The organism is Providencia sp. 2023EL-00965, assembly GCF_033550225.1.
Lineage (GTDB): Bacteria > Pseudomonadota > Gammaproteobacteria > Enterobacterales > Enterobacteriaceae > Providencia > Providencia manganoxydans.
Map to the genome: position 1 here is coordinate 57,672 of NZ_JAWUEH010000004.1, position 230,686 is coordinate 288,357.

The 230,686-nt window shown below is 40.0% G+C and carries 194 protein-coding genes, 1 tRNA gene and 1 other annotated feature (2 of these 196 only partly in view); of the genes, 90 read left to right on the forward strand and 105 right to left on the reverse strand.

Annotation, left to right across the window (positions count from 1 at the left end; genetic code table 11):
• The 3 genes from fdnG to SC428_RS06995 form a co-directional block, all read right to left on the reverse strand.
• Positions 1 to 2,067: the 5' portion of a formate dehydrogenase-N subunit alpha gene (gene fdnG / locus SC428_RS06985; RefSeq protein WP_318706569.1), read on the reverse strand. It extends 981 nt beyond the left edge of the window; 2,067 of the gene's 3,048 nt are visible here — the first part of the coding sequence; its start codon is at positions 2,065 to 2,067; its stop codon lies off the left edge, out of view.
• Between the two features lie 554 nt (positions 2,068 to 2,621).
• Entirely contained in the window at positions 2,622 to 2,945 is a 324-nt protein-coding gene (locus SC428_RS06990) for a YnfA family protein (RefSeq protein ID WP_272580877.1), read from the reverse strand.
• Between the two features lie 29 nt (positions 2,946 to 2,974).
• Entirely contained in the window at positions 2,975 to 3,865 is an 891-nt protein-coding gene (locus SC428_RS06995; RefSeq protein WP_140182607.1) for a LysR family transcriptional regulator, read from the reverse strand.
• A gap of 97 nt (positions 3,866 to 3,962) precedes the next feature.
• On the opposite strand from SC428_RS06995, the gene SC428_RS07000 reads away from it, so the two are divergent.
• Positions 3,963 to 4,403, forward strand: coding sequence for a PACE efflux transporter (locus tag SC428_RS07000; protein WP_318706573.1), 441 nt, complete (start codon positions 3,963 to 3,965; stop codon positions 4,401 to 4,403).
• Between the two features lie 46 nt (positions 4,404 to 4,449).
• Here SC428_RS07000 and SC428_RS07005 read toward each other — a convergent pair whose 3' ends face one another.
• From SC428_RS07005 to SC428_RS07015, 3 genes are all read right to left on the reverse strand, one after another.
• Positions 4,450 to 4,986, reverse strand: a complete 537-nt coding sequence (locus SC428_RS07005) for a GNAT family N-acetyltransferase (protein ID WP_318706575.1) — start codon at positions 4,984 to 4,986, stop codon at positions 4,450 to 4,452.
• A 427-nt stretch (positions 4,987 to 5,413) separates the two neighbouring features.
• Positions 5,414 to 6,442, reverse strand: a complete 1,029-nt coding sequence (locus SC428_RS07010) for a LacI family DNA-binding transcriptional regulator (protein WP_318706577.1) — start codon at positions 6,440 to 6,442, stop codon at positions 5,414 to 5,416.
• Positions 6,443 to 6,522: 80 nt separating this feature from the next.
• Positions 6,523 to 7,071 (reverse strand): D-lyxose/D-mannose family sugar isomerase, encoded by a 549-nt coding sequence (locus SC428_RS07015; RefSeq protein ID WP_318706579.1) that lies wholly within the window; start codon positions 7,069 to 7,071, stop codon positions 6,523 to 6,525.
• 212 nt (positions 7,072 to 7,283) lie between these two features.
• Here SC428_RS07015 and SC428_RS07020 point away from each other — a divergent pair, with 212 nt between their 5' ends.
• The 5 genes from SC428_RS07020 to SC428_RS07040 all read left to right on the forward strand — a co-directional run bounded on the left by SC428_RS07020 (position 7,284) and on the right by SC428_RS07040 (position 13,462).
• Positions 7,284 to 8,321 carry an NAD(P)-dependent alcohol dehydrogenase gene (locus SC428_RS07020; RefSeq protein ID WP_070924839.1) on the forward strand — a complete coding sequence of 346 codons (1,038 nt, stop codon included), beginning with the start codon at positions 7,284 to 7,286 and terminating at the stop codon, positions 8,319 to 8,321.
• Between the two features lie 3 nt (positions 8,322 to 8,324).
• Complete coding sequence (xylB, locus tag SC428_RS07025) at positions 8,325 to 9,836, forward strand: xylulokinase (protein WP_070924840.1); 1,512 nt, start codon at positions 8,325 to 8,327, stop codon at positions 9,834 to 9,836.
• Positions 9,833 to 11,335, forward strand: a complete 1,503-nt coding sequence (locus SC428_RS07030; RefSeq protein ID WP_070924841.1) for a sugar ABC transporter ATP-binding protein — start codon at positions 9,833 to 9,835, stop codon at positions 11,333 to 11,335. Before xylB ends, SC428_RS07030 begins: the two co-directional genes overlap by 4 nt.
• Before the next feature lie 75 nt (positions 11,336 to 11,410).
• Complete coding sequence (locus tag SC428_RS07035; RefSeq protein ID WP_349481051.1) at positions 11,411 to 12,418, forward strand: ABC transporter permease; 1,008 nt, start codon at positions 11,411 to 11,413, stop codon at positions 12,416 to 12,418.
• Between the two features lie 84 nt (positions 12,419 to 12,502).
• Positions 12,503 to 13,462, forward strand: coding sequence for a substrate-binding domain-containing protein (locus SC428_RS07040; protein ID WP_404826941.1), 960 nt, complete (start codon positions 12,503 to 12,505; stop codon positions 13,460 to 13,462).
• A 73-nt stretch (positions 13,463 to 13,535) separates the two neighbouring features.
• On the opposite strand, the gene SC428_RS07045 is transcribed toward SC428_RS07040, so the two are convergent.
• Complete coding sequence (locus SC428_RS07045; protein ID WP_140182622.1) at positions 13,536 to 14,006, reverse strand: MarR family winged helix-turn-helix transcriptional regulator; 471 nt, start codon at positions 14,004 to 14,006, stop codon at positions 13,536 to 13,538.
• Positions 14,007 to 14,115: 109 nt separating this feature from the next.
• Between SC428_RS07045 and SC428_RS07050 the strand changes: the two genes are divergently transcribed.
• Positions 14,116 to 15,936, forward strand: coding sequence for an FUSC family protein (locus tag SC428_RS07050; protein WP_318706586.1), 1,821 nt, complete (start codon positions 14,116 to 14,118; stop codon positions 15,934 to 15,936).
• A 40-nt stretch (positions 15,937 to 15,976) separates the two neighbouring features.
• On the opposite strand, the gene SC428_RS07055 is transcribed toward SC428_RS07050, so the two are convergent.
• On the reverse strand, positions 15,977 to 17,491 hold the full coding sequence (locus tag SC428_RS07055) for an MFS transporter (RefSeq protein ID WP_318706588.1): 1,515 nt from the start codon (positions 17,489 to 17,491) through the stop codon (positions 15,977 to 15,979).
• A gap of 1 nt (position 17,492) precedes the next feature.
• Positions 17,493 to 18,575, reverse strand: a complete 1,083-nt coding sequence (locus SC428_RS07060) for an HlyD family secretion protein (RefSeq protein ID WP_318706590.1) — start codon at positions 18,573 to 18,575, stop codon at positions 17,493 to 17,495.
• Positions 18,576 to 18,716: 141 nt separating this feature from the next.
• Here SC428_RS07060 and SC428_RS07065 point away from each other — a divergent pair, with 141 nt between their 5' ends.
• Positions 18,717 to 19,346 (forward strand): TetR/AcrR family transcriptional regulator C-terminal domain-containing protein, encoded by a 630-nt coding sequence (locus SC428_RS07065; protein WP_140182629.1) that lies wholly within the window; start codon positions 18,717 to 18,719, stop codon positions 19,344 to 19,346.
• A 147-nt stretch (positions 19,347 to 19,493) separates the two neighbouring features.
• On the opposite strand, the gene SC428_RS07070 is transcribed toward SC428_RS07065, so the two are convergent.
• From SC428_RS07070 to SC428_RS07085, 4 genes are all read right to left on the reverse strand, one after another.
• Positions 19,494 to 19,859 carry a hypothetical protein gene (locus tag SC428_RS07070; RefSeq protein WP_070924848.1) on the reverse strand — a complete coding sequence of 122 codons (366 nt, stop codon included), beginning with the start codon at positions 19,857 to 19,859 and terminating at the stop codon, positions 19,494 to 19,496.
• A 177-nt stretch (positions 19,860 to 20,036) separates the two neighbouring features.
• Positions 20,037 to 21,413: an alanine/glycine:cation symporter family protein gene (locus tag SC428_RS07075; protein ID WP_070924849.1), complete on the reverse strand. Its 1,377-nt coding sequence runs from the start codon at positions 21,411 to 21,413 to the stop codon at positions 20,037 to 20,039.
• Positions 21,414 to 21,786: 373 nt separating this feature from the next.
• Positions 21,787 to 22,716, reverse strand: a complete 930-nt coding sequence (locus SC428_RS07080; RefSeq protein WP_318706957.1) for a Dyp-type peroxidase — start codon at positions 22,714 to 22,716, stop codon at positions 21,787 to 21,789.
• 175 nt (positions 22,717 to 22,891) lie between these two features.
• Positions 22,892 to 23,146 (reverse strand): SDR family NAD(P)-dependent oxidoreductase, encoded by a 255-nt coding sequence (locus SC428_RS07085; RefSeq protein ID WP_318706593.1) that lies wholly within the window; start codon positions 23,144 to 23,146, stop codon positions 22,892 to 22,894.
• Between the two features lie 148 nt (positions 23,147 to 23,294).
• Between SC428_RS07085 and SC428_RS07090 the strand changes: the two genes are divergently transcribed.
• Together SC428_RS07090 and SC428_RS07095 are read left to right on the forward strand one after the other, a co-directional pair.
• Positions 23,295 to 23,501 (forward strand): MerR family transcriptional regulator, encoded by a 207-nt coding sequence (locus SC428_RS07090; RefSeq protein ID WP_233445737.1) that lies wholly within the window; start codon positions 23,295 to 23,297, stop codon positions 23,499 to 23,501.
• Positions 23,502 to 23,823: 322 nt separating this feature from the next.
• Positions 23,824 to 24,711: a PhzF family phenazine biosynthesis protein gene (locus SC428_RS07095; protein ID WP_318706595.1), complete on the forward strand. Its 888-nt coding sequence runs from the start codon at positions 23,824 to 23,826 to the stop codon at positions 24,709 to 24,711.
• A 71-nt stretch (positions 24,712 to 24,782) separates the two neighbouring features.
• On the opposite strand, the gene SC428_RS07100 is transcribed toward SC428_RS07095, so the two are convergent.
• Positions 24,783 to 25,322: a hypothetical protein gene (locus SC428_RS07100; protein ID WP_318706597.1), complete on the reverse strand. Its 540-nt coding sequence runs from the start codon at positions 25,320 to 25,322 to the stop codon at positions 24,783 to 24,785.
• Positions 25,323 to 25,886: 564 nt separating this feature from the next.
• Here SC428_RS07100 and SC428_RS07105 point away from each other — a divergent pair.
• Entirely contained in the window at positions 25,887 to 26,780 is an 894-nt protein-coding gene (locus SC428_RS07105) for a hypothetical protein (RefSeq protein WP_318706599.1), read from the forward strand.
• Positions 26,781 to 26,985: 205 nt separating this feature from the next.
• On the opposite strand, the gene SC428_RS07110 is transcribed toward SC428_RS07105, so the two are convergent.
• From SC428_RS07110 to SC428_RS07135, 6 genes are all read right to left on the reverse strand, one after another.
• Complete coding sequence (locus SC428_RS07110) at positions 26,986 to 28,662, reverse strand: alpha-keto acid decarboxylase family protein (RefSeq protein ID WP_318706601.1); 1,677 nt, start codon at positions 28,660 to 28,662, stop codon at positions 26,986 to 26,988.
• 138 nt (positions 28,663 to 28,800) lie between these two features.
• Positions 28,801 to 29,532, reverse strand: coding sequence for an SDR family oxidoreductase (locus SC428_RS07115; protein ID WP_070924854.1), 732 nt, complete (start codon positions 29,530 to 29,532; stop codon positions 28,801 to 28,803).
• Positions 29,533 to 29,660: 128 nt separating this feature from the next.
• Entirely contained in the window at positions 29,661 to 30,692 is a 1,032-nt protein-coding gene (locus tag SC428_RS07120) for a methyltransferase (protein ID WP_070924855.1), read from the reverse strand.
• 1,504 nt (positions 30,693 to 32,196) lie between these two features.
• Positions 32,197 to 32,781 (reverse strand): YcxB family protein, encoded by a 585-nt coding sequence (locus SC428_RS07125; RefSeq protein WP_140180681.1) that lies wholly within the window; start codon positions 32,779 to 32,781, stop codon positions 32,197 to 32,199.
• Between the two features lie 112 nt (positions 32,782 to 32,893).
• Entirely contained in the window at positions 32,894 to 33,067 is a 174-nt protein-coding gene (locus tag SC428_RS07130) for a hypothetical protein (protein WP_318706961.1), read from the reverse strand.
• A gap of 302 nt (positions 33,068 to 33,369) precedes the next feature.
• A tRNA-Ser gene (locus SC428_RS07135) sits at positions 33,370 to 33,457 on the reverse strand.
• A 182-nt stretch (positions 33,458 to 33,639) separates the two neighbouring features.
• Between SC428_RS07135 and tusE the strand changes: the two genes are divergently transcribed.
• Positions 33,640 to 33,969, forward strand: coding sequence for a sulfurtransferase TusE (gene tusE / locus SC428_RS07140; RefSeq protein WP_070924858.1), 330 nt, complete (start codon positions 33,640 to 33,642; stop codon positions 33,967 to 33,969).
• 11 nt (positions 33,970 to 33,980) lie between these two features.
• Here tusE and SC428_RS07145 read toward each other — a convergent pair whose 3' ends face one another.
• Positions 33,981 to 34,262 carry an acylphosphatase gene (locus SC428_RS07145; protein ID WP_070924859.1) on the reverse strand — a complete coding sequence of 94 codons (282 nt, stop codon included), beginning with the start codon at positions 34,260 to 34,262 and terminating at the stop codon, positions 33,981 to 33,983.
• A 219-nt stretch (positions 34,263 to 34,481) separates the two neighbouring features.
• On the opposite strand from SC428_RS07145, the gene hspQ reads away from it, so the two are divergent.
• Positions 34,482 to 34,805: a heat shock protein HspQ gene (gene hspQ, locus SC428_RS07150; RefSeq protein WP_175442433.1), complete on the forward strand. Its 324-nt coding sequence runs from the start codon at positions 34,482 to 34,484 to the stop codon at positions 34,803 to 34,805.
• Between the two features lie 54 nt (positions 34,806 to 34,859).
• On the opposite strand, the gene SC428_RS07155 is transcribed toward hspQ, so the two are convergent.
• On the reverse strand, positions 34,860 to 35,273 hold the full coding sequence (locus SC428_RS07155) for a CoA-binding protein (RefSeq protein WP_140180685.1): 414 nt from the start codon (positions 35,271 to 35,273) through the stop codon (positions 34,860 to 34,862).
• A 100-nt stretch (positions 35,274 to 35,373) separates the two neighbouring features.
• On the opposite strand from SC428_RS07155, the gene SC428_RS07160 reads away from it, so the two are divergent.
• Positions 35,374 to 35,832 (forward strand): methylglyoxal synthase, encoded by a 459-nt coding sequence (locus SC428_RS07160; RefSeq protein WP_070924861.1) that lies wholly within the window; start codon positions 35,374 to 35,376, stop codon positions 35,830 to 35,832.
• 38 nt (positions 35,833 to 35,870) lie between these two features.
• Here the strand turns inward: SC428_RS07160 and helD are convergent, their stop codons facing one another.
• Positions 35,871 to 37,925: a DNA helicase IV gene (gene helD, locus SC428_RS07165; RefSeq protein ID WP_140180687.1), complete on the reverse strand. Its 2,055-nt coding sequence runs from the start codon at positions 37,923 to 37,925 to the stop codon at positions 35,871 to 35,873.
• Between the two features lie 122 nt (positions 37,926 to 38,047).
• Here helD and yccS point away from each other — a divergent pair, with 122 nt between their 5' ends.
• Positions 38,048 to 40,225 carry a YccS family putative transporter gene (gene yccS, locus SC428_RS07170; protein WP_318706609.1) on the forward strand — a complete coding sequence of 726 codons (2,178 nt, stop codon included), beginning with the start codon at positions 38,048 to 38,050 and terminating at the stop codon, positions 40,223 to 40,225.
• Positions 40,226 to 40,310: 85 nt separating this feature from the next.
• Here the strand turns inward: yccS and SC428_RS07175 are convergent, their stop codons facing one another.
• On the reverse strand, positions 40,311 to 40,913 hold the full coding sequence (locus tag SC428_RS07175; protein WP_318706611.1) for a TfoX/Sxy family DNA transformation protein: 603 nt from the start codon (positions 40,911 to 40,913) through the stop codon (positions 40,311 to 40,313).
• Positions 40,914 to 41,143: 230 nt separating this feature from the next.
• Between SC428_RS07175 and sulA the strand changes: the two genes are divergently transcribed.
• Positions 41,144 to 41,665: an SOS-induced cell division inhibitor SulA gene (gene sulA, locus SC428_RS07180; RefSeq protein WP_070924865.1), complete on the forward strand. Its 522-nt coding sequence runs from the start codon at positions 41,144 to 41,146 to the stop codon at positions 41,663 to 41,665.
• Positions 41,666 to 42,020: 355 nt separating this feature from the next.
• Entirely contained in the window at positions 42,021 to 43,094 is a 1,074-nt protein-coding gene (gene ompA / locus SC428_RS07185; RefSeq protein WP_140180691.1) for a porin OmpA, read from the forward strand.
• Between the two features lie 302 nt (positions 43,095 to 43,396).
• Here the strand turns inward: ompA and matP are convergent, their stop codons facing one another.
• Positions 43,397 to 43,855 (reverse strand): macrodomain Ter protein MatP, encoded by a 459-nt coding sequence (gene matP / locus SC428_RS07190; RefSeq protein WP_070924867.1) that lies wholly within the window; start codon positions 43,853 to 43,855, stop codon positions 43,397 to 43,399.
• A gap of 164 nt (positions 43,856 to 44,019) precedes the next feature.
• On the opposite strand from matP, the gene SC428_RS07195 reads away from it, so the two are divergent.
• The 3 genes from SC428_RS07195 (at position 44,020) to fabA (ending at position 46,719) form a co-directional block, all read left to right on the forward strand.
• Positions 44,020 to 44,196 carry a GhoT/OrtT family toxin gene (locus tag SC428_RS07195; protein WP_081335818.1) on the forward strand — a complete coding sequence of 59 codons (177 nt, stop codon included), beginning with the start codon at positions 44,020 to 44,022 and terminating at the stop codon, positions 44,194 to 44,196.
• 181 nt (positions 44,197 to 44,377) lie between these two features.
• On the forward strand, positions 44,378 to 46,114 hold the full coding sequence (locus tag SC428_RS07200; RefSeq protein ID WP_070924868.1) for an AAA family ATPase: 1,737 nt from the start codon (positions 44,378 to 44,380) through the stop codon (positions 46,112 to 46,114).
• An 86-nt stretch (positions 46,115 to 46,200) separates the two neighbouring features.
• Positions 46,201 to 46,719 (forward strand): bifunctional 3-hydroxydecanoyl-ACP dehydratase/trans-2-decenoyl-ACP isomerase, encoded by a 519-nt coding sequence (fabA, locus tag SC428_RS07205; protein ID WP_070924869.1) that lies wholly within the window; start codon positions 46,201 to 46,203, stop codon positions 46,717 to 46,719.
• A gap of 141 nt (positions 46,720 to 46,860) precedes the next feature.
• On the opposite strand, the gene rmf is transcribed toward fabA, so the two are convergent.
• The 6 genes from rmf to rlmKL form a co-directional block, all read right to left on the reverse strand.
• Positions 46,861 to 47,031, reverse strand: a complete 171-nt coding sequence (gene rmf / locus SC428_RS07210; RefSeq protein WP_070924870.1) for a ribosome modulation factor — start codon at positions 47,029 to 47,031, stop codon at positions 46,861 to 46,863.
• A gap of 545 nt (positions 47,032 to 47,576) precedes the next feature.
• Positions 47,577 to 48,134, reverse strand: coding sequence for a membrane integrity-associated transporter subunit PqiC (gene pqiC / locus SC428_RS07215; RefSeq protein ID WP_070924871.1), 558 nt, complete (start codon positions 48,132 to 48,134; stop codon positions 47,577 to 47,579).
• Positions 48,134 to 49,783, reverse strand: coding sequence for an intermembrane transport protein PqiB (gene pqiB / locus SC428_RS07220; RefSeq protein WP_140180695.1), 1,650 nt, complete (start codon positions 49,781 to 49,783; stop codon positions 48,134 to 48,136). Before pqiB ends, pqiC begins: the two co-directional genes overlap by 1 nt.
• Positions 49,780 to 51,054, reverse strand: a complete 1,275-nt coding sequence (gene pqiA, locus SC428_RS07225; protein ID WP_140180697.1) for a membrane integrity-associated transporter subunit PqiA — start codon at positions 51,052 to 51,054, stop codon at positions 49,780 to 49,782. Before pqiA ends, pqiB begins: the two co-directional genes overlap by 4 nt.
• Before the next feature lie 34 nt (positions 51,055 to 51,088).
• Positions 51,089 to 52,996, reverse strand: a complete 1,908-nt coding sequence (locus tag SC428_RS07230; protein ID WP_070924873.1) for an ABC transporter ATP-binding protein — start codon at positions 52,994 to 52,996, stop codon at positions 51,089 to 51,091.
• Between the two features lie 12 nt (positions 52,997 to 53,008).
• Entirely contained in the window at positions 53,009 to 55,117 is a 2,109-nt protein-coding gene (gene rlmKL / locus SC428_RS07235; RefSeq protein WP_318706621.1) for a bifunctional 23S rRNA (guanine(2069)-N(7))-methyltransferase RlmK/23S rRNA (guanine(2445)-N(2))-methyltransferase RlmL, read from the reverse strand.
• A 99-nt stretch (positions 55,118 to 55,216) separates the two neighbouring features.
• On the opposite strand from rlmKL, the gene SC428_RS07240 reads away from it, so the two are divergent.
• The gene (locus tag SC428_RS07240) at positions 55,217 to 56,329 is read left to right on the forward strand and encodes a YcbX family protein (RefSeq protein WP_070924874.1); all 1,113 of its coding nucleotides are present in this window, start codon (positions 55,217 to 55,219) and stop codon (positions 56,327 to 56,329) included.
• A gap of 94 nt (positions 56,330 to 56,423) precedes the next feature.
• Here SC428_RS07240 and SC428_RS07245 read toward each other — a convergent pair whose 3' ends face one another.
• The 3 genes from SC428_RS07245 to pepN all read right to left on the reverse strand — a co-directional run bounded on the left by SC428_RS07245 (position 56,424) and on the right by pepN (position 61,169).
• The gene (locus SC428_RS07245; RefSeq protein WP_070924875.1) at positions 56,424 to 56,969 is read right to left on the reverse strand and encodes a cell division protein ZapC; all 546 of its coding nucleotides are present in this window, start codon (positions 56,967 to 56,969) and stop codon (positions 56,424 to 56,426) included.
• 276 nt (positions 56,970 to 57,245) lie between these two features.
• Complete coding sequence (gene pyrD, locus SC428_RS07250) at positions 57,246 to 58,256, reverse strand: quinone-dependent dihydroorotate dehydrogenase (RefSeq protein ID WP_140186255.1); 1,011 nt, start codon at positions 58,254 to 58,256, stop codon at positions 57,246 to 57,248.
• Positions 58,257 to 58,550: 294 nt separating this feature from the next.
• Positions 58,551 to 61,169, reverse strand: coding sequence for an aminopeptidase N (gene pepN / locus SC428_RS07255; RefSeq protein ID WP_318706624.1), 2,619 nt, complete (start codon positions 61,167 to 61,169; stop codon positions 58,551 to 58,553).
• Positions 61,170 to 61,729: 560 nt separating this feature from the next.
• Between pepN and pncB the strand changes: the two genes are divergently transcribed.
• From pncB to SC428_RS07270, 3 genes are all read left to right on the forward strand, one after another.
• The gene (pncB, locus tag SC428_RS07260) at positions 61,730 to 62,944 is read left to right on the forward strand and encodes a nicotinate phosphoribosyltransferase (RefSeq protein ID WP_283125457.1); all 1,215 of its coding nucleotides are present in this window, start codon (positions 61,730 to 61,732) and stop codon (positions 62,942 to 62,944) included.
• Positions 62,945 to 63,261: 317 nt separating this feature from the next.
• Positions 63,262 to 64,662 (forward strand): asparagine--tRNA ligase, encoded by a 1,401-nt coding sequence (asnS, locus tag SC428_RS07265; protein ID WP_140186219.1) that lies wholly within the window; start codon positions 63,262 to 63,264, stop codon positions 64,660 to 64,662.
• Positions 64,663 to 65,192: 530 nt separating this feature from the next.
• A complete protein-coding gene (locus SC428_RS07270) occupies positions 65,193 to 66,296 on the forward strand; it encodes a porin (protein WP_412544578.1) in 1,104 nt (367 codons plus the stop codon).
• A 167-nt stretch (positions 66,297 to 66,463) separates the two neighbouring features.
• Here the strand turns inward: SC428_RS07270 and SC428_RS07275 are convergent, their stop codons facing one another.
• Positions 66,464 to 67,507 carry a hypothetical protein gene (locus SC428_RS07275; protein ID WP_318706628.1) on the reverse strand — a complete coding sequence of 348 codons (1,044 nt, stop codon included), beginning with the start codon at positions 67,505 to 67,507 and terminating at the stop codon, positions 66,464 to 66,466.
• Positions 67,508 to 68,014: 507 nt separating this feature from the next.
• Here SC428_RS07275 and SC428_RS07280 point away from each other — a divergent pair.
• Positions 68,015 to 69,205 carry an amino acid aminotransferase gene (locus tag SC428_RS07280; RefSeq protein WP_070924879.1) on the forward strand — a complete coding sequence of 397 codons (1,191 nt, stop codon included), beginning with the start codon at positions 68,015 to 68,017 and terminating at the stop codon, positions 69,203 to 69,205.
• Between the two features lie 202 nt (positions 69,206 to 69,407).
• Here SC428_RS07280 and SC428_RS07285 read toward each other — a convergent pair whose 3' ends face one another.
• The 9 genes from SC428_RS07285 to cmoM form a co-directional block, all read right to left on the reverse strand.
• Positions 69,408 to 70,055 carry an MBL fold metallo-hydrolase gene (locus tag SC428_RS07285; protein ID WP_140180708.1) on the reverse strand — a complete coding sequence of 216 codons (648 nt, stop codon included), beginning with the start codon at positions 70,053 to 70,055 and terminating at the stop codon, positions 69,408 to 69,410.
• Positions 70,056 to 70,399: 344 nt separating this feature from the next.
• Positions 70,400 to 70,948 (reverse strand): YcbK family protein, encoded by a 549-nt coding sequence (locus SC428_RS07290; protein ID WP_140180710.1) that lies wholly within the window; start codon positions 70,946 to 70,948, stop codon positions 70,400 to 70,402.
• 567 nt (positions 70,949 to 71,515) lie between these two features.
• Positions 71,516 to 73,246 carry a L,D-transpeptidase gene (gene ldtD / locus SC428_RS07295; RefSeq protein WP_318706633.1) on the reverse strand — a complete coding sequence of 577 codons (1,731 nt, stop codon included), beginning with the start codon at positions 73,244 to 73,246 and terminating at the stop codon, positions 71,516 to 71,518.
• Between the two features lie 437 nt (positions 73,247 to 73,683).
• Positions 73,684 to 74,511 carry a YadA C-terminal domain-containing protein gene (locus SC428_RS07300; protein ID WP_070924881.1) on the reverse strand — a complete coding sequence of 276 codons (828 nt, stop codon included), beginning with the start codon at positions 74,509 to 74,511 and terminating at the stop codon, positions 73,684 to 73,686.
• A gap of 665 nt (positions 74,512 to 75,176) precedes the next feature.
• The gene (gene aphA / locus SC428_RS07305; protein ID WP_070924882.1) at positions 75,177 to 75,890 is read right to left on the reverse strand and encodes an acid phosphatase AphA; all 714 of its coding nucleotides are present in this window, start codon (positions 75,888 to 75,890) and stop codon (positions 75,177 to 75,179) included.
• Positions 75,891 to 76,143: 253 nt separating this feature from the next.
• Positions 76,144 to 80,589, reverse strand: a complete 4,446-nt coding sequence (gene mukB, locus SC428_RS07310; RefSeq protein WP_318706637.1) for a chromosome partition protein MukB — start codon at positions 80,587 to 80,589, stop codon at positions 76,144 to 76,146.
• Positions 80,586 to 81,314, reverse strand: coding sequence for a chromosome partition protein MukE (mukE, locus tag SC428_RS07315; RefSeq protein WP_070924884.1), 729 nt, complete (start codon positions 81,312 to 81,314; stop codon positions 80,586 to 80,588). The genes mukB and mukE overlap by 4 nt, the downstream gene beginning before the upstream one ends.
• The gene (gene mukF, locus SC428_RS07320; protein WP_070924885.1) at positions 81,295 to 82,620 is read right to left on the reverse strand and encodes a chromosome partition protein MukF; all 1,326 of its coding nucleotides are present in this window, start codon (positions 82,618 to 82,620) and stop codon (positions 81,295 to 81,297) included. The genes mukE and mukF overlap by 20 nt, the downstream gene beginning before the upstream one ends.
• Positions 82,617 to 83,405 carry a tRNA uridine 5-oxyacetic acid(34) methyltransferase CmoM gene (gene cmoM / locus SC428_RS07325; protein WP_070924886.1) on the reverse strand — a complete coding sequence of 263 codons (789 nt, stop codon included), beginning with the start codon at positions 83,403 to 83,405 and terminating at the stop codon, positions 82,617 to 82,619. Before cmoM ends, mukF begins: the two co-directional genes overlap by 4 nt.
• 366 nt (positions 83,406 to 83,771) lie before the next feature.
• Between cmoM and elyC the strand changes: the two genes are divergently transcribed.
• Positions 83,772 to 84,599, forward strand: a complete 828-nt coding sequence (gene elyC / locus SC428_RS07330; RefSeq protein ID WP_070924887.1) for an envelope biogenesis factor ElyC — start codon at positions 83,772 to 83,774, stop codon at positions 84,597 to 84,599.
• An 88-nt stretch (positions 84,600 to 84,687) separates the two neighbouring features.
• On the opposite strand, the gene kdsB is transcribed toward elyC, so the two are convergent.
• From kdsB to seqA, 15 genes are all read right to left on the reverse strand, one after another.
• A complete protein-coding gene (gene kdsB / locus SC428_RS07335; protein WP_140180719.1) occupies positions 84,688 to 85,431 on the reverse strand; it encodes a 3-deoxy-manno-octulosonate cytidylyltransferase in 744 nt (247 codons plus the stop codon).
• 5 nt (positions 85,432 to 85,436) lie between these two features.
• A complete protein-coding gene (locus SC428_RS07340; protein WP_070924889.1) occupies positions 85,437 to 85,616 on the reverse strand; it encodes a Trm112 family protein in 180 nt (59 codons plus the stop codon).
• A gap of 143 nt (positions 85,617 to 85,759) precedes the next feature.
• Positions 85,760 to 85,975, reverse strand: a complete 216-nt coding sequence (locus SC428_RS07345; protein ID WP_070924890.1) for a cold-shock protein — start codon at positions 85,973 to 85,975, stop codon at positions 85,760 to 85,762.
• Between the two features lie 379 nt (positions 85,976 to 86,354).
• On the reverse strand, positions 86,355 to 87,353 hold the full coding sequence (gene lpxK, locus SC428_RS07350; RefSeq protein WP_140186225.1) for a tetraacyldisaccharide 4'-kinase: 999 nt from the start codon (positions 87,351 to 87,353) through the stop codon (positions 86,355 to 86,357).
• The gene (gene msbA, locus SC428_RS07355) at positions 87,350 to 89,095 is read right to left on the reverse strand and encodes a lipid A ABC transporter ATP-binding protein/permease MsbA (protein WP_070924892.1); all 1,746 of its coding nucleotides are present in this window, start codon (positions 89,093 to 89,095) and stop codon (positions 87,350 to 87,352) included. The genes lpxK and msbA overlap by 4 nt, the downstream gene beginning before the upstream one ends.
• Positions 89,096 to 89,130: 35 nt before the next feature.
• On the reverse strand, positions 89,131 to 89,700 hold the full coding sequence (locus SC428_RS07360; RefSeq protein WP_318706647.1) for an MBL fold metallo-hydrolase: 570 nt from the start codon (positions 89,698 to 89,700) through the stop codon (positions 89,131 to 89,133).
• Positions 89,697 to 91,451: a DNA internalization-related competence protein ComEC/Rec2 gene (locus SC428_RS07365; RefSeq protein ID WP_318706649.1), complete on the reverse strand. Its 1,755-nt coding sequence runs from the start codon at positions 91,449 to 91,451 to the stop codon at positions 89,697 to 89,699. The genes SC428_RS07360 and SC428_RS07365 overlap by 4 nt, the downstream gene beginning before the upstream one ends.
• A gap of 293 nt (positions 91,452 to 91,744) precedes the next feature.
• Positions 91,745 to 91,975 carry a hypothetical protein gene (locus SC428_RS07370; RefSeq protein ID WP_318706651.1) on the reverse strand — a complete coding sequence of 77 codons (231 nt, stop codon included), beginning with the start codon at positions 91,973 to 91,975 and terminating at the stop codon, positions 91,745 to 91,747.
• A 33-nt stretch (positions 91,976 to 92,008) separates the two neighbouring features.
• Positions 92,009 to 92,296 carry an integration host factor subunit beta gene (gene ihfB / locus SC428_RS07375; protein ID WP_042846474.1) on the reverse strand — a complete coding sequence of 96 codons (288 nt, stop codon included), beginning with the start codon at positions 92,294 to 92,296 and terminating at the stop codon, positions 92,009 to 92,011.
• Between the two features lie 55 nt (positions 92,297 to 92,351).
• Positions 92,352 to 94,025, reverse strand: a complete 1,674-nt coding sequence (rpsA, locus tag SC428_RS07380) for a 30S ribosomal protein S1 (protein WP_070924893.1) — start codon at positions 94,023 to 94,025, stop codon at positions 92,352 to 92,354.
• A 177-nt stretch (positions 94,026 to 94,202) separates the two neighbouring features.
• Entirely contained in the window at positions 94,203 to 94,886 is a 684-nt protein-coding gene (gene cmk, locus SC428_RS07385; RefSeq protein WP_070924894.1) for a (d)CMP kinase, read from the reverse strand.
• Between the two features lie 194 nt (positions 94,887 to 95,080).
• Positions 95,081 to 96,361 carry a 3-phosphoshikimate 1-carboxyvinyltransferase gene (gene aroA / locus SC428_RS07390; RefSeq protein WP_318706660.1) on the reverse strand — a complete coding sequence of 427 codons (1,281 nt, stop codon included), beginning with the start codon at positions 96,359 to 96,361 and terminating at the stop codon, positions 95,081 to 95,083.
• 108 nt (positions 96,362 to 96,469) lie between these two features.
• Positions 96,470 to 97,558 (reverse strand): 3-phosphoserine/phosphohydroxythreonine transaminase, encoded by a 1,089-nt coding sequence (gene serC / locus SC428_RS07395; protein ID WP_318706662.1) that lies wholly within the window; start codon positions 97,556 to 97,558, stop codon positions 96,470 to 96,472.
• 286 nt (positions 97,559 to 97,844) lie between these two features.
• Positions 97,845 to 99,479 (reverse strand): phosphoglucomutase (alpha-D-glucose-1,6-bisphosphate-dependent), encoded by a 1,635-nt coding sequence (gene pgm / locus SC428_RS07400; protein ID WP_140186229.1) that lies wholly within the window; start codon positions 99,477 to 99,479, stop codon positions 97,845 to 97,847.
• A 175-nt stretch (positions 99,480 to 99,654) separates the two neighbouring features.
• Positions 99,655 to 100,203, reverse strand: a complete 549-nt coding sequence (gene seqA / locus SC428_RS07405) for a replication initiation negative regulator SeqA (RefSeq protein WP_070924897.1) — start codon at positions 100,201 to 100,203, stop codon at positions 99,655 to 99,657.
• A gap of 287 nt (positions 100,204 to 100,490) precedes the next feature.
• On the opposite strand from seqA, the gene SC428_RS07410 reads away from it, so the two are divergent.
• From SC428_RS07410 to fur, 7 genes are all read left to right on the forward strand, one after another.
• Positions 100,491 to 101,273: an alpha/beta fold hydrolase gene (locus SC428_RS07410; RefSeq protein ID WP_318706665.1), complete on the forward strand. Its 783-nt coding sequence runs from the start codon at positions 100,491 to 100,493 to the stop codon at positions 101,271 to 101,273.
• 329 nt (positions 101,274 to 101,602) lie between these two features.
• Positions 101,603 to 103,690 carry a peptidase domain-containing ABC transporter gene (locus SC428_RS07415; protein ID WP_140180731.1) on the forward strand — a complete coding sequence of 696 codons (2,088 nt, stop codon included), beginning with the start codon at positions 101,603 to 101,605 and terminating at the stop codon, positions 103,688 to 103,690.
• 17 nt (positions 103,691 to 103,707) lie between these two features.
• Entirely contained in the window at positions 103,708 to 105,036 is a 1,329-nt protein-coding gene (locus SC428_RS07420; RefSeq protein WP_070924900.1) for an HlyD family type I secretion periplasmic adaptor subunit, read from the forward strand.
• Positions 105,037 to 105,039: 3 nt separating this feature from the next.
• Complete coding sequence (locus SC428_RS07425) at positions 105,040 to 107,145, forward strand: type I secretion system permease/ATPase (RefSeq protein ID WP_318706669.1); 2,106 nt, start codon at positions 105,040 to 105,042, stop codon at positions 107,143 to 107,145.
• Between the two features lie 170 nt (positions 107,146 to 107,315).
• Positions 107,316 to 107,609: a LexA regulated protein gene (ybfE, locus tag SC428_RS07430; RefSeq protein WP_140180859.1), complete on the forward strand. Its 294-nt coding sequence runs from the start codon at positions 107,316 to 107,318 to the stop codon at positions 107,607 to 107,609.
• A gap of 141 nt (positions 107,610 to 107,750) precedes the next feature.
• On the forward strand, positions 107,751 to 108,278 hold the full coding sequence (gene fldA / locus SC428_RS07435) for a flavodoxin FldA (protein ID WP_070924901.1): 528 nt from the start codon (positions 107,751 to 107,753) through the stop codon (positions 108,276 to 108,278).
• Between the two features lie 172 nt (positions 108,279 to 108,450).
• A complete protein-coding gene (fur, locus tag SC428_RS07440) occupies positions 108,451 to 108,900 on the forward strand; it encodes a ferric iron uptake transcriptional regulator (protein ID WP_070924902.1) in 450 nt (149 codons plus the stop codon).
• Positions 108,901 to 109,358: 458 nt separating this feature from the next.
• Here fur and SC428_RS07445 read toward each other — a convergent pair whose 3' ends face one another.
• On the reverse strand, positions 109,359 to 112,037 hold the full coding sequence (locus SC428_RS07445; protein WP_318706672.1) for a beta-N-acetylhexosaminidase: 2,679 nt from the start codon (positions 112,035 to 112,037) through the stop codon (positions 109,359 to 109,361).
• A 68-nt stretch (positions 112,038 to 112,105) separates the two neighbouring features.
• Positions 112,106 to 113,503 (reverse strand): chitoporin ChiP, encoded by a 1,398-nt coding sequence (gene chiP / locus SC428_RS07450; protein WP_140180863.1) that lies wholly within the window; start codon positions 113,501 to 113,503, stop codon positions 112,106 to 112,108.
• A 579-nt stretch (positions 113,504 to 114,082) separates the two neighbouring features.
• Here chiP and SC428_RS07455 point away from each other — a divergent pair.
• Positions 114,083 to 115,504 (forward strand): MFS transporter, encoded by a 1,422-nt coding sequence (locus SC428_RS07455; protein WP_140186237.1) that lies wholly within the window; start codon positions 114,083 to 114,085, stop codon positions 115,502 to 115,504.
• 56 nt (positions 115,505 to 115,560) lie between these two features.
• Here the strand turns inward: SC428_RS07455 and ansB are convergent, their stop codons facing one another.
• Positions 115,561 to 116,610 carry an L-asparaginase 2 gene (gene ansB / locus SC428_RS07460; protein ID WP_140186261.1) on the reverse strand — a complete coding sequence of 350 codons (1,050 nt, stop codon included), beginning with the start codon at positions 116,608 to 116,610 and terminating at the stop codon, positions 115,561 to 115,563.
• Positions 116,611 to 116,790: 180 nt separating this feature from the next.
• On the opposite strand from ansB, the gene ycaO reads away from it, so the two are divergent.
• From ycaO to SC428_RS07485, 5 genes are all read left to right on the forward strand, one after another.
• Complete coding sequence (gene ycaO, locus SC428_RS07465; protein ID WP_070924905.1) at positions 116,791 to 118,545, forward strand: 30S ribosomal protein S12 methylthiotransferase accessory factor YcaO; 1,755 nt, start codon at positions 116,791 to 116,793, stop codon at positions 118,543 to 118,545.
• Between the two features lie 344 nt (positions 118,546 to 118,889).
• Positions 118,890 to 119,747 carry a formate transporter FocA gene (focA, locus tag SC428_RS07470; RefSeq protein WP_070924906.1) on the forward strand — a complete coding sequence of 286 codons (858 nt, stop codon included), beginning with the start codon at positions 118,890 to 118,892 and terminating at the stop codon, positions 119,745 to 119,747.
• A gap of 70 nt (positions 119,748 to 119,817) precedes the next feature.
• Positions 119,818 to 122,100, forward strand: a complete 2,283-nt coding sequence (gene pflB / locus SC428_RS07475; protein ID WP_070924907.1) for a formate C-acetyltransferase — start codon at positions 119,818 to 119,820, stop codon at positions 122,098 to 122,100.
• 208 nt (positions 122,101 to 122,308) lie between these two features.
• Positions 122,309 to 123,103, forward strand: a complete 795-nt coding sequence (gene pflA / locus SC428_RS07480) for a pyruvate formate lyase 1-activating protein (RefSeq protein WP_318706677.1) — start codon at positions 122,309 to 122,311, stop codon at positions 123,101 to 123,103.
• Positions 123,104 to 123,463: 360 nt separating this feature from the next.
• Positions 123,464 to 124,309 carry a BPSS1780 family membrane protein gene (locus SC428_RS07485; protein ID WP_070924909.1) on the forward strand — a complete coding sequence of 282 codons (846 nt, stop codon included), beginning with the start codon at positions 123,464 to 123,466 and terminating at the stop codon, positions 124,307 to 124,309.
• Positions 124,310 to 124,383: 74 nt separating this feature from the next.
• Here SC428_RS07485 and serS read toward each other — a convergent pair whose 3' ends face one another.
• From serS to lrp, 5 genes are all read right to left on the reverse strand, one after another.
• Positions 124,384 to 125,673, reverse strand: a complete 1,290-nt coding sequence (serS, locus tag SC428_RS07490; RefSeq protein WP_140180869.1) for a serine--tRNA ligase — start codon at positions 125,671 to 125,673, stop codon at positions 124,384 to 124,386.
• Between the two features lie 268 nt (positions 125,674 to 125,941).
• Complete coding sequence (locus tag SC428_RS07495) at positions 125,942 to 127,285, reverse strand: replication-associated recombination protein A (protein ID WP_070924910.1); 1,344 nt, start codon at positions 127,283 to 127,285, stop codon at positions 125,942 to 125,944.
• Positions 127,286 to 127,294: 9 nt separating this feature from the next.
• Positions 127,295 to 127,915, reverse strand: coding sequence for an outer membrane lipoprotein chaperone LolA (gene lolA, locus SC428_RS07500; RefSeq protein WP_140180871.1), 621 nt, complete (start codon positions 127,913 to 127,915; stop codon positions 127,295 to 127,297).
• Between the two features lie 46 nt (positions 127,916 to 127,961).
• Positions 127,962 to 131,654: a DNA translocase FtsK 4TM domain-containing protein gene (locus SC428_RS07505; protein WP_318706680.1), complete on the reverse strand. Its 3,693-nt coding sequence runs from the start codon at positions 131,652 to 131,654 to the stop codon at positions 127,962 to 127,964.
• Positions 131,655 to 132,119: 465 nt separating this feature from the next.
• On the reverse strand, positions 132,120 to 132,614 hold the full coding sequence (gene lrp, locus SC428_RS07510) for a leucine-responsive transcriptional regulator Lrp (protein ID WP_004918089.1): 495 nt from the start codon (positions 132,612 to 132,614) through the stop codon (positions 132,120 to 132,122).
• Between the two features lie 544 nt (positions 132,615 to 133,158).
• Here lrp and trxB point away from each other — a divergent pair.
• From trxB to infA, 6 genes are all read left to right on the forward strand, one after another.
• Positions 133,159 to 134,121, forward strand: a complete 963-nt coding sequence (trxB, locus tag SC428_RS07515; protein ID WP_070924912.1) for a thioredoxin-disulfide reductase — start codon at positions 133,159 to 133,161, stop codon at positions 134,119 to 134,121.
• Between the two features lie 187 nt (positions 134,122 to 134,308).
• Entirely contained in the window at positions 134,309 to 135,973 is a 1,665-nt protein-coding gene (locus SC428_RS07520; protein WP_283125443.1) for a DUF4153 domain-containing protein, read from the forward strand.
• A gap of 365 nt (positions 135,974 to 136,338) precedes the next feature.
• Complete coding sequence (gene cydD, locus SC428_RS07525; RefSeq protein ID WP_140180520.1) at positions 136,339 to 138,105, forward strand: heme ABC transporter permease/ATP-binding protein CydD; 1,767 nt, start codon at positions 136,339 to 136,341, stop codon at positions 138,103 to 138,105.
• A 2-nt stretch (positions 138,106 to 138,107) separates the two neighbouring features.
• On the forward strand, positions 138,108 to 139,850 hold the full coding sequence (cydC, locus tag SC428_RS07530) for a heme ABC transporter ATP-binding protein/permease CydC (protein ID WP_140180522.1): 1,743 nt from the start codon (positions 138,108 to 138,110) through the stop codon (positions 139,848 to 139,850).
• Between the two features lie 8 nt (positions 139,851 to 139,858).
• Positions 139,859 to 140,560 carry a leucyl/phenylalanyl-tRNA--protein transferase gene (gene aat / locus SC428_RS07535; RefSeq protein WP_070924915.1) on the forward strand — a complete coding sequence of 234 codons (702 nt, stop codon included), beginning with the start codon at positions 139,859 to 139,861 and terminating at the stop codon, positions 140,558 to 140,560.
• Positions 140,561 to 140,700: 140 nt separating this feature from the next.
• Positions 140,701 to 140,919 (forward strand): translation initiation factor IF-1, encoded by a 219-nt coding sequence (gene infA / locus SC428_RS07540; RefSeq protein WP_004244560.1) that lies wholly within the window; start codon positions 140,701 to 140,703, stop codon positions 140,917 to 140,919.
• Between the two features lie 202 nt (positions 140,920 to 141,121).
• On the opposite strand, the gene clpA is transcribed toward infA, so the two are convergent.
• Both clpA and clpS read right to left on the reverse strand, forming a co-directional pair.
• Positions 141,122 to 143,407 carry an ATP-dependent Clp protease ATP-binding subunit ClpA gene (gene clpA / locus SC428_RS07545; RefSeq protein WP_318706817.1) on the reverse strand — a complete coding sequence of 762 codons (2,286 nt, stop codon included), beginning with the start codon at positions 143,405 to 143,407 and terminating at the stop codon, positions 141,122 to 141,124.
• Between the two features lie 30 nt (positions 143,408 to 143,437).
• Entirely contained in the window at positions 143,438 to 143,758 is a 321-nt protein-coding gene (clpS, locus tag SC428_RS07550) for an ATP-dependent Clp protease adapter ClpS (RefSeq protein WP_070924917.1), read from the reverse strand.
• Between the two features lie 384 nt (positions 143,759 to 144,142).
• Here clpS and cspD point away from each other — a divergent pair, with 384 nt between their 5' ends.
• Positions 144,143 to 144,394: a cold shock-like protein CspD gene (gene cspD / locus SC428_RS07555; protein ID WP_140180524.1), complete on the forward strand. Its 252-nt coding sequence runs from the start codon at positions 144,143 to 144,145 to the stop codon at positions 144,392 to 144,394.
• A gap of 205 nt (positions 144,395 to 144,599) precedes the next feature.
• Here the strand turns inward: cspD and SC428_RS07560 are convergent, their stop codons facing one another.
• From SC428_RS07560 to SC428_RS07590, 7 genes are all read right to left on the reverse strand, one after another.
• Positions 144,600 to 145,532: a DUF1177 domain-containing protein gene (locus SC428_RS07560; protein WP_318706820.1), complete on the reverse strand. Its 933-nt coding sequence runs from the start codon at positions 145,530 to 145,532 to the stop codon at positions 144,600 to 144,602.
• Between the two features lie 295 nt (positions 145,533 to 145,827).
• Positions 145,828 to 146,577 (reverse strand): IclR family transcriptional regulator, encoded by a 750-nt coding sequence (locus tag SC428_RS07565; protein WP_070924919.1) that lies wholly within the window; start codon positions 146,575 to 146,577, stop codon positions 145,828 to 145,830.
• Positions 146,574 to 147,419, reverse strand: coding sequence for a nitrilase-related carbon-nitrogen hydrolase (locus SC428_RS07570; protein ID WP_318706822.1), 846 nt, complete (start codon positions 147,417 to 147,419; stop codon positions 146,574 to 146,576). Before SC428_RS07570 ends, SC428_RS07565 begins: the two co-directional genes overlap by 4 nt.
• 11 nt (positions 147,420 to 147,430) lie before the next feature.
• Complete coding sequence (locus SC428_RS07575; RefSeq protein WP_070924921.1) at positions 147,431 to 148,777, reverse strand: purine-cytosine permease family protein; 1,347 nt, start codon at positions 148,775 to 148,777, stop codon at positions 147,431 to 147,433.
• A gap of 601 nt (positions 148,778 to 149,378) precedes the next feature.
• On the reverse strand, positions 149,379 to 151,322 hold the full coding sequence (gene macB, locus SC428_RS07580) for a macrolide ABC transporter ATP-binding protein/permease MacB (protein WP_318706825.1): 1,944 nt from the start codon (positions 151,320 to 151,322) through the stop codon (positions 149,379 to 149,381).
• A 1-nt stretch (position 151,323) separates the two neighbouring features.
• Positions 151,324 to 152,427 carry a macrolide transporter subunit MacA gene (gene macA, locus SC428_RS07585; RefSeq protein ID WP_070924922.1) on the reverse strand — a complete coding sequence of 368 codons (1,104 nt, stop codon included), beginning with the start codon at positions 152,425 to 152,427 and terminating at the stop codon, positions 151,324 to 151,326.
• A gap of 76 nt (positions 152,428 to 152,503) precedes the next feature.
• The gene (locus tag SC428_RS07590; protein ID WP_070924923.1) at positions 152,504 to 154,168 is read right to left on the reverse strand and encodes a DUF2813 domain-containing protein; all 1,665 of its coding nucleotides are present in this window, start codon (positions 154,166 to 154,168) and stop codon (positions 152,504 to 152,506) included.
• Between the two features lie 397 nt (positions 154,169 to 154,565).
• Here SC428_RS07590 and SC428_RS07595 point away from each other — a divergent pair, with 397 nt between their 5' ends.
• The 8 genes from SC428_RS07595 (at position 154,566) to SC428_RS07630 (ending at position 161,555) form a co-directional block, all read left to right on the forward strand.
• The gene (locus tag SC428_RS07595) at positions 154,566 to 155,465 is read left to right on the forward strand and encodes a lysine exporter LysO family protein (protein ID WP_070924924.1); all 900 of its coding nucleotides are present in this window, start codon (positions 154,566 to 154,568) and stop codon (positions 155,463 to 155,465) included.
• A 119-nt stretch (positions 155,466 to 155,584) separates the two neighbouring features.
• Positions 155,585 to 157,060, forward strand: a complete 1,476-nt coding sequence (locus SC428_RS07600) for a DUF2867 domain-containing protein (protein ID WP_140180530.1) — start codon at positions 155,585 to 155,587, stop codon at positions 157,058 to 157,060.
• A 128-nt stretch (positions 157,061 to 157,188) separates the two neighbouring features.
• On the forward strand, positions 157,189 to 157,917 hold the full coding sequence (gene artP, locus SC428_RS07605; RefSeq protein ID WP_070924925.1) for an arginine ABC transporter ATP-binding protein ArtP: 729 nt from the start codon (positions 157,189 to 157,191) through the stop codon (positions 157,915 to 157,917).
• A gap of 18 nt (positions 157,918 to 157,935) precedes the next feature.
• Positions 157,936 to 158,679, forward strand: a complete 744-nt coding sequence (gene artJ, locus SC428_RS07610) for an arginine ABC transporter substrate-binding protein (RefSeq protein ID WP_070924926.1) — start codon at positions 157,936 to 157,938, stop codon at positions 158,677 to 158,679.
• A gap of 12 nt (positions 158,680 to 158,691) precedes the next feature.
• Positions 158,692 to 159,432, forward strand: a complete 741-nt coding sequence (artQ, locus tag SC428_RS07615; RefSeq protein WP_070924927.1) for an arginine ABC transporter permease ArtQ — start codon at positions 158,692 to 158,694, stop codon at positions 159,430 to 159,432.
• A complete protein-coding gene (gene artM / locus SC428_RS07620; protein ID WP_070924928.1) occupies positions 159,429 to 160,097 on the forward strand; it encodes an arginine ABC transporter permease ArtM in 669 nt (222 codons plus the stop codon). The genes artQ and artM overlap by 4 nt, the downstream gene beginning before the upstream one ends.
• 329 nt (positions 160,098 to 160,426) lie before the next feature.
• A complete protein-coding gene (locus SC428_RS07625; protein ID WP_318706832.1) occupies positions 160,427 to 161,047 on the forward strand; it encodes a hypothetical protein in 621 nt (206 codons plus the stop codon).
• Between the two features lie 211 nt (positions 161,048 to 161,258).
• Complete coding sequence (locus SC428_RS07630; protein WP_318706834.1) at positions 161,259 to 161,555, forward strand: hypothetical protein; 297 nt, start codon at positions 161,259 to 161,261, stop codon at positions 161,553 to 161,555.
• A 53-nt stretch (positions 161,556 to 161,608) separates the two neighbouring features.
• On the opposite strand, the gene rlmC is transcribed toward SC428_RS07630, so the two are convergent.
• From rlmC to SC428_RS07645, 3 genes are all read right to left on the reverse strand, one after another.
• Positions 161,609 to 162,739 (reverse strand): 23S rRNA (uracil(747)-C(5))-methyltransferase RlmC, encoded by a 1,131-nt coding sequence (rlmC, locus tag SC428_RS07635; RefSeq protein ID WP_318706836.1) that lies wholly within the window; start codon positions 162,737 to 162,739, stop codon positions 161,609 to 161,611.
• Positions 162,740 to 162,749: 10 nt separating this feature from the next.
• Positions 162,750 to 163,247, reverse strand: coding sequence for a YbjN domain-containing protein (locus SC428_RS07640; protein WP_070924930.1), 498 nt, complete (start codon positions 163,245 to 163,247; stop codon positions 162,750 to 162,752).
• A 131-nt stretch (positions 163,248 to 163,378) separates the two neighbouring features.
• Positions 163,379 to 163,708: a YbjC family protein gene (locus SC428_RS07645; RefSeq protein ID WP_140186370.1), complete on the reverse strand. Its 330-nt coding sequence runs from the start codon at positions 163,706 to 163,708 to the stop codon at positions 163,379 to 163,381.
• A gap of 293 nt (positions 163,709 to 164,001) precedes the next feature.
• On the opposite strand from SC428_RS07645, the gene SC428_RS07650 reads away from it, so the two are divergent.
• Positions 164,002 to 164,265: a GrxA family glutaredoxin gene (locus tag SC428_RS07650; RefSeq protein ID WP_070924932.1), complete on the forward strand. Its 264-nt coding sequence runs from the start codon at positions 164,002 to 164,004 to the stop codon at positions 164,263 to 164,265.
• Between the two features lie 242 nt (positions 164,266 to 164,507).
• Here SC428_RS07650 and SC428_RS07655 read toward each other — a convergent pair whose 3' ends face one another.
• Positions 164,508 to 164,927, reverse strand: coding sequence for a secondary thiamine-phosphate synthase enzyme YjbQ (locus tag SC428_RS07655; protein ID WP_140180539.1), 420 nt, complete (start codon positions 164,925 to 164,927; stop codon positions 164,508 to 164,510).
• A 309-nt stretch (positions 164,928 to 165,236) separates the two neighbouring features.
• On the opposite strand from SC428_RS07655, the gene ybjG reads away from it, so the two are divergent.
• The 3 genes from ybjG to SC428_RS07670 all read left to right on the forward strand — a co-directional run bounded on the left by ybjG (position 165,237) and on the right by SC428_RS07670 (position 169,504).
• Complete coding sequence (gene ybjG / locus SC428_RS07660) at positions 165,237 to 165,845, forward strand: undecaprenyl-diphosphate phosphatase (RefSeq protein ID WP_070924934.1); 609 nt, start codon at positions 165,237 to 165,239, stop codon at positions 165,843 to 165,845.
• Between the two features lie 848 nt (positions 165,846 to 166,693).
• Complete coding sequence (locus tag SC428_RS07665) at positions 166,694 to 168,010, forward strand: serine/threonine transporter (protein ID WP_070924935.1); 1,317 nt, start codon at positions 166,694 to 166,696, stop codon at positions 168,008 to 168,010.
• Between the two features lie 126 nt (positions 168,011 to 168,136).
• Complete coding sequence (locus SC428_RS07670) at positions 168,137 to 169,504, forward strand: L-serine ammonia-lyase (RefSeq protein WP_318706842.1); 1,368 nt, start codon at positions 168,137 to 168,139, stop codon at positions 169,502 to 169,504.
• A 55-nt stretch (positions 169,505 to 169,559) separates the two neighbouring features.
• Here the strand turns inward: SC428_RS07670 and SC428_RS07675 are convergent, their stop codons facing one another.
• Both SC428_RS07675 and SC428_RS07680 read right to left on the reverse strand, forming a co-directional pair.
• Positions 169,560 to 170,960 (reverse strand): hypothetical protein, encoded by a 1,401-nt coding sequence (locus SC428_RS07675; RefSeq protein WP_140180543.1) that lies wholly within the window; start codon positions 170,958 to 170,960, stop codon positions 169,560 to 169,562.
• Positions 170,961 to 171,195: 235 nt separating this feature from the next.
• Entirely contained in the window at positions 171,196 to 172,401 is a 1,206-nt protein-coding gene (locus tag SC428_RS07680; RefSeq protein ID WP_070924938.1) for a serine hydrolase, read from the reverse strand.
• Between the two features lie 159 nt (positions 172,402 to 172,560).
• On the opposite strand from SC428_RS07680, the gene SC428_RS07685 reads away from it, so the two are divergent.
• Positions 172,561 to 173,184: a glutathione S-transferase family protein gene (locus SC428_RS07685; RefSeq protein WP_070924939.1), complete on the forward strand. Its 624-nt coding sequence runs from the start codon at positions 172,561 to 172,563 to the stop codon at positions 173,182 to 173,184.
• Positions 173,185 to 173,458: 274 nt separating this feature from the next.
• Here SC428_RS07685 and SC428_RS07690 read toward each other — a convergent pair whose 3' ends face one another.
• Positions 173,459 to 174,286, reverse strand: coding sequence for an SDR family oxidoreductase (locus tag SC428_RS07690; protein ID WP_070924940.1), 828 nt, complete (start codon positions 174,284 to 174,286; stop codon positions 173,459 to 173,461).
• 253 nt (positions 174,287 to 174,539) lie between these two features.
• Positions 174,540 to 174,668: a sequence feature (His leader region), on the forward strand.
• Positions 174,669 to 174,709: 41 nt separating this feature from the next.
• Here SC428_RS07690 and hisG point away from each other — a divergent pair.
• From hisG to SC428_RS07740, 10 genes are all read left to right on the forward strand, one after another.
• Positions 174,710 to 175,609, forward strand: a complete 900-nt coding sequence (gene hisG, locus SC428_RS07695; RefSeq protein ID WP_140180548.1) for an ATP phosphoribosyltransferase — start codon at positions 174,710 to 174,712, stop codon at positions 175,607 to 175,609.
• Positions 175,610 to 175,614: 5 nt separating this feature from the next.
• Positions 175,615 to 176,931 carry a histidinol dehydrogenase gene (gene hisD, locus SC428_RS07700; RefSeq protein WP_318706849.1) on the forward strand — a complete coding sequence of 439 codons (1,317 nt, stop codon included), beginning with the start codon at positions 175,615 to 175,617 and terminating at the stop codon, positions 176,929 to 176,931.
• A gap of 3 nt (positions 176,932 to 176,934) precedes the next feature.
• Entirely contained in the window at positions 176,935 to 178,005 is a 1,071-nt protein-coding gene (gene hisC / locus SC428_RS07705; RefSeq protein ID WP_283125427.1) for a histidinol-phosphate transaminase, read from the forward strand.
• Between the two features lie 21 nt (positions 178,006 to 178,026).
• Positions 178,027 to 179,094 carry a bifunctional histidinol-phosphatase/imidazoleglycerol-phosphate dehydratase HisB gene (gene hisB, locus SC428_RS07710; protein ID WP_318706851.1) on the forward strand — a complete coding sequence of 356 codons (1,068 nt, stop codon included), beginning with the start codon at positions 178,027 to 178,029 and terminating at the stop codon, positions 179,092 to 179,094.
• A complete protein-coding gene (gene hisH, locus SC428_RS07715) occupies positions 179,094 to 179,687 on the forward strand; it encodes an imidazole glycerol phosphate synthase subunit HisH (RefSeq protein WP_070924945.1) in 594 nt (197 codons plus the stop codon). Before hisB ends, hisH begins: the two co-directional genes overlap by 1 nt.
• 5 nt (positions 179,688 to 179,692) lie before the next feature.
• Positions 179,693 to 180,430: a 1-(5-phosphoribosyl)-5-[(5-phosphoribosylamino)methylideneamino]imidazole-4-carboxamide isomerase gene (gene hisA / locus SC428_RS07720; RefSeq protein ID WP_318706855.1), complete on the forward strand. Its 738-nt coding sequence runs from the start codon at positions 179,693 to 179,695 to the stop codon at positions 180,428 to 180,430.
• Positions 180,412 to 181,188, forward strand: a complete 777-nt coding sequence (hisF, locus tag SC428_RS07725; RefSeq protein WP_070924946.1) for an imidazole glycerol phosphate synthase subunit HisF — start codon at positions 180,412 to 180,414, stop codon at positions 181,186 to 181,188. The genes hisA and hisF overlap by 19 nt, the downstream gene beginning before the upstream one ends.
• Positions 181,182 to 181,793 carry a bifunctional phosphoribosyl-AMP cyclohydrolase/phosphoribosyl-ATP diphosphatase HisIE gene (hisIE, locus tag SC428_RS07730; RefSeq protein WP_070924947.1) on the forward strand — a complete coding sequence of 204 codons (612 nt, stop codon included), beginning with the start codon at positions 181,182 to 181,184 and terminating at the stop codon, positions 181,791 to 181,793. The genes hisF and hisIE overlap by 7 nt, the downstream gene beginning before the upstream one ends.
• Positions 181,794 to 181,897: 104 nt before the next feature.
• Complete coding sequence (locus SC428_RS07735) at positions 181,898 to 182,392, forward strand: YbaK/prolyl-tRNA synthetase associated domain-containing protein (RefSeq protein ID WP_070924948.1); 495 nt, start codon at positions 181,898 to 181,900, stop codon at positions 182,390 to 182,392.
• A gap of 95 nt (positions 182,393 to 182,487) precedes the next feature.
• Positions 182,488 to 182,730, forward strand: a complete 243-nt coding sequence (locus tag SC428_RS07740; RefSeq protein ID WP_318706859.1) for a glycine zipper domain-containing protein — start codon at positions 182,488 to 182,490, stop codon at positions 182,728 to 182,730.
• A gap of 53 nt (positions 182,731 to 182,783) precedes the next feature.
• On the opposite strand, the gene SC428_RS07745 is transcribed toward SC428_RS07740, so the two are convergent.
• Positions 182,784 to 183,416 carry a CatB-related O-acetyltransferase gene (locus tag SC428_RS07745; protein WP_070924950.1) on the reverse strand — a complete coding sequence of 211 codons (633 nt, stop codon included), beginning with the start codon at positions 183,414 to 183,416 and terminating at the stop codon, positions 182,784 to 182,786.
• Positions 183,417 to 183,626: 210 nt separating this feature from the next.
• Positions 183,627 to 184,814 (reverse strand): multidrug effflux MFS transporter, encoded by a 1,188-nt coding sequence (locus SC428_RS07750; protein WP_318706861.1) that lies wholly within the window; start codon positions 184,812 to 184,814, stop codon positions 183,627 to 183,629.
• A gap of 336 nt (positions 184,815 to 185,150) precedes the next feature.
• On the opposite strand from SC428_RS07750, the gene SC428_RS07755 reads away from it, so the two are divergent.
• Positions 185,151 to 185,780: a lytic polysaccharide monooxygenase gene (locus tag SC428_RS07755; protein WP_283125422.1), complete on the forward strand. Its 630-nt coding sequence runs from the start codon at positions 185,151 to 185,153 to the stop codon at positions 185,778 to 185,780.
• A 99-nt stretch (positions 185,781 to 185,879) separates the two neighbouring features.
• Here SC428_RS07755 and gndA read toward each other — a convergent pair whose 3' ends face one another.
• Positions 185,880 to 187,286 (reverse strand): NADP-dependent phosphogluconate dehydrogenase, encoded by a 1,407-nt coding sequence (gndA, locus tag SC428_RS07760; RefSeq protein ID WP_070924953.1) that lies wholly within the window; start codon positions 187,284 to 187,286, stop codon positions 185,880 to 185,882.
• 244 nt (positions 187,287 to 187,530) lie between these two features.
• Between gndA and SC428_RS07765 the strand changes: the two genes are divergently transcribed.
• Both SC428_RS07765 and SC428_RS07770 read left to right on the forward strand, forming a co-directional pair.
• Positions 187,531 to 189,102 carry a TerC family protein gene (locus SC428_RS07765; protein WP_070924954.1) on the forward strand — a complete coding sequence of 524 codons (1,572 nt, stop codon included), beginning with the start codon at positions 187,531 to 187,533 and terminating at the stop codon, positions 189,100 to 189,102.
• 196 nt (positions 189,103 to 189,298) lie between these two features.
• Positions 189,299 to 189,847, forward strand: a complete 549-nt coding sequence (locus SC428_RS07770; protein ID WP_140180583.1) for a hypothetical protein — start codon at positions 189,299 to 189,301, stop codon at positions 189,845 to 189,847.
• A 56-nt stretch (positions 189,848 to 189,903) separates the two neighbouring features.
• Here the strand turns inward: SC428_RS07770 and asmA are convergent, their stop codons facing one another.
• From asmA to apbC, 6 genes are all read right to left on the reverse strand, one after another.
• Positions 189,904 to 191,757: an outer membrane assembly protein AsmA gene (gene asmA / locus SC428_RS07775; RefSeq protein WP_318706864.1), complete on the reverse strand. Its 1,854-nt coding sequence runs from the start codon at positions 191,755 to 191,757 to the stop codon at positions 189,904 to 189,906.
• Positions 191,758 to 191,990: 233 nt separating this feature from the next.
• On the reverse strand, positions 191,991 to 192,572 hold the full coding sequence (dcd, locus tag SC428_RS07780) for a dCTP deaminase (protein ID WP_070924956.1): 582 nt from the start codon (positions 192,570 to 192,572) through the stop codon (positions 191,991 to 191,993).
• A 45-nt stretch (positions 192,573 to 192,617) separates the two neighbouring features.
• Positions 192,618 to 193,262 carry a uridine kinase gene (gene udk / locus SC428_RS07785; RefSeq protein ID WP_070924957.1) on the reverse strand — a complete coding sequence of 215 codons (645 nt, stop codon included), beginning with the start codon at positions 193,260 to 193,262 and terminating at the stop codon, positions 192,618 to 192,620.
• 323 nt (positions 193,263 to 193,585) lie between these two features.
• Positions 193,586 to 194,542 (reverse strand): zinc metalloprotease HtpX, encoded by a 957-nt coding sequence (htpX, locus tag SC428_RS07790; RefSeq protein ID WP_283125420.1) that lies wholly within the window; start codon positions 194,540 to 194,542, stop codon positions 193,586 to 193,588.
• A gap of 69 nt (positions 194,543 to 194,611) precedes the next feature.
• The gene (locus SC428_RS07795) at positions 194,612 to 195,172 is read right to left on the reverse strand and encodes a LemA family protein (protein ID WP_070924959.1); all 561 of its coding nucleotides are present in this window, start codon (positions 195,170 to 195,172) and stop codon (positions 194,612 to 194,614) included.
• 336 nt (positions 195,173 to 195,508) lie between these two features.
• A complete protein-coding gene (apbC, locus tag SC428_RS07800; RefSeq protein WP_070924960.1) occupies positions 195,509 to 196,621 on the reverse strand; it encodes an iron-sulfur cluster carrier protein ApbC in 1,113 nt (370 codons plus the stop codon).
• 225 nt (positions 196,622 to 196,846) lie between these two features.
• Here apbC and metG point away from each other — a divergent pair, with 225 nt between their 5' ends.
• The 4 genes from metG to cdd all read left to right on the forward strand — a co-directional run bounded on the left by metG (position 196,847) and on the right by cdd (position 201,496).
• On the forward strand, positions 196,847 to 198,874 hold the full coding sequence (gene metG / locus SC428_RS07805; RefSeq protein WP_070924961.1) for a methionine--tRNA ligase: 2,028 nt from the start codon (positions 196,847 to 196,849) through the stop codon (positions 198,872 to 198,874).
• A 154-nt stretch (positions 198,875 to 199,028) separates the two neighbouring features.
• Positions 199,029 to 199,502, forward strand: a complete 474-nt coding sequence (locus tag SC428_RS07810; protein WP_070924962.1) for a CidA/LrgA family protein — start codon at positions 199,029 to 199,031, stop codon at positions 199,500 to 199,502.
• Positions 199,496 to 200,191, forward strand: a complete 696-nt coding sequence (locus SC428_RS07815; protein ID WP_070924963.1) for a CidB/LrgB family autolysis modulator — start codon at positions 199,496 to 199,498, stop codon at positions 200,189 to 200,191. Before SC428_RS07810 ends, SC428_RS07815 begins: the two co-directional genes overlap by 7 nt.
• Before the next feature lie 417 nt (positions 200,192 to 200,608).
• Positions 200,609 to 201,496, forward strand: a complete 888-nt coding sequence (cdd, locus tag SC428_RS07820) for a cytidine deaminase (protein ID WP_070924964.1) — start codon at positions 200,609 to 200,611, stop codon at positions 201,494 to 201,496.
• Between the two features lie 71 nt (positions 201,497 to 201,567).
• Here the strand turns inward: cdd and SC428_RS07825 are convergent, their stop codons facing one another.
• The 3 genes from SC428_RS07825 to SC428_RS07835 form a co-directional block, all read right to left on the reverse strand.
• Positions 201,568 to 202,317, reverse strand: coding sequence for a hypothetical protein (locus tag SC428_RS07825; RefSeq protein ID WP_318706873.1), 750 nt, complete (start codon positions 202,315 to 202,317; stop codon positions 201,568 to 201,570).
• Positions 202,318 to 202,326: 9 nt separating this feature from the next.
• Entirely contained in the window at positions 202,327 to 203,085 is a 759-nt protein-coding gene (locus tag SC428_RS07830; protein WP_318706875.1) for a hypothetical protein, read from the reverse strand.
• 405 nt (positions 203,086 to 203,490) lie between these two features.
• A complete protein-coding gene (locus tag SC428_RS07835; RefSeq protein WP_318706877.1) occupies positions 203,491 to 204,159 on the reverse strand; it encodes a hypothetical protein in 669 nt (222 codons plus the stop codon).
• A gap of 509 nt (positions 204,160 to 204,668) precedes the next feature.
• On the opposite strand from SC428_RS07835, the gene SC428_RS07840 reads away from it, so the two are divergent.
• On the forward strand, positions 204,669 to 206,366 hold the full coding sequence (locus tag SC428_RS07840; RefSeq protein WP_318706879.1) for an NAD-dependent malic enzyme: 1,698 nt from the start codon (positions 204,669 to 204,671) through the stop codon (positions 206,364 to 206,366).
• 349 nt (positions 206,367 to 206,715) lie between these two features.
• On the forward strand, positions 206,716 to 207,576 hold the full coding sequence (locus SC428_RS07845; RefSeq protein ID WP_318706881.1) for a rhomboid family intramembrane serine protease: 861 nt from the start codon (positions 206,716 to 206,718) through the stop codon (positions 207,574 to 207,576).
• Positions 207,577 to 207,660: 84 nt separating this feature from the next.
• On the opposite strand, the gene SC428_RS07850 is transcribed toward SC428_RS07845, so the two are convergent.
• The 4 genes from SC428_RS07850 to murQ are packed head-to-tail and all read right to left on the reverse strand — an operon-like array spanning position 207,661 to position 211,614.
• Complete coding sequence (locus tag SC428_RS07850; RefSeq protein WP_318706883.1) at positions 207,661 to 208,443, reverse strand: sulfite exporter TauE/SafE family protein; 783 nt, start codon at positions 208,441 to 208,443, stop codon at positions 207,661 to 207,663.
• Positions 208,444 to 208,449: 6 nt separating this feature from the next.
• A complete protein-coding gene (locus tag SC428_RS07855) occupies positions 208,450 to 209,292 on the reverse strand; it encodes a MurR/RpiR family transcriptional regulator (protein ID WP_318706887.1) in 843 nt (280 codons plus the stop codon).
• A 15-nt stretch (positions 209,293 to 209,307) separates the two neighbouring features.
• The gene (locus SC428_RS07860; protein ID WP_070924971.1) at positions 209,308 to 210,672 is read right to left on the reverse strand and encodes a PTS transporter subunit EIIC; all 1,365 of its coding nucleotides are present in this window, start codon (positions 210,670 to 210,672) and stop codon (positions 209,308 to 209,310) included.
• A 21-nt stretch (positions 210,673 to 210,693) separates the two neighbouring features.
• Entirely contained in the window at positions 210,694 to 211,614 is a 921-nt protein-coding gene (gene murQ, locus SC428_RS07865; protein ID WP_318706890.1) for an N-acetylmuramic acid 6-phosphate etherase, read from the reverse strand.
• Between the two features lie 434 nt (positions 211,615 to 212,048).
• Here murQ and SC428_RS07870 point away from each other — a divergent pair, with 434 nt between their 5' ends.
• The 5 genes from SC428_RS07870 (at position 212,049) to sanA (ending at position 217,801) form a co-directional block, all read left to right on the forward strand.
• Positions 212,049 to 213,443 carry a GntP family permease gene (locus SC428_RS07870; RefSeq protein ID WP_140180608.1) on the forward strand — a complete coding sequence of 465 codons (1,395 nt, stop codon included), beginning with the start codon at positions 212,049 to 212,051 and terminating at the stop codon, positions 213,441 to 213,443.
• Between the two features lie 12 nt (positions 213,444 to 213,455).
• Entirely contained in the window at positions 213,456 to 214,613 is a 1,158-nt protein-coding gene (locus tag SC428_RS07875) for an iron-containing alcohol dehydrogenase (protein ID WP_180355045.1), read from the forward strand.
• 14 nt (positions 214,614 to 214,627) lie between these two features.
• Positions 214,628 to 216,124: a CoA-acylating methylmalonate-semialdehyde dehydrogenase gene (locus SC428_RS07880; RefSeq protein WP_272581053.1), complete on the forward strand. Its 1,497-nt coding sequence runs from the start codon at positions 214,628 to 214,630 to the stop codon at positions 216,122 to 216,124.
• Between the two features lie 117 nt (positions 216,125 to 216,241).
• Positions 216,242 to 217,003 carry an IclR family transcriptional regulator gene (locus SC428_RS07885; protein WP_081335822.1) on the forward strand — a complete coding sequence of 254 codons (762 nt, stop codon included), beginning with the start codon at positions 216,242 to 216,244 and terminating at the stop codon, positions 217,001 to 217,003.
• Between the two features lie 93 nt (positions 217,004 to 217,096).
• Complete coding sequence (sanA, locus tag SC428_RS07890) at positions 217,097 to 217,801, forward strand: outer membrane permeability protein SanA (protein ID WP_070924975.1); 705 nt, start codon at positions 217,097 to 217,099, stop codon at positions 217,799 to 217,801.
• A gap of 43 nt (positions 217,802 to 217,844) precedes the next feature.
• On the opposite strand, the gene yeiB is transcribed toward sanA, so the two are convergent.
• A complete protein-coding gene (gene yeiB, locus SC428_RS07895) occupies positions 217,845 to 219,005 on the reverse strand; it encodes a DUF418 domain-containing protein YeiB (RefSeq protein WP_318706972.1) in 1,161 nt (386 codons plus the stop codon).
• 6 nt (positions 219,006 to 219,011) lie between these two features.
• Positions 219,012 to 219,671, reverse strand: coding sequence for a GTP cyclohydrolase I FolE (folE, locus tag SC428_RS07900; RefSeq protein WP_070924976.1), 660 nt, complete (start codon positions 219,669 to 219,671; stop codon positions 219,012 to 219,014).
• Between the two features lie 497 nt (positions 219,672 to 220,168).
• Here folE and moeA point away from each other — a divergent pair, with 497 nt between their 5' ends.
• The 3 genes from moeA (at position 220,169) to SC428_RS07915 (ending at position 222,623) form a co-directional block, all read left to right on the forward strand.
• Positions 220,169 to 221,410, forward strand: a complete 1,242-nt coding sequence (moeA, locus tag SC428_RS07905) for a molybdopterin molybdotransferase MoeA (RefSeq protein ID WP_140180614.1) — start codon at positions 220,169 to 220,171, stop codon at positions 221,408 to 221,410.
• Positions 221,411 to 221,415: 5 nt separating this feature from the next.
• Entirely contained in the window at positions 221,416 to 222,165 is a 750-nt protein-coding gene (gene moeB / locus SC428_RS07910) for a molybdopterin-synthase adenylyltransferase MoeB (RefSeq protein ID WP_412544585.1), read from the forward strand.
• 122 nt (positions 222,166 to 222,287) lie between these two features.
• Positions 222,288 to 222,623 (forward strand): zinc ribbon domain-containing protein YjdM, encoded by a 336-nt coding sequence (locus SC428_RS07915; RefSeq protein WP_070924978.1) that lies wholly within the window; start codon positions 222,288 to 222,290, stop codon positions 222,621 to 222,623.
• Positions 222,624 to 222,687: 64 nt separating this feature from the next.
• Here SC428_RS07915 and SC428_RS07920 read toward each other — a convergent pair whose 3' ends face one another.
• The 3 genes from SC428_RS07920 to SC428_RS07930 form a co-directional block, all read right to left on the reverse strand.
• Complete coding sequence (locus SC428_RS07920; RefSeq protein ID WP_070925103.1) at positions 222,688 to 224,286, reverse strand: ABC-F family ATPase; 1,599 nt, start codon at positions 224,284 to 224,286, stop codon at positions 222,688 to 222,690.
• A gap of 329 nt (positions 224,287 to 224,615) precedes the next feature.
• Positions 224,616 to 225,077 carry a GNAT family N-acetyltransferase gene (locus SC428_RS07925; RefSeq protein ID WP_272581056.1) on the reverse strand — a complete coding sequence of 154 codons (462 nt, stop codon included), beginning with the start codon at positions 225,075 to 225,077 and terminating at the stop codon, positions 224,616 to 224,618.
• Between the two features lie 7 nt (positions 225,078 to 225,084).
• The gene (locus SC428_RS07930) at positions 225,085 to 225,663 is read right to left on the reverse strand and encodes a TIGR00730 family Rossman fold protein (RefSeq protein ID WP_070924980.1); all 579 of its coding nucleotides are present in this window, start codon (positions 225,661 to 225,663) and stop codon (positions 225,085 to 225,087) included.
• A gap of 379 nt (positions 225,664 to 226,042) precedes the next feature.
• Here SC428_RS07930 and rhtA point away from each other — a divergent pair, with 379 nt between their 5' ends.
• A complete protein-coding gene (rhtA, locus tag SC428_RS07935; protein WP_070924981.1) occupies positions 226,043 to 226,930 on the forward strand; it encodes a threonine/homoserine exporter RhtA in 888 nt (295 codons plus the stop codon).
• Between the two features lie 261 nt (positions 226,931 to 227,191).
• Complete coding sequence (dps, locus tag SC428_RS07940; RefSeq protein WP_070924982.1) at positions 227,192 to 227,695, forward strand: DNA starvation/stationary phase protection protein Dps; 504 nt, start codon at positions 227,192 to 227,194, stop codon at positions 227,693 to 227,695.
• Between the two features lie 220 nt (positions 227,696 to 227,915).
• Here dps and dinG read toward each other — a convergent pair whose 3' ends face one another.
• The gene (dinG, locus tag SC428_RS07945; protein ID WP_318706900.1) at positions 227,916 to 230,033 is read right to left on the reverse strand and encodes an ATP-dependent DNA helicase DinG; all 2,118 of its coding nucleotides are present in this window, start codon (positions 230,031 to 230,033) and stop codon (positions 227,916 to 227,918) included.
• Between the two features lie 363 nt (positions 230,034 to 230,396).
• Here dinG and SC428_RS07950 point away from each other — a divergent pair, with 363 nt between their 5' ends.
• Entirely contained in the window at positions 230,397 to 230,558 is a 162-nt protein-coding gene (locus SC428_RS07950) for a hypothetical protein (protein WP_175442435.1), read from the forward strand.
• 25 nt (positions 230,559 to 230,583) lie between these two features.
• Positions 230,584 to 230,686 carry the start of a 3-mercaptopyruvate sulfurtransferase gene (gene sseA / locus SC428_RS07955; protein ID WP_318706902.1) on the forward strand. 737 nt of this gene lie beyond the right edge of the window, so only the first 103 of its 840 coding nucleotides appear in the window; the start codon lies at positions 230,584 to 230,586; the stop codon falls past the right edge of the window.

Genomic DNA, 230,686 nt, shown 5'->3' on the forward strand with positions numbered 1-230,686 from the left:
TTCAGGGTGGAATTGGCGTTTGTAGTTCCAACGCATTTGCATTAATGGATCACGGCCTTTGCCCCCCTCTTGCTCATACAGCTCACGAATTTTGTATAAAATACCTGTGAGTATTTGCCCATCATTACGTGCTTCACCGGGTGCATCCGCGGCTTGCCAGTGCCACTGTAACCAACGGCCTGAGTTAGCGATCGAACCATCTTCTTCAGCAAAACACGTCGATGGCAAACGGAAAACTTCAGTTTGAATAGCAGCTGGATCTACATCATTCATTTCACCGTGGTTTTGCCAGAAGTTTGCGGTCTCGGTTACCAACGGATCAACAACCACTAGGTATTTCAGTTTACTTAAACAACTGACAACTTTGTTTTTATCAGGGAATGAAGCAACTGGGTTAAATCCTTGACAAATATAGCCATTGACTTGATCTTTACTCATCATGTCAAAGTACTTCATCACGTCATAAGCCTGATCCCACTTAGGTAACCAGTCATAACCCCATTGGTTATCTTTTTGAGCCGCATCACCGTAGAAAGACTTCATCAAGCTGACAAAGAATTTTGGATAATTGCTCCAATAGTTAACTTGATTAGGTAACGTCGCTTTCGGTGTGTTTGCTGCCAAATAGCTGTCGACAGAAGTCAATTTTTCAGAAGGCAAGGTTAAATAACCCGGCAAGCTGGTGGATAACAGACCTAAATCGGTTAAACCTTGAATATTTGAGTGACCACGTAATGCGTTAACGCCTCCGCCCGCCATGCCCATATTACCTAACAATAATTGGATCATTGCCATAGTACGGATGTTTTGAGCACCAACAGTATGTTGCGTCCAGCCTAATGCATACAAGAAAGTGGTCGTTCTATCTGCTGTACTGGTTGATGCCAAAATCTCACAGACATTTAAAAAGTCATCTTTTGGCGTACCACAGATTTGCTCTACAATTTCAGGTGTATAACGCGAAACGTGTTGTTTGAGTAAGTTCCAAACACAGCGAGGATGTTGCAAGCTATCATCACGTAATGCATAACCGTTTTCATCAAATTGATAGTTCCAAGTCGTTTTATCATAAGCGCGTTTTTCTGCGTTATAACCACTAAATAAACCATCATCAAAGCTGAAATCATCCCTAACCAACAATGCTGCGTTAGTATAGTGTTGAACATACTCGGCATTGATTTTGTTGTTTTCAATCAGGTACAGCAAAACGCCTGACAAGAAGGTGATGTCAGTACCAGAACGAATAGGGACATAATGATCTGCAACTGATGCCGTGCGCGTAAAGCGTGGATCGATCACAATTAAGGTTGCATCATTATTGTTTTTCGCTTCTATCGCCCAGCGGAACCCAACAGGGTGTGCTTCCGCAGCGTTTCCGCCCATGACAATAATCACATCGGCATTTTTAATATCAACCCAGTGGTTGGTCATCGCACCGCGACCAAATGTTGGAGCAAGACTTGCTACCGTTGGTCCGTGTCAGACACGCGCTTGGTTATCAACTGCCAGCATCCCCAGTGATCTGGCAAATTTCTGGGTTAGCATACCGGTTTCATTGCTCGCCGCTGATGCACACAGCATCCCTGTGGAGAGCCAACGATTGACCGTGGTTCCTTGATCGTTTGTTTCAATAAAGTTGGCATCGCGGTCATCTTTCATCAATCTAGCGATGCGAGTAAATGCGTCATCCCAACTGATACGCTGCCATTTATCAGAGCCCGGTGCGCGATATTCAGGATAGCGTAAGCGGTTTTCACTATGGATATAGTCAAGTAAACCAGCGCCTTTCGGACACAGTGCACCTCGGTTGACTGGGTGATCAGGATCACCTTCAACATGGAAGATAGCCGATTTAGCATTCATGGCACCATCGCCCATGCTATAAATTAATAATCCACATCCTACAGAACAGTAAGTACAAGTATTACGAGTCTCTTTAGACCGAAGTAATTTATATTCACGTACATTGGCCATTGCCGTTGCAGGCATAAAACCTAACGCAGCTACAGTAGTACCTGCCATCCCGCCGGCACAGATTTTAAAAAACTTTCTGCGACTGACGTTCATTGCTTCCCTCTTTATATTTGTTTTATATACTCTAAATAATTCGAGGTGCAGATAAGCGACAAGCAAAGATAGATGGGAAATAAAATAAATAATGAAACCCACCTAGCGGAGCGTTGTCAACAACCCTGCAATTAGAAGTATAACGAGTATAAATCGGTCGCAGAATATCAGCGCATGATAATAATATATTGCCTAAAATCAATGAATGTGAAAATAAATAGTAAATTAATATTATTTGAGTAGTTAATTTTCTTTTTAAAATACCACCAACTAGGTAATATTTCTCATTATTGATGCAGATCAATCCACCATAAATTTATAAAAAACAAAATAGGAATTAAAATCAAAAAATAGAATTTAGCTTAATTTATAAATAATCATTCCTAAGCTTAACTAAAAAGAAATAATAATATTATAATTATATTTTATACGTATGCTAAATAATTTGAGATAAGGCTGAGCGATAAACATTTATAGTACTGTGCATATATAAGTATGTCGTCAGCCGCAAACAATCCCTACCACCATAAAAAATTATAAATTCATAGTGTTAGCTACTTCCAACCACTAATAATAATACCTGCGCCAATAAATACCACGATGGCACCGAGCCAATCGGTTGTGGTTAATGATACGCCATCAACAACACGTAGCCATATCAATGCCGTTGCGATATAAATTCCACCATAAGTTGCATAAATACGGCCGCTTGCCTCTGGGTGCAATGTTAGCAACCAAACAAATATGATTAAACATAATGCAGCGGGTAATAATAACCATATTCCTCCCTGCTTTTTCATCCATAAGTAAGGGAAATAACATCCCGCTATTTCAGCCAATGCAGTTAAGAAAAATAAACCAATAATCTTTAATGACATAAATTTATCCTCTATCAAATTACTGTGTTTTATCTTGCCGAATTATTGGTTTTTAATAACTCAATCAATTCCTGTGCGCCCCGTTTTAATACCTGACCTTTTAAACAGGTAATATGAATGGGAAGTTCCAAACCATTTGGGGTATTTTTAAACTCCAGCTGTTTTAGCGCACCAGACTGAAGTTGATCTTTGATTAAAGAAATGGGTAAATTTCCCCACCCCATACCTGCTTTCACTAAACCTAGAGCCATAGTAAAGCTTCCCACCCGCCAAAAATTTGTTGCTACCACCGACCGAATGTCACTTAATTGACGCTGAAAACTGCTGATCACAATTTGCCGTGTTTGCACTAAATCTTCGATAAACAAGCCTGTTTTGTGAGCAATTGATGGGTGATCGGCACTAATAGTTGCAACTAAAGACTCATAACCAATACAATAAAACTGCTCCTGTGAATTCACCGATAACCCACCAAACGCCATCGCTAATTGAATTTTGTGCTCATGCAGCAGGGGGAAAATATCATCTTGTGCCGCAGTGATTAACTCCACATGCATTAAAGGGTAGCGCTGGCTAATTATTTTTAGCGCTTCAAACAGCATATTTGGGTTTATCCCTTCGGCAACACCAATGGTTAATGTGCTTTCAACACCTTCAGTTAATTCACGAGAAAAAATATTTAACTGCCACAAATTATCCACAATATTGCGAGCGTAAGGCACTAAAGCGAGCGCTTTCTCCGTGGGTTTTGGCTCACGTGTATGCCTTTCAAATAGTAAAAAACCTAACTCCGCTTCTAAATTAGCAATAGCCATACTTACCGCTGAAGGCACTTTATGCAGCGATCGTGCTGCTGCTGAAAATGAACCTTTTTCTATGACCGTTAAAAATATACTTAAATTTTCACTATTAAATGGCATCGCTAACCTTTCAATAATTCTGACAGTAGTTAACTTTTATTATCACCAATATTGACTTAACTTACCAGCTCTCACAGCACAGAATAATGGATATAAAATGCAAGGTATCAAACGTAAAGTGGTTTTTATTACCGCCTATGAAGTCATTGGCTGGGTTATTTCATCATTAGCACTGGCATTTCTTTCGGGGAATTCAGCGGGTACTACAGGCCCCTTGGCTTTGGTGATTACTACCATTGCCGTTAGTTGGAATTTTATTTTCAATGTTGCTTTTGAATATTGGGAATCTAAACAAAAATCAAGAATTCGAACATTTCGCCGTCGATTTATTCATGCGATTTTATTTCAATTAACTTTAGTGATCTTTTTGATCCCTTTAATTGCATGGTGGCTATCAATTAGCTTGCTACAAGCACTCATACTCGATTTTGCGCTAATTATTTTTATTCCTATTTATACTTTCTTTTTTAACTGGGCATTCGACAAAATATTTGGGCTCCCTACATCAGCTTTGCCACAACAAGAGCATAGCCATTAATAGGCCAATTCAATAGCCATCCGAATAAGGATGGCTATGACCTAATTTACCACTGGTCTCCGCCGCGGAAATCGCAATACAATGAAGCGGTGAAATCAATACTCTCATTCGCTGACCACCCCATCACACCGCCCTCTTCTTCAATGGAGCGCATATATTGTCTCTGTTTTAGCTCAAATAAGCTGCCTTTCCACACCTTCCAACCCACAGAAGAATAAAGTTGCTGCCCTTCTTCTGAAGCTGATAACAACCCTAGCTGGTAACATGAACTAATGATCTCGTTGGTGTGTTGCATCAAATGAGTACCAATTCCTTGGCGACGATAAGTTTGCTCAACCACCATCGCTTCAACGTAACCCACTGAAATGGGTTCATTATTTATGGCCATATTTCTCTGTATAATAGCAACATGACCAATCATTTTTTGTTGGTCATAGGCAATAACATGCATACCACCTAATGTATGTTGAAAGTCATCGTCGCTAAAATCATTATCAAAGCCTTCTACTAGCAAACTAAATAGCATTTCTTTTTCACTGGGTGTTAATTGAGAGGTATGCAAAAAACGGTATTTTATAGTCATAATTTACCTATGAAGAGTGGAGAGAAAGACAGTGATTATAAAAGTTTTCACTTATCGTCAATGAAAAAGAAATGCCTTGATAATCTCTACAGTGAATTGGCCAGCGTTGATTAATATCGCCTTACCATGGACGCACATTTACCCGAAATATTTAATTTCAGCGAGTTATTCGATGGGCAATGGGTTCATATTAACCTCAATCGCCCCATTCTCTGAAAGCGATAAGCGTATTTAAGGTTAATATAAACGATGACACTGAATAAAAAGTTATATTCGTCATCCTGCAAGTTGCAGGGCTTTTGTTAAGGTATAAGTGACAACACTCAGCTAGCCGAGTCACATAGTCTATCTATACTCCGCGACTATCTTCGCTTGTCGCCTACCCGCAACTTGAATTATTTAGAGTATAAGTTAAAAACTGTACTCTTTATAAAGCACGTTCTGGTGATATTGCTGTCAATTTCCCACGCACAATCACTTTAGCAGGCTTAGCCGTATCATCAGATGCTCTTCTCACCGCCATATTGATCACTTGCCAAGCAATTTCTTGTAAGTCGTGAGAAATACAAGGGAAATTAAAACCATATATTGATGAATAAGACACTTCATCAATGCTAAATAAAGCCACATCATCACGTAGTGAAATTTGATGCTTTATACAAGCCTTGATAATCCCTAAAGAGATTTGGTTATTACAACCAACAAAATAATCGGGGGCTTTATGATGTTGCAGATAATTATCTGTTACCTTATAGGCTTCGTCCATCAGGAAGTCGGCATATAAAATATCAACTTTATCGACACTGCTTTGCAATGCTGCATTTAAACCTGTTACTCGGTCTCTAGCAACATTCGAATCTTCAGGACCTGAAACGATCACGACTTTTTTTGCGCCTTGCGATTGCAAAAAGCGCCCTGCTTGCAAACCACAATCTAAATTATCAATATAAACGCCGCTACATTGCTTAATGTCCACTTCCCTATCCACTAAAATAACTGGGATATTTAATAATTCTAGTTGCCTAAAATAAGCAGGCTTATAAAAGCGATCAGATGAAACAACAGACAAAATAATGGCATCCACGTTATACCCGATCAGTTTTTCAATGATACGTGCTTCATTTTCTTTTGATTCATAAGAATCAAAAACCAACGTGTCATAACCTACATGATAAGCTTCTTGCGTCATCAATTTCGCTAATCCACCAAAAAATGGATTTCCCATATCAGGGGTAACGATACCGATAGTCTTTGATGATTTAGCACGTAGGCTGCGTGCCACAGTGTTTACCACATAGCCTATTTTATCTGCTGCTTCTAAAATCCTTTTTAAGGTTTCGGGATGAACTTTGTCTGGCTGTGAAAAAGCACGGGATGCAGTAATTTTACTAACATTTGCAAGTGCCGCGACATTTTCGAGTGTCACCTTCTGTGACTTATGATCGGCCAATTTCATCTCCTCATTAAACTAAGTATCATTTTATACCATTATAGTATCATTTAATCGTTTCAGTCATGCAAAATCCGTTCAATAACTCAAACGCCTTCCAAGCGCCGCACGCGAGGATCAGTAAAAATATCTAATTCGTCACGACTCTCGCTGGAAAACTCAGAAACAACCGCTCCCATACTGCCGGCCTTAAACCAATGTAATGTATTGGGTTTTATCGTATATTGATCACCTGCTTTTAATAAAATAAAGCGATCACATTGATACCATTGTTCATCCCCTTCAGGCTTAGTACAAATAGGTTCACCTGAATCATTTTGATTTAATTTGAGTGTTGGGTCATCGACAAAAAGATATACTTCCCCCCAACGACAACGAAACGTTTCTTGCTTACCTATTGAATCATCAAAAGGAGGGTGTCGATGCTCAGGACAGACTTGATTAGGAAATAGCACCAGCTCTTTCGCACAATAACGTTCGTTATTACAATAAGTTAGCAACTGCAACCCAGAACGTGGATAATCAGGTAAACCAAAACTGGCAATTTCAATCCGCGCTTTTTCTTCTTCAGTGATAGTTATGTGTGCCTGTTGTAAAAAGTTTATCACTTGTTGGCGGTAATTATCTTTATTCATGCTGCGACTCTCCTTAATGATACCGATAACATTATAACGGTATTCAAATTACAAAAAATGTGATCAACCAGCCCATTTTTCCGCTTATCGTTACAAAAAAGCTACTCATTTAATGAAACTATAACCTACATCACATAAAAATAATAAAATTCGATCTAATATCCGCATCATTAAAATGATATCGATACCATAAAAATGAGCTAGAGGTGATCATGAAAGCATTAGTACTCGAAAAAGCAGGAAAAATTTCTATTCAAGATTGGCAAAGTCCTGAAATCCTTGGAGAGGATGATGTCGAAATTAAAATTCATACTGTTGGAATTTGTGGTAGCGATGTTCACTACTACCAACATGGTCGTATCGGCCCATTCGTGGTCGAAAAACCCATGATCCTCGGTCATGAAGCCTCTGGGGTCATTACTGCCGTCGGTAAAAATGTCTCGCATTTAAAAGTTGGCGATCGCGTGTGTATGGAACCGGGGATCCCAAATCTACAATCCACACAGTCTCGCGCGGGTCTCTATAACTTAGATCCTGCGGTACGTTTTTGGGCAACACCACCCGTTGATGGCTGCTTACGGGAAAGTGTTATCCACCCTGCTGCATTCACCTTTAAGTTACCTGAAAACGTCAGTTTTGCAGAAGGTGCGATGGTGGAACCTCTGGCTATTGGTATGCAAGCTGCAACTAAAGCCGAGATCAAACCGGGTGATATTGCCTTAGTGATTGGTGCAGGAACCATTGGCATTATCACGGCATTGTCTGCGCTGGCAGGCGGCTGCTCTGATGTCATTATCTGTGATTTGTTTGATAAGAAATTAGAAGTTGCCAAACAATACCCAGGACTACACGCGATCAACAGTAAAGATACACAAGCCATCGCAGATAAAGTCAGTGAATTAACCGAAGGCAATGGTGTTAATGTACTGTTCGAGTGCAGTGGTGCTAAAGCCGTTATTGCCAATATCACGGAACATATGGCTCCCGGTGCTATTGCTGTTTTAGTCGGTATGCCAATTGACCCAGCACCACTGGATATCGTTTCCGCACAAGCGAAAGAAATCACCTTTAAAACCATTTTCCGCTACGCAAACATGTACCCTCGCACTATTCGCTTGCTCAGTTCAGGCAAACTGAATGTAAAACCACTCTTATCAGCAACCTATAAATTTAAAGATAGCGTTGAAGCCTATGAGCGTGCTGCTGAAGGCCGCCCAACCGATATTAAAATTGTGCTGGAAATGGAGTAATCAATGACACTGTATGCTGGGATCGATTGCGGTACACAAAGTACCAAAGTCGTTATCGTTGATAGCGAAAGCGCACAAATTTTGGGCGAAGGCTTTGCGTCACACCCGCTGATTAGTGAAGCATCTGGGCGCCGTGAACAGCATGCTTCTTGGTGGACGGATGCCTTAGAAAGTGCATTTTGCCAAGCCATCAATAATGCTGAAATCGATGGTAAGCAGATTGCCGCGATTTCAGTATCAGGCCAACAACACGGTTTTGTGCCGCTTGATCAACAAGGACACGTTATTGCGCCAGTGAAATTGTGGTGTGACACAGAAACAGCCGTAGAAAATCAAATGATTATTGATGCGTTAGGGGGAACACAAGGTGCTCTCGCTCAGCTGGGGCTAATGCCTCAAACGGGTTACACCATTTCTAAAATTTTATGGTTAAAAACGCACCACCCTGAATTGTGGGAGCAGCTAGATACCGTACTGTTACCACATGATTACCTTAACTTTTGGTTAACAGGTGTACGTGTTGCTGAATATGGTGATGCATCTGGCACTGGCCTATTAAACATTCGTTCTCGTGAATGGGATTTACATACCATCAATTTAGTTGATGATTCAGGTCGCTTACAACACGCACTACCGCGATTAGTCACGGCAGAAACCTGTATTGGTACGGTATTACCTGATATTGCGGATAGACTTGGCATTTCTCATCAAACCAAAGTCGCTTCAGGTGGCGGTGACAATATGATGGCGGCTATTGGCACGGGGAATATAAAGCCCGGTATTATCACCATGAGTTTAGGCACATCAGGGACATTATTTACTTATTCAGATACGCCAATTATTGCTGATTCTGAAATGATTGCAGGCTTCTGCTCATCAACCAATGGTTGGTTACCGTTGATTTGCACGATGAATGTCACCTCAGCGACGACGACGATTCAAAACTTTTTGAATCTGGATCTGAATGGCTTTAATCATGCGTTAGAACAAACCGCTCCCGGTGCCAATGGATTGAAAATGCTGCCATTTTTTAATGGTGAACGTGTTCCTCAACTCCCTCAAGCGAAAGCCAGTATCCATAATATTGATAGTAATAATTTAAATGCACATAACCTCAGCCTTGCAGTGGTTGAAAGTGCCACTTATGGCTTACGTTTTGGTATTGATTTATTCCGTAAGCAAGGCATCCAAGCCAATGAAATTCGCTTAACTGGTGGTGGAGCCAAAAGTGCCAAATGGCGTCAAATTGTTGCCAATATCATGAATTCTCCGGTTATTTGTGTCACTAACAGTGAAGCCGCTGCACTTGGCGCTGCAATACAAGCCATCTGGTGTGACACGCTAACGGAACAAGATGATAAAACAGAATTGCTAGCACAAATTTGCCAACGATTTGTTCATCTTGATGAAAGCACATTAGTCAAACCTGATCATACTCATGTTTCATGCTACGAGGCACTGTACCAAGATTATCTTTCCTTACTACAAACTGAATATCCAGAGGTGGCCATATGACAAACTCAGTGGACATTCAGGCAGATGAACTTCTTCATATTACAGGGGTTAAAAAATCATTTGGGCCAGTTGTCGCTCTCAAAAATGCACAATTTAGTCTTAAAAAAGGCTCTATTCACGCATTATGTGGTGGTAATGGCGCAGGTAAATCAACCTTTTTAAGTATCCTAATGGGGTTCATTCAGCCTGATTCAGGTGACATCATTGTTAAAGGCCAACATTGCCATTTTCAACAGCCTAAAGATGCGCTCAATGCTGGTATAGCCATCGTTCAACAAGAGCTTAGTTCTATCCCTGATCTGACTATTGCTGAAAATATTTGGTTAGGTCGTGAGCCTAAAAAATTAGGGTTTGTTGATTTTAAAAAGATGAATCAACTCACCGCTGATTTAATGGCCGATTTACATTTTGATTTATCACCGACAGAGAAAGTCCGTAATCTCAGCGTTGCCGAGCAACAATTGGTGGAAATTGCTAAAGCACTTTCTCATGCTGATGCAGATATTATTATTATGGACGAGCCAACGTCTGCCATTGGTGAAGAAGATGCACAAAAGATTTTCGATGTGATCACGCATTTAGCGCAAAAAGGTAAAGGGATCATCTACGTCTCTCATCGCTTATCTGAAATATTTCAAATCGCTGATACTTTTTCCATTTTCCGTGATGGGACTTTTATTACTGAAGGTGCCATTGCTGATATCACGCGTGAACAACTCATTGAGCACATTATTGGCGGTGAGTTTAAGGATGAGTTCGCCAAATTTAATCAACCAACCAATGAAACGCTGTTAACTGTCGAACAAGTGAGTTGGCTGGATAAAATAAAACAGATCAATCTAACCCTTAAAAAAGGCGAGATATTAGGTATTTATGGTCTGGTTGGCTCTGGTCGCAGTGAGTTCCTTGATCTCATTTTTGGTATTGAACATGCCACGACTGGAACCATAAAAATCAATGATACTCAATTAGGCAAACATTCACCTCAAGATGCTATCAAAGCCGGTATTGCTTATGTGACGGAAGACCGCAAAGAAACAGGACTCATGTTAGGTCGTTCGATTAGTGAAAATATTAATATCGCTTCATTTTCAGCCATCAGCAAAGCCAGTTTTATCAACGAAAAGAAAGAGCAAGCTCGCTCCATCGATATGATCGAACTGTTTAATATTAAAACTCCTGATGCTGAACAGCTTGCAGGAAATCTCAGTGGCGGAAATCAGCAGAAAGTCGTCCTTGGTCGCTGGGCGTTGCTTGATCCTGAAGTGATGTTATTGGATGAACCGACACGAGGCATTGATGTCGGAGCCAAAAAAGAAATTTATCGCTTTATGTCTGAATTTGCCTTGAAAGGTAAAGGGATCATCATGGTTTCTTCCGAGCTATCCGAAATAATTGGCATGAGCGACCGAATAATTGTTTTCCGTAACGGTGAACTTGCCGGTGAGCTATCCGCAGCTGAAGCCACCCAAACAGAATTAATGAAGCTTGCTGTTTAATTTATCGACATCGTTTTTACTAAAAGAATTAAGAGAAAAACAATGACTACTACTTACTCTACACCAACACCGGGGATGTCTTTACTCGCCCGCAACAAGAAAAACATGCATAAGTATGGAATTATCATGGCTTTCTTTGTGCTTTGCCTTATCGTCGCAGTCATTGGCGAAGTACAAGTTGCTCGTGGAGAATGGACCAACAACTATTTTCTTAGCCAAGACAATATGATGATTGTGTTACGCCAAATTTCTATTAACGGTATATTGGCGATTGGCATGACCTTTGTGATTATCACCGCTGGGGTCGACTTATCTGTCGGTTCTGTGCTTGCTCTTAGTGGTATTGTTGCTGCGCGTTTCGCCACAACCAACGCAGGGCTTTCCATCGGTGATACTGCTAATGCGGTTATGGTGCCGATGATCATCGCATTAGGCATTGGCATCATATGTGGCCTGATCAACGGCACTATCTTAGCTAAATTTAACCTTCAACCCTTTATCGTTACCATGGGGATGCTATCTGCGGCACGTGGTTTAACACTGTTAACCACCGACGGTAACCCGGTTTCGCAACTGAATAGCGATTTTAGATGGCTAGGTAATGGCTATATTTTTGATATCCCAGTCCCTGTTGTCTTGCTGATTGTTATCTTCGCTCTCGCTTGGATCCTGCTGAATAAGACCACTTTTGGCCGCTATGTTTATGCTGTGGGAGGTAACCCCAAAAGTGCTAGAACATCCGGGATCAGCGTGATCAAAGTCAAAGTATTAGTTTATACACTCTGTGGTGCGCTAGCGGGGATCGCTGGTTTGATCTTAACCGCTAGAACTGGCTCTGCGCAAACGAGTGCTGGTGGCGCGTATGAATTAGATGCTATCGCCGCTGTCGTCATCGGCGGAACCAGTATGTCTGGTGGCGTCGGCACCTTAGTGGGTACTTTCTTCGGCGTATTAATTATTGGTGTTATGAACAATGGGTTGGATTTATTAGGTGTTCCATCCTATTACCAACAAATTATTAAAGGTGCATTAATCGTCATCGCTGTACTGCTCGACCCTTCACGTAAACAAAGACGTGATTAATTAAAACAACACTGAACCCTCACTGTGAAAGGTATAATAATGAAAAAAATGACTAAAATTGCAGCTCTTACCACTGCATTATTGATGAGTAACATGGCGCTCGCTGCTAAAGAAGAGCCTGTAAAAATTGCCATTTTGATGTATGGCATGAAGGCTGAGTTCGTCCAGTTAATGGAGAAAGCGGCAAAAGAGCATCCTGCGGTTAAAGACGGCGAAGCCATCATTACCGTTTACGATGGCCGTTATGATCCAATGGTACAAAATAACCAAGCTGAAACAGCAATTCAAACTAAAACAGATGCGATCATTATCAACCCAATGGATTATGAGGCCAATATTGATGTGGTCACCATGGCAAATGAAGCTAAAATTCCTGTAATTGTCACTAACGCCCGCCTAAATACCGACAAAATGACCGCTGAAGTTGTCTCTGATGACGTTCTAGGTGGCTACATGGAAGCTAAAGCAGTGCTGGAAAAAATGAACTGTGAAGGCAATGTAGTGATCATCGAAGGCCCTAAAGGGGGAAGCGGTGAAATCCAACGTGGTGAAGGTAACGATAAAGCCATTGCCGAATGTGGCCCAGGAAAAATCAAAGTATTAGAGCGCAAAACCGCAAACTGGTCACGGGCAGAAGCGATGCCACTGATGGAAAACTGGCTACAAAAACACCGTGGAAAAATTAACGGTGTTATTGCACAAAATGACGAAATGGCCTTAGGTGCAATCGAAGCCATTAAAGGTGCGGGCCTTGAAGTAAACAGCTTTGCCATTGCTGGTGTTGATGGCGTTTCTGATGCGATTTTTGCGGTTCAGGACGGTGAAATGGTTTCCATTCTGCAAGATGCTAATGCACAAATGCAAGGCTCTATCGATATCGCAATGAAATCAGTAAAAGGCGATAGCTATCAGCCAAAATCAGCGATTTGGAAACAATATGCAGATCAACTGCAATGGAATGATGGTAAAGATCAGCGCTACCAAATTCCTTGGACGGTCGTAACCAAAGAAAATGCTCAACAGCTATTAGACGCACGTAAATAAGCCGTTATCATATCTCATTGATACACAATATCACCGCCTGATTTTAAGGCGGTGATATTCATCAGTATAGCCACTATTTCTCTAATGCTTTTGTATCTGCACATATCAACGGAAAATCATTCACTGAACTTTCAAGTGCTCGCTTAGTGAGACTTTCAAGTGAATGGAATAGTTGCTCAGCCTGCTCCTCCGATAAGTCGGCGGCTAAATAATCATTCCATTTATCTAACTTATGGTTTAGTTCGCTGACAATGGTTGCGCCAAGCTCCGTTAGAGAAACATGGTACGCACGCTTATCTATCTGACTATTCGTTTTCTCAACCCACTTTTTTTCAAGAAATTTCCCTACACCTCGCGTCGTGACGGATTTATCCACTACCATTGCTTTAGAAATTTGCTCCAAAGTCAAAGCATCATTTTGATGGATATGTAAAATCATCAAACATTCAATCGCATTAATTCCATATGGCTCGCCCATCCATTTCATATAATGATGAGCGGCTCGACTTATCACGCCAAATACTCGGGCTTGTTCTGTACGCATAACACCTCTTTAGTTGATTTTATCAACCAATTAGTCGATAATCAGCTGGCATTTGGTTGATTTTATCAACTAACAACCCATTTAACACCCCGAAAATTACCCATATTTTATGTCACTAAATACAACTTTACTGCACCGCTTAGGATTTAACGCAGCGCGCTTTCGTTTTGCCGTCATTACCGCATGTGCCTCTATTGCGGCACTTTTTATCGCTCAATATTTAGAATTGATCCATCCACAATGGGCAGCGATGACGGTTTGGGCATCTGCGCAACCTTGGCGTGAAAATTTATTAGAAAAAAGTTGGTGGCGCTTTGCAGGTACTGTCAGTGGTGTCCTTGCAGGGGTGATTTTGCTCCATTTAAATTTAATTCACCCTTTATTATTTATTCTTGGCCTTGCCATTTGGTTAGGTGGATGTAGTGGTATAGGTCAACTGCAAAAAGGCTTTGTTGCTTATGGCACATTACTTGCCGGTTATTCAGCGGTCATGGTCAGTATGCTCAGTATCCATGATACCAATAACCTCTTTGCTGTCGCATGGGATAGGCTTTGGACTATTCTTGTTGGCGTACTTTCAGCGGTTGTTTTTAACTTTTTATTTACGCCTAAACGTCAACAAGAACCTATCATTGCTCTTAGAGATCAAATAAATACTCAGTTTTACCAAATCCTTCATGACGTACTCGAATTGAAAAAACCAGTGAAAAAACAGGTTATCGAGCAACTGTGGCAACTTATGACAAGTTACGAAGAGATGTTAGAAGCGAACCGAATTGGTTGGCGTTACCACCGTAAACAAGTCGCTAAAGCACGTCAAAAATTGATTTCACAAAGCCAAATACTATTGCACTTAGATAATTATCTAACGATTGCACCTTTTTACTTTCCACCCCAAGAACCTACAAACACACAGTGGAAGCAAATACTCTCTCTTTGCCCCAATGGCCTCCTAAAAACCTTATTGATCCCGCTTTACTATGTAACGCAAGAGAAATCCATCAAACGAATAAAGAAAATTGATAAATTAAAACTCCATCAAGATAGAATTTCTGCATGGCACACTGTTTTTCGTTCATTTGTTACCATTGGCGTAGTAGGACTTTTATGGTTATGGACGCAATGGCAAGCCTTGGCCTATCTCACTCTCGGTCTATCGGTCATGCTAGCTTTGTTTGCTTCACTAGATTACCCCGCAAAATTTATGAAAAATATCTTTACGGGGCAATTTCTTGGAGCCATTACCGCATTAATTTGTACGTGGCTTTTATGGCCTTTTGCTTCTTCTTCATGGCAAATGACCTTTCTCATCATCCCTGTAATAATCAGTGGTGTGATTATTTTTTCCCATAATAAGCTGATCCTCATCGCCTTTGATTACATTATGGTTTCACTCATTTTGCTGCAACCTACTTATCCCTACTCGCTATCATTTGCACAAAGTATAGGCAATGCTATCGCGATTGTTTCAGGCCCATTAGTCGCAATGGTTGCTTTTGCATGGATTTATCCCACCAGCCCTAAAAAACGTTATCGACAATTATTGTATCTTGCAGAGCAACAATTCCAACAAGGTATCAATAGATTAATTCAGGGAAATAAAGCCTCAACCACCCAATTTATGCATCGACTATTTAGTGGATTATTGCTGGCACGCAAAAATGAACAACATCCTGAGCCGACATTAGCATTTTTTACAGCACGGCACGGAATTTGGCTAAATTTACTGATATTACATAAGCGATATTCGTATCATGAATCGAAAAAAAGAGCACTCCATGCACTTGAAAGGCGTATTCAACAAGGCAGGCTTGAGCAATTAAAAATTGCGGCTATTTTTAAAAAGCTAAAACGAAATGAGATAAGAAACAACGAACTTACTCAATTAGAAGTGCATTTAAAAAAGCTGTTGGATGAAAAAATGCCTTAGTATTAATCAATAAATAACACCTTATATTTATTCAATAGATTTACTCATTGTGAGGCACAATATTATTCTTTGGTAGCGGCTTCAAAAATAGAATAAGTATCAGTGCAATAATGACAATAATAAACGTCAAACTGAATCCATTAATAAAGGAACCGACATAGGCTTCCCGATTTATCAGCGATAAAAGCGTCAAACTTGTGTCTTCAGAAAGTAACTTTTGCTCACCGGTTTGGATAAATGCTCTTTTGGCGTCAAAATGTTCATCAAAAGAAATACGTAAATAGGTATTCATTAATGCCCCTGAAAGAGCTGGCATTAATACCCTTGCGATAGAAACATAAGCGCCCAAATGCAAGGCAAATTGAGGTTGCATATTGACAACAAATGACGCAATTAAACCGATTAAAACTAAACACTCACCTATCGATTGTATCACCATCAAAGGAATAAACTCATGCACTCGCCATTGATAATCAACTTGCATACCTAAAATACAGCTGCATCCTATGAGTGCAACACCTACTGTCATCAATAACCGAGCATCAATTCGTTTAGCCAGCCACACAGCTATAGGACTGAAGAGTAGATATACAATAAATGCAATATTAGTGACCTCGCCAATTTGCTGTGGTTTTAATTCCCCAATAGAAGATAAAAATGAAGGAACAAATAACGAATTCGCTAGCATTAAAAAACCATATAAACACGAAATTATGAAACAAAGACATAGATTGCGATTTGCCAGCCAATGAGGCTGAGCAAAAGTTTTATCGAAAAATAATGCTCTACAAATAAAAATACCGAATAAAATAACACTACTAATTAAACATGAAATAATAAATCCAGAGTTCTCCCATCCCAACATTTCACCTTGAACAACAGCGACATATAATAAAACTAAACTTAAACTTTTCAGCGCCATACCGCCCCAATCGGTTTCAGATAGTAGCGCATAATTAACTTTACTTAACGGTATACCTTTCCAAGCAAAAATAAATATCAATACAGCGAAAAAAGCACATACCCAATATAGCCATTGCCAGCTAAATGTATCAACAAGAGTGCCGGAAATTCCAACTCCGGCATCCATCCCCAAAGAAACCCTTAAGCTGTATGCCGCCATAACAATTAACCAAACACTAGGTTGTAAGCTTCTTAAAGCTAATGAAATGGTCATCGGAAGATAGACCCCTAAACATAAGCCTAAAATAAAATGGATCACAATTAATACTTCAAAGCCATAATACCCACCTAAAAGAGGTGTACTTAAAAAAATACCCAATAAAATGGCACTCGTAGACATTAGAATTTTTTCAGCACCTAAAGTGACCATAAACCAAGGCGTTAATGTCATACTAATCAGCTGCGCTGAATTTAATGAAACATTAATCCATGTTCCCTCTTGCATATCGAATGCAAATACGCCTCGAATATCTGCTAATGAAAGAGAAAACATACGAATAAATAATGTTGATAAAACAGCACCAAGAAAAACAGAAATAACCGCAAATAATGGTTTTGTCTCTTTTGCTCCGTAAAATAAACTCAAGAACATTTTACTTACCTTTTTGAGCTATGCTTTGTGTATCAATATTCACAACAACAGACATACCGGGTCTCAGTCTATTTAAATCACTTTGCTCAGATAAAAAGCTAATATAAACAGGAATACGCTGGACGACTTTAGTGAAATTCCCACTGCTATTATCAGCAGGAATTAATGCGGATTCACCGCTACTCTGAGCACCTATATCACGCACAACCCCGCTGAATAAAACATCCGGAAAGGCATCAACTTTGACGGATACCGCTTGACCGGTATGAACATTCTTTAACTGTGTTTCTTTTAAATTAGCGATAATGTAAGGCTGTTTATTGGGAGTGACCGTGACCACTTCAGTACCTGACGTCACAAAACTACCAATATTAAGTTTTACCTTATTCAATTGCCCATCAAATGGAGCAGTTATTGTTGCATAAGATAATTGAGTATCTGCTTGTTTTAAATTAGCTAATGCAATATCTCGCTCAGCAATCCGTATTTCCTTTTGCTGACTTAATATTGTTTTTGATTGTTTAGCTTGCTCCCATTGTGCTTTTGCTGCTTGCTCTAGCTTAATTAAGCGCTGTAAGTCCGAGTTAGCATCCAAGTAATTCTGCTGGGTTATTGCACCACTATTGATTAATGCTTTACGTAATAAGGGGCTACGCTTCATTTGCTCAACTTCAATTTTTGCAGCTTGGTAGCGATTAAATAGCATTTCAATCGTCAGCTCTTGTTCCTTGATTTCTCCTGCTAAATTACTCAACTGTTGCTCAGATTTTTGATAATTGGCTTTGGCTATTTTCTGTTTGAAAACATCTTCTTGATTATCAATTTTCGCGATCACATCTCCACGGCGAACAAATTGATAATCATCGACCAAAAGATTAGCTACATAACCTGTCATACGTGATTTCAATATGGCTGAATCGGCTTTAATGTACGCATTATTCGACTCTTGATAGCGTTTAGACCCTAACCATTTATCCCAATTTAAGGTGGTAAACAGAATAAAAACACCAATGCATAACACGCTGAGCCAAGGTGTTAAAGAAATTATTTTCTGTGAGAAAGGCTTAGATCCATTTGTCGTCATTTTATTAACCTCAATACGACTCAATCATTAGGTTGAGCAACTCTGCCTAAATAAAAAAAATTCATAATCTAACATCGTTAGGTTGTTTAAATATGTTAAACTAACATCGTTAGGGAATAAAGGACTAAATGAGACTTTTTTATGAGAACACCAAAAATTACCCGTTTACAGGTATTAGAAACAGCATTAATGCTGCTAGAAACTGAAGGAATTGAAGGTTTAACGATGCGAAAGCTTGCTGATGCTCTTAACATCAAAGCGGCGTCACTGTATTGGCATTTCAATAATAAGCAAGCGCTCGTCGAAGGAATGGCCGACCATATTGTCGCCATGGTCGCTGTCGATTTTCAATACGAAGATGATTGGTCAACGAACCTAATTAAGATAACGTCTCAACTTAGAAACGCTCTCTTAAAGCATCGAGATGGCGCACGTGTCTTTGCGGGTACTTATATTATTTCTGACAATGTATTACGTATTAACAACGCATTGATTAAAACATTTATGCAAGCTGGGATACCTGTAGAAAGCGCTGCCAGTAGTACCATGACGGTATTTTATTTCATTCTTGGGTGCTGCATTGAACAACAAGCGGCTACATTCTCAGCAGACAGCGATTTTATTAATAAAGAATCTGAATTTGATCAGTTATCCAAAGAAAAATTTCCCTATACATGGGAAGCTAAAGAAATGTTATTTGCCAATAACTATGATGAACGTTTTTTAGATGGGCTAAAGCTGATTATTGATGGACTAACGAATAAGGGTTAAATAGCATTATGCGCCAGTATCATTGAGCCATTAACTTCAAGCCACATTGTCACACCAATTAGGGTGACTTAATGCTATAGACAGAAAAAATGAGCAACAATGGTATATTGCTCTCATGTTTCACTGCGACTGTAATGTGTCGATAATTTAACCAACATTGTGCACAATGGGTAGTTTGGTAATCTCTAGCTCGGTTTCATTTAGCTTATTACATTCTACCCTATCACCATTTTTATAAATAAAATAATAGTGCTTGTTATTCCCCGTTGTTTTGACTAATGACTCTCCATTTAGGAAATTGTAAATTTTATACTTAACATTATTATCACTATGACGAATGGCTGGGTGAGAAAGAATAAAGAGTGAGCCTCTCTTCAATGTTGAGATCAAATAGTTAGTATGGAGTATCGTCATTTTTTCCCCTTCAGGGCATTGAAGCTGATACTCTTTCATCGCAAAGACCGGAAAACATACAGCAAGAAGCAGTGTGATGGTAAACGCTTTTTTTATCATTATGGCTCCATACATTCAAAATCGTGAGCAATATTTACTTATAAAATCAGGGTATTGTCTCTATAAAAACATGTTGCCCAATCAATTGCAAAATTTTCCGATGATTAATTATTCATGTGGAACTATTTTTGGTAAATAAACGAAGCTCCATAATCCTATGAAGCTTCGTCTAACTATTTACTTCTCATATAGCTTGTTTGCCATATCAATACTATCAGCGTTGACATCTTTAATATGATCACGAGTCAGTCGATATACAACAGGACTTAGCATTAACAATGCAATAAGATTCGGGATCGCCATCATGGCATTCAAGGTGTCAGCTAATAACCAAACAAAATCCAGTGACTGCGTCGCGCCGATAGGTAAAGCAATCAACCACAGCACTCTAAATACCTTAATCGCCCTTAAACCAAATAGATATTGAACACATTTTTCACCATAAAAGCTCCACCCTAAAATGGTCGTAAATGCAAAAATAGCTAACGCAATCGCGACAATATAATTACCTCCGGGTATTGCTGATTGGAAAGATGATGCCGTCAATGTTGCACCGGTTTCTGCCGTTAGCCAACCACCAGTAATAATGATGGTTAACCCCGTGACAGAACAGACAATGATAGTATCGATAAAGGTACCTAACATCGCGATTAACCCTTGGCGGATCGGGTTTTGTGTTCTCGCAGCAGCATGCGCAATTGGTGCGCTCCCTAAACCTGCTTCATTCGAAAATACGCCTCGAGCTACCCCAAAACGAATAGCAGCCCATACCGCGGCTCCGGCAAAACCACCTTGTGCAGCAACAGGAGAAAATGCTGAAGTTACAACTAAAGAAAATGCAGTGGGGATCTCACTAAAATTAAGTCCTAAAACCAATAAACCAGCCCCAAAATAGGCAACGGTCATAAATGGGACTAACTTACCTGCAACATCAGAAATACGACGTAATCCACCAATTAAAACAGCACCAACCAATAAAACAAGTGCTCCAGCAGTTAGCCATTTATGTAGACCAAAATTGCTCTCTAACACATCAGCGACAGAGTTAGCTTGCACTGTGTTGCCGATACCAAAACTGGCACAGGCACCAAAAAAAGCAAATAAAGTGCCCAACCAAACCCATTTAGGTCCTAAACCGTTCTTGATGTAATACATAGGGCCACCAACATATTGGCCATATTTATCTACTTCACGAAAACGCACAGCAAGTACAGCTTCTGAATATTTAGTCGCCATACCAACGAGTGCCGTGATCCACATCCAAAATAGCGCGCCAGGTCCCCCCATCACGACCGCAGTCGCAACACCAGCAATATTTCCTGTGCCTATTGTTGCCGACAAAGCAGTCATCAAGGCATTAAATGGTGAAATCTGCCCTTCACCTCGTTCTCCATTTTTTTGGAAAAGTAATTTAAAGCCAGTCCCCAGCTTACGAATAGGTAAAAAGGCTAATCGGATCTGCATATAAATGCCAACACCGAGGATCCCAATGAGCATTGGAACGCCCCATACAATACCATTTAACTCACCTAACCATGTCGTAATCAAGTCCATTCGTTTCCCTCTTCTTATTATTTATATCGCTCTTTATTTAACGGTTACAAATTGATAACATTTACTTATAAACTTTAATAAAGACGATAAACGCAATATATGCGAGAAAAAAGCGGCTAAAAGTTCAGTTGAGATGAAGGAATGTGAGAAATGTCACGAGTTACCATTGGGGTTTAAATCAGACGAGTTATAATGCAAGTTGCAACGTTCTTAACGACTTTTACCCTCACCCGTCGTCTAGTTTTCTAGGCTCCTAGCGATCCGTTCGCTTATTACTTAGCTCCCCCTCGAATTATTCAGATCGGTAATAGTTGAATCTCTGTAGAGTGGGTTCTGAGGTTAACAAATAACCTCAGAACAAAATAAATATGGCTTATTCAATATCATCTAGCATTGATGGTGATGGAACAAAGAATAGTGTCCCTGTAACAGCGGTACTGTATTTTAACAACTCATCGGTGGCACCATTTTCACTGCCAAGAAACATGCTTTCCAACATACGAAGCGTCGTTGAAAAATACCTTGCATAACCAATAAAGTAAGTACCGTATTCATTTTTAGAAGGATTAGAAAATGGCATATTGGCACGAACAATTTTTAAATCATCACCATTTTCATCTTTAATATTAGTCACAACATTGTGCGAGCTAGGTATTTTTTGTTCATCAGTCAATTCCACATCATTAAATTTATGGCGACCAATTACTTTCTCTTGTTCTTCTACACTCAAACTTTGCCATGCGCTCATATCATGAATATATTTTTGAACAAATGCATAACTACCACCTGCAAATTGTTCATCTTCATCACCAATAATAGCATAATCGACACGTTCATCTTCCATTTCAGGGTTCTCAGTGCCATCAACAAAACCTATGATCGAGCGCCCATCCATATAGCGGAATCCATGTACTTCATCGACATGTGTCACCATACCATTGAGCTGCTGACTAATAATGGAAGCTAATTCATAACAAGCAGAGACATTTAAAGCGCGAATATGGAAAAATAAATCTCCCGGTGTGGAAACAGCCGTATGGCGGCTACCTTTTATTTCTTTAAAAGGAGTAAGTTGTTGTGGCTTAGCCAATTGAGGAAATAAACTTTCCCATGCATCGGCACCAAATCCCATCACACAGCTAGTTTCAAGTGCGGGGAAACGCGTTCTCATACTGCGAATTAGACCGGATAAATTATTGCAAAACGAGACCAACTGATCACGGTGCTTTTGTTTATCAACAATATTGAAAACGAGGAAATATGAATTTTCTCCTGGAGTTTTAGTGACATCTTGATATTTCATAGGGGTTATACCTTTTCCATTGTTTTTCATTTTCATGATAATGGTTCCACTATAATACAATGAACACCCAACTTCATTGATATTAACCACTTAATAGATAATACTTTTTTAATCACCAAAAGAGACATTCTTATTTAGATAAAAAACAGTAAATATCGCCTGATTCATTATTCACCTATACCTGTACTTGGTAGTGAGTTCGCGAATGATAAAATGCTATCGCTTGTTCCGTCGACGATAAATCACACTTTTTAACTATCACCTCAATATCAGGGTTTATATCCGCAATCTCATCCTTTAATTCAACCAATAAGTTATCTCTGCGAGCAACGGCAATAATATTCATTCCTTTCTTCGCGAATGCCTTAGCGATTAAACGACCGATTCCTAAGCTAGCCCCCGTTATCACTGCATAATATTGTTGTTTCATATTACCTCCTTTTGATAAAGTCACTAAACGATAGAGGATAGAGCTAACTCTAGGTCAACACTTTTTGGAAAATAAATGAACTATACTACTAGCGAATTTTCACTGTTAACAGGTTTTAGCATATACACGCTACTATGAAAAAGAAGATATATTAAATCCTGCGAGACAAAATAATCATCATCGTTTCTATTCCAATCATGATGTTGAATGGATGAAATTTATTATTCATTTGAAAGAAACAGGAATGCCATTAAAAGAGATCAAGCAATATGCAAATTTAAGAGAATTAGGCGACAAAACAGCGCAACAAAGAATGGAGTTACTGATTAAACATTATGAGTATCTGGAACAGTAATTACATATTCTAAATGACCACCTCACTAATTTAAAATTAAAAATTCAACACTATCAAAATCTGATATGACTAAAATACAGCTAGTCAATAAAGCCGTCTTATTAGACAATCTAACAAGCACCCTATCTTACATCAGTTTGATATATATAGCATTTTATATAGTGCAAAATACGGATTACCTAGGTTATAGGGTGATTTTCCATTCAAAAAATGATAGAAAGGCTTTAGTAATCATCCGAACGATGAAATATTCTGTTCTATCACCCACAATCGGCCTTGCATATGCATTAAACAATATCGAGGCATAATATGAGAACAAACGATGCCAAATGCGCTAACACACTTAGCTGAAAATGAAATCAAAGTTCATCTTGTCAACTCATTCACCCTCAATAATTCCGGAGGTAATCCCGCAGGAGTTGTTCTTTATCCACCTAAACTAAGTGTTGAACAAAAAACAGCGATCGCTCGTCAAGTTAGTTTCTCTGAAACCGCATTTGTTTATTCAGGCGAAGATACCGATTTCAACGTAGAGTTTTTTACCTCTGAAGGCGAAGTCGATTTTTGTGGACACGCAACTTTAGCTGTTTTCTTTACTCTAAACTCACTCAATTTACTTAACTCAGGTAATTACAAGCAAAAAACGAAAGCAGGTATTCTTAATGTCGTCATTACACCTAATAATATCGTCATGGAACAAACCTTACCTATTATGCGGCAAGGACCTGATATAAAGGATGTTGCGGCGGCTTTCGGAGTGCACCCAAATGTCATTACAGAAACTAATTTACCTGTAAGCATTATCTCAACGGGGTTACCTGATATTATCGTCCCAATACAAACAGGCCAATTGGATACACTACAACCTAATTTTAAGGCACTCGCAAAGCTAAGCCGTGAGTTTAATACTATCGGTTTTCATGTATTTGAATTAAGCGATGCTCCATCCATCACCGCACATTGTCGAAACTTTGCACCGCTATACGGTATAGATGAAGAGTCTGCAACTGGTAGCGCTAGTGGCGCTTTAGGATGTTACCTCGTTAAAAATGTTTTCCCCAAAGAAACACATTTTCAATTTGAACAGGGTCGAGCTATGACCTGTTCCTCTTTAATCCAAGTCATCATAGATACGAAAGAAAATGAAATTAGTCGTGTTAGAGTGGGTGGACAGGCGACTATGATTGGCATAAAAACAATCAAGCTTTGAAAGCTTCTAAAAACAACACAGCAAATATAAAGATTAACGGTGAAATGTCGTAATTCACCGTTTAATAATCATTAGCCATCAATTTTTTCAGGGATAGGATATCTTAATATGATTTTAGGTGAATCTGGCAATATCCGTTGAGACCTATGCATAAGATAAGCGGCAACCTCTTCAAATGATAAATCATCGACATCTTCGTCATTAAACCACTCATTAGGCCAATATATTAAATCTGACGGATTAGCATCAAAATTCATCTCAAGTAAATCAAGAGCGTACGATTGTTCAGATTCATTCCCTTCCGCGTTACATATAAACTCAATAATAGCGATCAATTCCTCATAGGTAAGGTCGTCTATATATTTAGTTTGATTAAATGCCATCTTTGTAAACTCTTTAGCGCTTGTCCATGAGTTATAATCACGAAAATCTGAAAACTCATAAATTTTAGCTGTTTGAGTATTCCAGTTTTTCATCATCAGATTAAGTTCTGTATTATCTTCTTTAGCACCACTGTCAATCTTAATCGTAATTTTCTCGAGTAAATCAAGCTTATCCTTCATAATTGAACGGTTAATTTTTATTGGTTTTAAACGCTCTGGTAATGGCATAAAGCCTCCTAATTTTAAATAAAAATAACTTGAGATTACTTATCAACATAAGATAATCCCAAATAAAAAATTGTTCTAGCATTTTTTGTTCTTTAATTATTTAAGACTAAAAAAAACAACCGTAATATTTAATTATGATAATATAATATTAAATCAATATATAAAAACAGAACTAATTTAGTTAAAAAATCATGTTAAAGCTAATTAACGATGTATTAATTTCTATAAACAAACTAATTTAAACGTTTGAATCAAGAATATTATTATTAATAAATTTACTAATTAATCGACAGTCTCATGTACACTTGTCTGCTGACACACACCAAAAAACAGATAACAGTCAATAACAATTATTTTTCTTTTTAGCAACTTAAGTGAAACACACTAACAACAAGCCCTATTGGTTTTAATAGTCTCACCTTACAAAATAGACAGTAAAACTTATAATTCCACTTAAGCAGGTGTTAAAAACATATTTACTCTGATACTTATTATATAATTTCAACTGTAAAAGATTATAATATCGAGTCTAATAATCAAAAATTAGCTCATACTGATACTACAATGAAACGCTTTCTATTGACTTACTTTTCTCCTTTTGTTGCCTTGTTTTCACCAGACGCGCTCAGTGATAAAGCTTTAACAGCGGGTTACGCTAAACTTATTGCTTTGTCTTCAACAAATGACATTAGCGCTTCAACATTATACTCAGACGGCCTTGATTACAGTAAGTATTCATTACCCTATACCTTCAAAAATATTTATACTGATGGCGATTACGCTTTCAATATTCAAATACGAGGAAATTATCTTAAAGTAAAATCAGAAGTCATAGATATTGATTCATCAAATAGCCTTCGTTCCCGTTGGGATATCTTAAATCTGACTACATCTCCACAATTAACATACAGCATAAATAAAAACTATAGTTTAGAAGGTGAACTTGAGCTTGGCTATTCAAATATGCAAAACAAGTCATCATTCTACGGTGAAGATGATGTAAAAGCGGGGCTTCGTGAAGCTAAACTCTTAGATTGGGATATAAACACTTTACATATAACCCCGAAAATAGGGATAGTAAATAAAAACACTTTAAGCAATGGAGATAATATTAGTCTTCATACAAGTATTGCCTATATGTTCATGGAAAGCATCGGCAATAAAAGCAATATAAAAATAAGCAATAATATAGGCATTTGGTCCGCAGGTGGTGAATACACTATGACAAATGCCTTTGATATTAAAGGAAAACCTTTTGACATCATCGTCTCTAACGATATTGGCGGTTTTTATGGTAATAGCTATAGAGATTTGTCATTTGGGTTTATAAATAATACATCATTAGCATTAGAAACGCCTATAAACATTAATAATACAGAATTTAAGATAAAAGCTGGAGTCGGATATCTATCTAGCGATAATGCTCATGGTGTAACTTTTATTGTGGGAATTAATTAAATACCTAAAATATCATAGTACTATAAATTTCACGACATATTGCTCATCAAATACCGCCTTTATTTGGCGGTATTATTTGACTATAACATTTAAAATAATCATTGAAGTTTTAACAAAAGATAAACCAAAGTTAATCATACCTATTCTGTTAAATAAACATTAACATCAATAAACTAATATACAAGGCCTACATATTAACAATAATCTATCTCTGCTCCACCATATTGTTTTTTAAGGCAATAGAAATATCATTTAATATTTTCGGAGTATCCATTTTAGGTAAAATCACTTCAATAAAAGCGAGTTGATTACAATTAGTCACCTCCTCTAAAGCACATTTCAATTGTTCTGTCTCCGTTATACGTCGTACGAATGCAGGATATTGATTCGCGAATGCTTTAAATAATAGTGTCCAGTCCCATGCGGTAATATCATTGTATACCTGTTCAGGACCATGAATTGCACGTTCAACAGTATAACCTTGATTATTCATTAAAAATATTATTGGCTTTAATCCATTTCTCAACATAGTTCCTAGTTCTTGCACTGTAAATTGTGCCGCTCCATCACCAATTAACAATATGACTCGACGATTAGGTTCAGCAAGTTGAGCTCCAAAAGTAGCTGCTAAGGAAAAACCAACAGATGCCCACAAAGATTGGATCACAAATTTACAATTTTCGGGTAATATGAGTTCTGCCGCACCGAAACATGAAGTGCCTTGATCGGTAAATAATATATCATTTGGCCGAATAAATTTTTGAATTTCATGCCAAAAAGAACGCTGATCCAATTTGGATTTACTGGTCTGAGACAACGGAGGCGACAACGACGGCGGATTAATTATTGGTAATGGCCATTGTTGTGCAAGGGATAATGTCAATTGATGAAGAGCTTTAATTGCATCTTCCATAGGTATTTGTGTAAAGACTTGATGCCCCACTCTAGCTTCATTAGGGTGAATACTAATACAGTTTTCAGTTGGTAATTTATGACTAAAACCCGCAGTTGCTGTATCAATAAATAACACCCCGATATTAATTGTGACATCAACGTTTTCTATTAAATTTTTTATTTCAGCTTCGCTTGCTGCTCCTATATAAGTTCCCGCATAATTAGAATGATTTTCATTGAATACACCTTTACCGAAAAGCAAAGCTGAATGAGGAAGTGCCACTTCATCCATCCACTGCTGTAACAATGGTTGTACATTAAGTCGTTCAGCAAGACAGCCCGCAAGCACTGATACTTTTTTTGTACCTGTGAGTTTTTTACGTGCGGATTCAATAAACATTTTTAGCGATGTGTTTGATAAAACGCTTGTTGGTAATACCAACGGCGCTGGTTTAGACACGAGCGGTAATATCGCTACATCGCAAGGAATGACCAAATGTACAGGACGATGCTCACTCAAAGCAATCGTAATTAATCTATCTATTTCTGATTCTGCATTACTTGGCGTTAGGCAAGCTTGGGCAACACTGACTTCTTTTGCCATACGAGAAAAATGTTCGAAATCACCATCACCAAGGGAATGATGTAACAATAATCCATCTCGCTGGAATTGTAATACTGGAGCGCCAATTATGTGAATAATAGGAAGATATTCTGCATAAGCTCCCGCAATTCCATTGATTGCACTTAATTCTCCGACACCAAATGTGGTTAACATCGCAGATGCAGGCTTACAACGAGCATAGCCGTCAGCAGCATAAGATGCATTAAGTTCATTTGCACAACCAATCCAATCAATTTTAGGATGACTGATAACATGATCAAGGAACTGCAAATTGTAATCGCCCGGAACACCAAATAAGTGATGAATGCCTATTTGAGCAAGTCGATCTAAAAGATAATCTGCTACAGTATAACTCTTCTTCATTATCATACCTACTAAAATGAGAGTACAATGAGATATAAAATCGATTTCAACTATCCGACAATTACCTGATATTTTTTAATAGGCCTGCCTATTAAATCAGACTCCATTAATACAACTAAAAGATTATTTATAATAAAGTTAAAATTCTTGTTGCGTGGGGCGTAATATAATCTCATTAATATCTACATCTGCCGGTTGCTCAATAGCATAAGCAATAGCTCGTGCAATAGAATCAGGTGGGATAGCTTGCTTATAAAAATCAATTATTGATTGTAAGCTTGTAGGATCACTACTGCCAAATTTTAATTCGGAATCGACAACACCGGGACAAATTGTTGTAGTCCTAATATTTTTGCCAACTTCACTTCGTAGACCTTCCGATATAGCGCGAAGAGCAAATTTTGTTCCACTATATACAGTTCCTCCTGGACTAAATACTTTTACCCCCGCCACGGAAGATATATTAATAAAATGACCACTTTTTTGTCTTTCAAATATAGGAAGCACTTCGGCAATCCCATATAAAGGTCCCTTAATATTAATATCAATCATTTTTTCCCACTCATCCACTTTACTAAGGTTTAGAGGAGAAATAGCCATTAAGCCGGCATTATTAATTAACACATCAATTTTCCCAAATTGAGAAAGTGTTGTATTTACTAAATTTTTAACATCGCTATATTTAGTCACATCAGTCGGCACAACAAGAGTTTTTCCAACACAAGCTTGTGCCAACTTTTCTAGAAGCTCCTCTCGGCGTGCTGCTAACACAACTATTGCTTTTTTACTTGAAAGATAAAGAGCCGTAGATGCACCAATACCACTACTTGCTCCCGTAATTATAATAACTTTACCTGCAATCGCTCCCATCTTGCATCTCCTAATTATTTAAGCAGTAAATGATTATTACTGCTCGTTATATATTAACCAAGCATATATATCAGTAAGATTGTATTACAATTTCTACCTATATATATTTTGCAGATTTATTTGGATTTTTATTTAGGAATTGCCTCGACAATCGACACATAACAACCTGTATCAATTATTCGATTAAGTTTTAAGTCTGCACTATCAAGTAATGCTTTCAATTCTGCTTCACTACGAGTCTGCCCACCATCAAAACTTGCTAAGAGTAATAGGTCTATTAAATTACCGCCATGCCAGTGATTACCAGTTGGAATAACAGGCTCTAAAATAAGTAATTTAGAGTTGTCATGCATCGCATTACGGCAACTTTGTAATATTTTTTGTGCTTTATCCGTTGGCCAATCCATAGTGATATATTTTAATAGATAGAAATCGGCTTCAGGGCATGATTCAAAAAAGTTCCCCGCTTGAATTCTCCATCTTGTAGAATCACCTAAGTCATCAAGCCGATGTTTTTTTAGAATTTCAGGTTGATCGAATAATATGCCATGTAGAGTCTTATTGCTTTGTAGAACCGTTAATAGTAATCCGCCCATCCCTCCAGCAATATCGACAACTGTCGAATTATCAGGAAAGTCATACCGCTGAGTTAGAAAATAATTTTCAACTGTAGACATTGAAGACATCCCAGTGTGAAAACTATAGCCATTTTCATAATTTTTTTTGTCTGCCCAATATTCATAAAAAGACTCCCCAAACATATCTCTAAAAGGAATATCACTACGTAAACTATGAATTAAATTACCTAATGGTTCCCAAAATGTTTTATCTGTCAGCATAAGAACAGCGTCGTGTAATGAATGAAATTGATCGGTCCGAAGAAATTCAGCGGCGGGGGTTAACTCAAATTTACCATCACTTGTTTGTGCAAAAATATCCTTAGCAGCCAACATTCTCATCACTCTGAAAAGTTGTTTAGGATTAACATCAGCTTCTTTTGCAAGCTCATCAATTGTTTTAGCGCCATTTTTTAACTTATCAGCGATATCTAAAAGTGCAGCCACTCTCAATGATGCTTGAAACGTAAATCCCATTGCTTGTTCTAATAAATAAACCGCCGCGCTTTCATTTTTAGATATGTAAGTATCATTATTTAACATGTAACTGTTCCTCTTAGTACTAAAAAATAATTAGATGAACTTAATGTACGGTAAAAGATGCGTGTTTACGTTTATTTTCATTGAGATAAATTAAAATTTAAAAAAGAAATTAATATCCCTTACAAAGTGTCATTTTTATTACTCCCAATAAAGAAACTGATGGATTAGACTCATCGTTCATTCACACTCACCTTTAACATAAAAAATAACACAGTGAAACAAATCTTATTGAAATAAATTCATCTAGAGAATAATCATCATGAATATATTTAACATTCACATATTCATATATGGGTATTATTCATTCTGGTTTATTTTCATATAAAGTCAAGGTAATGGAAATTAATTTACAGAAATAAATTTAATCATTTAAAAACAATTAACTAGAGAAACAAACCCTTATTTAAACCTCTTTCAATCTCATGTTTTTAATAAATTTAAAAATTAACCATAACAATAATAACAAATTGGCATTGTTTGTATTGATAATAGTTTTATCTATAAACTATAAAAATGAGGTTATAGTTTATGACTTAAAGTTAATTAATTTACCCACGAAACTCTAAATAGGGTTAATATTTAGAAAGATTAGTAATTTAGGATTTATTACAAGAATTAGCTTGGTGAAAAAAACTGAGATGATTAATTAATTCGTTTTATTAGAAATAATAATAAATATTTTAAAAACAAATCATATTAAGACAATGGAGACTGGTTTATTCTTTTTAAGCTACCATCATGACTCACACCTTTTAACATCATTTTTAATTTACTGATAAATTTAATGCCTATAAAATAGTACCAGAAACACTTATAACAAAAAATACTATGAGAAAAAATAGGATACTCTCATTAGTAGATAAAAATAGAGCGATATAACAACCATAGCATTAATAATAAAAGATTAATTGAAATCTAACATTAGCTTGATTAATAACTTATCATTATAAGGCGTTATTTTTGATAAAAAATGAATCTTCAAGGCTACGTACTCGTCGCTTTTTTATTTTCTTTACAGTAACTCATTAGTATTTTCAGAGTACTTATTTGTATTATCGAGTAAATACCTTATCAATGGCGCCCCTTGATTTAGAGCTTCTTAATGCTACATGCTACAATACTTCATGCTAAAATTATTGGGGTTAATGTATGTCACACAATAGCTCGCGGTCAAAAGTCCTCAATTCTAAATTACCTTTAAATCAAAGAGCATCCCATGCTAGAAGCTGTGCTAATCATGTTTCGGCTAGGCTTGGTATAACACGAGAGGAGCTATTTAAAATCACAATAAAAGCAACAGGTGTAGACTTGAATAAACCAAAAAATGAAAGTGAGTTAATCAAAGCTTTTAGCTATTTTGAACAACTCTGATATGCTACGATGACAGTATCACCAGTGCCAGTCCAATGTAATAAAGGATAAAAACGTTGAAAGAGGAAGTTAATAGCTAACGTGTAGAAAACTAGCTATATGCCCCCCCTCGGCTTATGCATTGGCGATATTTTTATTTAGATTTATGACTCGCTATTTGCTCCATTACGAACTGATGTAGCTCTTTAAACTCCCCCTCTGATAGAACTCTTGCAGGGATAACGGTTCCTTCACCACCAAAAGCAAAAATAAACATGTACTCTTCCTCGATATAGCACTCTTCTATATTCGACCAAAACATTCTGACTAGAGTCTCTTTCGTAATACTGTCTATATATTTCCTGTTAATTTTAACCTTGACTAATCTATCGGGATTACTTTGTTCTTTTTCCTCATTTTTTCTTATGTAACCTTGCTCTATGCGAAATGTAATATACAAACATATCAAAGAAATTAATAAGCCACAAAAACACAAAAAACCTATATTTTTAAGACCTGAAAACTCATCCAACTTCGAATAAGCCTCATAACCAATTATTAACAATGCGCCGCCCAGCACAATCGATGCTATAGAAAATAAATTCCATAGCTTAGTGAATAATCTGTATGGCATTTTTTCTTTATCTATAATGGCAGTTGCTGGCTGTTTTATTAATTTTCGTATTTTCTCTGCTTCTAATCTCGATGCTGAAAACTGAATTTGATAACGGCTCTTCATCAATATTAATCCCTTAATTAATCATAAAAAGTAAGTACCAGAATCAACAATGAATCTGGATGTTTAAACGCAATTTATTATTTATTGTTCCATTCCGCCAGCTTTTGTTCTGCTATAGCTTGTTGTTTGGTGTAACCTCTCCGTTAGATTGCTCGTTCATATCAAACCGATTGCCAACCAAAGTAAGGACGTTCAAATAAGCCTTGCGGCTAATGTATGACCGTAATCCCTGTTTAATGTGGCTCTCTCGGATATCTAAACCTTTCTTTTTAACCTCAGCAATCATGGCTTCCTTGATTCCAGCCTTTGGAGTCGCTAATTTCAACTAATAAAGATAGCCCATTACCATCCACCAGCGTGTAGGATTTTTGTTTTGGCTTAGCACGCTTGGTACACCATATCTATTAGCTTCATAACTCACTAATATTATATAGGAAAATTGTAGGGAGAATTTCTATACGAAAAGCTATACAACAATTTATACAGGTTAAGGAAGACGTTAGTAAACTTCGGTGAAGTGAGATTTCGCGAGAATGCTTGATTTACTTGGGATTGGAAGACTTTGGAAGACGTTACTAGAAGTGAAGATGGCGGAGGAGGAGAGATTCGAACTCTCGGATGGTTTCCCATCGGCGGTTTTCAAGACCGCTGCCTTCAGCCGCTCGGCCACCCCTCCGCAATGACGTGCACTATAAACATCTGAGCGTTGGATGTAAACCCCTTATCATGTCAATTGCTATAAAAATAGGCGCTTAGTGTGTTGATGGACTAAATTATCAACATATCTAACGGGTTGCTTGGGTTATTGACTATTTTTTGCTAAATTTGCAGTCTATTTTTGTTTAGGTTGAAATGTGTATGTTGCTTTTTAACGGTCAAGAAATTGAGACTGATTCTCAGGGCTATCTTATTGATAGCCAACAATGGAGCGAAGCGCTTATCCCTCTACTTGCAGAGCAAGAAAACATTACTCTGACAGAAGAACACCTTGAAATCGTTCGCTTTGTTCGTGCCTTTTATTTGGAGTTTAATACTTCCCCCGCAATCCGCATGTTAGTGAAAGCTGTCTCTCAACAATTTGGAGAGGAAAAAGGAAATAGCCGCTATTTATATCGACTATTCCCTAAAGGCCCAGCTAAGCAAGCAACTAAGCTCGCGGGACTCCCTAAACCCGTAAAATGTATCTAATTGTACAGCAGTTAATAGCGGACTGAAAAATCCGCTATTTTATCTGTTTGCCAATTTTCGCTGAAATAATGGTCAATTTTTGCGCCTGGGGGGCCACCTGCATTTAGCCATTCTTCGACAAAACTAATGTCTTGCTCTGAGCCATTAATGGCCAAAGTAACACTTCCATCATCGCGATTACATACATAGCCTTTAATGCCGTTTTGATTTGCCCAATGATAGGTTTGGTAACGAAAGCCTACACCTTGAACGCGACCATAGATATAAAATAAACGTCCACCTGTTGCTGTCATTTTTATCCCCCATTATCAGTACTCTAATTATTAATGTGCTATTTATTACTGTTGTGTTTTTTTCACCGAACAGATAATCTGAGACTGAGGCACTGCTTTTCATGTTACATATAAGACAGTGTATTGCGTTATGAGTATTTGTCCATACATTGGCTTGAAAACGCGGAACACTGCCCAAATATAGAGTTATAGCATAAGCAAGGCTTTTAGGAGGTGGCTATGATGATCACCAGTAAATATGGTATAGGGCAACAAGTTAGGCATAAACTACTCGGCTACCTAGGTGTTGTCGTGGATGTTGATGCAGAATACTCGCTCGAACAACCACACGATGACGACGATATTGCAGCAAATAGCGCATTACGTGATCTGCCTTGGTATCATGTTGTAATGGAGGATGATAACGGCGATGCAATTCATACCTATTTGGCAGAAGCCCAAATTACATATGAAGCCGCTGATGACCATCCAGAGCAACCCTCTATGGACGAATTGGCAGAATCCATTCGCTCACAATTACAAGCACCACGCCTACGTAACTAACTGATTATCAAACTTACAGTAAAGCAGCAATATCGCTGCTTTACTGCGTATTGGTTATTTTTCTAACCCTAACGCTGGGATCTCTTGTTTTGGGCACCTATCCATAACACATTGCATACCCGCATCAAGTGCTATCTGTTGAGCTTCTTCGCTAACAACCCCTTTTTGTAACCACAGAACTTTCGCTCTCGCTTCTACCGCTTCATGGGCGACTCCTACCGCTGCTTCAGCATTACGAAACACATCTACCATATCAATAGGTTGTGGAATCTCACTTAATTTAGCGTACACTGTTTGCCCTAATAAAGTTTGACCTGCCAATTTAGGACTAACAGGGATCACGGTATAACCCTGCTCCAATAAATATTCCATCACTTCATAACTTGGCCGATCTTTTTTATCGCTGGCCCCAACCAGTGCAATCGTGTTAACGCTACGTAATATTTCTGCAATTTCTTGACTAGCCATCAAAATATCTCCCAAAATCAGTAAACTATTAACTCACAATATGATATATCTGATGCCGCATAGTGGCTCGATTGAGCCACGCTAATTTTAAGGGAACATCATGGAATCAACCACTCGTACAATAAAAACCCCTAAGAACATAGCTCTTGTTGCCCATGACCACTGTAAGTCTTCACTACTCGCTTGGGCAACAAAAAATAGTGAACAACTTAAGCCACATCAACTATTTGGAACGGGTACCACCGCTAAATTGCTTACCCATCACACTGGGCTGAATGTAACAGGTATGCTAAGCGGTCCAATGGGTGGTGACCAACAAATTGGCGCTATGATTGCTGAACAAAAAATTGATGTGCTAATCTTCTTTTGGGATCCGTTAAACGCCGTTCCTCATGATCCCGACGTTAAAGCCTTATTACGCTTGGCAACGGTTTGGAATATTCCTGTAGCGACTAATGCTGCAACGGCAGATTTTATCATCACCTCCCCTTACTTTAAGGGTGAAATAGATATTGTGATCCCTGACTACCACCACTATCTACAAGAACGTACAAAATAAAAATTGAGGTGCCGACTCATCTGTTCGGCACCATATCACTATGGCTTTTTCTGTCTAGGAACGCCTAGTTGCCTCAGTATTTCGACAAAGTCTGAAGGTTCATCAGGGTTATAAAGTAACCATACTTGCTGTTTTGCACGCGTCATTGCCACATACAAAAGCCGTCGTTCTTCTGCGTGCTCAAACTCTTCATGCTTAGGTAACAATACCTGCTCCATCACGGATTCTCTAGGCGCAGCAGGGAACCCATCTTTACCTTGATTGAGCCCACAAATGATCACATGGTCAGCTTGCTTACCTTTAGATGCATGAATTGTCATAAATTCAATGTTGAGTTTTGGCCAACGTGTTTTTGCTTTATTTAAAATGTCAGGTCGTAAGTAATGATAACGAGCCAAACATAAGATAGTTTCATCATCCGTGACGTAGCCACTCATTTTATCTAATAAGCGCTCTAGTGCATTTTCATATAATAAAATAACTGACTTTTTGTTCCCTTTTACTAAGCTATTTAAAGGTTTATCTAGCTGAGTAGGATTCTGCAAAATAAAGCTATTGGCAATTTCCCCTATCCTTTCATTAAAACGATAGGTGGTATCTAAAGCACATTGAGCCCCTTCGCCAAAATTGTGTTCAAAAGATGTCGTGAGATCCAGCTCAGCGCCACTGAAACGATAGATGGCTTGCCAATCGTCGCCGACGGCAAATAGTGCGGTTTGTTTATTTTGCTGACGCAACGCTTGTAATAATTTAGCTCTTAATGGCGAAATATCTTGAAATTCATCGACTAAAATATGTTTCCATGGACTAATAAAGCGACCTTTTTCAAGTAAATTAATTGCTTGATGAATTAATCCTGAAAAATCAATGGCACCTTCAATTTTTAAGGCGTTTTTCCATGCTTTTAATAATGGAGACATCAATCGTATACGCTTTTGAAAGCGATCTTTATACTGCTCATCAGCGGATTCGATCATCTCTTTTTGGCTACCGCCATGCATACGCATTAAGCCTAACCAACGTTCTAAGCGGCTAACAACTTTTTTACTGATTTTTTCATCATGCCAAAATTCACCTTCTGGCACATCCCATTGTAGCTCTTCGGTCAACCATTCACGCCAGCCTTTTGCTTGTGCTTTTTTACTCGCGCACTGCTCACGCCACTCGTTAAGCAATAGCTCCCCTCGTTTTTGTGTATCCGTTTCTAGTTCACTGATCACCGGCGATTTATTGCTACCTTCACGGATAATATGTAGTGCTAACGCATGAAAGGTTTTTGCTTCTATATCATCTTGATGTAAACGTTGTTGAATACGTTCGTTCATTTCTTGTGCGGCTTTACGACCAAATGCAAGTAATAATATTTGATCTGCTTTTGCTAGCCCTCTTAAAAGCAACCACCCAGCCCTTGCGACAAGTACTGACGTCTTCCCACTTCCTGCGCCTGCAAGGACTAAAACATTATCTTCACCGTTAATAACGGAGAGTGCTTGGCTAGCGTTAAGTGGCGATGTTTCAACATGTTCGAAAAATTCACTGTAGCGTGACAGTATTGAATCGCACCACTGTTCATTAGTACGTTGGCGACAACTTTCACCGTTATTCAGCCATTGTAAGCAATACTGATAAGCGGCAGAGCAGTTTTCAAATTGGCTTACGCGAGCCAACGGTAAAGGAAGGGATGAAAACTGTTGGGTAATATTGTGACGAAATGATGCTAATTCACGTAGACTGAACCATTTATCTTGTTGTATTTGTTGTTGAATAGAGTTTGCGAGCGTTGCAAGCACTTGAGCACTAATTTCGCTCATTTCATGGCTCCATAGCTGCCATTTATCATTTAAATAATGATAAAAACGCTGTGTTTGCTTCCACTCCGTTCCATGTAAGCGGACAACTTGCTCGTCCGCCAATTCAAATTCCAACTCTCCCCAAACAATCCCTCTTTTGCAGCGAATATCAATTAATTGGTTAAAAGGGATGAGATACTGATGTTTTTCACCACTTACCTCAATGCCTGCATTTAATAAGCGTACCCGATTATAGGGATGCTGAGCCAGGCGCTGCCCAATCTGTGTTGATTTCAGTTCCATACACCTTGCACCTGAATTATCCAATAATGAAAATGATGGCTGCTTGATTTCAGACGGTTTTTTATTACTTGCAAACAGGCTATCCTATATAGACTAGGGAATGTTTGCCTCTGAGGTACTTTGTGTTAACGCTGCTTACCAGTTATCGTCGTGTTTTATATAACAGCCATGCTTTATATTATATCCGAATATTGATTGCCCTGACAGGGACGACACTGTTCCCTTGGTTATTAGGTCAAGATCCTAAAGTCACTATACCACTCACGTTAGGTATGGTTGCCGCGGCACTCACTGACTTAGATGATAGACTAACTGGCCGTTTAAAAAACCTTGTCATTACCCTGTTATGCTTTTTTATCGCATCCGTTTCAATTGAGCTACTTTTTCCTCACCCAATTTTGTTCTTTTTTGGGTTAGCACTTTCAACTTGTGGCTTTATATTGCTAGGTGCATTGGGGCAACGCTATGCGACCATTGCCTTTGGTGCTTTATTGATTGCTATTTATACCATGTTGGGTGTTCCCATCTTCGATACTTGGTATCAACAACCTGTTTTGCTACTAACGGGTGCAGTTTGGTATAATTTACTGACTTTAATTGGTCATATTCTCTTTCCTGTTCGCCCGTTACAAGATGCAATTACTCAATGCTATCAACAGCTCGCAGCCTACCTAGATGCCAAAGCAAATTTATTCGACCCAGACTTAGAAGATGGTTATCAACAATCTATCTATGATTTAGCTATTGTTAATAGCGCGTTAGTCAACACCATGAATCAAGCTAAAATAGCGCTTCTCAGTCGATTAAAAGGCGATAGAGGACAAAAAGGGACACGTACTACATTACAATATTACTTTGTTGCACAAGATATTCACGAGCGAGCCAGCTCATCCCATATTCAATATCAGCAATTGAGTCGCACATTGCGCCATAGTGATATTCTATTTCGTTTTCAGCGCTTACTGACCATGCAAGCAAGGGCCTGCCAACAAGTCGCACAATCAGTCTTGTGGCGTAAACCTTATCAACATAACCCGCGCTTCGAAGGCACTTTTAGCTATCTTGAAAACTCACTTCAGCTCTTAAAACAACAATCACCTGATTTTCATGAGGTAAAAGCCCTTTATAACCTACTCAAGAATTTAAAAGGAATTGATGTACAGTTGAGAGGGCTTAGCCTTGAACAGAGTTCACGACAACAAAATACAAAACAGCTTGAACAACTATCAGATGAATCACTATCTGGCTTCAGTGATATTGTGGCGCGTTTTAAGCATCATTTAACCCCTAAATCAGCACTATTTCGCCATGCAGTCAGGATGTCACTACTGCTATGTACCGGTTATGCTATTATTCAATTGTTTGACTTGGAAAGAGGTTACTGGATCCTCTTAACTAGCCTATTCGTTTGTCAACCCAATTATAACGCCACCAAACGACGCCTAGCTTTACGTATTATAGGAACCATTATTGGGATCCTCGTTGGGCTACCGCTGTTAAACTTTATCCCTTCAATGGAAGGGCAACTGACACTAATCGTGATCTCAGGATTACTGTTCTTTGTTTTCCGCAGTAGTCAGTATGCACAAGCCACACTGTTTATTACCTTACTAGTCCTCTTTTGCTTTAACTTATTAGGTGAAGGGTTTGACGTCGCGCTTCCTCGCATTATCGATACTTTAATAGGTTGCTTTATCGCATTTTTGGCGGTGAGCTTTATTTGGCCTGATTGGAAATTTCGCCAATTACCGCAAGTGGTACAAAAAACCATGGATAGCAACTGTCGCTACTTAGATGCCATCTTACAACAATACTATCAAGGTAAAGATAATAGCCTTGAATACCGTGTTGCGCGCCGCGATGCACATAACAATGATGCAGAGTTTGCCTCTGTCGTTTCTAACATGGCAACCGACCCTAAATCCTACAAAGTAACTCAGGAACAAGCTTTTAGGCTTTTATGCCTTAATCATACTTTGCTGAGTTATATTTCCGCATTTGGTGCTCACCGAGAACAAATACACAATGAAGAAAATCTTGCTATTTTAAGTGATGCAATCTGTTATGTTGAAACATCACTGCAAATCGCCACATTAGATGTCCATTCAGAAGAAAAGTCGGAATGCTTACGTGAAAGCATTACTCACCGAATTGACAATATTACTGCGAGTGACGATGAAAAAACTGGATTAATTATGGAGCAAACAAGATTATTGCTTGAACTCATACCTGAAATTAAATCCATGATTAAACAGATTAATACGCCTCTTAGTTCTTCAAGTGAAACCAATACGGCATAACGCATAGAAATAAAACTGATGAGCGGGAGCCAAAATTGCCTTATATGATGATTTTGGCCCCCCACTCTTTCAATACCGATTAAAATCACCCTACGCTGTTGTACCAGTTAATTAGCTCTTGTTTAATTGGTGTTGGTAAAACAGCACTATGGTAACCTTCTATCGCCCCAGCCAATCCAATTAATAATTTAATACTTGGAGGAAAACGCCCAAATTGTTTTAATTTTAGAAAACAAGCCTTAGCCCCTATTTCACGTAAATCCTCCGCTTTATGGATACCTATCTTACCGAGCGCTCTTTCAACCGACATATTCATATTAGGGAGATCTTTGATCCTTGTTACCATTGATAGCTTTATCTTCTTCTCCTCAAGCGCGGAACGATAAGCTAAGTCAATGCAGTGCATTAACAGTTCTTCGTTGTGCCAAATTTGCTCTGAAACACGATAGTAACGTAACTCAAGTGGGATACCCTTTTTACTGAAAATCAAACGTTCTAAGTTAATAGATTCAAAGTAACTTCTCGCGAACAAACATCCCCTTAAATAAAACCATCCTTCTAATATAAGACCAATTATTGCGTTATCAATAATGAGGCAATCACCGCCAAAATGATTCTTCCGTTTAATTTCCCCAAAACGTTTTAATAGTTGATCTAACCAATAATCATTTTTTTCCATTAAAGACATACACCCAAACTCCTTATGAGTATTCATCCATCTTGATCCTTGTTGTAACTATAAATATCTAAATTTAACAGACAATTAGCAAATAGATATTTTGAGAGAACCCACCAAAAACTCCAAGAATATTGCAGATAAAAACAACAAACTTGCGAAGCGCTTTGAAAAAATAGGCTTGATATTGGATAAATATACAGTTACTGTACATGCATACAGTTTTGTTGGCGAGGTGAATTATGGCTATCTATTCTTGGAATAAAATAACTGAACATTCTGTAAACCACTATGCTCAAACAATGCCTTCAATAACCCAAACGGGTAATGCGCTACAGCAAGGTATGGTGAGTGAACTCATCTATGATGAAAAACATCCTATTATGGATTGTATTTTACTGCCTATGTTGCGCCAGTTCGGTATACAGTCACGTTGGTTGCTTTGGTTAAGCCCGAATAAAAAGCTGAGCCGTCATTGGCTAGAGCAATCTGGTTTGCCTACTAATAAAATCATGCAGTTAAATAATATGGCTTCAATCACAACTATTGAGGCAATGGAAAAAGCACTGAGAAGTGGTAATTACAGTGTAGTGTTAGGTTGGCTTCCAGAATTAAGTGAGCAGGATTTTTGTCGATTACAAAATGCAGCGCAAGAAGGTCATTCTATTGGTTTTATTATGCGCCCACAAAAAACACATAATATCGCGGGTATCCATTCTGGACAGCAAAATAACCTAAAAATTCACTCTAACTATTATCACTAGCCAAGATTAAGAATATTCTTAGTAAATTTGACATTTGGATAAATCAGTCTAGGAAATCGCCGAAAAAATAATTGAGATCAAAGGGATAGATTATAATCAACTCAGAATGTGATTACGGTTATCTCTCTGATTTATCCGCTAAAAAAAGTTTTTTTATAACGATTTTTGCTGCCTCTACTTGTATCTTTTTAAGTTCGTTGTAGACTTTAGCTTGTTAAGGTTATGGCATTATTTTTTACTTTTTATAAATTTTTGTAGATAATGTCAGCGAAACCTAGCAAGTATTTTAAACCAATGGCGAATAATAAGGCTCATTGAAGCCATGCCTATATTGGATGATAACGAGGCGTAGAAAATGAAAAAGACAGCTATCGCAGTAGCAGTGGCAGTAGCAGCTTTCGCAACTGTTGCGCAGGCAGCTCCAAAAGACAACACTTGGTATACAGGTGCTAAACTGGGTTGGTCTCACTATGAAGATACCAAATTCACACCAGTTGACCGTACTGACTCTGTAGGTAACAGCACTGATCGTGATACTTTCGGTGCTGGTGCATACGCAGGTTACCAATACAACCAGTACATGGGCTTTGAGCTTGGTTATGACTGGTTTGGTAAAATGAAATACAAAGGTGCTGGTAACAGCGGCGACCTGAAATCTATGGGTGTGTCTCTGACTACCAAACTGAGCTATCCAGTAATGGATGACTTAGACGTTTACACTCGTTTAGGTGGTATGGTTTGGCGTACAGACGTTAAAGCTAACCAAGCTAACGAACCTAAATACAAAGAGAACGACACTGGCGTTTCTCCTGTATACGCACTGGGTGTTGAATATGCAATCACTCCAAACTGGGCAACTCGTTTAGATTACCAATGGGTTAGCAACATCGGTGATAAAGACAACCTAGGCGTACGTCCTGACAATGGCATGCTGAGCGTTGGTCTAGCATACCGTTTCAACCAAGAAGCAGCTCCAGTTGTTGAGCCAGCTCCAGTTGTTGAACCAGCTCCAGTTGTTGAGAACAAGCGTTTCACTCTGCGTTCAGACGTTCTGTTCAACTTCAACAAAGCAACTCTGAAACCAGAAGGTCAGCAAGCGCTGAACGAACTGTATAACGAACTGAGCAGCATCGACCCAACTCAAGGTCGCGTACTGGTAGTTGGTTTCACAGACCGTATCGGTTCACAAAACTACAACCTGCCACTGTCACAAAAACGTGCTCAGTCAGTAGTTGATTACCTGGTATCTAAAGGCGTTCCAGCAAGTGCAATCGCTGCTGAAGGTCGTGGTAAAGAAGATCCAGTAACTGGTAACAAATGTGACGACGTTAAAGGCCGTGCAGCTCTGATCGAGTGTCTGGCTCCAGACCGTCGCGTTGAAATCGAAATTCAAGGTACAACTGAAGTTGTAACTCAACCAGGTGCTTAATTCTTAGCCCTAGTTTGAATTTCAGACTGAATATCAGAAACCCCATTTCGATGGGGTTTTTTTTGTCCCTACGATTCAATATATACCAGTTCGTCTAGACAAAAATCCAATCAATCACTCGTTATATTGAAAACTATATGGCGGGGGCAAATTCACGTAGTGGCTATACGAAAAATTCGACAATTGAAGTATGGTAGGTATAGATACTACCCCTTCATTAGAAAGTGGAGGAAGCAATAATAGAATAAAAAGCCACACTGATCATTGACGATCGTTGCAACACACCATCATGATCTGAATAATTATTGTTTACTATTTCCTAAGATCGCTTGAAGGTCTTGTTTTAACGAACTCATCTGGCTTTCGTACTTATCTTTATGTTCAGCATCTTCGATCAACTGGATGATCGTCTCAGATAGTGTTTTATTACGTTTTACGGCAAGGTTAGATAAACGCTGCCATACTGAAAAATTGAGATCGATTGATTTCTTTCTAGTATGTTGTTGCTCTGCGTTAAAGTGGCGTTTCCGTCTAGCTCGAATGCTTTGTTTCATCCGATTATCTAATTGCGGATCCATATGCAATGAAATCCACTTTAGAACATCCGTGGGCTGGTTTTCCATTTTCAGTAGTGAACTGATGGCTTCTTCTTCCGCACTTCTTTCGATATAGCGGGTGATTGTTTCACCATTTCTAGATTTTTTGACCAGATATTCCCATTTCCAGCCACATTCCAGATTTTCAAGCTGCTGATATTTCATATATTTTCCCGACGAATATCAATCCTAATTCTATATTAGCAATTTTAGAATAGAGTGCACAATCAAACCACAATATTCAACTTACTATCCACAAAGAAGATAACAACTAAGCACAAAATAGTGTACAATCCGCCGTCATCTGTTAACAATTTAATAAATTAAGCATGTCCACATTCGAATGCATACTCCTAGTATACGGGATAGGCGGTGTATGCTCTGCGCTTGTAACACTACTCCTGACAAAAGATCCTAATATTTTTATGAGACTACTCAGTGCACTACTTATTGGTTTAACGTGGCCAATGTCATTTCCCGTCGTACTGTTATTTTCTTTATTCTAACCGATTATTCGACAATTATTGCTGCAAGATTGCCTTTCAAACGCTAATATAGCAACCTTGCCCAATGGGTAACAAATTGACCTGAAAACAATGTAAAATATCCAAACAGGATTCAGGCACACGCGCCCTGCTCACCGACAGGCATTTTACTTATAATCATATTAATAGCAGAAAAATTATAGTGATCAGTCAAGAACTAACATGGCAAGGCCTAACCCCCGACTTAACGCCGTATCAGGCTAATTTTGTCTCTTCAGATACCCTGACACCCACGACTTTGTCAGAAATCCAACCAAGACTGTTTGACAGTATTGCGCGTTTTATTAAAGAAAACGCAAGGACTCGATTTATGTTTATCAAGTCCGATGAAAGTGAAGGTTATCTACAGACATTTGCCGAAGCAATCAGCCCTTTACTGACACATTTTTCGCCAATTAATGGTGACTATCAGCTTACCGATAACGAGCAAACATTTAAATGGTGCTCTGATCTTAATGGACGCTTTTCAAGCCGTACAAGTATCGCTTACCGTCATTGGATCGAACCTGAGCAATTGTTTGGCTACGTTACCCCATCAAGACAACTCATTCCAGGCCTATTACACCATGTTAATGGTGGTGTATTAATTTTGTCGGCGGCGGCGCTAGTCTCTCAACCTCTAATGTGGCAGAGATTACAAAGCATGGTTGCTAGTCGCCAACTTGAATGGCTACCATTTTCGGATACTCAACCTCTTCCAATAGAGATTGAGCCACAGCCACTTGATCTAAAATTGATCATTGTTGGTGATAGACTCGAACTCGAAGAGTTTGAATATACGCATTCAAATCTGTTTGATAACGCTCTTTACGGTGAATATGAGCCTGTCATGTTCTTTGATGATGAAGAACAATTGACGCTATGGATGCGTTACATCAAATCAATTATTGTCACAAATCAGCTTCCTGAGATTAGTGCTGATGGTTGGCCTGCACTTATTCACCAAGCCACTCGGTTTTGTGAAGATAAATTTAATTTACCCTTAGACACTCATTGGATAACACGTAGATTAACGGATGCCTCCCATTATCAGACAGATAATATCATGGGTCATGAGGCATTTACTCAAGCCGTAGAAAACCGTTTGTGGCGTCATAGTTTCCTTTCTGAACGCTCTCAAGATGATATCTTACAAGAGCAAGTTTTCATCAAAACAGAAGGCGAGGTCATAGGCCAAATCAACGGATTATCTGTTTTACAGTATCCGGGTTATCCAGAAGCATTAGGTGAGCCTTCACGTATCACCTGTGTTGCTCATTTAGGTGATGGTGAATTCATTGATGTTGAACGCAAAGCTGAACTCGGTGGAAATATTCATGCTAAAGGCATGATGATCATGCAAGCCTATTTAAATTATGAGCTAAAATTAGAGCAACCTCAGCCATTCTCAGCGTCAATTGTTTTTGAGCAATCATATGGTGAGGTAGATGGTGATAGCGCTTCACTCGCTGAGCTATGTGCTCTCATTAGTGCACTAGCACTTCAGCCTATCGATCAACAAATTGCGGTGACCGGTGCCGTTGATCAGTTCGGTTATGTCCAACCTATTGGTGGCGTTAATGAGAAGATCGAGGGTTTTTATGATATTTGTGCTAAACGTGGGCTAACGGGAAATCAAGGGGTGATCATCCCAATGGCAAATGTTCGCCATCTGTGTACCAATGAAGCTGTGACGAATTCGGTTAAAGAAGGTCAATTTCATATTTGGCCTGTTGAACATGTTGCTCAAGCGATTACCTTACTCACCCGACAGCCTTATTTTGAGCAACAAGTTGAAGGCGACAACGTACACTTGTTAGCTCTAATTCAAGAACGTATAAACCAAGCAAATTCGCCAGAAAAGCCAAAACTACCTTGGTTCCTAAAATGGCTCGGCTGAAGAAAAAAATATCAGATCGGAGTTGTTCAGCGTACAAGTGTAAGCTATCCTGTATCCTTACTCATAATTAAGGCTATCAGAAGAACATGGTTGATAAACGAAGTTCCTACACAAAAACTGACTTAGAAGCTTCCGGACGAGGCGAATTATTTGGTGAAAATGGTCCTCCATTACCCTCTGGCAATATGTTGATGATGGATCGCATCATTACAATGACTGAAGATGGCGGCACCTTTAATAAAGGTTATGTTGAAGCTGAGCTGGATATCAATCCAGACTTGTGGTTCTTTGGCTGTCACTTTGTTAATGACCCTGTCATGCCGGGTTGCTTAGGTCTTGATGCTATGTGGCAGTTAGTTGGCTTCTATCTAGGCTGGCTTGGTGGTGAAGGCAAAGGCCGTGCACTTGGTGTAGGTGAAGTTAAATTCACAGGTCAAGTTCTTCCAACTGCTAAAAAAGTCACTTATCGCATTAATTTTAAACGAGTAATTAATCGTAAGTTGATTATGGGTCTTGCCGATGGTGAAGTGTTAGTTGATGGTAAAGTTATTTACGTCGCTAATGATTTAAAGGTTGGCTTATTTAAAGACACCAGCGCGTTTTAATCTCATACTCAAATTAAGCGCCCAATGCCAAAACCTCCGCCTTTGCGGAGGTTTAAAAATTGTTTAAGGGGATTAAAAAAACCGTTTTTAAATCGGATTTTCTAACAGGTTAGTATAGTTGTTCTGCACTCTCAAAAAAGACTATGCAGAAAGAATTGCCCTGTCCTCCATGGCTTTACGCCAACCTCCCAACCAATGCGAACGTGCATCCACTGCTTGATATGGACACAACTCTTTTGAACGTCCTGCAATACCTGCTTGATAACCTCTTGATAATGCTCTTTCTAAACGGTCTCGTTTCTGTCTTTTCATGCCTTACTTCCCTCATCGATTAAATGGAAAAGAAAACAGCACCTATGCCCCTGAGACTTCGAGCTAGCAGTTAAATTATGCTTAGTTACCTTACTGATGTCCTATAGATAGCTTCGCTTACCGCTAATGGCACTCGAAGTTTTGTTGGGGATCATTTCATTTAGGTACACTATAGAAATAACGCTGGGCGACGAGAAAATCAAGTAAAGAATTTCATATAAACGTCATAAATGTTATAAATGTGACTCAAGCTTTCAAAAAAAGACAACTATATGATATTAATAATATAATTTTTATTTTTTTGTAAAAAGATTCATATATGAGTAGTTACCTGTTGAATAATCAGACAAAAAAATACACCTCAGTTAAATAAAAACATGAGGTGTATTTATCTATATTCGTCATACTTCAAGTTACAGCATTTTTCGTTGAGGTATAAGAGGTGATACTCATCGCGCCACACATTGTTATTAGACTTCTAACGACTCGCTCACTTGTCGCACTGCTACATCTTAAATGATTCAGAAGATAGCATTAGGTCTTGATTACAATTTGCTAACCTCTTTCGCTATTTCATCAGCAACTTGCTGCCACCCACTGGCTAAAGTGCGGACTAATTCAGGGTAACCATCTTCTTTTTGTTCTAATTGAATATCAAAATTACGACGAACGACTTCTTTACCATGCGATAATGTCCAGAATCCCTGAACTAGCACTTTGCCATCATAACGTCCATTGAAACTGGTTAACGTAATATCCAGTATATCTGGCGAATTTTGCAATGGCTGTAATGACACCAAACGCCCTGGCAATGCTGAAGAGAGTTCACTTACCATAGTTTGGCCAAGTTGCTGTTCTAAGGGGCTAGCCCATAAATGAGAGCTGGCATTATTGTAGCTCACATCTGAGGTTTGGTAAGTGATACCATTCGATGTCAAAACATCCGCTAACATCACTCGCTGTAACCAAACTTGGTTTTGCTGCCCCATGATTACCGCTGCTTGTGTTGCCGGTGCTTTCACCGGCAATTGGTAATACATTTTTTCAGGGGTGCTGCTACAAGCCGCCAGCATTAAAACCAATATCGATACCAAATATCGCATTATTTTTTCACTCCTTTAGGTACAGGATCTTTCGTTGGCTCAGCTTCGAATACCAATGCATTACTCTTATTATTCAAAGTACGCAATAATGGCTGAACTTCTCTTAGAACCTGATCTAAGCGCTGCATATTATCAACCATCTTATTATAAGCAGGAGACCCCGGCTGGAACCCTTGCATTGCACGGTTCATCTCATTTAAGGTCTTTTGCAGATCTTGCGGCAAGTTTTGGAATTCTTTGCTACCCATCACTTTATTTAGCTCTGAGAGCATGACCTGCGCTTCTTTAATGGTTTTTTGCCCTTCAGCTAACGTTTGTGTTGTTTGATTCAACATTGGCTCAATTGGCATGCTATTGACTTTATCCAATACAGAAATCACTTTCTGCTGAATTTGCGCTAAGCCACCGCTAGTAGTAGGAATAATTTTATAGCCAGCAATCTTATCTGGTCCTTTGTATTCAGGCACATTAGGTACGAAATCAAGGTCAACAAACAACGCTCCAGTGAGTAAGTTCCCTGATTTTAATGAAGCCCTTAATCCATCTTTCATTGCCAATTTCAGTTCATTTTTTAGATTGAAATCAGCACCAACGTCTTTAGCGAAACGTTCTGGTTCGATGTGGATCAATACAGGGATACGGAAGTCATTATCTAACTTCTGGTCAAGCCCTTCGGTATAAAACGGGACTTGTGCCACGGTACCTAAACGGATCCCACGGAACTCGACGGGTGCACCCGGTTGGAGCCCACGGACTGAGTCCGAGAAGAACAGGACAAAGTCTTGATACTCGGTATACAGGGAATTTTGGATACTACTTTGATTATCAAAAAGTTTAAATTCTGTATTTTCTTTAACTCCTTCACCTGGAACCCAACCTTGCGGAACGTCAAAGCTCACACCACCAGTTAATAGCGTAGTAATTGAGCCTAGCTCAACGTGGATCCCTTGTGATGACATATCAAATGCAATCCCACTGTCTTTCCAAAAGCGGACATTTGAGCTAATCAATTTGTCATAAGGCGCATTGATAAAGAGTTGATAACGCATATCGCGATTTTTCATATCAAAGTCGCTCGTTTCAACCGAACCAACGCGATAGCCTCTAAATAATACAGGATCACCTGCATTTAGTTGCCCAGCCCTATCGCTCACTAATACGACACGGATCCCCTTCGCATCAGGGGACGCTAAAGGTGGGGCATCTAATAAGGTAAACTCACTGTGCTCTTTTGTCGCATTTCCCGGTTGTAACTCAATGAAAACCCCTGAAAGCAAGGTTCCCAGCCCTGATACACCTTCACGGCCAATCGTTGGTTTAACAATCCAGAAAGCAGAGTCTGTACGCAGCAAATCTTTCATATCACTATTGAGGCGTGCTTTGATCACTACTCGGCTAAAATTGTCATCTAGCGTCACGCTTTCAACAATACCGATATCCACACTGCGGCTCTTAATTTTAGTTTTACCTGCTTCAATGCCTTCCGCATTAGAGGTAATTAACGTAACTTCAGGCCCTTGATGGCTAAAGTGATAAAAAAGGATCCACGCACCGATTAATACAGTGACAATGGGGATCACCCAAACAGGTGACCAACTTTTCAGTTTACTGACTTTGGCATTCGCCTGTGGTGCTTCATGTTCACTCACCCAATGGCTCCTTCTTGTTCAACAGCTTTTACCGCATTTTTCTTTTCGCAGCGATCCCATGTCAATCGAGGATCAAAGGTCATCGCAGCAAACATCGTTAAAATAACGACGACACCGAAGAAAATAACGCCCTGTGCAGGGACTATACTCATCAATTGGCCCATTTGAACCAGTGCGGCCAAAATGGTAATCACAAAAACGTCAATCATTGACCAGCGCCCCACATATTCCACGAGTTCGTAAATAAAATGCATACGATGTGGGTCTCGATTACCATAGCCTTGTGAATCAAGGCATAACCATGCAATACCGATCATTTTGAGCGATGGAACCATAATACTGGCAATAAAAATAATTAATGCGACAGGATATGAACCATCACTCCACAATAAAATCACCCCATCCATAATAGTAGAATCCATATCACTGCCTAACATATGTGTTGTCATAACGGGTAACACATTTGCAGGGATATAAAGGAGGAATGAAGTCAACAACAGAGCAACTGTCCACTGTATGCTCTGATGTCTACGTACGTGGCCTCGTGCATGACAGCGCGGGCATTGCGATTGTTCAGCAGGTAAAATAGCAGTACAAACCAAACAGAGTCTTAAGTTTTGGCTAATACCTGTTTTGCCTACCTCCAGTTTTTGATTCAGTTTTGGAGCCGCTTCAATTTTATTCCATAACCAGTGCCTATCAAGACATTGAAATGCCCTAACTTGCAGCATACAAAATAAACAATATGGCAAAAAGCTCAATCCAACACCGATATCACCATAAGCAATCAATTTAACAAAGCTAACTAATACACCCGCTAAAAAGATTTCCGCCATGCACCATGATTTCATTTGGAACAATATGCGGCTCATCCCAACTTTGAGACCCTTAGGGATGTGTACTTGGAGCCCTAGCAGTATGATAGTGACCATACAAAACGCAGGGATCACTAATGAAAAGAATAAGAAAAATAACGCTAACCCGCTATAACGAGTGGTAGAGATGATCTCAATAATCTGAAAAAGTGAGATTTCATTTTCAATACCTGCCGCCCCCATTTTGACAAATGGGAACAGGCAAGCAATCAGCAGCATTATTAATGCGCTAAATGCATATGCAGCAGGTTGCTTATACGGATATCGCCACTTTGAAACAAGCGTCGTATGGCAACGTGGACAGGTTGCTTTGGTGCCCTGTTCTAATTCAGGCACCGCAACAAGCATGTCACACTGTGTACATAACACATGTTCGTGAGACTCATGAGAGCACAAGGTGATCCGCCCCTTTTATTTCCTAGTGTGAGAACTATCCGTTCTTTAATAGTTCCAGCTCTTGCCAACGGTCGAATGCTTGTTCTAACTCTTGCTCTTTTTGAGCCAATGCACTCAAGGTTTTTTCGGTCACATCATGAGGCTGATTAAAGAAGTCTGCATCACCAACCAAATTTTGCAGTGCTTCAATTTCACCTTCAAGTTGTTCCAGCTTCGATGGTAATTGTTCTAGTTCACGTAGTAAATGATAGCTTATCTTATTATTTCGCTTTGAAGGTTCTTTTCCTTTCGGCAATTTCTCTTCGTCCGCTATTTTACTTGGTTGTGAATTTTTCAAACTAACGGTTTGTGCTTTTTGTTGCTGGGCATCAAAATACCCCCCTGCATAGCGGTTGATCACACCATTGCCTTCAAAAATCCAGCATTCTGTGACGCTATTATCAACAAACTCACGGTCATGGCTAACTAATAAAACAGTACCTTGATAGCTATCCACCAACTCTTCGAGTAGCTCTAGTGTCTCAACATCAAGGTCGTTGGTCGGTTCATCAAGAATAAGTAAGTTACTTGGCTTTAAAAATAATCGAGCCAACAATAACCTATTACGTTCTCCACCTGACAATGCGCGAACTGGGGTCATGGCTCTTTTTGGTGGGAACATAAAGTCTTGCAGATAACCGAGTACATGGCGAGGTTTACCATTTACCATCACCTCTTGCTTACCTTCCGCAAGGTTATCCATCACCGTCTTATCAGGATCGAGCGCCGCGCGATGTTGATCAAAATAAGCAACCTCTAATTTAGTTCCACAATGCACTCTACCGCTACTCGCCTTTAAATCACCTAACATCAGCTTGAGTAACGTGGTTTTACCACAACCATTTGGCCCGACTAATGCAATTTTGTCACCGCGCAAAACTTGTGCACTAAAGTCTTTAACTAGCACTTTATCATTAATTTGGTAGTTAACGTTTTCTAGTTCAAAAACAATTTTGCCTGAACGAGCCGCTTCTTCTACCTGCATTTTGGCGCTGCCTAATACTTCTCGACGCTCTGAACGCTCAACACGCAATGCTTTTAACGCACGAACGCGGCCTTCATTGCGCGTACGTCTTGCTTTAATACCTTGACGGATCCACGCTTCTTCTTGAGCTAACTTACGATCGAATTCTGCATTTTGCATCTCTTCAACACGCAGTGCTTCTTCTTTCGCAATCAGATAATTGTCGTAGTTACCCGGCCAAGACATCAGCTTTCCTCGGTCAAGGTCAACAATACGTGTTGCCATATTGCGAATAAATGAGCGGTCATGGGAAATAAAAACAATACTACCTTGGAAATCTTTCAAAAAGTTTTCTAACCACAAAATGGTTTCGATATCCAAGTGGTTAGTCGGCTCATCAAGGAATAACACGCGTGGGTTACTGACTAAAGCACGGCCTAACGCCGCTTTACGCAACCAACCTCCTGATAATGAAGAAAGCTGTGCATCCGCAGGTAGATCAAGCTTTTTTAACACGTCGCTAATACGCGCGTCCAATAACCATAGATTTAGGTTATCAAGCACATCTTGCAATTCAGCCAGTTTATTTAAATTCTTTTCGCTTGGATCTTCTTCAACCAATTTAGAAACATGATGGTAGTCTTTAAGGTAACCCGCTTGCTCTGCAACACCTTCTGCTACAAAATCAAAAATAGTCCCTTCAACGTTACGAGGAGGATCTTGCTGTAAGCGTGCCACAATCAAATCTTGTTGATAAAGAAGTTGTCCATCATCCAATGGCTGCTCTTTCGTCAACACTCGCATTAGCGTCGATTTACCTGCACCATTACGACCCACTAAACAAACGCGTTCGTTTTCTTCAATATGAAGTTCAGTGTTATCCAACAAAGGCGCATCGCTAAACGCAAGGTATGCACCTGATAAATTAATTAAAGCCATTGATATTATCCTTTACGCTGCATGGCGAATTAGCCAGCAGTTATGAATCTGACGGTTTCGAGCAAAATCTTCTGAGCGAGTTTTGGCGGTAATTTCTTCTGCTTGTAGCCCTAACTCAGTGAGTGCTGCGAGATCCATTTTAAAACCACGCTTGTTATTGGAAAACATGACAGTTCCCCCTTTACGTAACAAACGTTTTAAATGTGTGATCAACTGAATATGGTCACGCTGTACATCAAAAGTACCATCCATACGTTTTGAATTAGAAAACGTTGGTGGATCAATGAAAATCAGATCAAACTGCTCATTGCTATTCGCTAACCAATTCAAACAATCAGCTTGGATCAATCGATGCTGACGTCCCGTTAACCCATTCGCCTGTAAGTTCTTTTCAGCCCATTCTAAGTAGGTACGTGACATATCAACAGAAGTGGTACTCTTCGCGCCACCGAGCCCTGCATGTACCGTCGCAGATCCTGTGTAACAGAATAAGTTTAAGAAGTCCTTAGCGTGACTCATTTGCCCTAACATACGACGAGCAATACGATGATCCAAAAACAGCCCTGTATCCAAGTAGTCTGTCAGGTTAACCAACATTTTTGCGTTATATTCATTGACTAAAAAGAAATCATCTTTCTGAGCCAATTTTTCATATTGCTGTTTACCCTTTTGACGCTGACGTGTTTTTAAAATCAATTGGTTCGATGAAAGTTGTAACACATTCATCGTTGCGGTGATCACATCAAATAGGCGCTGGCGTGCTTTGCGTTCGTCCACTGTTTTGGGTGGAGCATATTCCTGAACCACCACTTTCTCACCATAAATATCAACGGCAACGTTATATTCAGGTAAGTCAGCATCGTAAACGCGATAGCAGTCAATACCTTGCTGTTTCGCCCATTTACTCAGTTTTTTATGGTTTTTACGTAGCCTATTGGCAAAATCGGGTGAGATTTCACCGACAGTATCTGATGGTGTTTCAGCTAATAGGTAATTTTTTTGTACGCAATCCAACGGACCATTTTTCGCTTTAAATTCGCGTTCAGAACGTAATTGTAAGCAGCTTAATAATTCAGGTGAAGCACTAAAGATAGATAAACGCCACCCCGGAAAGCGCGCTTTAACAACTCTGCCTAATTGGCTATGCAAAGCAATCAGTGCAGGCTCACTTTCTAAGCGCTCACCGTAAGGTGGATTGCTAAGAATGGTCCCTGTTACTTCCGCTGTGACTGGGTTTTCCAGCATTGCTGCATCGCCTTGATTAAAGCTAACCAGCTCCTGTACACCAGCTCTACGTGCGTTAGCACGTGCCATATCGAGAACACGCTTATCTATATCAAAACCATAAAAACGTGAAGTGGTTTCTTTCAAGCCTTGGCGAAAACGGACTTGCGCCTCAGTGGTCAGCTCGCGCCAAAGTTCAGGATTATATTTTGACCATGCATAGAACCCCCAGTGCTCGCGATGTAGACCCGGAGCCCTATCAGCCGCTATCATTGCCGCTTCAATCACTAATGTTCCTGAACCACACATAGGATCGACCAATGGTGTGCCTTTTTGCCAACCCGAACGGTTAATAATCGCCGCGGCTAAGTTTTCTTTTAATGGCGCTTGCCCCGCTAGATCACGATAACCACGAATATGTAATGAATCACCGCTAAGATCGAGTGCAACGCTAGCTTTTTCTTTATTTAAATAAACGTTCACACGAATATCGGGTTGCTGACGCGCTACATCAGGACGCTGATCAATTTTGCGAACAAAACAATCGACAATCGCATCTTTGACTTTTAATGCCCCATATTGGCTATTACGAATTTCTTCGTTGGTTCCGCTAAAATGAACTGAAAAAGTATCATCGACAGAAAAAATTTCTGTCCAATCGATAGCCTGCACACCTAGGTACAGATCTAAGTCGCTATAAACATCAAACTCATTCAATGGTAATAAGATACGGGATGCCAGCCTGCTCCACAGCAGACTCTGATACATCACCCGTTCATCAGCCTGAAAATGAACGCCCCCTTGTGCAATTTTGCACTGGCTAGCGCCCAGAGCCTCTAATTCAGATTTCAGTAGTTCTTCTAGGCCACGAGCTGTGCTGGCAAACAGAGAATTCATAGTATTTTTTACCAATTTGGATGAAAAATTGTTGCGCATTATAGCTAATCTTATGCACTTGTCATAAAGTTGCTCAGCAACAATTATAAGGATTAAAAAATGATAACGCTTTCGCGCCTTTATACACACCCAGTCAAGTCTATGAGAGGGATCCGTCTATCCCATGCCTACGCAGATACTAGCGGGCTAATATTTGACCGTAATTTTATGGTAACAACACCTGAAGGTAAATTCATCACCGCAAGAAAATACCCGCAAATGTTACTATTTACACCAGCAATGTTAAATAATGGTCTGTATCTCAAAGCGCCAGATGGTGAAAGTGTGACGGTATTGTATCAGGACTTTGATCAGAATCAGAGTCCAACTGAAGTTTGGGGCAATCATTTTCATGCACTGATAGCCCCAGAAGCCATTAATACTTGGTTAAGTGGCTACTTTGATGAGCCCGTACAACTTCGCTGGTTAAGCCCTCAACTATCACGTCGTGTCAAAACTATGCCTGAAGTGCCAATGTCTTTTGCTGATGGCTATCCATTTTTATTGATCAATGAAGCTTCAGTGCAAGAATTACAAAGACGTTGCCCCGCCAGTGTCAAACTAGAGCAATTTCGCGGTAATTTGATCATCACGGGAGCCAAGCCTTTCGAAGAAGATACGTGGAAAACAATCCAGATCGGTGACGTTGTGTTTACCTTAGATCGTTCATGTAGTCGTTGTATTCTAACAACCGTTAGCCCAGAAAAAGGCATCAAACACCCAAATAGTGAACCATTAGCCACTTTGCAAACCTTTCGTACTCAAGAAAATGGCGATGTTGATTTTGGGCAGAATGTGATTATCAATAATACGGGGGTTATACGTGTTGGCGATAAGGTGACGGTACTTGAGACAAAACAACCCAATCAATATATACCGAGGCAAAGAGAAACTGATGCTGATCCTGTAGCAGCAACACCGCTAAGTACGGTAACAGTAACTTTTGAGCATCAAGAATATGAAGGAAATAATCAAGAAGTTATCCTTGAGCAGCTCGAATCAAAAGGAGTATCGCTACCTTATTCATGTCGCGCAGGAATTTGTGGTAAATGCCAAATAAAACTCATTGAAGGTGAAGTGACACCGTTAAAACAAAGTGCAATTAAAGATAATGGCTATATATTAGCATGCAGTTGTGTACCCAAAAGTGCAATTAAATTATCTTTAAAATAAATCCAAGAACCATCATAAATTAATTATTATTTTAATGATGGTTTTATTGATCTTATAAAATCTAAAAAAATACAATTCGATCATGAGTGATCTATTACATTACTTTGCCATAAACTAGCCCGCTAGGCTTACGTTTATATTGCATCATGCGATCGTTCATGATCTTAATAGGATCACAAAAGCGTAATGTGCGATCTGGTAATTCTAATTGTGACTCTGCGAGTAAACATAAACTCGCCGATGCGCCTGCTTCAGCAATAATAAAAGTGGCAATATTGCTGGTGTTTTCTAAACAGACTTGAATAAGTTGACCTTGAGCAGGCTCAGTGATGTCATGATAGGACGAAAAATACCAACTCTTTGGCATTTGTGGTTTTAAAAAGCGAAAGGCGACCAAGCTATTTAAAACTAATTCTGCTCGTTCTTCATTTGACAGATTTAGCCTTTTCGCTTGCTCATCGAATATATAAAACTCACCAGCATCCTCAATACTAAAAGGCATTTCAGTACGCGCAAACGCAGTTAACATTTTTGCTGGAAAACATGAGCGAAATATCATGCCATTGGCGAGATCTAACATCACCCGATCATGGTCATGATCAAAATACCACCGCCAGTGATCATCGGGTTTTATTTTCATATACGAACCCTTTTTTTGATGTATCAGTAAAAAATATTTTATAACTGCATATACTCTAAATAATTTGAGGTACAGCTAAACATAAATAATGGTATGTTGAAACATAGAGGCTATGAATGTTATCAAGCGTCTTCAACGTATACTTAATACTACTATTCTAAATCTAACTTGCCATACCCTAACTTGAACTATTGTGAGTATAAAATATCGACTCTATATCAATATAAAAGAAAAGGGGGCACAAATAAAGCCCCCTTTAGGTAAATTTACAGTTAACTATATATGGTTCACAATATCTTTTATTAATTTTGGCCCATGATATATAAAACCTGAATAAATTTGGATTAATGAAGCCCCTGCTTCCATTTTTTCTCTAGCTGAAGTTAATGAATCAATTCCACCCACACCAATAATTGGTAATTGGCCATTTAACTCACGAGAAATTATCCGGATCACTTCGGTGCTTTTAAGCTGCACTGGACGCCCACTTAATCCCCCCGCCTCGTTGCAATGATTTAACCCTTGCACTAAAGAACGGTCTAAAGTGGTATTTGTCGCGATAACACCATCAATATTATGGCGAACCAAACTGTCGGTCACTTGTATTATTTCTTCTTCGGTTAAATCAGGTGCAACTTTGACTGCAACAGGAACATATTTTTGGTATTTTGATTGTAATTCCAATTGCTTTTGCTTAATTCCACTTAATAAATCATCTAATGCTTCACCATATTGTAATGTACGTAAACCCGGTGTATTCGGCGATGAAATATTAATTGCGATGTAACCTGCATGGCTATAAACCTTATCCATGCAAATTAAATAATCATCTTTTCCTTGTTCAACTGGCGTATCTTTATTCTTACCAATATTAATTCCAATTACGCCACCGTAAGTTGATTTTTTAACATTCTCAACAAGGTTATCTACACCCTTATTATTAAATCCCATACGGTTGATCAACCCTTCAGCCTCTACAAGCCTGAATAATCGAGGTTTATCATTACCTGATTGAGGACGAGGCGTCACAGTGCCAATCTCAACAAAACCAAAACCCATGGCACCAAAAGCATCAATGCACTCACCATCTTTATCTAAACCGGCGGCTAACCCAAGTGGGTTTTTAAATGAAAGCCCCATACATTGAACGGGTTTAGTTGCGACAGATTGGCGCAGAAGACATTTAAAAGGGGAATTATTCAAACGCTGAAGCTGGCGAAAAGTCAGTTCATGGGCTTTTTCTGGATCAAACTGGAATAGAGCCTTGCGGGCAAGGTGATATAGCATATCTGATAACCTATTAGCGATTAAAGACACAATGCTCCGCGCGTCAAAACACCCGCCAAAATTTAATTTGCCGAGGCTATTTTAACAGGGATACATTTTCATCCGATAAAACGCGACATAGATTACCCTATCTAAGCCTGTTTAATCTATGAAAAGATCAATTTATTATGAATTAAGCAATCGAATCGCCACATACCCTTGATCTTCATCTCAACATTATCGAATTGATTAAAAAGAAAACACCCCTGAGAAATTTCTCAGGGGTGTTTGATATCAGCGCGCAATTAAACGACTTTAGCTCTCAAGCGCTTTAGTGACTTTTTCAAATAGATCACCAGAAAGATTATCTAGACCTTTTAGCTGTTCTAAAGTATTGCGCATCAAGTTTTGGCGTTTTTCATCAAAACGCTTCAAACGGATCAGAGGCTCAATCAGTCGTGAAGCCACCTGTGGATTACGCGTATTTAGATCGACTAAGATTTCATACAAGAACTGATAACCACTACCATCCAGTGCATGGAATGCCGCTGGATTACCTGAAGTAAATGCACCAACCAATGAACGGACTCGGTTTGGGTTACTCATGGTGAAAGAGCGGTGATTTAACAGGCTACGCACTGTTTCCAGCACATCAGCAGCTGGACGACTGCCTTGCAAGGTAAACCATTTATCCATGACCAAGCCATCATGATGCCAGCGTTCATCAAACTCAGCCATTAACTCAGCTAAACATGGCAATTGAGATTCACTCGCTGCGGTCAATGCCGCTAATGAATCTGTCATATTATCTGCACCATAGAACTGTTTAGAGACAAGTTTATCTGCGAGTGGTTGATCATCCCCTGCCGCAATGTATTGCAAGCACACATTACGTAAAGCACGTTTAGCAATATCTTGATGATCAACACGGTAACCATCAATTTGGATTGACTGATAAACCGCTAAAAACTCATCAGCCATTCCTACCGCTAATTGGTGAGCAATAAAATCAGCAACAGCATGAATCGCATCTGGGTCGATGATTTGGAAAGACTCCGCCATCTCATTTTCGGAAGGCAAAGTTAAAATCAACGCCGCTAAAGCAGGATCAATATTATCGCTCAGTAGAACAGCTCTAAACGCATCAATGACATGCTCAGGCAATATCAGTGTTTTGCCAGCTTGATAATGCTCGACATTGATCTTCACATAATTACTAATCAATTGCTGAGCAGCATCCCAACGAGAAAATTCATTGCTGGCGTACTGCATTAAAAATGCCAGTTGCTCATCACGGTATGGATAGTCCAATTTTACTGGTGCTGAAAACTCACGTAGCAGAGAAGGCACGGGACGACTCGTGACTTCATCAAACGTAAAACTTTGTGACTCTTGGGTGATATTTAAAACCGAGTTTACTGGACTACCGAGATGTTGTAATGGAATAACCTCGCCATCTTCACCATACAGTTCGATATCTAATGGAATATGTAATGGATGTTTCTCTGATTGATCCGCGGTTGGCGGGGTCATCTGACTGACATGCAAGACATATTGCTGTTTTTCTGGGAAATATTCATCGCGAACAGTAAGAATTGGCGTACCTGATTGGCTATACCAACGACGGAATAGAGAAAGATCGACATTCGAGGCATCTTCCATTGCCTGCACAAAATCATCACAGGTCGCTGCGCTGCCATCATGGCGATGAACATATAACTGTATCCCTGCTTGGAACATCTCTTCGCCTAATAGCGTGTGGATCATGCGGATCACTTCAGAACCTTTTTCATATACCGTTAACGTATAGAAGTTGTTCATTTCGATCACTTTTTCAGGACGAATTGGATGGGCCATTGGGCTAGCATCTTCAGCAAACTGAGCCGCTCGCATCACTTTAACGTTATTAATCCGATTAACCGAGCGAGATCCCAAATCGGAACTAAACTCTTGATCACGGAAAACGGTTAACCCTTCTTTAAGACTTAATTGGAACCAATCACGACAAGTAATGCGGTTACCAGTCCAATTGTGGAAATATTCATGACCAATAACAGATTCAATATTTAAATAATCTTTGTCTGTCGCTGTTTCATTTTTAGCGAGTACATATTTTGAGTTGAAAACATTTAGCCCTTTGTTTTCCATTGCCCCCATATTAAAGAAGTCAACGGCAACAATCATATAAATATCAAGGTCATATTCAAGGCCAAAACGCTCTTCATCCCACTTCATGGCATTTTTTAGCGATTGCATAGCCCATGGAGCACGGTCAAGATTGCCTTTATCAACAAATAGTTCAAGCGCCACTTCGCGGCCAGTACGTGTAACAAAGGTATCCCTAAGAACATCAAAATCCCCTGCGACTAACGCAAACAAATAACTTGGTTTTGGGAATGGATCTTGCCATTTTACCCAATGGCGGCCATCTTCTAATATGCCATCCGCAATGCGGTTACCATTTGATAATAAATAAGGATAGCGTTGTCGATCCGCCGTAATTGTAGTCGTGTAACGTGCTAACACATCAGGGCGATCTAAATAATAGGTGATATGACGAAAGCCTTCCGCTTCACACTGAGTACACAGTGCATCACCAGAAACATATAACCCTTCTAATGCGGTATTTTTTTCAGGACTAATTTCATTAACAATACGCAGAGTAAAGGATTCAGGCAACGATGACAGCACCAATTTACTATCTTGTTCTTGATAATCTGCCCATGCATGACCATTTACTTCAACACTGATTAATTGCAAATCTTCACCATGAAGCTCAAGCGTGGAAGAGTTCGCATTCAGTCGTTTGACTTGGCTCACTGCCGTGACAACTGTTTTTGCAGGATCGAGATTAAAATCAAGGTCAATTTCTGAGATGGTGTAATCAGGGGCTTGATAGTCCTGACGATATTTCGCTTGTCGCAACTGGGTCATAAGTAACCTTTTTAATTCGTAAATTCGATATCGTAGTTTTCTCTTTGTTTTTTATACTCTCAATAATTCGAGATGCAGCTAGGCGAGCAGTGAATAAGTCGCTAGGAGCATAGCAAACACGGTGGCTAATGTGGGTGAACTTAGTCACTGCGCTTTAAAACGATGCTTTAAAAAGTACTGCAACTTGAAGTATAACGAGTTTTCATACTATACGCTGCTACAGCTCTCTTGCCTATGATCTGGCTTTTAAAAACCATTTTCTGCATGACTCATCATTTCTAGACTCTAGTATCAACAATTGTTAAAAATTGGTTTGTTCGTTGATGCTATAACGCTGTTAAATAGAAAATTACGTGTTAGTATCATTTCATACTTTAATGGCCCAATATGTATATATTAACGTTTATTAAATAATATTATCGTTTGGGTAAGAAATTGGAAATGCGATACCAGCAATGAATGATCAATTTGACTTCTATCTTCTAGCAAAATGGGTATACTTTTCCAACTTTAACGATTTAGCTAATAAGTAGATAGCTCCGCGAGGACGCCTGCGCGCCATGAATCTAGACGCTACCCCGATTATTACATCACTGCTCGACACTGATGCTTATAAGCTTCATATGCAGCAGGCCGTGTTTCACCATTACAGCCAAGTTCCGGTTGTTGCCGAGTTCCGTTGCCGTAGTAGTGAAATTTTAGGCACCTATGCCAATGAAATCCGCCAACAAGTGCAATTAATGGCAGACCTCTCCCTAACCAAGGAAGAGTTCCATTACTTAAGTAGCCTACCTTTCTTTAAAGAGGACTACCTCACATGGCTGAAACAATTCCATTTCAAACCAGAGCAAGTCGATATCTCGACCACTGATGATGGGCAATTAGCTATTCGCATCAGTGGCCCATGGGTCGAAGTGATTATGTGGGAAGTTCCCCTACTAGCTCTCGTCAGTGAAATTGTTCAACGCGATAGACATCCGCAAATTACTGCGGATGATGCTGTAAAACAACTGAAAAAATTACTTACAGTGTTTTATAGCCAAGCGGAAGAGGATCATATCGACCTCAGCCGTTTCAAATTAATGGACTTTGGCACCCGTCGTCGCTTTTCATATGATGTACAATCCGCGATCGTGTCACTGCTCAAAAAGGAATTCCCTTACCTTGTTGGCACAAGTAACTATAAGTTAGCTCATGAACTTGGACTCTCCCCTGTCGGGACACAAGCACATGAATGGTTCCAAGCTCACCAACAAATTAGCCCTGAGTTAGCCAATAGCCAAATTGCAGCTTTACAGAGTTGGCTTGATGAATACCCAGACCAACTTGGTATTGCTTTAACCGACTGTATCACCATGGATGCGTTCTTGCGCGACTTTGATGCCGATTTTGCGAAGCGCTACCAAGGATTACGCCATGATTCAGGTGATCCTATTGAATGGGGAGAAAAAGCGATTGCTCATTATGAAAAGTTGGGTATCGATCCGATGAGCAAAACCTTGGTATTTTCCGATAGCCTTGATCTGCAAAAATCCTTAGAGCTTTATCGTTATTTCCACAAACGCATCAATCTGGTGTTTGGTATTGGCACGCGATTAACCTGCAATATACCCGGCGTTATTCCATTGAATATCGTCATTAAATTGGTTGAGTGTAATGGCAAACCCGTCGCTAAACTTTCTGATAGCCCAGGTAAAACCATTTGTGAAGATGATGAGTTCGTCAATCAGCTACGTAAAGCATTTGACCTACCAAAAATGGAAAAAGCCTGTTAATTCTTTTTTTCTTCCTTGTGTGATGCCTCTTCCTGCCATCTAGGCATCACACAAAAATAGACTTCTTCTTGCTATTCAGATATGAATTAGGTTATAGCTAAACCTGTTGGTTCCTCTATAGTGTAAAAGATAGTGCAAAAGTCGCGATTTTTTACTTGTTTCCTGCACCACTGCAAGTAACATAGAAAGTCGAACCTGATATATCGCATTTCAGGAACACAAATACGTTCACTGGGCTATAAATAAGCATTAAATGCCTATTAAGCGCCGTGAAAATATCATTATTTATTTCGTTTATATAAAAGAGAGTAATTTTTATGATCGTAGCGCCTGTAGTCGATGTACTGCAAGGCCGTGTGGCGGTTGGCTCTGAAGTCACCGTTCAAGGCTGGGTACGTACAAGGAGAGATTCAAATGCTGGTTTTTCTTTCCTCGCCGTTTATGACGGTTCCTGCTTCAATCCATTACAGGCTGTCATCAATAATAATTTATCCAATTATAACGACGAAGTACTGCATTTAACGACAGGTTGTTCTGTTGAGGTCACGGGGATCATCAAAGAGTCACCAGGCCAAGGTCAATCTTTTGAAATGGATGCAACCGCAGTGAAGGTAGTGGGTTGGGTTGAAGATCCTGATACATACCCAATGGCAGCAAAACGTCATAGCGTTGAATACCTTCGTGAAACAGCACATTTACGCCCACGTACCAACTTAATCGGCGCTGTTGCTCGTGTTCGTCACACCCTTGCACAAGCATTGCATCGTTTCTTTGATGAACAAGGCTATTTTTGGGTTTCAACCCCAATTATTACCGCATCAGATACCGAAGGCGCAGGTGAAATGTTCCGCGTTTCAACGCTGGACTATAACAACCTGCCACGTAACGATAAAGGCGAAGTCGATTTCAGCGAAGACTTCTTTGGCAAAGAAGCGTTCTTAACGGTATCAGGTCAGCTGAACGGTGAAGCTTATGCAACTGCACTGAGCAAAGTTTATACTTTCGGCCCTACCTTCCGCGCGGAAAACTCCAATACTAGCCGTCACTTGGCTGAGTTTTGGATGGTTGAGCCTGAAGTTGCATTTGCTAACCTTGATGATGTCGCAGGTCTCGCTGAGCAAATGCTGAAGTTTGTCTTCAAAGCTGCGCTAGATGAGCGTCGTGATGACCTAGAGTTCTTTGCTCAACGTGTTGATAAAGAAGTTATCAATCGCTTAGAAAGCTTTGTAAGCTCAGATTTTGCTCAAGTGGACTACACTGATGCCATCAAGATCTTGGAAAATTGTGGCCAGAAATTTGAAAACCCAGTTTACTGGGGCGTCGATATGTCTTCCGAACACGAGCGCTATTTAGCTGAGCAACACTTTAAAGCGCCTGTTGTCGTTAAAAACTACCCGAAAGATATTAAAGCTTTCTATATGCGTCTTAACGAAGATGGCAAAACCGTGGCAGCAATGGACGTTCTGGCACCAGGTATTGGTGAAATCATCGGTGGCTCACAACGTGAGGAGCGCCTTGATATGTTAGATGCACGCCTTGCTGAGATGGGTATGAATAAAGAAGATTACTGGTGGTATCGTGATCTGCGCCGTTACGGCACCGTGCCTCATTCAGGTTTCGGTCTTGGTTTTGAGCGCTTAGTGGCTTATGTCACTGGTGTAGGTAACGTTCGTGAAGTGATCCCATTCCCACGTACCCCAAGAAATGCCGCATTCTAATTCTTAACCTCTATTCAATATCGGGCTGTTTTATGCTTAATAGCCCGATATTATTTTAGTTCATTAATGACTTCCCTTTATTATATTTGTTATCTGCCTCACACTATTGCTTATATAGTTCAATAAATCACCTATTCATAAGTGCCATTTACCTTAGCTAAGAAAAATCTGCTTTTCTCATCATTTTTTCGGTTTTCTTTGGATAAATCTATTACTTATCCCTCTCCAACTTGTTCAAAAAAAGCTCAACTTGACCTTTGAAAAAGTTCCCTAAATTTTGTAATTATTTTTAAACTGGTCAAACCTATGGTTATTTTTCGCTCTATTTTTTACATTTAGAAACACCTTGTTACCATTTGTTTCAGAATCTTTATTTTTGTAGCACTTTGAGGGTAGATAAATTTATTTAGCAATGGAACACTGGACGCCGACATAGACGACACTAATCTCTCATAAATAGTTCCAATTATTTTTGCGAATTATTTTTGGCAGTGGCAGGTGTCCGAATAACACCAATGAGGGTAATAATAATGATGAAACGCAATATTCTTGCAATGGTTATCCCAGCTCTGTTGGCTGCCGGCGCAGCAAACGCAGCTGAAGTATACAACAAAGATGGCAACAAATTAGACGTTTACGGTAAAGTTGACGTTCGTCACTATTTTGCTGATGCTAACAAAAAAGCTGGCGAAAAAAGTGAAGATGGCGACGATTCACGCGTTCGTTTAGGTGTTAAAGGTGACACTCAAATCACTGACCAACTGACTGGTTTCGGTCGTTTCGAGTGGGAAACTAAGACTAACAAAGCTGAAGATGAAGGCGAAAACAAAAACCGTCTAGCATATGCTGGTCTGAAATTTGCTGACTTCGGTTCAATCGACTACGGCCGTAACTACGGCGTAATCTATGACACGAACGCATGGACTGACGTATTCCCACTGTGGGGCGCAGACACTATGGCTCAGTCTGACAACTTCATGACTAGCCGTAACCGTAACCTGTTAACTTACCGTAACAACAACGCGTTCGGTTATGTTGATGGTCTGAGCTTCGCTCTGCAATATCAAGGCAAAAACGGCGACAACAACAAATCTACCGCTGGCGTTCGTAAAGACAACGGTGACGGTTATGGTCTGTCAGCAGCTTACGACTTAGGTTGGGGTGTAACACTGGGTGGTGGTTACTCTAACTCTTCTCGTACTCCTGAGCAACAAGCTACTAAAGGTGCTGGTGGTGATAAAGCTCAAGCATGGAACGTTGGTGGTAAATTCGACGCTAACAACGTTTACTTAGCAGCTATGTACGGTCAAACACTGAACATGACTCGTTATGGTAATAAATCTACTGGTATCGCTAACAAAACTGAAAACGTTGAATTAGTAGCTCAGTACCTGTTCGATTTCGGTCTGAAACCATCTATCGGTTATAACCAATCTAAAGGTAAAGACCTAGGTACATACGGTAACCAAGATCTGGTTAAATATGTTTCTGTAGGTTCTTACTACTACTTCAACAAAAATATGTCTGCAGTTGTTGATTACAAAATCAACCTTCTGGACAACAATGACTTCACTAAAGCTAACGGTATCAACACAGACAACGTCGTTGGTCTGGGTCTGATCTACCAATTCTAATTATTGTTTAAACAATAATTTAGATAGCAGTGAAATCTGTTTTGAAAAGCAACGCTTCGGCGTTGCTTTTTTATTGTTCACTAAATGAACTTCAGTAAACAATCGTTTATTAAATATAAGGCTCCATCCACACGGCCAACTATCCCCATACCTCCTGTTTATCGTAATTAGCTTAAGTTTTCTGCCAATGCATTACGACTAACCCGCAATGGATTTAGCGTATTTTGAATAAATTGTGTATCTTTTGCTAATTTATAGTTCTTACCAACAAAATATTCTTTGGCACTTGCATCCCCTTTAGCCATATAAAGGATCCATGCAGTTGTTATCCCAGCAAACTCATTGTCCACCAAAGGCCTTAGCGGACTATAATGCGTTGCTGTCAGAGCAGTAGCTCCCCATGCAGGAACTTTCTTTATTAAAGGCAATAACCATAAACTAGGCCATGTAAAAGGTGGAACAACGACATCTGCCAAACCTGTCAATAATAGTGTCGGCTTCTTCACCGTTCCTCCCATAGCTAAAGGGCCTGGCTCAATAGATAGAGCCCCTGAAATACCGATATCAGAGTCAACCATAGCCAGTGTTTCGTCCGATAGACTTGCCGTTCGCAATGTCGCATGCCCTCCAGCGGAGTGCCCTGCAACAATACTATTTGCCAGATCGACCTTCCCATAGACAGGGGAATCAGGATCTCGATTCATTTGACTTAAAGAAAGGAAACCAAGCAGATGCATCGCAATAGTTGAATTAATAAAATTTGAGCTGATCACCACAATAAATCCATAGCTAGCCCAATGCGTTATCATCTCGGTATAATGCCCCTGATTCGATAAAATTCCTCCCACAAAGTTGATTACAGGGAGTTTTTCAAGGTTTGAAATATCTGATGGGTAATAAATACTGGTAGAAATAGGAGCACCAAAACCATAAGGAAATGAGTCATTGCATTTGATGTCAGAAAATGGGACTGCTAATTTAGATAGAAGCCCTACTAAGCCTCGGCAATCACCCATTACAGCGTTCGTAGAGACATCATGTGGCCCTACAATTCTAGCAAATTGTTCATTAGCCAAACCATACGCTTTTACCAATAGTGATTTAGGATTAACCTCATCACACAATTGGTGCATTGGATCTGTTACAACCTCTGATTGCTCTAGCACCTCCCTAACACGATGATCTAACTCATTGTTGATATTATTTTTCATAAATATACCCACTGGTTTATTAGTAAGAAATCTTCTATACGAATTATTATTCTTTGAATAATTCGAACACCTGTACATTTGGTAAAAATATCTTCTAAAACATCTTGTTCAGTATTTTCCGAGCGACTACCACTAGCAGTATTACCAGCTACGCAAGAAAAGAAACCATGAAAAATGGGAGGGATATTTAAAAAAAATCAACCGATTGTTCAAAAATTAAGTCACTATTCACAACAAATTGCTGGTAATAAAAAGGAACGATATTGATGGATAGAAGCATCTCACAATAAACATTTTTTAGGGTTCAAGATAAGATTTTTAGATAAATGTAACCGCTCTTCTAATAACACTGCCTTTTGTGCTATTTATGGTCATATTGCATACAATTTATATCTATATCACAAGATCTTGCCAATTTTTGGCAAAACGGTTGGCAAATTGTTTTCTGCGCGTTAACCTGAGCACTCAACATTTTCGGCTTAACAACTGAGCTTTGGAATCGACAACATGTTTGAAAAAATTACTGCTGCTCCTGCTGACCCTATTTTAGGCCTTGCTGATAGTTTCCGTGCTGATCCTCGTGATAATAAAATTAACCTCGGTATCGGCGTCTACAAAGACGAATCAGGTAAAACCCCTGTATTAGACACAGTTAAAAAAGCAGAGAAATTTCTGCTAGAAAACGAAAACACCAAAAACTATCTTGCCATCAGTGGTATGCCAGAATTCGGTCGTGTGACCCAAGAGCTGCTATTTGGCAAAGATCATGAAATTGTCACCTCTAAACGTGCTCGTACTGCACAAGCTCCGGGTGGTACAGGCGCACTGCGTATCGCAGCAGATTTTATCGCTAACCAAACCAATGCAAAACGTGTTTGGATCAGTAATCCAACTTGGCCAAACCATAAAAACATTTTTGAAGCCGCTGGGTTAGAAGTCCTCACGTATAACTATTATGATGCAGCAAGCCATGGAATGGATTTTGCTGGTATGCTTAATAGCCTTGCTTCTGCGGTTGCAGGGGATGTCATTGTGCTGCACGGTTGCTGCCATAACCCAACCGGTATTGATCCAACTTCTGAGCAATGGGCTAAATTATCCACCCTGTGTGCAGAAAAAGGTCTACTGCCTGTATTTGATTTTGCCTATCAAGGTTTTGCAAAAGGCTTAGAGGAAGATGCGGAAGGTCTGCGTATCTTTACCAAAGAAAACCCTGAAATGATCGTTGCGAGTTCTTACTCAAAAAACTTTGGTTTATACAATGAGCGTGTTGGTGCCTGTACGATTATCGCTAAAGACAGTGATAACGCAGAACGTGCATTTAGCCAAGCAAAAGCTGTTATTCGTGCTAACTACTCAAACCCACCAGCACATGGTGCAGCAGTTGTTACGACGATTTTGTCTGATGAAGCACTAAAAGCTGAGTGGATCCAAGAATTGACCTCGATGCGTGAGCGTATTAAACGTATGCGCCAACTGCTAGTCAATACCCTTGAAGAAAAAGGCGCTAAGCAAGACTTCAGCTTCATTATAAACCAAAATGGTATGTTCTCCTTCAGTGGGCTAACAAAAGAGCAGGTAGAACGTTTACGTAGTGAATTTGGTATCTATGCAGTGAGCTCTGGACGTATTAACGTCGCAGGCCTAACACTTGAGAACATGGTTCCACTGTGTGACGCTATCGTTAAAGTAATCTAATTCTATACTCCAAATAATTCGAGTTGTAGTTAGAGCACCATTAAAGATGGACGGAGAGCATAGATATACATAGTGACTCGGTCAATATCGTGCAGTAGTAACGCTACAATTTGAAGTATGACGAGTATTATATAACGATTAAGATTTACGATGACAGGAATGCCCCTCTTGTGCAAACAGAGGGGCATTTTTTATTAGTCTACTACCAAACAGGTTGCTCATCTTGTAAGAACGGATTGGTTTTGCGTTCATACCCTAGATCAGACATTGGCCCATGCCCTGGTATAAATTGATATTCATCGCCCAATGGTAAGACTTTATTTTTAATTGAAGAAATCAATGCTTGATGGTCTCCACGTGGAAAATCGCTACGCCCCACACCACCTTTAAATAATACATCGCCCATTGAAATAAGTTTGTCTGCATGATTAACAAATATAATATGACCTGGCGTATGTCCCGGACAATGCAATACATCAAAACTTAGTCCACCGCAGGTTACTGTTTGCCCCTCTTCTAACCAATAATCAGGTGTAAAATCAGGACAATCGCCGATATTAAACATCGCATTTTGTTGGGCTAAATTTTCAATCCAAAATGCATCTTCTTTTTGCGGGCCATAAATTGGCACAGAAAAATGCTTTGAAATCGTTGCAGACGCACCAATATGATCAGAATGCCCATGAGTCAGTAATATTTTAGTCAGTTTTAGGTCACGACTTTCAATCGCCGCGATCAGTTTCTCTGCTTCACCGCCTGGGTCAACAATCACGGCTTCCAACGTATTTTCATCCCAAATAATGTGACAATTTTGCATAAATGGCGTTACTGGGATAATCATATATTTCATTGAACATTTGCTCCGTATTTATGCTGCATACGCACTAAGCCATCTGCGTAACAGCTAAAAGAATAAAAATAATTATTGGGAGCATACCGAAGTCAGAGAAGAGTGTAAATGAAGAGGAACAGCCACAACCAGCCATTCAAAATAATTTAAACATAACCAGTAAAACAAAAACAAATCAATTAATCATTCTAAAAATAAATTTGCTAACAATTATTCTAAATAATTCGCGTTACAGCTAGGCGACAAGTGAGGATATCCCGAGGAGCATACATAAGTATGTGACTCGGGTAGCCGAGCGTAGTCAACAACGCTGCGGCGTGAAGTATGACGAATAATTAGAATAATTACCAAGTGCGGGCAGGGCCAGTATCAATATGCACAAAATTACTTCTTGGATAATACCCTACACCACCCGCTTTCATTTTCAGCGCGGCTTTACGAATATTACTCAACTGCAAACCTTCAATATGGAAATCCATCGCTTGCCCGCGAGTGTGGTAGCTTTTTTTAGCCACGCCACTACTGGTGCGACGCAATGCATTATTGGTTTCTAAAGAACGGTAACCAGAAATGAGTTGAATAGGTTTATTTGACCCCATCATCATCTGTAAAAGATAAATTTGATCAAATAATTTAGGATCAATCGTTTTTACTTTATCACTACGGTGATCACGGAATAGATGATTTAGCCGAGCAAGCTCTGATTTATTATAATGACGTCCATCAAAAAATTCTGTTTTCAAAAATTCACCTGTATTGATATTTTGAAAACGCAAAACTCTAGGTCTTGGGGTAGTCATAGCAGCAAATACATGACTTGGTAATAAACTCAGCCCAAGGGTTGCTGCGCCAACACCCAACCACTTGCGGCGATTTTGGTCAATTATATCCATAGTGAATAACTCAGATTTTAATTATGCTCTTCATATTTCAAGTTGCTGAACTATTGACTGACTACGTTCACTGGCACCAGTCACACAGTTTTCTATGCTCCTAGCGACTCGTTCGTTTAACGCCTAACAGCAGCTCGAATTATTTAGAGTATACGTTATTTAAATAGGGCAAAACCCGCGCTACTTACCAGTCTAACAAATGATATTTAATTTGAATGTATAAAAGTGTAAATAAGTGAGTAAATAAACGCAAATTAAACTTATTATCATCAAAAAAGAGAAGTACATCACTAATTGATAGTGAAAAATAATTTTTTTTAGTTTAAGAAAGGGAATAACAACCAAATAACGTGAGATTTGAGTATATGCATATCAAACTTCAAGTTATCGCGTTTTTCATCAAGATATAAGCGACATCATTCACTCGCGCCAATTACCGCATTTTGTGTACGCCTAAAAACTCGTTCACAGGTCGCTTAATTATACTTCAAGTGAATTAGAGTTTACATCTTGATCACTATTTAAGAATGATTTCAGGGAGAAGCCTCCCTGAAATCAATTAATGTACTAATGCAGAATATTTTTTATCGCTGGTAAATATTCTTCTGCATTATTAATACTGTTGTCATATTGATAAATATCTGCTCGGTACTGTGGCTGTTGATCTTTATCGACCCATGCGGTTTGATAATACAGATAAACAGGGATCCTATCCGGTATATTGACATACCTTGTTGAGCCCTCTTTAATTGCGCCATCAATACGCTTTTGCTCCCAACCCGCATCCCCTAATAAAATCGACGCAAGTTCATTTGCTTTATTCACCCGCACACAGCCGGAACTAATTGCCCTTGCACTACGGTTAAACAAACTGTGGTTCGGCGTATCATGTAAATAAATCGCATCAGAACTCGGCATATTAAACTTATAACGGCCTAAAGAGTTTGTGGGGCCTGGAGCTTGGCGAATACGATAAGGGAAGTTGGCAGGAGAGATTTGTTCCCAATCAATCGAATATGGATCAATTTCAAAAGAGTCCTGACCCCAACCCGAATACACAGTATATCCTTTGCGACTAAAGTAACTCGGGTCTTGCTTACCTTTCGGCGCAATATCCTTACGAGCCATGCTAGTTGGTACGCTCCATGGCGGGTTAATCACAACATTATTTAATGCACTGCTCATAATAGGCGTTTTGCGATCAGGCCGCCCAACAATCACTTTTGAATCTAAAATGATCTCATCGTTGAGATAAAAATTTAATGAAAAACCGGGAATATTCACTAAAATCCCTGTTCCATTACTTTCAGGAATAATACGTAAGCGTTGAATATTTAACGCCATCAACCCAGCTTTTTGCTGAGGTTTCATGTTCAGCCAAACTTTTGTCCCTTTACCCACCATTCCATCTGCTTCTAAGCCATATTGCAGTTGGAATTTCTTAACAGCTTCAACCAGCTCATCACTGTATAAACGGGCTTTGGCTGTTGCTGCCGCTATTTCAGCCTCCGTTGCTGAAGCATCTAATGCCTCACCAACCGCAGCTTCATCGAGTAAACCTTGTCGATACAAAATTTCACGCAACGTAATCACGTCATCACTGGACTGGCCAGGTTTTAGCGTCTTAGTATCCACTAACTCTAAACCATCATCATTCATATTAAGCTGCTTCAACATCTCCTTACGCATCGGCTGATACAGCTCATTTTGTGGCGCTTGGGCTTTAATCCATTCACTCAGGCGGTGTTCAGAAACAGCGTCTAGCCATGGCTTTATTTGTGTTGCCGTTGGCTCGACTAATTTATAAGGTTGTTTGCGATATAGCCAAAATTGCCCATTTGCTGAAACACCTGAAAGGTATTGTAAATACCCTAACATGGCATCCGAAAGAATAACATCTCGTCCTAGTTCACTCAGTTGAGCATTTTCAAGGCTCAATAACCATTCACTAAATTGAGGCTGAACTCCAGAAAGTGCTAACTCTGCTAACTGCTGCTGAAATTGTTCAATGGCGGTTTCATCTTGCCATAATAATTTCATTTGTTGATCAGCATAAATTTTGGATAACTGTGACGAAAAGACAGGTTTAACTCCTACGGGCAGTGCTGCTGTAATTTGAGCTAAGCTTTCACTAGGACTGATTGTCATTTCAGGTGTTGCAATAACATTTTGCTGTACTACTTCCTCTGTTTGCACGTGACCAATACCAACCTCTTGTGCAGAAAGAACAGGAAATTGCATTGACAACAATCCACAGATTACTGAAATTCGCAGAGCTTTCGCCCTTTTATTTGCCATAAATCCACCTTAAGTGACCACAATATGGATAATTTTCTTTTTATTATATTGATGACATATCTTTGTCATATTTCAAATTGCGCTATTTTACACTGAAATACAACAACGACATTACTCGCTCGAATCATTGTCTTTTCATGTTTATCAGGTATTTTTTCCTGTTGCAGCAAATCCAACATCAAGCTATTTAAAGTACATTGTATTAAATTCTAAAAAATATTTTATAGGAATAGACTAATTTTATACTTAAATATCATAAAATCAGCTTAATGGATATATAAAAGAAAAAATGCTCTGATTATTGAAAAAAAGAACCATTTACACTTTTAATGGATTTGCAATCTATATATGGATAGGCATTAATTTGCACATAAAAAAAGCAGGCCTTGAGCCTGCTTCCATAAAAATATAACTTAAGTATAATACTTACAGATTAATTACCATTCAAAATTTACAGCGGCATTATAGCTGACACCTTTAAAATCTTCAGTATTCGATGCTACACCTGTTTTGAATGCGATATTCTCATTCACACGGTAGCCAGAACCTAGTGCTAAAGCCGTATTTGATTCATACCCACCAAGAGCCATCGATACGTTAAATTTACCAACATTATAAGGTTGGAATAAACCAGATAATGCAGATTGTGATGCTAAACCTCTTTTCAATTCATTATTTAATGAATCAACACGACGATCTAAAGAGTTAACTCGTCCATCTAACTGGTTAAGTCTGCTATCAACTTGTTTATTAATCACTTTTTGCTGATTATTCACTGCAATCTGGTTATTATTAAAAACCGTTTGATCTTTATTAATGCCATCTTGCTTAGTATTAATCACAGCTTGGTCTTTATTAATGCCATCTTGCTTAGTGTTAATCACTGCTTGATCTTTATTAATGACATCTTGCTTAGTATTAATCACTGCTTGGTCATTATTAATCACATCCTGCTTATGATTAAGCATCGCTTGGTTCTGATTTGTAGCTGCTTGGCTCTGGTTGATATTAGATTGAGTTTGATTTACCAATGATTGGTTTTGATTAATGCTATTTTGTGCAGCTTTACTATTTTGTAGATCTGCATTCACTGAATCTACATTTTTGGCTAGCACATTTAAATTATTTGATGTTTTTGCCGCATCAGCATGAGAATTTTCAGAATAAATATTATTATTCCAACCAGCCCAGCTAACATCTGCAATTGCAGAATGACTTAACAATGCTACAGAAACAGCAGTAACAACTAAAGTAACCTTATTCATTTTTATATTCCACTATAAGTATGATTATTACTAATTTAGGCTGGCATCATACAAGATGGATTTATTTCAAAATATTTTTAAATACATCATATTCTTACAACTTATTTTACTCCTTTAAAATCAACGTTATTTTATAATATTCGATCAAAAAAGATATTTTCAAAATATAATTTCAGTAAAAAAATTATATTTATAAATAGAATTACAATGCTAAAATCGTTTTCTTCTGGCATAAAAAAAAGAATATTTGATTAATAGAATAACTGATTTGATGAGTCAATATAATCTAAAGTAAAATCACCACACAACACTTAGCTAACTTCATTCTCAGAACAAGAAATATATAAGATATTTGCAATTAATTTAGAATAAACAACTAACAATCAATTTAGATACATCAAAAAATATGATCATTAGTCATTTAATGTGTGAATGGGCACCTACTGATTTATCAAGTTAATAATTAGCTAGCTTTCAGATGAAAATTTTCAAGAAAAATAGTATTGCAATAAATACCCCAAAAAAAACAAATCCAAAAACAATCATCAATAAAAGATTTAAGCTTGTTACATTTTAGAGAATAAGCTGATATCTTAAGCATAAAAAAAGACCCTATATACTATCGGGTCTTCTCTTAGATATCTTCTGGACTAGCTTACGCTTAATTAATATTCCGAGTTTATTACGACTTCTTCACCAAATTGGCCTGCCTTAGGCAATGGTTGGTAAGATGAATTTGCTGCACGTAATATACGGATGCCACGGATATTCAATTCACGAGCCGCTGCAATATCAGCATCTGCATCACCATAATAAATTTTTAGTTTATGATCACGCATCCAACTTACTTTATTGTTTTGTCCCGGCTCATCACCTGCAAAAATAACTGGGTTCATTTTATCCGCAGGGATCCCCAGCCCTTCTTGAACATATTTGGTGACGGTTTCTGTTTTCGTTTTAGTACGCCCAGTAATAAAGTAAACGGTATCACCACGTTTTAAATGCATTTGGACTAAATCAATACCCACTTGTTTAGGCATACTGAATTTATCCCACTCATTATTCATTTTTTCCCAAAATTCAATATTTTTTAGATAGCTAAAATCATTTGGTGAATACTCTAGCTTACCACGGTAAAAACCTGGGCTAGAAAACAATACGGTGTCATCAATATCAAAACCCACTGCCATCGGAGCTTGACCTTCAAGACTATTTTTAATTTGCTCAATAGAAACCCAGTGAACGGGTTTCTGCTCAGCAAGTTGAGCTACTGTAACCCCAGAACTGACGACTTCTGGCATTAATACTTTTGCCTGTGATGTTGCGGTAAAGCTGAGCACCAAAGCAATGGCACTTAAAGTCAGTGTCGTTTTTTTCATGTGTGATCCTTAATTAATTGATTAACTAGTGAGCAATCCAAAAGCAAACTATAGAGACATCTCGCATCATTTTTTGTTATGCATCACAAGAAAATAAATAGTAATGTCTTTATTATCATAAAAATGAGACTAATATCTCATATTGATAGTCTATTTAGTCAGTCACTCATTAATTACAGTTAATATAAGAATAAAAAAACGGTGCTAATTTATGCTTAGCACCGTTTTAACTTTGCCTGAAAGAGTTAGCTGGTTACTCTTGCGCTGATGGCTGTTGCTGATTGATCACTTCTTGACCAAATCCTTTTAAACCAACAACATGTACATGCTCTCGATTCTCAAATACCTTACGAACCAATTTATAGGTGGTACCTTTCTCTGGGCTAATGTTTTCGGGCGCAGCAATAATCAATTGCATTTCTAAACGATCACACAGTTCAAATAAAGTAGCGATCGACTTCGCATCCAAACGCGCAGCTTCATCGAGGAACAATAAACGACAAGGTATGATATCTTTAGCACGCAAGCGACGTGATTCTTCTTCCCAACTTTGTACAACCATTACAAGTATTGACATACCTGTACCGATAGCTTCCCCTGTTGACAAGGCGCCACTTTCCGCTTTCAACCAACCATCGGAACCACGGTTTACCTCAACTTCAAGTTCAAGATAGTTACGATAGTCTAGTAATTCTTCACCGATAGTCTGCGGCAAACGTTGCCCCACATCGACTTGTGGGTTCAAACGTTGATACAGCTTAGCCATAGCTTCAGAGAAGGTTAAGCGTTGGCTAGTAAACAGATCTTGATGTAGTTCACTTTCTTCTGATAATACAGTTAACAGTAAAGAGTGGCTTTCACGAATATTAACATTGAGTCGTACCCCTTTTACTTGACCAAATGCTACCGCCTGTAAGCCTTGGTTCAACATGCGAATACGGTTTTGCTCACGTTGGATCGTTTTGCGAATAATATTCGCGACACTCTTCGAACTAATGGCCAGTTTTTGTTCACGAGCCGTCAACTCTTCCGTTAAACGTGCTAACTCAATTTCCATCTGCTCAATAGCATCAATTGGGTCATCAGTACGAATGATATCTTGACGGATACGTTCACGCAGATGTTGATAGACAGCAATAAAGAATTGAATTTTGCGCTCTGGACGTTTTGGATCTTCCGATAAACGCAGCACATCTCGTAAGTGTTCATTATCAGCAACCGCTAAACGCAAAGCACCTAATGCTTTATCCGACATGGAACGTAAACTATCACCATCGGTGTAAGCTAACTCACGACGATGTAAGCGACGTTCAACACCGTTGTCTTTCACCAAACGCATTACCGCACACCATCCCGCTTTCGCCGAAACAACTTGTTCGCGCAGCAAGTAATAGTCTTTTTCTAGCTTACGAATGCGTTTTTGCAGGTTATCCATTTCTGCTTCACACAAGGTAAGTTGTTTTTCCAATTGGTTGATGCGGCTACGATTTGCCATCACTGATTGATGCAACTCATCGCGACGAACGCGTGCTCTTTCTTGTGCCTCAGGATCTGCTTTAACACCAATATCCTGCATTTCGGCTTCGAGCTCTTTTAACATCTCTTGTTTAGTATCAAATGAACTGCGTAGAGATGCTAAAACTTGATTAAATTGCGCTGATTGCGATTGCTGCTGACGTAACTGTTCACGAGCGCGGCTTCGTTCACCTTCTGCTTGTTCCAAACGCTGACGTAATTTTTCATTGAGGTCAGCATTTTCATTAACCATCCCCGTTGAATCACTGTAACTGAAGTGAGCACGACGCTGAACCACTTCAACTAAAGCAAACGCCTGTTGCTTAGCCGTTTGTTGGGCATGTTTTGCCGTTTCATAATCTTGACGTAGCTGATCATGTTGCTCAGGATCGCTCAATAACACCGTCACAATTGGCTCTAATTTGGCCAGTGATTGACCATGTTTGTTAAGGAAATGCGCCGCTTCTTCAGCATCAGATAATTCATCGCGAATTTCATCAGCACGATCTGCCAACGTTTCATCCATTAATAAGCCAACTAATGGGATCAAACGATTAAGCGCAGATAAGCTTTCCTTACCTTGTGCATACTGTTGACGTTGTTGCTGAGTTTGCTCTTCAAACTGCGCCAAGCTACGTTCTAGTTCAGTACGCTTTTGATTGAGTGTGCGAATTTCCGCTTCAGGATCCGTTTCAAATGCCACTGAAATGTGTTGCCCGATAAAACGACTAAACGCTTGATGCGAACGTTGAATTTTTTGGACATCAAACGATAATGTCGCATAACGCTCGGCTAGGCTATCGCGTTCCAATGTCAATGAGTCAAGATGTGTTTCACGTGCAGCACGACCAAATAATGGCACTTCTGGATAGCGAGAAAAACGCCATTGTCTATCAGATGAACGAACTAAAACCGCATTTTCAAATTCTTCAGCATCAAAGACACTATCATCGAAAGACGATGGATCTCCTTCAATGAAATAGACATCTTCAGGACAATCTTGCAGTGTTTCTAATTGGTTACGTACAGCAGATAGATCTTGAACGACGATACCATTGCGCGCAGGTCCATAGAGTGCCGAGAAATACGGAGCATCGTCAATGGTGATGTCATCATAAATCTCAGACAATAAAACACCGCCTAGCCGTTCTGCTAATGCCAGCATTCGGCCATCCTCAGCGCCACTTGGTTGGCTGAGACGTTCGATCTGCTTTTCTAACTCACGTCGCTGAGCAGCGACTTCATCACGCTCAACCGTAATTTCCCTTTCTTGCTCAAGTAATTGCTGCATATGTTCGGTGACAGCGCTACTTGACTCAAAAGTTTCATTCGCTTGCTCATTCAGCTGGGTTAATGCCTCTTGTGCCATTAACCAAGCGGGGGCTTTAGAGGTGAGTACTTGAATGCGTTGACGAACTTGTTCAAGCTCTTGACGCATTTGCATGCGACGTTCGCCACTGTCGCTGACACCAACACTTAGCTCTTCTTGTTGAGCTTCAAGCTCTGCCATCAAGGCATCCAGCTCATCGGGTTCATAACTCTTATTGTGGCGCTTACAGAATTCACTTAACAAACGCTCTGCATTTTGCTGGCTATCTAAGCGTTGTTGTAGCTCTGAAAGCTGCATACGCAATGGCTGCACACGATCAGCTAAATGTTGTTGTGACGCCGAATCTCGTAGTAATGCCCTCGCTTGTTGATAAGCATCGCTACGGCTGACTTCACCAATCATATTTCTAACTAGTTGATAAGCCTGTTCAAATTGACTATGAGCGGCATCCGCAACACTCATTTTTTGCTCTAACGACAGCAAAGTTTCTGTCGCTTGCTGCTCACGTGCTTCGAAAGTTTCTAACCATTCATCAGCATTATCGATAGATAATTCAGGTAATTGGCATAGTTCACGTGCACGTGTCAACGCTTGTAAGGCTTGCTGATACTGGATTGCACGAGTTTGCTGCACATCCAGTGCTTGCTGGTAATCCGCCAGCTGGCTTTTTAGCTCATCAACTTCAATTTCCGCAGCTTCTGAGCGTGCTTCCAATTCTTCTTGACGTTCTGTCGCCTCGGCAACCACTTCCGATTGTTCTTCAAGGCGGTAGGTTAATTCTTCAATATCTGCCTGATAGCGATCGATTTTTTCTTGTTGACGAAGTGCTGTTTGCACCAAATTTAAATGGTCACTCGCAGCTTGGTAATCAGCTTCTAAGTCAGATGATGAACTATTTTGTTCATTCAATTCACGAGCAATTTCAACACTGCGAACTTGCTCTTGGCGTAGCTGTTTGCGGCTAGCAAATAGTTCGCTACGCGCAGCCATCGCAGAATCAAGATGAATGCGCCGCTCATTAGAATGACGCATATAATCAGCCGAAACATAATCAGTTGCTTGGCTAATTAAGTGTTTGAATAAGTCGCGATCCGACTGAGTGACACGGATAGCTTCTAATGTCAGTCGGTTTTCACGTAATGCTGCTTCCATGTCTTGGAAAGCTTTACGTACCCCACTGTTTTCAGGCAATAAGTAATCACGTAATGAACGTGTGATCGCACTCGAAATACCACCGTAAAGTGATGCCTCGATTAAACGGTAATATTTACTACGATCGCTTGCTGAACGTAAACGTTTTGGTAGCACCCCTAATTCAAACAATACTGAATGATAGTCAGTGATCGAATTGAATTGTTTAAAGTGGATCCCCTCTTGAGCTTCCATTCGTTCTTTTAAGTCATTAAGCGGAATAACTTTTGCTTGTCGACCTTCAAAAACTTCAGTCAGTATTTCTGTGGGGACAGTGGCAATTGGTACGCCTTGGATCATGAACGGTTTGATATCAACTTTTTTATCACGTCCTGCGACCTGTTGCAGCCTAACACCCACCATTACACGTTGATGTTTTGAGTTTAGTACATCCAAAATGGCATAACACACACCAGGACGTAACTTACCATGCAAACCTTTATCACGTGACCCTGATGTCGCTCCTGCTTCAGTGGTGTTACGAAAATGTAATAGCGTCAAGTCAGGGATCATGGCGGTAATAAATGCTGCCATGGTCGTTGATTTGCCCGCACCATTTCCCCCTGATAGGGTGGTGACTAATTCATCTAAGTCAAAAGTACGCGCAAAAAAACCATTCCAGTTAATCAGCGTCAGTGAGCGAAATTTACCGCGTTCAATCATACTTGTTCATCCTCATCACTCTCGGCCGCGTCTTGGTTATCGTCTGTTTCTTCATCGTCATTATCCTGTAAGGATAACCCCTCTTCGAGGGAAATGGCTTCACCATCACGGATCATGCGTAATTGAGCTTCTTGTACGTTATCACCACTTCGAACATCAGCGCCAAAACGGAATACAGATTCAGAAATCACAAATCTGTTAGTGTCATTTTGAATAAAGTGCACCATACCTAAACGGCGTAAACGGTTTAATGACGTTCTTAGTTTTTCTTGTAATTTTTGTTTATCTAAGTCAGAACCTGTTGAACGCTGGTTAACAAATTTTAATAACTTGCTTTCATCTGCTAACGATAACAGCTCTTCAAACAACTCTTGAGCCGTAAAGATACCTTGGTTAGTTAATCGTTCAGGGCTTAAATAGAGGTAGCAAAGAATTTTACCCACCATCATATCCAGCTCAGAAAGCACTGAACGCGGGATCAATGTGGTTGAACGAGGGCGTAAATAAAAGAAACCTTCTGGCGCTCGGATCAGCTCAACGTTATAACGCGCGTAGAATTGTTCCAATGGCTCTTGAAAATCCATTAAGAATGCGTGGTTATCAAGATCATCAATGCTAATGTGACGCCCTGAACGCAATTGGCTATCTAGCTCTGGAAATATCGGGTTGGCCAATGCCTGTACCAGTTTAACTGGCATAAATTGTTCAATATTTGTCGATGACATGTGCCTGCACCTTGGCTCCGTGATCATTAATTGCTTGCCACTCTGACGGTAACCCCGCCAAATCAGCCTCTGCGATACCTAATTTAACTGCCTGATCAATGATAATACGCGTAACATCAAAGTGACGTTTCTGTGGATACTGTTTCAAGTATTCTTCTACCACTCGCGCGACATCTAATGGCTGTTTTTGTTGTTTATAGAATGCCAATTCGGATTCCATCAACTCTGCAAGTCGATCATTAACCTCACTGAACTCTTCAAATTCAAGTTCAGGTGGTAGCTCTCCCATCACTTCTTCATCATTCAAGGTTAACTCTTCATCACGCATATCAAATAAACGTTCTGCATTGGCATACGTCAGTGCCCATGGGTGATCAAGATATTGTTGAACTGATTGGCGAAGGCGCTGAGAGAAAATCCGATTTTTGTCCATATCTATCGCTGTACGAATAAATTTATGCACGTGGCGATCGTAGCCAATCCATAAGTCGATAGATTGCTGTCCCCAGCTAATAATACGGTCTAGTTTGTTCTGTAAATCATAAACCAGTCGATCTACTCTATCGGAGAACTCAGGCGCATTCATATTCGCTTCTTGAATACGTAATAAATTGGCCTGTAGCTTATCGCCGGCAGCTTCTAATGTATCTTGTAGCTCCCGCAAGGTACCGGATGTTTCTGAAAGTAATTGCTCACAGTTGGCAATCGCAGCCTGCCAGTCCTGATTTAATAACGCTGCAATGTCTTCTTTCACACCATTTTGTTGTTCATCCATCACACGCTGAGTCAGATCGATGCTATCAAAAATTTCCGCGACAGAATATTTTAATGGTGCAAAAACAAAGCGGTGCCAATAAAACTCATCACCACCTTCTTCCGCAGCTTCTGCTGATCTTTGTAGCTCTCCCGCCACAATTGATAGCTGCATTGATAATCTTAACGTCGAAAACTCACGCTGACGAATATAATAGTCACTGATCCCAATGCCGAGCGATGTTAATCGGTAAATAGCATTGCCTTCCGCAATTTCACTCGTAAAGCGGTTAAATATTTTCTGGCGAACCATATCATTAATAGCGTTATTCGCTCTAACAGATAAAGACTCCGTCGTTTGCTCAAACCCTTTGCAAACTTCACGGAATGCATCAATCAGTTCCCCTTCACTCATTTCACCATTAACACGTTCACTGTTTAATACTGCAACCGCCAACAAAAAAGCTAAACGCTCCGCGGGCAATGAGATCGAAAAATCATTTTTTCGTGCCCAAGACACGAGTTCAGGGACGGTCTGGGAAAAATCACTCATAAATCGTCCTTTATTATTGGTTTTCGCGCCATGACATGAATATAACGCCCCATGCTAATATAGGGTTCCTGACGACAATATTGTTGTTCTAATTCAAGCAATGCAGGAAAGTCTTTTTGCTGTAACTGCCTACTTTGCAGGTAATCATGAAATACTCTCACTCCACTTTTACCAATAATATCCATTTTGCAATCTGATAACCATTCATCAACTTGCTGCGGCAATAGTGGATTTTGCGGCGATAATGATCGCTTACGGCGGCGTTGAATATGCGGCGTAGCAAGGTGAAAATTACCTAAAATAGCATTTCGCATCACTAGACCATTAGCATTATAGAACATGACAGAAAATACGCCTTGAGGCTTAATTATATCGACCAACCGTTCAATTGCATATTTTTGATCGCTAATCCATTCTAACACCGCATGGAAAAGGACTAAATCAACAGGTTGGTCAATATATTGCCCGATGTCCTGTACAGCGCAGTGAATAAAGCGCATATTTTCGCTAATCCCTTGGGCTTCGGCAAGTTCACTTGCACGTTCCAGCATTTCTTCAGATAAATCGCAAAGTATGACTTGGTGCCCTAATGCGGCAAGTTTGCGTGAAAAATGCCCTTCACCACCACCTGCATCCAATATGCGTAATGTTTGCCCATGAAATTGCTGGCTAATTAAGTGTGTGAGATCCTGCCAAACAACAGCTTCGCGGATTTTTCCTTTTGTCGTTCCATAGATGTTTTTTGCAAATTTATCAGCAATATCATCAAAATTGCGGTCTACCATGTATTGTCCGGTGATCCTAAAAATAGACTATTCTTTGTCGGTTAAATTCATGCTTACTCCCTAAAATCAGACTGTATCTATCTTGTCGCTTTGATAGCCAATCAAATAAGATCAAATTCAGAATACGATTTAAGGTAAATTCAGCTAAAATTAAGCTTAAGCTCTAAATAATGAGAGTTGCAGGTAAGCGTAGTCACTATACCTTAACTCAAAGCCCTGCAACTTGAAGTATGATGAGTATCAACATCATCCAAGGCGCTGAAGTCAACTAAACCTCAATGATAACAGATAATAGCCTTATTTTGGCATACCATAGCGTAAACTGAACAATAAATTGACGATAAATCTAAAAAAATAGGCCCACTTATGTTATTTCTTTTAAAAAAATACCTTGGTGCATTATTGATGCCACTCCCTCTTCTGCTCATTTTAGGGTTTATCGGCATCTTATTGTTATGGTTCACTCGCTGGCAAAAAGTGGGGAAAACCTGCGTGACATTCAGCTTCATTGTGATTGCGCTATTAGGACTTCAGCCAATCTCTGACCGTTTACTTAGCCCCGTTGAAGGACAGTTTGATAAACGCTATGAGTTGATTACGACCAATCCCCCCGAAAACATTCACTATATTGTCGTGCTTGGTGGTGGTTTCACTTATAACCCTGATTGGAGCCCAAGCTCTAATTTACTCAATAACAGCTTACCTCGTGTGACGGAAGGGATACGATTGTATTTAAAACATCCTGGTAGCAAACTGATTTTTACAGGAGGTAAAGCGAGTAGCACGATTAGCAGTGCTGAGGTAGCAGCTATGGTCGCTCAATCACTTGGTGTGCCGGCAGAAGATACTATCGCTTTAACTGAACCAAAAGATACTCAAGAAGAAGCGTTTGAAGTTGAAAAAATTATCGGTAAAGAACCTTTTTTACTCGTAACATCAGCCAACCACTTGCCTAGAGCAGTCACCATGTTTACAGCAAGAGGTATGGAACCAATACCTGCACCAGCCAACCAGCTCGCAATTAAAAGTTCGCTTAATCCATGGGAAAAATACATTCCCTCGGCATATTACTTCAGCCACAGTGAACGCGCTTGGTATGAATTGATCGGTTCTATTTGGTTTTACTTAAAACCAGATAACACTCAACCACTTGAAGCCCCTATATTAACCCCAGAAACTATCGAGGCTGAATAAATAAAAAAGTGTGGCTCAAAAACAGAGTCACACTTTTTTCAATCTTAGCGCTACACTACACTGTAACTTGAAGTACGATGAATATGTATTATTTAAATTGCTGTCTCACCACTTCAAGGTCTTCAGGTGTATCGACACCTGCACCCGGCGCTTTTTCAGCAACGGCCACATGAATTTTCTCTCCATACCACAGCACTCTCAGCTGCTCTAGCATCTCGATTTTTTCTAATGGACTCGCTTGCCAAGTAATATAGCGACGAATAAAACCTGCGCGGTAAGCATAAATTCCAATATGACGTAAGAAGTGATCACCAATTGTATTTTGGGTAGTAGCAAAACGATCTCTATCCCAAGGTATGGTTGCACGAGAAAAATATAAGGCATAACCCTCGTGATCGGTCACTACTTTTACTGCATTCGGATTGAATGCTTCATATGCATCATGAATAGGTACAGCAAGCGTCCCCATTTGAGCTTTACTACCTTGAAGATTATGAGCAACTTGGCTAATAATTTCAGGTGGAATTAATGGCTCATCCCCTTGTACGTTAACGATGATTTCATCATCAGCAAAACCATAAGTATCAATTACTTCCGCTAAACGCTCAGTACCCGATTGATGGTTAGGATTTGTCATACAAGCTTCACCACCCGCTTCAATAACCGCATTAGCGACATCAGGGTGATCTGTCGCAACAATTACCCGCGATGCCCCTGATTTAATCGCTTGTTCCATCACTCGAACGACCATGGGCTTCCCATGGATATCAGCCAGAGGTTTGCCAGGTAAACGCGTTGATGCATAACGAGCAGGAATAATAACAGTAAACATAATGATTACTGCCCTTCATCTAATGAGATTTGACGAGCCTCGGTTTCAAGTAGAACAGGAATGCCATCACGGATAGGATATGCAAGATGATCAAATTTGCAGATAAGTTCGAGGTTTTCTTTATTGTAACTCAACTTACCGTGACAGATAGGACAAGCAATGATTTCAAGTAAACGGTGATCCATGTTTTCTCCCAAATGGATTTAACTCACTTCGGGTCAGGATAACACAAGCCGATATCACCGTTAACTTTAATCTTTTTGGATCACATCTCCTGCATAGAATTGAGAGGATAGGTGCAGGAGAAGTATTACTGTTAACTATTTAATTAATAAGCAATAACGTCAGCAGCCGTTATACCATCAGAATTGCGAGTAACAGAAAACTCGACGTTTTGGCCTTCAGATAATGATTTGATTTTTTTATTTGCAATTGATTTTCGAGTAACAAAGATATCATCACCGCCATTCATTGGCGAAATAAACCCATAACCTTCATTTGCATCAAACCATTTAACACGACCCATATGTAATTGAAAATTCATATTAAAACTCCTTTTGTTCTAAGAACAATAATTCTATTTATTGTTGTACTAGTACTCTTATATTCGTTACCCCATGATAAATTGCCGATTTATTAAAACGTTTTAAGAGTAAGTAAACTTTTACCATTTTGATGTGTAATCACTTAATTACACACATTCATTAACGACCTTCCACACACTAGTGACTCTCTGTAACTTAACAGTATTTTTTGACACTTAGATGACAAAACTGATGAGTAAACGCAGAAATGTGAGGATTAACTTAATAAGTAGGTCGTGAACTTAACTCAGTAGATATATCACTTATTAATGAGTTACATCTATATACATAATAAGTGGATCTACATCACGTTGGCGATATTATTATCACAGTAAACGATTAGGGGCAAGTTTTTTTACTATTAACTATAATATTTTTTATTTCACTTAAAATCTGCTTTTCACCGATAGGATCAAAAGAAGCTGCGACAGGAAGGTACCACCAATTAGCTTGTGCAAAAGAGCGGCATTTGACCGCATCTTTTTCAGTCATCAATAGTGGTTCATTATTTGGGGTTAATATAGAAAGCTGCTGCTGCTGATAAGACTGATGATCTGCAAAAGCATATGTTTGAATTAGCGATAAACCTTTTTTCTCTAAAGAGGTAAAAAAACGCGGTGGATGGCCAATTCCTGCCATTGCAATCACTGTATTAAGAGAGCTAACAGGTCGCTGCTCACCTGTCAGTAAATTAATCACCATATCCCCAGCTAAAACCATGGCGGTTTCATTAAGTTGAGCGCTACCACCATTGACAATCACAGCATTAACACTTTTCAGACGGCCTGCTCGTTCACGCATTGGACCTGCGGGTATCCACCAACCATTACCAAAACGACGCTGGCCATCAATAACAACGATTTCATAATCGCGACCCAATGCATAATGCTGTAATCCATCATCAGTAATGATCACATCTAATGCGTGACTATCAAGCAATGCTTTTACTGCATCACTGCGTTTTGGTGCAACAGCAACAGGGGCTTTTGTTCGATGGTAAATTAAAACGGGTTCATCTCCCGCTTCTGCCGTCGTCGTCGACGACGATATAATTAACGGATAATGCTCAGCTTTTCCACCATAACCACGGGAAACAACACCAACTCGGTAACCTTGTTTCATTAATGATTCAACTAGCCAAATCACAACTGGGGTTTTTCCATTTCCCCCAGCAGTTAAATTACCGACAACAACGACTGGAACTGGCGCTTTCCATGAACGAAACAATCCAACTTTATAACCAATACGCCTAATAAGTGCTATCGCGCCATAAAGAAACGATAGCGGTAGAAGTAAAATATAAAGCCATGATTGGCCAGACCAAATTCGTTGTATCATTTGCTAAATTGAATTTTATGCAGCTGAGCATATGCGCCATCTTCAGCTATCAAGGACTTATGGCTGCCACGCTCAATAATATGGCCATCTTGCACAACCAAAATTTCATCCGCATTTTCAATTGTTGATAAACGGTGTGCAATCACTAAAGATGTCCTGTTTTTTTGTAACTCATCCAGTGCTGCTTGGATGGCTCGTTCAGATTCTGTATCTAACGCCGATGTTGCCTCATCTAGGATCAAGATTGGCGCATCACGCAATAGAGCACGAGCAATTGCAATACGCTGACGCTGCCCACCTGAAAGCATCACGCCATTTTCACCAATCACTGTGTCTAACCCTTTGTCGAGCTTAGCAATAAAGTCCATTGCGTAAGCCATTTCTGCTGCTTTTTCGACTTGCTCGCGGGTATAACGCCCATCGGTTGCATAAGCAATATTATTAGCGATAGTATCGTTAAATAAATAAACATGTTGTGAGACCAGCGCAACTTGGCTACGTAGTGACTCAAGCGTATATTCACGAATATCATGACCATCAATACGAATACTGCCTTTATCAATATCATAAAAGCGTGTAATCAGATTCGCGATTGTCGATTTTCCTGACCCCGAGCGCCCAACCAAAGCAACAGACTTACCTGCCGGTAACGTAAATGAAATATCATCCAATGCAGGGTGTTCTTTCGTTGCATATGTAAAAGTGACATTTTGAAATTCAATATCCCCTTTTACTTTAGCTAGCACTTTTGTTCCTTCATCTTTCTCTTGCTCAGAATCTAAAATAGCAAACAAAGTTTGGCATGCAGCCATACCACGTTGGAACTGGGAGTTAACGTTAGTCAAGGATTTCAATGGGCGCATCAATGCAAACATCGATGAAAACACAACCGCAATTGTTCCTGATGTTAAGTGCTCACGAATTTCAGGGAAACTTGCAGCATAAAGAACAAAAGCTAAAGCAAAAGAAGCTATGAGTTGCACTATTGGATCAGAAATTGCCGATGCAGTCACCATTTTCATCGATTGACTACGCATGTTGTTACTGACTTTATTAAAGCGCTCAGTTTCAACTTTTTGTCCACCAAAAATCAAAACCTCTTTGTGCCCTTTTAGCATTTGTTCTGCACTAGCCGTAACACTCCCCATTCCCGTTTGCATATTTTTACTGATCTTACGAAAACGTTTAGAAACGATACGGATAGTAATAGAGACGATTGGTGCTATCACAATTAAAATTAATGATAATTGCCAGCTATAGTAAAACATCATCGCAAATAAACCGACGATATAAGCACCTTCACGGATAATAGTAATTAATGCACCTGATGAAGATGACGCAACTTGCTCTGAATCATAAGTGATACGCGATAATAATGTCCCTGTCGATTGCTGATCAAAGTAACTCACCGGCATACCCATCATATGGCCAAATAACCGACGACGCATACTCATCACGACTTTACCAGATACCCATGAAACACAGTAGCTTGATACGAAACTGGATAAACCACGAACAATAACTAAGCCTAATACCGCAAGAGGTAACCATTTTAAGACGTCGTTATCTGCTTTATCAAACCCTTCATCGAGTAAAGGTTTTAATAAAGAAATCATAAACGCATCACCTGCTGCGTTGATAATTAAAGCAATTGCTGCAACTATTAAACCCGCTTTAAAAGGCGCAATCGTAGGCCATAGTCGGCGGAACGTTTGTCGTGTCGACAAGTCATTATCAATCATGTTTTTATTACCAAACTTAATGTAAGCGCACTATTCTACTCGGGAAATTGCGGATCACCAAACCAGAGATGATACCAGCGGGGATGTATTTCCTTTCGATAGCGTGTTAATTCAATAGTTTTCTTTCTAAACCAGATAGTTACTTGACCAGCCTCAGCTGTATTAATCCATTTTATATTATTGCTTTTGTACCGAAAATGTACTTTATCTGATGGAATTTTCCAAGGACTGTACCTCGCCGATGAGACTAACACCATGTTAGGTGAAGCCATTCTTATGAATAATGGCGTTGAAGAAGTATTACTACCATGATGTGGGGCAAATAAAATATCTGATCGTAACTGCTGCTGATAACTTGCTGATATTGCTTGTTCGCCTTGCTTTTCTAAATCTCCTGTAAGTAAAATTTTATGGTACCCATCACTTAGCATAATGACGCAAGAATCATCGTTATGTGATTTTTTAGACATCCGTTCTGGCCAAAGCACGGCAAAATTTAATTTTCCCCACTGCCAATGTTGACCTTTAATACAAGGCAAACTTGCAGCTCCACTAAAACTGCTACGTAGACTCAGCCAAGGGTACTGTTTTTTTAATGCACTCACACCTCCCGTATGATCAAGATGGTCATGACTGAGAATGACCCCAATAGGTATAATTTTTTTCGTTTCAAATAAGGAATTATCTGTCTTTGCGCATTACTTCCTTCAGGCCAGCGGTTCCCTGTATCATAGAGATATGCTAACCCCTTTTGTTCTATAACCACAGCTAGCCCGTGACCAACATCAAGTAACGTTAAGCTCCATTCATTCCCTGATATTTGCCGAGTTGTATTTTCTGTCCCTATGCATAATGCCGCCAAACAACCAAGTAACCCAATATAATACCGATATAGCCCAAGCGCGATAAATAAACCAATCAACCAACAAAATAGAAAAATGAATAATGGAGCGAACTGCATTTCAAACCAGTAATCACTTAAGTATGCTAATGGCTTTAATCCTACTTCTATAATCTCGTCAATAATATTAAAAATAATGTGTTGAACAAATGAAAATGGTAACAAAAATAATAAGAGGATCAGAGGGATCACCAACCATGATACTATTGGAACTAGCCATAAATTCGCAAAAAAACTCATCACATTGATCCCTTGAAATAACATGATTTGGATCGGTGCAAGTAAAAGTAACAAGCCCACTTGTAGATGAATGAAAGCAACTCCCCAGCGAATAGCTTTGGTATAATTTATATAAGATGATAATGGAAATAATCGAAGCCAATATAATATTGCGAAAACAGCAAAAAAAGATAACCAAAAACTATCCGATAATATCGCTAATGGGTCGGCTACAAGGATCAGCCCTATACTCCAAATCGCCCATTGCCACGGAAAATAAAAGCTATTTTGCTGTTTAATGTAAATCCATAAAACTAAAGCAATTAATGCCCGTACCGCTGGAATGGCGAACCCTGAAACCCAAGCATAAAAATATGCGCAAGCTACCCCCGCAACAATGGGCACGATATACTGACTAAAACATACGGGAAAGAAATAGGTGATAAACTTAACTAACCAATAGCCGAATAGATAAGATAAGCCGATATGTAAACCAGAAATCGCAATTAAGTGGCTTAGTCCTGTAGTTTGTAATAATAATGATAGTTCCGGTGATAACATGCCCCTTTCACCAAACATTAGCGCATAAGTGACCCCTGCGTTTTTTAATAAACTAATACTATCAATGTATGAATTAATGACTTTTTGCCTAACTGAACACTCTTCATCAATAACCCGCGACGTTGATACCTTTAATGTCCCAATAATACGTTGAGATATGGAATATCGCTGTTGGTCAAAACTGCCTTCATTTAAAGATGAATGCAATGGCTTTAATAAGCCATTTAATCGCCATGTTTGACCTGAACATAAATTATGCATCGGTTGATTGACTTGCCACATTGCATAGATTGGTGGAAACTGAGGAACATTATTAATCTTATTGATCCTAACCTTAAGCTTTTCCTTCTCTTTTTCATATGAAGGTACACTAATCACGGTAATATCTAATTGATGTTGTGTCTTTGATAGCGCATTCATTTTTTCAATCAAAAAATTGCTATGCCAAATAGCCCATAGCAATGCCATCATAATCAAAGCAATAAATTTAATATATCTATTAACTTTGATAAAAATTAAAAAGAGAAATAATATCAATAAAATTATCGTTGAATTACTTATTTTAGGAAGCTCATGAATAAATAAAATAGGCAATATCCCGATAAAAATAGCAATAGCAGCTTGCGTATAAGAAAGTTGCCCTCCCCACAGCCAATAAAATAATTTTTGGTTCATCATGGCCCCCTAAGCCGCAATGCCTATTTTAAGCATAACGAAATCGAGCCTTATTTTTGTCATCGCTATTTGCAGTGTTCGTACCTGCACGCAATAATTTATGCCTTGTTTTGCAATATTACATTCTTTTGGGTAACGCTTCGCAAATAGGGTGTTTATTGATAATCGATAGTGTATATCACTCGATATATACTCAAAATAATTGGAGTTGCAGGTAGGCGAAAAGTGAAGATAGTCGGGGGGAGTATAGATAAACGATGTAACTCGGCGAGCGTAGCGCAGTCCCTTATATCTTAACAAAAAACCGTACAACTTGAAGCATGGCGAGTATAAATACTAATAGATAAACAATCGTTTGGTTGGTTGGTTGGTTGGTTGGTTGGTTGGTTGGCTGATTGGTTGGTTGGCTGATTGGCTGATTGGCTGATTGGCTGATTGGCTGATTGGCTGATTGGCTGATTGGCTGATTGGCTGATTGGCTGATTGAGGCTAAAAGAAAAAACGGTGCTGTAAAATACAAGCACCGTTTTGAACTAATAATTAAGATTTATAGTCAATTATTGACCATAAATATTTACACGGTCACGTAATTCCTTACCTGGTTTAAAGTGAGGAACGTATTTACCTTCCAGCTCCACTTTGTCTCCAGTTTTTGGGTTACGCCCAACACGCGGAGCACGGTAGTGAAGAGAAAAACTGCCGAATCCGCGGACTTCTATACGTTCACCACCAGCCAGTGTGTCAGCCATATGCTCAAGGATTTCTTTAACAGCTTCCTCAACCGTTTTAGCTGACAAATGAGATTGCTGGCTAGCCAGTCTTTCAATTAACTCAGACTTGGTCATAGTACCTCCCTAAACTACCGCTACGAAGGGGTAACACCCGTTACCCCCACCTTAATTATTCGCCTTTAGCTGCTTTGAATGCTTCAGCCATTGCGTTGTTACCGAAGCTAGTATCTTCTTGTTTGTTCACAGTAGCGATAGCGTCTTTTTCATCAGCTTCGTCTTTTGCACGAACAGACAGGTTGATTACACGGTTTTTACGGTCAACACCAGTGTATTTAGCTTCAACATCATCACCAACGTTCAGAACCAGAGTTGCATCTTCAACGCGGTCGCGTGAAGCTTCTGATGCACGCAGGTAACCTTCAACGCCCAGAGTCAGCTCAACAGTTGCACCTTTAGCATCAACTGCGATAACTTTACCAGTTACGATTGCGCCTTTCTTAGTTGCAGCTAAGTAGTTGTTGAATGGATCTTCAGCCAACTGCTTAACACCTAGAGAAATACGCTCACGCTCTGCGTCGACTTGCAGAACAACAGCTGCGATTTCGTCACCTTTTTTGTATTCACGAACTGCTTCTTCGCCTGCAACGTTCCAGGAGATGTCAGACAGGTGAACAAGGCCATCGATACCGCCTTCCAGTCCGATGAAGATACCGAAGTCAGTGATTGACTTGATTTTACCTTCAACGCGGTCGCCTTTGTTGTGAGTTTCTGCAAATTGCTGCCATGGGTTAGATTTGCATTGTTTCAGGCCCAGTGAGATACGACGACGTTCTTCATCGATATCCAGAACCATAACTTCAACAACATCACCAACGTTAACAACTTTAGATGGGTGGATGTTCTTGTTAGTCCAATCCATTTCTGAAACGTGAACCAGACCTTCAACGCCTTCTTCGATTTCTACGAAGCAGCCGTAATCAGTCAGATTAGTAACGCGACCAGTCAGTTTAGTACCTTCTGGGTAACGTTTAGCGATTGCGACCCAAGGATCTTCGCCCAGTTGTTTCAGACCCAGAGAAACACGAGTGCGCTCACGGTCGAATTTCAGAACTTTAACTGTGATTTCATCACCAACATTGACGATTTCGCTTGGGTGTTTAACACGTTTCCAAGCCATATCAGTGATGTGCAGCAGGCCATCAACACCGCCGAGATCAACGAATGCACCGTAGTCAGTAAGGTTCTTAACGATACCTTTAACTTCCATGCCTTCTTGCAGATTTTCGAGCAGTTGATCACGTTCTGCGCTGCTTTCAGATTCAATTACAGCACGACGAGAAACAACAACGTTGTTGCGCTTCTGATCTAGCTTAATTACTTTGAACTCTAGCTCTTTGCCTTCCAAGTGAGTAGTGTCACGAACTGGACGAACATCTACCAATGAACCTGGTAAGAATGCACGAATACCGTTCAGTTCTACAGTGAAACCACCTTTAACTTTACCGTTAATAACACCAGTAACAGTTTCAGCTTCTTCGTAAGCTTTTTCAAGCATCAGCCATGCTTCATGGCGTTTCGCTTTCTCACGAGAAAGGATAGTTTCACCGAAACCATCTTCAACTGCATCCAGCGCTACATCGATTTCATCGCCAACTTGGATTTCAAGCTCACCCTGAGCATTTTTGAATTGTTCTACTGGGATTGCAGATTCAGATTTCAGACCTGCGTCAACCAGGACAACGTCTTTATCGATGGCAACAACAGTACCACGGACGATAGAACCAGGACGAGTTTCAATATTCTGCAGGGATTCTTCAAAGAGTTGAGCAAAAGATTCTGTCATATTAATGATCTTCAAGAGTTTTTAATTAACGTCCACTCAGCATCCGGCCAAATGGGGTTGTTTCACATACCCCACAACTTTCCATGTCGTAAGGTTGCTACTATGCCGAATATAGAAAATCGGTATAGTATTAAGTGCGTATACTATCTACATTATAAGCTAAAATACAGCCAATTATTAAGATAATTGTAGAATTTTTTTCGCATAGGCTTGTGCTTTTTCAATGACTTCCTCAATAGACATACTTGTGGAATCCAGTATTAAAGCATCCTTTGCGGCAATTAACGGCGCAACCGTACGGTTACGATCACGATAATCGCGTTCTTGTATTTCGGTTAAAAGTCGCTCAAAGTTAACATCAAACCCCTTTTCCTGCAACTGCTTCATACGTCGATGAGCACGCTCCTCCGCGGAGGCATCAAGGAAAATTTTCACTGGGGCGTCAGGGAAAACTACCGTTCCCATGTCACGACCATCCGCAATCAAACCTGGCATAGCTCTAAAAGCACGCTGACGACGCAGTAAAGCCTCTCTTACACGAGGAAAAGCTGCGATTTGTGACGCTGTTTTCCCCACATCTTCGGTGCGAATTTGATTTGAAACATCTTCGCCTTCCAAAATGACTTTTAACTGATTATCTTCCGGTACAAAACGAACATCTAAATTTGCCGCAAGAGGCACCAATGCATCTTCTGATTGAATATCCACATGATGATGCAATGCCGCTAAAGCAAGTACACGATAAATCGCACCAGAATCTAAAAGTTGCCATCCAAATTCGTTTGCCAACGCTTGGCATAACGTACCTTTACCAGCTCCGCTAGGTCCATCAACGGTTATTACAGGGGCGATCGCCACCATAAAAGGTCTCCTTTTCTGCAAGTCAATCTTTCACCTGCAATTAAAATCAGTGGCGACATTATACCTACTCATCAGTTTTGTGAAATAAGCAGGTTCTGATGAATGAGATAAAAATTGTCATTTACTCGTGCGATTAAGAGATAAGAGAAGAAACTGACTGGAATAAAGAATTTTTATTTCAGTCAGTCAAATGATTAAAATTTACTCAAACGCGCTAATTGTTGAAAATAATCAGGGAATGTTTTCGCTGTACAGCCTGGGTCTAAGATAGTCACCGGGGTATCGGATAGTGCGACCAATGAAAAACACATAGCAATTCGATGATCATTATAGGTTTCAATCTCTGCATGCTGAAGTTTTGTGGGAGGAACAATACGGATAAAATCATGCCCTTCTTCAACTTCAGCCCCAACTTTACGCAACTCTGTCGCCATCGCGTATAGACGATCTGTTTCTTTCACCCGCCAATTATAAATATTGCGGATCACCGTTTCGCCTTTGGCAAACAGAGCGACCGTGCCTATCGTCATTGCAGCATCAGGGATTGCATTCATATCCATATCAATCCCAGTTAAAGTCCCTCGTTCACATTCAACAAAGTCATCACCCCAACGAATGGTTGCTCCCATCTTTTCTAAGACATTGGCAAATTTTGTATCACCTTGAAGGCTATTTCTACCGATACCCGTTACTCGAACAGTACCGCCTTTGATTGCTGCCGCGGCCAGAAAATAAGAAGCGGATGATGCGTCACCTTCAACTAAATATTCAGCTGGTGATTGATATTGTTGTTTCCCTTTAATAGTAAACTTTTGATATTGGTGATTTTCAACATTCACACCAAAGGTTGCCATTAAGGCTAAAGTAATATCAATATAAGGCTTCGAAACTAAATCACCTGCAATAGTAATTAGCGTATCTTTTTCAGCTAATGGCGCTGCCATTAAAAGCGCGGTTAAAAACTGACTAGAAACTGAACCATCAACTGAAATTGTGCCACCTGAAAAGCCCCCACGTAAACGAATTGGTGGGTAATTTTCCTGTTCTAAATACTCAATAACAGCGCCACCTTCACGTAATGCATCAACCAAATGCCCTATTGGGCGCTCTTTCATGCGTGGCTCGCCAGTCAGTACAATGTTATTTTCTGCTAGTGACAACGCCGCTGTCAGGGGACGCATTGCTGTCCCTGCATTGCCTAAAAAAATTTCCAGCTCATTCGGGTAACTTAAACGCCCACCAATACCTTCCACAAGGCAACGTGTTTTATCTTCAGAGAGTTGGTATTTTACACCTAACGCGCTTAATGCATTCAGCATATGGCGAATATCATCACTGTCTAATAAGTTAGTCAGCACCGTTGTGCCATTTGCCATTGCAGCTAATAAAAGAGCTCGGTTCGATACACTTTTTGACCCTGGCAGGTTGATCGTTCCGTTAATTGAAGAGATAGGTTGTAATGTCAGGGATTGCATAACGAGCAGATTCTCCAGTACTTTTTGCTAAATTAATTATTATCGTTTTCAATATCAAAATAGAGTCCCCACCCCAATATGCTTAATTATATTGGAGTGGGAAGATAATTACGCGTGGCGACGTTCGAAATCAGCCATAAAATCAACTAAAGCCTGAACACCAGCTAATGGCATTGCGTTGTAAATAGAAGCACGCATTCCACCGGATACACGGTGACCTTTCAGTGATAATAATCCTTGAGCTTTAGCCTTTGTCAGGAATTGCTCATCCAAAGCTGGATTTTGCATTTGGAATGGGACGTTCATCCAAGAGCGATTTTCAACGGCAACACGGTTAATATAGAACTCGCTATCATCAATTGCGTTGTACAATAGCTGAGATTTTTCATAGTTACGTTTTGCCATTTCTTGCAAGCCGCCTTGTTCTTTCAACCACTTGAAAACCATGCCTGATAAGTACCAAGCAAATGTTGGTGGTGTGTTGAACATAGAATCATATTTGGCAAGAACGGTGTAATCAAATACGGATGGGGTTTGAGTTGAGGCTTTACCTAGTAAATCTTCACGAATGATCACAATCGTTAAACCCGCAGGGCCGATATTCTTTTGAGCTCCCGCATAAACAACACCATAACGGCTAATATCGATAGGTTTAGATAAAATAGCCGATGAGTAGTCTGCAATAACAATTTTATCTTTCGGGAAGTCAGGTTCTTCGTGTATTGCTAAGCCGTCAATGGTTTCATTTGGGCAATAATGAATATAAGCAGCATCATCACTTAACTGCCACTCACTCATTGGCTTTATACCAACAACCCCGTCTTTTTCTTGTTTAACTTGAATGATGTTCGGAGTACAGTATTTTTGCGCTTCTTCTGCTGCTGATTCCGCCCAATAACCACCTACAATGTAGTCAGCTGTTGTTTTACTACCCAAGAGGTTCATAGGCATCGCCGCAAAGTGACCGCGAGCACCACCATGACAAAATAATACTTTATAATTTTGGGGAATATTTAGCAGATCACGTAAGTTTTGTTCTGCTTCTTCGGCAACAGCAATGAAGTCTTTTCCGCGATGACTCACTTCCATGACAGAAACACCAAGGCCTTTCCAATTACAAAACTCTTGTTCCGCGCGACGCATGACTTCTACGGGTAACATTGCAGGACCCGCACTGAAATTATAAACCTGACTCATTGACCTCACCCTATCTTTAATTTCAATAAACGTTTATTAAATTAGCTCAGTACTATGGTTGTACCATCCCCCGCCGCGCGCTGCAACGGTTATTGTCGAGAAGAATCGAAATACCAGACAGGTAATTTTTTAATAGAAAAGCAAGGAATTTTGTTAATTCGGCCACAACAAATACCACCGTAATATTATGCAGAGATTGAGGGGCTAAAAAAAATAAAATCCCGATTTTGGCTCTATTACCAAAATCGGGATTTAAAAAGGTTTTTATCGATAAATAAGGCGAAAATTAAGAAATCACCTTGCTAACGATTTCAATCGCTTCTTTTTCAATTTGGCGTAAATGCTCTTCACCGCGGAAGCTCTCACAGTAGATTTTATATGCTTCTTCCGTGCCTGATGGGCGGGCAGCAAACCAACCATAATCAGTCATGATTTTTAGTCCGCCAATAGAAGCGCCATTACCCGGAGCAGTCGTTAGACGTTGAGTGATTTTATCTCCCGCTAAGCTATCCGCAGAAACCATTTCAGGGGATAATTTACTCAATTTTGCTTTTTGTTCATGAGTTGCTTTGGCTTGGATACGGCTATAAATAGGGGAGCCAAATTTTTCAGCTAGCTTATTATAACGCTGTTGTGGATTTTCACCTGTCACAGCAGTGATTTCAGCCGCCAGCAAACATAAAATAATACCATCTTTATCCGTTGACCAAGGGGTACCATCAAATTTTAAGAAAGAAGCGCCAGCACTTTCTTCGCCGCCAAAACCTAATGAGCCGTCAAATAACCCTTCAACAAACCATTTGAAGCCAACAGGCACTTCCACAAGTTCACGGCCACTGTCAGCAACAACACGATCAATCATCGCGCTGGAAACAAGGGTTTTGCCAACGGCGACCTCTTTGCTCCATTGGGGACGATGTTGGAATAAATAATCAATCGCTACCGCAAGATAGTGATTTGGATTCATTAGGCCAGTAGGCGTCACAATACCATGGCGGTCATAATCAGGATCATTCGCAAAAGCTAAATCAAACTTTTCTTTCATGCCTAGCAAACCCGCCATTGCCCAACGCGAAGAACAATCCATGCGGATCACACCATCGTGATCAAGAGGCATAAAACGGAAAGTTTGATCGAATTGATCATTCACTAACTCAAGGTCTAATTGATAATACTCCGCGATCTTACGCCAGTATTCGATACCCGCGCCACCAAGAGGGTCAACACCTAATTTCAGGCCCGCTTTTTGGATAGCCTTCATATCGACGACGTCACCTAGTGCCGCAACATAAGGCATAATTAGGTCTTGCTCTGCCACATAACCACTGGATAATGCATCTTCAAAAGATAACCGTTTCACCCCTGCAAGATTTTGTGCGATCAATTGATTCGCTTGCTTCTCAATGACAGAAGTTAAATCCGTATCTGCTGGACCACCATTGGATGGATTATACTTAATACCACCGTCTTCTGGTGGGTTATGCGAAGGGGTTATCACAATCCCATCGGCAACATCTTGATGTGATTGGTTATAACTAATAATAGCATGAGATATTGCAGGGGTTGGCGTAAAACCATTATCTGTTTGAATAACAACGCTAACCTGATTAGCAGCAAGTACTTCAATAACCGTTATAAATGCCGCTTCAGACAATGCATGGGTGTCTTTACCAATAAAACATGGCCCTGTTAGGCCTTGCTGTTTGCGCAAATTAACAATCGCCTGAGCAATTGCAAGAATATGAACTTCATTGAAATTCTTTCTATTCGCACTGCCTCTATGCCCTGATGTGCCAAATTTTACGGCATGCTCAGGGTTACCGACTTGCGGCTGCAATTGATAATATTGAGCAGTTAGTTGTGCAACATTTATCAAATCAGTTTGAAACGGAAGCTGCCCTGCACGTTCATGTATAGTCACTTGTTATCTCCCAATGCACTGGCTCGTCATACTCCAAGTTGCAGTGTTGTTGACTTCACTCATTTGCACTCGTCACCTACTTATGTAGGCACCTAGCAATTCGTTTGTTTGTCACCTAACTGCATTCCACGTTATTTAAAGTATAAACAACCCCAGTGATGCCTCGATTTTTAGATTAGATTGTATGACAAACTTTCTCAATCACATTGGCAGGGAACTGCATCTCCTGCATGATTGCTTCAACCATGCTGCGTTTGCGATTGGTATTTGTATTCGTGATCACCCAATAAGGTGTTCCAGGTATATGACGCGGCTTAGACTGCCTACCCGCAGCTAACAGAGTTTGCTCATCACCCGCAAAATAAACTCGAGTACGACCATGCATTGCCTCTGTCGCATTAGCAAAGACAACTGAATCTAAGCTATACAGCGTCGATAAAATTAACATAAAGCGATCTATTGCTTTATTTTTTTCCGCATAAGCATCAGAGAGTAATAATTCTCTAACAATGCGAACAGGATTTTGCGGTGCAGCAGATGTTTTTTTTGTCTCTACAGCTTGTGGTAGCTGTTGTTCGTTACCGAATTCTTTAGCGACTTGTACTGGCTGACCGGACTTAAAATTTAACATACGGCGCAAAATATCCGATGCACTTTCACCGATATGCTGTGTATGGCTGGCAATATAGCGGTAAAGCTCTTCATCAACTTCTATCGTTTTCATTTTTTCCCAGTACTTTTTTAACCAAAATTTGCGTTGGGATTATAAGATAGATTTCAAAAAAACAAAACAATTAAAATTTCAATAACTTAAAGTAAACACAACCCTAAGTTCAGCGTGATTTCAGTAAGTTATCACTATCTAGGTCGTTTTATTGTTTAATAAGAAAATGAACTATTAAGTAGAGTTCTTTGCGATAGACGGGAACTCACTCAAATTTGTCAGTTTGGATTTTTTAAACATACATGCCATCATAGAATTATTAACAATTAAAAAATTGACGTTTAACGATGACTAAACTGCTAAACCATACAATTCATAAACCAGAACACCCCGTTTCACCAACACCTGTTGTACTAATTCACGGGCTATTTGGCGATCTTAACAACCTTGGTGTCTTAGGTCGCGATTTGCAAAAATATTTTGAAACTATCCAAATTGATGTTCGCAATCATGGTGATTCATTCCGTGCTGACGCCATGGAATATCGGCAAATGGCCAATGATGTTATTACCCTATTACAATCCTTAGGTTATACAAGTGCGATATTGATTGGCCACTCAATGGGCGGAAAAATTTCAATGGCTGCGACTGAAATTGCCCCTGATTTTATTGAAAAAGTTATCGCGATTGATATGGCTCCTGTCGCTTACCAAGAACGTCGACATGATACTATCATGGCTGCTCTTGACGCCGTTATTCAAGGTGGTGCAAAAAGCCGCCAAGAAGCAACGGTTATTATGCGCGAATATCTTAATGAAGATGGCGTTATTCAATTTTTACTCAAATCTTTTCGCCAAGGTGAATGGAAATTTAATCTACCCGCAATTAAAGAAAATTATGAGCTAATTATTGGCTGGAAATCAGTACCTACATGGGATAAACCTGTTTTGCTGATCCCAGGTGGTAACTCCCCTTATGTTAAAGCTGAATATAGAGAGCAAATAGCAGCACAATTCCCAAATACCAAAGCATGGGTTGTTGCTGATGTGGGGCATTGGGTTCATGCAGAAAAACCTGATCATGTTTTAAGGGCTATTCATCGTTTTCTTGACCTACCTGAATATGAATAAGTAGATTGTATACTGAAGGGATAATTTCTCTTCAGTATACATTCGTCATACTTTAAGTTGCATTATCGTTATCGCCACTTATTCGTACTAATCACCTAGGTGCCTTACAGCGTATTCGTTCATTGATCGCCTGACTGTATTTTTAATTATTGAGATCATACGAATAGAACAGTAATATCAGATAAACTTCAATATCCTTATAATTATTATCGCTATATTATATTAATTGCACGCCCCTGCCTTATACTACTATTTAACCATATACATTTATCAAAATCTTAAATATATAAAACCAATAATTATAGATTAAAGGAATATTCACTTTTAAAATGGATAATGAACAAACGCAATCAACCTTATATTTCATTGGAATAATAATTAAACTTTCGGGTGATATTGACCATAATGAATTCAATAAAGTTATTGATAAAGAAAAACCTCTTCATGAATCATTAGCTGATATAAAAAAACTGCTAAATGTTAAATGTCGATTTAGAAAACAAAGTGATAGATCAATTGAGAAAATAGAATCCCCTTCAATTATCTACGATAATGATAACATTGCTTATCTACTCGCTAATTTTAATCATGAGCAAGTTCTTATACAGCGGTTTGGTAATCATGCACCTGAAATTTGGACAATAGATGAATTTAAACAAAAATGGAGCGGTAAATGGCTACAAGTGAAATCCACACAAAGTAAATTCGATATCACTTGGTTTCAAGCCGAATTTTTAAAATATAAAGATATTATTGCGTGGGTTTTACTATTTTCATTTATTTTACAAATACTCGCTTTAGTCTCTCCTATTGTTATTCAAGTGATTATGGATAAAGTGCTTGTTCATAATAGTATGGCGACACTGGATGTATTGATATTTGGCCTAATTATTGTCGCTATTATTGAAGTTAGTTTAAAAGGACTAAGAGAATATATTTATCATCACACCGTAAACCGTATTGATATTACACTAGGCTTAAAGCTAGTTAATCATTTACTGCACCTTCCTATCTCTTTTTTCAAAACACGCCAAATTGGTGCAATTGTTACTCGAGTCAAAGAGTTAGAAACTATTCGTGAGTTTCTAACGGGGAGCTTTTTTACATTATGTGTTGATGTACTATTTCTGTTTGTATTTATCTATGTGATGAGCCTACTTTCTTCAACGCTCACTCTGATCTTTCTCTGCTCTATTCCGCTTTATTTACTCGTTGCTTGGTGGCTAACCCCTAAAATTGAAGCCGCTGCTCATGAACAGTTTGCGAATATTGCAATCAATACATCTTTTTTAACAGAAAGCATTAATGGTATTGAAACAGCAAAAAGCTTATCTGTAGAGCCAAATTTTACTCGCCGATGGGATAAGCAAACTTCAGATATGAGCCACACCACTTTTGTTGCAGGGCAAGTGAGTTCTCGATCAGAACACCTTGTGATGGTAATTGAGAAATTAACCAGTGCGGTTATTTTATGGGTTGGTGCATCGGAAGTATTGGCTTTACAACTGACCATTGGGCAATTTATTGCTTTCCACATGATGGTCAACCATGCCAGCCAACCACTAGTAAAATTGGTCAAACTTTGGGGAGATTACATAAGAACAAAAGTGGCTATTGAGAAGTTAGCTCAAATAATTAATTTACCAACAGAGCAGACTAAACATGGAGAGCGTAAATCCTTAAAAGGATATATCCAGTTACGTAATATCTGTTTTCGCTATCAACCCAATATGCCGTATATTCTTCAAGATTTTAATTTATCCATTCGTTCAGGTGAAACATTAGGGATTGTTGGGACATCGGGTTCAGGGAAAAGCACCTTAGCACGTTTATTACTCCGTCTATACACCCCAGAACAAGGCGGTATTTTTATTGATGGAGTACCATTAACATCGATAAATATTCATTCATTAAGACAACAAGTTGGCATTGTCCTTCAAGAGAATTACCTGTTTAACCAAACTGTATTCGATAATATTGCCCAAACTCGTCCAAATAGCTCAATGGATCAAGTGATACATGCTGCTAAAATGGCGGGTGCACATGATTTTATTTTAAAGCTTCCAATGGGCTACGACACCATTCTATCTGAAGGTGGCTCATCATTATCAGGCGGTCAACGCCAACGTATCGCCATTGCACGCACACTACTTGCAGATCCTAAAATTATCATATTTGATGAAGCAACCAGTGCCTTGGATGATGAGTCTCAAGCTATTATTCAGGAAAACATGCAACTTATCGCTCAAGGTAGAACGGTTATTACTATTGCACACAGGCTCTCCACGATACGTGATCATCAACGTATTATCGTCATGCAGGAAGGCAAGATCGTAGAGCAAGGCAGCCACCAACAATTAATTGAGCAAGGTCAGTTCTATCAACACTTGTGGTCATTACAGCAATCACTTAAATAATTACATGGATGTTAGCTATGAAACAGACAGCAACCAATACACGGTATGATCGTTTTTTACCGTCACATTTGGCATTATTAAAAAGCCCACCTTCTTATCTTGCATTGATGACTGCGATTATTATTAGTATAGGTATATTATTCGCTATTTTATGGTCCTACATTGGTAAATTAGATATTCAAGCCACCGCACAAGGCCGATTAATTGTTTCTGGAAGAACACAAATTATTCAGGCTTTTGAACTAAGTCGTTTGCAACATATTTACGTCGCTGATGGACAAAAAGTTAAAAAAGGAGACCCTTTATTGAGTGTGAATGTATTAGGGATCAATCAAGATATTCTGAATCTAACCTATCAAATTAACTTTCAAAAAATTGAAAAATTGGTTCACCATAGTTTGTTAAATCAGCAATCACCTGAGCTGAATAATGAGTTTGCTAGTTTATTATCTATTGAGCAACAACGGGTTATACAAACTTATCAAAACTTAAAAAATGAATATGACGCATTAGTCACTGAAATAAATAACGAGATAGCCATTAATAGAGCAAATTATTCAGCGAGAAACCTTGAATTAAAAGATATCAATTTATTAATCATTAATATTAAAAAACGACTTGATGCTCACAGCGCATTAAATGAAAAAAAACTTATTAGCCAAAAAGAGTTCTTAGAACAAGAACGTGAACTGCTGCATACCAAAAAAGAAAAAACAACAAAACTCGCCGAGCTGACTATTTTAGATAGTCAATATCACGCATTACAAGAAAAACTGAATCGCTTACAAACACAAAAGAACCAAGAATGGTATGAAAAATACCGACAGGCTGAGTTTAAGCATGCATCAGCCGAACAAGAACTCGCAAAAAACCAAGAAAGAGAGCAACTAGAAATTATTCGTTCTCCTGTTGATGGAACAATACAGCAACTAGCAACTTATACTTTAGGCGCTGTATTACAACCGGCTCAACAATTAATGGTCATTGTCCCTAGTAATGATGTGCAACTGGCTGAAGTCAAAATTCTAAATAAAGACATTGGCTTTATTCGAGAAGGGCAAAGTGCGACGGTGAAAATTGATGCCTTTCCTTACACCCGCTATGGCACCATAGAGGGCGAAGTTTTATCAATATCAAGAGATAGCACTCAGGATGAGCAACTTGGTCTCGTTTTTTTAGGGCAAATTAGCCTTAATAAGAAAAGTTTATTGGTTGAAGGTAATACTATTGAGCTCACGCCAGGTCTATCTGTCACGACAGAGATCAAAACGGAAAAACGTCGCGTTATTGATTATTTATTAAGTCCAATTCAAGAATATACCTCCACCGCGATGAGGGAAAAATAATCTATGGAAACGATAAATAACAACTATGGATTAGAGGCATTAATTTGGGTCGCTAACCATTATCAAAAAAGCCTCACTAAAGATCAGTTAATGCATGCCATAGGCATGAACTCTGTTTCACCAACAAATTGGGAACTCAGAGAATGTGCTCATATTACAGGTTATGAAACTGAGTTGCTTGAATTACACAAGCAACAATTTACTCATCTCCCTCTTCCCGCACTGGTTGATATTAATGGATGCTGGTTTGTATTATCAAAAGACAGTGATGACTCATTAATTTTAATTCATCCTGAAAGTAATAAAATAGTATCATTCAATGATATTCCTAATGACAATAATAAGATTATTGTTCTATTGATAAAAGAACAGCTTGAAATTGAACAAAAAAGAAAGTTTGGTATTAGTTGGTTTATCCCTTCAATATTACGTCAGCGTTCACAACTGAAAAATATTTTTATTCTTGCTGCGATCGTTCAGTTATTTGCTTTGATCAATCCTTTATTTTTCCAAAATATCATTGATAAGGTGCTAGTAGGAAGAAGCATTGATAGTTTGCATGTATTGGCTATTGGTATTATCAGTATTGCATTTGCCGAACCACTATATACATTTATCCGTAATAAAATTTTCAGTAATACGAGCTCACAAATTGGTTCAGAGTTATCAGGTAAACTCTATCGCCACTTAATGGCATTACCATTGAATTATTTTAAATTACGGCCAACAGGCAAAATCATTGCTCGGATCAGAGAAATGTCTCATATCCGCCAATTTTTGACCGGTTCAACATTGATGTTATTTATTGATTTACTGTTTGTTAGCCTATTTATCGCCATACTATTTTACTATAGTGCCAATATGACATGGATCCTCATAGGCTCCCTATTTGTCTTTTTTATCCTATGGATGATACTCGGCCCTATCATTCGGCGACAAACAGAAAAGTCCTATCAGGCCGATGAAAACGGTTTAACTTTTTTAACTGAATCAATCACGGGTATTGAAACAGTAAAAACCACTGCCACCGAAAAGTATTTTTACCATCGTTGGCAGAAATTACTCAGTAAACAGCTAATTCAAGGCTTTAAAGTCACTATGCGCAGTGAAATTGCATCACAACTGATGACTTTAGTCAGCAAAGTCACTACTGCGCTGCTTCTTTGGGTCGGCGTTAAAGAAGTGATGAATGGCGGCATCAGCCCCGGTGAATTGGTTGCCTATAATATGCTAAGTGCCCATGTGACCCAACCAGTCTTGCGCTTGGCGCAAATTTGGCAAGACTTTCAGCACACCATTATCTCACTGCGTCGTGTGGGAGATATCCTTGATGAACCCATTGAAAATGAAAGAAAAGGAATAGTGAGTTCTGCATCTATCCATGGCTGTATCGACTTCCAAAACATTCGTTTTCGTTATCAACCGGATACACCAGAAGTCCTCAATAACCTTTCACTTTCAGTCAAAGCGGGAGAATTTATTGGCATTACAGGTCCTTCAGGATCTGGAAAAAGTACCTTAACTAAGCTACTACAACGACTCTATATCCCACAACATGGTCAAGTGATTGTTGATGGAATGGATTTAGCCGTCAGCGATACGGTCACCTTGCGTCGACGCATGAGCGTGGTATTACAAGAAAGTATGCTTTTTGTTGGCACTATTACCGAAAACATTCGTTTGAGTAAACCGCAAGCCAGTGATGATGATGTGATTGAAGCGGCAAAATTGGCGGGAGCCTATGAATTTATTATGAAACTCCCCGATAATTTTAATTATCACTTATCAGAAAGAGGTAGTAATCTTTCTGGAGGGCAACGCCAGCGTATTGCACTTGCGAGGGCATTACTGACAAAACCTGATATTCTGATTTTAGATGAAGCGACATCTGCGTTAGATTATGAATCTGAAGCAGCCATTATGGCTAATATGCATTTGATCACTAAAGGAAGAACCGTTATTAGTATCGCTCACCGTTTAAATACCATTATGCATGCTGACAAAATTTGTGTGATCCGCGAAGGTGCAGTTGCTGAAGTAGGTACTCATCAAGATTTACTGCGACAAAATGGAATTTACGCCAATCTATGGCATCAGCAAACTCGCTAGTGAATCAGAAAAAAGCACTAATTAAATATTATTTGGTGCTTTTTCCAACAAACAGTTCTTTTTTTTACTATCAAAGACTTTCACTGAATATGCGCTCTGGCACAAGGACGACAGCTAAGGTATGATTGCGCGCTGGATTATTGGTACACGCCCATTAGTATTAAAGAAATATGGCAAAAGAACAAACTGATCGCACCACACTTGATTTGTTCGCTGAGGAACGCAGGCCTGGGCGACCTAAAACAAGTCCGCTTTCGCGGGATGAACAATTAAGAATTAATAAACGTAATCAACTTAAAAGAGATAAAGTCAACGGGTTACGCCGCGTTGAACTGAAGCTCAATGAAGATGCTGTCGCCATATTGAATCAGCTGGCTGATGAAAAAAATATGAGCCGTAGCGAGCTAATAGAAGAAATGCTAATGTCACAGCTCGCACAGGTTTACGAGCCTTCAAACAGATAGTTTCGCCTTAGTAAACCACACAAATTCGACAGATTTATTCAGGGTTTTTCGCCAAAATAAGGCCAAAATTTTATTTATTCAAATTTAGCCCTATCTGGCTCTTTTCAAACCAGATTGGAAAAACAAGAGGTTATTCACTTTATGGCAGTCATAGGCATTTTCTTCGGTAGTGACACTGGTAATACAGAAAATATTGCCAAAATGATCCAAAAGAGATTAGGCAACGATAACGCTGAAGTTCATGATATCGCTAAATGCAGTAAAGAAGATATTGAAGCGTTTGATATTTTACTTCTTGGCATCCCAACTTGGTATTATGGTGAGGCCCAGTGTGATTGGGATGATTTTTTCCCAACTCTCGAAGAAATTGATTTTGAAGGCAAACTTGTTGCTTTATTTGGTTGTGGTGACCAAGAAGACTATGCAGAGTACTTCTGTGATGCGATGGGAACTATCCGTGATATTATTGAACCGCGTGGTGCAGTAATTGTCGGTGCTTGGCCTACTGAAGGCTATCATTTTGAAGCTTCTAAAGGCATGTATGATGACAACCATTTTATTGGATTAGCTATCGATGAAGATCGCCAGCCAGAGCTAACCGAAGAGCGTGTTGATGCATGGGTACAACAAATTTCAACAGAGATGTCTCTATCTGAGATCCTCGGCTAACGAACAAATCAGCGTAGGATTGCTGATATTATTATAATAATGAGACAACGCATGGTTTCTATTTTTTGTTTCCATGCCTATAATTGTAAATCAGTTTCGAAGACAACTGAATATATGTTAAAAATGTCTCATTATTGTTAAATTTATGATTTAAGATACAGGACAAACCCGCATGACAGACAACAATAAAGCATTGAAAAATGCTGGACTCAAAGTCACTCTTCCAAGATTAAAAATATTGGAAGTACTTCAGGAGCCTGAGTGCCATCACGTCAGTGCGGAAGATCTCTACAAAAAACTGATTGATATGGGTGAAGAGATCGGTCTGGCTACAGTATACCGCGTATTAAACCAATTTGACGATGCTGGCATTGTGACCCGTCACAACTTCGAAGGTGGTAAATCCGTTTTTGAACTGACTCAGCAACACCATCATGACCATTTGATTTGCTTAGATTGCGGTAAAGTGATCGAATTCTCTGATAAATCAATTGAAGAACGCCAAACGAATATTGCTGCGCGTCATGGTATTAAGCTATCTAATCACAGCTTATATCTTTATGGCCACTGCGCTGATGGCGATTGCCGTGAAAATGCAAACGCACACGAAGCGAAAGAGTGATTGAGTTGTTTTTTAACGACTAATACCAATCCTAGAAAGGCATTTATACAGCCTCTTAATTACTAAAGAACCTCATGTTTTACATGAGGTTTTCTTTTATCTATACAAGAATGTTCTCCTTGCATCATATCTTTTCTGATTAATCATCACCCTATGATCCGTTGCTATGATTGTGATATCAGCTGCCAACGAAAGTCATTTTCATACATTATGTATAACGACTCCCAAATAGACTTAGCTATGACATCATCATAGTCATCATTTTGCGTACAGCTTCGCAGTAGAGACATATAAAAAAAGCATTAGATGCAGAGCAATAACCGCCAACTATTATAAAAAAATTTTTAAAGATTTAATGGAATGCACAAACTTAACTAGAGAAGAATTAATTTCTCTGCAATAGTGCAACTGATAATTGTAATTGGTGGTATCTAACGAATACCACCAATACTGATACCTTATTTTTGTGTTACCATTTCTACACGACTAGTACGTGTACCTGTAGTATTTTTCGCTCTCACCTTCACGCTGCCATTCACTTTTGGTGGATGTTGTGCTGAATACGTTTGCCAGTGATCACTCTCTCCTAATGAGTACTCAATCACTAAACCTGGATAGCTAAGATTTGCCAGTAACACGCCATTTTCAATTTTAGCGCCAGGAACAGGGATCCGGTAAGCAACACCCGCTCTATCTAATCGCGGCAGTTCCTTTACTCCGACGATTGTTGCAAAACGATCCCAGTCATTAGCTAAATTTTGCTGTGAAACATGCTGTGTTTTACCTCCAACATACTCACGGCCAGCTTGGTAGTCATTCTCCCATTCCGCCTTATGCCAAGCTCTCTCTGCAAGTGGTAGGATCCTTGGGAATAGCATATATTCTACTTGGTCGTCTGTTCTAACTGCTTCACTCCATAATTGCCCAGACAAGCCATAGATCCCCGGCCAAGGCTTATCACTTTTTGCAGTAAACTGATTTCCATCTCTATCAACCGATGTTTCTGCATTCTGAGGCAAGTTATCAGGTGCAAATGAGAAAACTTTTTGTTCATCACTCGCGCGAGTCGCCCAATAATAGCCACTTTCACTTGGATTAACCTCATAAGGCATATCGAAATAAACATAATCAGGATTTGAGATAACGACCTGATAGCCTTTGTTTGCCCAGTCATTTGCCGAATCAAAACCTCCCCAATAGAGGGTATCCCAAAAATTAACTCTCACATTTTTGGTTGCAAAATCTTTAGCATTCACAGCATCTTTTAGGCCATCTTGCCATGCTTGCATGGTAGTAACCCCTTCTTGCTGTAAACCTTCACTAACTTGTTTGGCAAAATGGCTCGATAGGTGATCAAAATCACTGACATCACCATTTTTAATCAGCAGCTGACAGGCTTTCGATTTCGCCCACGGTTTATCTTCAATTTGTTTATCAATGATCCCTTTACCTGATTCAATAGCACCATTTTTGTCTTGGAATCCTGCCCCCAAGCGAATATTTTTCGCTTCATCACCACCAAAATGCCATGTCTTCAGGGGGACACCCGCCTCTTCATGCATTTGCATGACTTCACTAACGACTTTATTAACAAAGTTTTTAGATGACTCTAAACACGGATTCAAATAACTACGCTTATCATAAAATTGTACTGACGTTGTCACTGATGTATCTGATGGATCAACTAAGCGGTATTGCTCGGCCCCTTTTTCATCTCCAGCGGCTTTCAATTTATTATAGCGAGCTTCCATTGATACAACCGCAGCGCGAGCATGTGCAGGCATATCAATTTCAGGGATCACTTCAATATGACGTGCTTTGGCGTAACGTAAAATATCAATATAGTCATCACGGGTAAAATAGCCGCTCCCCATATTATTATTTTCAGCACCTGAGCCTAACTGAGGTAATAAACATGTTTGCTCGTCAAGATCGTGACAGCGTTGACTACCAACTTCTGTGAGTTCAGGCAAACCTGGGATCTCAATCCGCCAGCCTTCATCATCAGTAAGATGAAAATGGAATTTATTGAGCTTATAACGTGACATCTGGTCAATTAAACGCATGACAACTTGCTTACTATGAAAATTACGTCCTACATCCAAGAAAACACCTCGATATTCCATACGAGGCTTATCTTTAACTGTCATCGTTGCAATTGTTGGCTTCTCGGATTCACTGACTGCTGAAAGTAATGACTCCATGCCATAGAATAGCCCTACACGATCATAACCAACAATCAGTGCTTTTTGGGGAGTGATCACTAATTCATAAGCACCGCTGATTTGATTATCAATAGCAAATTGATTAGGGATAATCTTACCTTCAACAAGGAAACCTTGATTATTTTGTTTGAGCTTAACTTGTTGCAAGTGCTCATTAATGACCGTAAGTTCTTCCTTTGTTAAACCTTCTAAATGTAAGTTTATACCTTTAGATAAATCAACATCTCCTTGCTGTAACGTAATATCGAGTGGCGTAGGTAAAATTTGTCCTCGCATTTGCTGTTCAGATAGGGCATTTAAAGCGGTATTTTTTTGGTAACGATTTTCAGCAGTCATCAGTACATTGTTATCTGCACCTACCCTTTTCCAATTCTTGAGTTCAAATGGCGCTACAAACTGAGTCGGATCCTGAGTATCGGTACTTTTGAGATTGCGTGGTAACGCATCACCTGAAGTTGCATACCAGCGAGGCATAAAATCTGAATAATTGACCTGCCAATATTCACCTGTTATTGGTAACACCACTTTCTCATGCGCTTTAATTCCTTTAAACTGACTTGTCGGCGTTATTTTATGTAAGTCCCCTGTAACATGGGTAATTTTAAATTGTGGATTATCTTGCTTTAATATTTGTCGAATACTGTGAAAGTAGAGTGCCCAATCATCAGACTCAATCGCATCAAAACCATTCGTCAGCGTGATATCAACACGGTTACAAGCCGCCCAATCTGCACCTAGTGCAGCGCAATCAATACCATGCTCTCCAGCTTGGTTATCAATAACATTAATTTTCACATCCATATTCGCAAGTGCATCGACAACTTGAGTGGATGATTGTTCAGCACTGACAATCGTTGAAAATAATGTTGCCGAAATTAATAATGCCAAAGGACTTAAATAATTTTTTTTCATTGTGACCTCAATATTAAATTCAAATTCAGCCACTGCCATATTAATTTTTGATAGCAGTGACCCTGCTATCAAAAAATAGTAAATGGCATCATAACCATAAACTTAATATCTTTTTCATCTTGAAATATATTACCAAACCCGCCACCATAACTTGGAATATCAGTATGGTTATCATATTTAGTAAAATGTAATTTAAATAAAGTGTCTTTAGCTCTACCCGTCTGAACGGTATATAAAATATCAAAGTTCCAAGCACTTTCTCTTAATTTTACATCTTGGGCATATTGAGAATTAGTGCTTGGTTTAGCATCCCATCCATAAATATAAGATGTTCCGATTTTCCAGCCAGCAAGATCCCAATTAGCTAAATCATACATAACACCTGCATAAACCGCTTTTTCATTATTCGCGTTATAGTCTGAACGTCCATCCCACCAAATATCTAAACGTCCATTCGACGTTGCATAACCGGGGGTCATCCGCTGTAAAAAATAACCTTGGTTTCCTTTTGCCTTGGAATAAGTACCTTCTAAACGAAAATCAAATTGGTCATAGGTATACCCTAACGTCACTGCTTGTAAAAAAGCTAAACCATCGTAAACATCATTCACACCACCATCGGACACTTTGTCTTTGGCACCATAGAATTGATATGACATACGAAGATCGCGGGATGCAATAGGAAGCGCATAAGAGGCCTTAGCAAAATATTGATCCATGTAATCCTTTGCTTGGCCATAAGCACCTTCAAGAACGAATGAGTTTTTGAAATCGTATTTAAAACCAATAGACTGGAGGTAGCTAATCCCTGTTTGCCCATCAGCCTCACGGAAATTATACATGTCACGATACCAAGGTGCTTTATAGCGGTCTGTCCACATATATGACATGCTCAGTGCACCATTTTGTTCGAAATCAAATGCTGCACCGACCTCAAAGCCACGGTAAGTACCTGGCATATAGCTCCAATGAGATGCAAGTAGTGTTTGCCCCGTTGGTTGGATATACCCTCCTCGCCCCCAAAAGGGCCCATATTTCATTTTCGCTGCGGCTTTATAAACACTCACGCCACTGCGGTCGCCAGTCCATTTTTCATCCCATCGCGTTTTCGCGTCACTAAAGCCGATCTCATTGGGAGCTGCGGGACCACTATTTGATAACTCAATGGCAGTAAACGCAGCTAAATCTAACCCAATCACATCTTGAAAATAGCCAGAAGAAAAATCTAGGCTAGCGTTTACAGTAGAATGTTTAAGGTTATCGACATACTTTTTATATTTATCACTATCGGGGGACAGTTCTTTTCTTGAACGATCACGTTGCCAATAATAAAGCCCTCCTTTAAGTGTTGAATCATCAAGGAATTGCTCAGCAAAACTGATTGATGGATAACTGATAGGCGCCAAGGCTATGGCTATTTTTAGTACGAGCAACCCCCTGCCATAATTGACATTTTTATTAACCATTCGGTATTTCCTCTAATTTTTTATATTATTATTAAATTATTATCTTAGTAGTAGCTCATTAGGTAATGATTAATGCCAAAACAAAATACGCATTCCTACTTAGCCTATTTTTCGCGACGCGAATTATCAAGGTGAAAAGTGTATTTATTCCTAAAACATGAGCTAAGACACATTAATTTTTTTGTTCATTACTAGCATTAATTGTTATTAATCATTATATAAATAGTATTAATATCCCAAATTAATGGTTAAATTTAGATAAAACACGCCATGAAATAAGCCCACACAGACTTATTTCAATATAAAAAATAACATTCTTTGGATGTAATCGTTTCAGTCAAACTTGATAAGTTGCAACAAAACTGCTTTAGTGGGTAAATAGTTATTTATTTTAAAATAAGCTAAGTAAATATTTTGTCTTTCAATAAAATAGCTTTAATCTTAGCGAGTGACTCTTAACAATTTTCTGAGCACAGCTTGATATCACCATTAGTAAAAACACAGCCTCATGACGGACATAAAAAATATAACAGCGGCCGCTTGAAGGAAATAAATCAAGATTATTTATATTGAGTAGATATGGATAAACATCAGCAAGAAGGTTGGCGTAGTTTACTTACTGGCAAAAATCTTAGCTTAACACTCGCTCTATCGGGTGGTATTTGTCTTCATGCAATTAATGTCTATATTACAATTACAACACTACCATCCGTTGTTCGCGATATTGGTGGCATTGATTTCTATGCATGGAATACCACTCTATTTATCCTATCTTCAATTATTTTATCAGCACTCACTTCTCGAATACTTAATCGGTTAGGACCTAAAAATAGCTATGGGCTTGCCACTCTCATTTTTTTAATTGGCTCCGTGATTTGTGCTATGACACCATCTATGCCAATCATGCTACTTGGGCGAATTATCCAAGGTGCTGGTGGTGGTATTTTACTCACACTTTCTTATTCAATGGTGCACATTGTTTTTGCTCGGCACTTGTGGTCTCGCGTATTAGGGATGATGTCGAGTATGTGGGGAATGGCAACATTATTAGGCCCTGCTTTAGGGGGGATTTTTGCTGAGTATGATATTTGGCGAGGGGCTTTTTGGTGCCTAGTATTGGTTGGGATCCCTTATTTGTGGCTAACACTAAAAGTATTACCAGCCAAAAATCCGAATGAGAGTGGCCCACAACAGCCCATCCCCTTACAAGCATTATTGCTTCTTTCTACCGCCGTGCTGGCTATTTCCGTCGGTAGTTTGAGCCAAGACAAACTTATTCCTATTGGTGGCATGCTTCTAGCAATACTCTTATGTGTAAGGCTAGCGGTTATTGAACGCCGTGGTATTAATACGTTATTTCCCAGTGGAACATTCCATTTATCGGCTCAATTAGCCCCCATTTATCTCACCATGGCATTATTAGGTTTAAGTGTGCAAACCGAAGTATTCGTCCCTTATTTTCTGCAAATGTTACATGATATTGCTCCGTTGATATCTGGTTACCTAGCCGCTTTAGTGGGAGCAGGATGGTCAAGTGCTGCAATTATTTCTTCATCGCTTAAACCGACTGTCACAACTAAAGTTATTCGTTTTACACCGTTAATCACCTTGGGCAGCCTAGTCATCCTGACTCTATTTATGACAAAAACAATTTATATCGCATCCGCTCAAATTTGGGTAATTTGCTCAATGTTATTTATAACAGGGGCTAGTATTGGTGCCGCATGGCCGCATTTATTAGCTAGGGTACTACAAGTTTCTTCTGGTTCTGAGTCTCAAAAAGCCTCCTCAGCAATCACCACATTACAACTATTTTCAACTGCTTTTGGCGCTTCTTTAGCAGGAATGATAGCAAACCTTGCTGGTCTTTCTTCTCCGGGAGGCATTGAAGGCACACAGTCTGCGGCAATATGGTTATTTGTAATATTTTCATTTGTACCATTATTTGCATTCATCACGGCAAATATTGTGGCGAATCGGATCACGGAACCTCACCTTTAAAAATTTAAACTGCATAAATAAGGGATATCCCTTATTTATGCTCAAATAATTACAGATTAATATTTTTCAAATAGTGCTTGGATTTGCTGAGGATTTTTAGTTTCCGTTAGCGCTAATTGTAATAAAACGCGTGCTTTTTGTGGATTTAAACGTTCTGATGCCACAAAACCGTATAAATTGTCATCAACTTCAGCATTGCGCGTGGTATACCCTGTTGGTACACGACTTGAACGAACGACGACAATTCCCTCTTTCGCTGACTTAGCTAAAGCATCGAAAACAGTTTTATACATGTTGCCATTACCAACCCCTGCACTGACAATGCCTTCAACCCCCTCTTCTCGTAATGCTTTAATGGGTGCAGCTGATGCATTAGAGTAGTTGTAAATGATATCGACTTTAGGCAGTTTATCTAATTTGCTCACATCAAAAGCGGCTTTGCTGGTTCTTGGTATTGCAGGTTTATAAAATGTCACTTTGCCATCATGAATAAAACCTTGTGCCCCAGCGTTAACTGCGTCAAAGGCTTGCACTTCAGTTGTACTCATTTTAACCACATCACGCCCTTGAACGACTTTGTCGTTCATCACCATTAGCACGCCACGCTCCCCCGCAGATTGATCTGTGGCCAGTACAACTGCGTTGTAAAGATTTAACGGGCCATCAGCCCCAAGTGCCGTTGATGGTCTCATCGCACCAACGAGTACAATAGGTTTCTGGCAAGATGTCGTGAGATCAAGAAAAAAAGCCGTTTCCTCAAGTGTGTCAGTACCATGAGTGATCACAAAACCATCTGTTTTATCGCACTCTTGGTTAATTTTTTTTGCTAACGTTAACCAAACTTGGTCATTCATATCTTGGGAACCGATATTAACTACCTGTTCACCACTAAGGTTAGCTAGCTTTTTCATCTCTGGAACTGCATTAATCAGTGCATCGATCCCCACTTTTCCTGCTTGATAGCTCGATGATGTTGACGAATCCCCCCCACCAGCAATGGTTCCCCCTGTGGCTAACACTGTGATATTGGGTAGTGCGAATGCCGCTCCAGTAGATAGTGAAAGCGAGATAGCTGTTGCCAGTAATACTTTGTTGTTAAGTTTCATCATATAACTCCCATTTATATAAACTACAGTTATTATGTGGAATTAGAACAGTATTTCCGTGATGACGCTTATTATTTTAGATGAAATTGCTGACAATCAGATAATTTTGCGTGAGATATAATACAAAAATCCGTATCATAGTTGCTTATTCCTCCCTCAAACTAAATAAGTCATAGACCTATGAGCCAAACATTTATTCCTGGCAAAGATGCCGCCCTTGAAGTCTCCATCGATGCATTTCAAACTAAATTGAAAAAGCTAGGATTCGATATTGAAGAAGCCTCATGGCTGAACCCTGTACCCAATGTTTGGTCAGTGCATATCCGTGACAAAGAGTGTCCTCTGTGCTTTACCAACGGTAAGGGAGCTAGTAAAAAAGCGGCTTTAGCTTCAGCGCTTGGTGAATATTTCGAGCGTTTATCAACTAACTACTTCTTTGCTGATTTCTATTTAGGTAAATCGATCGCTGAAGGTGATTTCGTCCACTATCCAAATGAAAAATGGTTTCCTTTAACTGAAGATGACGCATTACCTGAAGGTATTTTGGACTCACGTTTACGTAAGTTTTATGATCCAGACAATGCGTTAGCAGGCAGCCAATTAATTGATTTGCAATCAGGTAATGAAGAACGAGGCATTTGTGCACTGCCTTTTACTCGTCAGTCTGATAATCAAACTGTCTATATTCCGATGAATATCATTGGCAATTTATATGTTTCTAACGGTATGTCCGCAGGTAACACGCCAAATGAAGCCCGAGTTCAAGGTCTATCTGAAGTTTTCGAACGATTTGTTAAAAATCGTATTATTGCAGAAAGTATCAGTTTACCGGCGATCCCAGCTGAAGTGATGGCACGTTACCCATCAGTTGTTGAAGCGGTCGAAACATTAGAAAATGAAGGCTTCCCAATTTTCTGCTATGACGCATCACTCGGTGGTCAATTCCCTGTCATTTGTGTGGTGTTATTTAATCCTCAGAATGGTACCTGCTTTGCTTCTTTTGGCGCTCACCCTGATTTTGGTGTTGCATTAGAGCGTACAGTCACTGAATTGCTGCAAGGTCGTGGATTAAAAGATCTTGATGTGTTCAATGCCCCAACTTTTGATGACGAAGAAGTGGCTGAACATACTAACTTAGAAACACACTTTATCGATTCAAGCGGCCTTATCAGTTGGGATCTATTTAAAGATGATGCCGATTATGAATTTGCTGATTGGAGCTTCAAAGGTACTACCCAAGAAGAGTTTTCCACATTAATGGCGATCTTCAAGCAATTAGATGCGGAAGTTTATATTGCTGATTATAACCATCTCGGTGTGTATGCATGCCGCATATTAGTGCCTGGTATGTCAGATATTTACCCTATTGAAGATCTGCATATTGCTAATAATGCGATGGGAGCACATCTACGTGAAACTATCATCAATCTTCCTGACAGCCAATGGGAAAAACAAGATTACCTTGCCTTGATTGAGCAACTCGATGACGAAGGTCTTGATGATTTCACGCGTGTGCGTGAGTTACTCGGCCTCGCCGTCGGTAAAGATAACGGTTGGAGCAACCTACGTATTGGTGAATTGAAATCAATGTTAGCACTTGCTGGTGGTGATCTTGACCAAGCACTTGCTTGGGTTGAATGGACACAAGACTTTAATAGTTCAGTGTTTACGGCTGAACGTGCTAATTATTATCGTTGCTTACAAACATTGCTGTTATTAAGCCAAGAAGAACAGCGTGACATGTCACAATACTACACTGCATTTGTGCGTATGTATGGCCAAGCGGCCGTTGATGCCGCATCAGCTGCACTGGTAGGAGAAGCCAGTTTCTATGGTTTGTGGTCAATTGATGATGAGTTAAAAGCGTTGCCAGCTCACCAAGCCCTATTAGCTGCTTATGAAAAATTACAAAAAGCAAAACGTGAAAACGCTTAGTTTTTCGTATATTTAATCTTTTTTCGATAATGGCCTTTGGGCCATTATCTTTTCATAAATTAAATTAATTAAAAGTAAACGATATTTTTTAATATTTGGATAACAATCCATCCCATTTATTTACTTTCTTTTTGAGTTCAGCACTACAATATAAAAATTTTTTATAAATTTTAAAATTTATTTAAATCAATAAAATCAAAAAGATAATCCTATTTTTTACGTTTTATTAACAAACAATAGCGGTAACTTGCAAGAGTTCATGATCCATATCAAATTTCTCAGTTATACCGTTTGTTACTATGATTGCGTGCTATAATTAATCAACTTTGTAAGAGAGTGTTAGTATGAAAGCTGACAACCCTTTTAATCTTTTGCCTCCTGCTGTAATGGCTCAAGTAGCGGATGACTCTGGTGTCTACAAAGCCAACAAACATCCCGCAATTACTTACTTGTCAGCATTCACTGCCGGTATCTTTATATCCATTGCATTTGTTTTTTATATTACTGCGACTACCGGTGCGCAAACAGCCCCATTTGGTTTTACTAAATTAATTGGTGGCGTGTGCTTCTCTCTTGGATTGATGCTTGTCGTCGTTTGTGGTGCAGATTTATTTACTTCCACGGTACTGACGATAGTCTCAAAAGCAACAGGCAGGATCACTTGGGGACAGATGTTCCTAAACTGGTTCAATGTTTATATTGGTAACTTGATTGGCGCACTGTTTTTTGTTGCCCTGATTTGGTTTGCCGGCCAATATACCGCAGCAAATGGGCAATGGGGTCTAAATGTGCTGCAAACCGCAGACCACAAATTACACCATACCTTTATTGAAGGTGTTTGCTTGGGTATTTTAGCTAACTTAATGGTTTGTTTAGCTGTTTGGATGAGTTATTCAGGTCGTAGCCTTGCCGATAAACTATTGGTACTCGTGCTCCCTGTCGCCATGTTCGTTGCTAGCGGTTTTGAGCATAGCATCGCTAACATGTTTATGATCCCGTTAGGTATTATGATCAAAGAATTTGCACCTATCGAGTATTGGGCTCAAATTGGCGTCTCTCCAGAGCAATTTTCTCAACTGACCGTTAGCAATTTTATTACAGACAACCTGATCCCCGTCACTATCGGTAATATCATTGGCGGAGCACTGTTAGTTGGTCTGATTTATTGGTTCATGCATTTACGTAGTGGTCAAAAACATTAATAGCCACTAATACACACGAAAAGATTTATTAAGATCCTTAAAAGATCCATTGTTAAAAGGTAAAAGTATCATGTCAGAATTAAATGAAAAATTCGCTTTAGCATGGCAAGGTTTTAACCAAGGTAACTGGCAGGATAACGTCGATGTACGTGACTTCATCCAGAAAAACTATACTCCATATGAAGGTGATGAATCTTTCTTAGCAGGCTCTACTCCAGCAACTGATAAGTTGTGGGAAAAAGTCATGGAAGGTATCAAAATCGAAAACCGTACTCATGCACCCGTTGATTTTGACACTGATGTTGCATCAACGATCATTTCCCATGATGCGGGCTATATCGCTAAAGATTTAGAGCAAATCGTTGGTCTGCAAACTGATGCACCTCTGAAACGTGGTCTTATCCCATTCGGTGGGATCAAAATGGTTGAAGGCTCATGCAAAGCTTACGACCGTACTTTAGATCCAAGCCTGAAAAAAATCTTTACAGAATACCGTAAAACTCACAACCAAGGTGTTTTCGATGTCTATACGCCAGACATCCTAAAATGCCGTAAATCAGGTATCTTAACCGGTCTGCCTGATGCCTATGGTCGTGGTCGTATCATCGGTGACTACCGTCGTGTTGCTCTGTACGGTATTGATTTCCTGATGAAAGACAAATTTAATCAATTCACCTCTCTGCAAGAAAAATTAGAGAAAGGTGACGATCTGCAAATGACCATCCAACTGCGCGAAGAAATTGCTGAACAGCATCGCGCACTTGGTCAAATCAAAGAGATGGCTGCAAAATATGGCTATGACATCTCTGGCCCTGCAACCAATGCCCAAGAAGCCGTTCAATGGACTTACTTCGGTTACTTAGCTGCCGTTAAATCACAAAACGGTGCAGCAATGTCATTCGGTCGTGTTTCAACCTTCTTAGACGTTTATATCCAACGTGATCTTGAAGCAGGTAAACTGACTGAACAAGAAGCGCAAGAGCTGATTGACCACTTGGTGATGAAACTGCGTATGGTTCGTTTCCTACGTACCCCTGAATATGATGAGTTGTTCTCTGGTGACCCAATTTGGGCGACAGAATCACTCGCAGGTATGGGTCTTGATGGTCGTACATTAGTGACCAAAAACACCTTCCGTTTCCTGAACACACTCTATACCATGGGCCCTTCTCCAGAGCCTAACATGACTATCCTGTGGTCAGAAAAACTGCCTCTAAGCTTCAAAAAATTCGCAGCGAAAGTTTCAATCGATACTTCATCAGTTCAGTATGAAAACGATGATTTGATGCGCCCTGACTTTAACAACGATGACTACGCTATCGCATGTTGCGTGAGCCCAATGATTGTTGGTAAACAAATGCAGTTCTTCGGTGCTCGTGCTAACTTAGCGAAAACTATGCTGTATACCATCAACGGTGGTATCGATGAAAAACTGAAAATGCAAGTTGGTCCTAAACATGCACCAATCATGGATGAAGTTCTTGACTTCGATACTGTGATGGATCGTATGGATCACTTCATGGATTGGTTGGCGACTCAATATGTCACCGCACTGAATATTATTCACTATATGCATGACAAATATAGCTATGAAGCTGCATTGATGGCTCTGCATGACCGTGATGTGTATCGTACAATGGCATGTGGTATCGCGGGTCTGTCAGTTGCAGCTGACTCACTGTCTGCTATCAAATATGCAAAAGTTAAACCAATTCGTGATGAAGACGGCATTGCTGTTGACTTTGAAATCGAAGGTGAATATCCACAATTTGGTAACAACGACTCTCGTGTTGATGATATCGCTTGCGACCTAGTTGAACGTTTCATGAAGAAAATTCAGAAACTGCACACTTACCGTAACGCAGTACCAACTCAGTCTATCTTAACCATTACCTCTAACGTTGTGTATGGTAAGAAAACAGGTAACACCCCAGATGGTCGTCGTGCTGGCGCGCCATTCGGACCAGGTGCTAACCCAATGCACGGTCGTGACCAAAAAGGTGCGGTTGCTTCACTGACTTCAGTTGCTAAACTGCCATTTGCTTACGCGAAAGATGGTATTTCTTATACCTTCTCCATCGTACCAAATGCATTAGGTAAAGATGATGATGTACGTAAAGCGAACTTAGCAGGTCTAATGGATGGTTATTTCCACCATGAAGCCTCTATCGAAGGTGGCCAACACCTGAACGTTAACGTCATGAACCGTGAAATGCTGTTAGATGCAATGGAAAACCCAGAGAAATATCCACAGCTCACTATCCGTGTTTCAGGCTATGCAGTGCGCTTTAACTCATTGACTAAAGAGCAACAGCAAGACGTTATTACTCGTACTTTCACCAGTTCAATGTAATAATTAGATTAGTAAATCAATTAAAATAACTAAAAAGCCCCACCTCATGGGGCTTTTTTAGAATTAAACCTGAATACTTTAAGCCATTCTTCTAAACTAAAAACAAGTAAAGTTATCCCATGAGTCTACGTGAGTATTGATTCGGGTAGTTGAATATAACCAGCCTTCTGCGGTTTGAAGTATGACGGATATTTTTGGAGTTCCTGCTATGTCGACAACTACAACAACCATCCCAACTCTTGATATTTCAACAATCTCACCACCAGCGACGCTTGGTCGTATCCACTCGTTTGAATCATGTGGAACCGTCGATGGACCGGGGATCCGTTTTATCGTCTTCTTTCAAGGCTGTCTAATGCGTTGTATGTATTGCCATAACCGCGATACATGGGATACCCATACAGGACAAATCGTTACCGTTGATGAATTAATGAAAGAAGCGGTGACCTATCGCCACTTTATGAATGCAACAGGTGGTGGCGTCACCGCATCTGGCGGAGAAGCAATTCTACAAGCTGAATTTGTTCGCGACTGGTTCCGAGCTTGTAAAGCACAAAATATCCATACTTGCCTCGATACGAATGGCTTTGTTCGCCGCTATGATCCGGTTATCGATGAGCTAATGGAAGTCACTGATTTAGTCATGCTCGACTTAAAACAACTCAATGATGAAATCCACCAAACATTAGTCGGTGTGTCTAACCATCGTACACTTGAGTTCGCCCGCTACCTTGCTAAACGCAATCAAAAAACATGGGTTCGTTATGTTGTTGTTCCGGGTTGGAGCGATGATGATCACTCAGTGCATTTACTTGGTGAATTTACCAAGGATATGAAAAATATCGAAAAAATTGAGCTACTCCCATACCATGAATTAGGCAAACACAAATGGGAAACTATGGGTGAAGAGTACAAATTAGATGGTGTTAAACCACCATCAAAAGAGGTGATGGAACGCGTTAAAAACATCCTTGAGAGCTATGGTCACAAAGTCCTCTATTAGTTAAGTATTACGGCTCTATTAAGGTATAGAGCCGTGATTTCCATAACAAGTCATTCCTTTATCTGACCTTCCTACTTCTCATCGTACAAATCAATCCAGATAATATATTTTATCTATTCAAAAATAATAGTTATTTCCTTCTTTTCAATACCCTATTCTCAAAAGATAACCTAATTTATTTTTGTCTTACAAGAAGATACATACAATAAAGCAGTTACCAGAATAGTCTGCTTTGAATGATATGAATTTATTTGCATAATAAATTGTTATCTATATTTTGATTTTTTGTTTTTTTAACTAAACTAGTTTCAATAATAATATATTGCTAATTCTCTATAAATTACGGGTTAATACTAGATCATGAATAGTGAAAATTTCGATTCACAAAATGCACCGGTTCCTTCTCAAAACCAACCGAATCAAGTTGATACTTCAATTTTTCTTACTGAGCCGCGTGCTGTAGATGCTGGCGAAGGGATTAATTGGATCAGCCAAGCTTGGGCAATGGTGAAAGAAAAATTAGGTATGTGGGTTCTTATCAACATTATTTTCTTTGCCGTTATACTGGTTGTATCGATGATCCCATTTATCAACTTTTTCGTTTCATTTATCACCCCAATTTTAATTGGTGGCATTATTGCGATTAGTGAAAAACAACGCAAAACAGGTGAAGTTGAAATCGGATTATTATTTGCTGGGTTCCAACAAAAATTCGGCGCTCTATTTGCTGTAGGTGCGATTAATTTCGGTATTTCATTAATCGGTGGCATTATTGCTATTATGATTGGTGGCACAGCATTACTTAGCATCATGTTAGAAATGAGTCAAGGTGGCCAAGTTTCTCCTGAAACAATTATGGCTCTAAGTGGTTCATTCTTCTATATTTTTGTTATTATGGCCGTTGCTGGTTTAGTTGGCGCTGCAATGACTTGGTTTGCTCCTGCATTAATCATGAATCATGATTTTAAAGTAGGTGCAGCTATCTCTGCGAGCCTAAAAGCGGTTAGCAAAAACATTCTGCCGGGTATCCTATTCTTTGTTGTCTTGGCAATTATTATGTTCATTTCCGCAATTCCATTAGGGCTAGGTCTGTTAATCACATTCCCTATTATGTATGTCGGTTACTACACTAGCTATCGCAGTCTGTTCTTTGCTCAAACACATAGCAATAACCAAGCATCACAACAAAATTCAATTATTAGCTAATTGAGTTTTAATATATAAAAAAATCGCCACTTTTTAGTGGCGATTTTATTTGTAATTAATCCAATATGAATTAATTAACCAATATACTCTAGCCCTTTCATATACGGACGTAATACTTCTGGCACTTCAATACGGCCATCTGCTAACTGGTAATTTTCCAGTACCGCAACTAAAGTACGACCTACTGCAAGGCCTGAACCATTCAAAGTGTGAACCAGCTGAGTTTTCTTATCACCTTTGCTACGGAAGCGAGCTTGCATACGGCGAGCTTGGAAATCCCACATGTTAGAACATGATGAAATCTCACGATAAGTATTTTGAGCCGGTAACCAGACTTCTAAGTCGTAGGTTTTACGTGATCCAAAACCTATATCACCTGTACATAAAATGACTTTACGATAAGGTAGCTTCAGTAATTGCAGCACTTTTTCCGCATGGCCAGTCAACTCTTCTAATGCTTCCATCGATTTTTCTGGATGAACGACTTGAACCAATTCAACTTTATCAAATTGGTGCATACGGATCAGACCACGCGTATCACGACCATAAGAACCAGCCTCTGAACGGAAGCATGGCGTATGTGCCGTCATTTTTAGTGGTAGAGCATCTTCATCTAAAATTTCGTCACGCACTAAGTTAGTCACTGGTACTTCTGCTGTTGGGATCAATGCATAAGTACTTTCAGCTTCTTCTTCCAGTGGCTTAGTATGGAATAGATCTTCCCCAAATTTTGGTAATTGGCCGGTACCATACAGGGTGTCATGATTAACCAAATAAGGAACATACAGCTCTTGGTAACCATGCTGCTCAGTATGTAAATCCAACATGAATTGTGCCAATGCACGGTGTAAACGAGCAATTTGCCCTTTCATCACCACAAAACGTGCACCAGTCAGTTTTACCGCAGCAGGGAAATCTAACCCACCCGCTAACTCACCAAGGCTGACGTGATCTTTAACTTCGAAGTCATATTGACGAGGCTCACCCCAACGAGCAACTTCGACGTTATCTGAATCATCTTTACCATCAGGAACAGCATCATCAGGCATATTCGGGATACTTAGTGCAATATCACGGATTTCTTGTTGCAGCTTATCTAATGCGAGCTTAGCAGCATCCAATTTTTCGCCTAACAGATTAACTTCCTGACGCAGAGGCTCAATATCCTCACCACGTGCCTTAGCGGCACCAATGGTTTTCGATCGCGAGTTACGGTCTGCTTGCAGGGATTCAGTTTCAACTTGTAAAACTTTGCGGCGTTCTTCTAATTCACGCAGCTTTTCCACATCAAGGGTAAAACCCCTGCGAGCCAGTTTTTCAGCAACCGCGTCTAGCTCCGTACGCAGTAAATTGGGATCGAGCATGCTTATCCTGTGATTATTGTTAGTAAATATCCAAATGAGATACAACGCACTCCGGCGTTATTCTCTTCACACCATTTCAAACCGTTTATACTCGTCATACTTCATGTCGTTGACTAGGCTCATTCGCGCCAGTTACATACTTATGTATGCGCCTAGCGGCTCATTTAGCTGTCACCTAACTGTACCTCGAATTATTTAGAGTATAGTATTTCAGCGGCTTAAAATTTATAAAAAAATATTGCTTTATAACCTTACCGCATTGCCCACATTAGCGATAGCGTTTTGTTGAGCTATTTTGATCCTGCTGCGCTAACCAGTTTAATTTTTCGGCTATTTTGCCTTCTAAACCACGATTTGTTGGGTGGTAATACTGAGTTTGCTGCATTTCAGGAGGGAAATACACTTCACCCGCAGCGTAGGCATTGTCTTCATCATGTGCATAGCGATACCCTTTGCCTGCACCCAACTCTTTCATCAGTTTAGTTGGGGCATTACGCAAATGAGCCGGTACATCATAATCAGGCTGCATCTGTGCATCTGATAATGCAGCTTTATAGGCGGTATAAACTGCATTACTTTTAGGTGCGCAAGCTAAATAAACAATCGCTTGAGCAATCGCTCTTTCACCTTCAGCAGGACCCACTCGAGTAAAACAATCCCATGCTGAAATAGCCACTTGCATCGCTCGTGGATCTGCATTGCCCACATCTTCAGAGGCAATCGCTAACAAGCGACGAGCAACATACAGAGGATCACCACCGGCGGTAATAATACGTGCATACCAATACAAAGCAGCGTCAGGTGCTGAGCCACGCACTGATTTATGTAGCGCCGAAATTAAATCGTAATAACGGTCGCCTTTGTTATCAAAACGCGCTGTTCGTTCACCACTCACCTCTTTTAACAATTCAGCAGTAAGCACCCGTTGACCGTGGCTATCACTTTCCGCCATATCAGCCATCATTTCGAGTAGATTAAGCGAGCGCCTAGCATCGCCATTAACCAATTCAGCGATAAGTTTACGAGTACTGTCAGGTAGGATGATATTTTGTCCACCAAGGCCACGCTGTGCATCACCCATTGCTTGTAATAGCACCTCTTCGATATCACTAACATCGAGAGATTTGAGTAGATACACTCGCGCACGTGACAATAGTGCAGAATTGAGTTCAAAAGAGGGGTTTTCTGTCGTAGCACCAATGAAAGTGATCGTACCATCCTCAATATGAGGCAAAAAAGCATCTTGCTGGCTTTTGTTAAAGCGATGAACTTCATCGACAAATAAAATAGTTCGACGACCTGCACTGCGGTTTTGGCGTGCTTTTTCGATGGATTCGCGTATCTCTTTAATACCGGAAGTGACCGCAGAGATACGTTCAATATCCGCTTGGGCGTAATGGCCAATAATTTCAGCCAATGTCGTCTTACCTGTCCCCGGAGGCCCCCACAAAATCATTGAGTGTAAATGGCCCGCTTTTATCGCACGCGGCAACGGTTTACCCTCAGCCAATAAATGTTTTTGGCCTATATACTGTTCAAGTACCTCTGGACGCATACGTGCGGCCAAAGGTTGAAATTCATTTTGTGAAAAATCGAGAGACAGGTTACCCACTATTTCCTCTTATTTACCACCTGAGCGTTGATCATCCAATGTCACGCCTTTCGGTACTGTAAAAGTAAATTTACTTTTATCGACGCTACCATTTTTCTGTTCTTTCAACTGATAGGCACTAGTTTGTCCATCTTGCTCAACAGCCGCAAATTTCTCAATGGTCCCTTCAGGGGAAACGGTAATTGAGAAACGTTTTAATGTGCCATTGGTCAGCTTAGGCTTCAAATCAAACGTATTACCCTGTTGAATGATTGAATACTGTTTCCAATCTAATGGATTGTTACGAGTAATTAATAAAAATGGCGTGTCTTGTGTCGCATCAGCTAAATTAGTCACCGTGACTTGTTCGACAAAAGGATTATAAAACCATAAGTTTTTACCATCTGAAACTAATACACTTTCATCAGGTGATGTCATATTCCAATTGAATAAATTAGGTCGCTGCAACCAAAGCTCACCAACGCCTTCCTGTATTAAATCACCTTCAGGGCTGGTCACTTTTTGCGAAAAGCTCGCGTGGAAACTATTGACCTTATTCAGTCGTTCCTGAAGATCTTGACTGGCATCTGCGAGTACTGAGCCGATATGTAAACTCAAGGCTAAAGCGCCCAATAACATCATTTTTTTCATCGAACAAAGACCTTCTGTTGGTACCTAATTGATATTACGCCCTTGACTAGTAATCAGCTTGCCGCGGAGAAAGTACCTCTCGGTTACCATTATGCCCCGGTTCACTAACAATACCTTGTGCTTCCATTTGCTCAACAATACGTGCAGCACGGTTATAACCAATACGGAACTGGCGCTGAACGCCTGAAATTGACACGCGCTGTTTATCAACCACAAATTCTACCGCTTGGTCGAATAAGGGATCCAGTTCTTCATCAGCGCTATCATACCCGCCACCTTCACTTTCTTCACTGCATTTTGTAATGCTGTCGATATATTGCGGGCGACCGCGTGCTTTCCAATCATTTACCACCGCGTGAACTTCTTGGTCACGCACAAAGGCACCGTGCACACGCACAGGAATCGATGAGTTAGGTGGCAGATATAACATATCCCCCATACCTAATAATGATTCAGCGCCACCTTGGTCAAGAATGGTACGTGAGTCAATTTTACTTGAAACAGTAAATGCAATACGTGTTGGTATGTTCGCTTTAATTAAACCTGTAATGATATCAACCGATGGACGTTGAGTGGCTAATACTAAGTGGATCCCCGCCGCACGTGCTTTTTGTGCCAGTCGAGCGATCAGTTCTTCCACTTTTTTACCCGCAGTCATCATCAGATCCGCAAACTCATCCACCATGACCACAATATAGGGCTCTTTTTTCAGCATTGGATGTTCCATTTCCATACTGTCACTTGGTTTCCAGTGTGGATCCGGAATTGGACGTCCCATTTCTTCGGCTGCTTTAATTTTATCGTTGTAACCCGCAAGGTTACGTACACCCAACGCTGACATCAGTTTATAACGACGTTCCATTTCATTGACACACCAACGCAATGCATTAGCCGCGTCTTTCATATCCGTCACAACTTCAGTGAGCAAATGCGGGATCCCTTCATAAATTGAAAGCTCCAACATTTTCGGGTCGATCATGATAAAACGTACGTCTTCAGGTTTAGATTTATACAATATACTCAGGATCATCGCGTTGACCCCGACGGATTTACCTGACCCCGTTGTCCCTGCGACTAATAAGTGAGGCATTTTAGCCAAATCAGCAATAACCGGATCACCTTCAATATCTTTACCTAATACCATCGTCAATGGCGATGGATTGTGCCTAAATTGCTCACAATCTAATACTTCTCTTAAATAAACGGTTTGACGTTTTTCATTAGGTAATTCAAGCCCTACATAAGGCTTGCCGGGGATCACCTCAACTACCCTTACTGCGGTGGTTGAAAGTGAACGCGCGAGATCGCGAGATAGCGTTGAAATACGAGCCGCTTTTACCCCTGGGGCTAAATCAAGCTCAAAGCGTGTGATAACTGGCCCCGGAGAGAAACCAACCACTTCAGCCTTAACACGATAATCATTTAAACGAGCCTCAATTAACCGAGCCGTTTGCTCTAATTTGAACATATCGACAGGTTCTTCTTGTGCAGGAGGACTAGTCAATAGATCGAGCGATGGCATCGGGGTCGTTGGCTTAGGCAACGGTTGGTCGTTACGCACTAAGAATGGGTGGAATAAGCTATCCTGTTGCGGCTGTTGCGGCTGTTGCGGCTGTTGCGGCTGTTGCGGCTGTTGCGGCTGTTGCGGCTGTTGCGGCTGTTGCGGCTGTTGCGGCTGTTGCGGCTGTTGCGGCTGTTGCGGCTGTTGCGGCGCAAAAGTGTGACCTTGACTAGCTGAAGTATCCAGTGCAGACGTCACATTTCTATTAAAATCTTCTTCTTGAGGATGGCTTGGTGGATTAGATACCGCCGTTGCACTAAATGATGGCATAAATAAAGGATCTGCGGGCTCATCATTAACCAAATCATCAACAGGTGAAAAGCTATCTAAAACAGAGATATGTTCACTAAAATCAAACTTAGGCTCAACGCGATAATCAGCTTCTTCGTTCTCATCATGTGCAGAAAAGTCATGTGCAACATGTTTAAACTGATGAGTTTGCTGTTCTACCTGCTCGGTCGGTGATGCAGCAGAAGGCCAACGATGCTCAATTTCTGGTTGTGTATAGCTAGGGATCACAGGATCAATAGTTTCAGATTGTGGCTGAACCTGCGCACTAAAGGAAGATGTAGGCTCAACGAGCTCATTATGTATATCTTCCTCTGCTCCATCTTCCTCTACCCCATAACGTTCGCGCTGTTGTTGCAAGAACTGCTCCCTTAGCATATTTTCTTGCTCAGCATCATCCTGTTGTTGTTGGTGATTTTTGTCATCAGTCGCAGACCATTGCTGATAAACTTGTTCACGTTGTTCTGCTTCTTCTTTACGACGCTGTAGTTCCGCATCGCGCTGAGATGGAATACGGATCCCATACAACTCCCTACGCGTTGGTAAACGCACAGGGTTTGGCCGAGGTAATTCAGGCTCAAGGTTTTGTTTCACCTGTGCATGGCGTTCGAGTGCAGCAACTGAGATACCTGCGGCAGCTAATGCTGCTGGATTCGCTAACCTATCAGCTACCGATTGACCACTTGCTTGTACCACTGCATCGCTAACAGATGAAGTTGGCATTGAAGACGTTGCGATTTCACTACCTTGGCTATTTATTGATGCGGATGGCTGGTGGCTCGGGGTCTCCCAATGCGTTGTTTGGTCTCGACTATCATTGACTGGGTGACGAACATTTTCGTTTACCCTCTCATTTGCAGTTGGCTGATGAGTATAAGTCTCAGTTTGGGCTTGAGCTACCGGTTGCTCAGGCTCAACATTTTTAAATTGATAATCTCTGTCATATAAAACAGGCTGATAGTCATCAGGCACTTCAAAATGATAAGCCTCTTGCTGCTCAATAGCAGAGAACGAAGGTAGTTCCTCTTCTGGCTCTGCGGTGCTTGCTGGTGTTGCAGATGCTGTTGGTGTGACAATTTCAACGGGGGCAGTTTCTGTCGGAAGTTCTTCAGTCTCTATTTGTTGTGACGATGCTAACTCACTAATTGTGGGTGCTGAAAAGAGCACATCATCATCAGCCTGCATGTCATCCAGCGCTTGACGTTCAGCTTCTTGAGCTCGCTGTAAGGCATCTTCAGCCTCTTCGACTTCATAATCGTCATTATCGTCGCCGCGTGCGCGATTGGTCACTAATGTTAATGGGATTAATACCGCAGCCCCAATTTTTTCGGCAATGGTGAGCCATGACCATCCCGTAAATAGTGTGAAACTGATCGCCCATAAAAATAGCAACGCCAGCGTAGCCCCTAATGAATTAAACCATGGCATGATTGCATTACTGAAGACACTGCCTATCACCCCTCCTGAAGAGAAGTTTGGTAAATCATCAAAGTTCAGTGCGGCAAGCCCACATGAGGATAAAATCAGCGCTAAACCACCAATCAACCGTAATGAAAGCGAAAAGAAATCGATATAACGACGTTGGCTCTCATAATGGTAAATTGTCCAACAGCCTAATAGCAATAAAATAGGGATAGCAAAAGCTAATATTCCAAATGCAGAAAAGAGGATATCTGCACTCCATGAACCAACACTTCCCCCTAAATTTTTGACTGGCGCATTCCATGTGGTTTGTGACCAGCTAGGATCAGAAGGGCTAAAGCTGACCAATGCCACCATTAAGAAAATGGCACTTAAGCAAATAGCAAGCAAAATGACCTCAAGTAGCCGTCTTCCGCTACTGAGTTTTTTAAACCGAATGTGTTTGTCTTCTGTATATTCTTGGCTCATTACTGTTTCTTTACTTTCTGACCGATGGTGTCACCAATATCGAGATGAATTAACAAAAACTCGCAATTTCGCAATGATGATTAGCGGAATAGTCAAAGTCATTCTAACACCAATCACCTTGTTATGCGTGACTTGTTGCCTCTATGGCAAACTAAACGACTGTAGACACTGTAAGATGCAGTATTTCATCTTACAGTAGAGGATTCAATTTCTATTTAACGTTAAAAATCTTAATTATTTATACCTTTAATATCAATATATTGAAATCAAAAGTTCAGCTTATTTGAGATGTTTTCAGAAAAAGTCATCGCGATTTGCCACTGTCTTGTAGAAACTTAGTTAGAGAAAATCACTGTCGATATCGGGTTTGCCCCTAAAACGGAACAACGCTGAGTAAACTCAGCGTTGAAACAGCAGTGCGACAACAAAAAATAGTGTTGTGCAGAATGAGACTATCGAAGGCTGTTAGCGTGTTTTAATAACCAGACGGTTACTTTGCTTAACTTCTTCCATAACTACATATGTACGAGTATCGTTTACACCCGGCAGACGCAGTAGAGTCTCTCCAAGTAATTTACGGTAAGCGGACATATCTGGCACACGCGTTTTCAACAGATAATCGAAATCACCAGAAACAAGGTGACACTCTTGAATTTCTTCCAGTTTTTGAACCGCAGTATTGAACTGTTCAAATACGTCTGGCGCACCGCGGTTTAAGGTAATTTCAACGAAAACCAATAGTGATGCATCTAAGTAGTGAGGGTTCAGTAATGCGGTATAACCAGAAATAAACCCTTGTCTCTCCAGACGACGAACACGTTCCAAACATGGCGTTGGTGATAGACCAACACGTTTAGACAATTCTACGTTCGAAATACGTCCATCTTTCTGAAGTTCGTTAAGTATATTCCTATCAATACGGTCAAGGTCTTTTCCTGGACGCTTTTTATTGTCAATCATCTCTTTATCTCTCTTTCTCTAATTGTTATTTTCCACACCTATAAAACAGCACCATCCTCGCTCATACTTTATTTATTTAGGTATTCGTGTTCAGGAGCAAATTTTATGCGCAATGCTGAAATCGGCGTGAACAGAAAACCTGTCCACAATGATTACCTGTTTGTTAAGTTATAAGTGTTGTAAAGTTAACTTTCCGGCAAGAACAAAAATGCACCGTTTACATTGGCCTGCTAGATAATTAACTCTTACATAGATGTTTTCGCAAATGCACAGCCGATTGTCAAAGCAAATGAATAAAAATCAGTACAAGATTTCGCTTTTTTTTCTATTCAAACGTTTCGCCGGCAGGTTTCAAGAATATTCCTAAAAATTATGCCATGTGATGTGGACATGCTTGCCACAGTAAATTTTCACTTTAATGACTATCGTCTATCGCAAAAATAGGCTAATCACAATCGAGTTAGCCGTTAAATCCCTTTTTTTAACTAGCCAATTCTCCTACAATCCCATTATTGCTATTTTTTAGATTAAAAACGAGGTATTCATGAGCACAGCCACACATCGCAAGTTAATCATTTTGGGTTCAGGGCCAGCAGGATACACAGCGGCGGTTTATGCTGCACGTGCAAATTTGAGTCCAGCGCTGATTACTGGGGTGGAAAAAGGTGGTCAGTTAACAACAACCACTGAAGTTGAAAACTGGCCGGGTGATCCTGAAGGTCTTACAGGGCCGGGCTTGATGGATCGTATGTATGAGCATGCGACTAAATTCCAAACTGAAATCATTTCAGATCATATCAATAAAGTGGATCTTAAACAGCGCCCTTTCCGTTTGTTTGGCGATGAAACTGAATATACTTGTGATGCTTTAATTATCGCAACTGGCGCATCTGCACGTTATATTGGTTTACCATCAGAAGAAGCGTTTAAAGGACGTGGCGTTTCTGCTTGTGCAACTTGTGATGGCTTTTTCTATCGTAACCAAAAAGTCGCAGTGGTTGGCGGTGGTAATACCGCAGTTGAAGAAGCACTGTATCTGTCGAATATCGCATCAGAAGTTCATTTAATTCACCGCCGTGATAGTTTCCGCGCCGAAAAAATCCTCGTTGATCGTTTAATGGATAAAGTGAAAAACGGTAATATTGTCCTGCATACTGATCGTACCCTTGATGAAGTACTAGGCGATGATATGGGCGTTACCGGTGTACGTTTGCGTAGCACCAAAACAGATGAAACTGAAGAGCTGCAAGTGATGGGGGCGTTTATTGCTATTGGCCACAGCCCAAATACAGGCATCTTTGAAGGTCAGCTAAATCTGGAAAATGGTTACATTACTGTGCAGTCAGGAACTCATGGCAATGCAACACAAACTTCGGTTTCAGGCGTATTCGCAGCAGGCGATGTTATGGATCATATTTATCGTCAAGCAATTACCTCTGCGGGTACAGGCTGTATGGCTGCACTGGACGCAGAACGCTACCTTGATGGCTTAAGTGATACTAAATAGCTCTATCGCTATTTAATTCGGTCAGGCATCAAACATAATACGTTTATCCGCAGTCTGAGGCACCGTCATCCACGGTGCCTTTTTCTTTTCCTAATTATTCCACTTTTTCAGAGTAACTTTATAGGCTTTATTATTGCACCCGCTATAATTTTGGGATTATCACAATTCAATTTTGAAAGGACCCCACATGGGACAGCAAGAGCCTATCAGCCGTTATGCCTATATTGTTGTTGCTCTATTTGCCATTTTACAATCCGTAATTATTTTGTACTCTACCGATTACACTGTTAGGCAAGAAAGCGGCCTTAGTGGTCAATTTATTTATCTGCCATTATTGCTCGCTGTGTTTGTTCCTTCCGCTATTAGTTATCTCATTACCAATGCTAAATCAGCGATTTTCTATCTTAATATCTTAATTATTATTTTACTGACAATCTGGATTAGTCTTTGGCACGCAAGACACAGTGAGTCCAGTACTGATGCGAGCCCCTTTATTGCCTTTACGACTTTGATTGTCCTATTGTTTTTTTTATTGCCTTGGATGCAAATGCGTCAGCTCGAAAAAACATGGAAAATTGATTATGCATGTTTAATGGGCTTTTACATTAAAAACACCCTACTCGGTATCTTTGCTTCAGCCATTGGGGGCTTACTCGTTACCTTAATTTTACTGGCCAATTTTTTATTCAAAATTGTTAATTTGTCATCACTGAGTCAGCTACTCAGTAATGATTTAACATTATGGGCTGGGTTTACGCTTGGCTTTAACATTGGTCTGATTTTTTTACGTTCTACCTTTGAGCTTCAATTTGGTAAATTTATTCGTTATATCGCTCGTTTTTTCCTGATCATTTTACATATTATCGCAATTGTCTTTGTGATTGGATTTATATTTTCCTATTTCACAGGAATGAATGCCACCGGCCTTGGTTCTGCGGCTATGCTATGGTTTTTGATCCTGAATATCATTTTAATTAACTTAGTGTATGGTGATGGAACACAGCCATACCAATTCTCTGCATGGTTAAATCCATTTGTGCTGTTTAGCGTTCTGCTACTTAATTTTTTCTCTCTACTGTCGATTTACGGCATTCTTATTCGCGTTAACCAATACAGCTGGAGTATAGAGCGACTCTATGCATTCACAATTGCACTATTTTTAGCCATTATTATCTTTGCTTACAGTATTGCCGTACTACGTAAAAGAACGCATTGGATATTTTCACTCGGCACCATAAACAAATTTGGTTTACTGGGGTTAATTGGCACAATACTTGTGATCAATAGCCCTATCGCTGATTTTAAACGCATCACTTTAAACAGTATTTTATCCGGTATCGACAATGGCAAAATCAAAGTTGATTCGATGCTAGCCTATGATTTAGATGAGCTAGGTCCTAATGGTCAGCAAGCACTTAAAAAACTCAAATCAAATCCTGAATACAAAAAATTACTTGAGCACAGTTCCTATGGTGATGAGCCTAAAAAATCACTCGAAGACGTTTTGGTTCTAGCTAAAAATAGTGCAGAGCTACCGAAGAGTTGGTGGGATATGGAAGATAAAGAGCATGAATATTACTGTATCTCTCTTTATCACTCATACAACTGTCTGGGTTTTATGGCTGATGCTAACCAAGACGGGCAAGATGATGTGGTTATGTGCTACGCATCAGAGGACAGTGGTAGCTTTGATTGCATTATCTGGCAAGAAAAGCATGACACGTGGTCCATTGTCGATAGACAAGCTAATCACTATCAATCAGTAGAAGAACGCGATCAAGCTTGGCAAAAATTATTAGATGGGCAATTTAATTTAAAACCTAAAGAGTGGCGACAGATTATTCCACAATAAATATTGGTTTTCAGGTGACCTTATTATTAATTAAGGTCACCTGTTTTACTAAAATATAAAATAATCTATATGGGTTATTATTTATAATAATATTCAAGAAATTTGATATTTCTAAATGAGATGAAATAATACTAAAAAAATAACCTATCCTTTTGCAGAAATGCATTTTACCCATCTCACAACTATATTTTTACCTTTAAAAAACAATTCACTAACAACTCACTGTACTAATTTAATAACAGACTTTTATTATGTAACAAATGAGAAAGAAGCTGCTATACTCGTCGTGCTCGTTGATCTTCAAGTTGCCGTACGTTTAGCGCGCGGTACATTCTCAATAAAACTACACCTGCACACTAATCATTATGGATAAAACAAGACAGACTGAATTGGTACGTTGGTTGAAGCAGCATAGTACGTCAGCAAAACGCTGGTTACGCATTTCTATGCTATTAGGCGTTGTGAGTGGCTTACTGATAATCGCGCAAGCTTGGTTCTTAGCGGTCATACTACAAGCACTGATTATGGAACATATTCCCCGAGAACAGTTAGTAACATCGTTTATATTACTGTTAGTGGTGTTTGTGCTACGCGCTCTGGTGACCTTGATAAGAGAGCGAGTTGGTTTTCGCTGTGGTCAAGTGGTACGCCAAGAAGTACGTACACAGGTGTTAAATAAGCTACAAGACTTAGGCCCTGTCTGGGTAAAAGGAAAACCGGCGGGGAGCTGGGCAACCATTGTTCTAGAACAAATAGAAGATATGCAGGAGTACTACTCTCGCTACCTGCCCCAAATGTACCTTGCTGGTATCATTCCAATTATGATCTTAATTGCCATCTTCCCATTTAACTGGGCTGCGGCATTGATCTTATTTGCTACCGCCCCTCTTATCCCTATTTTTATGGCGTTAGTTGGGCTAGGCGCTGCTGACGCTAACCGTCGCAACTTTATCGCCTTAGGTCGCCTCAGCGGTAGCTTTTTAGATAGGCTACGTGGGTTAGATACCTTACGTCTATTCTTTCGGGAAAAAGCAGAAGTTGCCCAAATTCGTGAATCTACCGAAGACTTCCGTTCAAGAACTATGGAAGTGCTGCGTATGGCATTCCTTTCATCTGGGGTTTTAGAATTCTTCGCATCGATTTCAATTGCAATTGTTGCTGTCTATTTTGGTTTTTCCTACCTCGGTGAATTAAGCTTTGGTAGTTATGGTTTACCCGTAACCTTATTTGCTGGCTTCCTTGCCTTGATTTTATCCCCTGAATTTTTCCAGCCATTACGTGATTTAGGTACTTATTACCATGCCAAAGCACAAGCGGTTGGTGCCGCTGAAAGCTTAGTGACTTTGCTGGAAAGTGATAGCGAACAAAAAACGGAAATGGGCAACAAAACACCGCAAAATGCTCCTATCCATATTCAAGCTGAGGGATTAGAGATTTTCTCTCACGATGGGCAGCGGTTGGTTGGCCCTCTAGATTTCACCATCGAACCTCAACAACGTATCGCACTCGTTGGTCAAAGTGGTGCAGGCAAAAGCACCTTACTGAATTTATTGTTAGGTTTTTTACCTTATCAGGGCTCGATTAAAATTAACGGTGATGAACTTAACCAACTCTGTAGCGAAAAATGGCGTGAGCTAATTGGCTGGGTTGGTCAAAACCCACATTTACCAGAGCAAACACTGATTGAAAATATCAGTTTAGGTAAACCTGATGCAACTGAGGCCGAAATAGCACAAGTAATAAAAGATGCCTATGTTGCTGAATTTTTGCCTATGTTACCTGATGGCTTAAACACCCGTTTAGGTGACTATGCAGCGAGGCTGTCTGTAGGTCAGGCACAACGAGTGGCCGTTGCACGAACGCTATTAAAACCTTCGCGTATTCTGCTCTTAGATGAACCCGCAGCCAGTCTTGATGCTCATAGTGAGCAACGTGTTATGCATACTCTAAATCAGCTAGCCCAGCAACAAACCACAATCATGGTGACACATTTACTTGAAGAAACCGTTAATTATGATCAAATTTGGGTCATGTCCAATGGGCAAATAATACAGCGTGGTCATTATGCAGAATTGAGTCAATGTGAAGGGCCATTTGCCCGTTTATTGGCTCACCGTAGTGAGGAGCTTTGATAATGCGAGTTCTATTACCTTTTTTAGCACTTTATCGCCGCCATTGGTTTTTGATCTTATTAGGTATGATCTTAGCCATTGTAACTTTGCTCGCAAGTATTGGTTTATTAACCTTATCAGGTTGGTTCCTTGCGGGTGCAGCAATCGCAGGCTTTCCAGGGCTGTATTATTTTAACTATATGTTACCCGCCGCTGGCGTACGTGGAGCTGCGATTTTCCGTACTGCTGGCCGCTATGCAGAACGCCTAGTCAGCCACGATGCCACATTTCGGGTACTGGCGCACTTACGCGTATTCGCCTTTAGCAAAATTCTTCCTCTGTCTCCCGGAGGGATTAGCCGGTTCCGCCAAGGAGAAATTCTTAATCGCCTTGTTGCCGATGTTGAGACGTTAGACCACCTATACTTACGCGTTTTATCGCCGATTTTTGCCGCCTTTGTGGTTATTTTCGTGCTTATTTTTGGGCTAAGTTTTCTTGATCCTCGCTTAGCGTGGACACTTGGTTGTGTCATGCTGTTTCTCTTGTTTACTCTACCTTTTGTGTTTTACCGTGCAGGTAAGCCTATTGGTCAAGAATTAACCGCATTACGTGCTCACTACCGAACAGTACTGACATCCGCACTACAGGGCCAAGCAGAACTCACTTTATTTGGCGCCCTACCACGCTTTCGTCAAACATTGTCAAATATTGAGAGCCAATGGCAAGTCCGCCAGCAACAGCAAGCAGATCTTACAGGCTTGTCGCAGGCGATCATTTTGTTTGCTTCAGGCTTCACGGCAACATTGCTTTTATGGATGGCGGCAGATCACGTCGGTGGTAATACCAACCCCGGCGCACTTATTGCTTTATTTGTTTTTTGTGCCTTAGCAGCCTTCGAAACACTGGGGCCTGTCGCCGTAGCATTCCAACATATGGGCCAAGTGATTGCTTCCGCAGAGCGTGTTTCGCAGCTGATCGACGCTAAACCTGAAGTGACCTTTGCAGCCGAAGGGCTTTCGCTAACTCAGTTAGATAGCCTCGTTGTGGACAATATTTCGTTTACCTACCCTGAACAGCCATTCGCTGTGTTAAATCACGTTTCTCTTACACTACAACAAGGCCAACACCTTGCATTGTTAGGAAAAACGGGCTGCGGTAAATCAACCTTATTACAGTTACTCACCCGTGCGTGGGATGTTAACAGTGGCTCAATAAAGCTTAATGGGCACAATATCAGCGATTACAGCGAGCAAGCGCTGCGTTCTATCATGTCTGTTGTACCTCAACGGGTGCACGTGTTTAGTGATACATTGCGCAATAATCTGTTGCTTGCAAATGATAAAGCGACAGATAAACAACTTCATGAAGTGTTAGAACAAGTTGGTCTTGGTAATCTACTGGAAAATGAACAAAAGCTAAATGCTTGGATGGGTGAAGGCGGTAGACAGCTCTCCGGTGGAGAACAGCGCCGTTTAGGGATTGCCAGAGCCTTATTGCATGATGCGCCATTAATTTTAATGGATGAACCAACTGAAGGGCTTGATGCACAAACTGAACAACAGATCCTCACATTACTGAAAGAGAAATGTGCGGATAAAACCTTAGTTGTGATCACTCATCGCATGCAAGGCCTAGAAAATATGGATATGATTTGTGTAATGGATAACGGTGAAATTGTTGAACAAGGCTCACATCAAGCTCTTTTAGAGGCAAAAGGCCGCTATTTCCAATTTCGCCAACGTCACTTGCAACAACAGGCTGTTTGAGGTTCATCATGTACCAACTTGATGATGATTCAATCTTGTTCCCGCCTGTCCATGAGGCAATGCGGGAGCCTAATGGCTTATTAGCTATTGGTGGTGATTTATCGCCTGAACGTCTTAAGGCAGCCTATTACGATGGCATTTTCCCATGGTTTAACCCTGGTGAAATGCCGTTATGGTGGTCACCTGATCCACGAGCCGTTTTAATGGTCGGAGAATTACACATCAGCCGTACCATGAAAAAAATATTGAAAAAGCAAAAATATCGCGTCACCATTAACCACGCGTTCAATGATGTGATAGAAGCTTGCTCAATACGCCAAGAAGGGACATGGATTTTACCTGAAGTACGCGCGGGATATCAGGGTCTACACCAACAAGGTATCGCACATTCTGTAGAAGCTTGGTATGGTGACGAGCTGGTTGGCGGCCTATATGGCGTGAACATGGGGCACCTATTTTGTGGGGAATCTATGTTCAGTAGAATGGATGATGCATCTAAAGTTGCTTTTATTACATTCTATTTTCATTTTTTGCGCTATAATGGGCAGCTTTTTGATTGTCAGGTACTTAACCACCACACCGCCTCATTAGGCGCAAAAGAAATATCCCGTCGGGATTTTTTACATATTCTTTATCGGTGGCGTAACAAAGCGATTGATCCCGCCTGCTGGTTACCGCAATCGATTGAAATATCACCACTATTCACGTGATGAATTTTGGTTTTTAGTTATTTTATGCACTTACTACTCAAGAAAAATCGCTTTAAAATGCGACATTTCTTTACTTAGTGAGGGTTTTTGGGCATTATCTTGCCCGTTAAAAATCATGGTTATTAGACTTAGAGGATTAGATGGCCAAAGAAGATAATATTGAAATGCAGGGCACTGTATTGGATACCCTGCCAAACACAATGTTCCGTGTTGAACTGGAAAACGGTCACGTGGTGACTGCTCATATTTCTGGCAAAATGCGTAAAAACTATATCCGCATCCTAACAGGCGACAAGGTAACTGTAGAGTTAACCCCATACGACCTGAGCAAAGGCCGTATCATTTTCCGTAGCCGCTGATCCTATCACTTCAGGCAGGGCCTGATACAGCCACAGGTGGTGTGCACGCACAACACACCTGTGGTCTATATTCGGCATATATCAAGTTGCAGCGGCAGCGCTTTCGTTAAGGTAGAGTGACTACGTTGACTCACGCCAGTCACTTAGTTTTCTTTGCTTCTAGCGTTCCACTCGCTTGTCGCCTAGCTGCACCTCGAATTGTTTAGAATACCGCATCCTCCGGAGAGGCCTTGTGTACGCTACTGAAGTTATACGTCAGTGTATTACTTTTTTCATCAAGCCCGATACTGACCGAACCACCATTCGTTAACGAACCAAATAGCAATTCATTTGCGAGTGGTTTTTTCAAGTTATCTTGGATCACACGAGCCATAGGTCGGGCTCCCATCGCTTTATCATAACCTTTTTCACATAACCAACGGCGTGCTGCTTGGCTCACTTCAATTGAAACACCCTTTTCATCTAATTGAGCTTGTAATTCAACGATAAACTTATCAACGACTTGCGTGATGATCTCGATTGATAACGAATTGAACCAAATAATGCCATCCAGGCGGTTACGAAACTCTGGTGAGAACGTTTTCTTAATTTCAGACATCGCATCAGTGCTATTATCTTGTTCGGCAAAACCAATCGAGCGGCGCTGTGTTTCTTGCACCCCTGCGTTGGTTGTCATCACTAAAATCACATTCCGGAAATCCGCTTTACGGCCATTATTATCTGTCAGTGTGCCGTGATCCATCACTTGCAATAAGATATTAAATACGTCTGGATGTGCTTTCTCGATTTCATCAAGTAGTACAACAGAGTGCGGATGCTTAATCACCGCATCCGTTAATAAACCACCTTGGTCAAAGCCAACATAGCCTGGAGGTGCACCAATTAAGCGACTTACCGTATGTCGCTCCATATATTCAGACATATCAAAGCGCAATAACTTAATATCAAGAGCTTTCGATAGCTGAACGGTAACCTCTGTTTTACCAACCCCTGTTGGACCTGCAAACAAGAACGAACCTACTGGCTTATGCTCTTGCCCTAAACCTGCTCGACTCATTTTAATCGCTTCAGTTAATGCAGCAATGGCATTATCTTGCCCAAATACCAACATTTTCAGGCGAGAATCAAGCGTTTTCAGGCGATCTTTGTCACTAGAAGAGACCGTTTTTTCTGGGATCCTTGCAATACGTGCAACCACTGACTCAATTTCAGGAACCCCGATCGTTTTCTTACGTTTGCTTGGAGCAATTAGACGCGTTCTAGCACCAGCTTCATCAATCACATCGATCGCTTTATCAGGTAAGTGCCTATCTGTAATATATTTAACCGATAAATCTACCGCAGCCTGAATGGCTTTAGCGGTATAACGTACATCATGATGAGACTCATATTTCGGTTTCAAACCATTAATAATACGAACTGTCTCTTCTGCGGTAGGCTCCACAATATCAATTTTTTGGAAGCGACGAGCAAGTGCTCTGTCTTTTTCAAAAATATTACTAAATTCTTGATAAGTGGTTGAACCAATAACTCGAATACGCCCACCAGATAATAATGGTTTAATCAAATTCGCCGCATCAACTTGCCCACCGGAAGCCGCGCCAGCACCGATAATAGTATGAATTTCATCAATAAATAGGATACTTTTGCTGTCTTTTTCCAGCATTTTTAGCAGTGATTTAAAACGTTTTTCAAAATCACCGCGATATTTTGTTCCTGCCAGTAATGAGCCAATATCTAATGAATAGAGCGTACAACCTTTCATTACTTCAGGGACATCATCTTGCTCAATACGCCATGCTAGTCCCTCTGCTATAGCGGTTTTACCTACCCCTGACTCACCCACTAATAATGGATTATTTTTACGGCGACGGCATAAAACTTGAATGGTTCTTTCTAGCTCAGCTTGACGCCCAACTAATGGATCAATCTTCCCTTGTTTAGCCAGTTGATTAAGGTTGGTCGTAAAATTATCCATATGATCATCAGAGACAGGCTGCTCTTCATTATTAGCCTGATTGCTAGATGCATCTTGCTCTGGAGATGCGCTATCCTCACCTTTAATCGTGCCGTGGGAGATAAAGTTCACCACATCTAAACGGCTAACATCATGTTTACGCAATAAATAAGCGGCTTGTGACTCTTGCTCACTAAATATCGCAATCAACACGTTCGCCCCGTTCACTTCACTACGGCCTGATGATTGCACATGAAATACAGCACGCTGTAAAACACGTTGAAAACTCAACGTCGGTTGGGTATCACGGTTATCATTTTCTGGTAATAAAGGCGTGGTTTGCGCAATAAAGTGCTCAAGCTCTTGTCGAAGGACAACAAGATCAACTTTACAAGCATCTAGTGCTTCACGAGCAGACGTATTACTTAATAACGCCAGCAATAGGTGCTCCACGGTCATAAATTCATGTCGATTGTCTTTCGCTTTTGCAAATGCGACGTTTAGACTAAGCTCCAGTTCTTGATTGAGCATAAGCACCTCCCAAAATTGATATTAAGCCAATTACACTTTTTCTATCGTGCAAAGCAGAGGATATTCATGTTCGCGTGCGTAGGTATTCACCTGTGCTGCTTTTGTTTCTGCAACCTCTGCTGTAAAAATACCGCAAACCCCTTTCCCCTGAAAATGGACATCTAACATTATCTGTGTAGCGCGTTCTTCATCAAAAGAAAAGTATTTTTGTAACACTTCAACAACAAAATCCATTGGAGTGTAATCATCATTATTTAATAGAACCTTATACATTGAGGGAGGCTGTAAAACTTGCTCCACTTCATCTTTAAAAATGATGTCTGTTTTAAATGTACCAAAAAAATCGCTCATTACTTGTCGTGCTCAGAGTTAAAGTTCAATTAAGCATAGTCTTTATTATCAATGATTTCTATTAATCACGATAACACTAAAACACGGTAAGAATCATTTATTCTATCAATTGTTGATTCACCATATTGACAGTGTAACACGCAATTTAAAATAACCCATATGCCCAATATTTTGTGATCAACTTCAAAAGTTACAAAAGAGAGAGCGTTAGCCATATCAAATTTTTATCACTTCACTGTAAATCCGTAAACTGATCTCTTGACGAACTAAGTCAATTCACTACAGTATGATTTGCAGACAGTCAACATGAGTAATTATACTTAGCCGATGCGTAGCAATTACGCATTTATGTCAAACACAACTTGTAAATACGAAGGACGATGTATGGAGACAGGTACAGTTAAATGGTTCAACAATGCCAAAGGCTTTGGTTTCATCTGCCCTGAAAATGGGGGAGAGGATATCTTTGCTCATTACTCCTGTATACAAATGGATGGCTACAGGACGCTTAAGGCTGGTCAGAGAGTTAATTTTAGTATTAATATTGGCCCTAAAGGGAACCATGCCAATCTCATCATTCCGATTGAAAGCAGTACGGTAAATAATACAAGTGCAGAGATAGCATCTCAAGAATAACTCAGTTTAATAGAGCACAGCTAATCGCTTTTCAATTTAATAATCATACATTTGTATGACTTGGGCGACTAGCTGTGACTATTTTTAATTTAATGATGACACTTCAAATGAAGGTAATTGTCGTTGGGAGTTGTTATTAAAGTACAGTGACTGCGTTCACTCGCTTATCACTTAACTGTACTTCAAATAACTTACCGTCAAATTGTTAAAGTCCATGAGTTTGCAAGAAAGAGACATCGCCATAAAGTGACTTAAGTAAGGCGAATTGCTCCTCATCATAGAATTGACAATCACCATTCCCAAACTCTTTTGCCACTTCAATCATAAATTTCACGGATGCAGCAATATCGACTTCATGGCTTGCCCCTGTTGAGCAGCCAGGTACCACTGTTTGAGCGCAAATTGCGACACCAACAACCGGCACTTTAGTTGATACGGACGGCTGCATGATGCTATTGATGTGGTGTAATCCATTCCCATAAGGCGTAATATCTTGTACCGCCAGTGGAAAAGTCACCGCATATTGTCCACTGCTCCATTCCATTAAACGAATTAAGTCTTCTGAAACAGGCAGAATGTAGCCCTCTTTGACCGTTGGTGATAACGCGTAGCCTTTATGATTAATTAGTCGATTACCTTTTGTTGTATCAACCGACAAAATAGCATCTGCTTCAGGGATTGCTTCATACTTATTCATGGTCTCGTCGTTAAGCGGCGAATCCATAAAATCAACTGGCGAGTGAGGACGTGTCGGTGCTGTTGGGCAAATGTGGGTCGTAATAACCACATCTCCTAGCAAGATATCCCCTTTTTCTCTCATATTCGCAAGTTTCAATGCTGTTGCAATTGCTGCAATCGCACCATCTGCATCTGACACAAGACCTATCCGAGAGGGTCTTGCACCAATGCCGCCTAAACGGCCAATAATACCCAATGTTGGCGCATTTTTGCCTTGCCGTTTCCCTTGGGAACCAGGAATGACAATGCGAACAAAATCACTTTGGCCTTTCTCATCTTGTACAGTGGTTGAAGATACTTCAATTGCGGTGAAATTCTTAAACAAGGCAACGATATCATCCCCACTAACAGCGGCGCTGTCGATCAATTCGTAAGCGCACAGGGTCTGTTTTAAACTCATATTTTTCCCTTGGTTTTACTACTTTCAGAACAATACCAGCCATCACCCTAATAAAAGAGTGATGACAGATATTGAACTGACTATTTTCCTGGTGAAGGCGCCTAGACCTGCCATATTTCAAGATACAAAGCTTTTTATTAAGGTACGGTGACTACGCTTAAATAACCGAGTTACATAGTTTATCTATGCACCTACGATAATTTCGCTTGTCGCCTACCTGCATCTCGAATTATTTAAAGTCTATTTGCATACTACAAATATTTATATTTGATAACTTTTTATGACTCAATACGGCTTATAATTCGGTACTGCGTTTCAGCCAATAAGGATCACCCACCATACTGCCAAGGTAGGATGCTTTATGGCATATTTTAGAAGCTAACTGCTCTAATAATTCAGGTGTAATTTGTGACGCTGGCAAACTCAAACACAATGCATACAATGTGCCTTGTGAAGGGTCATAAACGGTGCTCGAAACAGAAGCAACCCCCGCCACAGATTCATTAATTGAATAAGCCCAACCTCGTTCTTCAATTTGATTTAACTCTTGACGTAACTTATCTTGTTTATCTTGAGGCTCTTGGCAAATAATCATTTCACGCTCACTCAATGAGTTGCGCGCTAATAATGCTTTTCCTGTTGAGGTACCCGCTATAGGTAATTTAGTACCCGGTTGAGTGATCACTTGAAGTAAACTATTGCCAATACGTGCATGGACCACTCTAACTTTGTCTTTATCCCTTAAAGAAACATAGGTGGTAAATCCTGTTTCTTTGGTTAATTGATCAAGTGATTCAAGTGCCATATCTATGAGTGGATTCATTCCTCTAGCACGATGAGCCAATTCCATAATAATTAAACCTGGGCGATATACAGGCGCATCACTTTTCTTTTCGAGTAAGCCGTACTCTGCCATTTGCTTTAATAAACGTGAGGCCGAGCTTTTAGGCATACCTAACTCATTGACTAAAGTCGTTACCGTCAGTTCATCGCCTGAGCGAAGAAATAAACGATAGACATCTACAACGCTTGAGAGAATACTCATGGTTCACCCATAGACTGAGGAGCTTGTACTAATTGCTGATAGCTATGTGGTTTTCGGTCTCTTAAATAAGGTATGTTCAAGCGAGTATGTGCTTGAACCTGAAAGTCCACTTCGCCTATCAATAGCTGTTCGCTATCGTAGCCTGCCTCATGCAGCACTTGTCCCCGAGGGCCAAATACTTTACTCCCACCAAACAAGTGTAGGTCGCCTTCGTTCCCCCAGCGGTTAACCGCAAGAAGATGACAACCATTTTCTAACGCACGGCAAGCGGTATTAATATCCCACATGTCTCTATCCTGAATACACCATGCTGAAGGAGCAATCAGTATTTCTGCTCCCTGCAAGGTCAAAATACGTGCAACTTCAGGGAATCCCATGTCATAGCAAATCATGACACCAATTTTGCCAATGGGAGTATCAAATACAGGGTAGCTATTTCCGCTATTAAACCACTGTTTTTCAATACCAAATGCATGAACTTTACGGAAGACGCCACTAATTTCATGGCAACCGGGAGTCCAAACGCCCACTGAATTGTAAACTTCCCCGAGGTATGTTCCCCGCTCAGCAAAACCACTCACTATGGTGAGATCTAATTTTGTCGCAAGAGAACTCAATAATTGATAGGTTTCGCTACCTACGCTGTCGCTAAGATCCCAGAGTTTTGTGGACAACAGATCACCACGATAGCCAGTCGTCGCCAATTCAGGGAAACAAATTAGCTTAGCGCCTTGCTCTGCGGCCTGATGGCAAAAATCTGCCATCCGCTGTAAGTTTCCTGACTTGTCACCAAGCATTGAATTAAACTGCGCAAGCGCAACTTTCACACTGTTTTGGTTCATTGCCCTCACCCTTAATCTGAATGATTAACTTTACGGAATTGCACCGTATCGACGCCTTTAATTCGAGCTTGCCAACGCATCGCAATCCAATAAAGAACAGCGCTGACCAACAGTGAATTAAGTGCAGGCACACCAAAATCGGTATTAAAAGGACCTAACGCAGAGCTTAGCCACCCCACTACAACAGCAATGCCCCAAACAACTAATGTTATTGGATTAAACGCTTCGCACATTGAGGGGAGTTCACCTTTAGCTCTAGTGATATCTAACTCTTTACGGTCACGTTTCAATAAGTAGTAATCAACCACCATAATGCCAGCAACCGGTGGAATAGCGATGCCTAAATAGATTAGGAAACCGATAAAGTTATCTAAAATACCTAACATTGAAGCAATAGTACCCAAGATACCAATAATCCAAGTCAGATAACGACGATCAAACTTCTTATTAAATACAGCGTTAAGTAATGTGGAAAACCCTAATGATGATGAATAAAGGTTGATATCATTCATTTTGATGGTTGAAAAGATAACAATTGATGCGCCAATCAAACCTGTTAAAGTCATCATCAAATCAAATACTTGGTAAGTATGCAACGCAAGTGCCATCAATACAGAAATCATATTGACTAACAACTCACCAAAAAAAGTCCCGATAAGAGTCATCCAGAAAACCTCTTTTGGGCTTTTCATAAAACGACTAATATCGGGCGTTGTAACAGCGGAAATAATAAACCCACCTGCAACCATGGTAATCGCTGCGGGCATGGTCATAAGAGGCCCTGATGGTTCAGTACTACTAATAAGCGCACCAATATCCTGCCCTGAAAGCAAATTATAGGTGGCCCAAACTAATGCAAGTAAAAATAGCGGCGTTGAGATATTCGCAGTAATAGATAAAAATCGATACCCATATACTGTAATAACCGTCACCGCAATGCCTGTAATAAGCGACCAAGTCCCTGGTGTTAGCACATTCGTCGCTTTATACATTCCATCCGCAAAGAAACCGTTTTGTACGCCAAACCAGCCCATCAGTGAAATCGCGATTGCGCCACCAATTAAAGCAGAGCCCAACTTACCAAACCCAGACCACCGTGACAGTAGACTGATTGACATTCCTTCACGACACGCGGCCGCACCTAGTGCCCAGCTAACAACTTGTAAAATCACTGAACCTAGCATTGTGGCCCAAAACGCTTGCCAAAAAGTCAGCCCATAACCGAGAGCTGCACCTAACATCACCTGTGAAACACAGGCAAGTGAGCCAATTCGGATTATTAGTACTTCATAGAACGGCCGACGAGCACTGAAAGGTACTCGAGCCAGAGAATAATCTTCACCCGTTTTATTCGCCATTTAGTATTCCTGCTGTGTGGATCTTTGCTGTTGAGTTTATATTGGCTTTAATATTTTTTAAAGTTCCATTTTATGGAACTCGGTTTCATTTATTCTACAAGGCAAATGATATCCATGATCGATACCAAATCGCAAGTAGAATTTATCTTTTCAGACATTTTTTTTATGTCTAAATTATACTAGAACGAGAAAATTAGCTGTTGAAGAGTGAAATTTATATAAAAATAAGTGAGTTGGATTAATCAGCTAATGATTAGTGATACTTCACAAAATGGAAATTTTTTTATTAATATTCTGTTCTGAAGCGATTGGGAAGGTCTAAATTAACGGTACTATTACCATTATTTACCATGTCAATAATTGCATTACTAATAATATTAACATTTAACACAGGACAAACTATAAACCCTTCATTATAGCGTTAATCAAGGCCTATTTTTGTTGCATTTACTCTGAAACCACAATTTTCACCATAGAAATAATTCAATTAATTCAACATGAAATGAGTATATAGGTTATCAATCTGATCAGAATTTAGGGGTGAGGAGCTGTAATGCAATCACTCCTCGACAGAAATTTGTTAAGGAGTGATGTCAATTTATTATTCTCTTGCTAGCGCATCAATGGGGTTCAATCTCGCAGCGCTGCGAGCAGGTAAAAACCCAAAGATCACGCCAATTGCTGTTGAACAAATAAATGCACTAATCAATGCAATTGGCTGAAAAGCAAATGTCCAACCAGGCAGCGCCATTTGAGCTATCACACTGATACCATAAGACAGCGCAATTCCCATTAATCCACCAATCAGACAAACTAATATCGCTTCGATTAAAAATTGCTGCATCACATCGCTAGTGCGGGCGCCAACTGCCATACGAATACCAATTTCGCGTGTCCTTTCCGTCACAGAGACTAACATGATATTCATCACACCAATCCCCCCTACAACCAATGAAATCACCGCCACTAGCGTCAAAAAGAGCTGCATAGTGCTCGTCGTTTTTTCTGCTGTTTTGACTAATGTATCAATGTTATAGGTAAAAATATCTTTCTTACCATGACGTAATGTTAATAAACGGGTAATTTGCTGTTCCGCAATTTTGGCATCCACTCCCTCTTTGACTCTCACAATAATGTTATCAAGATAAGGGCGATTTAAAATTTTGCTGTTCACCGTCGTATCAGGTAACCAAACAGATAAAGAATTCGTTGAGCCAAAAATAGATTTCTGCTCAGCCAGTACCCCAATGACGGTTGCTGGCATATTGCCTATCAATAATGTTTCACCAACCACATTTTTTTGATGAGGGAAAAAACGCCGCTTCGTATTTGCATCAATTACCACGACTTGAGCCCGACGTTCGACCATATCTGGTGTGAATCCCATTCCTTCGGAGAAATTTTCTGCATATACCTTAAAATAGTCACGTCCAACGCCTAATAATTGCGCTGGAGCATCTAAATTCCCGCGACGTAATCGTGTGGATTTAGAGAGTTGACCTGAAACTGCCTCAACATAAGGCTGTTGGGCGATCGCCTCCACATCCTCACTTTTTAATGATTGCCGATTTTGTGCATCATCACTGCCAAAATCTTCACCGGGGTAAACAGAAATGGTATTTGTGCCGATAGCTTTAATATTGTTGAGCACCATTCCTTGCGCTGCATCACCAATAACCATGATCGAGACAACAGAAGCAATACCAATAATAATGCCTAACATGGTGAGTAACGTGCGCATTTTATTTACAACCATCGCCCGCCATGCCATTAATAAAGCTTCACTAAACCGCCCATAAACTTGGCCTAGCGAAATCCGTCGAGGGGTATTTTTTTGTATAGGCGTTGGTTTAATAGCTGCAACCGTACCTGAATCACTGAGGATTTCGCCGTCTTTGATTTCAATAATACGCTCCGCCTGTTGGGCAACTTTAGGGTCATGTGTCACGATAATCACGGTGTGACCTTGAGCGCACAGGTCTTTAAGGATTTTCATCACTTCTTCACCCGAGTGGCTATCCAGTGCACCCGTCGGCTCATCGGCAAGGATCACTTGCCCACCATTCATCAAAGCACGTGCGATACTCACCCGCTGTTGCTGACCACCTGATAGTTGACTTGGCCGATATTCAACACGTTCACCTAAGCCAAGTTGACTAAGTAGTTCAATTGCTCTTTGACGACGTTGTGCTTTACCAGCACCTGCGTAAACAGCAGGTACTTCCACATTTTGCTCAGCGGTTAAATGACTCAGCAGATGATAACGTTGAAAAATAAAGCCAAAGTGTTCTCGACGTAATTCAGCAAGTTGATCATCATCCAGCTGTGAAATATTTTGTTGTGCAACAAAATACTCTCCCTCACTCGGCTTATCTAAACACCCAATGATGTTCATCAACGTGGATTTGCCTGAACCGGATGCACCGATAATCGCCACCATTTCCCCTGCATTTATGGTTAGCGATACCTCTTTCAGAACAGTGATTTCGCTTTCACCCGCAGGATAACGTCGAGTAATACCTTTAAGCTCTAGTAAAGCGGACATATTAGCTCTCCGTAATACGACCGGTGACGACCTGCTCACCCTCTTTAAGCCCTTCAACCACTTCGACTTGAACGTCATTACGGCTATTTATCTTAACTTGGCGTTTTTCAACTTTTTCACCATTAAGTACCTCCACCTCATAAACTTGTGGAGAGACTTCATCCCCCAATGCAGACAGTGGTAAAAGAAGGACATTTTTATGCGATTCTAGATCAATCTTGATTTGTGCTGTCATTTGTAATTTCAGCAAATGCTGTGGGTTCGGGACTTCAAAGCTAGCATAGTAAAAAATGGCATCATTAATTTTTTCGGGAGTAGGTAATATATCTTTAAGAACGCCGGTAAACCGTTTATCAGGCGCACCTAAAACCGTGAATGATGCCGCTTGCCCTGGTTCTAAATAGATCACATCCGCCTCTGAAACCTCCGCTTTAACTAACATAGTATTCATATCAGCTAAGGTTAAAATCGTTGGCGCTTCCTGAGCTGCGATCACAGTTTGCCCCTGCAATGTTTTAATAAAGGTGACAATACCGTCCATCGGCGCCGTAATCTGCGTATACTTTAGATTGGTTTTCGCCGTATCTAATGTCGCTTGATTACGTTTAATTTGCGCTTGGTACGTTGCAACCCGCGCTTTTTTAACTTCCACATCTGTTTGCGCTTGATCCAACTCCTGTTTAGAAACAGCTTGTAATTTGGATAAGCTTAACTGGCGCTGGTAGGTCACTTCAGCCAGACGTAACTCTGATTTGGATAATGCCAAATTTGATTCTAATTCATGGATGGTTTCTTGGGCTTCAGTGACGTCGTTTTGTGCCTTCTGAGGATCAATCACTGCCAACAAATCACCTCTTTTAACTTTGTCACCTTCTTTCACATATAGAGTCTGCAATTGACCGCTAACTTGTGCCCCTACATCAACCTTACGTACTGCATCCAGTTTACCTGTCGCTTGTACTTGCTTGTCTAAGTCACCACGTGTTACAGCAACTGTTTGGTAAACCTCTTTTTTTTCACCACCGAAAAAAAACAATGCAGCACCAAGCGCCAGAAAAATAACCAGTATAGAAACTAGCCACTTTTTTCGTGAATGTGTTTTCATTTTGTACCTATATGATCAAAGAGAGAGGCTGCCCTCTCTCTAAAATATTGATATTCTAACAACTGGATATCCCCTCTTAATAAGCTTTTCCTCTCGCCAACCACGCCACTCGTGAGAACATACTTTTTAACTGTGAAGGTATAGAATCAGGCCCTAATTCCGCCGCTCGATTGACGGTGGCAATAGCAAGATCAGGTTTTGATGTTTTCGAAATTGCTTTAATAATCACCCTACGCGTCGAAACCTTTGCATTGTCAGGGATCCCCGCGATTTCATGATAAAGATGGCTAAAGCCTTCTCGATACAAAAAATGCTCCATATCAGGTGCGGGTAAACGCGTTAAGCGGTCTCTTTCTGTATCATGCATTTTTTCTGCATAACTGAGTGCCGTTGCCGCATATTTTTTACCCGCTTCGTCTCCATCAACCAGCGTATGCCATTCTATTCCCATTTTGTTAGCGAACTTTAATAAAGGCTTAAGACCACTTTGAGCAAACTCAATGACTTTAATTCCTTCAGTCTCAAAGTAATAATTACATTGGCGAGCTAACTCATTCATCAACCAAATCTCTGTTTCACCTTCAACCAGTAACCAACAACGGGCAAACATCGCTGATGGCCGATTAAAACGTATATGAAAAGAAATCTTGCGCACTTCCTCTGGCGATAAATCATTTTTGCCTAACCGATAGGCTGATACCTTTCCTGAGTCTCGAACTAAACGGCATAGATTTTCAATAGGAACCTGAGATAGCAATTCACCTGAGTTTGTGGTTGTGAGGCGTTGTAAAGAAAACAAATTCAATAGCCCCCATGCAATTGACAACATGATCGGGTGCAAACGTGTCTCAGGGTCTTCAACGATCACTAATGGGCGAGCATATTTATCCAGTTGTATGTTACCTTTTGATTGTAACAAAGAAGAAAACATACCTAATATAATTAAACGGATATTACGTTCATTCGGTTTAGCGACAATGCGACTAATATTATCGAGTGCCTGCCAGCCTCTTCGCCGTGGTTCCTGCTTAATTGTAGAACGATGTTCTTGAAATATATGAGTGCTTTGCCCCGCAAAATAATGGCTAAGCAATTGCTGCATCGCATCAATCCCTTCAACCAGTTCATCATCACTCAATCGCTGTGGGTTATTGATCAGTGCACGAGTCAAATCTTCCATACGTGAATTAAATACATCGCGGATCTCTTTGTCGCCAGCAACCAAGGTTTCAGGGTTTAAGGTATTAAGAAAACGTGCATCGCGCAGTCGAATAACGGGGTAAAGACGGATAATTTCTTTAATGTATTTACCCACATTATCTAGCGATAACTTATTACCACCTGCATTCAAAAAGTTGCGATCCACACTGATCGTGCCATCTTCTTTCATTTCGGCACTCACACGATAAAAAATATGCTTTAAATCGTCATCATTGTCGACCCAAACAGAAGTGAGGTTACGAAAACGATACGAGCGATGGCGACCGGGACGATCCTCACAAAATTTAAGCACGATTTGTAATGAGCGAAATCGAGAAGCATCATCCCCCATTGGATGATGAAAATCATGTTGATTAAATTGATAATTTTCTTGCTCAGGCGAAAGTAGAATAGTCAGTGCATCCAAAAGACTCGACTTTCCCCATGAATTTTCTCCCACTAAAACCGTGTTCTTATTTAGCGCTAATGAGAGCCGGTTAATCCCTCTAAAACCGTATATTTCCACACGTTCCAGATACATACACCCTCTCCTTGCTATGATCTATTTTGAAAGCTTACCTTATTAACTGCTTACATGACTATAAGAGCGAACAAAAATTAAATATATTTACCTCAACATAGCCAACCATATTGAGCATCCATTCTTAGTGTTATAAAATAGTTAAACTTTATTTTTTAGTTTTTTTATCCTATTTTTTATCGATAGACAGCAAAAAAAACGACATCGTAATTAATGCGATTCAATAATTGATGTCAAACAATAATTGATATCAAAATAGTAACGAAAGAAATTATTCTAATAATTTATACTCCAAATCATTCGAGCTGTAGCTAACGTGCGACATCAGCGGTACTACAACTCGAAGTATAGTGAGTGTAATAACCCCTTGTTAATGGGATAAGTTAAAGGATGCAAAATGTATTCAGGATTACTCATTATTTTACTACCGTTAACGCTAGGTTATCTTATCTCCATCAAAAATAAAAAGATCCTAGATGTTGTACATCGCGCCTTAAACTCAATGGTGTATATCATTCTATTTTTAATGGGGATCACCCTCGCATTACTTGAAAACTTAAGTGCACATTTATTTTCAATTTTAATTTATGCATTAACATTCTTTGTATGCATATTTTCACTTAATCTTATTTCATTGTTGCTCTTGGATAAGTTCGATCCTTGGAAAATTCCAAAACATAAACAAGAAAAACCCCCTTCACGCATTAAAATGGTTCTCGAATCATTACAACTTTGTGGGGTGCTCCTTATTGGCTTCTTCGTGGGTTTGACTGGGTTTAAATTCCTTCATTATGCGGATAAAGGTAGCCAAATAGCCTTGATGTTGTTGCTATTGTTGGTTGGCATTCAGTTACGCAACAGCGGCATGAGCCTTAAGCAAATTTTAGTTAACCGACGAGGTACTACGATTGCATTAGTGATGGGAGCTAGCGCACTAGTTGGGGGAGCAATCGCCGCTTTCCTGTTAGGGATCCCCGTAAAAATGGGGTTAGCGCTTGCTTCGGGTTTTGGTTGGTACTCCTTAACCGGTATTGTATTAACCGATGCTTATGGGCCAGTGATGGGCAGTGCAGCATTTTTTAATGATCTCGCACGTGAATTAGCGGCCATTATGTTGATCCCTTTAATTATTAACCGTTATCGTTCTACGGCATTAGGGATTTGCGGCTCCACCTCTATGGATTTTACTTTGCCTGTATTACAACGCAGTGGCGGCGTTTCCATCGTACCCGCGGCAATTGTTCATGGCTTCGTGCTCAGTTTAATCACACCAATTTTGATGGCCTTCTTTACGTAGTTATTCACAATCGCGATGAATCGATAACAAGTCCTAAAATGATGATATTTAACAGCGCTTTACATAAGTAGAATTTCAGTCACAATAGCGATAGGTGAGCGTAAAAACAGGAAATAAACATGAATGAACAACAGCGTATCTTAGTATTAGGTGCTAGCGGCTATATTGGACAAAACTTAATCCCTGAATTAATCAAGCAGGGTCATCAAGTGACCGCAGCAGCTAGACGGGTAGATTGGATGCTGTCACAAGGTTGGCAAGATACGCGGTGTATTTATGTTGACTTACAAGATCCAGAAACGCTAAAAGATACCATGGAAGACATTGATATTGTCTACTTCCTTGTTCATAGCATGGCCGATCAAGCAAACTTGATTGAGCGTGAACGTACAGCAGCTCGTCATGTCCAACAAGCTATCGATAATTCCAATGTTAAACATGTTATTTATCTAAGTTCACTTCAGCATGGCCACAGTTATTCACAACATCTGATTTCACGTCGATTAACAGGTGAGATTTTGCGTGAAAGCAAAGCCCCTGTTACGGAAATTCGTTCAGCAATCATTGTTGGTTCAGGTTCTGCTGCCTTTGAAATTATGCGTGACATGGTATACAACTTGGCTATCTTAACACCGCCACGTTGGGTTCGTTCAAAATCATCCCCTATTGCTCTGAGTAATATCCTGTTTTACCTGACTGAGCTCGCCAAGCTCCCTGTCACTGAAAGTCGCATTTTTGATGCGGGTGGCCCTGAATACATGAGCTACCAAGAGTTATTTAAACGTTTTATTAAAGTCAGTGGCAAGCGTCGATTACTGATACCAATTCCTATTCCAATCAGTATGATCTCAGTGCATTTTATCAGTTTGATCACCTCCGTTCCGCCGTCAATCGCCAAAGAGCTGATCCAAGGCTTACAACATGACCTCCCTGCTGATGATAAAGCGCTGCGCGAATTGATCCCTCAAACCCTGATTTCATTCGATGATGCTGTTAAAACCACATTAGCTCAAGAAGCCGATGCCATTGATAATGCCGATTGGGGCTATGATCCTGAAGTAAGAAAGCGCTGGCGCCCAGGGTATGGCTTCTATCCGAAGCAAGCTGGTTTTACGTTAGGGACATCAGCAAGCACAGCATCTTTATGGCACACTGTTCAGCAAATTGGCGGTAAAGATGGTTATTTTTATGCGAATGCACTTTGGAAAACACGCGCTATCATGGATGACATGATGCTAAATAAGGTCAAATATGGCCGACCCAACCGCGAAGAATTACAACTCGGCGATGAGATTGATGGTTGGCGGGTCATTAATATCGAACCAAATAAACAACTTAGTTTATTATTTGGTATGAAGGCACCTGGATTAGGCCGTCTTACTTTTACCATCCATGATAGTGGTAGCCGACGTTCAATTGATGTGCGAGCGTGGTGGCATCCTGCTGGTTTCAGTGGTTTGCTTTATTGGTTCGCTATGATGCCTGCGCACTTATTTATTTTTAAAGGGATGGCGAGACGTATTAGCGAACTGGCTTTTGAACGAGATAAGCAACTCGCTAGCCAGACAAAGGCAGAACAATTACCTGCTGAATAGTCAGGTTTTATACTCTGGATCATTCAAGATACAGTAGGCGAAAAACAAATTTTTATGCATCTATTATTGCATAAATATGCTTACGGGATTAATATCGGAGTCAGTTTAACAAGGTATTATTGGTAAGCATGAGCATTCAATTAAAAAATATAAACTGTTTCTATGGCTCCCATCAGGCACTTTTTGATATTAATCTAACCTGTCCTGCTGGTGAAACCATGGTATTACTTGGGCCTAGCGGAGCAGGAAAAAGTTCATTGCTTCGTGTACTGAATCTGCTAGAAATGCCACGTTCAGGATTACTTAACATTGCGGGTCAGCAATTTGATTTTGCCTCTACCCCAGATGCCAAGGCAATCCGAGCATTACGTCAAAACGTAGGAATGGTTTTTCAACAATACAATCTATGGCCACATTTAACGGTCATCGATAATTTGATTGAAGCACCATGCCGTGTCTTAAAATTGTCACGTCAAGAAGCAAAAGCAAAGGCGGAAAAGTTGTTAGAACGTTTACGGCTAACTCAGTTTGCCACGCGTTTCCCTTTGCATTTATCGGGTGGTCAGCAACAGCGTGTCGCAATCGCTCGTGCATTAATGATGGAGCCACAAGTGCTACTGTTTGACGAGCCTACAGCCGCATTAGACCCTGAAATTACTGCACAAGTTGTTGATATTATTCGTGAACTATCCGCGACGGGTATTACACAAGTGATTGTAACCCACGAAGTAGAGATAGCTCGTAAAGCCGCTAGCCGTGTGGTGTACATGGAAAACGGTCATATCGTAGAACAAGGGGATGCTAGCCATTTCACAGCACCTCAAACTGAAGCATTTGCAAACTATCTGTCACACTAATAGATATAGGATTAAGCAATGAAAAAAATTATATTAGCTGCACTACTTGGCGCTGTAACCCTATCTGCATCTGCCGCGGAAAAAGAAACCATTCGTTTTGCAACAGAAGCAACTTATGCCCCATTTGAGATGTTTGATAAAAACAACCAAATCGTTGGTTTTGATGTCGATCTTGCAAATGCAATTTGTGCAAAAATGGATGCAACTTGCACATTCACTCATCAATCGTTCGATAGTTTGATCCCTAGTCTAAAATTCCGCCGCTTTGAAGCGTTGATGGCAGGTATTGATATTACGCCAGATCGTCAAAAACAAGTGGATTTTACTGATACTTATTATCCTAATTCAGCTGAATTTATTGCCATTAAAGAAAAAATCTCTTCCGTCGATCAGCTAAAAGATAAAAAAATTGGCGTGCAAAATGGGACTACTCACCAAAAATACATCATGGAACAGCACAAAGGTATGACAACCGTACCTTATGATAACTACCAATCAGCGATCTTAGATCTGCAAAATGGCCGTATCGACGCTGTTTTTGGTGATACCGCAGTTGCTGATGAGTGGTTAAAAGCGAAAGGCAACGAAAACCTAGCACCTGTTGGTGAGAAAGTGACTGACCCACAATACTTTGGCATCGGTTTAGGTATCGCTGTTCGTAAAGGCAATAAAGAGTTGTTAGATAAAATGAATAAAGCATTAGCTGAAGTTAAAGCTGATGGCACTTACGACGTTATCTACAAAAAATGGTTTGAACAATAATCGATATAGTTAATGAACAATTTTCTTTTTCTAACAAGTGCCGCCGGTTTAACCGTCGGCCTTGCTGTTTCTGCTCTAATATTGGGCCTGATCCTCGCGATGCTATTTACCGCATGGGAATCCGTTCGTTTTAAACCCATCGCCTTCTTAGGTACTTGTTGGGTGACATTAATTCGCGGGTTGCCAGAACTGCTGGTTGTCTTATTTGTCTACTTTGGGACATTACAGCTGATCAATCTATTAGGCGATGGCATCGACATTAATTTAGGTTTTTGGCAAACCACCTTACAAATTGATCCCAGTATTTTCTTTGCAGAAAGTGGACAGTTTGATTTTACCCCATTTGCCTGTGGTGTAGTGGCATTAGCCCTGCTGTATGCATCGTATGCTTCACAAACATTACGCGGTGCATTGAAAGCCGTTCCTTATGGCCAATGGGAAGCCGGTTTCGCACTTGGTCTAACTAAACGAACGATTTTCTTTCGTTTTATTATGCCGCAAATGTGGCGCCATGCCCTACCCGGTTTAGGGAACCAATGGCTGGTACTATTAAAAGATACCGCACTGGTTTCTTTAATTAGCGTAAATGATTTGATGTTACAAACAAAAACCATTGTTAATCGTACTCATGAGCCTTTTACATGGTATGCCATCGTTGGGCTAATCTATCTTGCAATTACTTTATTAAGCCAAGTTATTCTGAAACGAATTGAATTGCGTACAACCCGTTTTGAGCGAGGTGGATCGCAATGATTGATTTGATTTTAGAGATACTACCTGGTTTACCAACTAGCTTGTCTTTGACCTTTAGTGCATTGCTTGTCGCTTTTATATTGGCCATCTTGTTTACACTAATATTGTCACTCAAAACACCGGTTATTTCACAAGCGGTCAAAGTATACATCACGTTGTTCACAGGCACCCCACTACTGGTTCAATTCTTCTTAATTTATAATGGGCCAAGCCAGTTTAAATCTTTGCAGAACTATCCCATGCTGTGGGACTTTATCTCAACGCCTTGGGTGTGCGCGATGATCGCTCTAGCGCTTAATAGTGCTGCTTACTCAACGTTACTCTTCCATGGGGCAGTAAAAGCGATCCCTTCAGGACAATGGCAATCATGCCAAGCACTAGGGATGTCTAAAGCACAAACAATGCGAATTATTTTGCCTTACGCATTTAAGCGCTCTTTGTCATCTTACTCAAATGAAGTCGTATTAATTTTCAAAAGTACTTCGCTCGCCAGTACGATAACGATGATGGATATTATGGGTTACAGCAGCCAAGTCTTTGGCCAAACTTGGGATGTAATGGCGTTTGTTGCCGCAGGTATCATTTACCTTGTCGTCAACGCAATCTTAACCATTATTATGCGACTTATCGAACGCAAAGCGCTGGCTTTTGAGCATAGAAATTAAATTTGAACCTGCATCATTTAAAAGGCTTGTATTAACAAGCCTTAGGTTGCTGACGAAGCGGGATAAAAACGTGGTTTTTCCCGCTCCGTGTTATCAGCCGAAAATCGATAAATTGATTTTCCTTATTTATTTCAAAACCCCGAACGACTGCTGCCAAACATGATATGTTTGTCAACAGTCTGCGGCTTGTATTAACCAGCCTTTTTATTATAGATCCAAACATATATCATTAAATAATTCATGTACATAAGTTACGTGAAATCTACAAGATGAAGAAGGATTCTGCTTTATAGTTAAACCTATATATCTTTAACAAATAAGGTTTAATTATGCCAAACAAAAAAATAAACTACTCAATAAAATTTAATCAATATCAATTAATAGAATACTTTCATAAAACCCCCTCCAATGAATTTACAAAAAAAATTATTGGTATAGAAAATATTAATTATACCGATGGAGGGCTATGTTATGGGCTAACTGATCGATTCCTTGTTAATGTATATCAAAACAACGAAATTAACTTTATTAAGGAAATCATAAATATATTAAACGTTGTAACTTCCCTCAATAAGCAAACCTACCCTATGAGTTACAATCAAAAAAAATTTATTTCCTATTATAATGCACATCTCAATGAATTATTTCATAAAATATTTCGTTCTCAATTTAATCAAAATATTTCGATTGATATCAAGAATACTATATATCAATTCAAATATCCGTCCATTCATGAAAATGAAAATATAAATAATTATATAGAGAGGGTGATCGATGAAAACATCAAAAAACTTTGCCAATCAAAAAAAATATTAATACCTTACTTCGATGAAATAAAAGTACTCATTAATAAAATAAATAACTCTCTTCAATCTAAAGCCTTCAATGTATATACAATAAAAAACTACCATGATAACTTTTCAATACTAGTCGAAAAAAATAAGACATAATTGTTTTAACTCTAAAAAGAAAGATCTCTTAGTTAGTAAAATAGAGCTTTTCTTTCATTTTATAGGCCAATATTTTTCTCGCGAAATCATAAGTAAAACTGAGTTTAACAATAAACTTGAGAGTGTATGCTATAATAATCAACCTATTAACTTCAGTCTTTATGATTCGATATTTAATAAAGAAATAATTTCATTAAATAAACTAAAAAAAATGGTTGAAAAAAACATTTTAAAAAATCGCGTGTTAGCATGTGACGTATGTAATCGAGATCATGCGATGGCGATTATCGCAAAACCTTTAACCAACTGTAATCAAACAATATTTGAGTTTTTCGACCCTAATAAAGGTGTATTTATCACAAAAAATAAATCTGATTTTTTTGAGTTATTAAAGAAAATCATCAATAAGAAAAACAGTAATTTCTTAATAGATAAAGACGGTGTAAGAAAAATAGAAATAACAAGAAAATTTATTATTGATAAAAACCCAAAAAATAAAATTATCTGATTTGATCATTATTAAATAAAGTCACTTAGATTTAATTAGTGACTTTATTTTTACTAACCATCTCTCATTAGTAGAGTTAATACTTCATAATGAGCAGTATGCGGAAACATATCAAACAATTGTACCTTCACAACCTGATATCCCGCTAATCGCTCAATATCTTTCGCCATCGTTTGTGCATTACAGCTCGAATATAAAATATAGTCAGGCTGCATCGTTGAAAGATATTCACATAAACTTTCACCAATACCACGTCGTGGTGGATTAATTAACACTAACTGAGGGATATCGCCTTTATTGGTCGCAAACTTTGTAGAATCTAAAGCTTGGAACTCCACATTCTGTAATCCCAGCTCGCTAGCCGACTGTGTCGCACTGGCAATCGCAGGAGCACTAATTTCAATCCCTGTCAGTTTAGTATGTGTCTCCGCACAATGTAGGCCAAACCCCCCAACGCCACAGAATAAATCCCATAGGCTGGTAATATTTAAAGCCCTTACCCATTCACGAGCCGTTTGATAAAGCTTTGCAGCTACTATCGGATTGGTTTGGAAAAAGCTCTTAGGCCGTATAAATAACGGAACTTGGTTAAATTCTTCACGCAACGTTTGCTGTGCAGTGAAAAAGATCTCTTGCTCACCCTCTAAAATAGCCATATGAACGGGTTGTATATTAGCGGTGACAACAACTAACTGTGGAAGTTGCTGTTGTAGCCAAGGCAACGCGTTTTTCAACTGTTCAACTTTCTTTTCTGAACGCAATACAAAGCGCAGCATAAATTGCCCTGTGTGCTGGCTTTGAGTCAATAACAAGTATTTTAATTCGCCGCGCTGACGTTCAATGTTATAGGGTGTTAAACCTGCGCGAGCAATAAACGGTTTCAATACATCAAATACAGCTAAAAAGCCCGATGTGTATAACGGACATTCAGTCAAACTAACTGGTTGGCCAGAAGAATTTATGATCCCGAATATAGGCTTCTCAACACTACCACTTACCACCATTTTGGCTTTGTTACGAAACCCTTGCTGTGGGCTAGCAACCGCAGGGTGAAACACTGAAGCAGATAACGAAGGCAATAAAGCAGACAAATTTTCTTGTTTTAGTTGAAGTTGTTGTTCTACCGAAAACTCAAGCCACTGGCAAGAATGGCATTCTCCCACCTGATATTTTTCACAATACATAATTTAAAAACTAATGAATAATTATAGAAGGATTATCATCAACTTCAGGATCGGTCATTTCTTCCTCAAACTCATCTTGGTTTGAATAAAGTAAATTATTACTATAGATTTCAAACACGATTGAGGATATTTGTTCTTCAGCTTGCTGTAAAAAATGACTAAATTGGCGATAGGTCATCCCTGCTTCAAGTGAAAATGATTGGCTAACAATTAATTTAGGCAAATTTTCATTATTGATCTCAAGGAAAACTTTTGCAGTCAATGAACTCGCGTTAATTTGGCTAATGTTAGCAACTAAGGTGATGATCGCTGTCGGTTTTAGCTCTGCTAATGCAGAAAGAACTAACACATTATTGATGATGTCTAGTTTTGCATCAAAGATACCATCAATATTTTGCATATGAGGTAAATGCAGTGCAGCACAAGAATCACACTCGAAATAGGATGTTTTGAGTTGATCTAGCCATTCACGTAATTGTGAAATGTCAGGGTAACAAATAGTATCCATGGGTTATAACCTTCTTCAACTCAAAATGATAACCAGTAAAAATGAACCTGTTCTAACTAACACTTTTAAGATGAGTTAGAAAAGTGGGCAATTTTCACACATTGACTGTGAAAACACCAGTAAAACCATGTTCACTCCCCCTTTTCATCCTTTTTATCATTATCACTAGGTTTTTGCTTTCTACCCGGCCTAGCTGTTTTTTCATTGTCGATACCTAAAAAACTTAATCCATGGATCGCTCGCCAAACAATATTAATTGTGGCTGGGATCAAACAGCCAATACCAACCATCACAATCGCAATCAGAGCCCCTTTTTGCATCAAAGGTTCTGGTAGCTCTAGGTAACCATTCATGGCTAAAAGCACCACAATCAACAGCGCAATACCAATCCCTTCTAAAATCAAAATAGGCTTCGGTAAGTCTGATAGTGAACGCATTTGCCGCTGAGGCTTGTTACTCATGGTATATCCTTTTATTCAACATTTACTCACGATACTTCAAATTGCAACCTTTTACAGTGAGTGATAGCGACCGCGTCTGTTCGCACCAGCCCTGTACTCATGTATGTGCTTACTGTTTGATCCGCAGGCCGCCTAGCTGCACCTCGAATTATTTAGATCGGATAATCTTTTTTAAGATTATAAACCAGACCGATACCAACAAAAGGAAAAATCATCTTTTATTTCTGATCCGTTATAGGCATAGTAGTGGGCATTGTGAAAAAAATACGAGAATTTGTTATATAGGAGATACTATGTACACTGTAATTTTTGGTCGCCCTGGCTGCCCATACTGTGTTCGCGCTAAAGAACTCGCTGAAAAACTCAAAAATGAACGTGATGATTTCGACTATCGTTATGTAGATATCCACGCTGAAGGCTTAACCAAAGAAGATCTGTCAAAGACCGTTGGCAAAGAAGTCCAAACCGTTCCACAAATTTTCATTGATGAAAAACATATCGGTGGCTGTACTGATTTCGAAGCTTACGCGAAAGAGCACCTCGATCTGTATAAATAAGCAACACGTCGCGGCTCATCTTTTCATGTTGAGCCGCTTAATTTGTTCAATTCGTGCTACTTCCTACCTAAAGTAAAAAATAATGCAACTTTTTTTTCCTACTTGCGAACTTTCTTATATAAGAGGGGTCTTAATTTATGCCACTGCTTTTCTTTGATGTCCCCATATTGAGGAGCCCGATAGCCAACTATATGTTTTATCGCTATCGGGTTTTTTGTTGCCTATACAAACTCAACTGAGTATCACTCACCTTGCAAAGTGATGACTAACCTACGCTCACCACCATAATTACGATGCTCACAAAGGTAAATTCCCTGCCAAATCCCCAAATTTAATCGACCGTTTGTTATAGGAAGTACTAAACTCGCGCCTAAAATACTGCTTTTCAGATGTGCAGGCATGTCGTCACTCCCTTCATAATTGTGTTGGTAATAAGGTTCGTTCTCAGGGATCGCATGATTAAAAAAACTTTCAAAATCTTGCCTCACCGTATAGTCCGCATTTTCATTGATGGTAAGTGAGGCTGATGTGTGTTGAATAAATAGATTCAATAGCCCTATCTTGATCTGCTTGAGCTCAGGTAAGTGATGTAAGATTTCATCAGTAATCAAATGGAAGCCTCTTTCTTTTGCTGTTAACCTTATTTCTTTTTGGATCCACATAAGCACTCCTTAAAAAACCTAAATATTTTTGTTAATTATCTATTGAGTAAATCATTAACAAAAAGTAAATTCGCCCCTTTATACTCTAAATACTTCAGGGTGCAGCTAGACAGCCTAAAGTTCAGGCAGCAAGCACATACATGAGTACAGGGCTGCTGCGAACAGACGCGGTCACTATCACTCACTGTAAAACGTTGTAACTTGAAGTATAACGAGTATTTAGGACAAAGGGACTTTACCTGTTATGTGAGAAACTCTACTCTCTCGCTTTAAGTCTTAATTTTCACCCATTTTCCGAGGTACATTACCGTGCTGGAACAATTCAATCTGGATTTGTTTAACCTGATCAATGCAACCCCTGAGTCTGCAAGTGGCACCATTGCATTTGCCACAATCATAGCTAAACGCCTGATCTTACTCTTTCCACTATTTACTGTTGCCTGCTGGTTTTGGGGCGCAAAACCAGATATGGAGCGCCAAAGAGCATTTGTCTGTAAAACGGCTTATGCGTTAGTGATCGGCCTTGCTATTTCATGGCTAGTCGGTTTAATTGCACCTCATGATCGCCCTTTTGTGGTCGGTATTGGCACTAATTTCCTTGATCATAATGCAACATCTTCTTTCCCAAGCAATCATGGCACCATCGTCTTCACCTTTGTATTTGCATTCTTGTTCTGGTTAAGAACTTGGGTTGGTTTGCTAATGTTAGTTCCCGCAATTGCTATTGCTTGGTCCCGTATTTATCTGGGTGTTCACTGGCCACTCGATATGGCTGGCGCATTTATTTTAGGTATGATTGCTTGCGGATTAAGCCAAATCCTTTGGGCAATTGTTGGTTATAAAATCCAAGCACCTTTGACTCGCTTATATCACCTCATATTCTCCTCCCTTATACGTAAAGGTTGGCTTCAAGCGTAATTATTCAATAATTCAGAGCTGGTGATTTTTAATCCAGCTCTGAACTTTGCGTTGAATCAACATTTTGTTTTATTTTTTCATTCGTAAAATGAACAAAAAAGAACTTTTTCCGAAAAATAAATAACAGTAAATTAACAAATTTTTTGTAACGTTTTTTAATTATTTTTTTCTTCGCGAAATAAGTATTAGTTTTTAGTTTAATGAACTTTATTATTCATTAATGTATTTCCAATAAAAAAACTAAAAAAATGATAACTAATCACCCGATGAATCACTGCCAAAAATGAAACAAAACAATTAAAAATCAACAATATAAAACAAAAAACAAAACCATGCCGTGCATTTTTATTCAGTAATTCTTTTTAAAATTAATTTATTTTAACTATATTTATTTTTAATAGCATCACTTCATTAACATAGTAACATTGCCCTCTTTAAATATAGATAAACATATAACTCCTTATGACTGTCTATTTTCTATCAGGATAAATAACACTATTTCCATTCACCTTAAGGTAAATTTTTTAACATTTTTATAAAAATCGATAAATAGCAATATTTAGGACATTTTTCTCTTTTGAGAGTATGATCACGGTGATTTCTACTAAAAATATGTACATTTGCACCCTCAAAATCGGTTTATCAAATTTACATATAAAATTAGCAAAACTGATTGAAAATAAATCTACTCTCAGTTTTATATTTATTTCCAATCAGATTGTTACGTAGATACAAAAGACTGCACATTATATTTGGCGATTATTTGTTCGTACCAAAAGATTAAAACACCAGTGAGGTTTTTACCTTCACGGGGTGCCTATTTTTTGACTTTTATTTCGGAGACTATTATGGATACAACTCGAGTTGGTTCCATCGATAAAACAGCCTCGCAAACTAGGGATGCTCGCGCTTGGCGTAAAACTGACACAGTATGGATGCTGGGCTTATACGGTACAGCTATCGGCGCTGGTGTACTGTTTTTACCTATCAACGCAGGTATGAGTGGATTACTGCCAGTTCTACTGATGTTGGTCTTAGCATTCCCTATGACCTTTTTTGCTCACCGTGGGCTGACTCGATTCGTGCTTTCTGGCTCAAAACCAGAAGGTGATATCACTGAAGTCGTAGAAGAACATTTTGGCCGTACCGCAGGTAACTGGATCACCCTACTTTATTTCTTCGCTATCTATCCAATTCTGTTAGTTTATGGTGTATCTATCACCAATAACGTGCATAAATTCCTAACTGAGCTAATGGGCTTTACTGCTCCACCACGCTGGTTATTAGCATTGGTGCTGGTTGGCGGGATCATGACAATTGTTTCTTTTGGTGAAAAATATATTGTCAAAGTGATGAGTATGTTGGTGTTCCCATTCATTGCAGTACTGCTCGCTTTCTCTCTGTATATGATCCCTCATTGGAATGGCGCGGTACTCGATACCTTAACCATGGAAGGCATCGCTGAAGCAGCTAAGCACAGCGGCGGTCAAAGCATTTGGGTCACCATTTGGCTAACAATTCCAGTAATGGTTTTTGCATTTAACCACTCACCCATTATTTCGGCTTTCTCTGTTGCTAAACGTGAAGAATATGGCGATCAAGCGGAGCAAAAATGTTCTCGTATCTTAGCATCTGCACATATTCTCATGGTGTTCACTGTCATGTTCTTTGTGTTCAGCTGTGTATTTACACTCTCTTCAGCTGATCTTGCTCAAGCAAAAGCACAAAATATCAGTATCCTTGACTATCTATCTGGTTACTTTGACCAGCCATTTATTAAGTTTGCAGCCGCAATTATTGCTTTCGTTGCTATAATTAAATCATTCCTTGGCCACTATTTAGGTGCTCGTGAAGGTTTCAATGGCTTAGTTGAACGTGCTTATCGCGCAAAAGGTAAAACTATTGATGTTCGCAAATTAAATCGTGGTACTGCTATCTTTATGTTAGTGACTACTTGGTTAGTTGCTACATTGAACCCTGGTGTACTGGATATCATTGAAAGCCTCGGTGGCCCAGTCATTGCTATCTTACTGTTCTTGATGCCAATGTATGCTATCAGTAAAGTCCCAGCAATGCGTAAGTACTCAGGTAAAATCAGCAATGTGTTTATTGTTATCATGGGATTAGTCGCTATCTCTGCTGCAATATACAAGCTGTTCTTCTAATCAGCCTTATAGGAAGGTGTGACCACTCCGGCGGTCATACCTCCCCTCCTCAAAAACGATGCCGGAGCACACGGCATAGCATGCCTTAAAAATTAAGACACTGTTACTATATAGGAAGCGCTGAATATGATTAGCGTATTTGATATCTTCAAAATCGGTATCGGCCCATCAAGTTCTCACACCGTAGGACCAATGAAAGCAGGTAAGCAATTCGTTGAAGACTTGATCCAACAAGACCTACTCACCTCAACCACCCGTGTTACTGTCGATGTGTATGGTTCTTTATCATTGACTGGTAAAGGACATGCGACGGATATCGCAATTATTATGGGTCTTGCAGGTAACTTGCCGGATACTGTTGATATTGATGCTATTCCCAACTTTATTCGTCATGTTGAACAAAGTGGTAAATTACTACTCGCTCAAGGCCAACATGAAGTTGATTTCCCAGCTAAAGGCGGTATGAATTTTCATTCCACCAATTTGCCTTTACATGAAAATGGTATGACCATTACTGCTTATAATGCAGACAAAAGCATTTATAAGAAAACCTATTATTCTATTGGTGGTGGCTTCATTGTCGATGAAGAGCATTTTGGCCAATCTGATGAGCAATCTGTACAAGTCCCTTATCCATATAAATACGCAGCCGACTTACAAAAGCATTGCAAGGAAACAGGGTTATCACTTTCAGCTCTGGTGATGCAAAATGAGTTAGCGCTACACAGTAAAGAAGAAATTCATCAATACCTTTCCGATATATGGAATGTAATGAAAGCAGGTATTGAGCGTGGCGTCACGACAGAAGGGCTATTACCCGGCCCACTACGTGTACCACGTCGTGCAGCTGCGCTACGTCGTCAACTCGTTACTAGCGATAACACCAATACCGACCCAATGGCAGTAATTGATTGGATTAATATGTTCGCATTAGCAGTGAATGAAGAAAATGCTGCGGGAGGTCGTGTCGTCACAGCCCCAACTAATGGCGCCTGTGGCATTATTCCAGCGGTACTCGCTTATTATGACAAATTTATTCGCCCAGTTAATGAAAACTCGTACACTCGCTATTTCTTAGTTTCTGGTGTGATTGGTTCATTATATAAAATGAATGCATCAATTTCGGGTGCTGAAGTTGGCTGCCAAGGTGAAGTCGGTGTCGCTTGTTCAATGGCTGCTGCGGGCCTAGCTGAATTGATGGGTGGTAGCCCTGAGCAAGTTTGTGTAGCTGCTGAAATCGCCATGGAACATAACCTTGGTTTAACCTGTGACCCTGTAGGTGGCCAAGTACAAGTTCCTTGTATTGAACGCAATGCGATTGCTTCGGTTAAAGCGGTTAATGCGGCGAGAATGGCGCTACGTCGTGTCAGTGATCCACGTGTTTGCTTAGATAAAGTGATCGAAACCATGTATGAAACCGGTAAAGATATTAATGCAAAATACCGTGAAACTTCACAAGGTGGCTTGGCGATTAAATTAGCACACTGCGAATAACCGATAAAGAGGCCTACAATTTAAATAGGCCTCTTTAATATTTAATTAATGATGACTACACAACCCTATCTGCCACGAATGAAAAAGAGCTTTCAATATTTCTACTGACAGATTCAATCCCTTCTTGAACCACACCTTCTGTTTTACTAATCAATGAACTCATAGATTCTGATATTTTGCTCACAACTGAATTTTCCACGCCATCAGCATGAACATTAATTTCTGTATTAACGACCACTGACTGGCTATTACTATCTCCAGCTTTGATTGTACCTGCATTAATACCTGAGTTTCCTGCGTTACCTCCCACTACTTTTGCGGGTTCGACTTCTGTCAGAGAAATGGCTAGTTCAGTCATCTGATGACTCATTACATCCGTCGATATTTCTGGTAACTCATTTTTACCTTCATTCGCTAATACCGTGATTTGTTCTAAAAGTTCATTTAATTTATGGCTAACCTCCTGACTTTTTAGGCTGTATTGAGTTTCCATTTCAGTTATTTTCAAGCTTAGCTCAGTAATTCTAGCCTCTCTTCTAGAAATTAAATCATAATTAGCTTGTAATTTTTTTTCTGCACCACTCAACTCTTTCTTTAAAGACTGGATTTCCTTATTTAAACTTTCTCTATCACATGTTTCATCGGCTAATTGCAATTCTATATCTGTAATTTTATCTTGTTTATTCTTAATACTGGTTTTCAGATCCTCTATTCGTTTAGTCGCTTTATCTAGTTTTAGATTAACATCATTAACTTTTAATTCTAGCTTATTTTTTTCTTGAATTACTGATTCTAATTGTAATGACATACGCTGAATATCTGAATCTTTTTTAGATACTTCAGCCATTAATGAATCTATTTTTTGGAGGTCACTCTTTATAGTTTCATTTAATTTTCTTATTTCTTCATTTTTTTCTTTTAAAATACTTTCATATTTTTCTTTATTTTCTACCGATAGTGAGGAAGCGTCTGATTGTTCTTCATCAAAACTTTTTTTAATTTCTTCGTAATTTTTTTTCATTTCTGCTAATTGCTTTTGATGCCCATCATAAACATCTACACAATTTTGTAGCTCTCGTATTGCATTACCCGCTTTAATATAAGAGTTTTTCGCATTCAAAGAACCAAATGCATTATTTGCCTTACCACCAACTAACGCATTATTATTAATACCATTATTAGTACTATCCCCGCCTTCTACACTACCGTTATTTTCCCCTCTATTTATTGCAGAACCTGCTTCAATAGTGTTGATATTATGATTATTATTTATTGCTTCACCACCTTTAACTTTCCCATTTCCCAATCCTGAGTCATGAGCTTCCCCACCTTCAATAATCCCTTTATTGTGGCCATTATTTGTTGCATCACCACCAGTAGTAATATTTCCACCTAACCCCTGTTCTATTTGTTTATTTGATAATTGTGCTTTTCTTTCTTGTAATGTCATAAACATAAATAACTTTTCCTTTTAATATGCGGTATTAAAATCCATTTTTGCAAGAAAATCATTTAAGTATTAAATTAAAAAAACAAAAATAATTAAATACTGAACGATTAATTCAATTATCAAACTTATTTTTAATTATTGCAATTGTAGTTTGTCTGCAAATTTAAAATCAGAATATAATTTTTACGCATATAAAAAAGGCGCATTTAAAGCGCCTTCAATATATATACTCAATCAATGATTAACCGAAAATAGCACTCCACCAGCCACTTAGTGTTTTAACGATATAATCCCATACTCGACCAAAGAATCCAGCTTCTTCAACAGCTTCTTTTACTACCAGCGGACGCTGTTCAATAACTTGATCATTTAAGATAAAGTTTACCGTACCTACCGCTTGGTTTTTCGCTAATGGTGCTTCAATCGATGGATCTGTTAAGGTATAGCTGACCTTCAAGTTCTGTAACTGCCCTTTTGGAATAGTAATAGCCGTATCTTTTTCAACCCCAAGTGCTACCTCAGATTTATCACCAAACCACACGCGTTGTGTCTGTAATGTCTGATCTGCTTTAATTGGCGTAACCGTTTCAAAGAATCGGAATCCCCACGTAAGTAGTTTCTCACTTTCAGAAAAACGCACTCTATCACTTGGCGCCCCAAGTACCACTGAGATCAAACGCATTGGCCCATCAGTCGCAGATGCCACTAAATTATGCCCTGCTCCACTGGTATGCCCGGTTTTTACCCCATCAACATTTAGGTTTTGGCTCCACAATAAACGGTTGCGATTGGGCTGACGGATCTTATTAAAAGTGAATTCTTTCTCTTTATGCAATGCGTATTCTTCAGGCACATCACGGATCATCGCTTGTGCAAGAATGGCCATATCACGCGCGGTACTATATTGCCCCTCAGAATCTAGGCCATGCACCGTTTTAAAGTGGGTATTTGTCAGCCCTAATTGCTTAACATATTGATTCATCAAACTGACAAATGTGTCTTGGCTACCTGCTACATAATCGGCAAGCGCAATGCTGGCATCATTACCGGATTGGATCACGATACCTTTATTTAAATCTAATACCGAAACGCGATCTTTTGGCTTTAAAAACATCAAAGAAGAGCCTTTCAATACAGGGTTCCCTGTAGCCCATGCATCAATGCCAACCGTGACCATATCTTGTGGCGTGATCTTTCCTGCTTTAATCGCTTGTCCCACAACATAGCTAGTCATCATTTTTGTCAAACTAGCAGGATCTAAACGTTCATCAGGGTTCCCTGATGCCAATATTTTGCCGCTATCGTAATCCATCAGTACATAAGCTTTTGCATCAATCTGTGGAGCAACCGGCGCTTCCGCTGCGTAAGTATAACTACTTATTGCAAGCAAAAGGCCCAATCCACTTCCTAGATAACGCGCCTTTAGCGTGAATATTTTTCTGTCCATCGGTTACTCCTTTACAAATACGAAAACGGTTAATTCATTATTAATGTAGGACTTTTTACCCAATTTAGCTATATGGGGCAAATAAAGATTGTTGCTATCATACGATTTCATCTATCTTACTTGGGGTAAACAACGAAATATAAAATCATGGGGTAAATTATGTTAACTGTATGGGGTCGTAAAAACTCTTCAAATGTCAAAAAAGTCCTTTGGTGCCTTGAAGAACTCAATGTTGCTTATAACCAAAAAGATGTCGGTGGCCCATTTGGCGGGCTTGACACACCTGAATATAAAAAAATGAATCCCAATAGCACCATCCCAACTCTACAGGATGATGACTTTACCCTGTGGGAATCCAATGCCATTTTACGTTATCTTACGGAAAAATTTGATCAGTCTCACTTATTAGTCGCACAAGGTATTCAAGAGAGAGCAGCGGCAGATAAGTGGATGGACTGGGGTTGTGGCAGTTTATTCGACAATATCAAACAAATGATGAATAAAATTGTCCGAGTTCCTGTTGATGAGCGCGATCCAGAAACAGCTCGTGTCATCTATCAAAATATTGAAAAACTACTGACAATTGCTGATGATGCGCTCGCCAATCAGCCTTACTTTAATGGACAAAATTTTGGTATTGCAGATATCGCAATTGCACCCCTTTTCTACCCATGGCATGAAATTGTTACCGAGCGCCCTGAGTTTCCTCATTTAGAGCGCTGGTTTAACCAATTAAAAACGCGTCCGGCGTTTCAAAAAATTGTTCTTATCCCTTTGAAATAACTAGAGCCTGTTGGTCTTTGAAGGTGAATTTTTATTCGAATTAAAGACATTTTAGGCAAGGCGAGAGGTTCGCCGCCTAGTGACCTAGGCAAGAGCCTCTCAACGCAGCATCAAATGAGTGAAACGTTCTTTAATCGAACCCGTAGGGCAACATTCAAACATCATTTTTAACTCAAATCATAAAAAGTTGGTCTATTAAAATGATAGAGCAATTAATCAGGCTATTTTTTAATCTTTTATTGTTGTAAAAATCATCAGCAAAGATAAACAGGCTCTAGATACTCATAGGCATCTGCATTGGGTTTGGATATTGATATTCAAACCCAAGCTCTTCGCAGATAAGATTGCCGTTTACCACCTTACCTTTATCAACCTCAGTCTCTTCAATAAATTCAGGAAGCTCTAAATTCAATAATTGCGATGCTTGACGGTAAAATTGATTGCGTTGTGGATGTTCTGGAGCGCAAAGATTATAAATATGGCCACCTTGAGGCTGCTGAAGCAATAATTGGATCGCCGCGATTACATCATCTTGATGAACAATATTAACGGGTTGAGCTGCTCCTTTGAGGGATTTTTTACCTGCAAGGAAACGTCCAGCATGGCGATTTTCTCCAACTAAGCCCGCTAAACGTAAAATATCGACAGCAATATTAGGCAACCCATGTAACCAATCTTCCACGTCGATAAGTGCTTGAGCAGATGCGGTTTCCGCTTGCCTTTCACTTGATTCATCTATTTCACCAACGGCTTGCCCATAAACTGATGTCGATGACGTAAAAATGACGCGAGGAATGTGAAACGTGATTGCGGTATCAACCAATAAACTAATGGCTTCAACGTAACGTTCTACATTGACTTTTGACGGAGGAAGTAAGATCACTAACGCATTTGAATTCTCCATTAATTGCTGTAAGTCATCAGGCTCACACTCTAATTCAGCGGTTAACTGCAAAGGGTAGCAATCAATACCAATCGCACGTGCCGCAGCAACTCCGTCAGAAGTGGTCTTGGTTGCAGATACTTCAATTCCATCTTCTAATAAGGCTCTTGCAAGCGGTAATCCCAACCAACCTAATCCAATAATTGTGACCTTTTTCATCTATAACCACTCCCCACTCATAGACATTTATTTGCTATTAGCATAACGAAAAATCTTTTAACTTCCGAACCTATTATTTTTGCAATTATTCACTACGAAACTACCCACTACCAACAATTATTGATTATTTTGAAAAAAAGGGTTGCATTGTGATCACTAAATCGGATAGGTTGTTACCTAGTGAATGTTTAAGCAACTGACAAAAACTAACAATCTAAGTAACGGAAGCTATTATGAATCGTATTTCTCGCAATCATCATCACCATCATCCTGATTAGTCTTTCGGGCGATGTGTGCTGGAAGACGATCAACGACTCTTCCGGTGGCTGAAATGCGAAATAGAGAAAACCCTCGGAAGATAAACTTCCGAGGGTTTTTTTATTATTAATCAAAAAATTATTACAAGATAAGCAGGGTAAAATTATGTTAGACAAATCACGATTAAGAATTGCCATCCAAAAATCAGGTCGTTTGAGCGATGATTCAAGAGAACTGTTGGCACGTTGTGGTATTAAAATTAATTTACAACAACAACGACTGATTGCTTATGCAGAAAATATGCCTATTGATTTACTTCGAGTGCGTGATGATGATATTCCAGGACTGGTAATGGATGGCGTAGTTGACTTGGGGATCATCGGTGAAAACGTATTAGAAGAAGAACTATTAAGCCGCCTTGCACAGGGCAATACCCCTTCCTATAAAACACTGCGTCGCCTTGATTTCGGTGCATGTCGCCTCTCGTTAGCTGCGCCCCTCGATTTCAATTATACAGGTGCTGAATGTTTAAATGGTGCACGTATTGCAACATCCTATCCGCACTTACTAAAACGTTACTTCGATGAAAAAGGCATTCAATTTAAGTCCTGCTTACTCAATGGCTCTGTTGAAGTCGCTCCTCGTGCGGGCCTTGCGGATGCTATCTGTGATCTCGTCTCCACAGGTGCAACATTAGAAGCCAATGGCTTAAAAGAAGTGGAAGTGATCTACCGTTCAAAAGCCTGCTTAATCCAACGTGATGGCGAAATGTCTGCTGATAAGCAGCAATTAATTAACCGAATGATGACGCGTATTCAAGGTGTTATCCAAGCACGTGAATCAAAATATATTATGTTGCACGCGCCAAGTGAACGTTTAGAAGAAATCATTGCTTTGCTGCCTGGTGCGGAACGTCCGACACTATTGCCATTAGCCGGTGATCAAAATCGTGTTGCAATGCACATGGTCAGTAGCGAAACACTGTTCTGGGAAACCATGGAAAAACTCAAAGCATTAGGAGCGAGCTCCATTTTGGTTCTGCCAATTGAAAAAATGATGGAGTAATCGGCATGAAAATGGGATTTAACCAACCAATTCGCTGGTCTGACTGTAACGCTGATGAACAAAAAGCCTTACTCACCCGCCCCGCAATTGCTGCATCAGGTAATATTGAAAATGCGGTCAGGCAAATTATTGAACAAGTCAAAGCTGATGGTGATAACGCTTTAATTGAGTTAAGCCAACGTTTTGATAAAACGACAATTTCAACTATCCGTGTTTCAAGCGATGCCGTTGAACAAGCCGAAGCGCGTCTTAGCGATGACATAAAAGTCGCGATGAAAACGGCAATTGGTAATATCCGTCGCTTTCATGAAGCGCAAAAACCTGAAGTGATCCGTGTTGAAACACAATCAGGTGTCGTTTGCCAACAAGTCACACGACCCATTGATGCGGTTGGTTTATACATTCCTGGTGGTTCAGCACCATTACTTTCAACCGTGATGATGCTTGGTACCCCTGCAAATATTGCAGGCTGTCGACAAATTATTTTGTGCTCTCCACCGCCGATTGCTGATGAAATATTATATGCGGCAAAATTATGTGGGATCAGTGATATTTATCAAGTCGGTGGTGCGCAAGCCATCGCCGCAATGGCTTTTGGTACTGACAATATTCCTGCGGTTGATAAAATTTTTGGCCCCGGTAATGCCTATGTCACAGAAGCCAAACGCCAAGTCAGCCAGAGCCATGAAGGTGCTGCGATTGATATGCCTGCGGGTCCATCTGAAGTCTTAGTCATCGCAGACAGCCAAGCAAACCCCGCATTCACCGCATCTGACTTGTTATCACAAGCCGAACATGGCCCTGATTCACAAGTTATTTTATTAACCGATAGCGCAGAATTTGCACAACGCGTTATTGATGAAACTGAGAAACAGCTCGCGGTACTATCGCGTGCAGATATTGCTAGAGCAGCATTAAGCGCCAGCCGAGTGATCATCGCTGATTCAATTGAACAATGTGTTGCTATTAGTAATCGCTATGGTCCTGAACACTTAATTTTACAAATACGTAATGCAGATGATTTAGTCGATAACATAAGCAGTGCGGGCTCAGTATTTGTGGGAGATTGGTCACCTGAATCAGCCGGTGACTATGCATCAGGCACGAATCATGTGCTGCCAACATACGGCTATACATCGACATACTCCAGCCTTGGGTTGGCAGATTTTATGAAGCGCATGACAATACAAAAGCTGTCACCACAAGGACTATTAGGGCTAGCAACCACCATTGAAACATTAGCGCAGGCAGAAAGTTTAACTGCCCACAAAAATGCTGTGACCTTACGCGTCACCGAACTAAAAAAACAAAATCAGGAGTAAGTCATGAGCGAACTGTTTAAAGCAGCCAGTCTTGCGCGCAGCAATGTTAAAGAAATGACACCCTATATGTCTGCTCGTCGTTTAGGTGGTAACGGTGATGTTTGGCTTAATGCTAACGAGTACCCTACTGCGCCAGACTTTCAGTTTAATGAACGTAACCTAAATCGTTATCCTGAATGTCAGCCAGCCAATGTTATTCTTAATTATGCCGCTTATGCAGGCGTTTCACCCGAAGAAGTGTTAGTTTGCCGTGGTGCTGATGAATCAATCGAACTGCTGATCCGCGCATTTTGCGAACCAGGCAAAGATGCGGTGATGTTCTGCCCACCAACCTACGGCATGTACAGCGTGAGTGCAGAGACATTTGGTGTCGAGCAGAAAAAAATTCCTGCGATGCCTGATTGGTCACTGAATATCGATGCTATTCGCGACAATTTACAAAATACAAAACTGATTTATATTTGCAGTCCAAATAACCCAACCGGCAACATTATCGATAATAAAGATCTTGTTCAGGTGCTCGAAATGGCGGCTGAGCGTGCATTAGTTGTCGTCGATGAAGCTTATATTGAATTTTGTCCACAATACAGTGTGGCTAGCTGGATAGCTAATTACCCGAATCTTGTGGTACTCAGAACATTATCAAAAGCTTTCGCGCTAGCAGGGCTGCGTTGCGGTTTCACGTTAGCATCTGCTGATGTGATTGAAATCCTCCTAAAAGTGATTGCGCCCTATCCATTATCAACCCCAGTTGCCACGATCGCCGCACAAGCACTCAGCATCGAAGGTATTGCAACCATGAAACATCGCGTTGCCACTATCACGGATAATCGAATTGCGCTATCAGAGGCTCTCAGTGAGTTACCTATCGTCGAAAAGGTTTATCCAAGTGAAACCAATTATATTTTAGTGCGTTTTACTGAGGCTAATAAGGTATTTAAAGCCCTCTGGGATCAAGGCATTATTTTACGTGACCAAAGCAAACAATTGGGATTAACTAACTGTTTACGCATCACGATCGGCACAGAAATTGAAAATGTCCGTGTCATTGAAGCTATCGAAGCACTTTGCTAAATCTGAAAATAGGAAATACTCATGAGCCAAAAAATACTTTTTATTGACCGTGATGGAACATTGATCACTGAGCCACCTAGCGATTTTCAGGTTGATAGCCTCAGCAAATTAGCATTTGAAAAAGCGGTGATCCCAAGTTTACTGGCATTACAAAAAGCCAATTACCGCTTAGTCATGGTTACCAATCAAGACGGACTTGGTACGGATAGCTTCCCAACCGCTGATTTTGAACCACCACACAACTTAATGATGCAAGTTTTCGAATCGCAAGGTATCACATTTGATGAAGTGTTAATTTGCCCTCATAAACCTGCTGATAACTGCGAATGCCGTAAACCCAAACTTGGATTAGTTAAAAAGTACCTGACGGAAGGCCAACTCGATCTTGCGAATAGTTATGTGATTGGTGATCGTGAAACGGATCTCCAACTGGCCGAAAATATGGGTATTAAAGGTTTGCGCTATCAGCCTGAATCACTTAATTGGCAGGCCATTACCAAACAATTAACCCAACGTGACCGTCATGCACAAGTAGAGCGAGTCACCAAAGAAACCAATATCAATGTGGAAGTTTGGCTAGACAGAGAAGGTGAAAGCAAAATCAACACTGGTGTTGGCTTCTTTGATCATATGTTAGATCAAATCGCCACTCATGGTGGTTTCCGACTCAATGTCGAAGTCAAAGGCGACTTATTTATCGATGATCACCATACTGTAGAAGATACTGGTTTAGCACTTGGAGAAGCACTGCGTCTCGCATTAGGTGATAAACGTGGTATCGCTCGCTTTGGATTCGTTTTGCCAATGGATGAGTGCCAAGCACGCTGTGCGCTAGATATCTCAGGCCGCCCTCACCTTGAATATAAAGCTGAATTCAAATACCAACGTGTCGGCGATTTAAGCACAGAAATGATCGAGCACTTTTTCAGCTCTCTTTCCTACGCCATGGGCTGTACTCTCCACTTGAAAACCAAAGGTAAAAACGATCATCACAAAGCAGAAAGCTTATTTAAAGTATTTGGACGCACATTGCGCCAAGCTATCCGCGTCGAAGGCGATACATTACCAAGTTCGAAAGGGGTTCTGTGATGAACGTGGTGATTTTAGATACCGGTTGTGCCAACTTATCATCAGTGGCTTATGCGGTAAAACGTTTAGGTTACAACCCACAAATTAGCCGTGATACCAATACTATCTTACAGGCAGATAAAGTCTTTCTTCCTGGAGTTGGCACAGCAAGTGCAGCGATGGACCAACTCCATCAACGCGAGCTGGTGCCTTTAATTAAAGCACTGACTCAACCTGTTTTAGGTATCTGTTTAGGCATGCAATTAATGGGCAGTGTCAGTGAAGAAGGCAAAGAGCCGATCCCATTATTAGGCTTGATTGATAGCCCTGTGCAAAAAATGGATGCAAACGGTTTACCTGTCCCACACAGTGGCTGGAACCAAGTGAAACCGCTAGCTGGCCATCCACTCTTTAAAGGCATCAACGATAATGCTTATTTTTACTTTGTGCACAGCTATTCAATGCCAATTTCTAACCAAACTATCGCACAAACCCAATACGGTAACCCATTTAGTAGTGCGGTAAATCAAGATAATTTTTATGGCGTTCAATTTCACCCAGAACGCTCTGGAGTCGCAGGCTCACGCCTGATCCAAAACTTTTTGGAGATGTAATTGAGATGATCATTCCAGCTTTAGACTTAATTGATGGCAACGTTGTTCGCTTACATCAAGGTGATTATGCCAAGCAAACCGATTATGGCAACGACCCACTCCCACGTTTACAACAATATGAACAGCAAGGCGCTAAGTTACTACACCTTGTTGACCTAACAGGTGCTAAAGATCCACAAAAGCGCCAAATAACGCTATTAAAAAAATTACTCGCAGGGGTTTCTGTCCCAGTACAAGTGGGGGGTGGTATTCGCAGTGAAGAAGACGTCAAAGCCCTATTGGAAGCCGGTGCAACTCGTGTGGTGATCGGCTCAACCGCTGTCACACAACCTGAGCTTGTGAAAACATGGTTCGAGCATTATGGCGGCGAAGCGATTGTATTGGCACTGGATGTCCGTATCAATCAGCAAGGTGTGAAAGAGATTGCGATCAGTGGTTGGCAAGAAAACTCCAATTTATCTCTAGAGCAAGCGATTGAAATGTATCAGCCCTATGGCTTAAAACATGTGTTATGTACCGATATTTCTAAAGATGGCACTTTGACTGGCTCTAATGTCAACCTATATCAAGAAATCAGCCAACAATACCCTGATATTGCTTTACAAGCCTCCGGTGGTATTGGCTGTTTAGCTGATATCGCGAAGATCCCTTCATCAGGGGCTGCTGGGGTGATCGTCGGTCGCGCACTACTTGAAGGCAAATTTACCGTTGCGGAGGCAATCGAATGTTGGCAAAACGCATAATTCCTTGTTTGGACGTTCGTGATGGGCAGGTCGTAAAAGGTGTACAATTCCGTAACCATGAAATTATTGGAGATATCGTCCCTCTAGCTCAGCGCTACGCCCAAGAAGGTGCAGATGAACTGGTTTTTTACGATATCACCGCGTCATCTGATGGTCGAGTGGTTGATAAAAGCTGGGTATCAAAAGTCGCTGAAGTGATTGATATTCCATTTTGTGTTGCAGGTGGCATAAAAAGTGTTGAAGATGCAGCTCAAATATTATCTTTTGGGGCCGACAAAATCTCCATTAACTCCCCTGCGCTGTCCGATCCAACACTCATTAGCCGCCTAGCCGATCGCTTTGGAGTACAATGCATTGTTGTCGGTATCGACACTTGGTTCGATCAAGAAACCAATGATTATTTAGTCTATCAATTTACTGGCGATGAAAAACGTACCACCCAAACGCGTTGGAAAACGTTAGATTGGGTCACTGAAGTGCAACAACGTGGTGCAGGTGAAATCGTTTTAAACATGATGAACCAAGACGGTGTACGTCAAGGTTACGACTTGGTACAACTGAAAAAAGTTCGTGAAGTTTGCCAAGTTCCATTAATTGCTTCCGGCGGTGCTGGAGAAATGGTGCACTTCCTTGATGCCTTTGCCGACGCTGGCGTTGATGGCGCACTCGCTGCATCAGTGTTTCATAAGCAAATTATTAATATTGGTGAATTAAAGCAGTACCTTGCAGAAAATGGAGTTCAAATTAGAGTATGTTAACTAAACAACAATGTGACCAACTCGCTTGGCAAAAAGTCGATGGGCTAATGCCTGTCGTGGTACAGCATGCAACATCAGGTGATGTACTGATGCTAGGTTACATGACCCCTGAAGCGTTGCAAACAACCCTAGACAGTGGCAAAGTCACCTTTTACTCAAGAACCAAACAACGCTTATGGACGAAAGGCGAAACCTCGGGGAACTTCCTCAATTTAGTGGATATTTACCCTGATTGTGACAGTGATACTCTATTAGCTTTAGTGCAGCCAATTGGCCCTACTTGCCATAATGGTACCGAAAGCTGTTTTGCACCTGCGCAAACAGATTGGGGTTTCTTATTTGAGCTAGAAACATTATTAAAATCACGTAAAACAGCGGATCCTGAAAGTTCGTACACCGCCCGTTTATATGCAAGTGGAACCAAACGCATTGCTCAGAAAGTCGGCGAAGAAGGCGTTGAAACAGCACTGGCTGCAACGGTCAACGATCGCGCCGAACTGACCAATGAAGCCGCAGATTTGATGTATCACTTGCTGGTACTACTACAAGATCAAGAGCTTGATTTATCCACTATTATTAACCGTTTGAAAGAACGCCACCAATAAACGCCAAGGCAGCTCGTTTTTACGGGCTGCTCATCAAACCAAGTTGTATATAACCTCTGACTTGCTATCATTCTATCAGTCTGATTTAAAAGAAAAGAGGCATCATGTCAGAAAACATTATTTTTAATCAATTAACACAATTGCTTGATCAACATAATGCGAGATACCGTGTTATGGAGCATTCAACGGCAGGAAAATCAGAAGAAGTCGCTAAAATTCGCGGAACCCAATTGGGCCAAGGGGCAAAAGGTCTCGTGTGCCACGTCAAAGGCAATGGTATTCGCCAACATGTACTCGCCATTTTACCCGCTGATAAACAAGCAGATTTAAGTAAAATAGCCCATGCAATTGGTGGGACACGTGCATCACTTGCTAGCCCAAAAGAAGTCGATGAACTGACCCAATGCGTTTTCGGTGCCATCCCCCCTTTTAGCTTTCATCCATCACTTAAATTGATTGCTGATCCTCTATTGTTTGTACGTTTCGATGAACTCGCTTTTAATGCGGGAACACTTGAACGTTCAATTATTCTAAATACTGAAGATTATCAAAAAGTCGCAAATCCAACGCTAGTTGAATTTATCCGTATTGAAGAGTGAATGTAAAGCTGACTCAGTTTAAGTAAAAAGCACACAAGATATTATGAGGCTGCTACACTTAATAATAGCGACTATTGACTATTAAGGAGAATATAATGAGCTTATTCGATAAAGCAGAAAATAAAGCAAGAGAAGCCGCAGGTGCAGCAGAACAAACCTACGGTGAAGCAACAGGCTCCACAGAACATCAAATTAAAGGTTCAATACGCCAATGTGCAGCTCACGGCTGTGACACATTAAATAGTGCAGTAGATACAGTAAAAAATAACCCCCTCGCTGCTGCTACCGTTGCCGCAGGTATAGGTTTTGTGTTTGGCTACTTAGTCGGTAAAAAATAATTTTAAATACGCAAAAGGGAATGATGCATAATCATTCCCTATGAGTCATCGTATTATTGAGTTTGATATTTAATGAGTGCCGCTTTTAATGCTGCGATATCTGAACCACACAAATAAGGTTTTAAGGCAGTGAACTGCTCTTCTGGCCAATCATAGATTTTCATCTCAAGCAGATCAGCAATAATACCCGTCGAGAAACGTTGACCAATTGGTTTTGCAGGATTACCGCCTACAATAGTATATGGCTCTACATCTTTAACCACCACACTATTGGCCGCGATCACGGCTCCCTCACCAATATGGATACCTGGCATGATCATCGCTCGCATACCAATCCAAACGCCATCGCTAATCACTGTATCGCCTTTACCGATATAAGCGTCTTCAATATGTTCAAGAAAAGGATATAAACAAAACCAATCTATTCGATGAGTGTGGTTTCCCCCCATCAAAATCACGGTTTCACCTGCAATGCACACATAATCGCCAATATACAGTTGATCGACATCCCAAGCTAACTGCCAATCGCGGCTGCCTTCATCTCCAACCAAATAACGCACAACCGACTGCTCAAATCCATTATCCCAACAGTCGCTGTAATAGCTATGCTGCCCTTTAATATGGATATTTGGGTTCTGTACAACTTCATGAAGTAATTGGTATTTTGACCAATGTTTTTGATTCATGGTAACAATCCTGATTAGATAAGTTATTACCATAGAACGCTGTCTATGGTGATGTATTCGCGCTCAACAACACATCACCTTTAGCCACTCGAGGCTGCTTTAATAACGGGTTTATCACTGTTCCCCCTAAATCAACACAACATAAATTGCTCGCTGAGTAACTTGCTATACGTGGGGAACGATATGTACCATTCCCCAACTCAAACGATATTACTGATGAGTAGTAACTGCTAATTTTAAACTGGTATTTCGTGCTTTCAAGGCAATGACACAACCTAATAGCATCAACGCCGCTAATGCCCATTTCGCAGGTAGCATCGAATAAATCGCTAGCAAGCTTAATCCAGCACCAAGCGCCATTTGGATAAAACCAACTAATGCAGAAGCCGTTCCAGCTTCTTTCTCAAAAGGCTCTAAAGCATAACTCGTCGACGTCCCCATCATAAATGCAAGGCCTGTGCAAGCACAAGCAACAGGCAACATGTAAGCTAGCCAGTGATTTTGTAATGAGGCAGGCAATAAGGTTAAGCCCAATAATAGCCCTAAACATCCCACTCCCATAAAGAGACTACCGACTTTTAAACAATTCGGGCGACCAATTTTAGGAATGTAATAATTTGCGACATAACTTGCGAACATAATCCAAAAACCATTTGCGCCAAATGCTAAAGAAAACTGTAACGGTGTAAGGCCTGAATCCCCCATTAACACAACCGGAGAAAAAGAAACATATGTCAATACCATTCCCATACTACTCGCATTGACCAATGCAAATACCATAAAGTTTTTGTGGCGTAAAATATGCAGATAGTGATTCAGTTGAAGCTTCTTAACCTCTTTTAAGCTCTCGGGACGCGTTTCAGGTAAAAACGCCACCACCAGTACTAAAATCAGTAATGCATACAAAGCTAAAAACCAAAAAGGGGCTCGCCATCCCCAATATTCAGCAAGAAATCCCCCCAAAAGCGGTGCTAATGCAGGAACAATATTCAATGTGCCGTTTAAAAAACCAAATGCACGGGCAGCTTCAGTACCATTAAAACGATCACGTACACTACTAAAAGCGACAACCCCAGTACAACAAACAGCAACGCCTTGCAGTATTCTTGCTGCGATAAAAATTTCCGCTGTCGTGGATAAAGCAGCAATAGAGGAGCCAATGATATAAATTAAAATGCCAATAATGGCGATAGGCTTACGGCCATAGCGATCAATCAATGGCCCTGAAATTAACTGCCCTAGCCCAAAAATTAAAATAAACAACGCAATAGTTGATTGTATCAGTGACTCAGGAGAGCCTAACGCAATCGCAATCTCAGGGATCGTCGGTAAGTACAAATCGATCGCTAATGGGCTAAGGAGTACCAACAAAAGTAAAAGAACAAGAAATTTCCGCATAAAAATAAAGTGTTAGATTAATACACATCAAAGAATAAGTTAGGAAGCAGTACGCCTAATGCCATGACTGCAATAAAAAGCCGATTGGTAATTCTATCAAGATTATCAATCAAAGCTACCAGAAGACAACTATTTCCTCTATTGAGAGATATCAATTATGCCCAAATATTATTGATTAAAAATTTAATCAATATTGCACTGTTCTATTCAATATCTCTATTACTCAAAATGATAAAAATATTATTGCTGACGTTATAAATCGCAGATACAGCATCACTTTTCTTAATCGTCAGTCAGCAGTGTCTTTTTTATCTTTTTATTAGAGTGGAGGTTATTATGAGATATCTAACTATATCGCCAATATACATAAGTATATTGGGAACTCTATTCATCGCATCATCATTTCAAGTTAACGCTCATGGCTATGTGAGATTACCAGAAAGCCGTTCATACCAATGTAGCGTTGATAGCTATGATGGAACCGCCAAAACGCCCACCAATCCCAATTGCAAAGATGGTGGTTTATACGAACCTCAAAGTATTGAAACCCAAAAAGGCTTCCCTGAATCAGGCCCTCCTGATGGCAAGATTGCGAGTGGTGGTATAGAAAGATTTAGTGATCTCGATGAACAAAGCCCTACCCGTTGGAACAAAGTCGATATGAAAACAGGCGCTAATACCTTTATTTGGTTTCTCACTATGGCGCATTCAACAAAAGATTGGCGATTCTTTATTACAAAAAATGGTTGGGATCAATCCGCTGCATTAACTCGCTCCGCATTTGACCTCACACCATTCTGCAAACGAGATGATAATGGAGCCATGCCGAGCACTAGCGTAGATATTAAATTTAATTGCAATATACCAACAGATCGTGAAGGTTATCATGTCATCTTAGCAACATGGGATGTCGCAGATACACAAAATGCATTTTATCAAGTGATTGATGTTAATTTGAGTAAATAATATTTTAATTTAATGAACACAGCTGAATATTCTCAATCAAAAAGAGCCTTAGAAAACTAAGGCTCTTTTCACTCTTTAATTAATCACGAACACTTGCGATTATTCCATCCATTCGGTATGGAATACGCCTTCTTTATCAGTACGCTTATAAGTGTGAGCACCAAAATAGTCACGCTGCGCTTGGATCAAGTTAGCAGGCAATACCGCCGCACGATAACTATCATAATAAGAAATCGCCGCAGAGAAGGTTGGTGTAGGAATGCCGTTTTGCACCCCATAACACACAACATCACGCAGAGCTTGCTGATATTCATCAGCGATTTGCTTAAAGTATGGCGCTAACAATAGGTTAGCAATTTGCGCGTTATCGTTGTATGCATCAGTGATTTTTTGCAGGAACTGCGCACGAATTATACAACCCGCACGGAAGATTTTAGCAATCTCACCGTAGTTCAGATCCCAATTGTATTCATCTGAAGCCGCTTTCAACTGTTGGAAGCCTTGTGCGTAAGAAACAATTTTACCTAAATACAGAGCACGACGAACCTTCTCAATAAATTGTTTTTTATCACCTTCAACTGGTTTTAGGACTGGACCCGTTAGAACTTTAGATGCTGCAACACGTTGGTCTTTCAGGAAAGAGATATAACGTGCAAATACAGATTCAGTGATTAACGTAACAGGAATACCTAGATCCAATGAACTTTGGCTGGTCCACTTACCGGTACCTTTGTTCGCTGCTTCATCTAAAATCACATCAACCAAATATTTTCCATCTTCATCTTTTTTCTTGAAGATATCAGCGGTGATTTCGATCAGGTAGCTGCTAAGTTCACCTTGGTTCCAATCAGCAAAAATCTCTGCTAATTCTTCATTACTTAGATTTAATGAGCCTTTCAGTAATGAATACGCTTCAGCGATCAACTGCATGTCACCGTATTCGATACCATTGTGAACCATTTTCACATAATGACCAGCTCCATCTGGACCGATATACGTTACGCAAGGTTCGCCTTCGGCTTTAGCAGCAATTTCTTTCAAAATTGGCGCAACTAATTCGTAAGCTTCTTTTTGACCACCTGGCATAATAGATGGGCCTTTTAGTGCGCCTTCTTCACCACCTGAAACACCTGTACCGATAAAGTTGAAGCCTTGCTCAGACAATTCACGGTTACGACGGATAGTGTCTTTATACAGGGTGTTACCGCCATCAATCAGGATATCACCTTTATCGAGATGCGGAGTTAATGCAGCAATCGTCTTATCCGTTGCTTCACCCGCTTTCACCATCAGCAGGATACGGCGTGGTTTTTCCAGAGAGTCGACAAACTCTTCAATCGTGTAGCTGGGAACTAATTTTTTCCCTGGATTTTCGGCAATAACTTCATCCGTTTTATCTTTTGAACGGTTGAAAATAGAGACTGAATAACCACGGCTTTCAATATTAAGCGCTAGGTTACGCCCCATGACAGCCATACCGACAACGCCAATCTGTTGCTTTGACATGAAAAACTCCTGTCTGATTAAGACCTACGCCAGCAATCTGATTGCTGACAATTCTGTTAACAGGATCACATGTTAACTCAGGTTTGTTCCGCTGGGTAGTTATTGATGCAATCGTTGGCGCAAACGGAACATAATTTATAGATTATCGTCTCATAAGCGTGAATTCTTATTGATATTTGCGACAACAAACCGCATTATTCATCAGTCGGCATAAGCCGTCATATTAGAAGGTAAAACAAACTGTATGGAATGGATCGCAGATCCTTCGATTTGGGCGGGGCTTGCCACCCTAATCGTTCTAGAAATCGTTCTTGGTATTGATAACCTCGTTTTTATCGCCATTTTGGCCGATAAGCTACCGCAAAAGCTGCGTGACCGCGCCCGCGTAACGGGTCTAATGCTCGCACTGGTTATGCGCGTTGTTTTACTCTTTAGCTTGTCTTGGCTCATTACACTCACCAAGCCATTAATTACACTCTTTGATCACCCATTTAGCGCCCGAGATCTCATCATGCTAATCGGGGGGTTATTTTTGCTGTTTAAAGCCACAATGGAGCTAAATGAGCGGCTAGAGGGGGCTGATGAACACACCAATAGCCAACGAAAAACATCGAATTTCTGGGCTGTGGTTGCACAAATTATCGTCCTAGATGCGGTATTCTCACTGGATTCAGTGATTACTGCCGTCGGTATGGTTGACCATATTGGCGTCATGGTAGCAGCCGTCACCATTGCAATGGCATTGATGATATGGGCAAGTAAACCATTAACAAGCTTTGTTAATAATCACCCAACTATCGTTATTTTGTGCCTTAGCTTCTTACTGATGATAGGCTTTAGTTTAGTGGCAGAAGGCTTTGGTTACGCTATACCGAAAGGCTACCTGTACGCAGCGATTGGTTTCTCTATCATGATTGAGGTTTTGAACCAATTTGCTCAGTTCAATCGCCGTAAATTCTTAAAAGGCAGTCGTCCGCTACGTGAACGCACTGCTGAAGCTGTATTACGTATTTTAAGTGGTAAACATGAAACCGCTGAGTTAGATGCGCGCACATCAGACTTAATTGCTGATAATCAATCTGTATTTGACCCACAAGAACGCCAAATGATTGCACGTGTTTTGGGGATGGCACAACGTAACGTGGAAAGCATCATGACTTCTCGTCACGATGTGGAGTATTTAGACATCAATAAATCTGCCAGTGATTTATTACAGTTGATGGAAAAAAATCCGCATTCGCGCTTTGTGGTCATTGATGAAACCATTAATGATGAGCCAGTAGGTGTTGTTCATGTTCTTGATTTAGTGAAACAACAGTTAAGCGGACAGCCATTGAATTTACGTGCGCTGATTTCTCAGCCGCTTATCTTCCCTGAAGGGTTATCACTGTTAAAAGCGCTTGAACAGTTCCGTAAGGCACAAACTCACTTCGCATTTGTGGTTGATGAGTTTGGTACCGTTGAAGGCGTGGTAACGCTAACCGACGTAATGGAAACCATCGCAGGTAACCTGCCTGAAGGGGCGGAAGACAATGACTCACGCCACGATATTCAAAAATTGGAAGATGGCAATTGGGTTGCCAATGGCTTTATGCCGTTAGAAGACCTTATTTTGTTTGTGCCAATTCACTTAGAAGATAAACGTGAATATGAAACGATTGCGGGCCTATTGATGGAACACCTTCAGCGTATCCCTGAAGAAGGTGAAAAAATTGAAATCAATGGCTGCATTTTCCAAGCGTTGGAAGTTAATAGTCACCGTATTAGTAAAGTACTGATTATTCCACCGAAAAGACATGCCGATGATGAAGAGTAATCATTGTTGATAGTATGTTCATGACAAACACAATACCGGCCGATTGGCCGGTATTTTTTTGTTGTTTTTTCGTCAATCAATATTTGTCGATAAAATACTCAGCTAACATTGATAATCTTAAGGCGTTTTTTGCAAGAGTTTACTATTTAGATGTTCAATAATTTGAGCAACTTAATAATATTACTCGAGGTTAATAATGAAGGTACATAATCAAAATACCCAACATATCCAACAGAATCAAAATCAAACTAATATTTCAAAAAAAACACATTGCCCTACTACGGCAAACTCTATATCGAATGTTAGTAATACATCAAATTCACAACCTAAAATCATCACAACAGTAAAAACTGTTCACAAAAAAGAAGTTGAACAACTCAAACAAGGCATAATGAAAGATGTTAATAGAATTACAAGTCAATTACAAAAAGACAAAGGTGGTATTTTTGGTTTAGATCAATCTGCACTTAGCAAAATTTCAACCGAACTATCAGATCTCAAAGGCAAAGTTAAAGAATACCAAGATAAAATTACCACCTCAACTTACAACCACAATTCAAGTAAAATGGCGAATTTAAATAAATTACAAAACTCTATTGATAACCAAAGAGATATAGTCGCTGAAAAACAAAAGAATAGAAATAATAGGGACAACAACAATTTTTCATCTAAAAGTACCTTTGAAGAAAATATTCAAAATAGACAACGAAAAATCATTGATTATAAAAATGAAGGTCATGCTTAAAACATAATTGTAAAAGCTATACACTGTTTCATTTCAGTGTATAGCCGTTATTTAAATTACAAAGCATTCAACAAATCACTTAGCCCTTGCTTTTCTTCTTTCTTCAAAAAGTTACCAATCGCCTCTTTAGCTTGGCTTCTTAACTCATTACGCAGTAGCTTTTCAACATTGAGTTGATATTGCAGATTATTCCACCCGCCGTAAATACGTAACGGAATAGTCATCGCCTGTAACTGTTGGATAAAGCGTGAATCACCACCCCATCCTTGAGTAATCTGTACACCTAAATTAACATCTAGACTTTCAGCCGGCACATTAGCCCAACCTTGCCCTGTAATTGAAATCAACGGTGAGGTGGCTTGCATCGAAGCAATATTAATAATGCCTTTATTTAAACGGCCATTAACCGTGAACAATTCAACTTCTGTATAATTACCGGTATTCACTGGCGCATTAATTTTATTGGTCACTCGTGAAATAGACTGCTGGATCAGTAACGGAATATTAAGCCCAGCCAATCGCGCATTGCGTAGACTAAAATTAATCGGTCCTTGCCATAAATTTTTCACGGCATAATCATCATAACCGGGCCCAGACAAATCTGCGTTAATGGTAACAATACCGCTGAGCTTCTCAGGCATATTAAAGGCTTTTAATAATGGCGTAAGATCGATATTTTGAATATTAGGTTTTGCGGTGAGTTGTGCTGGCACATTGCTATAATCAATAGTGACTGGCAGTGAAAACTGCCCGCTAAATGCCTTACCTTCAAACTGCGAAATCACCAATTGAGGCGCTTGATTTTGCGCTACAAATTTGACGGCATTGACTGCCATACCACGATACACCAAATTATCAATATTCAAATTAATATTGGCAGTAAAGGATTTTAAATTCGACAAATCATATTTTTGCGTTTGCTTACCAGATATAACTGGTTTCACACCAACCCTAACTGAATTCTCTGTTTCATTGGCGCTATTATTACGGGTATTTTCATTGGAATTCGGCGTACCTAATAGCTTATCAAGGTTCAGCATAGTTGAAGAAAGCTGTACATTCACATCAGGGATATTCCCTAACTTGGCATTAACCTTACCCGTTAATTCGCTATCATTGGCTTTAATAATAATATTAGTTAAGTTTGCTGTTGCAATATCATCTTTAAGATAAGCAAAATCAGCAGTAAATTGCCCCGTGACACCCCCTTCAGGCAAGTCAACGCCAGTAAAGGTATAGTCAAATTGGCTTAATTGCCCACTAATTTGATGCGATAATTGAGAAAGATCTAACTCAGCTTGTGCATCAAAGCGGAGCTCTTGCTGATTTTTATTTAAATTACCGCTAAATTTAGCTTTGATTTTACGCTCATCACTTTTTTTCAGTGAAAGATCAATATTGCGTAAATTGTATTCATCGTTTTTGGTTTTCCAGATCACCAAACTATTCGATACTTCAACTTGATTAATATCGAGCAACCATTGGCTTTTTTCTGTAGAGCTTGGAGTGCGCTGATGACCTTCAGGTGCGATAGGTGAATTGGTACTAATTTGTGGTTCGCTTTCAGGCGTTTGACGAATAACTGCGCCATCTAAAACAATTTGCTCTACAGATAGGCGGTGAGAAAGCAAGGGCCATAATTCCACATCGAGACGCATATTTTCTGCGCTCAAAACGGGCTGGCTAGCATTTGGAGCGGTTACCGAGACAGGACCTGTAATAATGCTTAATGTCGGCCAAACATGCCAACGCATATCACCTTTGAAATCGAGCTGATAGCCGCTCTTTTTCTCCACTTTTTCGACCAAATATTGCCTGAAGTCATTTGGATTAACGAGCATCACTAATGCGGTTAACCCTACAACAACCACAACCAACAAAATGACCAGTGTCGTCAGAAACCGTTTCATTCTTCCCTCACTTAAATTATGTCTGCTACGCCACACAAAAGGCTCACACTACACCTATCCCTGCAATTTACGGAATTACCCTATACTCATCATACTTCAAGTTGCAGATTTTTCACTAAGGTACCAGCGACTCGAATCACTTTATTTACCCATGTTCATCGGCTAGCTTCACTTGCCGCCTATCTGCATCTTGAATGACTTAAAGTTACATAATAGTAATTCCGTTATACTTCTCAGTCTTCGCTAATGCGACTACCTACCGCCCCTTGCTGATTTTTATATTTCGCATCTTGCCGACTATTATAAGGGCGATCAGCACTACCTGATAATGGTTCAAAACTTAATGCACCAATTACCATTCCCGGACGCAGGGCTAGTGGCAATTTGCCTGAATTATAAAACTCTAACACAATTTGCCCACACCAACCGGGATCAATTCGATGCGCTGTCACATGCACCATTAGCCCTAATCGTGCTAATGATGAACGTCCATCCAGCCACCCAACAACGTTATCAGGCAGGGTAACAGACTCAAGTGTGACTGCAAGTGCCAATTCGCCTGGGTGAAGGAAAAAAGGCTCATCATCTTTAAGAATGATTTCATCACTCATCACGCGATCGAGTGCCGCGTTAACTTCATCTTTCGGGCCACTTAGGTCAATAAAAGCGGCGGTATGGCCTCGGAAAACACGAAACTGATTTCCTAAACGGACATCAGCAGTAGCTCCATTGATCCTCTCAATTGGTGGACGAGGGTTAATAACTAACTTTCCTTCATCCAACCATTGAATAATATCGCGGTCACAAAGACGCATGACAGAATCCCCCTTCATCATTTTGTCGCCTTAAAGCCCCTTGGGCTAGTCTTGGCAAAATTCGCCGATTTTCGCTTTCAAGATATCAATGGCTACGCGGTTCTTACCACCACGAGGAACAATAATATCGGCGTACTGCTTCGACGGCTCAATAAATTGTAAGAACATAGGACGAACAGTTTTATTATATTGTTCAATAACCGAGTCCAGTGTTCTACCTCTCTCATTTACATCACGTTTTATCCGACGCATCAAGCAAATATCAAGAGGAGTATCCACAAAAATTGAAAAATCCATCTCTTCCCGTAAACGTTTATCCGTTAGCAACAAGATCCCTTCAATAATGATGACTTTTTTAGGTCTGAAATGGATAGTGGTGTCTTTGCGGGTATGAGCAACATAGTCATATTGAGGAATTTCAACGGATTGGCCGTTTTTTAGAGCTTTGAGATGTTGGTAGAGCAGACTGTGATCCATAGAATTTGGGTGGTCATAATTCACTTTTAACCGCTCTTCCATAGGGATATCAGCTTGGTCTTTATAATAACAATCTTCTGGTATAACACCGATATTATGATCACCGACCTTTTCCCTGAGTTCCCGATAGAGAGTACTCGCGATAAGGCTTTTTCCGGATGCAGAAGCTCCCGATATACCTACAATGGTACAGTGATGCGCTATGTCAGTCATAAAATGGTAACCTGGTTAAATAAATCTGAAATGAAATGCATAACTTCATATACCCGAAATAATTCGAAGTGCAACTAAGCGACCAATGAGCGCAATCACCATGCCTCAACGCAAGGCGCTGCAACTTGAAGTATGACAAGTAAAAATTATGGTTGGCGAAATTATAGAGGCTAATGACGTGAGGTTCCAGCACCGCAAAGCAAACAAGCTAAAAAAACGCCAAATATCAATAAAAACCATCATAAGAAGTGTATATTTTAAAGCGTTTAGAGTGTAGCGCGGCACCAAGTCACAACGCTACAACTTGAAGCATATGGATATATTTAAAATTTTTTACGCCCTTCTAACGCCGCTATACGATTTTCAATCGAAGGATGCGTTGAAAATGCCGAATCACCTTTATTAAAGATATAAGCGGCACTGCGGTAGGCATCACCAGTACTCGAATGATCATACTCTGTTTTTTCATGTTTCCCTGAAATTTTTCTCAATGCGCTGATCATCGCTTGATTATCTGTTGTTAAATCAACGGCTGCGGCATCAGCCATATATTCGCGGGTTCGTGAAAGATAAAAATAAAGAATTTGCGTGATCCAAGGCAAGACAAAATTGAGTACTAATAAAATAATTTGCGCTTTGTTCGAAGCACTATTACGGCTACGACCCGCTGTACGAATAAATAACTGACTAAAGATATTGGTAATAGTGAGAATCACATTCGCTAAAATACCAACATATAAGGTTAATTTAGAGTCACCATGAATAATATGACCGACCTCATGAGCCATCACAGCTTGTACTTCTTGCCTATTTAGCGTCTCTAATAAGCCTCGAGTCACCCCTACTAGGGCATTTTTTGATGTCCAACCAGCAGCAAAAGCATTTGGTTCATCACTTTCTAAAATATATAAACGGGGAACATAACGCAGAGTCGCACTTAAACTTAACTCTTCTAATATATTACACAACTGCCTTTCTTCGGGTGTACTGGCATTTTCAGCCGTAATTTCTTTTGCATCCATCCCCGCCAACATCATTTTATGACCGCGATAATGAATATAAATCAGCCCTAAAAAAGTGAGTCCTAAAATAATTAAAGTTGCCACTGGTAACTGTTGAAAAGTGACAAACGCCAGTAAATTTTCAAAAAAACCAATTCGTTCATCAGGATGGGTGGCAGTGTCTGCTAATAGTCCCACAATCAGCATGATAAAAATATAACTAATCACCACTAAACGGGTACGAATATTATTTTTACGTATGATGTCTCTAAAATCCATAGCATTCCCTATATGGCTAGTTTGCTCAAAGCATTACGCTCTGAGCAAATAGCTCAATAACAGCCATTTTTAATCAAAATTAATACGGCGAGACTCTTCGCTTTTAATTGTTTCTTCATCAAGACGCCAATAGTCTTTATCGATTTTTAGGCTAGGAATAATACCAACAATAAATACCGCAGGCATTGATGCAATATAGGCTTTATATGCTTCTAATGCGCGATTGTAGCCACGTTTTGCAAATGAAAGTTTGTTTTCTGTTGAAACGATCTCTTCTTGCAAATTCGCCATAATCGCATCCGATTTCAACTCAGGATATGCTTCTACAGCAACATTAATTGCTCCGCTACTCACCATTTTTGACAACGCATCTTCCGCTTCACGTGCTTGTGCTCCTGTCGCATTCTGTGCCTGCGTTCTTAGCTCAGTTATCTTACTAAAAACTTCAGATTCATGGCTTAAATACTTTTTGACCGTTGCCAACAAACTATCAAATACTTTTCCGCGGCGGTCTAATTGCACTGAAATCTCCGTTTCGCTTGAAATAACAGCCTCACGCATTGCGACAATACGGTTATAAAAGTAAATAACAATCAGTACTAATACGACAATCAAAATTAAAAATTTCATAGTCACCTTTTAGGCTTCCGCCATAAATAAAATCGAATACGCAACACAAATATACTCTATATAATTCGAGATGCGGCTAGGCGACAATTAAATAAGTCGCTAGGAGCATACATCAGTATGTGACTGTCGTCAGTAAACACAGTCACTGGCAGCTTAACGAAAAGCGCTGCAACTTGAAGTATGACAAGTATAATTAAACTATTCTACGCTATCACAATAAAATAGCGAAACAAGTAAACGATAAATAAGAATAAGTTGAGGGAAAAACAATTTGGAAGGAATAAATATTAAAGGATCTACATAATTAAAGAGTAGATCCTTTAAGCTTACTGGATTTTATACTGCGCGGAATGAAATCTCTGTTGGGATTTTATCACCTTCCCAATACATCAATGAAGAGATATTAGAAGCAATTTCGCGATAAATATCAGCAAACTCGCCTTCAGGATCACGCATCACTGTAGGCTGGCCACGGTCTAAGTCTTCACGCAATGAAATATGTAGAGGGATTTGTCCTAACAGCTGGGTATTATATTTTTCAGCCAGTTTTTCAGCACCACCGGTACCAAAAATAGGTTCAACATGACCACAGTTGCTACAAATGTGCGCACTCATATTTTCAACCACACCAAGTACAGGAACGTTAACTTTCTTAAACATAACGATCCCTTTCATTGCATCAACCAATGCAATATCTTGTGGCGTTGTTACTACAACAGCACCTGTTACTGGGATATTTTGTGAAAGTGTTAACTGAATATCCCCCGTTCCCGGCGGCATATCGATAACCAGATAATCTAAGTCAGGCCATAAAGTATCTTGCAACATCTGCATCAGTGCTTTACTTGCCATAGGACCACGCCATACCATCGCATTGTCATCAGTAACTAAATAACCGATAGAGTTGGTGGCCAGACCGTATGCCATAATAGGCGCCATGTGTTGACCATCTGGAGAGGTTGGTCGCTCCATGGTGGTTCCTAACATGTTTGGAATCGATGGGCCATAAATATCAGCATCAAGAATACCGACTTTCGCTCCTTCTTGTGCCAAAGCCAGTGCTAAGTTGACAGAGGTACTGGATTTACCCACCCCACCTTTACCTGAGCTCACCGCCAAAATATTACGAACACCATTAATACCCGCTAAATCATTAGCACGTTTTAGTGTCGTGATATCATGACGCAGTTTCCACTCAACCGCATGAGCACCGGTTACTTTTTTCAATTCTGCCGTTTTTTCGCTGATCAGAGCCTGAAATGGCCCTTTCCACACAAACGGCATCACTAATTCGACATGCAACACATTATCCAACAGTGCACAATGATGTAATGCTTTGATAGATATCAGATTACGTTTCAGTGTTGGGTGTGTAAATGAAGCCAAAACAGTGGAGACTTTTTCAGTCAGCAGTTCTGGATTGTTCTGCTCGGGGGATTTATCGTTCATCCCGGCTCCTTTATTTTATATTTTTAACACTATGATACTTTGACTACTATTCATCATACCAGAAACCATCAAAATAGTGAGCGCCTTACCAACTAAAAGACACTCAACAGCAAAAAAACCCTTTTTTGTCTGATTTGGCAATTAATATCCTATTACCCTAGCAGCGAAAGTTGTGATCGGGTAACATCAAAGTCCCTTTTTATTAATGGAAGTAAGATCATTACTATGTCTCAAGTCGCAAATAAACTATTGGTAACCTGTGCGTTACCGTATGCTAACGGTTCAATCCATCTCGGTCATATTCTGGAGCACATTCAGGCTGATATTTGGGTCCGTTATCAGCGAATGCGCGACAAAGAGGTTCATTTTATCTGTGCAGATGACGCACACGGCACGCCAATCATGTTGAAAGCCCAACAGCTGGGAATTTCACCGGAAGAAATGATTGCAGCAATGAACCAAGAGCATCAGGAAGATTTTGCTGGTTTTGCTATCAGTTATGATAACTATCACTCGACCCACAGTGAAGAAAACAAGCAGCTATCAGAACTTATCTACAGCAAATTAAAAAATAACGGTTTTATTAAAAACCGTACTATTTCACAACTGTACGATCCTGAAAAAGGCATGTTCCTACCAGATCGCTTCGTAAAAGGTACTTGCCCTACCTGTAAAGCAGAAGATCAGTATGGCGATAACTGTGAAGTGTGTGGCGCAACTTACAGCCCAACAGAACTGATTAACCCGCGTTCAGTGGTATCTGGCGCTACGCCAGTAATGCGTGAAACAGAACACTTTTTCTTTGACCTACCTGCATTTAGCGACATGCTACAAGCTTGGACTCGCTCAGGTGCGCTGCAAGAACAAGTCGCCAATAAGATGCAAGAGTGGTTCGAATCAGGTTTACAACAATGGGATATTACCCGCGATGCGCCGTATTTCGGTTTCGAGATCCCTGATGCACCGGGTAAATACTTCTATGTTTGGCTAGACGCACCAATTGGTTACATGGGGTCATTTAAAAACCTCTGTGATAAGCGTGGCGACCTCAATTTTGATGAGTTTTGGAATAAAGATTCAAAAACCGATCTGTATCATTTTATCGGTAAAGACATCGTTTATTTCCATAGCTTGTTCTGGCCAGCAATGCTTGAAGGCAGTGAATACCGCAAACCAACCAATCTATTTGTTCATGGTTATGTCACCGTTAATGGTGCAAAAATGTCTAAATCACGCGGGACTTTTATTACTGCTCGCGCCTATTTAGATCACCTTGATGCAGATTGCTTGCGTTATTATTATGCCGCTAAGCTTTCATCGCGTATCGATGATATCGACCTGAACTTAGAAGACTTTGTGCAACGCGTAAACAGTGACATCGTCAATAAAGTGGTTAACTTAGCATCCCGTAACGCCGGTTTTATCGCTAAACGTTTTGGCGGTAAATTATCAGCAACATTAGCTGATCCTGAGCTGTATCAGCAATTTATTGATGCAGCACAGTCAATTGGTGAAGCCTATACTAGCCGTGAATACGGTAAAGCTGTGCGTGAAATTATGGCACTCGCCGATATTGCTAACCGTTATGTGGACGAAAAGGCGCCATGGGTTGTTGCAAAACAAGAAGGCAAAGACCAAGAACTGCAAGATATCTGCTCAATGGGTATCAATTTGTTCCGTGTGTTAATGACTTACTTGAAACCTATTTTGCCAGGCCTTGCAAAACGTACCGAAGCATTCTTGAATGTCGAACTAACATGGGACTCAATCGCTACGCCATTAACTCATCATGAAGTCGCGCCATTTAAAGCTCTGTTCTCACGTATTGAAATGGCAAAAGTTGAAGCAATGGTTGAAGCGTCTAAAGAAAGCATCAAACCCGCTAAAGTTCTGACTGGCCCACTTGCAGATGATCCTCTTCAAGAAACCATCAGCTTTGATGATTTTGCTAAGGTTGATCTGCGTATCGCGTTGATCAAACAAGCTGATTTTGTTGAAGGCTCTGATAAGTTACTAAAACTGCAACTGGATATTGGTGGTGAAACTCGCCAAGTTTTCTCTGGTATTCGTAGTGCTTACCCTGATCCAAAAGCACTTGAAGGCCGTTTGACTATCATGGTCGCAAACTTAGCTCCGCGTAAAATGCGTTTTGGACTGTCAGAAGGTATGGTAATGGCTGCTGGCCCCGGCGGAAAAGATATTTTCCTACTGAGTCCTGACAGCGGTGCTCAACCAGGTATGCAAGTGAAATAAAATAGCGGATCCTACCTAGGAAAGAGCGAATAATTAAATGAGAAGCAGAGGATCCTTGATCCTTTGCTTTTTTTTCATCTTTTAACTGTGATCCCTAGCACAATAATAAAGTTAATTGTATGATGAATGCACTTAGCGTAATAGGACGAGTCTCATGTCATTAAAACATGTGCTGATAACCGGATGGCAGTATTTACGCGCTTTTGCGATTCTTTATCTCTGCCTGATCATTGGGAACCTGTTATCAACACTTCTGCCATTTTCTGTTCCCGGTAGTATCATCGGTATGCTAATACTGTTTGTGCTACTCGCTCTTCAAATTGTGCCTGCGCACTGGGCGCAACCTGGTTGTTCAATATTGCTAAAGAATATGACGTTATTGTTTGTACCTATTGGTATCGGCATCATGAATTATTATAGCCAATTAAGCGAACAACTGGTTCCAATCCTTGTTGCCTGCTTTATTAGTACGTTAGTGGTGATGGTTGTGGTTGCTTTCAGCTCTAACTATATCCATAAAGAACGTCAAATTGTTGGTGTAAAACCAGACGAGGTTCCTCTTCCCCCTGAAGAGCCAACTCATATATCACCGGATAATCAGCAAGATAAGGGGGATGGAAAATGTTAGAACATATTTGGTGGTCACTACCGTTAACTATTGCCGTTTTTTATCTGGCACGGATTTTATCGATTAAATTAAAACTACCACTATTAAACCCATTATTAGTGGCGATAGCGATTATTGTTCCGTTACTCATTTTTACCAATACCCCTTATGAACACTACTTTGCAGGCAGTAAAATCCTTAATGACCTGCTACAACCGGCGGTTGTCGCACTCGCCTTTCCTCTTTATGAGCAAATGCATCAAATTCGCGCCCAATGGAAATCACTGTTTAGTATCTGCTTAGCCGGCAGCTTAGTGGCTATGTTTACTGGTACATCGATTGCCTTATGGTTAGGTGCAACACCCGACATTGCCGCCTCTATCTTACCAAAATCCGTTACGACCCCAATCGCCATGGCTGTCGCTGATTCAATTGGCGGTGTTCCAGCAATTAGTGCTGCTTGCGTGATTTTTGTGGGTATGTTGGGAGCGATGTTTGGCCATTCCTTATTTGATGCCCTACGTATTCGTACACATGCTTCAAGAGGGTTAGCAATGGGGACTGCGTCTCACGCATTAGGTACTGCCCGTTGTGCAGAAATCAACTATATTGAAGGCGCTTATAGCTCATTAGCATTAATGACTTGTGGGATCATTACCTCTTTACTCGCTCCGTTTATCTTCCCAGTCATACTCCATCTTTTCGGCTAAACTCAATACAATATGAGAGAGGCTTATCGCCTCTCTCAACTTATTGACGAAGAGGAATGAAATCAGTTTTTTCCGCTTCGTGTTATCAGCCGAAAATCAATAATTTGATTTTCCTAATTTAGGTCAAATAACCTCAACGACTACCGCCAAACAAAATACGTTTGTCAGCAGTCAGTCAGAGGCTTACCGCCAAAAACTTGAGATACATCTCTCAATTACACAATTTGTTTCATTAATTTCATAGAAAAAGGGATGTTAATCACATATTAAGTGATAATTTATTACATATACTCTAAACACTTGAGATGCAGCTGAACGGGAACCCCATAACTCACGAAGAGCGTAGAAAGTATCCCCCAATGCAAAACGCTGCAATTGAGTATAAAAAATGTAAGTAAGTCACTAGGAGAACTACTCATGCATTCAAGATTTAAGTCCGCTTGGTCTCAACTCCCAGAAAAGTTACAAGTTGCGCTCAGACCCATTATTGATACACCTGATTTTCAAGCGATGCTGAGTGCCGAACAAGTTAATCAGATTAAGGCTGATTGCGGTTATAGTGACAGCGAGCTGGCATTTTTATTATTACCTTTCGCGGCGGCCTATGCTGTTACCCCAATTTCGCACTTTAATGTCGGGGCTATTGCCCGTGGTGTAAGTGGTAACATCTACTTCGGCGCTAATATGGAATTCAGTGGCGTCGCTATCGCGCAAACTATCCACGCAGAGCAATGTGCCGTGACCCATGCATGGTTAAAAGGTGAAAAACAGTTGGCTTCGATCACGGTCAACTATACGCCATGCGGTCACTGCCGACAGTTTATGAATGAATTGCGTGGTGGTGGTAAAATTGAAGTACACCTCCCTGAGCGTCAGCCAGCAACATTACATGATTACTTACCTGATTCATTTGGCCCATCCGATTTAGAGATCACAACTCTGCTGATGGATACTGTCGATCATGGTTACAGCACACCGAGTCGTAATCGCTTGTTATGTGCGGCTATTGAGGCAGCAAACCAGTCACATGCACCTTATAGCCAATCGCATTCAGGTATTGCACTACAGTTAAAAGATGGTTCATTATTCACTGGTCGCTACGCTGAAAACGCCGCCTTTAATCCAAGCTTGCCACCACTCCAAGCCGCATTAATTATGATTAATTTAGCGGGCAAAGATATGCATTCTATCGAGCAAGCGGTATTAGTTGAAAAGCAAGATGCAATTGTTAAGCAATGGTGTATTACGGAGAACACTTTGCAAGCACTCGGTTGCCAGCAAAAAGAAGTGACTTATTTAGATTAATTTGTTAAACATTTAATTGCCGCCATTTATTTGGTGGCAATTATTTAATGTATTTTGCATATCTATCTTCCTTAATTTTTAATATGATCTAATAAAAATAACTCCGTTTTACGTCTAATTTTCTCCCATAATGGGAGTTTACCATAAGAAAAACGTACTTTTACACGAGCCCCAATTTCCGGCATAAGAAAATGCATATAGCAGGCATAATATTTTCTTGTTATAGGTGTCCATTGACATCTAGATACTGTAGTGACCTCGCCCTCTATATTATCCCAATACACCCCAACTCTTCTTTCATCATCATAATGAGGATCATTTTTATGTTTTAATAATTTTACTGCTCCATTATTTAGCATACTAATGAATTCAGTAAAATAGAGATCAGATTCATCATCATATAACAATTCACCTTGAGCGCCATGATGAATTGAATTCATAAAATTATTATGAATTCTCGTCATATAAGGCTCATTCACTTCTATTGGTGTAATCGCAATCATCAGCCCATCATCTCTTTCCCAGTATTCACTCGCTTGCATATCAGGCCAAGAGACTAATAATGGCAATACACGAAAATTAGCATCGCATCCTTTTTTATTATTAATAAAATCAGGATCCCAATAACTTGCGCCTTCGTATTCTGCAAACATATAAATATACTCAATTGGAACTTCCATTACATTTTGATGAAATTTCCCACAAACAAATCCCTTTCGATTACCAGCGTGGGCTGCTAGTGGACTCACAATAAATATAATTAAAAAAAATATTGCTAACCTTATTAAATTAACTTTAGAAGTTAAATAATTAAGACACATATAGCTACCTTATTTGCGTTTGTTTTCCATATGTACCATGCTTGCTATAATAAATTCTCTTGCCACGATAGAAAATTTTGAAAATACTGTTGTATGACTAATTCTTCTTAAAACCTTATAAAGATTTTCTTGCTTTGAAGCTGATACATGCTTTAGTTTTTCAATCATCTTAGTCATAATAAGATGAGAAAAAGTAAACTCTTTATGCATATAACCTGTTGAGTCCAAAATTTTTATCCAATACTCTTCTTTTTCATTTTCTGATAATTCATCAAAAATAGGTTTTAATATCCATGCTTCAATCGGGATTTTATATTTTGCATATACCTTTTTATGTAACTGACTAATTTCTTTAAAATTAATATCACCATCAATAGTACTATTTCCTTGTTTAAATTTTCCTTCAAGGAATTCAAGATAACCTTCTGCCATATCCATCTGCATCTGTTTAAGTTGCTTTGCTGTGAATATTATCTGATGCTCAAAAAGAACCGCACGAAAGTACTGCATTGCAACCATTGAAAAGATACTGTCTTCTGCTAACATACTTTTGGCTAATATAGGATAACGTCCCGTGTATCCTGTTAGCTGTTGGTTATCTAATTCACGGTGATTAATTAAATGATATTTTGATGTATTTTGATTATTGAGGTAATTATTGCTATTAATTGTATTCGCAGATACTGATAACGATATAAGAAACAAAACAGCGGATAATGATAGTTTTTTAAAATGAAAAAAATCGGCTATTCCAGTAAGTCGTCTCATTAAAATTCCTTTTATTGAAAATAACCATACAATGATTATTTATCGAAAATGAACACACGTCTTTTATAGAATGACATAAAATAAAATCTTGTAGCAATATATGATAAAAATACTAACTATTTCATAACCTATACTTTAAATAATTCGAATTGCAGGTCAGCGATAAACAAAGATAGATGGAGAGCATATACAAACGCTATAATTCAGTAAACGTAGCGCAGTCACTATCCCCTAACGAAAAGTGCGACAAGTGAAGATAGGCAAGGAGAATATACTCTAAATAATTCGAGTTGCAGTTAGGCGACAAGTGAATGAGTCGCTAGGAGCCTACATAAGTAGGTGACGAGTGCGGGTGAGCCTAGTCAACAACACTACAACTTGAAGTATGACGAGTATATTGCTATTTTAATATTTCTTAGGAAGGATATGTTCTGAGTATACCGTTGTTCTTTTTATCCTTTTTAACCATTTACATATTCTGGATTTTTCTTCTTTAGATGCATACTTTACTTTTTCTTCAACCATACGAATAATATTCGCGATAAATATGTATTTTTTACTTTCTGTTTTTGCACTTAACATGATTTTCCAATAAGCTTCTTTTTGGTGATCATTTAATAAATCAAAAGGAACAGTTAAGATCCATACGTCGTTAGGCAAATTATAATCATTTATTATTTTATTATATATTACATTGGCTTTTTTATAGTTGATATCATCAATATGATACTCAAGGCCTTTATCATCATCTACTTTTTTATTAGTCAAATCTATATATTCAAATTTATGTGCACAAATAATCGAATTAATTAAATTATCACTAACCGGTAAACTATGTTCCTTCATTACTTGTTTAAAATAATCAATCATTATAATACTAAAAGGTGACATATAATTTAATTGTGCCTCCTTTTCTTTTTTTAGCTCTTGTGTATAGAGATAATCATCAACAATACTTATTGTTTTTTTAAATTCACCCCGTGATTTTGCCAAACAAATAAAACTGAACAATATATTTATTATAAAAATAAGTATTAACCTCATAACTTTTTTATCATAAAGAAAGAAGCTCATTCTCCGCCCTCATAGGCATTATTAGGATAGAATATTCGTATTAATGATAAAGCAAAAAAAAGTTGTCTTCATCAACTTTCAAATAGTTTCGAATTGCGATTGGAATATTAAACACATTAAATCAGCAACTATCAACATATAAAAAACAATACTATAAAAATATTAAAAATAAAAACGCTGGTCAATATATAATAAGGTATGGAATTAAATAATAAATTCGTTAGGTTATTTTTTAAATTATATCAATCTGATAATCGGGATTATGGCAAGTATCCACAACATATCCCTTAGACTCAGCATACTGAAGATAGTCTTCCTCACGATAACAATCTCTTAGGTAGTACAGTTTCTCTGTTGATTTAAATTAGCTATTATGCTGTTTATTATACAAATAATATTATTTAACATTTATTTTAACTCTTTGTATCAATAATCACTGTACATATTTTTTGTTTGCCTTAGGATCTATCCCGACTGTTGTTTTTTAATCGTCCAAAGAGTGATATTTCATGGAACATGAATACGAAACAAAACGCCCTCTGTACATACCTTATGCAGGCCCTATCCTGCTAGAATTTCCTTTATTGAATAAAGGCAGTGCCTTTAGCGAAGAAGAACGTGCAAATTTTAACCTGTATGGTTTACTGCCTGAGCAAGTTGAAACTATCGAAGAACAAGTAGAGCGCGCTTATCGCCAGTTAATCGACTTCAAAACAGATATCGATAAACACATTTATTTAAGAAATATTCAAGACACCAACGAAACCCTATTCTACCGTCTGATTGATGCGCACCTCACTGAGGTGATGCCAATTATTTATACCCCGACGGTTGGTGAAGCGTGTGAACACTTCTCTGATATCTATCGTCGTGCTCGTGGTTTATTCATTTCTTATCCAAACCGTGAATACATCGATGATATGCTGCAAAATGCCACTAAACAAAACGTGAAAGTGATTGTAGTCACTGATGGTGAGCGTATCTTAGGTCTCGGTGACCAAGGCATCGGCGGCATGGGTATTCCTATCGGTAAGCTTTCTTTGTATACCGCTTGCGGTGGCATCAGCCCAGCTTATACTTTGCCGATCGTGATTGACGTGGGAACCAATAACCCACAGCGTCTAAATGATCCGCTGTATATGGGATGGCGTCATCCACGTATTACTGGCGAAGAATATGACCAATTTATTGACGAATTTATTCAAGCCGTAAAACGCCGTTGGCCAAATGTGCTGTTGCAATTTGAAGACTTTGCGCAAAAGAATGCAATGCCATTGTTAAACCGTTATCGCGATGAGCTTTGCTGCTTTAACGATGATATTCAAGGTACCGCATCGGTAACCTTAGGTAGCTTGATCGCAGCTAGCCATGCTGCTGGCAGTAAACTGAGCGACCAACGAGTGACTTTCTTAGGCGCAGGCTCCGCAGGTTGTGGTATTGCTGAACAAATTGTTGCGCAAATGAAATCTGAAGGTTTGAGCGATGAGCAAGCACGCTCACGCATTTATATGGTTGACCGTTTTGGCTTGTTAACCGATAAACTCCCTAACTTGCTAGATTTCCAAAGTAAATTGACTCAAAATAGTGGCAATTTAGCTGACTGGGATGTGAACAGCGATTCAATTTCGTTATTAGATGTGGTCCGCAATGCTAAGCCAACTATCTTGATTGGTGTTTCAGGTCAAGCAGGTTTGTTCACCGAAGAAATCATCAAAGAGATGCACAAACACTGTGAGCGCCCAATCGTCATGCCACTGTCTAACCCAACCTCACGTGTTGAAGCTCGTCCAGAAGATATTATTAACTGGACTGATGGCAAAGCATTAGTCGCAACAGGTAGCCCATTTGCACCAGTATCCTATAAAGATAAGGTCTACCCTATCGCTCAGTGTAATAACTCTTATATCTTCCCAGGTATCGGCTTAGGAGTGATTGCTTCAGGCGCTAAACGCGTCACTGAAAATATGCTAATGGCAGCCAGCCGTGCGTTAGCTGAGTGCTCTCCACTCGCTAAAGCAGGTGATGGTTCACTATTGCCACCATTGTCTGATATCCAACAAGTTTCGCGTTTTATTGCGAAACAAGTTGCAAAAGAAGCGCAGGTACAGGGTGTCGCTACCGTGACCTCAGACAGTGCATTGGAAGAGGCGATTGAACGCAATTTCTGGAAACCTGAATATCGTACTTATAAACGGACATCATTCTAATTTCCGAATAGGTTAAAGGCGCTATTTAGCGCTCTTAGACTGTTGACAAACCTATCATGTTTGGCGGTAGTCGTTAGGGTTCTGAAATAAACGAGGAAAATCAATTTATTGATTTTCAGCTGATAGCACGGAGCGGGAAAACCACGCTTTTATCTCGCTTCGTCAGCAACCTCAGGGCGCTATTTAGCGCCCTTTTTAGTTTTTGACCTCATTTTTCAGATATTGGATATAAACTAAAATTTTGGCACATTTTATACTCTAAAGATCCAGCACCACTAACTAATGAATTGAGTCAAAACTCTTGTAGCTTAAAGTATGGCAAGTATAAATATTATTATAAGGACTTAATATGTCTGAACAACCAAACTACACACCACCTGCATCCAAACCGCGTATTTCATTGAAAGCCATGGCATTAACGCTGATCCTTGTGCTATTCAATATCGCTGTTTATTTCTATCAAATCGCCTTTGCATCACCGCTCGAATCGCGAGAAAGCAACTTATTGTTATTTGGTGCAAATATCTACCAACTCTCACTAACAGGTGATTGGTGGCGTTATCCCATCAGCATGATTTTGCATTCAGATGCGATGCATATTGGTTTTAATAGTCTTGCCTTATTAGTCATTGGTATTGAATGCGAACGGGTTTATGGCAAATTTAAATTATTATCTATTTATATTATTTCTGGCATCGGTGCAGCCTTATTTAGTGCCTACTGGCAATACCAAGAATCACTCAAGGCAGTTGATTCATTTAGTTTATATATGCCAATAAATAATACGGTGTATATTACTATCGGTGTAGGTGCATCAGGCGCCATTATGGGGCTAGCGGCCGCATCAGTGATCTATTTGCTCAAAACGATTAACTCACCAGATGTCCCTGATATCGAAAATGCCAAACTAAAACGCCAGCTATACAATATTATTGCCATGATTGCGTTAACTTTAGTTAATGGTATGCAGTCTGGGGTGGATAATGCAGCGCATGTGGGGGGGGCCGTGATTGGTGCATTGGTTAGCTTAGGCTATGTGATTTCAGCAAAGAAATCCTACCTTATTGACCTGTTGATTACCGCAATAGCTGCTGTTTTGCTGATATTTGCTATCTACAGTATCTCTTTCTCAACCGATGAAGATTTATTGTTTGAACGTGAATTTATTTATCAAGAAATCCAAAAAGAAGTGACTGGTGCAAATCAGTAATGAATATCCCCTTGGTATAACCAAGGGGAGCATTAATGGCATTTCTTCATTATCATTCAGATTACAGCATTTCACTCGAATTATTTAAAGCATAAACACTTTTAGCGTCATCATGATGGCACTGCATACAATAAGTAACAGTGTAATATATTGGAAAGTGCGTTCAGATAATGTCACCAGCAAATATTTCGCCAATGGCATTACGAGTAATGCCCCTGCACATAAAATGAGTGCCAATTTTAAATCAGTGTGACCGTCCTGCGCATAAGCTAACGCAGAAGATCCTGATAAAACCGTGGTAACAACAATTGACGTACCAATAGCTTGCTTAATATTTAACTGCATATAACGTAACAGCATCGGCAATACCACAACACCGCCACCCACACCTGTCGCACCTAATACAATACCCGCAATAACCGCAGGCACTGCCATTGCACGTAATTGGCTCTCTTTAATGGCTATTTTTTTAATTGGATTGGCAAAAAACATACGATGAATAAATAAGTACAGAGAAAAAATAATTGCCACCGCAACCAACAAATTAATCCCCCATTCAACCTGTTTTTCATATTGCGGAATGCTTCCCAACCAAGTCACCAATAAACTCGATAAAAATGTACTTGGCAACATAATTGCCAATACAATCAACGCGCCTTTTAATGGAATATTGCCTAATCGAAAATGCATATATGACGAAGAGACTTTCATCAACATGGATAAGAAGTTTGCTGTTGCCACCGCGGCTAATGCATTGAGTCCAAAAAAATAGGTCAGTATCGGTAAAACAATCACACCACCACCGACACCTGTGGTGCTAATAATCAAGCCAATCAATGCTCCGATGGCTAACTCAGTTAAAATCATTAGGTTTTATCCTGCCCGGGTTACGGCTTGCCGTGCTTTGTGTAATGCAATATCTGCATCTTTATTGGCGAGGGTTAAATACTTAAAAAATAGTGTATCAAATATGACCATTTGCAATACTTGTGGCGTGATCACACCAAGCTGGGAGTGCTGTTCATCATAGAAATAAGGCAAAGTATAATCAGCAAGGCGCGCTGCTTCATCTTGCCCAAAACGGGTTAATGCGACAGTCGTACAACCACTTTCATGAGCTGATTTCAGCATATAATTGATATCAGGGGTATTGCCCCTTGCAGTGACAGCGATTGCTAAATCACTTGCATTCAAGTTTGCCGAATAACCGAGTTGAACATGCAGGTCAGGACTAAACAACGCATGTTTATTCACACGGATCAATTTAAGAAAAATATCATTAGCCACAATCGCTGAAGATCCGATCCCAAATACTACAACCCGTTTTGCTTCAACAATTTTTTGTGCGATTGCATCCACCGTCAGCGGCTCTAGTAATCCCACTGATTTTTCAATTGCCGTAATAAACATTTGCCCTGATTTAGCGATAATCTGAGCCGTATCATCATTACGGCTCAGATTGCCATACAAACTCTCGGCTTTGTGCTGCTTTTCATCGGATAAGTAGTCAACTTTAAATTCAGGATAGCCACGGTAACCCATTTGGCGCGCAAAACGGATAACTGAAGCACTGCTTACCCCAGCAGCTTGAGCAAGTTCAGCTGCATTCATCGAAACAATGCTATCACGACTTTCGAGCAAAAAATGGGCGATACGTTGCTCGGTACCTTTGCCTCGGGTCAATAAACTTTCCAATTTTACCGTCAGTGTTGACATGGCTATTCCTTATTATTATTTTTCTGGATCGTTGAAGCCTATTATCATACTGGCAATGAAACCGACAATCCATGCGCCAGCTACCGCAATCAGAAAATCAAGAATTTGCCCATCTCCAACTAACGGTATTAATGATAAGCCAGCCGTTCCAAACGGAATAATAATCCCCACATGGAAGAAGGCCATTAATGCCCCACCAGCGGCACCACCAATACAGCCAGCAATAAAAGGTTTACCCAGCGGTAATGACACACCGAACAATAATGGTTCGCCAACCCCAAAGATCCCCACAGGTAAAGCACCAACTAAGGTTTTTTTCAGGCGTTGATTTTTAGTTTTCAGGAATACCCAGAAACAAGAACCGACTTGCCCCATTCCTCCCATCGCTAAGATTGGGAATAGGTAATTTAAGCCAAAAGTTTGCAAAATTTCAGCATGAATGGGGATCAAGCCTTGATGCAAACCTGTAAGTAATAAAAATAGGAAGCTGCCACCTAAAATGCCCCCTGTCGCCACTGCGCCACCTCCACTGTTTAGCAATGCGACAGAAACGCCTTGAGACAAGATTTGGTTGAGATAATGCCCCGCAGGTTGGAACACAATCAAAGCCACCATAGCTGACACTAAAATGGTCACAAATGGCGTTACGATAAGATCGAGGCTCTCTTTAATGATACTTCTAAACCACACTTCAAATTTAGAAGAGAATACCACCACCATCAGTACAGCAAAGATCCCGCCACTGTTTGGCTGTAATTTCTCACCAAATAATGTGATATCGGCCAAGCCAGGCATCGCTAGCAGCCCTGCCATAACCGCACCAATTGAGGTTGATGCCCCTAATTCTTTCGCGGTATTCACACCAATCATGATAGAGAGATAGGTAAAAACGGCGCTACCGATCAATTTCAATAATTTAAACAGTTCAGGGAACTGCTCCACCACACCCGGTGCGACTAGACGCACAATATTAATCAGCCCCATAATGAGACCGCAACCAATCAACGCAGGAATGGTTGGTACAAAAATAGCGGCAAGCGTGTTTAACATGCGACGAATTGAAAAAGGTTTTTTCTCGGAACTAGCAGCAATGCTACTTTCATTCGTCAGGCCACTACCCTGCATTCTTTTATTCATTACCGAAAAAACTTTAGCCGCGGTTCCCATCCCCACAATGACTTGTTGCTGTTCACCATTAAAGACAACGCCTTTCACACCTTCGACTTGTTTCAGAGCCTCTGCATTGAATTTGCTATTGTCTTTTAAAACTAAACGAATACGTGTCATACAATGAGTCAACGTCGCCACGTTTTCGAATCCACCCGCCTGTTTTTCTATTTCTTTGGCGAGTACTTCCAGATGTTCTATCTTGTTAGCCATATAATTTCCCCAGTATTGACGTTACTCGCGGTAGCTATTCAGCATCAGATCCAAACTGGTATTTGGATTTTTCTGAACAATATCCGTCGCTTGCTGTGCATTAATATTAAGTTCATACATTAAAATTGCGCGTCGTGGATGATAATCCACTTGCTTTAACAACTCTGCGGCTGTTTGCATATCGATCTGGCACACTTCCCCAACAATTCTTTCGGCACGGCGCAGCAGTTTGATATTATTTGCCACCACATCAATCATTAAATTAGTGTGAATTCGCCCTAAACGTGCCATCACACAAGTGCTGAGCATACCCAAAATCATTTTTTGCGCCGTACCACTTTTCATTCGAGTCGAGCCAGAAAGCACTTCAGCTCCCACATCAGGAGCAATCGCATATTGTGCAAGCTCACTTAGCACACTATGACCACGTGTGGTGATAGCCACCGTCAGTGCACCTAATTGATTGCCATACTCAATCGCTGATAAGGTAAAAGGCGTTCGTCCACTCGCTGCAATACCAATAATCACATCTTTTTCGCTTGCGCCACGCTGTTTAAGCTCCTCAACGGAGGCTTCAACAGAATCCTCAATATTTTCAACTGCTTTTAACATCGCGGCCTGTCCACCCGCAATAATCGATTGCACTAATTCAGGCGATGTACCAAATGTTGGAGGGCATTCAGCGCTATCGAGGACAGCAAGCCGCCCGCTAGTTCCAGCGCCGACATAAAATATCCTCCCTCCTTGCTTTAAGCGCTCTGCAATCACATCAACCACATTGGCAATTTCAGGTAACACTTCCTGTAGAGAGGTAGCGACCGTGCTATCAGCTTGATTAATCTCTGTTAGCATGGATAAGGTGTCTAAACGCGAAAACTGCAACGTGTCTTGATTGAGCTCATTTTGCAAGCAATCACTGAGTGTATTTTCGGTTACTGACATGACATCACCTCAATTGAAATTAAATTTCACAAAAAATTACTACTAATGAATTTTTATTTCAATTGAAATCATAGCAACGTTATCACTTGTATTGGTTTACGTGATCAATTTCACATCATTATCTGATATTGGAAAAACCATTAGGCTGTGAAAAAGCACGCTGTCCCTCCCTTCCTTTTATTACTTATCCGAAATTTTTATTTAAGAATGTTTGAGATCTCAGTCACGAGTTATTAATGAATTGTTAATTTTTTTGTGATCTAAGCGCTTTTTCTTTTCTTTTTTGTCACAACGGATTTGCTTAACCAAATGATCTCATCTATTAATACAATTCATATCAACTAACGATACAAATTAATAACAAGATTATTTCGCAGCCTAAAAAATTAAATTTAGACAATCAGGCTGAGATTAATAACACTGGAGAAACAGTTATGTTGAGTATCCTAGGCATTGTTCTTTCCCTACTGATGTTGATGTATTTTGCATATCGGGGCGTGAGTGTATTGATTTTAGCGCCAATACTGGCTCTGTTTGCCGTCATGATGAGCGGTGAAGTTTCTCAGCTATTTGGGGTCTACACACAAGTCTTTATGACAGGACTAGGCGGCTACGTCGTAAAATATTTTCCATTATTTTTATTGGGTGCCGTATTCGGAAAATTGATGGATGACTCAGGTTCAGCGCAATCCATCGCTTATTCGCTGGTGAGAAAGTTAGGGGGACATCGCGCCCTGCTAGCGGTTGTGATCACCTGTAGTATTTTAACTTACGGTGGCGTCTCACTATTTGTCGTTGGTTTTGCCATTTTCCCTATTGCTGCCGCTATTTTCCATGCTGCTGCTATACCCAAACGCTTGATCCCCGGCGCTATTGCCCTCGGCTCACTCAGTTTTACCATGACAGCATTACCGGGCACACCAGCCATTCAAAATACCATCCCAATGCCTTTCTTTGGAACTGATGCCTTCGCCGCCCCCGGTTTAGGGTTGATTGGCTCAGCGGTCATGTTTGCCGCGGGTTATGGTTGGCTAAGCTATCGAGTGCGTAAGGCGAAACATGCCGCAGAGGGCTATGGTGATACCTATCATGCTCCTGAAAAGCCTACCGATGATGAACATCGCCATTTACCTGCGCTTTGGAAGGCTCTATTACCCATCATATTAGTCGTTTCTTGTAACTACTTGCTTAGTAAAGTGATCCCTTTAATGGATACCGCATATCTTTCAGAAGACAAATACGGTAACACGGCTCTCAACAGCGTTTTAGGATTATGGGCGATCATTGGTGCATTAGTTCTGTCCTGCGTCACCATCATTATTTTAAATTGGTCACGTTGGAAAAATCTCAAAGAAACCATGAACAAAGGGGTTATGGGTTCTTTACTGCCTATCTTTAATACCGCATCGGAAGTGGGTTATGGCGCCGTTATCGCTTCTCTTGCTGCCTTTGCCGTGATCAGTAATTACTTATTGAGCATTTCCGCAGGTAACGTACTGATTTCAGAATCCATTGTGATCAGCATGCTAGTGGGTACAACAGGATCGGCTTCTGGCGGTTTAAGTATCGCACTGAGCATGATGGGCGAACATTTCTTACAAATGGCTGATGCTGCGGGTATCTCACCTGAATTATTACATCGCGTCGCTGCAATGGCATCAGGTGGTTTAGATACCCTACCGCACAATGGTGCTGTTATTTCATTATTGGCGATTTGTGGCCTGACCCACAAACGATCTTATTTCGATATTTTTATGGTGACCGTTGTTGGCAGTGTGCTGGGGCTCATTGTCGTCATCAGCCTCGGATCACTATTTGGCTCATTCTAAAAGGAAATCATTATGTCTACGATTGTGCTACCCCGAACACTGGAAATTGGTCATGACTCAATCAAACGTTTACCAAATGTTTTACAAGGCCTAAAGAGTAAAAAACCCTTAATTGTCACCGACAATATGATGGTAAAACTAGGTTATCTCAATAATTTACAAACTATTTTGTCTCAAGCTGGTATTGAAAGTGACGTTTATTCAGATACGGTTCCTGAACCAACTGCGGCGTCTATCCAAGCAGGTATAGAAAAAGTCAGAAGTGCTGATTTTGATTCAGTCATCGCATTAGGGGGTGGTAGCCCAATTGACAGTGCCAAAGCAATTGCCGTTATTGGCAAACTCGGCGGTGTCATCAATGAATACCGTTTTCCACGTCAAGTTGAAGAACAAGGGTTACCGATTATTGCCATTCCAACCACAGCAGGAACAGGCTCTGAATGTACTCGAGTGACTATTATTACTGATGAAAAAACGGATGAAAAATTAATGTGTATGGGCACTGGTTTTATGCCTACTGCCGCAATCGTTGATTACAACTTAACCCTCAGCGTACCAGCAAGAACCACCGCAGACACTGGTATTGATGCAATGACACACGCTATCGAAGCCTATGTCAGTCGTAAAGCCAATCTCTATTCAGATAGCCAAGCGCTATGTGCCATGAAACTGATCGGGCCAAATCTACGAAAAGTCTACCATGATGGTAATGACAAAGTGGCACGAGAGGCGATGATGCTAGGCTCTACGCTCGCTGGCATTGCATTTTCTAACGCTTCGGTTGCATTAGTTCATGGCATGAGCCGCCCTATTGGCGCATTTTTCCATGTTCCACATGGTTTATCGAATGCCATGTTGCTCCCTGCTGTAACCCGTTTTTCATTAGAGTCAGCCAAGCAACGTTATGCCGTCTGCGCACGTACCTTAACATTTGCACAAGAAACAGACAGTGATGATGTGGCTTGTGAAAAACTGATCAACACCCTTGTCGAACTCAATCGCGAACTCTCCGTGCCAACACCAGCCGAGTTCGGCATTGATAAACAGCAATTTTTCTCGGTGGTCGAGACCATGGCAAAACAAGCGGAAGCGTCTGGCTCTCCTAACAATAACCCTCGGATCCCGACTATTGAAGAGATGGTTGCTATCTATACCCAACTTTGGAATTAAGCAGGAGAAATACTATGAGTATCGTTGGACACTTTATTAATGGCGCAAGCAATGAAACCCATTCACGCTTGCAAGATATTTATAACCCAGCGACGGGTGAAGTCAGTCGTCAAGTTGCCATTGCCCCCAAAACAACCGTAGAAGACGCTATCAGTGCAGCCCATGCCGCATTTCCTCAATGGCGTGATACGCCTCCGATGAAACGTGCACGCATTATGTTTCGTTATAAGCAATTGCTGGAAGAAAGAGCCGATGAAATTTGCCGTTTAATCGGCCAAGAGCACGGCAAAATCGTTCATGATGCAGCCGGTGAATTGCAACGTGGTATTGAAAACGTTGAATATGCCTGTGGTGCACCTGAGATCTTAAAAGGCGAATTCAGTAAAAACGTCGGCCCTGGCATTAATTCATGGAGTGATTTCCAACCTCTAGGCGTAGTTGCGGGGATCACACCTTTTAACTTTCCTGCCATGGTACCGCTTTGGATGTATCCACTCGCCTTAGTTTGTGGTAACACATTTGTGCTTAAACCCTCAGAGCGCGACCCTAGTGCAACCCTATATATCGGTCAGCTATTAAAAGAAGCAGGGCTACCTGACGGCGTATTTAATATTGTTAATGGTGATAAAGAAGCCGTAGATACCTTATTAACGGATAAACGTGTTAAAGCAGTGAGTTTTGTTGGCTCTACACCTGTTGCTCAATACATTTATGCAACTGCAACCGCTAATGGCAAACGCTGCCAAGCGCTTGGTGGAGCTAAAAACCACGCGATTGTTATGCCAGATGCGGATATGGAAAACGTGGTTAATTCACTGTTAGGTGCCGCTTTTGGCTCTTCTGGTGAACGTTGTATGGCGCTATCGGTGGCTGTCGCTATCGGTGATGACATTGCTGATGAGTTGGTTAGCCAACTGAAAGATAGAATGTCATCACTAAAAATGGGCGTTTACAGTGATAAAAATAACGATTTTGGCCCTGTGATCACCCGTGAACATCAACAAAAAGTATTTGGACATATCACAAGCGCAGAGCAACAAGGTGCGACTATCGTTGTCGATGGCCGTAAAACACAAGTCAGTGGTTATGAAAACGGCTTCTTTGTTGGCGCAACACTCATCGATAATGTGACGACACAAATGGATAGCTATCAGGCTGAGATTTTTGGCCCTGTGCTACAAGTGATCCGTGCTAAATCCATGCAAGAAGCGATGGATATGATTGATGAACACGAATACGGCAACGGTACTTGTATTTATACACGCGATGGTGAAGCGGCAAACTACTTTGCTGATTACATTCAGGTAGGAATGGTCGGGATCAATATTCCACTCCCCGTTCCGGTGTCTTACCACAGTTTTGGTGGATGGAAAAATTCGCTATTTGGTGATTTACATGCCTATGGCCCTGATGGTGTACGTTTCTATACTCGCCGCAAAACGATCACACAACGTTGGCCATCAGCCAACCTGCGTGAAGGCGCTGAATTCTCCATGCCAACCATGAAGTAACTTACCTGCGCTTCTCTCTGATCAAGGGAAGCGCGCTCATTTCCCCAATAGATTTCTTGATTCGCGCCTGCGATAATGCCAACATAACCAAAAATTTATGTTAAGAGAAACCGCATATTGAATACGCAGCATGATAAAAGTTCAGCCGTAACACGAGTTTTGGCGATCCTTGAACATATTGCCAAATCAGATAATCCTCTTTCACCTGCTGACATTGCCCATGATTTGGCGATCCCCAAACCAACTGTTCACCGCCTACTTGCTCAATTGAAACAAGATGGCTATTTACAAATGAATTTGCGTGGGCTCTGGGAACCTGGTAACCGCTTTTTTCAAATATCACAAGGCGTTTGGAATAGTGTTCGCTTTAAATCCGCACGCCAAGTCATTCTCAGAACACTTGCCAATGAAATCAATGAAACCTGTGGGATATCCGTACCCAATGGGTTAGAAATGCTGTATTACGAAAGAATTCAAGCCAATTGGCCTTTACAAATTAATCTACCTGAGGGCAGCCGTACACCTTTATGGTGCACCGCCAGCGGCAAATTGTATCTTGCTAGCCTCAGCGAATCTAAACGGCAAAGCTTACTAAAAGCACTTCCTATTCATCAAATGACCCGCAATACATTAGTTGATATGTTTGAACTGAATGCGCAAATTGATAAGATTGCACACATGGAAATCAGTACAGATAATGAAGAGTTTATTGATGGCATGGTGGCTTGTGCAGTTCCCGTTAAAGATGAAAAAAATCGATTAATTGCTTGTATTTATACCCATGCTCCGGCAATTCGCACACCGCTCGAATCACTACTAGAATTCGTGCCCGTGATGCAAAAATCAGCACAAGCCCTCAGTCATCTCGAATATTGTTAATCCATTGACAGGATTTTACGTTGCTCGACTTGCGTCACCAATTTAAGTCAAGTAGCCTTACTATTACGACTATTAAAAATTTAGGCTAGGACAATGCGGAAACGTCTGCTTTATGGTCTGATCATCATTTTAGGGATAGCGTTAGCAACGATTATTTTACTTGACCGTTGGATAGCTTGGGACACCGCTCCGTATATTTATGAAAATGTCGAAGAGCTTCCCGCGCGTGATGTTGGGATGGTATTAGGTACCTCTAAATATTATGCATCTGGCGCAAAAAACTTATATTACAGCTATCGGATCCAAGGTGCTGCTGATGCCTACCACAGTGGCAAAGTGAAATATTTGCTACTTAGTGGTGACAATGGCGCTCATAGCTACAATGAACCCATCAATATGCGTAAAGACCTAATTAACGCAGGTGTTCCTGCATCAAAAATTGTGCTTGATTTCGCTGGGTTTAGAACACTCGATTCAGTGGTACGTACCAAAAAAGTCTTTGATACTGATAACTTTACTATTATCACTCAGCGTTTCCATTGTGAACGGGCATTGTTTATTGCAAAACATAAAGGGATCGATGCTCAATGTCTTGCGGTTCCAACACCAAAAGCGATGTTTAAAGTGAGAGTGCGCGAGGTATTTGCTCGTTTAGGTGCGTTAGCAGATCTCTATATTTTAAATCGAGAACCTAAATTTTTAGGGGAACAAGAGTCGATCCCCGCCCCGATAAAAATGCCCGAGGGGATTAAAGGCTACCCAGCGGTCTCACCAGATGAAATAAGCAAAAACTTTTAATTTGTTTCAAGGTAACCAGTATCATTTGGTTACCTGATTAACTTTAACGCAAAACAACATATAAGCGATCGGTTAACTTACGCCATAGCCATTCTATCGGCCCTTGGTTAAAAAATCGTAACCAACAATAAGAAAATAGCATGTTAACCAACCAAATCGGCACAATAAACCCCAGTAATTCACTCCGTGAAAAAGAATTAAAATAGCCTAAGTGATAAAAAATGGTAGTACAAATCAGTGTTTGCAATAAGTAATTCGTGAGAGCCATGCGACCAATAGATTGTAAGATTTTTGCCAATAAACGACCTTCAATCGTCTGCCAAAAACCATAAACTAAGGCGATATAACCGAGGGATTGTAACGGTATCATCAATTCATTAATGATATAGCCCACGATTGATGTTGAAAAATAACTCCATCCAAATCGACTCTGCAAATACAGAGACACTAGCTGTACCAATAAGGCGGGAAAAATGAATATTAATGCCATGCGTCGATAATGCTGAGTACTAAATCGCCCTTGTAGCCAACCATTACGCAATAGTAGAAATCCTACGATCATCAGCCCCAATAATTGCCAACCATACTGAATGAATAACATTTCAATCATATTCCAAACAGATTGCGCTCTATAGGTTAGCCCTACCATCCCCCCCGTTGTTTTTTGTAATAACTCAAAGAGGGCTTGTTCATCAGAAACAATCCAAAAATCATTGGCATCGATTAAGCTACCCAATACAAACAAAATCATCAGGCCAATGACATAAATAGCACAGGCAATCTTAAGTAAGTTGTATTCACTTTTTTGATAAAACAATAATACTGCAACCAGCCCTGTTAATGCATAGGCCAGCAAAATATCACCTTCCCAAAATCCAACACCATGAATAATACCGAAAATAGCTAATATCACGAGACGACAGGCATTCCATCGTTGCCCTCGCCGATGCAATAACGCTAATGTGGCACCAAATAAAATTGAGAAAATAGCTAGGAATTTACCTTGAACCAACAGGTTGAAAATCACCCAAATAGTGATATCCGGTGTCTCTACAGATGAGGTGTAAACGGGATTCATATATGCCATTTGCGGCAACGCAAATCCAAAAATATTCATTAATAGAATACCAAGAATTGCTATGCCGCGAACTGCATCAAGACAATAAATACGTCCTTGAGACTCAGGCGATACTGTTGCTGCCATCATAAGTTATTGATGACGTACCGCACGCAAAAACTCTTGGCGGGTATTTTGGCTCGATTTAAATAATCCACCTAAGGAAGTCGTGGTTGTTGCACTGGTTGCATCACGAATACCACGCGCTTTCACACAATAATGCACCGCATCAATACATACCGCGACATTATTGGTATCCAATAAGGTTTGTAATGCGACTAAAATTTGCTGCGTCAGACGCTCTTGTACCTGTGGGCGCTGTGAGAAAAACTGCACGATACGATTAATCTTTGACAGGCCGATCACTTTATCTTTTGGAATATATGCAACTGTCGCTTTACCATCAATAGTGACAAAATGATGCTCACAAGTGCTAGTCAGGGTAATATCACGCACTGTGACCATTTCATCAACCTTCATTTTATTTTCAATGACGGTAATTTTAGGGAAGTTGGCGTAATCTAAACCTGAAAAAATTTCATCAACATACATTTTAGCAATACGTTTTGGTGTATCCGCTAAACTGTCGTCCGTTAAATCTAAATTCAGTAACTTCATGATCTCTGTCATGTGCCCTTCAATCAGTTGCTTACGCTCTGCGCCTGATTTAGGCTGAATGCGTAATGGGGTTTCTAACCCTCTAGCTTCCAACGCAGCATGAACCAGCTCGGCTTCTTTACTCAGAGATGACATTCGATTCTCCACAAACGGTATATACTCGTCATACTTCAAGTTACAGTGTTGTTGACTTCATTCACTCGCACTAGCCACCCACTGCTATGGGCTCCTAGCGACTCACTGGTCGCCTAACTGTAACTTGAATTATTTAAAGCATAACGATTTTTATAAATATAAAATTGCAGGTGTGCGCGTACTCTAAAACAGCAAGTCTAGATAATCCAGCGTTACATCTGTCGATCATATGAAATATTTGCATGCAAAAATGTTCATTTCTTCACAACCATTTTTGCTATCACTATGGATATATCATTATTTAACTATAATTAATAACATAATTGCAGTCATCTCGTTTATTCAGTGCAGCAATAGTTCAAAATCGCACAATTCGACTAAACGTTATTATTCGTCAATATCTACTCATTCACCCAATGCGTTATCTCTGACATAATAAGCAGCACAACACGATTTAAGCCTCAATGGCAAAGTAAAATTATAGGGGTAATATAATAATGGATATGTGTCATACCGCAGGGCTAATTTCACTGGAGCAGGCATTAGAAAAACTTTTTTCACAAACACAAACCATCACCTGCTCAGAAACTATTCCACTCACTGACGCGACACAGCGCATAACTGCAACCGATATTATCTCTCCAATCAATGTTCCGCCATTTGATAACTCTGCAATGGATGGCTATGGACTGCGTTTTAGTGAATGGGATGGCAAAACGCCTATGCCAATAGCAGGTAAATCCTTCGCTGGGCAACCTATGCAAGGTGAACTTCCTCAAGGTAGTTGTGTTCGTATCATGACCGGTGCCCCCATTCCTCATGGAGTTGATACCGTGATCATGCAAGAAGAGGCCGAAGAAACAGCACAAGGGATCCTGTTTACAGGGACCGTAAAAAAAGGCAGCAACATACGCCGTGCGGGCGAAGATATTGCTAAAGGTAGCAGTGTGATCCCAGCAGGAACCTTACTTTCTACCGCACAATTACCGCTGATTGCCTCATTAGGGGTGTCCACTGTGAATGTTTATCGCCGCTTAAAAGTTGCCGTATTTTCAACGGGCGATGAGCTGCAAGCTGTTGGTTTGCCACTAGCTGAAGGTCAAATCTATGATACCAACCGTTTTACGGTTCGCTTGATGCTTGAAAAACTGAACTGTGAAATTATCGATCTTGGTGTGATCCCTGACTCTCCTGAAAAACTGAAGCAAACGTTTATTGAAGCTGATAAGCAAGCCGATTTGGTGATCAGCAGTGGTGGCGTCTCTGTTGGCGAAGCCGATTACACAAAACAAATCTTAGATGAACTCGGCCAAATTGGTTTCTGGAAGTTAGCGATTAAACCGGGAAAACCATTCGCATTTGGTAAACTGAGTTCAGCGTGGTTCTGCGGGCTACCGGGAAACCCTGTCTCTGCCGCATTAACTTTCTACCAATTAGTGCAACCATTGATTGCTCGCCTAGCAGGACATAGTCAGTGGAAAGCCCCTGCGCGATTTAAAGTTCCTGTCACAACACCTTTAAAGAAAAGCCCTGGCCGTCTTGATTTCCAACGCGGCGTGCTTAGTGTTGATAATCATGGTCAGCTACAAGTCGCAACAACTGGCCACCAAGGCTCTCATGTTTTTAGCTCATTTAGTCAAGCCAACTGCTTTATTGTGTTGGAAAGAGAGCGAGGTCGAGTCGCTGCCGGTGAGACCGTTGATGTAGAAATGTTCAATTACTTACTGAAAAGTGAATAGCTATTGTGCAAGAGTTAACTGATACAGAAATGCTGCGCTATAACCGCCAAATTATTTTGCGTGGATTTGATTTTGACGGGCAAGAAAAACTCAAAGACAGTAAAGTGCTGGTGATTGGTTTGGGTGGCTTAGGCTGTGCAGCAACTCAATATCTTGCCGCTGCGGGGGTGGGTCAGCTGACCCTCGTAGACTTTGATACGGTCTCTTTATCTAATTTACAGCGACAAACGTTGCATCGAGATGCAACGATTGGACAACCTAAAGTCGATTCGGCTAAAACACAGCTTGCTGCGATCAATCCTCATATTAATATTACCACGATTTATGCCCAACTCGATGATCAGCAGCTTGATGAACTGATTAAAAATCATCAGGTAATTTTAGATTGTACTGATAATGTCGCAATACGTGAACAACTTAATCGCTTGTGTTTTAGACGTAAAATTCCATTAGTTTCAGGCGCGGCCATCCGTATGGAAGGGCAATTATCCGTTTTTACCTATCGCGATGATGAGCCTTGCTACCACTGTTTAAGCCGCTTGTTCGGCGAAAATAGCTTAACTTGTGTAGAAGCAGGGGTAATGGCACCACTGGTTGGTACCATTGGTACCTTAGAGGCGATGGAAACCATAAAATTATTAACTCAGTATGGCAAAGTGAATGTAGGTAAAGTGCTATTCTTTGATGCCATGACGATGGAATTTCGCCAATTCAAACTGATGAAAGATGTCGATTGCGAAGTGTGTGCTCGCTGACCAAAGTTAAGAATAATCCTAAAAACTGGATTGTTTTTGCTTTAACCTTATACTATCCCCTTTCGTGGTGGCTCAACAACCTTCAGTCACCCTTTTTAGATAAGTAACTGAGAGTATTTAATATGCAATTCCCTCCTTGCCCAAAATGTCAGTCTGAATACACCTATACTGATAACGATATGTATATTTGCCCTGAGTGTGCGCATGAATGGAATGATGCCGAACCCGTTGTAGAAAGTGATGAATTGATCGTTAAAGATGCCAATGGCAACTTGCTGGTAGATGGCGATACTGTCACTGTCATCAAAGATCTCAAAGTAAAAGGCAGTTCATCAATGTTGAAGATTGGTACTCGAGTGAAAGGCATTCGCTTGGTCGAAGGCGATCACAATATCGATTGTAAAATTGATGGTTTCGGCCAAATGAAACTGAAATCTGAGTTTGTTAAAAAGAACTAATTAACAACCCGTTAAAACAAAAAGACCTAGCCGATGGCTAGGTCTTAGACTGTTGACTAACGTATTATTCTACAACACCTTGACTCTTCAGGTACTCATCATAAGTACCTTTAAAATCAATCACTTTGTCTTCTTTGATTTCTAAGATACGACTTGCTAATGAGCTGACAAATTCACGGTCATGTGAAACGAAAATCAAAGTCCCTTTATATAGCTCAAGCGCTAAGTTAAGAGACTCAATCGATTCCATATCCAAGTGGTTAGTAGGTTCATCCATAATCAAAATATTTGGTTGCTGCATCATCAGCTTGCCAAATAACATGCGCCCTTGCTCACCACCAGACAGTACAGAAACTTTTTTCTTAATATCATCTTGAGAGAATAACAAACGCCCTAAAATACTACGAACGGCTTGCTCATCATCACCTTCATTTTTCCACTGGCTCATCCAGTCGAAAACATTCAGATCGGTTTCAAAATCTTCTGCATGATCTTGCGCATAATACCCAATAGTGCTGTTTTCAGACCATTTCACTGTGCCGCTTTTTGGTGGTAATTCACCCACCAGCGTTTTCAAAAATGTCGTTTTACCGATACCGTTAGCACCGATCACCGCCATTTTTTCGCCAACTTCTAGCAGTAGGTTAAGATCTTTAAACAGCGGCGCTTGATCATAACCATTCGTAACGCCCTCTAGTTCCAATGCATTACGGAACAGTTTTTTCTCTTGTTCAAAACGAATAAATGGGTTTTGACGGCTTGAAGCTTTCACTTCATCAAGCTGAATTTTATCAATTTGACGCGCACGAGAAGTCGCTTGTTTTGATTTTGATGCGTTTGCACTGAAACGGCTAACAAATGACTGTAATTCAGCAATTTGCGCTTTCTTCTTCGCGTTATCTGCGAGCAGACGCTCTCTTGCTTGCGTCGCCGCAATCATATACTCATCATAATTACCCGGGAACAGGCGCAATTCACCGTAATCTAAATCGGCCATGTGCGTACACACGGTATTGAGGAAGTGCCTATCATGGGAAATAATGATCATGGTGCAGTTACGTTCATTGAGAACTTGCTCTAACCAACGGATCGTATCAATATCAAGGTTGTTCGTTGGCTCATCAAGCAACAAAATATCTGGATCAGAGAACAGTGCTTGCGCCAATAGAACACGTAATTTCCAACCCGGAGCGACTTCGCTCATCGGGCCATAATGTTGCTCAACAGGGATCCCAACACCTAATAGTAATTCACCGGCACGAGCTTCGGCACTGTAGCCATCCATTTCACCATAAGCGACTTCAAGATCGGCGACACGGTAACCATCTTCTTCACTCATTTCAGGAAGTGCGTAAATGCGGTCGCGCTCTTGCTTCACATTCCATAGCTCGGTATGCCCCATGATCACAGTATCCAATACGGTGTATTCTTCGAAAGCAAACTGATCCTGACGCAACTTACCAAGGCGTTCATTAGGATCAGTAGTATTGACATTACCTGAAGTTGGCGTGAGATCTCCGCCTAAAATCTTCATAAATGTTGATTTACCGGCGCCATTTGCACCGATCAATCCGTAACGGTTCCCTGTCCCGAATTTAACTGAAATATTTTCAAACAGTGGCTTACTGCCAAACTGCATAGTGATATTGTTTGTCTGTAACACTTCTATGCCTTTAAGTTTACGATGTCGAGATACCCCACCAAATAGCGGCGCATTATGCCACAATCAGACGATGAGATCTTGTGCTGTTTATGCAGCCCCTAGTAATAACCTCGGCACTTTGCGGTATATACTCGTCATGCTTCAAATTGTAGGAGGTTGGCAGGCCATACAGTTTATCTCTGCTGCTCCGCCTATCTACATTTGTCGTCTACCTACACCATGCATTATTTAGAGTATAGATGCCATGTAAATGGCTATTGTATGGAGATTGAAATGATGAATATTTTTACAATGGTGGCTTAATCGATATTAAGCCACACTCCGATTTGTTAATCTAATTTAATACCCATTGTGCGCGTAATTTCTGTAAGACCTTCTCTTTCATAAAATTTTATGGCTTGATGGTTTTGCGCTAGCACAGAAAGTTCTAAATGGCTCAAATTATTATCTTTAGCCCAAATCTTCATTTGCTCAATAAATTGGTGCCCTATTTTTTGTCCTCTTAATTCAGGTGAAACGACGAGATCAAAAATATAAGCAAAATCACGAGCAACCATACAATTATATGGATCTGCCGATTGTCTTTGTGCAAAACAAAAGCCTTTAACTTCTCCCTTATATTCAGCAACTAACAAATTAAACTTGTCATCTGTAATCGCATTTTCTACGAATTCAGTCGCTTGCTTAGCTGGCTGCAATCTTTCCGGATCAAGTGCTGCCATTTCTGAAAATAACAATTCATACAAAGAAAGCACGGCTTCTAGATCTTGTTTAACTGCACATCGGATCATGCAAACCTCATTTATCATAAGTTTTTACTGATGGTGCAACATAAGATTCAAAACGATCTATCAATGCTGCTGGTGAAGTTTCAACAATCGCCATATGACGATATTTTTCCTGTAAAAAAGCTTCATCAGCCATTTTATTCGTCATATCGATCAGGGGCTGCCAATAATCATTAATATTAAATAGCCCGCAAGGTTTGGTATGTAGACCAATTTGGCTCCATGTAAACACCTCACTGAACTCTTCAAGCGTGCCATAGCCACCAGGTAAAGCAACAAAACCATCAGCTAATTCAATCATTTTGCTTTTGCGTTGATGCATTGTTTCTACTTTATACAGTTCAGTTAAATTTTTATGGGAAATTTCACGTTCTTCCAAAAGCGATGGGATCACCCCAATAGCTTTGCCTCCAAGTGATAAAATTGTGTCTGCAACTGTCCCCATAATGCCAACACTCGCACCACCATAAACTAATGTGATATCACGTCTGACCATTTCTTCAGCAAATTGGATGGCCTGCTGCTTATATATTTCACTCGCTCCCATGCTTGAACCACAATACACTGCAATACTATTAATTTTTCTCATTTTTTCCTCGTTGTTATAGTGTTTTTTTTAACGGAAAATAATTATACGTCACATCCTGATAAGCTCAACATTCGAAATTGAGGCCATTCCATATAGCCTCCTTTCTAGTCAATAACATTCAATATGAGTCTCAGAAAAAAATCATGTTTTATTGTGCTCTATATTTTGTAAACACATATTAACTAGAGCTAATTTATGCGATAATCATAGTAATGCCGTGCCAACTTTCGGTATTCACCAAATATTATGCATTTTATTTCTTAGTAGATTATTTATTCAAAAGTGACGAGTCTTTTTACTGGTCTATACTCTAAATAATTCGACTACTGCATTTGATATGTGACAAGTATATTACGTATTTCTGGGGTTTAATTATATCATGTCTGCCGACACCAAAAAGAGCGCTTTTCCCTTATTACCTGTAGGGTTGCTGTTACTCGCAATGACGTCAATTCAGGGTGGTGCCTCTCTGGCAAAAACACTTTTTCCCGTTATCGGAGCTCCCGGTGTAACTGGACTGCGCCTATTACTTGCTACCATTATTTTGTTTATTATTTTTAAGCCTTGGCGTTTAAAATTTAGACGTAGCTCCCTTGTTCCTCTATTAACTTATGGTATCTCATTAGGCACCATGAATTATCTGTTCTATTTGTCACTTGAACGGATCCCTCTAGGAATAGCCGTAGCGTTGGAATTTACTGGCCCCTTAGCCGTCGCGATGTTTTCATCACGCAGACCAATTGACTTTCTGTGGATCGCTTTAGTTATTGTTGGATTATTATTTTTATTACCTATTAGAGGTGATATCGGTGAATTAGATCTTGTCGGTGCACTCTATGCTCTCGGCGCGGGTGTGTGTTGGGGAATTTATATTATTTTCGGCCAACGTGCTGGCGCCGGCTATGGTGCCGCAACCGTGGCAATAGGCTCTTTTATTTCGGCCATGATATTTTTCCCTATAGGGTTAATGCAAACCGGTGTTGAAGCCATGTTTGACCCTGCCATACTCCCTTTAGCGCTCGCAGTTGCTATTCTTTCTACTGCATTCCCCTATACACTGGAAATGATCGCCTTAACACGCCTTCCAGCAAAAACATTCGGTACATTAATGAGCCTTGAACCTTGTATGGGAGCATTTATGGGAATTATTTTCCTTCAAGAACATTTAACTGCAACTCAATGGTTAGCATTATTATGTATTGTTTGTGCTTCAATTGGTTCAACATCTACAGCACGACCTAAAACAAAAATAGAAAAAGTTTCTTAAATCAGCAAAATAAAAAAATATAGAATTAAGGTTAATATTTTCATTAACCTTAATTTCTTGTAAAGTTTATTTCATATTGTTGAAATATTAGCTTATTAAAACTATCCTATATTTAAATAACATTTAATTAATTTTTTCTTAATATCGAATATGCCTATTAAAGTAATAGAATATTCCATTATGACAATTTAAATTCATTTCGTTATATTAGTTAACAGAAACAGAGATTAACTAAATAATTTAATTATAAGAGGATAAATTATGAGTACAGCTAAACTAGTTACCGCACCTCAAACAAACCTTTTATATACACGTAATGACGTTGAAGATAGCGTTAAATTAGAAACTATTGATATGTTAAACGTGATGGTCGTGCATTTTACCGACCTATCGTTGATGACCAAACAAGCTCACTGGAACATGCGCGGCCGTAACTTTATCGCTGTTCATGAAATGCTTGATGGCTTTCGTAGCAGCTTAGTAGAGCATCTTGATGAATTTGCTGAACGCGCAGTTCAACTAGGCGGCGTTGCAATTGGTACTACTCAGCAAGTCAATAAGTTTACTTCACTGGAAGCTTACCCAATTGATATACATGATGTTCAGGATCACCTCAAAGCGTTAGCTGATCGCTATGCCGTTGTTGCGAATGATATTCGTAAGGCAATTGATGAAGTGGAAGATGAAGACAGTGCAGATATGTTTACTGCCGCATCTCGTGATCTCGATAAGTTCTTATGGTTCTTAGAAGCAAATATTGAGTAATGTCGTTAAAAATAGTCAACCTTGATTGACCTTTTAGGGCTCCATAAAAAGGAGCCCTAGGTTGTTGACGAAGCGGGGCAAAAGCGTGGTTTTTCCCCGCTTCGTGTTATTAGCTGAAAATCAATAAATTGATTTTCCTCGTTGATTTCAAAAACCTTAACGACTGCCGCCAAACAGAATACGTTTGTCAGCAGTCTGAGGGCTCCACAAAAAGGAGCCCTTATTTTTTATTACTACTATTTGGCATTACAGGCCTTTCAATAGGAAAAACAGGTAATGAGTTAAGTAATCGCTTACCATAATTTTTAGTGATTAAGCGTTTGTCATAAATAATAATTTCGCCATAACACTCATGGCTGCGGATCAAACGCCCTGCTTGCTGAATAAGGTTAAAAGATGCACTAGGTAAGCTTTGCACCTCAAATGGATAACGTTTTAGTGACTTCAACCACTCCCCCTCCGTAATAATCACAGGATTGGTCACAGGTGGAAAAGCAATTTTATGAATATGTACCTGAGTTAGATATTCACCTTTTAAATCAAGCCCTTCAGCAAAAGACTGCAAACCGATTAATGCGCTGACTAAGCCTTTATTAATCCGCTCACAATGGGTTTCTACCAAACGATACCGTGGTTGATCGCCTTGCACTAATAGTTGCAAACGCAAATCTTTCACATGTTCTAAAAAGCCTTCCATCGCTCTCTGACTGCTGAATAACACCAACATTCCACGATGAGTCTCTTTTTCCAATTCATTGCGAAAATAAGTTGCCATTTCAGCTAAATGTTCCGCTTCATTGGCCATTGTCGGCTCATTGACCATTTGTGGAATAATCAGCTTCCCTTGCTCAATGTGATTAAAAGGGGAGGATAAAGTGACAAACCTGTCATCACTTTTCTCTGACAAGCCACTCAATTCTTGGAAACGTGAATAACTATTGAGCGAACGCAATGTCGCCGAAGTGATCACGATATGCGGTACATTACGCCATAAAAGCTGCTGTAACTGCTCACTAACCCGGATCCCTGCGCAATGCATAAATAAGCGCGACTGATTTTTTTCATAACGGCGGCTAAGCCATTTAGAAACAGGCGCTCCTGATGTTTGATCTAGAGCTGCTAAACGCCACAGCTTAGCCATATTTTCAAAATACCCCATTGCCCTGCTGGTCAACAAAATAGAACGATGTAAACGCACAATATCCTGTTTCGCTGTCTGTTCTGTTAAATCATTTAAAATAGACTCAGCGAGTCCCTTGAGTGCATCAGTTAATTTAAACAGATCCTGACAACATAGCTGCATGGCTTCAGGTAATTGCCCCATCGGAAATAAGTACTCACTTTCTTTCGATGTTTCTGGCAACAATGCTTGGGTAAGTAATGAGAAGTCACGAAATGCGGCTCTTAATTTTTCTGCATGTTGTTGTAGTCGTTCTGGATTTGCCAATTTTGGCGGCTTAGCTGGCCTAAACTGAGCAACATATTGCCCAACATGATGGATAAAGTTATCCACTTGTGCAGTGAGTTGAACTAAAGTAATTTCCCCCTCCACCTCTAACGCATCCCTCGCAACTTCAGGGACATGATGACCTTCATCAAGCACTAAAAGCAGTTTTTTGGGTTCAGGCAATACCGACTCACTTTCCATTGCCGCCATCACTAAAGCATGGTTAGCGACAACCACATCAGCATCTTCAATTTCACGGCGGGCAATAAAAAATGGACAACGCTGATAAAATTGGCAATTGCGCCCTAAGCAATTCATTTTATCTGTGCTTACTTTGCGCCATAAACTATCACTGAAAGAACGTTTATGGTGATCTCGTAAACCATCCCACGCAAAGCTATGAAAATCATTACGCAGCTGTTGGCATTGTGCCCTTTCCTCACTATTCGCAATCTCAGCTTTATCTTCAACCAATAGCATTAAGTCTATTTGTTCACCTTCAGCTGCACAAATAGCTTCAAGATTTCTAGGGCACACATAGCGTGCACGGCCAAATGCCCCTGTAAATTTAAGATCCGGAATAATTTTACTGAGTAGTGGCAAATCCTTACTAAAAATTTGATCTTGTAACGCAACGTTAGCTGTACTCACAACTAATGTTTTGCCTTCTTCACGGGCAACGGCAATCCCTGGGATCAAATAAGACAACGTTTTTCCTACGCCAGTAGGCGCTTCAATAACTAGATGGCGCCCCTCTTCATCCGCTAAGTTTTTTGCAACTTCTGCTATCATCTGGCGCTGAGGAGCGCGGGAAACGAACCCGTCAATTTGTAATGATAACCCTTTGTACCATTGAGTTATGTGTTCTTTGATTTTGTTTGACAGGGACATAGGACTCGCTGTTATTTAAATAAAAAATGCAGGCATGCTATCTATCAAGCTACGACTCGATGTGGAAAAACAACTGATACCACTCACGTGTACGCGTCATTCAGCGTTTTAATGATTTACTTTTCAAATGGTTTTCACATATAGCATAAGCCAAGTAGGCCAATAGGTAGCAATTTACAATGATGTCATTGCAAAGCGTTTCGCAAAAACTACTGTTTAAAAAACCATTATGCCACAAAATTGGGAACAGGTTGGCAAATTAGCAACTGTTGTGCACAAAAAAGAGTATTTAACTTGTCTGCAACAAACATCAGGTTATACTTTAACTCTGTTTTTTACTTAAGCTATAGATAGGCTAGAAAAATGAAAATGGTTGTTATCGCACTTTTTGCGCTCTGTGCATTCGGTTCTGTTGGCGGAATTGTCTTAGCGGGTATGAATATTTATACACGCTCAACCACACCTATTGAGCAAAACCAGTCACAGCAACCCTCAATTTTGCCGTCAGTGGGACAGGCTCAATAATATTAAATCAGGATGAAGACTATTTATGTATGACGCTCACTTCGTTACCCCTAAATGGTTACATGACCATTTATCAGATCCTAACCTTATCGTACTAGATGCTTCATCTCCTCCACCCACTGCACCAT

Coding starts and splice junctions, on each gene's coding strand:
- SC428_RS06990 (WP_272580877.1), bottom strand. CDS start 2,945: ATGTCATTAAAGATTATTGGTTTATTTTTCTTAACTGCATTGGCTGAA.
- SC428_RS06995 (WP_140182607.1), bottom strand. CDS start 3,865: ATGCCATTTAATAGTGAAAATTTAAGTATATTTTTAACGGTCATAGAA.
- SC428_RS07000 (WP_318706573.1), top strand. CDS start 3,963: ATGCAAGGTATCAAACGTAAAGTGGTTTTTATTACCGCCTATGAAGTC.
- SC428_RS07005 (WP_318706575.1), bottom strand. CDS start 4,986: ATGACTATAAAATACCGTTTTTTGCATACCTCTCAATTAACACCCAGT.
- SC428_RS07010 (WP_318706577.1), bottom strand. CDS start 6,442: ATGAAATTGGCCGATCATAAGTCACAGAAGGTGACACTCGAAAATGTC.
- SC428_RS07015 (WP_318706579.1), bottom strand. CDS start 7,071: ATGAATAAAGATAATTACCGCCAACAAGTGATAAACTTTTTACAACAG.
- SC428_RS07020 (WP_070924839.1), top strand. CDS start 7,284: ATGAAAGCATTAGTACTCGAAAAAGCAGGAAAAATTTCTATTCAAGAT.
- xylB (WP_070924840.1), top strand. CDS start 8,325: ATGACACTGTATGCTGGGATCGATTGCGGTACACAAAGTACCAAAGTC.
- SC428_RS07030 (WP_070924841.1), top strand. CDS start 9,833: ATGACAAACTCAGTGGACATTCAGGCAGATGAACTTCTTCATATTACA.
- SC428_RS07035 (WP_349481051.1), top strand. CDS start 11,411: ATGTCTTTACTCGCCCGCAACAAGAAAAACATGCATAAGTATGGAATT.
- SC428_RS07040 (WP_404826941.1), top strand. CDS start 12,503: ATGAGTAACATGGCGCTCGCTGCTAAAGAAGAGCCTGTAAAAATTGCC.
- SC428_RS07045 (WP_140182622.1), bottom strand. CDS start 14,006: ATGCGTACAGAACAAGCCCGAGTATTTGGCGTGATAAGTCGAGCCGCT.
- SC428_RS07050 (WP_318706586.1), top strand. CDS start 14,116: ATGTCACTAAATACAACTTTACTGCACCGCTTAGGATTTAACGCAGCG.
- SC428_RS07055 (WP_318706588.1), bottom strand. CDS start 17,491: ATGTTCTTGAGTTTATTTTACGGAGCAAAAGAGACAAAACCATTATTT.
- SC428_RS07060 (WP_318706590.1), bottom strand. CDS start 18,575: ATGACGACAAATGGATCTAAGCCTTTCTCACAGAAAATAATTTCTTTA.
- SC428_RS07065 (WP_140182629.1), top strand. CDS start 18,717: ATGAGAACACCAAAAATTACCCGTTTACAGGTATTAGAAACAGCATTA.
- SC428_RS07070 (WP_070924848.1), bottom strand. CDS start 19,859: ATGATAAAAAAAGCGTTTACCATCACACTGCTTCTTGCTGTATGTTTT.
- SC428_RS07075 (WP_070924849.1), bottom strand. CDS start 21,413: ATGGACTTGATTACGACATGGTTAGGTGAGTTAAATGGTATTGTATGG.
- SC428_RS07080 (WP_318706957.1), bottom strand. CDS start 22,716: ATGAAATATCAAGATGTCACTAAAACTCCAGGAGAAAATTCATATTTC.
- SC428_RS07085 (WP_318706593.1), bottom strand. CDS start 23,146: ATGAAACAACAATATTATGCAGTGATAACGGGGGCTAGCTTAGGAATC.
- SC428_RS07095 (WP_318706595.1), top strand. CDS start 23,824: ATGCCAAATGCGCTAACACACTTAGCTGAAAATGAAATCAAAGTTCAT.
- SC428_RS07100 (WP_318706597.1), bottom strand. CDS start 25,322: ATGCCATTACCAGAGCGTTTAAAACCAATAAAAATTAACCGTTCAATT.
- SC428_RS07105 (WP_318706599.1), top strand. CDS start 25,887: ATGAAACGCTTTCTATTGACTTACTTTTCTCCTTTTGTTGCCTTGTTT.
- SC428_RS07110 (WP_318706601.1), bottom strand. CDS start 28,662: ATGAAGAAGAGTTATACTGTAGCAGATTATCTTTTAGATCGACTTGCT.
- SC428_RS07115 (WP_070924854.1), bottom strand. CDS start 29,532: ATGGGAGCGATTGCAGGTAAAGTTATTATAATTACGGGAGCAAGTAGT.
- SC428_RS07120 (WP_070924855.1), bottom strand. CDS start 30,692: ATGTTAAATAATGATACTTACATATCTAAAAATGAAAGCGCGGCGGTT.
- SC428_RS07125 (WP_140180681.1), bottom strand. CDS start 32,781: ATGAAGAGCCGTTATCAAATTCAGTTTTCAGCATCGAGATTAGAAGCA.
- SC428_RS07130 (WP_318706961.1), bottom strand. CDS start 33,067: ATGATTGCTGAGGTTAAAAAGAAAGGTTTAGATATCCGAGAGAGCCAC.
- tusE (WP_070924858.1), top strand. CDS start 33,640: ATGTTGCTTTTTAACGGTCAAGAAATTGAGACTGATTCTCAGGGCTAT.
- SC428_RS07145 (WP_070924859.1), bottom strand. CDS start 34,262: ATGACAGCAACAGGTGGACGTTTATTTTATATCTATGGTCGCGTTCAA.
- hspQ (WP_175442433.1), top strand. CDS start 34,482: ATGATGATCACCAGTAAATATGGTATAGGGCAACAAGTTAGGCATAAA.
- SC428_RS07155 (WP_140180685.1), bottom strand. CDS start 35,273: ATGGCTAGTCAAGAAATTGCAGAAATATTACGTAGCGTTAACACGATT.
- SC428_RS07160 (WP_070924861.1), top strand. CDS start 35,374: ATGGAATCAACCACTCGTACAATAAAAACCCCTAAGAACATAGCTCTT.
- helD (WP_140180687.1), bottom strand. CDS start 37,925: ATGGAACTGAAATCAACACAGATTGGGCAGCGCCTGGCTCAGCATCCC.
- SC428_RS07175 (WP_318706611.1), bottom strand. CDS start 40,913: ATGTCTTTAATGGAAAAAAATGATTATTGGTTAGATCAACTATTAAAA.
- sulA (WP_070924865.1), top strand. CDS start 41,144: ATGGCTATCTATTCTTGGAATAAAATAACTGAACATTCTGTAAACCAC.
- ompA (WP_140180691.1), top strand. CDS start 42,021: ATGAAAAAGACAGCTATCGCAGTAGCAGTGGCAGTAGCAGCTTTCGCA.
- matP (WP_070924867.1), bottom strand. CDS start 43,855: ATGAAATATCAGCAGCTTGAAAATCTGGAATGTGGCTGGAAATGGGAA.
- SC428_RS07195 (WP_081335818.1), top strand. CDS start 44,020: ATGTCCACATTCGAATGCATACTCCTAGTATACGGGATAGGCGGTGTA.
- fabA (WP_070924869.1), top strand. CDS start 46,201: ATGGTTGATAAACGAAGTTCCTACACAAAAACTGACTTAGAAGCTTCC.
- rmf (WP_070924870.1), bottom strand. CDS start 47,031: ATGAAAAGACAGAAACGAGACCGTTTAGAAAGAGCATTATCAAGAGGT.
- pqiC (WP_070924871.1), bottom strand. CDS start 48,134: ATGCGATATTTGGTATCGATATTGGTTTTAATGCTGGCGGCTTGTAGC.
- SC428_RS07230 (WP_070924873.1), bottom strand. CDS start 52,996: ATGGCTTTAATTAATTTATCAGGTGCATACCTTGCGTTTAGCGATGCG.
- rlmKL (WP_318706621.1), bottom strand. CDS start 55,117: ATGAATTCTCTGTTTGCCAGCACAGCTCGTGGCCTAGAAGAACTACTG.
- SC428_RS07240 (WP_070924874.1), top strand. CDS start 55,217: ATGATAACGCTTTCGCGCCTTTATACACACCCAGTCAAGTCTATGAGA.
- SC428_RS07245 (WP_070924875.1), bottom strand. CDS start 56,969: ATGAAAATAAAACCCGATGATCACTGGCGGTGGTATTTTGATCATGAC.
- pyrD (WP_140186255.1), bottom strand. CDS start 58,256: ATGCTATATCACCTTGCCCGCAAGGCTCTATTCCAGTTTGATCCAGAA.
- pepN (WP_318706624.1), bottom strand. CDS start 61,169: ATGACCCAGTTGCGACAAGCGAAATATCGTCAGGACTATCAAGCCCCT.
- pncB (WP_283125457.1), top strand. CDS start 61,730: ATGAATCTAGACGCTACCCCGATTATTACATCACTGCTCGACACTGAT.
- asnS (WP_140186219.1), top strand. CDS start 63,262: ATGATCGTAGCGCCTGTAGTCGATGTACTGCAAGGCCGTGTGGCGGTT.
- SC428_RS07270 (WP_412544578.1), top strand. CDS start 65,193: ATGATGAAACGCAATATTCTTGCAATGGTTATCCCAGCTCTGTTGGCT.
- SC428_RS07275 (WP_318706628.1), bottom strand. CDS start 67,507: ATGAAAAATAATATCAACAATGAGTTAGATCATCGTGTTAGGGAGGTG.
- SC428_RS07280 (WP_070924879.1), top strand. CDS start 68,015: ATGTTTGAAAAAATTACTGCTGCTCCTGCTGACCCTATTTTAGGCCTT.
- SC428_RS07285 (WP_140180708.1), bottom strand. CDS start 70,055: ATGAAATATATGATTATCCCAGTAACGCCATTTATGCAAAATTGTCAC.
- SC428_RS07290 (WP_140180710.1), bottom strand. CDS start 70,948: ATGGATATAATTGACCAAAATCGCCGCAAGTGGTTGGGTGTTGGCGCA.
- ldtD (WP_318706633.1), bottom strand. CDS start 73,246: ATGGCAAATAAAAGGGCGAAAGCTCTGCGAATTTCAGTAATCTGTGGA.
- SC428_RS07300 (WP_070924881.1), bottom strand. CDS start 74,511: ATGAATAAGGTTACTTTAGTTGTTACTGCTGTTTCTGTAGCATTGTTA.
- aphA (WP_070924882.1), bottom strand. CDS start 75,890: ATGAAAAAAACGACACTGACTTTAAGTGCCATTGCTTTGGTGCTCAGC.
- mukB (WP_318706637.1), bottom strand. CDS start 80,589: ATGATTGAACGCGGTAAATTTCGCTCACTGACGCTGATTAACTGGAAT.
- mukE (WP_070924884.1), bottom strand. CDS start 81,314: ATGTCATCGACAAATATTGAACAATTTATGCCAGTTAAACTGGTACAG.
- mukF (WP_070924885.1), bottom strand. CDS start 82,620: ATGAGTGATTTTTCCCAGACCGTCCCTGAACTCGTGTCTTGGGCACGA.
- cmoM (WP_070924886.1), bottom strand. CDS start 83,405: ATGGTAGACCGCAATTTTGATGATATTGCTGATAAATTTGCAAAAAAC.
- elyC (WP_070924887.1), top strand. CDS start 83,772: ATGTTATTTCTTTTAAAAAAATACCTTGGTGCATTATTGATGCCACTC.
- kdsB (WP_140180719.1), bottom strand. CDS start 85,431: ATGTTTACTGTTATTATTCCTGCTCGTTATGCATCAACGCGTTTACCT.
- SC428_RS07340 (WP_070924889.1), bottom strand. CDS start 85,616: ATGGATCACCGTTTACTTGAAATCATTGCTTGTCCTATCTGTCACGGT.
- SC428_RS07345 (WP_070924890.1), bottom strand. CDS start 85,975: ATGAATTTTCAATTACATATGGGTCGTGTTAAATGGTTTGATGCAAAT.
- lpxK (WP_140186225.1), bottom strand. CDS start 87,353: ATGATACAACGAATTTGGTCTGGCCAATCATGGCTTTATATTTTACTT.
- msbA (WP_070924892.1), bottom strand. CDS start 89,095: ATGATTGATAATGACTTGTCGACACGACAAACGTTCCGCCGACTATGG.
- SC428_RS07365 (WP_318706649.1), bottom strand. CDS start 91,451: ATGAACCAAAAATTATTTTATTGGCTGTGGGGAGGGCAACTTTCTTAT.
- ihfB (WP_042846474.1), bottom strand. CDS start 92,296: ATGACCAAGTCTGAGTTAATTGAAAGACTGGCTAGCCAGCAATCTCAT.
- rpsA (WP_070924893.1), bottom strand. CDS start 94,025: ATGACAGAATCTTTTGCTCAACTCTTTGAAGAATCCCTGCAGAATATT.
- cmk (WP_070924894.1), bottom strand. CDS start 94,886: ATGGTGGCGATCGCCCCTGTAATAACCGTTGATGGACCTAGCGGAGCT.
- aroA (WP_318706660.1), bottom strand. CDS start 96,361: ATGCAATCCCTGACATTACAACCTATCTCTTCAATTAACGGAACGATC.
- serC (WP_318706662.1), bottom strand. CDS start 97,558: ATGAGTCAGGTTTATAATTTCAGTGCGGGTCCTGCAATGTTACCCGTA.
- seqA (WP_070924897.1), bottom strand. CDS start 100,203: ATGAAAACGATAGAAGTTGATGAAGAGCTTTACCGCTATATTGCCAGC.
- SC428_RS07410 (WP_318706665.1), top strand. CDS start 100,491: ATGACTAAACTGCTAAACCATACAATTCATAAACCAGAACACCCCGTT.
- SC428_RS07415 (WP_140180731.1), top strand. CDS start 101,603: ATGGATAATGAACAAACGCAATCAACCTTATATTTCATTGGAATAATA.
- SC428_RS07420 (WP_070924900.1), top strand. CDS start 103,708: ATGAAACAGACAGCAACCAATACACGGTATGATCGTTTTTTACCGTCA.
- SC428_RS07425 (WP_318706669.1), top strand. CDS start 105,040: ATGGAAACGATAAATAACAACTATGGATTAGAGGCATTAATTTGGGTC.
- ybfE (WP_140180859.1), top strand. CDS start 107,316: ATGGCAAAAGAACAAACTGATCGCACCACACTTGATTTGTTCGCTGAG.
- fldA (WP_070924901.1), top strand. CDS start 107,751: ATGGCAGTCATAGGCATTTTCTTCGGTAGTGACACTGGTAATACAGAA.
- fur (WP_070924902.1), top strand. CDS start 108,451: ATGACAGACAACAATAAAGCATTGAAAAATGCTGGACTCAAAGTCACT.
- SC428_RS07445 (WP_318706672.1), bottom strand. CDS start 112,037: ATGAAAAAAAATTATTTAAGTCCTTTGGCATTATTAATTTCGGCAACA.
- chiP (WP_140180863.1), bottom strand. CDS start 113,503: ATGGTTAATAAAAATGTCAATTATGGCAGGGGGTTGCTCGTACTAAAA.
- SC428_RS07455 (WP_140186237.1), top strand. CDS start 114,083: ATGGATAAACATCAGCAAGAAGGTTGGCGTAGTTTACTTACTGGCAAA.
- ansB (WP_140186261.1), bottom strand. CDS start 116,610: ATGAAACTTAACAACAAAGTATTACTGGCAACAGCTATCTCGCTTTCA.
- ycaO (WP_070924905.1), top strand. CDS start 116,791: ATGAGCCAAACATTTATTCCTGGCAAAGATGCCGCCCTTGAAGTCTCC.
- focA (WP_070924906.1), top strand. CDS start 118,890: ATGAAAGCTGACAACCCTTTTAATCTTTTGCCTCCTGCTGTAATGGCT.
- pflB (WP_070924907.1), top strand. CDS start 119,818: ATGTCAGAATTAAATGAAAAATTCGCTTTAGCATGGCAAGGTTTTAAC.
- pflA (WP_318706677.1), top strand. CDS start 122,309: ATGTCGACAACTACAACAACCATCCCAACTCTTGATATTTCAACAATC.
- SC428_RS07485 (WP_070924909.1), top strand. CDS start 123,464: ATGAATAGTGAAAATTTCGATTCACAAAATGCACCGGTTCCTTCTCAA.
- serS (WP_140180869.1), bottom strand. CDS start 125,673: ATGCTCGATCCCAATTTACTGCGTACGGAGCTAGACGCGGTTGCTGAA.
- lolA (WP_140180871.1), bottom strand. CDS start 127,915: ATGAAAAAAATGATGTTATTGGGCGCTTTAGCCTTGAGTTTACATATC.
- SC428_RS07505 (WP_318706680.1), bottom strand. CDS start 131,654: ATGAGCCAAGAATATACAGAAGACAAACACATTCGGTTTAAAAAACTC.
- lrp (WP_004918089.1), bottom strand. CDS start 132,614: ATGATTGACAATAAAAAGCGTCCAGGAAAAGACCTTGACCGTATTGAT.
- trxB (WP_070924912.1), top strand. CDS start 133,159: ATGAGCACAGCCACACATCGCAAGTTAATCATTTTGGGTTCAGGGCCA.
- SC428_RS07520 (WP_283125443.1), top strand. CDS start 134,309: ATGGGACAGCAAGAGCCTATCAGCCGTTATGCCTATATTGTTGTTGCT.
- cydD (WP_140180520.1), top strand. CDS start 136,339: ATGGATAAAACAAGACAGACTGAATTGGTACGTTGGTTGAAGCAGCAT.
- cydC (WP_140180522.1), top strand. CDS start 138,108: ATGCGAGTTCTATTACCTTTTTTAGCACTTTATCGCCGCCATTGGTTT.
- aat (WP_070924915.1), top strand. CDS start 139,859: ATGTACCAACTTGATGATGATTCAATCTTGTTCCCGCCTGTCCATGAG.
- infA (WP_004244560.1), top strand. CDS start 140,701: ATGGCCAAAGAAGATAATATTGAAATGCAGGGCACTGTATTGGATACC.
- clpA (WP_318706817.1), bottom strand. CDS start 143,407: ATGCTCAATCAAGAACTGGAGCTTAGTCTAAACGTCGCATTTGCAAAA.
- clpS (WP_070924917.1), bottom strand. CDS start 143,758: ATGAGCGATTTTTTTGGTACATTTAAAACAGACATCATTTTTAAAGAT.
- cspD (WP_140180524.1), top strand. CDS start 144,143: ATGGAGACAGGTACAGTTAAATGGTTCAACAATGCCAAAGGCTTTGGT.
- SC428_RS07560 (WP_318706820.1), bottom strand. CDS start 145,532: ATGAGTTTAAAACAGACCCTGTGCGCTTACGAATTGATCGACAGCGCC.
- SC428_RS07565 (WP_070924919.1), bottom strand. CDS start 146,577: ATGAGTATTCTCTCAAGCGTTGTAGATGTCTATCGTTTATTTCTTCGC.
- SC428_RS07570 (WP_318706822.1), bottom strand. CDS start 147,419: ATGAACCAAAACAGTGTGAAAGTTGCGCTTGCGCAGTTTAATTCAATG.
- SC428_RS07575 (WP_070924921.1), bottom strand. CDS start 148,777: ATGGCGAATAAAACGGGTGAAGATTATTCTCTGGCTCGAGTACCTTTC.
- macB (WP_318706825.1), bottom strand. CDS start 151,322: ATGTCCGCTTTACTAGAGCTTAAAGGTATTACTCGACGTTATCCTGCG.
- macA (WP_070924922.1), bottom strand. CDS start 152,427: ATGAAAACACATTCACGAAAAAAGTGGCTAGTTTCTATACTGGTTATT.
- SC428_RS07590 (WP_070924923.1), bottom strand. CDS start 154,168: ATGTATCTGGAACGTGTGGAAATATACGGTTTTAGAGGGATTAACCGG.
- SC428_RS07595 (WP_070924924.1), top strand. CDS start 154,566: ATGTATTCAGGATTACTCATTATTTTACTACCGTTAACGCTAGGTTAT.
- SC428_RS07600 (WP_140180530.1), top strand. CDS start 155,585: ATGAATGAACAACAGCGTATCTTAGTATTAGGTGCTAGCGGCTATATT.
- artP (WP_070924925.1), top strand. CDS start 157,189: ATGAGCATTCAATTAAAAAATATAAACTGTTTCTATGGCTCCCATCAG.
- artJ (WP_070924926.1), top strand. CDS start 157,936: ATGAAAAAAATTATATTAGCTGCACTACTTGGCGCTGTAACCCTATCT.
- artQ (WP_070924927.1), top strand. CDS start 158,692: ATGAACAATTTTCTTTTTCTAACAAGTGCCGCCGGTTTAACCGTCGGC.
- artM (WP_070924928.1), top strand. CDS start 159,429: ATGATTGATTTGATTTTAGAGATACTACCTGGTTTACCAACTAGCTTG.
- SC428_RS07625 (WP_318706832.1), top strand. CDS start 160,427: ATGCCAAACAAAAAAATAAACTACTCAATAAAATTTAATCAATATCAA.
- SC428_RS07630 (WP_318706834.1), top strand. CDS start 161,259: ATGGTTGAAAAAAACATTTTAAAAAATCGCGTGTTAGCATGTGACGTA.
- rlmC (WP_318706836.1), bottom strand. CDS start 162,739: ATGTATTGTGAAAAATATCAGGTGGGAGAATGCCATTCTTGCCAGTGG.
- SC428_RS07640 (WP_070924930.1), bottom strand. CDS start 163,247: ATGGATACTATTTGTTACCCTGACATTTCACAATTACGTGAATGGCTA.
- SC428_RS07645 (WP_140186370.1), bottom strand. CDS start 163,708: ATGAGTAACAAGCCTCAGCGGCAAATGCGTTCACTATCAGACTTACCG.
- SC428_RS07650 (WP_070924932.1), top strand. CDS start 164,002: ATGTACACTGTAATTTTTGGTCGCCCTGGCTGCCCATACTGTGTTCGC.
- SC428_RS07655 (WP_140180539.1), bottom strand. CDS start 164,927: ATGTGGATCCAAAAAGAAATAAGGTTAACAGCAAAAGAAAGAGGCTTC.
- SC428_RS07665 (WP_070924935.1), top strand. CDS start 166,694: ATGGATACAACTCGAGTTGGTTCCATCGATAAAACAGCCTCGCAAACT.
- SC428_RS07670 (WP_318706842.1), top strand. CDS start 168,137: ATGATTAGCGTATTTGATATCTTCAAAATCGGTATCGGCCCATCAAGT.
- SC428_RS07675 (WP_140180543.1), bottom strand. CDS start 170,960: ATGTTTATGACATTACAAGAAAGAAAAGCACAATTATCAAATAAACAA.
- SC428_RS07680 (WP_070924938.1), bottom strand. CDS start 172,401: ATGGACAGAAAAATATTCACGCTAAAGGCGCGTTATCTAGGAAGTGGA.
- SC428_RS07685 (WP_070924939.1), top strand. CDS start 172,561: ATGTTAACTGTATGGGGTCGTAAAAACTCTTCAAATGTCAAAAAAGTC.
- SC428_RS07690 (WP_070924940.1), bottom strand. CDS start 174,286: ATGAAAAAGGTCACAATTATTGGATTAGGTTGGTTGGGATTACCGCTT.
- hisG (WP_140180548.1), top strand. CDS start 174,710: ATGTTAGACAAATCACGATTAAGAATTGCCATCCAAAAATCAGGTCGT.
- hisD (WP_318706849.1), top strand. CDS start 175,615: ATGAAAATGGGATTTAACCAACCAATTCGCTGGTCTGACTGTAACGCT.
- hisC (WP_283125427.1), top strand. CDS start 176,935: ATGAGCGAACTGTTTAAAGCAGCCAGTCTTGCGCGCAGCAATGTTAAA.
- hisB (WP_318706851.1), top strand. CDS start 178,027: ATGAGCCAAAAAATACTTTTTATTGACCGTGATGGAACATTGATCACT.
- hisH (WP_070924945.1), top strand. CDS start 179,094: ATGAACGTGGTGATTTTAGATACCGGTTGTGCCAACTTATCATCAGTG.
- hisA (WP_318706855.1), top strand. CDS start 179,693: ATGATCATTCCAGCTTTAGACTTAATTGATGGCAACGTTGTTCGCTTA.
- hisF (WP_070924946.1), top strand. CDS start 180,412: ATGTTGGCAAAACGCATAATTCCTTGTTTGGACGTTCGTGATGGGCAG.
- hisIE (WP_070924947.1), top strand. CDS start 181,182: ATGTTAACTAAACAACAATGTGACCAACTCGCTTGGCAAAAAGTCGAT.
- SC428_RS07735 (WP_070924948.1), top strand. CDS start 181,898: ATGTCAGAAAACATTATTTTTAATCAATTAACACAATTGCTTGATCAA.
- SC428_RS07740 (WP_318706859.1), top strand. CDS start 182,488: ATGAGCTTATTCGATAAAGCAGAAAATAAAGCAAGAGAAGCCGCAGGT.
- SC428_RS07745 (WP_070924950.1), bottom strand. CDS start 183,416: ATGAATCAAAAACATTGGTCAAAATACCAATTACTTCATGAAGTTGTA.
- SC428_RS07750 (WP_318706861.1), bottom strand. CDS start 184,814: ATGCGGAAATTTCTTGTTCTTTTACTTTTGTTGGTACTCCTTAGCCCA.
- SC428_RS07755 (WP_283125422.1), top strand. CDS start 185,151: ATGAGATATCTAACTATATCGCCAATATACATAAGTATATTGGGAACT.
- gndA (WP_070924953.1), bottom strand. CDS start 187,286: ATGTCAAAGCAACAGATTGGCGTTGTCGGTATGGCTGTCATGGGGCGT.
- SC428_RS07765 (WP_070924954.1), top strand. CDS start 187,531: ATGGAATGGATCGCAGATCCTTCGATTTGGGCGGGGCTTGCCACCCTA.
- SC428_RS07770 (WP_140180583.1), top strand. CDS start 189,299: ATGAAGGTACATAATCAAAATACCCAACATATCCAACAGAATCAAAAT.
- asmA (WP_318706864.1), bottom strand. CDS start 191,757: ATGAAACGGTTTCTGACGACACTGGTCATTTTGTTGGTTGTGGTTGTT.
- dcd (WP_070924956.1), bottom strand. CDS start 192,572: ATGCGTCTTTGTGACCGCGATATTATTCAATGGTTGGATGAAGGAAAG.
- udk (WP_070924957.1), bottom strand. CDS start 193,262: ATGACTGACATAGCGCATCACTGTACCATTGTAGGTATATCGGGAGCT.
- htpX (WP_283125420.1), bottom strand. CDS start 194,542: ATGGATTTTAGAGACATCATACGTAAAAATAATATTCGTACCCGTTTA.
- SC428_RS07795 (WP_070924959.1), bottom strand. CDS start 195,172: ATGAAATTTTTAATTTTGATTGTCGTATTAGTACTGATTGTTATTTAC.
- apbC (WP_070924960.1), bottom strand. CDS start 196,621: ATGAACGATAAATCCCCCGAGCAGAACAATCCAGAACTGCTGACTGAA.
- metG (WP_070924961.1), top strand. CDS start 196,847: ATGTCTCAAGTCGCAAATAAACTATTGGTAACCTGTGCGTTACCGTAT.
- SC428_RS07810 (WP_070924962.1), top strand. CDS start 199,029: ATGTCATTAAAACATGTGCTGATAACCGGATGGCAGTATTTACGCGCT.
- SC428_RS07815 (WP_070924963.1), top strand. CDS start 199,496: ATGTTAGAACATATTTGGTGGTCACTACCGTTAACTATTGCCGTTTTT.
- cdd (WP_070924964.1), top strand. CDS start 200,609: ATGCATTCAAGATTTAAGTCCGCTTGGTCTCAACTCCCAGAAAAGTTA.
- SC428_RS07825 (WP_318706873.1), bottom strand. CDS start 202,317: ATGTGTCTTAATTATTTAACTTCTAAAGTTAATTTAATAAGGTTAGCA.
- SC428_RS07830 (WP_318706875.1), bottom strand. CDS start 203,085: ATGAGACGACTTACTGGAATAGCCGATTTTTTTCATTTTAAAAAACTA.
- SC428_RS07835 (WP_318706877.1), bottom strand. CDS start 204,159: ATGAGCTTCTTTCTTTATGATAAAAAAGTTATGAGGTTAATACTTATT.
- SC428_RS07840 (WP_318706879.1), top strand. CDS start 204,669: ATGGAACATGAATACGAAACAAAACGCCCTCTGTACATACCTTATGCA.
- SC428_RS07845 (WP_318706881.1), top strand. CDS start 206,716: ATGTCTGAACAACCAAACTACACACCACCTGCATCCAAACCGCGTATT.
- SC428_RS07850 (WP_318706883.1), bottom strand. CDS start 208,443: ATGATTTTAACTGAGTTAGCCATCGGAGCATTGATTGGCTTGATTATT.
- SC428_RS07855 (WP_318706887.1), bottom strand. CDS start 209,292: ATGTCAACACTGACGGTAAAATTGGAAAGTTTATTGACCCGAGGCAAA.
- SC428_RS07860 (WP_070924971.1), bottom strand. CDS start 210,672: ATGGCTAACAAGATAGAACATCTGGAAGTACTCGCCAAAGAAATAGAA.
- murQ (WP_318706890.1), bottom strand. CDS start 211,614: ATGTCAGTAACCGAAAATACACTCAGTGATTGCTTGCAAAATGAGCTC.
- SC428_RS07870 (WP_140180608.1), top strand. CDS start 212,049: ATGTTGAGTATCCTAGGCATTGTTCTTTCCCTACTGATGTTGATGTAT.
- SC428_RS07875 (WP_180355045.1), top strand. CDS start 213,456: ATGTCTACGATTGTGCTACCCCGAACACTGGAAATTGGTCATGACTCA.
- SC428_RS07880 (WP_272581053.1), top strand. CDS start 214,628: ATGAGTATCGTTGGACACTTTATTAATGGCGCAAGCAATGAAACCCAT.
- sanA (WP_070924975.1), top strand. CDS start 217,097: ATGCGGAAACGTCTGCTTTATGGTCTGATCATCATTTTAGGGATAGCG.
- yeiB (WP_318706972.1), bottom strand. CDS start 219,005: ATGGCAGCAACAGTATCGCCTGAGTCTCAAGGACGTATTTATTGTCTT.
- folE (WP_070924976.1), bottom strand. CDS start 219,671: ATGTCATCTCTGAGTAAAGAAGCCGAGCTGGTTCATGCTGCGTTGGAA.
- moeA (WP_140180614.1), top strand. CDS start 220,169: ATGGATATGTGTCATACCGCAGGGCTAATTTCACTGGAGCAGGCATTA.
- SC428_RS07915 (WP_070924978.1), top strand. CDS start 222,288: ATGCAATTCCCTCCTTGCCCAAAATGTCAGTCTGAATACACCTATACT.
- SC428_RS07925 (WP_272581056.1), bottom strand. CDS start 225,077: ATGATCCGATGTGCAGTTAAACAAGATCTAGAAGCCGTGCTTTCTTTG.
- SC428_RS07930 (WP_070924980.1), bottom strand. CDS start 225,663: ATGAGAAAAATTAATAGTATTGCAGTGTATTGTGGTTCAAGCATGGGA.
- rhtA (WP_070924981.1), top strand. CDS start 226,043: ATGTCTGCCGACACCAAAAAGAGCGCTTTTCCCTTATTACCTGTAGGG.
- dps (WP_070924982.1), top strand. CDS start 227,192: ATGAGTACAGCTAAACTAGTTACCGCACCTCAAACAAACCTTTTATAT.
- dinG (WP_318706900.1), bottom strand. CDS start 230,033: ATGTCCCTGTCAAACAAAATCAAAGAACACATAACTCAATGGTACAAA.
- SC428_RS07950 (WP_175442435.1), top strand. CDS start 230,397: ATGAAAATGGTTGTTATCGCACTTTTTGCGCTCTGTGCATTCGGTTCT.